General features: G+C 71.1%; 198 protein-coding genes, 4 tRNA genes, 2 pseudogenes and 1 riboswitch (1 of these 205 cut by a window edge). Of the genes and pseudogenes, 129 read left to right on the top strand and 75 right to left on the bottom strand.

What is annotated here, in order from left to right:
• Positions 1-976, bottom strand: the 5' portion of a protein-coding gene (locus M8H82_RS14370) for a S1C family serine protease (RefSeq protein ID WP_250073785.1). It extends 509 nt beyond the left edge of the window; the window shows 976 of its 1,485 coding nt (coding positions 1-976); the start codon lies at positions 974-976; the stop codon falls past the left edge of the window.
• A 256-nt stretch (positions 977-1,232) separates the two neighbouring features.
• On the opposite strand from M8H82_RS14370, the gene M8H82_RS14365 reads away from it, so the two are divergent.
• The 3 genes from M8H82_RS14365 to M8H82_RS14355 all read left to right on the top strand — a co-directional run bounded on the left by M8H82_RS14365 (position 1,233) and on the right by M8H82_RS14355 (position 3,940).
• Positions 1,233-2,063: a glycerophosphodiester phosphodiesterase gene (locus tag M8H82_RS14365; protein WP_250073783.1), complete on the top strand. Its 831-nt coding sequence runs from the start codon at positions 1,233-1,235 to the stop codon at positions 2,061-2,063.
• A gap of 147 nt (positions 2,064-2,210) precedes the next feature.
• Positions 2,211-2,849, top strand: coding sequence for an ATP-binding protein (locus tag M8H82_RS14360; protein WP_250073781.1), 639 nt, complete (start codon positions 2,211-2,213; stop codon positions 2,847-2,849).
• A gap of 125 nt (positions 2,850-2,974) precedes the next feature.
• Entirely contained in the window at positions 2,975-3,940 is a 966-nt protein-coding gene (locus M8H82_RS14355; protein ID WP_250073779.1) for a DUF5926 family protein, read from the top strand.
• 242 nt (positions 3,941-4,182) lie between these two features.
• Here the strand turns inward: M8H82_RS14355 and M8H82_RS14350 are convergent, their stop codons facing one another.
• Positions 4,183-4,701 carry a hypothetical protein gene (locus M8H82_RS14350; protein ID WP_250073777.1) on the bottom strand — a complete coding sequence of 173 codons (519 nt, stop codon included), beginning with the start codon at positions 4,699-4,701 and terminating at the stop codon, positions 4,183-4,185.
• Between the two features lie 55 nt (positions 4,702-4,756).
• Positions 4,757-5,422: a bifunctional DNA primase/polymerase gene (locus M8H82_RS14345; RefSeq protein ID WP_250073776.1), complete on the bottom strand. Its 666-nt coding sequence runs from the start codon at positions 5,420-5,422 to the stop codon at positions 4,757-4,759.
• A gap of 503 nt (positions 5,423-5,925) precedes the next feature.
• Here M8H82_RS14345 and M8H82_RS14340 point away from each other — a divergent pair.
• The 4 genes from M8H82_RS14340 (at position 5,926) to M8H82_RS14325 (ending at position 11,761) form a co-directional block, all read left to right on the top strand.
• Entirely contained in the window at positions 5,926-7,455 is a 1,530-nt protein-coding gene (locus tag M8H82_RS14340) for a PP2C family protein-serine/threonine phosphatase (RefSeq protein WP_250073774.1), read from the top strand.
• An 87-nt stretch (positions 7,456-7,542) separates the two neighbouring features.
• Entirely contained in the window at positions 7,543-9,024 is a 1,482-nt protein-coding gene (locus M8H82_RS14335) for an aminopeptidase P family protein (RefSeq protein ID WP_250073772.1), read from the top strand.
• 110 nt (positions 9,025-9,134) lie between these two features.
• Entirely contained in the window at positions 9,135-10,478 is a 1,344-nt protein-coding gene (locus M8H82_RS14330; protein ID WP_250073769.1) for a PLP-dependent aminotransferase family protein, read from the top strand.
• A gap of 68 nt (positions 10,479-10,546) precedes the next feature.
• Positions 10,547-11,761: an MFS transporter gene (locus tag M8H82_RS14325; RefSeq protein WP_250073767.1), complete on the top strand. Its 1,215-nt coding sequence runs from the start codon at positions 10,547-10,549 to the stop codon at positions 11,759-11,761.
• A 149-nt stretch (positions 11,762-11,910) separates the two neighbouring features.
• On the opposite strand, the gene M8H82_RS14320 is transcribed toward M8H82_RS14325, so the two are convergent.
• Positions 11,911-12,399 carry an ATP-binding protein gene (locus M8H82_RS14320; RefSeq protein WP_250073765.1) on the bottom strand — a complete coding sequence of 163 codons (489 nt, stop codon included), beginning with the start codon at positions 12,397-12,399 and terminating at the stop codon, positions 11,911-11,913.
• Positions 12,400-12,622: 223 nt separating this feature from the next.
• Between M8H82_RS14320 and M8H82_RS14315 the strand changes: the two genes are divergently transcribed.
• The 9 genes from M8H82_RS14315 (at position 12,623) to M8H82_RS14275 (ending at position 22,376) form a co-directional block, all read left to right on the top strand.
• Positions 12,623-13,420 carry a hypothetical protein gene (locus M8H82_RS14315; RefSeq protein ID WP_250073762.1) on the top strand — a complete coding sequence of 266 codons (798 nt, stop codon included), beginning with the start codon at positions 12,623-12,625 and terminating at the stop codon, positions 13,418-13,420.
• A gap of 144 nt (positions 13,421-13,564) precedes the next feature.
• The gene (locus M8H82_RS14310) at positions 13,565-14,317 is read left to right on the top strand and encodes a YcnI family protein (RefSeq protein ID WP_250073760.1); all 753 of its coding nucleotides are present in this window, start codon (positions 13,565-13,567) and stop codon (positions 14,315-14,317) included.
• A gap of 77 nt (positions 14,318-14,394) precedes the next feature.
• Entirely contained in the window at positions 14,395-15,045 is a 651-nt protein-coding gene (locus M8H82_RS14305; RefSeq protein WP_250073758.1) for an SCO family protein, read from the top strand.
• Positions 15,042-15,512, top strand: a complete 471-nt coding sequence (locus M8H82_RS14300; RefSeq protein ID WP_250073755.1) for a copper chaperone PCu(A)C — start codon at positions 15,042-15,044, stop codon at positions 15,510-15,512. Before M8H82_RS14305 ends, M8H82_RS14300 begins: the two co-directional genes overlap by 4 nt.
• A gap of 13 nt (positions 15,513-15,525) precedes the next feature.
• The gene (locus M8H82_RS14295) at positions 15,526-17,427 is read left to right on the top strand and encodes a copper resistance CopC/CopD family protein (protein WP_250073753.1); all 1,902 of its coding nucleotides are present in this window, start codon (positions 15,526-15,528) and stop codon (positions 17,425-17,427) included.
• Positions 17,428-17,432: 5 nt separating this feature from the next.
• Positions 17,433-18,725, top strand: coding sequence for an iron uptake transporter deferrochelatase/peroxidase subunit (efeB, locus tag M8H82_RS14290; protein WP_250073751.1), 1,293 nt, complete (start codon positions 17,433-17,435; stop codon positions 18,723-18,725).
• A 69-nt stretch (positions 18,726-18,794) separates the two neighbouring features.
• Positions 18,795-19,727 (top strand): prephenate dehydratase, encoded by a 933-nt coding sequence (pheA, locus tag M8H82_RS14285; protein ID WP_250073749.1) that lies wholly within the window; start codon positions 18,795-18,797, stop codon positions 19,725-19,727.
• Between the two features lie 577 nt (positions 19,728-20,304).
• A complete protein-coding gene (serS, locus tag M8H82_RS14280) occupies positions 20,305-21,582 on the top strand; it encodes a serine--tRNA ligase (RefSeq protein WP_250073747.1) in 1,278 nt (425 codons plus the stop codon).
• Positions 21,579-22,376 carry an HAD family hydrolase gene (locus tag M8H82_RS14275; protein ID WP_250073745.1) on the top strand — a complete coding sequence of 266 codons (798 nt, stop codon included), beginning with the start codon at positions 21,579-21,581 and terminating at the stop codon, positions 22,374-22,376. Before serS ends, M8H82_RS14275 begins: the two co-directional genes overlap by 4 nt.
• Before the next feature lie 35 nt (positions 22,377-22,411).
• Here M8H82_RS14275 and M8H82_RS14270 read toward each other — a convergent pair.
• The 5 genes from M8H82_RS14270 to M8H82_RS14250 all read right to left on the bottom strand — a co-directional run bounded on the left by M8H82_RS14270 (position 22,412) and on the right by M8H82_RS14250 (position 26,251).
• A tRNA-Ser gene (locus tag M8H82_RS14270) sits at positions 22,412-22,499 on the bottom strand.
• A gap of 262 nt (positions 22,500-22,761) precedes the next feature.
• Complete coding sequence (locus M8H82_RS14265; protein ID WP_250073743.1) at positions 22,762-23,481, bottom strand: ABC transporter permease subunit; 720 nt, start codon at positions 23,479-23,481, stop codon at positions 22,762-22,764.
• A 10-nt stretch (positions 23,482-23,491) separates the two neighbouring features.
• Positions 23,492-24,403, bottom strand: a complete 912-nt coding sequence (locus tag M8H82_RS14260) for an ABC transporter ATP-binding protein (protein WP_250073742.1) — start codon at positions 24,401-24,403, stop codon at positions 23,492-23,494.
• Entirely contained in the window at positions 24,400-25,299 is a 900-nt protein-coding gene (locus M8H82_RS14255) for an ABC transporter permease (RefSeq protein ID WP_250073740.1), read from the bottom strand. Before M8H82_RS14255 ends, M8H82_RS14260 begins: the two co-directional genes overlap by 4 nt.
• Complete coding sequence (locus tag M8H82_RS14250; RefSeq protein ID WP_250073887.1) at positions 25,289-26,251, bottom strand: ABC transporter ATP-binding protein; 963 nt, start codon at positions 26,249-26,251, stop codon at positions 25,289-25,291. Before M8H82_RS14250 ends, M8H82_RS14255 begins: the two co-directional genes overlap by 11 nt.
• A gap of 201 nt (positions 26,252-26,452) precedes the next feature.
• Between M8H82_RS14250 and M8H82_RS14245 the strand changes: the two genes are divergently transcribed.
• The 5 genes from M8H82_RS14245 (at position 26,453) to M8H82_RS14225 (ending at position 31,753) form a co-directional block, all read left to right on the top strand.
• Positions 26,453-27,295: a M24 family metallopeptidase gene (locus M8H82_RS14245; RefSeq protein ID WP_250073738.1), complete on the top strand. Its 843-nt coding sequence runs from the start codon at positions 26,453-26,455 to the stop codon at positions 27,293-27,295.
• Complete coding sequence (locus M8H82_RS14240) at positions 27,292-29,049, top strand: SDR family oxidoreductase (RefSeq protein WP_250073736.1); 1,758 nt, start codon at positions 27,292-27,294, stop codon at positions 29,047-29,049. The genes M8H82_RS14245 and M8H82_RS14240 overlap by 4 nt, the downstream gene beginning before the upstream one ends.
• A gap of 176 nt (positions 29,050-29,225) precedes the next feature.
• Positions 29,226-29,801 carry an RNA 2'-phosphotransferase gene (locus M8H82_RS14235; protein ID WP_250073734.1) on the top strand — a complete coding sequence of 192 codons (576 nt, stop codon included), beginning with the start codon at positions 29,226-29,228 and terminating at the stop codon, positions 29,799-29,801.
• Positions 29,802-29,841: 40 nt separating this feature from the next.
• Positions 29,842-30,744, top strand: coding sequence for an LLM class flavin-dependent oxidoreductase (locus tag M8H82_RS14230; RefSeq protein WP_250073732.1), 903 nt, complete (start codon positions 29,842-29,844; stop codon positions 30,742-30,744).
• 118 nt (positions 30,745-30,862) lie between these two features.
• Complete coding sequence (locus tag M8H82_RS14225) at positions 30,863-31,753, top strand: Cof-type HAD-IIB family hydrolase (RefSeq protein ID WP_250073730.1); 891 nt, start codon at positions 30,863-30,865, stop codon at positions 31,751-31,753.
• 1 nt (position 31,754) lies between these two features.
• On the opposite strand, the gene M8H82_RS14220 is transcribed toward M8H82_RS14225, so the two are convergent.
• The 4 genes from M8H82_RS14220 to M8H82_RS14205 all read right to left on the bottom strand — a co-directional run bounded on the left by M8H82_RS14220 (position 31,755) and on the right by M8H82_RS14205 (position 39,008).
• Positions 31,755-32,807 carry a M23 family metallopeptidase gene (locus M8H82_RS14220; protein ID WP_250073728.1) on the bottom strand — a complete coding sequence of 351 codons (1,053 nt, stop codon included), beginning with the start codon at positions 32,805-32,807 and terminating at the stop codon, positions 31,755-31,757.
• 145 nt (positions 32,808-32,952) lie between these two features.
• On the bottom strand, positions 32,953-36,462 hold the full coding sequence (gene cydD / locus M8H82_RS14215) for a thiol reductant ABC exporter subunit CydD (RefSeq protein WP_250073726.1): 3,510 nt from the start codon (positions 36,460-36,462) through the stop codon (positions 32,953-32,955).
• A gap of 12 nt (positions 36,463-36,474) precedes the next feature.
• Complete coding sequence (cydB, locus tag M8H82_RS14210) at positions 36,475-37,482, bottom strand: cytochrome d ubiquinol oxidase subunit II (protein ID WP_250073724.1); 1,008 nt, start codon at positions 37,480-37,482, stop codon at positions 36,475-36,477.
• 20 nt (positions 37,483-37,502) lie between these two features.
• Positions 37,503-39,008 carry a cytochrome ubiquinol oxidase subunit I gene (locus M8H82_RS14205; RefSeq protein ID WP_250073723.1) on the bottom strand — a complete coding sequence of 502 codons (1,506 nt, stop codon included), beginning with the start codon at positions 39,006-39,008 and terminating at the stop codon, positions 37,503-37,505.
• 211 nt (positions 39,009-39,219) lie between these two features.
• Here M8H82_RS14205 and M8H82_RS14200 point away from each other — a divergent pair, with 211 nt between their 5' ends.
• The gene (locus M8H82_RS14200) at positions 39,220-39,603 is read left to right on the top strand and encodes a cyclophilin-like fold protein (protein ID WP_250073719.1); all 384 of its coding nucleotides are present in this window, start codon (positions 39,220-39,222) and stop codon (positions 39,601-39,603) included.
• Here M8H82_RS14200 and hisC (M8H82_RS14195) read toward each other — a convergent pair.
• Entirely contained in the window at positions 39,600-40,679 is a 1,080-nt protein-coding gene (hisC, locus tag M8H82_RS14195) for a histidinol-phosphate transaminase (RefSeq protein WP_250073717.1), read from the bottom strand. The genes M8H82_RS14200 and hisC (M8H82_RS14195) overlap by 4 nt on opposite strands.
• 417 nt (positions 40,680-41,096) lie before the next feature.
• Between hisC (M8H82_RS14195) and M8H82_RS14190 the strand changes: the two genes are divergently transcribed.
• The 3 genes from M8H82_RS14190 (at position 41,097) to M8H82_RS14180 (ending at position 44,549) form a co-directional block, all read left to right on the top strand.
• The gene (locus M8H82_RS14190; protein WP_250073715.1) at positions 41,097-42,209 is read left to right on the top strand and encodes a LacI family DNA-binding transcriptional regulator; all 1,113 of its coding nucleotides are present in this window, start codon (positions 41,097-41,099) and stop codon (positions 42,207-42,209) included.
• Between the two features lie 201 nt (positions 42,210-42,410).
• Entirely contained in the window at positions 42,411-43,487 is a 1,077-nt protein-coding gene (locus tag M8H82_RS14185) for a metallophosphoesterase (RefSeq protein ID WP_250073713.1), read from the top strand.
• Positions 43,488-43,679: 192 nt separating this feature from the next.
• The gene (locus M8H82_RS14180) at positions 43,680-44,549 is read left to right on the top strand and encodes a hypothetical protein (RefSeq protein WP_250073712.1); all 870 of its coding nucleotides are present in this window, start codon (positions 43,680-43,682) and stop codon (positions 44,547-44,549) included.
• 108 nt (positions 44,550-44,657) lie between these two features.
• On the opposite strand, the gene M8H82_RS14175 is transcribed toward M8H82_RS14180, so the two are convergent.
• On the bottom strand, positions 44,658-46,070 hold the full coding sequence (locus M8H82_RS14175) for a VWA domain-containing protein (protein WP_250073710.1): 1,413 nt from the start codon (positions 46,068-46,070) through the stop codon (positions 44,658-44,660).
• Positions 46,071-46,188: 118 nt separating this feature from the next.
• Positions 46,189-47,994 (bottom strand): phosphomethylpyrimidine synthase ThiC, encoded by a 1,806-nt coding sequence (gene thiC / locus M8H82_RS14170; RefSeq protein ID WP_250073708.1) that lies wholly within the window; start codon positions 47,992-47,994, stop codon positions 46,189-46,191.
• Positions 47,987-48,176, bottom strand: a riboswitch (TPP riboswitch). (Overlaps the previous gene by 8 nt.)
• Positions 48,177-48,247: 71 nt before the next feature.
• Here thiC and M8H82_RS14165 point away from each other — a divergent pair.
• A complete protein-coding gene (locus tag M8H82_RS14165) occupies positions 48,248-49,642 on the top strand; it encodes a YibE/F family protein (RefSeq protein ID WP_250073707.1) in 1,395 nt (464 codons plus the stop codon).
• A gap of 166 nt (positions 49,643-49,808) precedes the next feature.
• On the opposite strand, the gene M8H82_RS14160 is transcribed toward M8H82_RS14165, so the two are convergent.
• From M8H82_RS14160 to M8H82_RS14145, 4 genes are all read right to left on the bottom strand, one after another.
• Complete coding sequence (locus M8H82_RS14160; RefSeq protein WP_250073705.1) at positions 49,809-50,246, bottom strand: SsgA family sporulation/cell division regulator; 438 nt, start codon at positions 50,244-50,246, stop codon at positions 49,809-49,811.
• Between the two features lie 98 nt (positions 50,247-50,344).
• Positions 50,345-51,247 (bottom strand): IclR family transcriptional regulator C-terminal domain-containing protein, encoded by a 903-nt coding sequence (locus tag M8H82_RS14155; protein ID WP_284048862.1) that lies wholly within the window; start codon positions 51,245-51,247, stop codon positions 50,345-50,347.
• Between the two features lie 198 nt (positions 51,248-51,445).
• Positions 51,446-51,658, bottom strand: a complete 213-nt coding sequence (locus tag M8H82_RS14150; RefSeq protein ID WP_250073703.1) for a DUF5326 family protein — start codon at positions 51,656-51,658, stop codon at positions 51,446-51,448.
• Between the two features lie 209 nt (positions 51,659-51,867).
• The gene (locus M8H82_RS14145; protein WP_250073700.1) at positions 51,868-52,185 is read right to left on the bottom strand and encodes a cupin domain-containing protein; all 318 of its coding nucleotides are present in this window, start codon (positions 52,183-52,185) and stop codon (positions 51,868-51,870) included.
• A 60-nt stretch (positions 52,186-52,245) separates the two neighbouring features.
• On the opposite strand from M8H82_RS14145, the gene M8H82_RS14140 reads away from it, so the two are divergent.
• From M8H82_RS14140 to M8H82_RS14120, 5 genes are all read left to right on the top strand, one after another.
• Entirely contained in the window at positions 52,246-52,623 is a 378-nt protein-coding gene (locus tag M8H82_RS14140; protein WP_250073699.1) for a phage holin family protein, read from the top strand.
• A 6-nt stretch (positions 52,624-52,629) separates the two neighbouring features.
• Positions 52,630-53,121: a low molecular weight protein-tyrosine-phosphatase gene (locus tag M8H82_RS14135; RefSeq protein WP_250073697.1), complete on the top strand. Its 492-nt coding sequence runs from the start codon at positions 52,630-52,632 to the stop codon at positions 53,119-53,121.
• Positions 53,043-54,257: a cystathionine gamma-lyase gene (locus M8H82_RS14130; protein WP_250073694.1), complete on the top strand. Its 1,215-nt coding sequence runs from the start codon at positions 53,043-53,045 to the stop codon at positions 54,255-54,257. The genes M8H82_RS14135 and M8H82_RS14130 overlap by 79 nt, the downstream gene beginning before the upstream one ends.
• A 216-nt stretch (positions 54,258-54,473) precedes the next feature.
• Positions 54,474-55,379, top strand: coding sequence for a LysR family transcriptional regulator (locus M8H82_RS14125; protein ID WP_250073692.1), 906 nt, complete (start codon positions 54,474-54,476; stop codon positions 55,377-55,379).
• 48 nt (positions 55,380-55,427) lie between these two features.
• Complete coding sequence (locus M8H82_RS14120; protein WP_250073690.1) at positions 55,428-55,910, top strand: NUDIX domain-containing protein; 483 nt, start codon at positions 55,428-55,430, stop codon at positions 55,908-55,910.
• Positions 55,911-55,912: 2 nt separating this feature from the next.
• On the opposite strand, the gene M8H82_RS14115 is transcribed toward M8H82_RS14120, so the two are convergent.
• Positions 55,913-57,367: a globin domain-containing protein gene (locus M8H82_RS14115; protein ID WP_250073688.1), complete on the bottom strand. Its 1,455-nt coding sequence runs from the start codon at positions 57,365-57,367 to the stop codon at positions 55,913-55,915.
• A gap of 649 nt (positions 57,368-58,016) precedes the next feature.
• On the opposite strand from M8H82_RS14115, the gene M8H82_RS14110 reads away from it, so the two are divergent.
• On the top strand, positions 58,017-58,883 hold the full coding sequence (locus tag M8H82_RS14110) for a GNAT family N-acetyltransferase (protein WP_250073687.1): 867 nt from the start codon (positions 58,017-58,019) through the stop codon (positions 58,881-58,883).
• Positions 58,884-58,978: 95 nt separating this feature from the next.
• Here the strand turns inward: M8H82_RS14110 and M8H82_RS14105 are convergent, their stop codons facing one another.
• Positions 58,979-60,187 (bottom strand): MFS transporter, encoded by a 1,209-nt coding sequence (locus M8H82_RS14105; protein WP_250073685.1) that lies wholly within the window; start codon positions 60,185-60,187, stop codon positions 58,979-58,981.
• Positions 60,188-60,315: 128 nt separating this feature from the next.
• On the opposite strand from M8H82_RS14105, the gene M8H82_RS14100 reads away from it, so the two are divergent.
• The gene (locus tag M8H82_RS14100) at positions 60,316-60,768 is read left to right on the top strand and encodes a GNAT family N-acetyltransferase (protein WP_250073682.1); all 453 of its coding nucleotides are present in this window, start codon (positions 60,316-60,318) and stop codon (positions 60,766-60,768) included.
• A gap of 93 nt (positions 60,769-60,861) precedes the next feature.
• Here M8H82_RS14100 and M8H82_RS14095 read toward each other — a convergent pair whose 3' ends face one another.
• Both M8H82_RS14095 and dnaB read right to left on the bottom strand, forming a co-directional pair.
• Entirely contained in the window at positions 60,862-62,247 is a 1,386-nt protein-coding gene (locus tag M8H82_RS14095; protein ID WP_250073680.1) for a serine hydrolase, read from the bottom strand.
• A gap of 59 nt (positions 62,248-62,306) precedes the next feature.
• Positions 62,307-63,785, bottom strand: a complete 1,479-nt coding sequence (gene dnaB, locus M8H82_RS14090; protein ID WP_250073678.1) for a replicative DNA helicase — start codon at positions 63,783-63,785, stop codon at positions 62,307-62,309.
• Positions 63,786-64,244: 459 nt separating this feature from the next.
• On the opposite strand from dnaB, the gene M8H82_RS14085 reads away from it, so the two are divergent.
• Positions 64,245-65,582 (top strand): MATE family efflux transporter, encoded by a 1,338-nt coding sequence (locus tag M8H82_RS14085; protein ID WP_250073677.1) that lies wholly within the window; start codon positions 64,245-64,247, stop codon positions 65,580-65,582.
• 167 nt (positions 65,583-65,749) lie between these two features.
• Here the strand turns inward: M8H82_RS14085 and rplI are convergent, their stop codons facing one another.
• The 4 genes from rplI to rpsF form a co-directional block, all read right to left on the bottom strand.
• On the bottom strand, positions 65,750-66,196 hold the full coding sequence (gene rplI / locus M8H82_RS14080; protein ID WP_250073675.1) for a 50S ribosomal protein L9: 447 nt from the start codon (positions 66,194-66,196) through the stop codon (positions 65,750-65,752).
• Positions 66,197-66,214: 18 nt separating this feature from the next.
• Entirely contained in the window at positions 66,215-66,451 is a 237-nt protein-coding gene (rpsR, locus tag M8H82_RS14075; RefSeq protein ID WP_003949403.1) for a 30S ribosomal protein S18, read from the bottom strand.
• 57 nt (positions 66,452-66,508) lie between these two features.
• Positions 66,509-67,108: a single-stranded DNA-binding protein gene (locus tag M8H82_RS14070; protein ID WP_250073673.1), complete on the bottom strand. Its 600-nt coding sequence runs from the start codon at positions 67,106-67,108 to the stop codon at positions 66,509-66,511.
• A 74-nt stretch (positions 67,109-67,182) separates the two neighbouring features.
• On the bottom strand, positions 67,183-67,473 hold the full coding sequence (gene rpsF, locus M8H82_RS14065; protein ID WP_003956532.1) for a 30S ribosomal protein S6: 291 nt from the start codon (positions 67,471-67,473) through the stop codon (positions 67,183-67,185).
• Between the two features lie 264 nt (positions 67,474-67,737).
• Here rpsF and M8H82_RS14060 point away from each other — a divergent pair, with 264 nt between their 5' ends.
• The 3 genes from M8H82_RS14060 (at position 67,738) to M8H82_RS14050 (ending at position 70,453) form a co-directional block, all read left to right on the top strand.
• Positions 67,738-68,052, top strand: coding sequence for a hypothetical protein (locus M8H82_RS14060; protein ID WP_250073671.1), 315 nt, complete (start codon positions 67,738-67,740; stop codon positions 68,050-68,052).
• 173 nt (positions 68,053-68,225) lie between these two features.
• Entirely contained in the window at positions 68,226-69,347 is a 1,122-nt protein-coding gene (gene femX / locus M8H82_RS14055) for a peptidoglycan bridge formation glycyltransferase FemX (protein ID WP_250073668.1), read from the top strand.
• Between the two features lie 74 nt (positions 69,348-69,421).
• Positions 69,422-70,453: an alanine racemase gene (locus M8H82_RS14050; protein WP_250073666.1), complete on the top strand. Its 1,032-nt coding sequence runs from the start codon at positions 69,422-69,424 to the stop codon at positions 70,451-70,453.
• Between the two features lie 186 nt (positions 70,454-70,639).
• Here M8H82_RS14050 and M8H82_RS14045 read toward each other — a convergent pair whose 3' ends face one another.
• Positions 70,640-72,139: a glycosyltransferase family 87 protein gene (locus M8H82_RS14045; protein ID WP_250073664.1), complete on the bottom strand. Its 1,500-nt coding sequence runs from the start codon at positions 72,137-72,139 to the stop codon at positions 70,640-70,642.
• Between the two features lie 144 nt (positions 72,140-72,283).
• Positions 72,284-74,965 (bottom strand): transglycosylase domain-containing protein, encoded by a 2,682-nt coding sequence (locus M8H82_RS14040; protein WP_250073662.1) that lies wholly within the window; start codon positions 74,963-74,965, stop codon positions 72,284-72,286.
• A 355-nt stretch (positions 74,966-75,320) separates the two neighbouring features.
• On the opposite strand from M8H82_RS14040, the gene M8H82_RS14035 reads away from it, so the two are divergent.
• From M8H82_RS14035 to M8H82_RS14020, 4 genes are all read left to right on the top strand, one after another.
• The gene (locus M8H82_RS14035) at positions 75,321-76,004 is read left to right on the top strand and encodes a PadR family transcriptional regulator (RefSeq protein ID WP_250073660.1); all 684 of its coding nucleotides are present in this window, start codon (positions 75,321-75,323) and stop codon (positions 76,002-76,004) included.
• Between the two features lie 44 nt (positions 76,005-76,048).
• Complete coding sequence (locus tag M8H82_RS14030) at positions 76,049-77,131, top strand: inositol-3-phosphate synthase (protein WP_250073658.1); 1,083 nt, start codon at positions 76,049-76,051, stop codon at positions 77,129-77,131.
• A gap of 89 nt (positions 77,132-77,220) precedes the next feature.
• On the top strand, positions 77,221-78,483 hold the full coding sequence (locus M8H82_RS14025) for an MFS transporter (protein ID WP_250073657.1): 1,263 nt from the start codon (positions 77,221-77,223) through the stop codon (positions 78,481-78,483).
• 124 nt (positions 78,484-78,607) lie between these two features.
• A complete protein-coding gene (locus M8H82_RS14020; RefSeq protein WP_250073654.1) occupies positions 78,608-79,084 on the top strand; it encodes a DUF2076 domain-containing protein in 477 nt (158 codons plus the stop codon).
• A 115-nt stretch (positions 79,085-79,199) separates the two neighbouring features.
• On the opposite strand, the gene M8H82_RS14015 is transcribed toward M8H82_RS14020, so the two are convergent.
• Positions 79,200-80,648, bottom strand: coding sequence for a CCA tRNA nucleotidyltransferase (locus M8H82_RS14015; RefSeq protein WP_250073652.1), 1,449 nt, complete (start codon positions 80,646-80,648; stop codon positions 79,200-79,202).
• 212 nt (positions 80,649-80,860) lie between these two features.
• On the opposite strand from M8H82_RS14015, the gene M8H82_RS14010 reads away from it, so the two are divergent.
• The 7 genes from M8H82_RS14010 to trxA all read left to right on the top strand — a co-directional run bounded on the left by M8H82_RS14010 (position 80,861) and on the right by trxA (position 90,533).
• Positions 80,861-83,221 carry a DUF6049 family protein gene (locus M8H82_RS14010; protein ID WP_250073649.1) on the top strand — a complete coding sequence of 787 codons (2,361 nt, stop codon included), beginning with the start codon at positions 80,861-80,863 and terminating at the stop codon, positions 83,219-83,221.
• A gap of 44 nt (positions 83,222-83,265) precedes the next feature.
• Positions 83,266-85,524 carry a murein biosynthesis integral membrane protein MurJ gene (gene murJ / locus M8H82_RS14005; RefSeq protein WP_250073647.1) on the top strand — a complete coding sequence of 753 codons (2,259 nt, stop codon included), beginning with the start codon at positions 83,266-83,268 and terminating at the stop codon, positions 85,522-85,524.
• 117 nt (positions 85,525-85,641) lie between these two features.
• On the top strand, positions 85,642-87,342 hold the full coding sequence (locus M8H82_RS14000) for a protein kinase family protein (RefSeq protein ID WP_250073644.1): 1,701 nt from the start codon (positions 85,642-85,644) through the stop codon (positions 87,340-87,342).
• A gap of 21 nt (positions 87,343-87,363) precedes the next feature.
• Positions 87,364-88,089, top strand: coding sequence for an RNA polymerase sigma factor SigM (gene sigM, locus M8H82_RS13995; protein WP_250073643.1), 726 nt, complete (start codon positions 87,364-87,366; stop codon positions 88,087-88,089).
• Positions 88,086-89,003: a hypothetical protein gene (locus tag M8H82_RS13990; RefSeq protein WP_250073641.1), complete on the top strand. Its 918-nt coding sequence runs from the start codon at positions 88,086-88,088 to the stop codon at positions 89,001-89,003. Before sigM ends, M8H82_RS13990 begins: the two co-directional genes overlap by 4 nt.
• Before the next feature lie 183 nt (positions 89,004-89,186).
• Complete coding sequence (trxB, locus tag M8H82_RS13985; protein ID WP_250073639.1) at positions 89,187-90,158, top strand: thioredoxin-disulfide reductase; 972 nt, start codon at positions 89,187-89,189, stop codon at positions 90,156-90,158.
• A 42-nt stretch (positions 90,159-90,200) separates the two neighbouring features.
• Positions 90,201-90,533 (top strand): thioredoxin, encoded by a 333-nt coding sequence (trxA, locus tag M8H82_RS13980; RefSeq protein ID WP_250073637.1) that lies wholly within the window; start codon positions 90,201-90,203, stop codon positions 90,531-90,533.
• Positions 90,534-90,605: 72 nt separating this feature from the next.
• On the opposite strand, the gene M8H82_RS13975 is transcribed toward trxA, so the two are convergent.
• The 9 genes from M8H82_RS13975 to rpmH all read right to left on the bottom strand — a co-directional run bounded on the left by M8H82_RS13975 (position 90,606) and on the right by rpmH (position 97,533).
• Positions 90,606-91,223: a GNAT family N-acetyltransferase gene (locus M8H82_RS13975; RefSeq protein ID WP_250073635.1), complete on the bottom strand. Its 618-nt coding sequence runs from the start codon at positions 91,221-91,223 to the stop codon at positions 90,606-90,608.
• Positions 91,224-91,542: 319 nt separating this feature from the next.
• Positions 91,543-92,643 (bottom strand): ParB/RepB/Spo0J family partition protein, encoded by a 1,101-nt coding sequence (locus tag M8H82_RS13970; RefSeq protein ID WP_250073633.1) that lies wholly within the window; start codon positions 92,641-92,643, stop codon positions 91,543-91,545.
• Complete coding sequence (locus M8H82_RS13965; RefSeq protein WP_284048888.1) at positions 92,640-93,713, bottom strand: ParA family protein; 1,074 nt, start codon at positions 93,711-93,713, stop codon at positions 92,640-92,642. The genes M8H82_RS13970 and M8H82_RS13965 overlap by 4 nt, the downstream gene beginning before the upstream one ends.
• A 292-nt stretch (positions 93,714-94,005) precedes the next feature.
• The gene (gene rsmG / locus M8H82_RS13960) at positions 94,006-94,722 is read right to left on the bottom strand and encodes a 16S rRNA (guanine(527)-N(7))-methyltransferase RsmG (protein WP_250073628.1); all 717 of its coding nucleotides are present in this window, start codon (positions 94,720-94,722) and stop codon (positions 94,006-94,008) included.
• A 127-nt stretch (positions 94,723-94,849) separates the two neighbouring features.
• A complete protein-coding gene (locus M8H82_RS13955) occupies positions 94,850-95,362 on the bottom strand; it encodes a R3H domain-containing nucleic acid-binding protein (RefSeq protein ID WP_250073626.1) in 513 nt (170 codons plus the stop codon).
• A gap of 15 nt (positions 95,363-95,377) precedes the next feature.
• Positions 95,378-96,649 (bottom strand): membrane protein insertase YidC, encoded by a 1,272-nt coding sequence (gene yidC / locus M8H82_RS13950; protein WP_250073625.1) that lies wholly within the window; start codon positions 96,647-96,649, stop codon positions 95,378-95,380.
• Between the two features lie 3 nt (positions 96,650-96,652).
• Positions 96,653-97,006 carry a membrane protein insertion efficiency factor YidD gene (gene yidD, locus M8H82_RS13945; RefSeq protein ID WP_250073623.1) on the bottom strand — a complete coding sequence of 118 codons (354 nt, stop codon included), beginning with the start codon at positions 97,004-97,006 and terminating at the stop codon, positions 96,653-96,655.
• Positions 97,003-97,374: a ribonuclease P protein component gene (rnpA, locus tag M8H82_RS13940; RefSeq protein ID WP_186287966.1), complete on the bottom strand. Its 372-nt coding sequence runs from the start codon at positions 97,372-97,374 to the stop codon at positions 97,003-97,005. The genes yidD and rnpA overlap by 4 nt, the downstream gene beginning before the upstream one ends.
• Positions 97,375-97,395: 21 nt before the next feature.
• The gene (rpmH, locus tag M8H82_RS13935; RefSeq protein ID WP_005482975.1) at positions 97,396-97,533 is read right to left on the bottom strand and encodes a 50S ribosomal protein L34; all 138 of its coding nucleotides are present in this window, start codon (positions 97,531-97,533) and stop codon (positions 97,396-97,398) included.
• A gap of 385 nt (positions 97,534-97,918) precedes the next feature.
• On the opposite strand from rpmH, the gene dnaA reads away from it, so the two are divergent.
• From dnaA to M8H82_RS13890, 9 genes are all read left to right on the top strand, one after another.
• Positions 97,919-99,847: a chromosomal replication initiator protein DnaA gene (dnaA, locus tag M8H82_RS13930; protein WP_308293256.1), complete on the top strand. Its 1,929-nt coding sequence runs from the start codon at positions 97,919-97,921 to the stop codon at positions 99,845-99,847.
• Between the two features lie 860 nt (positions 99,848-100,707).
• Entirely contained in the window at positions 100,708-101,838 is a 1,131-nt protein-coding gene (dnaN, locus tag M8H82_RS13925) for a DNA polymerase III subunit beta (RefSeq protein ID WP_250073883.1), read from the top strand.
• Positions 101,839-101,966: 128 nt separating this feature from the next.
• Complete coding sequence (gnd, locus tag M8H82_RS13920) at positions 101,967-102,842, top strand: phosphogluconate dehydrogenase (NAD(+)-dependent, decarboxylating) (RefSeq protein WP_250073619.1); 876 nt, start codon at positions 101,967-101,969, stop codon at positions 102,840-102,842.
• A gap of 39 nt (positions 102,843-102,881) precedes the next feature.
• A complete protein-coding gene (recF, locus tag M8H82_RS13915) occupies positions 102,882-104,003 on the top strand; it encodes a DNA replication/repair protein RecF (protein ID WP_250073617.1) in 1,122 nt (373 codons plus the stop codon).
• Positions 104,000-104,569 carry a DUF721 domain-containing protein gene (locus tag M8H82_RS13910; protein ID WP_250073615.1) on the top strand — a complete coding sequence of 190 codons (570 nt, stop codon included), beginning with the start codon at positions 104,000-104,002 and terminating at the stop codon, positions 104,567-104,569. Before recF ends, M8H82_RS13910 begins: the two co-directional genes overlap by 4 nt.
• 363 nt (positions 104,570-104,932) lie before the next feature.
• Complete coding sequence (gene gyrB, locus M8H82_RS13905; RefSeq protein WP_308293255.1) at positions 104,933-107,002, top strand: DNA topoisomerase (ATP-hydrolyzing) subunit B; 2,070 nt, start codon at positions 104,933-104,935, stop codon at positions 107,000-107,002.
• A 42-nt stretch (positions 107,003-107,044) separates the two neighbouring features.
• Positions 107,045-109,639 carry a DNA gyrase subunit A gene (gene gyrA, locus M8H82_RS13900; protein ID WP_250073613.1) on the top strand — a complete coding sequence of 865 codons (2,595 nt, stop codon included), beginning with the start codon at positions 107,045-107,047 and terminating at the stop codon, positions 109,637-109,639.
• Positions 109,640-109,656: 17 nt separating this feature from the next.
• Entirely contained in the window at positions 109,657-110,382 is a 726-nt protein-coding gene (locus tag M8H82_RS13895; protein ID WP_250073611.1) for a DUF3566 domain-containing protein, read from the top strand.
• Between the two features lie 112 nt (positions 110,383-110,494).
• A tRNA-Ile gene (locus M8H82_RS13890) sits at positions 110,495-110,568 on the top strand.
• 202 nt (positions 110,569-110,770) lie between these two features.
• Here M8H82_RS13890 and M8H82_RS13885 read toward each other — a convergent pair.
• Positions 110,771-114,694: a hypothetical protein gene (locus tag M8H82_RS13885; RefSeq protein WP_250073610.1), complete on the bottom strand. Its 3,924-nt coding sequence runs from the start codon at positions 114,692-114,694 to the stop codon at positions 110,771-110,773.
• 424 nt (positions 114,695-115,118) lie between these two features.
• On the opposite strand from M8H82_RS13885, the gene M8H82_RS13880 reads away from it, so the two are divergent.
• Positions 115,119-116,333 carry an amidohydrolase family protein gene (locus tag M8H82_RS13880; RefSeq protein WP_250073608.1) on the top strand — a complete coding sequence of 405 codons (1,215 nt, stop codon included), beginning with the start codon at positions 115,119-115,121 and terminating at the stop codon, positions 116,331-116,333.
• Positions 116,334-116,383: 50 nt separating this feature from the next.
• Entirely contained in the window at positions 116,384-116,578 is a 195-nt protein-coding gene (locus M8H82_RS13875; protein WP_250073607.1) for a ferredoxin, read from the top strand.
• Here the strand turns inward: M8H82_RS13875 and M8H82_RS13870 are convergent.
• Together M8H82_RS13870 and M8H82_RS13865 are read right to left on the bottom strand one after the other, a co-directional pair.
• Positions 116,569-117,336, bottom strand: a pseudogene (locus M8H82_RS13870) (glycosyltransferase family 2 protein); the annotation flags it as partial. The gene M8H82_RS13875 and the pseudogene M8H82_RS13870 overlap by 10 nt on opposite strands.
• Positions 117,337-117,461: 125 nt before the next feature.
• Positions 117,462-117,890, bottom strand: coding sequence for a DUF6344 domain-containing protein (locus M8H82_RS13865; protein WP_250073605.1), 429 nt, complete (start codon positions 117,888-117,890; stop codon positions 117,462-117,464).
• A 328-nt stretch (positions 117,891-118,218) separates the two neighbouring features.
• Here M8H82_RS13865 and M8H82_RS13860 point away from each other — a divergent pair, with 328 nt between their 5' ends.
• Positions 118,219-118,347 carry a DLW-39 family protein gene (locus tag M8H82_RS13860; RefSeq protein WP_003999697.1) on the top strand — a complete coding sequence of 43 codons (129 nt, stop codon included), beginning with the start codon at positions 118,219-118,221 and terminating at the stop codon, positions 118,345-118,347.
• A 139-nt stretch (positions 118,348-118,486) separates the two neighbouring features.
• Positions 118,487-119,791, top strand: a complete 1,305-nt coding sequence (locus M8H82_RS13855) for a hypothetical protein (protein WP_250073602.1) — start codon at positions 118,487-118,489, stop codon at positions 119,789-119,791.
• A 98-nt stretch (positions 119,792-119,889) separates the two neighbouring features.
• Here M8H82_RS13855 and M8H82_RS13850 read toward each other — a convergent pair whose 3' ends face one another.
• Both M8H82_RS13850 and M8H82_RS13845 read right to left on the bottom strand, forming a co-directional pair.
• Complete coding sequence (locus tag M8H82_RS13850) at positions 119,890-121,191, bottom strand: serine/threonine-protein kinase (RefSeq protein ID WP_250073600.1); 1,302 nt, start codon at positions 121,189-121,191, stop codon at positions 119,890-119,892.
• Positions 121,192-121,343: 152 nt separating this feature from the next.
• Positions 121,344-121,895, bottom strand: a complete 552-nt coding sequence (locus M8H82_RS13845) for a DNA-binding protein (protein ID WP_250073598.1) — start codon at positions 121,893-121,895, stop codon at positions 121,344-121,346.
• A 183-nt stretch (positions 121,896-122,078) separates the two neighbouring features.
• Between M8H82_RS13845 and M8H82_RS13840 the strand changes: the two genes are divergently transcribed.
• From M8H82_RS13840 to hisC (M8H82_RS13830), 3 genes are all read left to right on the top strand, one after another.
• Positions 122,079-122,151 (top strand) — tRNA-Ala (locus M8H82_RS13840).
• A gap of 471 nt (positions 122,152-122,622) precedes the next feature.
• Positions 122,623-122,955 (top strand): hypothetical protein, encoded by a 333-nt coding sequence (locus M8H82_RS13835; RefSeq protein ID WP_250073596.1) that lies wholly within the window; start codon positions 122,623-122,625, stop codon positions 122,953-122,955.
• Between the two features lie 18 nt (positions 122,956-122,973).
• Positions 122,974-124,068: a histidinol-phosphate transaminase gene (gene hisC / locus M8H82_RS13830; RefSeq protein ID WP_250073594.1), complete on the top strand. Its 1,095-nt coding sequence runs from the start codon at positions 122,974-122,976 to the stop codon at positions 124,066-124,068.
• A gap of 143 nt (positions 124,069-124,211) precedes the next feature.
• Here the strand turns inward: hisC (M8H82_RS13830) and M8H82_RS13825 are convergent, their stop codons facing one another.
• Complete coding sequence (locus M8H82_RS13825) at positions 124,212-125,438, bottom strand: MFS transporter (RefSeq protein ID WP_250073592.1); 1,227 nt, start codon at positions 125,436-125,438, stop codon at positions 124,212-124,214.
• A gap of 148 nt (positions 125,439-125,586) precedes the next feature.
• Between M8H82_RS13825 and M8H82_RS13820 the strand changes: the two genes are divergently transcribed.
• From M8H82_RS13820 to M8H82_RS13805, 4 genes and pseudogenes are all read left to right on the top strand, one after another.
• Positions 125,587-126,879 carry an ATP-grasp domain-containing protein gene (locus M8H82_RS13820; RefSeq protein WP_250073591.1) on the top strand — a complete coding sequence of 431 codons (1,293 nt, stop codon included), beginning with the start codon at positions 125,587-125,589 and terminating at the stop codon, positions 126,877-126,879.
• Positions 126,880-126,918: 39 nt separating this feature from the next.
• A complete protein-coding gene (locus M8H82_RS13815) occupies positions 126,919-127,533 on the top strand; it encodes a hypothetical protein (protein WP_250073589.1) in 615 nt (204 codons plus the stop codon).
• Entirely contained in the window at positions 127,533-127,946 is a 414-nt protein-coding gene (locus M8H82_RS13810) for a DUF2000 family protein (RefSeq protein WP_250073588.1), read from the top strand. The genes M8H82_RS13815 and M8H82_RS13810 overlap by 1 nt, the downstream gene beginning before the upstream one ends.
• A gap of 27 nt (positions 127,947-127,973) precedes the next feature.
• Positions 127,974-128,391: pseudogene (locus tag M8H82_RS13805) on the top strand (MBL fold metallo-hydrolase).
• Positions 128,392-128,862: 471 nt separating this feature from the next.
• On the opposite strand, the gene M8H82_RS13795 reads toward M8H82_RS13805, so the two are convergent.
• The gene (locus tag M8H82_RS13795) at positions 128,863-129,561 is read right to left on the bottom strand and encodes a DUF5324 family protein (RefSeq protein ID WP_250073585.1); all 699 of its coding nucleotides are present in this window, start codon (positions 129,559-129,561) and stop codon (positions 128,863-128,865) included.
• 277 nt (positions 129,562-129,838) lie between these two features.
• Here M8H82_RS13795 and M8H82_RS13790 point away from each other — a divergent pair, with 277 nt between their 5' ends.
• On the top strand, positions 129,839-130,366 hold the full coding sequence (locus tag M8H82_RS13790; RefSeq protein ID WP_250073584.1) for a peptidylprolyl isomerase: 528 nt from the start codon (positions 129,839-129,841) through the stop codon (positions 130,364-130,366).
• An 87-nt stretch (positions 130,367-130,453) separates the two neighbouring features.
• Positions 130,454-131,341 (top strand): rhomboid family intramembrane serine protease, encoded by an 888-nt coding sequence (locus M8H82_RS13785; protein ID WP_250073582.1) that lies wholly within the window; start codon positions 130,454-130,456, stop codon positions 131,339-131,341.
• A gap of 277 nt (positions 131,342-131,618) precedes the next feature.
• Here the strand turns inward: M8H82_RS13785 and crgA are convergent, their stop codons facing one another.
• A complete protein-coding gene (crgA, locus tag M8H82_RS13780) occupies positions 131,619-131,873 on the bottom strand; it encodes a cell division protein CrgA (RefSeq protein WP_250073580.1) in 255 nt (84 codons plus the stop codon).
• A 141-nt stretch (positions 131,874-132,014) separates the two neighbouring features.
• Here crgA and M8H82_RS13775 point away from each other — a divergent pair, with 141 nt between their 5' ends.
• Genes M8H82_RS13775 through M8H82_RS13750 form a run of 6 tightly spaced genes read left to right on the top strand, consistent with a single transcriptional unit; the run spans position 132,015 to position 136,136 of the window.
• On the top strand, positions 132,015-132,794 hold the full coding sequence (locus tag M8H82_RS13775) for a DUF881 domain-containing protein (RefSeq protein WP_250073578.1): 780 nt from the start codon (positions 132,015-132,017) through the stop codon (positions 132,792-132,794).
• Positions 132,795-132,813: 19 nt separating this feature from the next.
• On the top strand, positions 132,814-133,503 hold the full coding sequence (locus M8H82_RS13770) for a class E sortase (RefSeq protein ID WP_250073576.1): 690 nt from the start codon (positions 132,814-132,816) through the stop codon (positions 133,501-133,503).
• A gap of 18 nt (positions 133,504-133,521) precedes the next feature.
• Positions 133,522-133,719 (top strand): hypothetical protein, encoded by a 198-nt coding sequence (locus M8H82_RS13765; RefSeq protein ID WP_250073574.1) that lies wholly within the window; start codon positions 133,522-133,524, stop codon positions 133,717-133,719.
• Positions 133,716-134,354: an aminodeoxychorismate/anthranilate synthase component II gene (locus M8H82_RS13760; protein ID WP_250073572.1), complete on the top strand. Its 639-nt coding sequence runs from the start codon at positions 133,716-133,718 to the stop codon at positions 134,352-134,354. Before M8H82_RS13765 ends, M8H82_RS13760 begins: the two co-directional genes overlap by 4 nt.
• Positions 134,351-135,382 carry a class E sortase gene (locus M8H82_RS13755; protein ID WP_250073570.1) on the top strand — a complete coding sequence of 344 codons (1,032 nt, stop codon included), beginning with the start codon at positions 134,351-134,353 and terminating at the stop codon, positions 135,380-135,382. The genes M8H82_RS13760 and M8H82_RS13755 overlap by 4 nt, the downstream gene beginning before the upstream one ends.
• Positions 135,383-135,395: 13 nt before the next feature.
• A complete protein-coding gene (locus M8H82_RS13750) occupies positions 135,396-136,136 on the top strand; it encodes a class E sortase (protein WP_250073568.1) in 741 nt (246 codons plus the stop codon).
• A 77-nt stretch (positions 136,137-136,213) separates the two neighbouring features.
• Here the strand turns inward: M8H82_RS13750 and pknB are convergent, their stop codons facing one another.
• The 6 genes from pknB to M8H82_RS13720 all read right to left on the bottom strand — a co-directional run bounded on the left by pknB (position 136,214) and on the right by M8H82_RS13720 (position 144,389).
• Complete coding sequence (gene pknB / locus M8H82_RS13745; RefSeq protein ID WP_250073566.1) at positions 136,214-138,220, bottom strand: Stk1 family PASTA domain-containing Ser/Thr kinase; 2,007 nt, start codon at positions 138,218-138,220, stop codon at positions 136,214-136,216.
• 170 nt (positions 138,221-138,390) lie between these two features.
• Positions 138,391-139,866, bottom strand: a complete 1,476-nt coding sequence (locus M8H82_RS13740) for a penicillin-binding protein 2 (protein ID WP_250073564.1) — start codon at positions 139,864-139,866, stop codon at positions 138,391-138,393.
• Complete coding sequence (locus M8H82_RS13735; RefSeq protein WP_250073562.1) at positions 139,863-141,305, bottom strand: FtsW/RodA/SpoVE family cell cycle protein; 1,443 nt, start codon at positions 141,303-141,305, stop codon at positions 139,863-139,865. The genes M8H82_RS13740 and M8H82_RS13735 overlap by 4 nt, the downstream gene beginning before the upstream one ends.
• Before the next feature lie 27 nt (positions 141,306-141,332).
• The gene (locus M8H82_RS13730) at positions 141,333-142,874 is read right to left on the bottom strand and encodes a Stp1/IreP family PP2C-type Ser/Thr phosphatase (RefSeq protein ID WP_250073560.1); all 1,542 of its coding nucleotides are present in this window, start codon (positions 142,872-142,874) and stop codon (positions 141,333-141,335) included.
• Positions 142,875-143,002: 128 nt separating this feature from the next.
• Positions 143,003-143,518: an FHA domain-containing protein gene (locus tag M8H82_RS13725; RefSeq protein WP_250073558.1), complete on the bottom strand. Its 516-nt coding sequence runs from the start codon at positions 143,516-143,518 to the stop codon at positions 143,003-143,005.
• 10 nt (positions 143,519-143,528) lie between these two features.
• Entirely contained in the window at positions 143,529-144,389 is an 861-nt protein-coding gene (locus tag M8H82_RS13720; protein ID WP_250073557.1) for a DUF3662 and FHA domain-containing protein, read from the bottom strand.
• A 446-nt stretch (positions 144,390-144,835) separates the two neighbouring features.
• Between M8H82_RS13720 and M8H82_RS13715 the strand changes: the two genes are divergently transcribed.
• Positions 144,836-144,922 (top strand) — tRNA-Leu (locus tag M8H82_RS13715).
• An 81-nt stretch (positions 144,923-145,003) separates the two neighbouring features.
• Here M8H82_RS13715 and M8H82_RS13710 read toward each other — a convergent pair.
• A complete protein-coding gene (locus M8H82_RS13710) occupies positions 145,004-146,224 on the bottom strand; it encodes a beta-ketoacyl synthase (protein WP_250073555.1) in 1,221 nt (406 codons plus the stop codon).
• Positions 146,225-146,530: 306 nt separating this feature from the next.
• A complete protein-coding gene (locus M8H82_RS13705) occupies positions 146,531-147,517 on the bottom strand; it encodes an NAD(P)-dependent oxidoreductase (protein ID WP_250073553.1) in 987 nt (328 codons plus the stop codon).
• A 176-nt stretch (positions 147,518-147,693) separates the two neighbouring features.
• Here M8H82_RS13705 and M8H82_RS13700 point away from each other — a divergent pair, with 176 nt between their 5' ends.
• Positions 147,694-148,458 (top strand): SDR family NAD(P)-dependent oxidoreductase, encoded by a 765-nt coding sequence (locus M8H82_RS13700; protein ID WP_250073551.1) that lies wholly within the window; start codon positions 147,694-147,696, stop codon positions 148,456-148,458.
• Positions 148,459-149,045: 587 nt separating this feature from the next.
• On the opposite strand, the gene M8H82_RS13695 is transcribed toward M8H82_RS13700, so the two are convergent.
• Positions 149,046-150,047, bottom strand: coding sequence for a ScbA/BarX family gamma-butyrolactone biosynthesis protein (locus tag M8H82_RS13695; RefSeq protein ID WP_284048858.1), 1,002 nt, complete (start codon positions 150,045-150,047; stop codon positions 149,046-149,048).
• Positions 150,048-150,206: 159 nt separating this feature from the next.
• On the opposite strand from M8H82_RS13695, the gene M8H82_RS13690 reads away from it, so the two are divergent.
• The 24 genes from M8H82_RS13690 to M8H82_RS13575 all read left to right on the top strand — a co-directional run bounded on the left by M8H82_RS13690 (position 150,207) and on the right by M8H82_RS13575 (position 179,067).
• The gene (locus M8H82_RS13690; RefSeq protein ID WP_250073548.1) at positions 150,207-150,872 is read left to right on the top strand and encodes a ScbR family autoregulator-binding transcription factor; all 666 of its coding nucleotides are present in this window, start codon (positions 150,207-150,209) and stop codon (positions 150,870-150,872) included.
• Positions 150,873-150,920: 48 nt separating this feature from the next.
• Complete coding sequence (locus M8H82_RS13685) at positions 150,921-151,247, top strand: LysR family transcriptional regulator (protein ID WP_250073546.1); 327 nt, start codon at positions 150,921-150,923, stop codon at positions 151,245-151,247.
• Between the two features lie 538 nt (positions 151,248-151,785).
• A complete protein-coding gene (locus tag M8H82_RS13680; protein ID WP_250073544.1) occupies positions 151,786-153,174 on the top strand; it encodes a class II 3-deoxy-7-phosphoheptulonate synthase in 1,389 nt (462 codons plus the stop codon).
• A gap of 175 nt (positions 153,175-153,349) precedes the next feature.
• Positions 153,350-154,342 carry a helix-turn-helix domain-containing protein gene (locus tag M8H82_RS13675; RefSeq protein WP_250073542.1) on the top strand — a complete coding sequence of 331 codons (993 nt, stop codon included), beginning with the start codon at positions 153,350-153,352 and terminating at the stop codon, positions 154,340-154,342.
• Entirely contained in the window at positions 154,339-154,545 is a 207-nt protein-coding gene (locus tag M8H82_RS13670; RefSeq protein ID WP_250073540.1) for a hypothetical protein, read from the top strand. Before M8H82_RS13675 ends, M8H82_RS13670 begins: the two co-directional genes overlap by 4 nt.
• Positions 154,542-157,130, top strand: coding sequence for a BTAD domain-containing putative transcriptional regulator (locus M8H82_RS13665; protein ID WP_250073538.1), 2,589 nt, complete (start codon positions 154,542-154,544; stop codon positions 157,128-157,130). Before M8H82_RS13670 ends, M8H82_RS13665 begins: the two co-directional genes overlap by 4 nt.
• A gap of 200 nt (positions 157,131-157,330) precedes the next feature.
• On the top strand, positions 157,331-158,224 hold the full coding sequence (locus M8H82_RS13660) for an alpha/beta fold hydrolase (RefSeq protein ID WP_250073535.1): 894 nt from the start codon (positions 157,331-157,333) through the stop codon (positions 158,222-158,224).
• A gap of 178 nt (positions 158,225-158,402) precedes the next feature.
• On the top strand, positions 158,403-159,548 hold the full coding sequence (locus M8H82_RS13655) for an SDR family oxidoreductase (RefSeq protein ID WP_250073533.1): 1,146 nt from the start codon (positions 158,403-158,405) through the stop codon (positions 159,546-159,548).
• Between the two features lie 63 nt (positions 159,549-159,611).
• Positions 159,612-159,893, top strand: a complete 282-nt coding sequence (locus M8H82_RS13650; protein ID WP_250073532.1) for a phosphopantetheine-binding protein — start codon at positions 159,612-159,614, stop codon at positions 159,891-159,893.
• Entirely contained in the window at positions 159,893-161,455 is a 1,563-nt protein-coding gene (locus tag M8H82_RS13645) for a class I adenylate-forming enzyme family protein (RefSeq protein ID WP_250073530.1), read from the top strand. The genes M8H82_RS13650 and M8H82_RS13645 overlap by 1 nt, the downstream gene beginning before the upstream one ends.
• Entirely contained in the window at positions 161,452-162,450 is a 999-nt protein-coding gene (locus M8H82_RS13640) for a transglutaminase domain-containing protein (RefSeq protein ID WP_250073528.1), read from the top strand. Before M8H82_RS13645 ends, M8H82_RS13640 begins: the two co-directional genes overlap by 4 nt.
• 65 nt (positions 162,451-162,515) lie before the next feature.
• A complete protein-coding gene (locus M8H82_RS13635; RefSeq protein ID WP_250073526.1) occupies positions 162,516-164,777 on the top strand; it encodes an MMPL family transporter in 2,262 nt (753 codons plus the stop codon).
• Between the two features lie 103 nt (positions 164,778-164,880).
• On the top strand, positions 164,881-165,138 hold the full coding sequence (locus M8H82_RS13630) for a phosphopantetheine-binding protein (RefSeq protein ID WP_250073525.1): 258 nt from the start codon (positions 164,881-164,883) through the stop codon (positions 165,136-165,138).
• Between the two features lie 5 nt (positions 165,139-165,143).
• Positions 165,144-166,685 carry a class I adenylate-forming enzyme family protein gene (locus tag M8H82_RS13625; RefSeq protein WP_250073522.1) on the top strand — a complete coding sequence of 514 codons (1,542 nt, stop codon included), beginning with the start codon at positions 165,144-165,146 and terminating at the stop codon, positions 166,683-166,685.
• A gap of 5 nt (positions 166,686-166,690) precedes the next feature.
• A complete protein-coding gene (locus M8H82_RS13620) occupies positions 166,691-168,298 on the top strand; it encodes an FAD-dependent monooxygenase (RefSeq protein WP_250073880.1) in 1,608 nt (535 codons plus the stop codon).
• 179 nt (positions 168,299-168,477) lie between these two features.
• Positions 168,478-170,685 (top strand): anthranilate synthase component I, encoded by a 2,208-nt coding sequence (locus M8H82_RS13615; protein WP_250073520.1) that lies wholly within the window; start codon positions 168,478-168,480, stop codon positions 170,683-170,685.
• Positions 170,682-171,479, top strand: coding sequence for a 4'-phosphopantetheinyl transferase superfamily protein (locus M8H82_RS13610; protein WP_250073518.1), 798 nt, complete (start codon positions 170,682-170,684; stop codon positions 171,477-171,479). Before M8H82_RS13615 ends, M8H82_RS13610 begins: the two co-directional genes overlap by 4 nt.
• Positions 171,476-173,428, top strand: coding sequence for an FAD/NAD(P)-binding domain-containing protein (locus tag M8H82_RS13605; protein ID WP_250073516.1), 1,953 nt, complete (start codon positions 171,476-171,478; stop codon positions 173,426-173,428). The genes M8H82_RS13610 and M8H82_RS13605 overlap by 4 nt, the downstream gene beginning before the upstream one ends.
• A 146-nt stretch (positions 173,429-173,574) precedes the next feature.
• Positions 173,575-175,005 (top strand): 3-carboxy-cis,cis-muconate cycloisomerase, encoded by a 1,431-nt coding sequence (gene pcaB / locus M8H82_RS13600; protein ID WP_250073514.1) that lies wholly within the window; start codon positions 173,575-173,577, stop codon positions 175,003-175,005.
• Positions 175,002-175,913, top strand: a complete 912-nt coding sequence (locus M8H82_RS13595) for an alpha/beta fold hydrolase (RefSeq protein WP_250073512.1) — start codon at positions 175,002-175,004, stop codon at positions 175,911-175,913. The genes pcaB and M8H82_RS13595 overlap by 4 nt, the downstream gene beginning before the upstream one ends.
• 34 nt (positions 175,914-175,947) lie before the next feature.
• Positions 175,948-176,223 carry a hypothetical protein gene (locus tag M8H82_RS13590; RefSeq protein ID WP_250073511.1) on the top strand — a complete coding sequence of 92 codons (276 nt, stop codon included), beginning with the start codon at positions 175,948-175,950 and terminating at the stop codon, positions 176,221-176,223.
• 158 nt (positions 176,224-176,381) lie between these two features.
• The gene (locus tag M8H82_RS13585; RefSeq protein WP_250073508.1) at positions 176,382-177,806 is read left to right on the top strand and encodes a DUF2252 domain-containing protein; all 1,425 of its coding nucleotides are present in this window, start codon (positions 176,382-176,384) and stop codon (positions 177,804-177,806) included.
• A gap of 70 nt (positions 177,807-177,876) precedes the next feature.
• On the top strand, positions 177,877-178,716 hold the full coding sequence (locus tag M8H82_RS13580) for a hypothetical protein (RefSeq protein ID WP_250073507.1): 840 nt from the start codon (positions 177,877-177,879) through the stop codon (positions 178,714-178,716).
• 21 nt (positions 178,717-178,737) lie between these two features.
• Entirely contained in the window at positions 178,738-179,067 is a 330-nt protein-coding gene (locus M8H82_RS13575) for a rhodanese-like domain-containing protein (RefSeq protein ID WP_250073878.1), read from the top strand.
• Between the two features lie 133 nt (positions 179,068-179,200).
• Here M8H82_RS13575 and M8H82_RS13570 read toward each other — a convergent pair whose 3' ends face one another.
• On the bottom strand, positions 179,201-180,334 hold the full coding sequence (locus M8H82_RS13570; protein WP_250073505.1) for an acyl-CoA dehydrogenase family protein: 1,134 nt from the start codon (positions 180,332-180,334) through the stop codon (positions 179,201-179,203).
• A 203-nt stretch (positions 180,335-180,537) separates the two neighbouring features.
• On the opposite strand from M8H82_RS13570, the gene M8H82_RS13565 reads away from it, so the two are divergent.
• Genes M8H82_RS13565 through M8H82_RS13555 form a run of 3 tightly spaced genes read left to right on the top strand, consistent with a single transcriptional unit; the run spans position 180,538 to position 183,277 of the window.
• Entirely contained in the window at positions 180,538-181,245 is a 708-nt protein-coding gene (locus M8H82_RS13565; protein ID WP_250073504.1) for a DUF5819 family protein, read from the top strand.
• On the top strand, positions 181,242-182,531 hold the full coding sequence (locus tag M8H82_RS13560; protein WP_250073502.1) for an HTTM domain-containing protein: 1,290 nt from the start codon (positions 181,242-181,244) through the stop codon (positions 182,529-182,531). Before M8H82_RS13565 ends, M8H82_RS13560 begins: the two co-directional genes overlap by 4 nt.
• The gene (locus M8H82_RS13555; protein ID WP_250073500.1) at positions 182,528-183,277 is read left to right on the top strand and encodes an RNA methyltransferase; all 750 of its coding nucleotides are present in this window, start codon (positions 182,528-182,530) and stop codon (positions 183,275-183,277) included. Before M8H82_RS13560 ends, M8H82_RS13555 begins: the two co-directional genes overlap by 4 nt.
• 71 nt (positions 183,278-183,348) lie before the next feature.
• On the opposite strand, the gene paaN is transcribed toward M8H82_RS13555, so the two are convergent.
• Complete coding sequence (gene paaN / locus M8H82_RS13550) at positions 183,349-185,040, bottom strand: phenylacetic acid degradation protein PaaN (RefSeq protein WP_250073498.1); 1,692 nt, start codon at positions 185,038-185,040, stop codon at positions 183,349-183,351.
• A 159-nt stretch (positions 185,041-185,199) separates the two neighbouring features.
• Between paaN and M8H82_RS13545 the strand changes: the two genes are divergently transcribed.
• Together M8H82_RS13545 and M8H82_RS13540 are read left to right on the top strand one after the other, a co-directional pair.
• Entirely contained in the window at positions 185,200-186,717 is a 1,518-nt protein-coding gene (locus tag M8H82_RS13545; protein WP_250073495.1) for a 3-hydroxyacyl-CoA dehydrogenase, read from the top strand.
• Positions 186,714-187,304, top strand: coding sequence for a TetR/AcrR family transcriptional regulator (locus tag M8H82_RS13540; protein WP_250073493.1), 591 nt, complete (start codon positions 186,714-186,716; stop codon positions 187,302-187,304). Before M8H82_RS13545 ends, M8H82_RS13540 begins: the two co-directional genes overlap by 4 nt.
• Position 187,305: 1 nt before the next feature.
• Here the strand turns inward: M8H82_RS13540 and M8H82_RS13535 are convergent, their stop codons facing one another.
• Positions 187,306-187,788 carry an Lrp/AsnC family transcriptional regulator gene (locus M8H82_RS13535; RefSeq protein WP_250073876.1) on the bottom strand — a complete coding sequence of 161 codons (483 nt, stop codon included), beginning with the start codon at positions 187,786-187,788 and terminating at the stop codon, positions 187,306-187,308.
• 190 nt (positions 187,789-187,978) lie between these two features.
• Between M8H82_RS13535 and pdhA (M8H82_RS13530) the strand changes: the two genes are divergently transcribed.
• The 6 genes from pdhA (M8H82_RS13530) to M8H82_RS13505 are packed head-to-tail and all read left to right on the top strand — an operon-like array spanning position 187,979 to position 194,880.
• Positions 187,979-189,109, top strand: coding sequence for a pyruvate dehydrogenase (acetyl-transferring) E1 component subunit alpha (gene pdhA, locus M8H82_RS13530; RefSeq protein WP_250073491.1), 1,131 nt, complete (start codon positions 187,979-187,981; stop codon positions 189,107-189,109).
• Positions 189,106-190,110 (top strand): alpha-ketoacid dehydrogenase subunit beta, encoded by a 1,005-nt coding sequence (locus tag M8H82_RS13525; protein WP_250073489.1) that lies wholly within the window; start codon positions 189,106-189,108, stop codon positions 190,108-190,110. The genes pdhA (M8H82_RS13530) and M8H82_RS13525 overlap by 4 nt, the downstream gene beginning before the upstream one ends.
• Positions 190,110-191,468, top strand: coding sequence for a dihydrolipoamide acetyltransferase family protein (locus tag M8H82_RS13520; RefSeq protein ID WP_250073487.1), 1,359 nt, complete (start codon positions 190,110-190,112; stop codon positions 191,466-191,468). The genes M8H82_RS13525 and M8H82_RS13520 overlap by 1 nt, the downstream gene beginning before the upstream one ends.
• A gap of 54 nt (positions 191,469-191,522) precedes the next feature.
• Positions 191,523-192,434, top strand: coding sequence for an NTP transferase domain-containing protein (locus tag M8H82_RS13515; RefSeq protein WP_250073486.1), 912 nt, complete (start codon positions 191,523-191,525; stop codon positions 192,432-192,434).
• On the top strand, positions 192,431-193,786 hold the full coding sequence (locus M8H82_RS13510; RefSeq protein WP_250073484.1) for a molybdopterin molybdotransferase MoeA: 1,356 nt from the start codon (positions 192,431-192,433) through the stop codon (positions 193,784-193,786). The genes M8H82_RS13515 and M8H82_RS13510 overlap by 4 nt, the downstream gene beginning before the upstream one ends.
• Positions 193,774-194,880: a potassium channel family protein gene (locus M8H82_RS13505; protein WP_250073482.1), complete on the top strand. Its 1,107-nt coding sequence runs from the start codon at positions 193,774-193,776 to the stop codon at positions 194,878-194,880. Before M8H82_RS13510 ends, M8H82_RS13505 begins: the two co-directional genes overlap by 13 nt.
• Before the next feature lie 14 nt (positions 194,881-194,894).
• Here M8H82_RS13505 and M8H82_RS13500 read toward each other — a convergent pair whose 3' ends face one another.
• Together M8H82_RS13500 and M8H82_RS13495 are read right to left on the bottom strand one after the other, a co-directional pair.
• Entirely contained in the window at positions 194,895-195,743 is an 849-nt protein-coding gene (locus tag M8H82_RS13500; protein WP_250073480.1) for an ABC transporter permease, read from the bottom strand.
• Positions 195,740-196,738 (bottom strand): ATP-binding cassette domain-containing protein, encoded by a 999-nt coding sequence (locus M8H82_RS13495; RefSeq protein ID WP_250073478.1) that lies wholly within the window; start codon positions 196,736-196,738, stop codon positions 195,740-195,742. The genes M8H82_RS13500 and M8H82_RS13495 overlap by 4 nt, the downstream gene beginning before the upstream one ends.
• 150 nt (positions 196,739-196,888) lie before the next feature.
• On the opposite strand from M8H82_RS13495, the gene M8H82_RS13490 reads away from it, so the two are divergent.
• Positions 196,889-197,869, top strand: a complete 981-nt coding sequence (locus tag M8H82_RS13490; RefSeq protein WP_250073475.1) for an NAD(P)H-quinone oxidoreductase — start codon at positions 196,889-196,891, stop codon at positions 197,867-197,869.
• An 18-nt stretch (positions 197,870-197,887) separates the two neighbouring features.
• Here M8H82_RS13490 and M8H82_RS13485 read toward each other — a convergent pair whose 3' ends face one another.
• A complete protein-coding gene (locus M8H82_RS13485) occupies positions 197,888-198,277 on the bottom strand; it encodes a hypothetical protein (protein WP_250073473.1) in 390 nt (129 codons plus the stop codon).
• 143 nt (positions 198,278-198,420) lie between these two features.
• Here M8H82_RS13485 and M8H82_RS13480 point away from each other — a divergent pair, with 143 nt between their 5' ends.
• Positions 198,421-198,960 (top strand): bacterial proteasome activator family protein, encoded by a 540-nt coding sequence (locus M8H82_RS13480; protein ID WP_250073471.1) that lies wholly within the window; start codon positions 198,421-198,423, stop codon positions 198,958-198,960.
• 22 nt (positions 198,961-198,982) lie between these two features.
• Here the strand turns inward: M8H82_RS13480 and M8H82_RS13475 are convergent, their stop codons facing one another.
• Positions 198,983-200,596 (bottom strand): protein kinase, encoded by a 1,614-nt coding sequence (locus M8H82_RS13475; RefSeq protein ID WP_250073468.1) that lies wholly within the window; start codon positions 200,594-200,596, stop codon positions 198,983-198,985.
• Positions 200,597-200,939: 343 nt separating this feature from the next.
• Here M8H82_RS13475 and M8H82_RS13470 point away from each other — a divergent pair, with 343 nt between their 5' ends.
• Positions 200,940-202,517: a protein kinase gene (locus M8H82_RS13470; RefSeq protein ID WP_374211657.1), complete on the top strand. Its 1,578-nt coding sequence runs from the start codon at positions 200,940-200,942 to the stop codon at positions 202,515-202,517.
• 20 nt (positions 202,518-202,537) lie between these two features.
• Here the strand turns inward: M8H82_RS13470 and M8H82_RS13465 are convergent, their stop codons facing one another.
• Positions 202,538-203,536, bottom strand: coding sequence for a phosphotransferase (locus M8H82_RS13465; RefSeq protein ID WP_250073466.1), 999 nt, complete (start codon positions 203,534-203,536; stop codon positions 202,538-202,540).
• 553 nt (positions 203,537-204,089) lie between these two features.
• On the opposite strand from M8H82_RS13465, the gene pdhA (M8H82_RS13460) reads away from it, so the two are divergent.
• Genes pdhA (M8H82_RS13460) through M8H82_RS13450 form a run of 3 tightly spaced genes read left to right on the top strand, consistent with a single transcriptional unit; the run spans position 204,090 to position 207,625 of the window.
• Positions 204,090-205,250 carry a pyruvate dehydrogenase (acetyl-transferring) E1 component subunit alpha gene (pdhA, locus tag M8H82_RS13460; protein WP_250073463.1) on the top strand — a complete coding sequence of 387 codons (1,161 nt, stop codon included), beginning with the start codon at positions 204,090-204,092 and terminating at the stop codon, positions 205,248-205,250.
• A gap of 1 nt (position 205,251) precedes the next feature.
• The gene (locus M8H82_RS13455; protein WP_250073461.1) at positions 205,252-206,229 is read left to right on the top strand and encodes an alpha-ketoacid dehydrogenase subunit beta; all 978 of its coding nucleotides are present in this window, start codon (positions 205,252-205,254) and stop codon (positions 206,227-206,229) included.
• Between the two features lie 10 nt (positions 206,230-206,239).
• On the top strand, positions 206,240-207,625 hold the full coding sequence (locus M8H82_RS13450) for a dihydrolipoamide acetyltransferase family protein (protein WP_250073460.1): 1,386 nt from the start codon (positions 206,240-206,242) through the stop codon (positions 207,623-207,625).
• Between the two features lie 60 nt (positions 207,626-207,685).
• On the opposite strand, the gene M8H82_RS13445 is transcribed toward M8H82_RS13450, so the two are convergent.
• Entirely contained in the window at positions 207,686-208,624 is a 939-nt protein-coding gene (locus M8H82_RS13445; protein WP_250073457.1) for a serine hydrolase, read from the bottom strand.
• A gap of 21 nt (positions 208,625-208,645) precedes the next feature.
• On the bottom strand, positions 208,646-209,479 hold the full coding sequence (locus tag M8H82_RS13440) for a D-alanyl-D-alanine carboxypeptidase family protein (protein ID WP_374211658.1): 834 nt from the start codon (positions 209,477-209,479) through the stop codon (positions 208,646-208,648).
• Positions 209,480-209,730: 251 nt separating this feature from the next.
• Here M8H82_RS13440 and M8H82_RS13435 point away from each other — a divergent pair, with 251 nt between their 5' ends.
• Together M8H82_RS13435 and M8H82_RS13430 are read left to right on the top strand one after the other, a co-directional pair.
• Complete coding sequence (locus tag M8H82_RS13435; RefSeq protein WP_250073454.1) at positions 209,731-210,405, top strand: GntR family transcriptional regulator; 675 nt, start codon at positions 209,731-209,733, stop codon at positions 210,403-210,405.
• Positions 210,402-211,697 carry a nitrate/nitrite transporter gene (locus M8H82_RS13430; protein ID WP_250073452.1) on the top strand — a complete coding sequence of 432 codons (1,296 nt, stop codon included), beginning with the start codon at positions 210,402-210,404 and terminating at the stop codon, positions 211,695-211,697. Before M8H82_RS13435 ends, M8H82_RS13430 begins: the two co-directional genes overlap by 4 nt.
• A gap of 36 nt (positions 211,698-211,733) precedes the next feature.
• Here M8H82_RS13430 and M8H82_RS13420 read toward each other — a convergent pair whose 3' ends face one another.
• Together M8H82_RS13420 and M8H82_RS13415 are read right to left on the bottom strand one after the other, a co-directional pair.
• Entirely contained in the window at positions 211,734-212,501 is a 768-nt protein-coding gene (locus M8H82_RS13420) for a cyclopropane-fatty-acyl-phospholipid synthase family protein (RefSeq protein ID WP_250073450.1), read from the bottom strand.
• A gap of 58 nt (positions 212,502-212,559) precedes the next feature.
• A complete protein-coding gene (locus M8H82_RS13415; protein WP_250073448.1) occupies positions 212,560-213,384 on the bottom strand; it encodes a maleylpyruvate isomerase family mycothiol-dependent enzyme in 825 nt (274 codons plus the stop codon).
• Between the two features lie 179 nt (positions 213,385-213,563).
• Here M8H82_RS13415 and M8H82_RS13410 point away from each other — a divergent pair, with 179 nt between their 5' ends.
• Positions 213,564-214,337 (top strand): carbon-nitrogen family hydrolase, encoded by a 774-nt coding sequence (locus M8H82_RS13410; RefSeq protein ID WP_250073446.1) that lies wholly within the window; start codon positions 213,564-213,566, stop codon positions 214,335-214,337.
• 7 nt (positions 214,338-214,344) lie between these two features.
• On the opposite strand, the gene M8H82_RS13405 is transcribed toward M8H82_RS13410, so the two are convergent.
• Together M8H82_RS13405 and M8H82_RS13400 are read right to left on the bottom strand one after the other, a co-directional pair.
• Entirely contained in the window at positions 214,345-214,842 is a 498-nt protein-coding gene (locus M8H82_RS13405) for an LURP-one-related/scramblase family protein (protein ID WP_250073444.1), read from the bottom strand.
• On the bottom strand, positions 214,839-215,849 hold the full coding sequence (locus M8H82_RS13400; protein WP_250073442.1) for a GlxA family transcriptional regulator: 1,011 nt from the start codon (positions 215,847-215,849) through the stop codon (positions 214,839-214,841). Before M8H82_RS13400 ends, M8H82_RS13405 begins: the two co-directional genes overlap by 4 nt.
• 52 nt (positions 215,850-215,901) lie before the next feature.
• Here M8H82_RS13400 and M8H82_RS13395 point away from each other — a divergent pair, with 52 nt between their 5' ends.
• Both M8H82_RS13395 and M8H82_RS13390 read left to right on the top strand, forming a co-directional pair.
• Positions 215,902-216,294: a cupin domain-containing protein gene (locus M8H82_RS13395; protein ID WP_250073440.1), complete on the top strand. Its 393-nt coding sequence runs from the start codon at positions 215,902-215,904 to the stop codon at positions 216,292-216,294.
• A gap of 29 nt (positions 216,295-216,323) precedes the next feature.
• Entirely contained in the window at positions 216,324-218,153 is a 1,830-nt protein-coding gene (locus M8H82_RS13390; RefSeq protein WP_250073438.1) for an NHL domain-containing thioredoxin family protein, read from the top strand.
• Here M8H82_RS13390 and M8H82_RS13385 read toward each other — a convergent pair.
• From M8H82_RS13385 to M8H82_RS13375, 3 genes are all read right to left on the bottom strand, one after another.
• Positions 218,141-218,398: a DUF6458 family protein gene (locus M8H82_RS13385; protein WP_250073436.1), complete on the bottom strand. Its 258-nt coding sequence runs from the start codon at positions 218,396-218,398 to the stop codon at positions 218,141-218,143. The two genes, M8H82_RS13390 and M8H82_RS13385, sit on opposite strands and share 13 nt — an antisense overlap.
• A gap of 61 nt (positions 218,399-218,459) precedes the next feature.
• Complete coding sequence (locus tag M8H82_RS13380; RefSeq protein WP_250073434.1) at positions 218,460-219,752, bottom strand: M18 family aminopeptidase; 1,293 nt, start codon at positions 219,750-219,752, stop codon at positions 218,460-218,462.
• A gap of 80 nt (positions 219,753-219,832) precedes the next feature.
• Positions 219,833-221,659 carry an acyl-CoA dehydrogenase gene (locus M8H82_RS13375; RefSeq protein WP_250073432.1) on the bottom strand — a complete coding sequence of 609 codons (1,827 nt, stop codon included), beginning with the start codon at positions 221,657-221,659 and terminating at the stop codon, positions 219,833-219,835.
• A gap of 170 nt (positions 221,660-221,829) precedes the next feature.
• Between M8H82_RS13375 and M8H82_RS13370 the strand changes: the two genes are divergently transcribed.
• The 4 genes from M8H82_RS13370 to M8H82_RS13355 all read left to right on the top strand — a co-directional run bounded on the left by M8H82_RS13370 (position 221,830) and on the right by M8H82_RS13355 (position 226,653).
• Positions 221,830-222,303, top strand: a complete 474-nt coding sequence (locus M8H82_RS13370) for an SseB family protein (RefSeq protein ID WP_250073431.1) — start codon at positions 221,830-221,832, stop codon at positions 222,301-222,303.
• Between the two features lie 203 nt (positions 222,304-222,506).
• Positions 222,507-224,453, top strand: a complete 1,947-nt coding sequence (locus M8H82_RS13365) for a YncE family protein (RefSeq protein WP_250073430.1) — start codon at positions 222,507-222,509, stop codon at positions 224,451-224,453.
• Between the two features lie 105 nt (positions 224,454-224,558).
• Entirely contained in the window at positions 224,559-225,530 is a 972-nt protein-coding gene (locus tag M8H82_RS13360) for a pirin family protein (protein ID WP_250073429.1), read from the top strand.
• A 73-nt stretch (positions 225,531-225,603) separates the two neighbouring features.
• Positions 225,604-226,653: an AI-2E family transporter gene (locus M8H82_RS13355; RefSeq protein WP_250073428.1), complete on the top strand. Its 1,050-nt coding sequence runs from the start codon at positions 225,604-225,606 to the stop codon at positions 226,651-226,653.
• A gap of 8 nt (positions 226,654-226,661) precedes the next feature.
• Here M8H82_RS13355 and M8H82_RS13350 read toward each other — a convergent pair whose 3' ends face one another.
• Positions 226,662-228,791 (bottom strand): SpoIIE family protein phosphatase, encoded by a 2,130-nt coding sequence (locus M8H82_RS13350; protein WP_250073427.1) that lies wholly within the window; start codon positions 228,789-228,791, stop codon positions 226,662-226,664.
• Between the two features lie 142 nt (positions 228,792-228,933).
• On the opposite strand from M8H82_RS13350, the gene aspS reads away from it, so the two are divergent.
• Positions 228,934-230,686 (top strand): aspartate--tRNA ligase (aspS, locus tag M8H82_RS13345; protein WP_250073426.1); only part of this gene is annotated, 1,753 nt, incomplete at its 3' end.

Here is a 230,686-nt window from a genome sequence, read left to right as displayed (position 1 = left end):
GGGCGCTCATGTAGGAGGCGTTGCTGCCGGTGCCGTCGCTGGAGGCCACCGGGCGGTTCTTGGCGCTGATGATGCCCGTCGTCACCGTGTTGGACAGGCCGAAGGGCGCGCCGATCGCGATGGTCGAGTCACCCACCGCCACCTTGTCGGAGTTGCCGAGGGTGAGCGGCTTCAGTCCCGAGGGGGCGTTCTTGAGCTTGATGACCGCTACGTCGTAGCCCTGGGCGTTGCCCACGACCTCCGCGTCGTACTTCTTGCCGTCCGGGAAGGTCGCCGTCAGCTTGCCGCCGTCGACGGCCTCGGCCACCACGTGGTTGTTGGTGACGATGTGGCCCTCGGTGTCGAAGACGAACCCGGTGCCGGTGCCGCCCTCGCCGCTGCTGCTCGCCGCCTCGATGGTGACGGTGCTGGGCAGCGCCTTCTGGGCCACGCCCGCGATGGTGCCCGCGTCGCGCTTGACGTCGCCGCCGGTGTCGGAGGCCGCGACGGTCGTCGAGGAGTTCGTGTCGTCCTTGGCCAGGGTGTAGCCGAGCCCGCCGCCGAGACCGCCGGCGACCAGCGCGGCGATCAGGACCGCGGCCATCAGGCCACCGCGCCGGCCGGACTTCGGCGCGGGCGCCGGCTGCTGGTACGCCGCGCCCCAGACCGTGCCCGATCCCGCGCCGCCGCCGGAGGCGGGGTCCGGGCCGGGGTGGGCGTGGGCGTAGGCGGGGGCCGCCGGGGCGGGGGGCGGCCAGGACGCGTCCGGTGCCGACGGGCCCTGCGGCGCCGCCGGGATGCCCTGTGCCTGTGTCGGCTCCGGTCCCGCGGCGCCCGCGGGCGGCGCGCTGTGCGGCACCGGCGGGAGCGGGGTGGTCGGGGCGCCGGTGTCGGGAGCCGGGTGGCCCTGCGGCTCCGGAGCAGCGGGAGCGTCCACCGGCACGGGGGGTGCGGACGGGGCCGGGGGTACCGCGGCGCCCTCGTTCTCGGTGCTCACAGCTTTTCTCCTCGATCCACGGCTGTCGTTGTCGGTCGCACTCGGTTACGCCCGTTCACGTGTGTCGACGGCCCGGTGCGCTTCAGCTGTGCAGGTCTTTTTGTATGCCGTCAGCTTTTCCCACGGGCCGTCAGAGCACCATAAGCGGTGCCTGTGGGTCCGCGACCATTCTTTATATAGGTCATGTACGACGAAAAGGACACATCCCAGCTTCTCCGTCGACACGCCTACCCCCTCTCGGTGGCACCATGACGCGGTGACCCACGCACGCCGGCCCACGCCCCAAGTCGTCGCCCACCGCGGAGCGTCCGAGGACGCGCCCGAACACACCCTCGCCGCGTACCGGAAGGCCATCGAGGACGGGGCGGACGCCCTGGAGTGCGATGTCCGCCTCACCGCGGACGGCCACCTCGTCTGCGTCCACGACCGCCGCGTCAACCGCACCTCCAACGGCCGCGGCGCGGTCTCCGCCCTGGAGCTCGCCGACCTCGCCGCGCTGGACTTCGGCTCCTGGAAGAGAGGCGAGACCTGGCGCAACCGGGACGAGGAGCCGGACTGGGAGGTCCGCCCGGAGGACCCGCAGGACACCTCCGTCCTCACCCTGGAGCGCCTGCTGGAACTGGTCGCCGACGCCGGGCGCCCGGTGGAACTGGCCATCGAGACCAAGCACCCCACCCGCTGGGCGGGCCAGGTCGAGGAGCGGCTGCTGCACCTGCTGAAGCGGTTCGGCCTGGACTCCCCGGCCTCCGCCGACGACTCCACGGTCCGGGTGATGAGCTTCTCGGCCCGCTCGCTGCACCGTGTGCGCGCCTCCTCGCCGACGCTGCCGACGGTCTATCTGATGCAGTTCGTCTCGCCCCGGCTGCGCGACGGACGGCTGCCGGCGGGGGTACGGATCGCGGGCCCGTCGATCCGGATCGTGCGCAATCACCCCACGTACGTCGAGCGCCTCAAGCGCGCCGGTCACCAGGTGCACGTCTGGACCGTGAACGAGCCGGCCGATGTCGATCTCTGCGCGGAGCTCGGCGTGGACGCCATCATCACCAACCGCCCGCGCGCCGTGCGGCAGCAGCTCGGCAGCCGCTGAGCTGCGGCAACCCATCTGCCCCGGTACGACCTCTTGACCCGGTGGTCCCACCGGCCCCATCCTCCACTCTCGGCCACACCGTCGATTTCCAGCCAGGCAGTTACAGGGAGTGCTCCGGCGCGTTCGGTCCGTATTCGATCGTTTCGAATGCGTCACCGGACCTGCATTGGCCGGTTTCCGGTACAGGCCAATGGGGCATCCACACCGTGGCGTGGGGCGAAGGAGGTCTCGGGGGTGGCGTTGGTGGTGGCACAGGAGGTGCCCACGTCGTCGAGCATGGCCGTACCCCATGGCCCTGCGGGCGTGGGCAAAGCGCGACACCGGATGCGCGATCAGCTGCGCATGGGCGGTGTCGCGGAATCGGTCATCGACGATGCCGTACTGATTCTTTCCGAACTCTTGAGCAATGCGTGCAAACACGGTCGGCCACTGGGCGACGCCCTGGCCGGGGACGGTGACGTCCGGGCCGCATGGCGGGTGGACGCGTCCGGCCGGCTCACGGTCGAGGTCACGGACGGCGGCGGGCCCACCCGCCCGGCTCCGGCCACGCCCTCGGTCACCGCGCACGGCGGCCGCGGGCTGAACATCATCACCGCGCTGGCCGACGACTGGGGCGTACGCGACGACGCCCGGGGTGAGGTCACGGTGTGGGTGGTCGTCCACGACGACGTCCACGACCGCGCCGCCGGACACCGCCGTGACGACTTCGCCATGCGCGTCGCCGCTCCGTCGGTCGCCGCGATGCCCGAACTCGACTTCGCGGACGCGTTCGAGGACCTGGACTGACCCTCCGGTCACCGAGCGGACCACGAGGCGGACCCGGGACGCGTTGTCCACAGGGTCGCGTCGGCCATGGCGTGAACAGCTAGGCTCCCGCCGTACCAGACGAGCCGTTTCCGGGAGACACCCTCATGGCCAAGAAGCGACCCCAGACGAAGGCCGCGCGCCCGCAGCTCAAGGACGGGGAGATCCCGGTCGTCGGCGCCCGCGAGCCCTGCCCCTGCGGCAGCGGCCGCCGCTACAAGGCCTGTCACGGCAAGGCCGCCGCCGAGGCCGTGACCGAGCTGGTGCAGCGCCCCTTCGAGGGCCTGCCCGGCGAGTGCGACTGGGTGGCCCTGCGCGAACTGGTGCCCGCCGCCACCGTCGCGCTGCCCCTCAAGGACGGCCTGCCCGAGGGCGTTCCGGCCGTCACGCTGGCGACCGTGCTGCCGATGGCCTGGCCCGCGCTGCGCCGTGACGACGGCTCGGTCCTGCTGGGCCTGCAGAACGACACGGCGTCCGGCGACATCAGCCGCGATCTCGCCGACACCCTCCGGCGCGCCCTCGAGGCCAAGCCCGGCACCCCGGTGCAGGCGCGGCGTGCCCCGGCCGACGGTCCGCGGCTGCAGGACCTGCTCGACCCCGAAGGCGCGTTCGAGCCAGTTGTGCACGCGGGCTTCGAGTTCTGGGTCCCGGACGCGGAGAACGCCACGCCGGAGGTGGCCGCCTCCCTGGAGCGGGCCAACGCCGCCGCCATCCCGACCGTGCGGCTGACCGGCGTGGACGCCGCCTACTGGTGCGAGACGCCGGACAAGAACCACCTGCGCTGGGTCATGCCGTACCCCGAGGAGCAACTTCTGGACGCGTTGGCGCGACTGCACGCGGCCGGCGGGTCGAGCCTGGGCGAGGGCACCCGGCTCGTGGGCTCCTTCCGCGCTCACGGCCTCACCGTCCCGGTCTGGGACCTGCCGAGCGGGGTCGGCGCCCAGGACGTGGAGAAGCCGGCCGCCGAGTTCGCCGAGCGCCTCACCACCGCGCTGGCCACGGACGCCCCGCTCACCGCCGACGAGCGCCGCGCGCGGGGCGGCCTGACCAATCGCCAGGTCACGCTCAGCTGACGCACCGCGGGAAGGGCCTTCGCGGCTGACCGACCGGTCAGCCGCAGGGGGTCGCCGCCACAGGTGACTCCGATCACAACTCCCGCTCACCGCAGGGGAATCGGTGACCGGAAAGGCCGGATCGAATTTGCGAACCGCCGATCTCTTGTTACCGTTCCAGTAGCCCGGTTGCTGGTGCATCCCCCGTCGCCAGCAACCGGGTCTTTTCATGTGCGCGGCCGTTCACAGAAAGCCGCCGCCCGTCAACTGCCGGTAGGCGGGGCCGAGTTGCTCCCGGACCGCAGCAGCAGCGGGCCCTCGTCTGCGGCGGCCGCGAACTCCGCGACCGCCGTGTAGTCGGCCGGTTCCCCCCGGGTGTCCTCGCGGGGCGTCTCACAGCTGCCGGGCTCGTCCTCGGCGCCCACCGCGCACCGCATCTGCACGCTGCGCCCGCCCGGCCCCATCAGGCTCAGCACCGCGTCCAGCGGCGTACCGGTGGTGTTGCGGTAGTAGGTGCGCGCCCATGTCCGCTCGCCCTGGGTGAGCACACAGGTCTGCGCCTCGATGCCTTCGGGCGAGGTGAGTTCGGGTCCGCAGCGCGCGGCGGTCGCCAGGCCGAGACCGAGCCCCGGGGGTGACGGGGAGGGCGCTTTCGCGTCGGGGGAAGCGGACGGCCGCAGGGCGGAGTTCCCCTCGCCCACCTGCCCGGCGGATGCCACGGCGAGCGGCAGCGCCACCGCGCACACCGCGACCCCCGCGAGGGCGAGCAGACGAAGGTTCATGGACGGAAGATAACGAGGGAAAGCGGGCGCCCCGTCCGGCGCGCGCCCGACACCCCTACAACTCGGGTGCGCTCACACCCGTACGAGTGAGCGCCTCCACGACGGCGTCCACCACGACCTCCACGTCCGGCAGCCACGGGGCCGCCGGGCCGGGCTTCGGCGCGCGCTCCCAGCGGACGGCACCCTCGCCGGTCTCGGAGGGCGGCAGGGCGAGATAGCCGCCCGTGCCGTGGAACCGCAAGGAACCCGGAACGTAGTCCTTGGCGTACAGCAGTTCGCCCAACCGCTCCAGGGAGTACGGGTTGACGAGCAGCGCCCAGCGGGTGGGCGAGGCGATCACGGGGCCGAGCCGCATCCCCGTGCGGTCCAGCGCGCCGAGGGCCTGGGCGGCCGGCAGGGCCGGCAGGCTGACGGCGCAGGGCGCCTTGCCGCCGGTGGCCAGCACGATCGGTGCCGCCGGGCGGTTGCTCCACCACCAGCGCACCATGCGCTCGTCGGTGGTGGCCGCGAGGAGGCCGGGGTCGAAGGGATGCGCACCGGGCACCGTGCACTCCGGATCGGGGCAGCCGCACCGGGACCGTCCCTGCGGATCCGCCGTCACACCCGGGAGTACGGGCCACTGCCATCGAGTCGCGAAGGTCAGGGCCGCGCTGAGCAACTCAGGCCTCCCGCCGTTGCGCTGGGACAGGAGCCTGCGTCGCCTTCCGAGGAACTCTCGCATGAGCGCTCGTTCCTTTCCGTTGCACCGCTGGCAACACCGTGGTCCACATCACACCATGTGTCGATCACTTCACTGTGCGTACCTGTTGGCGCATCACACCCCTGCTTCGAGCAGAGGGAACCCCTATGGGCCGAACGGCGGCTGCGTCCGCGGCAGCCTCACCCATATTGCGTGGATCAAAAGCACGGGCCTGGCGTGGGGTGGCGAAGTCTGGCGTTTTGCCGTTGCGCGTACTTCTCTTCGCCTCCGCCACGGGAGGATGGGGCACGGTCGTCGGTGGCTAAGACGCCCGGGTCCGCCGCCAGGTTCCGGGTGACTGTCAACCACCCCTGGCCTTCTCCGAGTACGTACCCAACACGACCGCTGTGACGCTCCGTGGAACAAGCCCAGTCGACCGCAATAGGGCGTTCCCTGAGGCAGTTTTAAGCCAACTTTGCCTTTACGCAAGGGGGTGGGGAGAAGTGGGCCGGTTACCCACGGACACCAGGAATCCCGGCAGGACAATGCTGGACATCCCCTCACGAGTGCGTGTACATGTGGAGACACTGCTAGCGGCGCAGAATGACATGGGGGTTTGCGATGCTTCTGAGCAAAACGCACCGGTCGGAAAGCCGGACGCCATGAACGCCCCTCACCCTCCGAAAGTGGCCGGAATCGATTCCACGGTTCCCTCGCCCGCACACACTGTCGCGCCCGCGCCCGCGGCCTCTGGAACCCCGGCAGCCACCCCCGTCCCACCGCCCACCCCGCCGGGCGCCCCCGGACTGCTGCTCCAGGACCGGCTCGCCGGCTGGGTCTCCGACCTCACCACGCTGCACGAACTCACCGAACGCCTGGCCCGCACGGACTCGCTGTCCGACGCCCTCCAGGAACTGCTGCGCGCCGGTTCCGCCCTCGTCGGCGCCCGGCGCGCACTCGTCGTGCTGGAACCGGCCGACGGGCGGGGCCCGGACAGCACCGTCGGGCTCGGACTGGCCCGCGCCGACCTCGGCCACATCGAGACCGTGCCGCGCGGCTCGATGCCGTACGGCAGGATCCTCGACGGACTGCCCGGCGCGGACGGCGAGATCGCGCAGCCCGACCTGCTTGCCGAGTCCGGACTCGACCCGCGCCACCGCGAGGTGGCCGCGCGGCTCGGCTACGCCGCGAGCTACGCCCTCCCCCTGCGCACCGACGCCGCCGGCCGGCTCGGCGCCGCCGTGTGGCTGTACGACGAACCCGCCGAGCCGTCCGAGCGCCAGCGGCACCTGATCGGCCTGTACACCCGGTACGCCGCCGAGCATCTCGCCCGGCTGCTGGAGGTCGAGCGCACGCGCGCGTGCCTGGCGACGATGTCCGAGGAGCTCCTGCCCTCCCGGCTGCACCGGGTGCCCGGCGTCCAGCTCGCCGCCCGGCACCGCACCGGGCCGCTCGGCGGCGGCGACTGGTACGACGCGCTGCCCCTGCCGGACGCGGCCCTCGGCCTCGCGGTCGGCTCGGTCACCGGAGCGGGGCCGAGCGCGGTCGCCGCGATGGGCCGGCTGCGGGCGTCCTTGCGGGCGTACGCCGTGATGGAGGGCGAGGACCCGGTGGCGGTCCTGTCCGACCTGGAGCTGCTGCTGCGGCTGACCGAGCCCGCCCGCTCGGCGACCGCCCTGTTCGCCTACTGCGAGCCCGCCCTGCGCAAGATCACCCTCGCCGGGGCCGGGCACTGCCCGCCGCTGCTGATCGGGGAGCGCCGCACCGAGTTCGTGGAGACCACCGTCTCCGCCCCGCTCGGCATGCTGGCCTGCTGGGAGGCGCCCAGCGTGGAGTTCCGGGCGGAGCCCGGGGAGACGGTTCTCCTCTACACCGACGGGCTGCTGCACCGTACCGGCGACGCCACGGACCGGGCCTTCGCACGGCTGCACTCGGCGGCGGCGAGCGTCCCCCGGGCGGTCCGGCACGACCCGGACGCCATTGTCGACCACGTCCTGCGGACCGTGCTGCCCGACGGTCTCGACGCGGCGGACGGCGCGGAGGACGTCGTCCTGCTCGCCGCCCGCTTCGCATGAGCGCGGTAACAGGTCCTTCGGCCCTGGGCCGCCTTCCGTACGACCGTACGATGGAGGGGGTCCAGTGCCGTATCAAGGAGGATGACCGTGTCGGAGGAGCTCACCCCGACCGAGCCCATTGCTGCTACCGCAGCGGGCCCGGAAGAGTCTGAAGAGCCGATCAAGCAGCGCAAGAACGGCCTGTACCCGGGCGTGTCCGACGAGCTGGCCGAGAACATGAAGTCCGGCTGGGCCGACACGGAGCTGCGCGACCTGGAGCCGATCCCCCAGGCCGCCGAGACCGCCGCCCGCCGGGCCGCGCTGTCGGCGCGCTTCCCGGGCGAGCGCCTGGTGATCCCCGCGGGCAACCTGAAGACCCGCTCGAACGACACCGAGTACCCCTTCCGGGCCTCGGTCGAGTACACCTGGCTCACCGGCAACCAGACCGAGGACGGCGTCCTGGTCATGGAGCCCGTCGCCGACGGTCACCGGGCGACGATCTACCTGCTGCCCCGCTCCGACCGGGAGAACGGCGAGTTCTGGCTCTCCGGCCAGGGCGAGCTGTGGGTCGGCCGCCGGCACTCCCTCACCGAGGCCGGGCAGCTGTACGGCATCCCCGCCTCCGACGTGCGCGAGCTGGCCGGGGCGCTGCGCGAGGCCACCGGTCCGGTGCGGGTCGTGCGCGGTTACGACGCCGGCATCGAGGCCGCGCTGACCGACAAGGTCACCGCCGAGCGGGACGAGGAGCTGCGGGTCTACCTCTCCGAGGCGCGGCTGGTGAAGGACGCGTTCGAGATCGGCGAGCTGCAGAAGGCCGTCGACTCGACGGTGCGCGGCTTCGAGGACGTGGTGAGGGTCCTCGACAAGGCGCAGGCCACATCCGAGCGGTACATCGAGGGCACCTTCTTCCTGCGCGCCCGGGTCGAGGGCAACGACGTCGGTTACGGCTCCATCTGCGCGGCCGGCCCGCACGCCTGCACGCTGCACTGGGTGCGCAACGACGGGCCCGTGCGCCCCGGGGACCTGCTGCTGCTCGACGCGGGCGTGGAGACGCACACGTACTACACCGCGGACGTCACCCGGACGCTGCCCATCGACGGCCGGTACACGGAGATCCAGAAGAAGATCTACGACGCCGTGTACGAGGCGCAGGAGGCCGGGATCGCGGCCGTGCGGCCCGGTGCGAAGTACCGGGACTTCCACGACGCCTCGCAGCGGGTGCTCGCCGCGAAGCTCGTGGAGTGGGGCCTGGTCGAGGGGCCCGTGGAGCGGGTGCTGGAGCTGGGGCTGCAGCGGCGCTGGACGCTGCACGGCACGGGGCACATGCTCGGTCTCGACGTCCACGACTGCGCTGCCGCGCGGCAGGAGACGTACGTGGACGGGGTGCTCGAGCCGGGGATGTGCCTGACGGTCGAGCCGGGGCTGTACTTCCAGGCCGACGACCTGACCGTGCCGGAGGAGTACCGCGGCATCGGCGTGCGGATCGAGGACGACATCCTGGTGACTGAGGACGGGAACCGGAACCTGTCGGCGGCGCTTCCTCGGCGCTCGGACGAGGTCGAGGCGTGGATGGCCGCGCTGAAGAAGTAGGAGACTGACGTCGATTCGATGGCCGGGCACCAGTGGGGTGTCCGGCCATCGCTGCGGGCTGCGGGTGCGGGGGCTGTTCGCGCGGTTCCCGTGCCCCTAGGGGGGTTTGTGTGGACCTGCATGTGGAGCTTCTCGCATCCGACGGGCGGCGGGCCGGGCTCGAGCGGGCCCTTCGGGATGCCGTTCGGGAGGGCCGGCTGACTCCGGGGACGCGGTTGCCCGCCACCCGGAAGCTCGCCGACGAGCTGGGGGTTTCCCGGAACACCGTCAAGGGGGCCTACGACCAGCTCGTCGCCGAGGGGTACTTCACCGCTCGGCAGGGGTCGGGGACGCAGGTGGCCTCCATGGCCGCCGAGGCCGCCGCGCCCGCGGAGGCCGCCGCACGCGCGCGTGAGCCGCTGTTCGACCTGCGGCCCGGGAGCCCCGACGTGGGGGCGTTCCCTGCCGCGGCCTGGCTGCGGGCGCTGCGCCGGGCCATCGCCACCGCGCCCTCGCTGGCCTACGACTACGGCGATCCCCGGGGCCGGATCGAGCTGCGGACCGCGCTCTCCGGGTACCTCGGCCGGGCCCGGGGAGTGAGCGCGCCGCCGGAGCGGATCGTCATCACCTCCGGGTACGTCCAGGGCCTCGCGCTCCTCACGCGCGTGCTGGACGGCGGCGAGATCGCCATGGAGGACCCGGGGCTGCCGTTCCACCGGGACGTCGTACGCCGCAACGGCGGCGCCGTGGTGCCGGTGCCGGTCGACGAGCGGGGCGTCCGGGTGGACGGCCTCGGGGAGCCCGCGGCGGTCGTCGTGACGCCGGCCCACCAGTATCCGACCGGGGTCACGCTCCATCCCGAGCGGCGGCGGGCGCTCACCGACTGGGCACGCGCGCGGGACGGACTGATCGTCGAGGACGACTACGACGGGGAGTTCCGCTACGACCGCCAGCCCGTCGGGGCGCTGCAGGGGATGGCGCCGGGACACGTCGTGTATCTCGGGACCGCCTCCAAGACGCTCGGGCCGGCGCTGCGGCTCGGCTGGATGGTGCTGCCGCCCCATCTCGTCGACGAGGTCGCCGACGCCAAGCTGCACAGCGACCACCACACCGAGTCGCTCGGCCAGTTGGCGCTCGCCGAGCTGATCGGCAGCCATGCCTACGACCGTCATGTGCGCGCGTGCCGGCTGCGGTACCGCAGACGGCGGGACCAGTTGGTGGACCGGCTCGGGTCCCGGCGCGGGGTGCGCGGGATCGCCGCCGGGCTGCACGCGCTGGTCGAGGTCGCCGACGAGGCCGAGGCGCTGGCCCGGGCCGAGGCCCACGGGCTCGCGGTGGGGTCGCTCGGGGAGCACTGGCACGCGCGGGAGGGCGAGGGGCGGCCGCAGGGACTGGTCGTGGGGTACGGGACGCCTCGGGAGCGGGCTTACCCGGACGCCTTGGAGGCGCTGGGGAAGGTGCTCGACGCGGGGTGAATTGGGCCACGATCCGAGGGCCTTGGTGGTGCTGTTGAGGGATCCAGTCGGGGCCTAATGTCACCGGCATGACGAACACGCTCGTCCCGCCCGCGGGTCCGCAACGCGTCCTGGCGCTGGCCCAGTTGGCCAACTCGGTCGGGGACGGCGCCTTCTATGTCACCTCGGCGCTCTACTTCACCCACGTGGTGGGGCTCGAACCCGCGCGCGTGGGGCTCGGGCTGACCGTCGCCTGGGCCGTCGGATCGCTGGCGGGGGTGCCGCTCGGGCGGCTCGCGGACCGGCGGGGGGCGCGCGGGACGGCGGTGCTGCTGGCGGTGGCGACCGGGGTGGCGGTCGCCTCCTTCCTGGTCGTACGGGGGTTCTGGCCCTTCGTGGCCGCCGCCGTGGGCTACGCCACCGCCCAGTCCGGGCTGGCCGCGGCACGGCAGGCGCTGCTGGCGGGGCTGGTGTCCGCCGGGGAGCGGACGGGACTGCTGGCGCACCTCCAGTCGACGCTGAACGCCGGGCTGGCCGTGGGGGCGGGGCTGGGCGGGCTGGCACTGCACCTGGGGACGCGGGGCGCCTATCTCGGGGTGTTCGCGCTGGACGCGGTGGCCTTCGTGGTGTGTGCCGCGGTGTTGCTGCGGCTGCCCTCGGTCGCGCCGGTCGCCCCGCTGCGGGGGCCGGGGCTCGCGGTGCTGCGGGACCGGCCGTACGTGGTGCTCACCGCGCTCAACTCCGTGCTGCTGCTGCGGATGCCGCTGCTCAGCCTCGGGCTGCCGCTGTGGATCGCGGAGCGGACCGAGGCGCCGGCCTGGCTGGTGTCCGCGCTGTTCGTGCTCAACACCGGGGCGGTGATGGCCTTCCAGGTGCGGATGGCGCGCGGGGTGAGCGGGATCGCGTCGGCCGTGCGGGCGGTACGGCGGTCGGGGTGGGTGATGCTGGCGGCGTGCGCGGTGTTCGCGCTGTCGGCGGGGGCGCCGGTGCGGGTCGCGGTGGGGGCGCTGATGGTGGGGGCGGTGCTGCAGGTCGTCGCGGAGATGGGGCAGTCGGCGGGGTCGTGGCAGCTGTCCTTCGACCTCGCGCCGGCGGACCGGATCGGGGAGTACCAGGGACTCTTCGGCACGGGGGTCACGGTGGCGCGTACGGCCGGCCCTCTGGTGCTGACCGCGCTGCTGGTGCAGTGGGGTCCGCCCGGGTGGCTGCTGCTGGGCGGGCTCACCCTGGCGGCGTCCTGGGCGATGGGGCCGACTGCCCGGTGGGCGGCGGCCTCCCGTACGGGGGTGGTGCGGGCGGCTTGAGGCGCGGCCGCCGGGACGGCGCACGGCGCGGTTGCCGCCCACCTCGCCCTGCCGGCCGCGTACCCGCGCAAACGGTGGGCGCCGGTCGTCTCATCCGCGACCGCCGCGGCGCGGTCCACGAGAGCGGCGCGGCGCCGGGTTGCGCCGCACTACACCGCGAGCAGGGGCGCGGCGTCCTTCCGCCACTTGAGGATCTTGTCGAAGCTCACCACGGCGCCGCTCTGCCCGGGCTTGTTGCCGATGTGGACATGGTCCGCGAGCTCCCGGATCAGATACAGACCCCGGCCGTTCTCGGACTCCATGGCCTCCCGGGACTCGAGCGCCTCGACGGCGTCGAGCGCCACCGGACGCGCACCCCGGCCCGTACCGCCGAAGCCGGGCCCGGAGTCGGCGACCTCGATCCGGCAGGTCTCGCCGTCGATGTAGGCGGTGACGCGATAGGCCTCCGAGCCGCTGTCGGGGGCGGTGTCCCCGCCGTGCTCCACGGCGTTCGCGCAGGCCTCGCTGAGCGCGATGGAGAGGTCGTACGACACGTCCGGGTCCACGCCCGCACTCTCCATGGTGCCGAGCAGCAGCCTCCGCGCGAGCGGCACGCTCGCAGCTTCCCGCCGCAAATGGAGTGACCACCAGATGCTCATGCTCCAGCCTCCCGGCCGCGGCTCGACATACCGTTACGTATTGCCGCGCACGGCGACCCGTAAGCGCATCGTTGACGTGATACCGCCCATATGGGCGATGCGTCTGGAGCCGCCGCCGGTGTATGTGGGGGCGGTTCGGGCCAGACGGGGACCTTCCGCTCTTAGGTCATCTTGCGGACCTGCCGCATGAGGTCCGTAGGACCAGTGCGATGATTGGGCCGCCATGAGTGCCCCCCACCAGCGCACGGCGCGCCCCGGACGCGACGTCCGGATCCTGCGGGCCGCGGTGTTCGCCGCGGTCTGTGTCGTGCTGGCCGCGGGCGGACACGCACTCGGCTCCCACGCCTCGATCCCCCTGTGGGCGCTGGGCGCGGGATTCCTCGCGGTCCTCGCGGTCGCCGTGCCGCTCGCCGGACGCGAGCGCTCGCTGCCCGGCATAGCGGCGCTGCTGGCGCTCGGGCAGACCGCGCTGCACTCGCTGTTCGGACTCGCCCAGCACGGGACCACCGCCACCACGACCGCCACCGCCTCCGACGCCTCGCTCGTCGCCGAGGCCGCCCGGCTGGTCTGCGGGAGCACGGCGGCGGCCATCACCCCCGCCCAGGCACACCGGCTCCTCACCGAGGCACGGCTCCGGCCGGCCTCCGCCCACCCGGACCACGGGGCGGGGACCGTCACCGACTCCGCGTCGCTGCTGCCGTCCCTGCCGATGCTGCTGGCCCATCTGCTGGCGGCCCTCGTGGCCGGCTGGCTGCTGCGCCACGGCGACCTGGCCCTGCGGCGCCTGGTCGACCTCTCGGCGCACTCCTTCGCCGAGGGGGCGGCCGTACGAGCCCTGCGCGCGGCCCTCGCCCTGGTCCGCGCCCTGCGTGCCGGGCTGCCGGACCTGCCCGGCACGGACGCGCGCCCGCCGCGCGCCCCGGAGCTCGCACCGCCCCCGCTGCGCACCACCGCGCTCCAGCACACGGTGATCCGGCGCGGCCCGCCCGCCGCCGCCTCCGCACTCGTGCTCGCCGCCTGACGCGACGCGCCCTCCGCTGGGAGATCCACCTCGGATTCCGGTCGGGGCCGCCGTCGTGCGGCCCGCGCATGCCGCCTCATGCCGCATGCGCCCCTCTTCACCACCGGAAACAACCGAATCTCACTCACTGTGGAGTGCTCCCGAATGAAGGCCTCTTCCCGCCTCGCCGCCGCCGGCGTCCTCGCCGGCACCGCCGTGCTCGCCCTGTCCGCCCCCGCCCTCGCGCACGTGAGCGTGCAGCCCGAGGGCGAGGCCGCCAAGGGCGGTTACGCCGTCGTCGACTTCCGGGTCCCGAACGAGAGCGACACCGCGTCCACCGTGAAGCTGGAGGTCAGCTTCCCGATGGACACCCCGCTCGCCTCCGCGATGCCGGAGCCCGTCCCGGGCTGGACCGCGGACGTCACCAAGACCAAGCTGGACAAGCCGCTCGAGCTGCACGGCCAGAAGATCGACGAGGCGATCAGCAAGATCACGTGGACCGCGACCGGCAAGGGCGTCCGGCCCGGCTTCTTCCAGAAGTTCCCGGTCGCCATGGGCGCGCTGCCCGAGGACGCCGACCAGTTGGTCTTCAAGGCCGTCCAGACGTACTCCGACGACGAGGTCGTGCGCTGGATCGAGGTCCAGCAGGAGGGCCAGGAGGAGCCGGAGAAGCCCGCTCCCGTCCTCACCCTGTCCGATGCCGAGGAGGGCCACGGGCACGGCTCCGAGGCGAGCGAGGAGGCGAGCGGAGAGCCGTCCGACGACGCCTCCCAGGCCGCCGCGACCACCAACGCCGACGCCGCCGACTCCGACAGCAGCGACACCACCGCCCGGGTCCTCGGCGTCGTGGGCATCGTCGTCGGCGCCATCGGCGTGGCCTACGGCGTGCTCGCCGGCCGTCGGCGTACCACCACCTGAGTCCGTCCTCTCGGAGCGCGCCGGTGCCCTCGCGGCCCGGCGCGCGCCCGAACCCTTCCTCCCCGGGACATTTCGCCATGCGCACCAAGAAGTTCGCGGCGGCCGCGCTGCTCGCCGCCGCCACCCTGACCCTCTCCGCCTGCGGCAGCGGTGAGGACGACGCCTCGCCCGTCACCGTGGTCTCCGAGGAGCCCGGCTCCGCGAAGGCCGCCACCGTCCTCGACAAGCCGTTCGAGAAGCCGGACCTGGTCCTCACCGACACCCACGGCAGGACGTACGACTTCCGCGAGGAGACCGCGGGCAAGCCGACGCTGATCTACTTCGGCTACACCAACTGCCCCGACGTCTGCCCGCTGACGATGAACAACATCGCCGTCGCCAAGAAGCAGCTCCCCAAGGCCCAGCAGGACGAGCTGCGGATCGTGTTCGTCACCACCGACCCGGAACGCGACACCGCCTCCGCGCTCGGCACGTGGCTCAAGGGCATCGACCCCCAGGTGGTCGGCCTGACCGGCGACTTCGACACCATCCAGGCCGGCGCCCGCACCCTCGGCATCAGCATCGAGCCGCCGCACAAGGAGAAGGGCAAGACGGTCTCCACGCACGGCACCCAGGTCATCGCCTTCTCCCCGAAGACCGACGGCGGCTATGTCCTCTACGGCGAGGACGCCACCGTCGACGACTACACCGCGGACCTCCCCGAGCTGATCAAGGGGGAGAAGCCGTGAGGCGTCCCGGCGCCCGGGCCGCCGTCCTCACCGCGAGTCTGGCGCTGGCGCTGGCGGGCTGCGGTTCCTCCGACTCCTCCGACGGGGAATCCGGACCCGAACTCTCGGTCAGCGGCGCCTACATGCCCCAACCGGTCTCCGACTCCATGGCGGCGGGCTTCCTGACGATCCGCAACGACGGCGGCACCCAGGACGAACTGACCTCCGTCACCAGCGACATCGCGGGCGCCGTCACCGTCCACGAGACCGTCGACTCCGCGATGCGGGAGATCAGGAACCTCGCCGTGCCCGCCGACGGCGAAGTGGTGTTCAAAAGCGGCGCGAACCACCTGATGTTCGAGAAGCTGAAGCGCAAGCCGCAGCAGGGCGACACGGTGTCCGTGGTGCTGCACTTCGCCGAATCCGGCCCCGTCACGGTCGAGATGCCGGTGAAGCCGGCCACGTACACCCCCGCGACCGGACACTGAGGGAGGGACCCCCTTGACCCCGACCATCGCCCCACGCGTCCGGACCCTGGTGCTGCTGCTCCTGGCCACCGCCGGACTGCTCCTCGCCGGTGCCGGACCGGTCTCCGCGCATGCCGTGCTGACCGGCAGCGATCCCCAGCAGGGGGCGGTGGTCGAACAGGCGCCGGACCGGGTGTCGCTGACCTTCTCCGAAGAGGTCGCGCTCTCCGACGACTCGATGCGCGTCCTCGCCCCCGACGGCAAGCGCGTCGACGCCGGGGAGCCGGCGGCCACCGGCGGCTCGACGTACGCCGTGGAGCTCGACGGCGGCCTGGCGGACGGCACCTACACCGTCTCCTACCAGGTCGTCTCGGCCGACAGCCACCCGGTCGCGGGCGCCTTCACCTTCTCCGTCGGGGCCCCCTCGGCGACCTCCGTGTCCGTCTCCGGCGAGACCGCGGGCGGCGGGGCGGTCGGCTTCCTGTACGGCCTCGGGCGCTATCTCTCCTACGCGGGCTTCGTCGTCATGGTCGGCGGCGGCGCCTTCGTGCTCGCCTGCTGGCAGCGCGGGTCGGGGGTGCGGGCCGTGCAGCGGCTCGTCGTCTCCGGCTGGCTCACCCTCACCGCGGCCACCCTGACGCTGCTGCTCATGCGCGGCTCCTACACCGGCTCCGGCAAGGTCGGCGACATCTTCGACCTGAACCTCCTCGGCGACGTCCTGCAGACCAAGACGGGCGCGGCCCTGGTCTCCCGGCTCCTGCTGCTCGCGGCGGCAGCCCTGTTCATCGCGGTGCTCTTCGGGGCCTACGACAAGCGCGAGGACGAGGAGAAGCGGGACCTGACCTTCGGGCTCGCGGTCGGCGGGGCCGTCGTGGCCTCCGGGCTCGCGGCGAGCTGGGCGATGTCCGAGCACGCCTCCACCGGCCTCCAGCCGGGCATCGCGATGCCGGTCGACGTGGTCCACCTGCTCGCCGTCGCCGCCTGGCTCGGCGGCCTCACCGCCCTGCTCACCGCCCTGTACCGGTCGCCCGAGACCCCGGTGGACGGCACGGCCGTACGACGGTTCTCGGCGCTGGCGTTCGGCAGTGTGGTCGCGCTCGTGGTGACCGGCGTCTACCAGTCCTGGCGGCAGCTCGGCTCCTGGTCGGCGTTCACCGAGACCCGCTACGGACAGCTGCTGCTCGTCAAGATCGGGCTGGTGGCGCTGCTCGTCGGCGTCGCCTGGATCTCGCGGCGCTGGACGGCCCGGCTGGCGGGGGCGGTGAGCGCCCAGGCCACCCCGAGCAAGGAGAAGGCGGCCGTCAGGACGTCCCCGAGCAAGGAGAAGGCGGCCGTCAAGGCGTCCGCCGGGGGCGATCCCGAGCGGGCCGCTCAGCTCGCCCGGCAGCGGGCCGCCATGGACACGGCCCGGCAGAAGCGGCTGCGGGACGCCGACCCCGACCGCTTCGGGCTGCGCCGCTCGGTGCTCGCCGAAGCCGGGATCGCCCTCGTGCTGCTGGCGGTCACCACCGCGCTGACGTCGACCGAACCGGGCCGTACGGAACAGGACGCCGCCCGGGCCACCGCCGCCTCCTCGCCCTCCGTCGGCGCCTCCGGGGCGCTGACCCTGGACATGGCCTTCGACACCGGCGGCGAGGACGGCAAGGGCGTCGTCCGGATCGAACTGGACCCCGCGCGCGTGGGCGCCAACGAGATGCACGTCTACGCCACCCGGCCCAACGGGCGGGCCTTCGACCTCCCCGAGGTGAAGGTCGCCTTCACCCTCGAGTCCCAGGACATCGGGCCGCTGCCCGTGGTCCCGGACCACATCACCACCGGACACTGGTCGGCGAGCGGAGTGCAGCTCCCCATGGCCGGCGACTGGAAGGTCGCCGTGACCGTACGGACCTCCGACATCGACCAGACGACCGTCTCCAAGAACGCGCAGATCGGCTGAACACCATGGCTGACCAGTCCATCCCGGAGACCCTCGCGCCCGGCGCCGACGACCCGGCGCCCTCCGCGCCGGCCTCCCCGGGGCTCTCGCGCCGGCAGCTGCTGGGCACCGCCGGCGCCACCGGGCTCGTGCTCGGCGCAGCGGGCGGGGCCGTGGGCTACGCCGCCGCGCCCGCCGAGGCGACTCCGCTCACCTCGCTGGGCGCGGACGAGGCGATGTTTCACGGGAAACATCAACCCGGCATCCTCCAGGGCCTCCAGGCCCGCGGTCATCTGCTCGCCTTCGACCTGGCGGCGGGCGCGGGCCGCAAGGAGGCCGCCGCGCTGCTGCGCCGCTGGTCGGAGACGGCACGGCGGCTGATGGCGGGCGAGGCCGCGGGATCCGGCGACACCGGTGTGGCCCGGGACGCCGGGCCCTGCGCGCTGACGGTCACCTTCGGCTTCGGGCACAGCTTCTTCGCCCGTACCGGCCTGGAGAAGCAGCGCCCGGTCGCGCTGGACCCGCTGCCCGACTTCTCCTCCGACCGGCTGGACAGGGCCCGCAGCAACGGCGACCTGTGGGTGCAGATCGGCGCCCATGACGCGCTGGTCGCCTTCCACGCCCTGCGCGCGATCCAGAAGGACGCCGGGAGCGCGGCCCGGGTGCGCTGGCAGATGAACGGCTTCAACCGCTCGCCGGGCGCCACCGCCCACCCCATGACGGCCCGCAACCTGATGGGCCAGGTCGACGGCACCCGCAACCCGAAGCCGGCGGAGGCCGACTTCGAGCAGCGGATCTTCGTGCCGGCCTCGGGCGAGCCCGCCTGGATGGCGAACGGCTCCTACGCCGTCGTACGCCGGATCCGCATGCTCCTGGACGACTGGGAGCGGCTCTCCGGCCGGGAGCAGGAGGACGTCATCGGGCGCCGGAAGGCGGACGGGTCACCACTGTCCGCGCCGCCGGGCAGTGCCGAGACCACCGAGATGGACCTGGAGAAGACGGACGCGCAGGGCAACCTGGCCGTCCCCGTCAACGCCCACGCCCGGATCAGCCGGCCCGACCAGAACGGCGGGGCGGCGATGCTGCGGCGGCCGTTCTCCTACCACGACGGCATCGACGCGGACGGGACCGTGGACGCGGGACTGCTGTTCGTCTGCTGGCAGGCCGATCCGTTGCGCGGCTTCGTCACCGTGCAGCGCAAGCTCGACCGGGGCGACGCCCTGTCGCCGTTCATCCGCCACGAGGCGAGCGGTCTGTACGCGGTGCCGGGCGGGGCGGCCGAGGGAGAGTACGTCGGTCAGGCGCTGCTGGAGGGGTGATCTCCGGCGGTTTCACCCGGTCGTGAGACGTGTACTCCGGGGTTCCGCCGGGGCCATTAGGGTGAGGTCATGCCAGCGAGCTATGCGTATCTGGGTCCCGAGGGCACCTTCACCGAAGCCGCCCTGCGCACGCTTCCCGAGACGGCCACCCGGGAGCTCGTCCCGTACGTGTCCGTGCAGTCCGCGCTCGACGCGGTGCGTGCCGGTGAGGCCGAGGCCGCCTTCGTGCCGATCGAGAACTCCGTCGAGGGCGGGATCACCACCACGCTCGACGAACTGGTCGCGGGCGCTCCGCTGATGATCTACCGCGAGGTGCTGCTGTCGATCACCTTCGCGCTGCTGGTCCGGCCCGGCACGAAGCTGTCCGACATCAAGACGGTCTCCGCCCACCCGGCCGCCCAGCCGCAGGTGCGCAACTGGCTGCGCAAGAACCTCCCGGACGCGCACTGGGAGTCGGCCGCCTCCAACGCGGACGCCGCCCGGCTGGTCCAGGAGGGTCAGTACGACGCGGCCTTCGCGGGCGAGTTCGCCGCCGCCCTGTACGGCCTGGAGGCCCTGGAGAGCGGGATCCACGACGCGGAGAACGCCCAGACCCGGTTCGTGCTGGTGGGCCGCCCGGCCCGGCCCGCGGCCCCGACCGGCGCGGACAAGACCTCCGTCGTGCTGTGGCAGCGAGACGACCACCCCGGCGGACTGCGCGACCTGCTGGGCGAGTTCGCGACCCGGGGCATCAACCTGATGCTGCTCCAGTCCCGGCCCACCGGCGCCGGCATCGGCAACTACTGCTTCTGCATCGACGCCGAGGGCCACATCTCCGACCGGCGGGTGGCGGAGGCCCTGATGGGGCTGAAGCGGATCTGCCTGGAGGTGCGGTACCTCGGGTCGTACCCGCGCGCGGGTGTGGACGTGGCGGACGTGAGCGCGCCGCGGCAGGGGACCTCGGACGAGGAGTTCGTGTCGGCGTCGGAGTGGGTGGCGCGGTGCCAGGACGGGCGGTTCTGAGCAGCCGCTGCCGTGTCTCGGCGCCGCCGCTCCGACGCCTGGTTCCGGCCGGTCGTACCTGCTGATTGTCGTTATCCACAGAAGTTATCCACAGGTCGGCCTCTCGACCTGGGGACAAGTCGACACGGCGGCGCGACTCGGTCGACAAATCGGCCTGCAGCACCTCGTTCCGTCCACCGGCGCGCGGTTCACCCTTCGTCCACTCGTTTCCCACGAGTCATCCCTGGGAGCGACGCATTCCCACTCGAACGTGGGCGTAAAGGAGGTTTGCCCCGGGAATCACCCGGGGTGACCGAGCTATTCGGAGTGATCAGTTCCGCAATCCACAGATCTTCCACACAGCCTGTGGATAACTTTTCGGAGGGTGTGGACACCTGTGGACGACGTGGACCCAAGTCCCGTTCACCACAAGGAAATCCGGTCAACCGCGCGCCCGTCACGTGCCCCCTCCCGGGGAGCGGGGCGCCGTTTATTGACACGAGGCGCAATTCACCCATAACGCAATGTAAGCCACAGTTCGGGGCGCCACGGAAAAGCGAGTCGTGAGGGGGGACTCGGCCCCGGTAGCCTTGACCACGTGATTGACCTTCGCCTGCTCCGTGAGGACCCCGACCGTGTGCGCGCGTCCCAGCGCGCCCGTGGAGAGGACGTCGCGCTCGTCGACGCTCTCCTGTCTGCCGACGAGCGGCGCAGGTCGTCCGGCGTCGCCTTCGACGAGCTGCGCTCCGAGCAGAAGTCGCTCGGCAAGCTGATCCCCAAGGCCACTCCCGAGGAGCGCGCCGAGCTCCTGCAGAAGGCGGAGCAGCTCAAGGCGGACGTCAAGGCCGCGGAGGCCGCGCAGAACGAGGCCGACGACGAGACCAAGCGCCTCGCGCTCCGGCTCGGCAACCTCGTCCACCCCGACGTCCCGGTCGGCGGCGAGGAGGACTTCGTCGTCCTGGAGACGCACGGCACGATCCGCGACTTCGGCGCCGAGGGCTTCGAGCCCAAGGACCACCTGGAGCTCGGCGAGGCGCTGGGCGCCATCGACGTCGAGCGCGGCGCCAAGGTCTCCGGCTCGCGCTTCTACTACCTCACCGGCGTCGGCGCCCTGCTGGAGCTGGCGCTGGTCAACGCCGCCATCGCCCAGGCCACCGAGGCCGGCTTCATCCCGATGCTCACCCCCGCGCTGGTCCGCCCGCGCGCCATGGAGGGCACCGGCTTCCTCGGCCAGGCCGCGGAGAACGTGTACCACCTGGAGAAGGACGACTACTACCTGGTCGGCACCTCCGAGGTCCCGCTCGCCGCGTACCACATGGACGAGATCATCGACGCCGACCAGCTGCCGCTGCGATACGCGGGCTTCTCGCCGTGCTTCCGCCGCGAGGCCGGCACCTACGGCAAGGACACCCGCGGCATCTTCCGCGTGCACCAGTTCGACAAGGTCGAGATGTTCTCCTACGTCGCCCCCGAGGACGCGGAGAACGAGCACAAGCGGCTCCTGGACTGGGAGAAGCAGTGGCTCACCGCCCTGGAGCTGCCCTTCCAGGTCATCGACGTCGCCTCGGGCGACCTGGGCTCGTCGGCGTCCCGCAAGTACGACTGCGAGGCCTGGATCCCGACCCAGGGCAAGTACCGCGAGCTGACCTCCGCCTCCAACTGTGACGGCTTCCAGGCCCGCCGGCTGTCGGTGCGGATGCGCGACGGCAAGAAGGTGCAGCCGCTGGCGACGCTCAACGGCACGCTGTGCGCGGTGCCGCGGACGATCGTGGCGATCCTGGAGAACCACCAGCTCGCCGACGGTTCGGTGCGGGTGCCCGAGGTGCTGCGCCCGTACCTGGGCGGCCGAGAGCTGCTGGAACCGGTCGCCAAGTGAGCTTCCCGTACAGGCTGGTCGCGACCGACCTCGACGGCACGCTGCTGCGCACCGACGACTCGGTCTCGCGGCGCACCCGTGACGCGCTCGCCGCGGCCACCGCGGCGGGCGCCGCGCACATCGTCGTCACCGGACGGGCGGTGCCCTGGACCCGGCACATCCTCGACGACCTGGGCTACCAGGGCCTCGCGGTGTGCGGGCAGGGCGCGCAGGTCTACCACGCCGGTGAGCACCGGCTGCTGACGTCGGTGACCCTCGACCGGCAGCTGGCCGGGGTGGCGCTGGCGAAGATCGAGGCGGAGGTCGGCCCGCTGTTCCTGGCCGCGAGCCGGGACGGTCTCGACGGGGAGGTGCTGGTCGGGCCGGGGTACGCGGTCACCGGCTCGCTGCCCTCGACGCCGTTCACCGACGCGTCGGATCTGTGGTCCGCCCCGCTGAACAAGATCTACATACAGCATCCGGAGCTGTCGGACGACGAACTGGCGGACGCCGCGCGGCGCTCCGCGGGTGGCTTCGTCACGGTGGCGATGGCGGGCGCGGGCATCGTGGAACTGCTGCCGCTGGGGCTGTCCAAGGCGACGGGACTGTCGCTGGCGGCGCGCCGGCTGGGCCTGAAGGCCGCCGACACCATCGCCTTCGGCGACATGCCGAACGACGTCCCGATGTTCGGCTGGGCGGCCCACGGCGTGGCCATGGCCAACGCCCACGCGGAGCTGAAGGCGGTGGCCGACGAGGTCACGGCGTCGAACGACGAGGACGGGATCGCAGTGGTCTTGGAGCGCCTGCTCGGCTGACGTCGTGCTCGGCCGGCGTCGCGCCAGTCGGTCTGTGGAGGAGGATGCACGGATCGAACGTGCGCGGGGTTTCCCCCGACCACGGCTTAGCAAGCCGGTGCCTTGCCACTCGGCCAATCCTCCGGGAGGGCGGCCTCACGCGAGCGGAGTGCTCGCGTGCTCGAAGCGGCCGCCCGGGCAGCTCCCCGATGCGATGCGGGCTCGACGGAGGGGTAACTACTCCGGAGCCCGCCGCGGGCTGCCCTGCGGGGAACTCGACGGACTGTCGTGCATCGACATCGTCAAGCTCCTCCCCAGCTGGTGGCGCCGACCGATGCGGCGTTCCGGACATCGACCATCCTGCCCGCCGCCCCGATCGGCCGCCACCGAATAAAGCGCGGCCCGTCTACTCCTCGCCCGCCAGCGTCAGCGACCGCAGCTTCTGGCCGGCGTACCAGGTGGCGAGGACGGTCACCGCGACCAGCAGCACCGTCGCCGTCGTGATGCCCACGTCCGAGGTGACGAGGTCCCCGCCGGTCACCTCGTGGGCCACCGCGAGCGACCACTGCTGGACGCTCAGGGTGCGCGCGCCCGACACCAGGGAGCCGAACAGCGCCTCCCAGACCAGGGCGTAGACCAGTCCGAAGACCACCGCGTGCCGGGACACCGTGCCGAGCAGCAGGAAGACCGCGGCGTACGCGATGGAGGCGACCAGGGCGGCCACCGTGTAGGCGACGGCGATCTGCTGGCCGTTGCCGTTGAGGATGAAGCCGGCGATCAGGGTCGGGACCGCGGAGAACACCATGGTCACGGCGACGGCCACGATCAGCTTGGTGAAGATGATCGTCGGGCGCTTGATCGGCTTGGAGAGCAGGTACACCACCGAGCCGTCGTCGATCTCCGGACCGATCGCTCCGGTGCCCGCGATGACGCCGATGATCGGCACCATGGTGGCGAGCGCGAGCCCGCCGAGCAGGTCGGAGGCGGTCTGGTCGTCGGCACCGGTGAGCGCGCGGACGATCACCGAGATGACGATCAGCAGCAGCGGCAGGGCGCCGAGGATGAGGGCCCGGCGCCGGCCGAGCAGGGCCCGGTAGGTGAGCCGGGCGACTGTGGGGTCGTACATGGTGGGCCTCCTACGCCGCGACGAGGTACGAGAAGACGGACTCGAGGGACTCGTCGGACGGCGAGACCGTGTGCAGCCGGATGCCGTGGTCGCGGGCGACCCTCGGCAGCAGGGCCGTGAAGCGGCCGAAGTCGACGGCCTGGATCCGCAACGCGCCCTCCGCGAGGTCCACTTCGATGCCGGACGTCGACGGGTCGGCGATCAGCGCGGCCGCGAGGGCGCGGTCGTCGCTGGAGCGCACCAGGTAGCGGTGCGGCCGGTCGGTCATCAGGCGGCGGATCTTGCGGAAGTCACCGCTGGCCGCGTGCCGGCCCGCGACGACGACCTCGATGTGCCAGGCGAGCTGCTCGACCTCTTCGAGGATGTGGGACGAGAACAGCACCGTGCGGCCCTCGTCGCCCATCTTCCGCAGCAGGTCCATCAACTGCATGCGCTGACGCGGGTCCATGCCGTTGAAGGGCTCGTCCAGCAGCAGCAGCGACGGGTCGTGGACCAGCGCGCTCGCCATCTTCACGCGCTGGCGCATGCCCTTGGAGTACGTCTGGATCTTGCGGTCCTGGGCGTACTCCATCTCGACCGTGGCCAGGGCGCGCTGAGCCGCCTTGGCGCCCAGGCCGTGCAACTCGGCGTTGGCGACGACGAATTCGCGGCCGGTGAGGAAGTCGTACATCGCCTCGCGCTCGGGGACGATGCCGATGTGCTTGTAGATCCCCTCGTTGCGCCAGACCTGCCGGCCGTCGAGGGTGACCGTGCCGGTGGAGGGGGCCAGGAAGCCGCCCATCATGTTGATGAGGGTGGACTTTCCGGCGCCGTTGGGGCCGAGCAGGCCGGTGACGCCGGGGCCGATGGTCATGGTGACGTCGTTGACGGCGACCACGTTGCCGAACCAGCGGGAGACGTGGTCGATGGAGAGCGTGGTCACAGTCCGACCTTTCGGTAGCGGCGCAGCAGGAGGCCGTAGCAGGCGGCGATCAGGCCGAGGGTGACGAGGACGTAGACCACGCCCTCGCCGTTCGTCGGGCCGACGCCTCCGGGGAACGCCGAGGCCGCGCCGAGGAAGGCGGACTGCACACCGTCGATGAGCGTGGTCGGCGAGAAGAGGCCGATCCAGGCGATGGAGTCGCCGCTGTTCTGCTCCTCGGCGATGGCCTGCAGGGTGGAGACGGCGCCGTAGGAGATGGTCAGTACGGCGATCACGGCGGCGATGCCGAAGCCGCGGCGCGGGGTGACCGAGGCGATGACGAGGCCGAGTCCGGCGAAGAGCAGTGAGAGCAGTGCCACCGAGACGAGTCCCTGTGCGAATCCCTTGGTCTGGTCGGTGAAGTCGAGCTTGGCCAGCAGCGCGCCCACGTAGAGGACGAGCAGCGGCGCGGCGGTGAGGACGAACATCGCCGAGGCCAGCGCCGCGTACTTCGCGCGCACGTAGTCCGCGGTCTCGATCGGCCGCGAGAAGTACAGCGGCACGGTCTTGAAGCGCAGGTCGCGGGAGACGGACTGGGGTGCCTGGGAGGCGACGTAGAGGCTGATGACCGCCTGCATGACGATCGCGTAGCGGGTGTAGTCGACCGGCAGGTCGTTGGCCTTCGTCGCGACGGCGACGGCGACCATGATGGCCGCGGGCACGCACATCACCACGAACAGCAGCATCGGCAGCACCTTGGACTTCACCGAGCGGCCGAGGCCGTAGGCGCCGCGCAGGGACTGCGAGTAGAGGGAGCGGGTGGCGTAGGCGCGGCCGAGGCGGGGGCCGTCGTAGTTGCGGTAGCCGATGTCGTGGATGCGGGTCTGGTCACCCGCAACGGGCTGGTCAAGAGCCATGGACGGCCGCCTCCTTCCGCTGCTCGTCGCTGTCGGTGAAGACCTCCGCGATGTGGTGCCGGCGCTGCTCCATGCGCACCAGTCCCAGACCGAGGTCCGCGATCACGTCCCGGATCAGGTCGTACGTCTCGTCGCCCTGCGCGGTCAGCAGCAGGACGTGCCCGGCGCCCGGCAGGCCGCTGCCGTCGTGGGTGGCCACTCCGCGCGCCTGGAGCGCCTCGCGCACCGCGCGGGTGCCGTCGGGGTGCTCGTCGGTGTCGGTGACCTCGATCGCGAGGGTGGTCGTGGTCTGCGTGAAGTCGGTGGTGGAGCTGGAGCGCAGCAGCTTGCCGCCGTCCACGACGACGACGTGGTCGCAGGTCCGCTCCAGTTCGCCCAGCAGATGGGAGGTGACCAGCACCGAGATGCCGAAGTCGGTGTGGATACGGCGGATCAGGCCGAGCATCTCGTCGCGGCCCACCGGGTCGAGGCCGTTGGTCGGCTCGTCGAGGAAGACCAGGTCCGGGTCGTGGACCAGGGCCTGCGCCAGCTTCACGCGCTGCTTCATGCCGGTGGAGTAGCCGCCGATGGGGCGGTAGCGCTCCTCGTACAGGCCGACATGGCGCAGCGTGTCCGCGGTGCGCTCGCGCGCGGCGGTCGGCGGCAGCCCCGACATGCGCGCCATGTGGACGACGAACTCGGTGGCCGAGACGTCGGGCGGCAGGCAGTCGTGCTCGGGCATGTATCCGACCCGCTCACGGATGGCGGCGCCCTTGGTGGCGACGTCGAGGCCCAGCACCTCGGCGCGGCCCTCCGTGGCGGGGGACAGACCCAGAAGGATCTTGATCAGTGTGGACTTGCCGGCTCCATTGGCTCCGACGAGTCCGGTCACACCGGGCCCGACGTCCACGGAGAGCCGGTCAAGCGCGGTCACCCGGGGGAACCGCTTGCTCAGGCTTTCGGTCGCGATCACAGTCACGACAATGACGTTAGTGACCCGGAGCACGCCGGTCGTCAGACCGTAGAGCCGTCTTGGGGTCCCTCTGGAGTCGTACGGGTCCTTAAGGGTCACCCTGAGGGTCGAGAGACCCACCTATTGACGGTGGGTCTAACAAGTGCCAGATTTCCGGTGACAAGTTACGAGCGCGTACCGCAACCGGTGGGACGGAATGCCATGGCGACGGCAGTGACCAGTGAACGCTCGGCGGAGCTGCAAGGTTTCCGCAGAGTGCAGCGCCTCGCCTACGAATGCGCCGAGGCGGTGGCGGCGCAGTTGCAGCCCGGGGTGACCAAGCGTGACGCGGCGCGGATGCAGCGCGAGTGGCTCTGCGCGCGGGGAGTGCGGGACTGGTTCCACCTCCCCTTCGCCTGGTTCGGGGACCGGACGGCATTCGCGGGCTTCCGCGTCCCGCTGCAGTTCTTCCCGACCGGCCGCAGGCTGGAGCCGGGGATGCCGTTCATCCTGGACATGGCGCCGGTGTACGAGGGTTTCACCGCCGACATCGGCTACTCGGGCTCGCTCGGGGTGAACCGCGTCCAGGACAAGCTGATGGACGACCTGCGGGCGCACCGCGAGCTGATCCTGCGCGAGGTGCGCGAGCGCCGGTCGCTGCGGGAGATCTACGAGGACGTGGACCGGCTCATGGTCCACCAGGGCTATGCCAACCGGCACCGCGCCTACCCCTTCGGCGTGATCGCGCACAAGGTGGACCGGGTGCGCGAGCGGCGCTGGTCGCCGCGGCTCTTCGGGTTCGGCACCCAGTCCCTCAAGGGCCTGGCCGCCGACGCGGTGCACGGTCACCGCGAGGGCTGGTCCCCGCTGTGGTCGCCGTACCGCTTCTCGGACCATCCGCCGCGGCCGGGCCTGTGGGCGGTCGAGCCCCACCTCGGCTTCCGGGGCACGGGCGCGAAGTTCGAGGAGATCCTGGTCGTCACGGACTCCCGGGACGCCGAGGAGAGTGCCTTCTGGCTGGACGACGATCTGCCGCATGTGCGGCGCTGGGCGGAGGAGAAGTGAGTCTTCAGGGCGCGCGTGAGCGCTGGGTGCGCACCGGCGGGGTCGAGCTGTGCGTGGCGGAGCTGGGCGACCCCGGCCGGCCGACCGTGCTGCTGCTGCACGGCTATCCGGACAGCAAGGAGGTCTGGTCGGAGGTGGCCGCGCGGCTGGCCGACGACTTCCATGTGGTGCTGTACGACGTCCGGGGCCACGGGCGGTCCACGGCACCGCAGCCGCTGCGGGGCGGGTTCACGCTGGAGAAGCTGACGGACGACTTCCTGGCGGTCGTGGACGCGGTGAGCCCGGACCGTCCGGTGCATCTGGTGGGCCACGACTGGGGCTCGGTGCAGTCCTGGGAGTTCGTGACGGTCCGGCGCACGGAGGGCAGGATCGCCTCCTTCACCTCGATGTCCGGCCCGTCCCTCGACCACTTCGGCCACTGGCTGAAGAAGCGGATGCGGCGCCCGACCCCCCGCCGGGTCGGCCAACTCCTCGGCCAGGGCGCCAAGTCCTGGTACGTCTACCTGCTGCACACCCCGGTCCTGCCGGAACTGGCCTGGCGCGGACCGCTCGGCAAGACCTGGCCACGGATCCTGCAGCGACTGGAGAAGGTACCGGCCGGCAACTACCCGACGTCGTCGCTCCCTTCGGACGCGGCACACGGGGCGTGGCTGTACCGCGACAACGTACGGCCGCGGCTGCGCCGCCCGCGCACGGACGCCTACGCGCATGTGCCGGTGCAGCTGATCACGCCGCTGGAGGACACGTTCCTGTCGGAGCGGCTCTACGACGAACTGGACCTGTGGGCTCCGCAGTTGACGCGCCGGTCGCTTCCGGCGAAGCACTGGGTCCCGCGTACGCGCCCCGACCAACTGGCGGCCTGGATCACCGAGTTCGCGCGTTCCGTGGAGGGCGGCCGACCGGAGCCCAGGGCGGCGACCGGACGCCATGCCGACCGTTTCGGGGGCCAGTTGGTCCTGATCACGGGTGCGGGCAGCGGCATCGGCCGGGCGACGGCGTACGCCTTCGCCGAGGCGGGCGCGCGCGTGGTCGCCGTGGACCGGGACGGCGACGCGGCGGCCCGTACGGCGGAGATGTCCCGCCTGATCGGCGCCCCGGACGCCTGGGCGGAGACGGTGGACGTATCGGACGAACAGGCCATGGAGAAACTGGCGGAGAAGGTCGCCACGGAGTACGGCGTGGTGGACATCCTGGTGAACAACGCCGGAATCGGTCTGTCCGGATCCTTCCTGGACACGACGCCGGACGACTGGCGCAAGGTGCTGGACGTCAATCTGTGGGGCGTGATCCACGGCTGCCGTCTGTTCGGCAAGCAGATGGCGGACCGCGGTCAGGGCGGCCACATCGTCAACACCGCCTCGGCGGCGGCGTTTCAGCCGTCCCGGGCCCTGCCCGCCTACAGCACCACCAAGGCGGCGGTCCTGATGCTGAGCGAATGCCTGCGCGCCGAACTGGCCGACCAGGGAATCGGAGTGACGGCGATCTGCCCCGGCTTCGTGAACACCAACATCACAGCGACCGCACGGTTCGCGGGAGTTGACGCGGAGGAGGAGTCCCACCGCCAGAAGCGGGCGGCCCGCCTGTACGGCATGCGCAACTACCCACCGGAGAAGGTCGCCGAGGCGATTCTGCGCGGTGTCGTCACCAACTCGCCGCTCGTAGCGGTGACTCCGGAGGCACGCGGGGCGCATCTGCTGTCGCGTTTCGCGCCGGGGGTACTGCGGCGGATCGCACGGATCAAGCCTCCTGTGTGAAAAGGGAGTTGGGCAAGCTGCCCTTGTTCGGGCGAACTTGACGAAATCCCTTGATCTGACGGCTTGTTGTCCACAGAACCGTCAATTCCCCTGTGGATAACCACACTTGCCTGTGGATCAAACATCGTCGGCAAAATCATTCGCGTGATCCAGGTCTCTCCCGCCACCCTGAGGAGATGGAAGACAGACCCATCGACGACCGCCGCACGGTGAGGGTGTCCAAGTACCTCTCCAAGCACCTCCGCCATCAGCCCGAGCGCATCGGCCTCGCCCTCGACGAGGGCGGCTGGGTGGAGATCGACACCCTCATCGCCGCGGCGGCGGCACACGGCTTCCGGTTCACCCGGGAAGAGCTGGACCACGTGGTCGCCACGAACGACAAACGCCGGTTCGCCGTCGACGGCACCCGCATCCGGGCCAGCCAGGGCCACAGCATCGAGGTCGAGCTGGGCCTGCCCCCGGCGACCCCGCCGCCGTACCTGTACCACGGCACCGTGGCGGGCTCCCTGGAGGCGATCCGCGCGGAAGGGCTGCGCCCCATGAACCGCCATGACGTCCATCTCTCGGCCGACCGTGAGACGGCGACCCGGGTGGGCGCCCGCCGGGGCCGTCCGGTCGTCCTGTCCGTCGACGCGGGCGCCATGCACCGCGACGGCCATGTCTTCCACGTCAGCGCGAACGGCGTCTGGCTGACCAGGGAGGTCCCGCCCTGGTACCTGCGCTTTCCGGAGTCGCGCCACGGCGCACGGTGACCGTTTCACGTGAAACGGTGCGGGCGCATACGCTCGATTCATGAGTCTGCGTCTGAGCACCGTGATCCTCCCGTACCGCCGGTGGCACGAGGGGAGCCGTCAGGCTTGGCAGCGGGCGGAACAGCTCGGCTTCCACACCGCCTACACCTACGACCACCTGTCCTGGCGCAGCTTCCGGGACGGCCCGTGGTTCGGTGCCGTACCGACGCTGACCGCCGCCGCGGCCGTCACGGACCGGCTCCGCCTCGGCACCCTGGTCACCTCCCCGAACTTCCGGCATCCGGTGACCCTCGCCAAGGAGCTGATCTCGCTCGACGACATCTCCGGCGGCCGCGTCACGCTCGGCATCGGCGCCGGTGGCACGGGCTTCGACGCCACCGCCCTCGGCCAGGAGCCGTGGACCCCGCGCGAGCGGGCCGATCGGCTCGCCGAGTTCGTACCGCTCCTGGACAAGCTGCTGACCGAGGACGCCGTGTCCTACGAGGGCGACTTCTACTCCGCGCACGAGGCCCGGAACATCCCCGGCTGCGTCCAGCGCCCCCGCCTGCCCTTCGCGGTCGCCGCGACCGGCCCGCGCGGACTGCGGCTCGCCGCCCGCCACGGGCAGGCCTGGGTCACCACGGGCGACCCGAAGCTGTACGAGAACGGCACGCCCCAGCAGTCGGTCCAGGCCCTGCGCGGGCAGCTGGACCGGCTCGCGGACGCCTGCGCGGCGATCGGCCGGGACGCGGCCTCCCTGGACAGGACCCTGCTCACCGGGTTCACCCCGGACCGGGCGCGTCCACTCGACTCCCTCGACGCGTTCGTCGACTTCGCGGGCCGCCACCGCGCGCTGGGCTTCACGGAGATCGTGATCCACTGGCCGGTCCCGGACTCGGACTTCGCCGCGGACGAGAAGGTCTTCGAGCAGATCGCGATGGAGGCAACGGCCCAGCTGGGCTGAGGACCACGGCGGGTGCCCCCTTAACGGGGCCGCCAAGGGGGGATGCCCGGCTCGGTGGCGGAGCCCATCGCACCGTTCCCACTCAGATGCGCACACTCCCGCACGGGCGTGCAGGCATATGCGGGACAATGGCCCGGTGACCTCAGCGACTCGACAGCACGAGACCCCGGCCGCCACCCTCCCGCCCCGGCTGATCGCCACCGATCTCGACGGCACGCTGCTGCGGGACGACAAGTCGGTCTCCCCGCGTACGGTCGCGGCCCTCGCCGCCGCCGAGGAGGCGGGCATCGAGGTCTTCTTCGTGACCGGCCGGCCGGCCCGCTGGATGGACGTCGTCAGCGACCACGTCCACGGCCACGGCCTGGCGATCTGCGGCAACGGCGCCGCGGTGGTCGACCTGCACGGCGGCCCCGGCGCCCACCGGTTCGTGAAGGTGCGCGAGCTGGCCCGGGAGAACGCCCTGGACGCCGTACGGCACCTGCGGGACGCGGCGCCCGGCACCGTCTACGCGGTCGAGCAGACGTACGGCTTCCACCAGGAGCCGGAGTATCCCAAGCTGCACATGGAGATCCCGGACAGCCTGGCGCCCGCCGAGCGGCTGCTCGCCGAGGACGCCCCGAGCGCCGACGAGCCGGTGCTCAAGATCCTCGCCTACCACGCCGACATCGACCCGGACGCCTTCCTCACCATGGCCCGCCTGGCCATCGGCGACCGAGCCAATGTCACCCGCTCCAGCCCGAGCGCCCTGCTGGAGATCAGCGGCCCCGACGTCTCCAAGGCCAGCACCCTCGCCCTGTGCTGCGCCGAGCGCGGGATCTCGCACGAGGAGGTCGTCGCCTTCGGCGACATGCCGAACGACGTCGAGATGCTCACCTGGGCCGGCCGCTCGTTCGCGATGGGCAACGCCCACCCGGACGTGGTCGCCGCCGCCTCCGGCCGGACCGTCGCCAACAACGAGGACGGGGTCGCGGTCGTGATCGAACGGCTGCTGGCCGAGCACGGCCTGTGACCTACCCGATGCGCACGTCCCGAGCCGCCAGCCAGGCGGCCGGGTCGACCGCCGATCCCGATTCCGGGGTGACCCGCACCTCGAAGTGCAGATGCGGCCCCGTGGAGTTGCCGCTGGTGCCGGACTGCCCGATCCACTGACCGACGCCCACCCGCTCCCCCTGGTCGACGGCCACGGCCGCGAGATGGGCGTACTGCGTGTAGTAGCCCCCGGCATGCTCCAGCACGACCTCGACGCCGAACGGCCCCCCGCACGAGACCCGCACCACCCGCCCCGCGCCGACCGCCCGCACCGGAGTGCCGATCGGGACCGCGAAGTCCTGACCGGTGTGCCGCCGGGCCCAGCGCTTCCCGCCGCTGCCGTAGGACGCGGACAGCGCGTACGTCTCCAGGGGCGCGACCCAGGGCTGGGTGAAGTGGGTCTCCGGCTGGTCGAGCCGTACCGCGCCCCGGCACGCCCCGGCCGCCACCGAGGTGTCGGCGCGGTCCTGCAACCGGCGACGGGCCTCTTCGAGTTTCCGCTCGATGTCCGTCTTCATCGCGGCGAGTTCGGCGTTGCGCTCCTCCAGCTCCTCCCAGGCCGTCCGGGCCTTCTCCTCGTCCGCGGCGAGCCGCGCCTCGGCCCTGCGGCTCTTGTCGATGGCGTTGTCGACGGCCAGCTTCGACCGCGAGAAGGCATGCTGACCGCGCATCAGCTCGTCGGGGCTGTCGGCGAGGATGATCTGCGCGGTGGCGGGCATGCCGCCGCCGTCGCGGTACTGGGCGCGCGCGATCCGGCCGAGGTCCTCGTGCAGGCCGCCGATCTCCTGCCGCTGCCGGTCGAGCAGCACCTCCAGCTCCCGCGCCCGCGCCCGCTGCTCCTCCGCCTCCCGGCGCCCCGCCTCGTACTGCTGGGTCGCAAGGGCGGCGTCCTCGTACAGCCGCGCCACCTGGGCGCTGAGCCCCGAGTCGGAGTCGCCGCCCGGGTCGGCGGCGTCGCTGGGACGGGCCGCGAGCACGGCCACCGCGCACAGCAGCACCGGAACGAGCAAGGGATGACGGCGAGATGAGCGCATGTCAGCGATCGTGGCCCGGCCGGGGTCGCGCGGTCCTGTTCAACTCGTACGGCTGGGGGAACGGTTGGTCCGGACGGACCAGCGGGGCGGTCTGATGGCACTGCGGCGGTGCCGTCGAGCGGGCCCCGGGAAGCGGCGCCGGCCGCTACCCCACCGACACCAACAGGTCCGCCTCCTCCTCCCGTTCCACCATGGCCCGCAACGGCCCCTCGACCGCCGCGAGCCGCGCGTAGGGGCCGCGCTGGACCACCCGTCCCTGATCGAGCACGACGACCTCGTCCACCGCTTCGAGCCCGGCCAGCCGGTGGGTGATCAGCAGGGTCGTACGGCCCTCGGTGGCTGCCAGCAGATCGGCGGTGAGCGCGTCGGCGGTGGGCAGGTCGAGATGTTCGGCGGGCTCGTCGAGCACCAGCACGGGGAAGTCGGCGAGCAGGGCGCGGGCCAGCGCCAACCGCTGCCGCTGCCCGCCGGAGAGCCGGGCCCCGTGCTCGCCGACCAGCGTGTCGAGCCCGTCGGGCAGTGCGTCGGCCCACTCCAGCAGCCGGGCCCGCCGCAGGGCGTCGCGCAGCGCCTCCTCGTCGGCGTCCTTCCTGGCGAGGAGCAGGTTCTCGCGCACGGAGCTGTCGAAGAGGTGCGCGTCCTGGGCGCACAGCCCCACCAGCCGCCGTACGTCGTCGCCGTCGAGGCGGTGGGCGTCGACGCCGCCGAGCGTGTACCCGCCCGCCCGTGCGTCCAGGAAGCGCAGCAGCACCTGGGCCAGCGTCGTCTTGCCGGAACCGGACGGCCCGACCACGGCGATCCGGCGGCCCTCCTCCAGGGTCAGGTCCAGGCCCGCGAGCGCGTCCCGGTCCTGCCCGGCGTGCCGGGCGGCCAGGTCCGTGAGCACGACCGGGAACGGCGAGGCGGGCGCCTGCCGGGGCCGCTTCGGCTCCCGTACGGGCTCGGGGGCGTCCAGCACCTCGAGGACCCGCTCGGCGCTCCTGCGCACCCGCTGCCGGTACTGCACGGCGAGCGGCAGTCCGAGGACCGCCTCGAAGGCGGCCAGCGGGGTGAGCACCACGACGGCCATCGCGACCCCGCTCAGCCGCCCGTCGGCGACACCCTGGGCGCCCACGAGGGCGGCGGCGGCGACCGTCAGGCCGCAGAGCAGCGCGGTGAGCCCGTCACCGAGCGCGGTGGCGGTGGCGGCGCGCGAGGCGATCCGGGTGAGCGTCCCGTCGGCCCGGCGTGCCTCGGCGGTACGGGCGGGCAGGGCGCCGGCGACGGTCAGCTCGGCGGTTCCGGTGAGCAGATCGGTCACCCGGGTCGCCAGCACACCGCGGGCGGGGGCCAGCCGGTGCTCGGCGCGCCGGGCGACGGCACCGGTGAGCAGCGGGACGCCGGCGCCGGCCGCCAGCAGGCCGACGGCGAGTACCGCGCCGGCCTCCGGGAGCAGCCAGGCCGTGAAGCCGACGGACAGCACGGACACGACGGTCGCCGCACCGGCGGGCAGCAGCCAGCGCAGCCAGTAGTCCTGGAGCGCGTCCACGTCGGCGACCAGCCGTGACAGCAGGTCGCCGCGCCGTGCCGTGCGCAGCCCGGCGGGCGCGAGCCGCTCCAGGCGCCGGTAGACGGCGACCCGGGTGTCGGCGAGCATCCGCAGGACCGCGTCGTGGGACACCAGCCGCTCGGCGTACCGGAAGACGGCGCGTCCGATACCGAAGGCGCGGGTCGCCGTGACGGCCACCATCAGGTGGAGCACGGGCGGCTGCTGCGAGGCCCGGGAGATCAGCCAGCCGGAGGTGGCCATCAGCCCGACGGCACTGCCGAGCGCGAGACTCGCGAGCAGCAGCGCGAGAGCGAGCCGCCCTCGCCGGGCTCCGGACATCGCCCGGACGCGAGCGAGTACGCCGCCGGCGGCTGTCGGGGACTGCGTGCCGTGGGCCTCGGCTGCCGCTTCCTCGGTGACGTGGGTGACCGGGGGCGGGGAGACGGCCGCGGTTCGCTGCGCGGGGGCCCCGGGACCGGCCGCGGACGCGGCTGCCGCCGGCTCCGCCAATCGGATCACCCGGTCCGCGATGCCCAGCAGTGCGGGACGGTGCACGACCAGCAGGACCGTGCGGCCCACGGCCAGCCGGCGCACCGCCGTCACGATCTCCGCCTCCGTCGCGCCGTCCAGCGCGGCCGTCGGCTCGTCGAGCAGCAGCACCGGCCGGTCCGCGAGGAACGCCCGGGCCAGCGCCAGCCGCTGCCGCTGCCCGGCGGACAGCCCGGCGCCGTCCTCGCCGAGCACGGTGTCGGCGCCCTGGGGCAGCGCGGCCACGAACTCCCGCGCCCCCGCCTCCTCCAGCGCCCGCGCCACGGCGGTGTCGTCGGCGTTGGGGCGGGCCAGGCGGACGTTCTCGGCGATGGTCCCCGCGAACAGGTGCGGCCGCTGCGGCACCCACGCGATCATCGACCGCCACCGCTCCAGGTCCAGTCCCGTGAGGTCGGCGCCGCCGATCCGGACCCGACCCTCGGCGGGGCGCACGAATCCGAGCAGCACGTTCAGCAGCGTCGACTTGCCCGCGCCGCTCGGCCCCACGAGGGCCACGGTCTCCCCGGGCTGGACGACGAAGGACACGTCCGACAGGGCGTCCCCGAACCGGCCGGGGTAGCGGACGGTCACGCCCTCGAAGGCCAGCGCGCCCGAGGGCACCGCCCCGCTCCCCGACTCCGGCACCGGCGTCTCCAGCACGGCGAAGATCTCCTCCGCCGCCGCAAGACCCTCCGCCGCCGCGTGGTACTGCGCGCCCACCTGGCGCAGCGGCAGATACGCCTCGGGCGCGAGCACGAGGATGACCAGACCGACGTAGAGGTCCATCTCCCCGTGGACGAGCCGCATGCCGATCGTCACGGCGACCAGCGCCACGGAGATCGTCGCCAGCAGTTCCAGCGCGAAGGAGGACAGGAAGGCGATCCGCAGCGTCCGCATGGTCGCCTGCCGGTACTCGCCGGTGATCCGCCGGATCGACTCGGCCTGCGCCTTGGCCCGGCCGAACACCTTCAGCGTCGGCAGCCCCGCCACGACGTCCAGGAAGTGCCCGGACAGCCGGGACAGCAGCCGCCACTGGCGGTCCATCCGGGACTGGGTGGCCCAGCCGATCAGCATCATGAAGACCGGGATCAGCGGAAGGGTGCCGACGATGATGGCCGCCGAGACCCAGTCCTCGGTGACGATCCGCGCGAGCACCGCCACCGGCACCACCACCGCGAGCCCCAGCTGCGGCAGATAGCGCGAGAAGTAGTCATCGAGCGCGTCGACGCCCCGGGTCGCGAGGGCGACCAGCGATCCGGTCCGCTGTCCGCCGAGCCACCCCGGGCCGAGCGCGGCGGCACGCTCCAGCAGCCGCCCGCGCAGCTCCGACTTCACCGCGGCGCTCGCCCGGTGCGCAGCGAGCTCGGTGAGCCAGGCCACGAGAGCGCGGCCGAGGGCGACGGTCACGAGCAGCAGCAGGGGAGTGGTGAGTCCGCTCACCGGCAGCCCGTGCTGGAAGGCGCCCACCACCACCTCGGCGATGAGCATGGCCTGCGCGATGACCAGCAGCGCCCCGACCACGCCCAGGCCGACCACGGCCACCAGGAACAGCCGGGTGGCCCGGGCGTATCGCAGCAGACGCGGATCGATTGGTTTCACGTGAAACACACCTCAGTGAGTGACGTCGGCGGCGATGTGCTGCGTACCGATCCGCTTGCGGAACACCCAGTAGGTCCAGCTCTGGTAGAGCAGCACGACCGGCGTGGCGATCGCCGCGCACCAGGTCATGATCTTCAGGGTGTACGGGCTGGACGAGGCGTTGGTGACCGTCAGGCTCCACTCCTCGTTCAGCGAGGACGGCATGACGTTCGGGAAGAGCGACAGGAAGAGCATCGCCACGGCGGCCACGATGGTGACCCCGGACAGCGCGAACGCCCACCCCTCACGCCCGGCCTGATTGGCCACCAGCGCCACCACCAGCGCGGCCACCGCCACGGCCGCCGCGACCAGGCTCTTGCTGTCGCCGCTCTCGATCTGCGTCCACAGCAGGAAGAGCGACGCGAGGACGGCCGTGGTGAGACCGACCCGAAGGGCCAGCTTCCGCGCCCGCTCCCGGATGTCCCCGAGCGTCTTCAGCGCCACGAACACCGCGCCGTGGAAGGTGAACAGCGTCAGCGTCACCAGACCGCCGAGGAGGGAGTACGCGTTGAACAGGTCCCCGAGGGTGCCGACGTACTCGAAGTCCCGGTCGATCTTCACGCCCCGCACGATGTTGCCGAAGGCCACGCCCCACAGGAACGCCGGGAGCAGCGAGGTCCAGAAGATCGCGGTCTCCCAGTTGCGCTGCCACTGCTCCTCGGGCCGCTTGACGCGGTACTCGAAGGCGACGCCCCGGACGATCAGGCAGACCAGGATGAGCAGCAGGGGCAGGTAGAAGCCGGAGAACAGGGTGGCGTACCACTCGGGGAAGGCCGCGAAGGTCGCGCCGCCGGCCGTGAGCAGCCACACCTCGTTGCCGTCCCAGACGGGGCCGATGGTGTTGATCAGCACCCGCTTCTCGGGCCGGTCACGGGCCAGCAGCCTGGTGAGGATGCCGACCCCGAAGTCGAACCCTTCCAGGAAGAAGTAGCCGGTCCACAGGACGGCGATCAGGACGAACCAGACGTCGTGCAGTTCCATGACTGTGCAGCTCCCTCGGCCTAGTACGAGAAGGCCATCGGCTTGTCGGCGTCACGGATGTCGCCGCCGATCTTCGTGGGCGGGTTGAGGTCGGCCTCGGTGAGCTCGGGCGGGCCGGCCTTGACGTACTTCGCGAGCAGCCTGACCTCGATCACGGCGAGGACGGCGTAGAGCGTCGTGAAGACGATCATCGAGGTGATGACCTCGGCCTGCGAGACGCCGGGGGAGACCGCGTCCCGGGTCTGCATCACGCCGTAGACGACCCACGGCTGGCGGCCCATCTCGGTGAAGATCCAGCCCCAGGAGTTGGCGATCAGCGGGAAGCCCATGGTCCACAGGGCCAGCAGCCAGTACAGCCTGGTGAGCCTGGCGCCGAGCGGCTTCTTCAGCAGCACCAGATGCGGCACCTCGTCCTCCCCGGTCCGCCAGGCGGCCGGCAGCAGGAACTTCTTCCGGGTCAGCCACAGGCCCAGCAGGCCGAGCGAGAAGGACGCCATGCCGAAGCCGATCATCCAGCGGAAGCCCCAGTAGGCGACGGGCACGATGGGCTTGTAGTCGCCGGGGCCGAACTCCTCCTGGAGGGCCTTGTTGGTGTCGTTGATGCCGGGGACGTACGACTCGAAGTCGCTGTGGGCGAGGAAGGACAGCAGCCCGGGTATCTCCAGGGCCACCTTGTTGTGCCCCTCGTCGACGTCTCCGTAGGCGAACACGGAGAAGGGTGCCGGCTGCTCGCCGTCCCACAGGGCCTCGGCGGCGGCCATCTTCATCGGCTGCTGCTCGTACATGACCTTGCCGAGGGTGTCGCCGCTGATCGCGGTGAACAGGCCGCCGACCGCCAGGGTGACGAGGCCGAGGCGGAGCGAGGTCCGCATCACCGGGATGTGCTTCTTGCGCAGCAGGTGGAAGGCGGCGATGCCCACCATGAAGGCGCCGCCCGTCAGGAACGCCGCCGAGAAGCTGTGGAAGACCTGGTTGAGCGTGGTGTTCTGGGTGAGGACCAGCCAGAAGTCGGTGAGCTCGGCGCGGCCCTTCTCCTCGTTGATCCGGTAGCCGACGGGGTGCTGCATCCACGAGTTGGCCGCGAGGATGAAGTACGCCGACAGCAGCGTGCCGATCGAGACCATCCATATGCAGGCCAGGTGGATCCGCTTCGGCAGCTTGTCCCAGCCGAAGATCCACAGGCCGATGAAGGTGGACTCGAAGAAGAACGCGATCAGCGCCTCGAAGGCGAGCGGGGCGCCGAAGACATCGCCGACGAAGCGCGAGTAGTCCGACCAGTTCATGCCGAACTGGAACTCTTGCACGATGCCGGTGACGACACCCATCGCGATGTTGATCAGGAAGAGCTTCCCCCAGAACTTGGTGGCCCTGAGGTACTTCTCCTTCTCCGTGCGCACCCAGGCGGTCTGCAGCCCGGCCGTCAGGGCCGCCAGCGAGATCGTCAGAGGGACGAACAGGAAGTGGTAGACGGTGGTGATGCCGAACTGCCATCGCGCCAGAGTCTCCGGCGCCAAAGCGAGGTCCACGTCGTCAGTCTCCTTACGTCGCCGAGGTCCAGCGGCGGGTTTGCCCCTTGTGTCCCGCTCATCACCGGATGAACCCGGACACGCTTGTGAACGCGTTCACATTCACAAGCAATTATGACGCACTGATTTTCGCCACGGAAAGGGGGGTCCCCTTAACGCCTTCGCGTCAGGGTCTTGGCAGCGAATTCAACATCTTGTTGAATTGCTCGCCATGCAGATACGGATCTCCTGGCCCGCGGGACACCTCACCGCGACCCTCGACGACACCCCGACCACCCAGGCCCTCGCCAAGGCCCTGCCGCTCGTCTCGACCGCCCACACGTGGGGCGAGGAGGTCTACTTCGACACCGGAGTCTCGGTTTCACGTGAAACCGGTGCCCGGCAGGTCGTCGAGCCGGGCACGGTGGCTTTCTGGACCGACGGGGACGCGCTCGCCCTCCCCTACGGCCCCACGCCGATCTCGCGAGGCGACGAGTGCCGCCTCGCGAGTCCGTGCAATGTCCTCGGCCGCCTCGACGGCGACCCCCGTCTGCTCTCGACGGTGCGCAACGGAGACCCCGTGCGCGTGGAGCAGGCCGAACCGGCCGACGCCTAGAGCTCCTTGCGGAACCCTTCCGCCGTCTTCAGGAAGATGTCGTTCGCTTCCGTCTCCCCGATCGTCACCCGCACACCCTCGCCGGGGAACGGCCGGATCACCACGCCGTGCTGCTCGCACGCCGCCGCGAAGTCGACCGTGCGCTCCCCCAGCCGCAGCCACACGAAGTTGGCCTGGGTCTCGGGCACCGTCCAGCCCTGGGCGCGCAGCGCGTCGACCACGCGGATGCGCTCACAGACCAGCGAGCCGACCCGGCCGAGCAGTTCGTCCTCGGCCCGCAGCGAGGCCACCGCCGCGTCCTGCGCGAGCTGGCTCACCCCGAAGGGCACCGCGGTCTTGCGCAGCGCCGCCGCCACCGGCTCGTGGGCGATGGCGAAGCCGACCCGGAGCCCGGCGAGGCCGTACGCCTTGGAGAAGGTGCGCAGGACGCAGACGTTGGGCCGGTCCCGGTAGATCTCCACGCCGTCCGGCACCTCGGGGTCGCGGATGAACTCCCGGTAGGCCTCGTCCAGCACCACCAGCACGTCACCGGGCACCCGGTCCAGGAACCGCTCCAGCTCGGGCCGCTTCACGACCGTGCCGGTGGGGTTGTTGGGGTTGCAGACGAAGATCAGCCGGGTCCGCTCGGTGATGGCCTCGGCCATCGCGTCCAGGTCGTGCACATCGCCGGGCGTCAGCGGCACCCGTACCGAGGTCGCCCCGCTGACCTGCGTGATGATCGGGTACGCCTCGAAGGACCGCCAGGCGTAGATGACCTCGTCGCCGGGGCCCGAGGTGGCCTGGATCAGCTGCTGGGCGACGCCGACCGAGCCGGTGCCGGTGGACAGGTGGGAGAGCGGGACCCCGAAGCGCTCGGAGAGCTCGTTCATCAGCCCCGTGCACGCCATGTCCGGGTAGCGGTTGAAGGCGCCGGCCGCGGCCGTCACGCTCTCCATCACCCCGGGCAGCGGCGGATAGGGGTTCTCGTTGGAGGACAGCTTGTAGGCCACCGGACCACCGGCCGCCGCGGGCTTGCCCGGCTTGTAGGTGGGGATACCCTCCAGCTCGGCGCGCAGCTTGGGGCTCGTCTCGCTCACCGCAGTCCTCCTCGCGACCACCGGCGGCCCATCGTCACCACCGGCTTCCAATGCTTCTCACCTTATGAGGATTCGGCTCGGCTGCGTACAGGTGAGAACAGACCTCCTCCGTCACACCGGCATCAGGTGCATCACACGCGAAGCCGTACGAATTGGGGGGCGCGTCACACATATATCTATGCGCCGGTGGCTCGCGCCGTGGCGCGCATCCCTCGTGAAGGTGAGTTGAGACCTCTTCGAAACATCGGGAAGTTGGCAGGTGTGCGCACGCCGACAAGTTACGTATTGCCATGGGAGCGCTCAACTCCCTTGCATTGCAAGGGCCTTGACGCCGTATGACCATGCAGAAACGTGCCTGTCAACCGCTGCATATGCGTCCGCACTACCCCACCGCATGAGCCCTACTATCGGCTCGCCATGACAGCAGCAGGGAAGCACCAGGTGAGCCGAGCGGAGACCGCCCGCCGGGGCAACCGGCCGGGCCGGGCAGGCATCAGAGACGTCGCCGCCGCCGCCGGAGTCTCCATCACGACCGTCTCCGACGCCCTCAACGGCAAGGGGCGGCTCCCCGACGCCACCCGACGCCACGTCCGCGAGGTCGCCGACCGGCTGGGCTACCGCCCGTCCGCCGCGGCCAGAACCCTCCGTACCGGTAAGTCGGGGCTCATCGGCCTGACCGTGACGACGTACGGGGATGAACCTTTCACCTTCACCGAGTTCGCCTACTTCGCCGAGATGGCGAGAGCCGCCACCTCGGCCGCGCTCGCCCGCGGCTACGCCCTGGTCATCCTCCCCGCGACCTCCCGCCACGACGTGTGGTCGAACGTCGCCCTGGACGGCACGGTCGTCATCGACCCGTCCGACCAGGACCCGGTCGTCAGTGAGCTGGTCCGGCAGGGCCTGCCGGTCGTCTCCGACGGCCGCCCGGCCGGCTCGCTCCCGGTCACCGCGTGGGTCGACAACGACCACGAGGCCGCCGTTCTCGGCATCCTGGACCATCTGGCCGACGCCGGCGCCCGCCGCATCGGCCTGCTGACCGGGACGACGACGGACACGTACACCCATCTGTCCACCACCGCCTACCTCCGCTGGTGCGAACGCGTCGGCCAGGACCCCGTCTACGAGGCCTACCCCGCCCACGACCCGTGTGCGGGCGCCGTGGCCGCCGACCGGCTGCTGGCCCGCCCCGACCGTCCCGACGCCGTCTACGGCCTGTTCGACCCGAACGGCACCGATCTGCTCGCCGCCGCCCGCCGCTACGGGCTGCGGGTACCGGACGACCTGCTTCTGGTCTGTTGCAGCGAGTCCACGGTGTACGCCAGCACCGAGCCCCCCATCACCACGCTCTCGTTGAAGCCCCGCCGGATCGGCACGGCCGTGGTGCAGCTGCTCATCGACGCGATCGAGGGGGTCGAATCGGACCAACCGGTCGAGCAGGTGATACCGACCGAGCTGATCGTCCGTACCTCTTCCCAGCGACGTCCGCCGCGTACGACCGTCAGCCCGCCCCGGTCGCCCGAGGAGCAGTAGCAACCGGCCGGAGACCAGGCGGTAGAAGCCCTGCCCAATCGGGGCGAAAGCCGCGGTGAACCGGAGCCCTGTTCTGATTCACCACCCCTGGGTCATCACATGGCGCGATCGGCATTCCTATGATGGGCCCACGACACCGCGGGCCGCTGCGACCAGGCAGTCCGATGCGGTGCAGATGCGGCGCGATGGTGGAGGGGTCTGATGACTCAGGGGGCCGGTCAGGGACCCGAGGTGGAGCGGACGGCGACGTTGCGCGACTTCCGGGTGCCTGCGTACATCCACGAGACCGGCCCGTACGTCCACAACACGCATCCGGGCGATGTCACGCCTCCCGCGGCGGAGGCGTACCCGGAGGGGTACACCCCGACCCAGCGCGACCTGCCCGTCATCAACCGCGGTGACACGCTTCAGGTGACCGTCGAACCGGTGGCGGCGGCGGTTCCGCAGCAGTCGGGCGGCCCCGGTCCGCTGTTCGTCGTGGGGGATGTGCACGGTTACCTCGACGAACTGGTGGCCGCGCTGCAGGAGAAGGGCCTGATCGACTCCGCGGGCAACTGGTGCGCGGGCACCGCCCGGCTGTGGTTCCTCGGTGACTTCACCGACCGCGGCCCGGACGGCATCGGTGTCATCGACCTCGTCATGCGGCTGTCCGCCGAGGCCGCGGCGGCCGGCGGCTACTGCAAGGCCCTGATGGGCAACCACGAACTGCTGCTGATCGGCGCCAAGCGGTTCTCCGACACCCCCGTCAACTCCGGCGCGGGCACCGCCACCTTCCAGGCGGCCTGGCTGCTCAACGGCGGCCAGAAGACCGACATGGACCGCCTCCAGGACCACCACCTGCAGTGGATGGCCCGGCTGGACGCCATGGAGGAGGTCGACGGTCATCTGCTCGTCCACTCCGACACCACCGCCTACCTCGACTACGGCCGCTCCATCGAAGAGGTCAACGACACCGTCCGCGAGACGCTGACCCGCAACGACGCGGACGAGTGCTGGGACCTGTTCCGCAAGTTCACCAAGCGCTTCTCCTTCCGCGACGAGGGCGGCTCCGACGCCGTACGCACCCTGCTCGATACGTACGGCGGCACCCGCATCGTTCACGGCCACAGCCCGATCCCCTATCTGCTGGGCGAAGTCGGCTCCGAGGACAGCGAGAACGGCGGCGGTCCGCTGGTCGAGGGGCCGCACCTCTACGCCGACGGTCTGGCCATCGCGATGGACGGCGGAGTGACCATGGCCGGAAAGCTGCTGGTCCAGCAACTTCCCCTGGATATCTGAGCATTCCGGGGGCAGGTGTCCCCCGGACCGGAACCACCGGAGAGCACGCAGGCCAGGGGCCAATTTCTGGAAACCCCCTGTCACCGTGTGCCGTCACCGCTCTACCATCGGCTTATCCGTAGCAGGCTCCCCTCCGTTTCTGCCCGACGGCTCGTCGCCATGCGAGCCCCAAGCCCTACGGAGCATCGGGGGATGCACATGAACAGCGTTCCGCAGCACCTGCACAGTGAGGACCGCCAGGAATACGAGCGGATCCTCGATGAGGCGCTGCGCTCCGCACCAACCCGCCCGGAACTGGCCGCTGTCGGACAGCGGCTCAACTCCGAACAGCTGCGCACCATGGCGCTCAACGCCTCCGCGATCATCACGGCGGCCGCGGCGACCGAGTACCAGCACTACGTGAAGGTGCGCGAGGAACTGCGCCAGCCGGCGCCGTCCACCCCGTCGTCCGTTCGCGAGTCCGGCTCCACCGAGTCGGGTCCGAGCGCGATGGGGCTCGCCACCACCATGGGAGAGGCCGCCGCCGAGACCGCCGGCGCGGGCATCGTCGCCGTCGCGGCCGTCCTCACCCCCGTCCTCGCCGGAATAGCCGCTGCGCTCTTCCTGCTCGTCGGATACATCCTGCGGATGCTCGAACCCGAGCCGGCGTTCGCCCAGACCATGCTCACCACCGGGTGGGTGTTCGGCGCCGTGACGGCGGCCGCGATCCTCGTCGCCGCCGTCGGGCTGCTGCTCACCGCTCTGCGCAACAGGCCGGCACTCGACACCGGCCCGCACGGAGAGCTGGGCAGTGAAGTGGCCCGGGCCAGGGAAGCCTGGCGTGCAGCCCTGCTGGAGCGCGGCATCCTGCCGTTCCTCCGGGACGCGCTGGCCGACCCCGGCACCGCCGCCGTGCACCGCACGGCACCCACGGCACCGATCAGCCGCATGCCGAACCTCGGCTACGACCGTCCGGGCTTCTCCAGCCCCGGCGAGGGCACTGCGACAGGCCCTCGACCGAGCTTCAGCAGCCCGGACTACACCAGCCCGGATTTCGGGGGTCCGGAGCACCAGCCGGAGTGACTCCGGCCCCTCGGCTTGCGCCCCCGTCGCGGGGAGCGCAAGCCGGATGTCCGGGGAGGGTGCGGGCCGGGTCTTCGGGAGTCGGCCACGGCGTCGGCGTCCGGCGGATCAGAGGATGCCCGCGCCGCGTGCGGCCACCGTCCACTGCGGGAACTCGGACAGCAGCCGGTCGTACAGTTCCTGGTCGGGGACCTTGCTGATGTCGTCCACGGCGAAGAAGCCGACGTTGTCCACGCGACGGCCGGGCAGGGTGTCGAAGCGCTGCAGCACCCCGTAGTCGGACTTGCCGAGGCCCACGAACTGCCAGAAGATCGGCTCCTCGACCGCTTCCCGCAGCTCCTTCTCGATCTGGGCGTTGCGGTAGACGCCTCCGTCGGAGAAGAACAGCACCAGGGTGGGGGCCTGCGCCGGGTTCTGCCGGACATAGGCGCGGACCTCCGCGATCACCTTCTGTTCCTCGTTCTGGATGCCGACCGTACGCATGTCGACCTGCCTGTCGTCCAGGCCCTTCTTGCGCTTCTTGGAGCCGAAGAGGCTCATCTCGCCGCACCTGACGTGCAGCCGCGTCCACTCGGGCAGCTCCCCGAGCCGGAAGTCGGGCAGCCGCGCCGGGTTCGAGGCGAACGTCCACGCCTGCATCTCACCGTCGTCGTCCAGCTGCGCGGCCACGGCCGCCATCCGCTCCACGACGTCCGCGACGACTCCCCCGGAGTACAGGAACGACATGGACCCGGAGGCGTCCAGCACCAGGATGACCCGAGCGGTGATGCCGGTCGCCCCGTGCTTTTCGAGGCTGACCGCGACCTGCTGCTTACGCAGGTCCAGCCGCTTGCGCATGTCCACGGGCAGGCGCTCTTCGCCCTTGGTGAGGTTGGGGGAGGCGGGAGGGGCGGCGGGCGTGGCAGGGGGTGCGGCGGGGGCGGGCGTCATGGGCGGCGCCGGTACGGGCGGCGGTGCCGACACGGCGGGCGGTGCCGTCGCTACGGCGGTCTCCTCCTCGTCGACCGTGATACCGAAGTCCGTCGCCAACCCGGCCAGTCCGGACGCGTATCCCTGCCCCACCGCCCGGAACTTCCACTTCCCCTGCCGGAGGTACAACTCCCCGCCGATGAAGGCCGTCTCCGTCCCAGCCTCCATCACGAAGTGCGCGATCTCGGCCCCGCTCCGCTCGTCGACCAGTCTCATCGTCAGCCCCGGCACCTGACCGAACGTGCCGCCGTCGGCCGAGGCGCACAGCACGATCTTCTCGATGACCGGCTCCAGCGAACCGAACTCCACCGCGACGGTGTCGGTGGTGGTGCCCGCCCGCTGCTGCTTGCCCAGGTGGCTCACGGCCTTCGAGGCGTGATGCGGCTGGTTGTAGAAGATGAAGTCGGCGTCGTCGCGCACGCGTCCCGCCGCGGTGAGCAGCAGCGCCGAAGCGTCCACGTCGGGGATGCCCGGCCCGCCGGACCAGGTCAGCTCCACGCGCACGGCCGCTGCGTCTACGGGAAGGTTGGCGCCCTTGCTCAGTGCTGTCATGGGATCAGTGTGCCGACTGATCCGGCAGCCCCGAAAGGGCCTCGGCCGCTCGGCGGAAAGGCCGGCTGTTTCACGTGAAACAGCCGGCCCTCGGCTGACGCCGACTCGTTCCTGATCCTCAGTCCGCGATCGGCAGATACACGCGATTGCCCGCCGCCGCGAACTCCTTGGACTTCTGGGCCATCCCGTCCTCGATCTCCCCCGCCGTGCTGCCGTGCTGCCGGCGGATGTCCTGGGAGATCTTCATCGAGCAGAACTTCGGACCGCACATGGAGCAGAAGTGGGCGGTCTTGGCCGGCTCGGCCGGGAGGGTCTCGTCGTGGAACTCCCGTGCCGTGTCCGGGTCGAGGGCCAGGTTGAACTGGTCCTCCCACCGGAACTCGAAGCGGGCGTCGGACAGCGCGTCGTCCCAGTCCTGGGCACCCGGGTGTCCCTTGGCGAGGTCGGCGGCGTGGGCGGCGATCTTGTAGGTGATGACGCCGGTCTTGACGTCGTCCCGGTTGGGCAGACCCAGGTGCTCCTTGGGCGTGACGTAGCAGAGCATGGCCGTGCCCCACCAGGCGATCATCGCGGCGCCGATGCCGGAGGTGATGTGGTCGTAGGCCGGGGCGACGTCCGTCGTCAGCGGGCCGAGCGTGTAGAACGGCGCCTCCTCGCAAATCTCCTGCTGAAGGTCGATGTTCTCCTTGATCTTGTGCATCGGGACGTGTCCCGGGCCCTCGATCATGGTCTGGACGTTGTGGCTCTTCGCGATCCGGTTGAGTTCCCCGAGCGTCCGCAGCTCGGCGAACTGCGCCTCGTCGTTGGCGTCCGCGATCGAGCCGGGCCGCAGGCCGTCGCCGAGCGAGTAGGTGACGTCGTAGGCGGCGAGGATCTCGCAGAGCTCCTCGAAGTTCTCATAGAGAAAGCTCTCCTTGTGGTGCGCGAGGCACCACGCGGCCATGATCGAGCCACCGCGGGAGACGATGCCGGTCTTGCGGTTGGCGGTCAGCGGCACGTACGGCAGGCGGACGCCCGCGTGGACCGTCATGTAGTCCACGCCCTGCTCGGCCTGCTCGATGACGGTGTCCTTGTAGATCTCCCAGGTCAGTTCCTCGGCCTTGCCGTCGACCTTCTCCAGGGCCTGGTAGAGCGGCACCGTGCCGATGGGGACGGGGGAGTTGCGCAGCACCCACTCGCGGGTGGTGTGGATGTTGCGGCCGGTGGACAGGTCCATGACCGTGTCGGCGCCCCAGCGGGTCGCCCAGGTCATCTTCTCGACCTCCTCCTCGATGGAGGACGTCACCGCGGAGTTGCCGATATTGGCGTTGACCTTCACCAGGAACCGCTTGCCGATGATCATCGGCTCGATCTCCGGGTGGTTGACGTTGGCCGGCAGCACCGCGCGTCCCGCCGCGATCTCCTCCCGGACCACCTCGGGCGCCACGTTCTCCCGGATGGCCACGTACTCCATCTCGGGCGTGATCTCGCCCCGGCGGGCGTACGCGAGCTGCGTGACCGCCTGCCCGTCCCGGCCGCGGCGCGGCTGGCGGGGGCGGCCGGGGAAGACCGCGTCGAGGTTGCGCAGTCCGCCGCGCGGCGAGGTGTGCTTGATCCCGTCGTCCTCGGGGCGGACGGGACGGCCCGCGTACTCCTCGGTGTCGCCGCGGCCGATGATCCAGTTCTCCCTCAGGGGGGAGAGGCCCCGGCGGACGTCGGTGTCGACGTTCGGATCGGTGTACGGGCCGGAGGTGTCGTACAGCGTGACGGACTGGCCGTTGGTGAGGTGCACCTGACGGACCGGCACCTGCAGATCGGGGCGCGAGCCCTCGACGTACGCCTTGTGCCAGCCGATGGACTTCCCGCCCTCATCGCTCGACGAACCGTTCGCGCCGTTCGTCGCGTTCTGCGTGGAGGCAGGCGTGCGTGCGTCCTTGATGGTCATGAGACCTACTCCCTACGCCGGCATTACCCGGTAACAGGTTCGGCGGTCGACGCAGCGGCTTCCGTCTGCCGACGTTCCGTGTGCAACGTCACTTGTGTGAGGTGACGTTCCACGTGAAACATCGCTGGGACGGAGGTCAGCGCCCTCTCAGCCCGGTGCTCCGAGCTCCCGCGTGTACAAAGGTGCCCCCACGCTAGCGTCAATTCGGGCGCGGTGAACAGGGGGCCCCTGTCGTTCTTGCGATGATCGGTCGGTGACCACGACGCATGAACCCCCGTTCCCGCCCGAGCCGCCCCGCGGCCCCGGTTCCGGATCCACCGGCGGCGGTGACGGGCACGGGCACGGAAACGGCCATTCGCACAGCCATGCCCATGGACCGGCGGCACCGGTCTCCAAGCATCTGCGCAAAGTCATCGCGGCGATCCTCATCCCGTTCGCCGCGGCGGTCGTCGTCGGGCTGGTGGTGCTGTGGCCGGGTGGCGCGCCCTCGCACGAGCGCACGGGAGTCGGCTTCGACCGGGAGACCCAGCAGGCCACCGTCACCGAGGTCGAGGAGATCAGCTGCTCCGCGGTGAACGCCTCCGGGGTGCCCCCGACCGGCGACACCTCCACCGCCGAGGGCTCCTCGGCGCAGCAGCAGGAGGACGGCACCTGCAAGAAGGCGACGATCCGCATCGACACCGGTGAGGACAAGGGCCGCACCTTCACCGAGGTCGTCCAGCCCGACCAGTCGCGGCAGCTGCACGAGGACGAGAAGGTCGTGGTCGCCTACGAGCCCTCGGCGCCGAAGGATCTGCAATACTCGGTCACCGACGTCAACCGCCGCATCCCGATGGCGGTGCTCGCCGGGCTCTTCGCGCTGGCCGTCGTGGTGGTGGGCCGGCTGCGCGGGGTCATGGCGCTGATCGCGCTCGCGATCAGTTTCCTGGTGCTGACCCTCTTCATCCTGCCCGCCATCCTCCAGGGATCGAACCCGCTGGTCGTGGCGGTGGTCGGGTCGAGCGCCATCATGCTGATCGCCCTCTACATGTGTCATGGCCTGTCGGCCCGTACGTCCGTGGCGGTGCTCGGGACGCTGATCTCACTGCTGCTGATCGGCGTCCTCGGCTCGGTCTTCATCGACTGGGCCGCCCTCACCGGCAACACGGACGACAACACCGGTCTGATCCACGGGCTGTACCCGGAGATCGACATGAGCGGTCTGCTGCTCGCCGGCATCATCATCGGCTCCCTCGGTGTCCTCGACGACGTGACGGTCACCCAGACCTCGGCCGTCTGGGAACTGCACGAGGCCAACCCCACGATGGGCTGGCGGGGTCTGTACCGGGCCGGCATCCGGATCGGCCGCGACCACATCGCGTCCGTCGTCAACACCCTCGTCCTCGCCTACGCGGGCGCCGCGCTGCCGCTGCTGCTGCTCTTCTCGATCGCGCAGAGCAGCGTGGGCTCGGTCGCCAACAGTGAGCTGGTCGCGGAGGAGATCGTGCGCACCCTGGTCGGCTCGATCGGCCTGGTCGCCTCGGTCCCGGTCACCACGGCCCTGGCCGCCCTGATGGTCGCGTCCGACCGCCCCGAGCGGGAAGCGGTCACGTCCGAGGGCCGCCCGGCTCCGGCGCGAGGCGGGCGGGGGAAGCGGCGGAAGCGGTGACGGCGGGGGCGGCGGCGCCCCCGGCGGCGGGGGAAGGGGAACCCCTGCCGACTCGAGGCGGCTGAGCCAAGCCCAGCCGCCCCCGTCTGTAGCAGAAGCGTTCCTGCACACCTCCAGGCCGCCTGGTGAAGCGTTACGGCTACTTCCCGCCACCCTGCCGCACCGCTCAGCCCGCGCTCTGCTCCTCCGCCAGGATGCGGTCCAGCGCCTCGTCGAGGCTGGCGTCGAAATCGGACAGTGCACCCTCCTGGCCCAACGGCACCAGCTTGTCGGTGCGGTCGAGGAACGCCACGAGCGGCGCCGCGGAGGAACGGAACAGCGCGTGGTCACCGCCCACCTGAAGCCGGATCAGCACATCGCCGAGCGCATCGGGGTCGGCCGGAGCGACCCGCACATCGCCCTCGCCGCACGCCCGGCCCACCCCGTCGATCAGCAGCTCCCGCCCGAATGCCCAGGTCACCGGCGCGTCCCCGGGCAGATGGAAGGTCAGCCGCACAGCGTAGGGATCGCCGGTCTCGTACCGCAGCTCCACCGGAATGCGGAAAGAGAGCTCCTCGGAGACGAGGAAGCTCATCATGACCTCTGCCTGTACGGACTCGTGCATCGCCTACCCCGTCATCTGCCGTGGATGTGGCCAGGAATGGTTCCCTGACACTGACGAATCTTGCTTAACGTACACGGGAGATCACAAGGAGTGAGTTTTCAGATACTGATAGAGATCGCCAGCGACCCGAGATGGCGTCCGATCTCGCTCTGCAAATGCCGGGCCGCGGCCACCAGCCGGTCGGCCTGGTGGGCCGGGAGGGAGATGGCCATCGTCGCCGCCGTGGTGCCGACGGTGATCGGGATCGCGGCGCACACCGTGCCCAGCGCGTACTCCTGACGCTCGGTCACCAGCTCCATCCGGTCCATCCGGTCCAGCCGGCGCAGCAGCGTGTGGTCGTCACGCACGGTGTACGGGGTGATGGGCTGCACGGGATAGCGCTCCAGATGGTCGCGGCGCGTGGCCTCGTCCACCTGCGCCAGCAGACACTGCCCGATGGCGTGCGCGTGCCCGGTCTCGCGGAAGTCGGCCCACTCCTCGACCGCGGGGTTGCCCGGGGTGTCCGAGACGCACATGACCTCGATCTCGCCCTCCCGGTACATCGCGTAGTACACGGGCACCCCGATGGCGTCCCGCCAGTGCGCGAGCGCGTCGGCGACCGAGCTGCGACGTTTCTGCTGGGCTCCGCTGGTGCCCAGCCGCTCGGCCGCCTCCCCGAGGAAGAACAGGCCCTTGTCCCGGCGGAGATAACCCTCGTGGACGAGGGTGCGCAGCAGGTGGTACGCGGTGGGCAGCGCCAGGCCGTTCTCCCGGGCCAGCTGCTTGGCGGGGGCGCCGTGCTCGTGCTCGGCGACGGATTCCAGCAGGCGCATGGCCCGCTGGACGGATCCGATGAGGGTCGCGGAATGGGCGGCGCTCGCCGGGTCGGGCGGGTTCCCGGAGCCCTCCGGTGTCGGCTGCACCGGGGGCCGGGCACAGGTGCCTGCGCCGCCGGGAAGAGGGATCCGGTCGGGTGCGCGGACCGCGGGGTTGTCGGAGGGTGCGGTGTCAACCGTGGCCATGGGTCACTCCCGAAGCGCGAGGGGGCAGCCCGTGCGGGGAACACGGGTGGGGGTGTACGCCGCTCGCGGGGTCGTCCCCGCGTCGATTTCCGGACTCTAATCGTCCGCCACCGCTCGCAGACGGCCTGCCCGGAAAACTTCCCTCGGCCGAGGGAACCGATGCTGCTGGTTACCGCTCGGCAGCTGCCCGCGCGCCCGTCAGAAGTCGCTCCGCGAGGAGGAACTCGACGTGAACTTCCTTACGACGTAAATGAGTCCGCCGACCAGGGCCACGAAGACCAGCAGCTTGAACAGCAGCCCGATGACGAAGCCGACGATGTTCGCTATCAGCCCGCCGAACACCACCAGGGCGATGGCCGGCACCGCGATCCACTTCACCCACCACGGCAGTCCCGCGAAGATCTCACCCATCGCCCTCGTCCTTACCTCTCCGCCCGTCGCTGTGCCCGGGCCGGTAGAACGGCCCGCGCTCCGTACGGGCGGGCCGTCTCGTCTTGCCTGCCTTCGATGCTAGGGGCGCGGAGGGCTCCGGCGGGGGCCGCGCGCCCCCTGTCCTCCCCTGATCGATCCCCTAGGGAATCCGGGCGACGGACCCTCAGCCAGGGCGACTTGGGCGACGCTCAGCTCTCGGGCGGAGAGAACACCACCAGCACCCGCAGATCCTCGCTGATGTGGTGAAACTTGTGCGCCACCCCGGCCGGCACGTAGACCACGCTGCCGCGCGCCACCTGGGTGGTCTCCAGGCCGACCGTGATCGCGGCGCGGCCGCTCACGACGAAGTAGACCTCGTCCTGCTGGTGCGGCTGCTGAGGATCGTGATCACCCGCGTCGAGCGCGTACAGACCGACCGACATGTTCCGCTCACGCAGAAACTGCAGGTAAGCGCCGTCGTTGGCGGCACGCTCCGCCTCCAGTTCATCCAGCCGGAATGCCTTCATCGCTCTAGTCCGCCCTCGTCACACTGCTCGCAGCCGATCCCGTCTGCCACGATCAGACACATGAAGAATTTCCTAGTCAAGACGATCGCCAACGCGGGTGCCCTGGCGGTCGCCGTATGGCTGCTGGACAAGATCACCCTCACCGGCGGCAGCACCGGCAAGAAGGCCGCCACCCTGCTCCTGGTCGCGCTGATCTTCGGCCTGGTCAACGTCCTGGTGAAGCCGGTCGTCAAGCTGCTGAGCCTGCCGCTGCTCATCCTCACGCTCGGCCTGTTCACCCTGGTCGTCAACGCGCTGATGCTGCTGCTGACCTCCTGGCTCGCCGACGTCGTCGACCTGAGCTTCCATGTCGAGGGCTTCTGGACCGCCGTCCTCGGCGGCCTGATCATCTCGATCGTCTCCTGGGCGCTCAACGTCGTCCTGCCCGACGGGGACTGAGCGCCGATGACCTACCGCGTCTGCTTCGTGTGCACCGGCAACATCTGCCGCTCCCCGATGGCCGAGTCCGTCTTCCGCGCGCGGGTGGCGGAGGCCGGGCTCGACGGCCTGATCGAGGTCGACAGCGCCGGCACGGGCGGCTGGCACGAGGGCGACCCGGCCGACCCGCGTACGGCCGCGGTCCTGGAGGAGCACAGCTACGACAGCGCGCATACCGCCCGTCAGTTCCGGGCGTCCTGGTTCGCCCGCCTGGATCTGGTCGTGGCGCTCGACGAGAGCCACCTCGGGGCACTGCGCCGACTGGCCCCCACCGAGCGGGACGCGGCGAAGGTCCGACTGCTGCGCTCCTACGACCCCACCGCCCACGACGACCTCGACGTACCCGACCCGTACTACGGGGGCACGGAGGGCTTCGAGGAATGTCTGGCGATGGTCGAGGCGGCGAGCGCCGGTCTGCTGGACGCGGTGCGCCAGGAGGCCGGGGAGCGGGCGGCGTGAGCGCGGCCGCCGGGGGCCCGGGCGACGGCACGCGCGCGGTGCGCGCCGGACTGCCCGAGCCGGTCAAGCACGAGCCGACCCTGCCCGGTCCCGTGTTCGCCGCGCACTTCCATCTGCCGGGCGACCCCACCGGCCCGTACACCTACGGCCGCGACGAGAACCCCACCTGGACCCATCTGGAACGGGCCATCGGGGAGCTGGAGGCACCGGACGAGGACGGCGTCGAGACGCTGGTGTTCGCCTCGGGCATGGCCGCCGTCTCCTCGGTGCTGTTCTCCCGGCTGCGCGCCGGGGACGCGGTCGTGCTGCCCAGCGACGGCTATCAGGCGCTGCCCCTGGTGCGCGACCAGCTGGCGGCGTACGGCATCGAGGTGCGCACCGCCCCGACCGGCGGCGACGCCCAGCTCGACGTCCTCGACGGCGCCCGGCTGCTGTGGCTGGAGACGCCCTCCAATCCCGGCCTGGACGTCTGCGACATCCGGCGCCTCGTCGGGGCGGCACACGCGCGTGGCGCCCTCGTGGCCGTCGACAACACCCTCGCCACGCCGCTCGGGCAGCGCCCGCTGGAGCTCGGCGCCGACTTCTCGGTGGCGAGCGGCACCAAGCAGCTCACCGGGCACGGCGACATCCTGCTCGGCTACGTCTGCGGACGCGCCGGCGAGGCGATGACCGCCGTCCGCCGCTGGCGCAAGATCGTCGGCGCGGTGCCGGGACCCATGGAAGCGTGGCTGGCGCACCGGTCCCTCGCCACACTCCAGTTGCGCGTGCTCCGGCAGAACACCACCGCCCTGGCGGTCGCCCAGGCCCTGCGCGACTGGCCCGAGGAGCTCGGGGTGCGCTACCCGGGACTGCCGGCCGACCCCGCCCACCCGACCGCCGCACGGCAGATGCGGGGCTATGGGTGCGTGGTCTCCTTCACGCTGCCCACGCGTGCGCGTGCCGACCGGTTTCTCGACGCGCTGCGGCTCGTGGACGAGGCGACCAGCTTCGGCGGGGTGCGGTCCACGGCCGAGCGGCGCGGGCGCTGGGGCGGGGACGCGGTGCCGGAGGGATTCATCCGGCTGTCGGTGGGGGCCGAGGACGCCGAGGACCTGGTGGCGGATGTGCTGCGCGCGCTGGAGGAGTCGGCGCGCTGAGCGCCTCGGCGGGGCCTGCCACCGTACGGCGGACGGTCCGAGCCTCCCCCCTCGTGGCTCGGACCGTCCTCGGTTCTGCGCGCGAAGAACCGCGCGAACAAGGCTAGTTGACTCTGTGTCAGTGTCCAATCACCGTAGCGACAGAGACCTATCGACTTATTTATAGTTGGGCCCGGCCGGGGGGATTGAGGAGGGCTGAGAAGGGGAGGGTGGGGCATGGACCTGGCCTTGTTGCGCACCTTCGTCACCGTGCACCGGGCCGGCTCCTTCACCCGCGCCGCCGCCCTGCTCGGGCTGTCCCAGCCCGCCGTGACCTCCCAGATACGCACCCTGGAGCGGCAGCTGGGCCGTCCCTTGTTCCTCCGCCAGGCGCGCGGCGTGACCCCGACGAGCATCGGCGACGAACTCGCGCACAAGGCCGCGCCGCACCTGGACGCCCTGGTCGAGATCACCGAGACCGGCCTCGACGACGAGTCCTCCCTGCGCACCCTGCACCTCGCCGGACCGCCCGAGTTCACCGCCGAACGGGCCCTGCCCGCGCTGACCGAGCTCACCGGCGACGACGGCCAGGGCTTCGCGCTGCGGGCCTCCTTCGGAAACGCCGAGGAGACGCTGGAGGGGCTGGCCGCCGGACACCATGATCTGGCCATCTGCACCGCCCGCCCGCGCGGCGCTCTGCTCACCGCGACTGCGCTCTGCGACGAGGAGCACGTCCTGCTGGCCGCTCCCCGTTGGGCGGAGAAGATCGGCACCAGCACACCGGGCCGCGGCGGAGCGAGCGCGCTGGAGGACGTGCCGGTGATCGAGGTGCACGAGTCGCTGCCCTTCGTCTCGCGCTACTGGGCCTCCGTCTTCGACTCCCGCCCCGCCGCGCCCGGCACCGTCATCGTCCCCGACCTGCGGGCGGCCCTGGCCTGCGCGGTCGCGGGCGCCGGCCTCGCGGTGCTGCCCCGCTACCTCGGCGCGCCCGCGCTGGAGCGCGGCGATGTCGTCGCCCTGCACGAACCCGCCGTACCGCCCCTGCGGACGTACTTCCTGGTGGTCCGCACCGGCACGCTGGCAATGCCGCACGTCGCGCGCGCCCATGAGTGGCTGCTGCAGGCGGCCTCCGCCTGGTGCTGAGCCGCGTGGCGATGTTTCACGTGGAACCAGCCGGGCCACATTTCTCCCATGACCGTCCGACCCGTGGTCAAGCGCACCGCCCGCGCCGTTCTGCTGGACGGTGACGACCTGATCCTGATCAAACGCACCAAGCCGGGCATGGATCCCTACTGGCTCACACCCGGCGGCGGGGTCGAGCCCACGGACACGACCGTCGTCGACGCCCTGCACCGCGAGGTGTACGAGGAACTCGGCGCCAAGATCATCGATGTGGTGCCCTGCTTCGTCGACACCGTCGAGCACATCGGCGAGGACGCAGGCACGACCGGGGTGAAGGTCCAGCACTTCTTCGTCTGCCGGCTGGTGTCGATGGACACGTCCCTGCGGCACGGTCCGGAGGTCGACGAGCCGATCGGCGAGTACGAGATCGTGCGGGTGCCCTTCACCCGCGTCGGCATCGCCTCCGTACACCTCGTCCCGTTGTCGCTGCGGCACTATCTCGACGGCAACATCGAGGGCGTACGGGCCATGCACGCCCCGGACCTGGGCTGAGCTCAGCTCCCCGCGGTGACCAGTTCCTCCAGCGCGTCGTGGCGGATGCGGTCCGAGGGGACACCGATGTCCCGCAGGGCGTCCACACCGGTGCGGATCATCCCCGGCGGACCCGAGACATAGGCGTCGTACTCATGCCAGGGCCCGAACTCGCGTATGGCGTCCGGCAGCTGGATCAGCCCGTGCCGGTCCACCACGGGGCGCACTTCCAGCCACGGGTGCGACTGCTGGAGCCTGAGCATCGTGTCGATGTCGTACAGGTCGTGGTCGCTGCGGGCGCCGTAGAACACCTCGACCGGCCGCCGCTCGCCGTGCTCGGCGACGTCCTCGACCAGGGCCTTGATGGGGGCTATCCCGGTGCCGCCACCGACACAGAGCAGTCCGCTGTCGGTGGTGTGGTCCACGGTCATCGAGCCGGCCGGGGGGCCCAGCCGCAGGATGTCGCCGGGCCGGGCCCGGTGGACCAGCGCGTTGGAGACCCAGCCCGCGGGGACGGCCTTCACGTGGAACGACAGCAGTCCGTCGGAGCGGGGCGCCGAGGCGAAGGAGTAGTGCCGCCAGATCCGCGGCCACCAGGGTGTCTCCAGGCTGGTGTACTGCCCGGCGAGGAAGGGGTAGGGCTGGTCGGGGCGGACGGTGACGACCGCGACGTCCGGGGTCCTCAGATCGTGCGCGACGACCTCCGCGTACCACCAGGCCGGGGCGCGCAGCTCGTCCGCGGCGGCCGCGTCGATCATCACCTGCGAGATCGTCGTGTACGTCCGCACCCAGGCCGCCTCCGTCTCCGCGTCCCAGACGGCGGAGGCGTACTTGCTCAGCGCGCCGATGAGGCACTCGCCCACGGCCGGGTAGTGCTCGGGCCGGGTGCCGTACTTGCGGTGGCCCCGGCCCAGGTTCTGCAGATACGCGACCAGGACCTCGGTGTTGTCGATGTGCTCGGCCGCCGTCAGCAGCGCCTTGAGCAGGCGGTCCCGCTGGGTGTCCATGGCGGCCGGGAACAGGGAGCGCAGGTCGGGGTGGCGCACGAAGAGCAGCGCGTAGAAGTAGGAGGTCACCTTGTCGGCGACGGGGCCGACTTCGGCCATCGTCCGGCGGACGAGGACGGCGTCCGGGGAGGCCTGCCGCGCGGGGGCGGAACGCTGACCGGGAACGCGGGCCTCGGCGGGCCGAGGCGGGGTGGGGGCGCCGGGCTGGAGGGGTATCTCGGGCGCTATGGCCTCAGGTGCCGCGGGCGCTGCCTCAGGTGCTGCGGACGGTGAAGTGTCCTGTTGCGCTCCCGGGTTCGCCTCGCCGCCTGCCCCGGGCCGGCCCACCGGGCGCATCGCGGCCAGCCGGTTGCCCTCGGTCGGCTCCGGCTCACTGCCCTGACTCGTCGTCGGCTGGGTGTGCGGCGTGAACCAGCCGCTCCCGCCGCCGGAAGTGCCGTTGTCGGCCGACGTGGTGGCCGGAGCGTCCATGGTGTGTGCCTCGCCTCGAACATCTTTCGGTCGGTCTGCGCACCTCCTTCGCCGGAAGGTGCTTGCTTCCCCCGCAGACGGCTTGCTGTCCCCGTTCGGTGCCCCTGGCCCGTACGGCCACATTCAAACCTGTATGCATACTTCGTACGGACAAGTAAGGGAAGAATGTGACATGGGCCGCAGTCCTGTCACCGCAGCGTCCCACCGCGGGCGCACACCCCGGCCGCATAAGCGCAATTGCGGGTCTTCGATCTCTCCGTCCCGTTAGGCTGCGTTGCCCTGTTCCCGGCTCGCACGGGTCGTCCGAGATGATTCCGGAGTGCGTCCCGGATGCGAACCGGAGTCGACCCTACCGGCCGACGCCCCGCACACAAGTCCCCCCATCCCCCGTCGGGAACCCTGTGAATGGGTGTGGCCCGTCCGGCACTTGAAAGAAGTCACGGCTTCGCCGCTGGTCGACACGTTCCCGCACGGCGATCGGTACGGCTGCGAACAGGGCGGTGTCCGACAGGCCGGACGCGGGGTGTTCCTCCATGTTTCACGTGAAACAAGCTGCGCCCGGCGCGCGGCCCACCTCGTGGCCGGAAGCTCGCACGTTTCCCTGGAAACAGGTGGACGGCAAGGCCACGGGTCAGACAGCCTGACCTGCGTGTCGACACCTTCCCCCGCCGCTCTGCCCATCCGCCCGCTGACGCCGCGCGATCTCGCCGCCTGCGCCGACCTGTCCGAGAACCGGGGATGGCCCCGGGAGGAACACAAGTGGGGCTTCCTCCTCACCGCGGGCCAGGGTTACGGCATCGACGACCCCGACGGCGGGCTCATCGGCGCCTGCGTGGTCACCGAGTACGGCCGACCCGGGCACCCCGATCTGGCGGCCATCGGCATGGTGCTGGTCGCCGAACAGCACGCCCGCCGGGGCATCGGGCGCCATTTGATGCGGCACGTCCTCGCGGCCCAGGGCGCCACCCCGCTGACGCTGCACGCGACGCCGAACGGCCGACCGCTCTACGAGGAGCTCGGCTTCAAGGTCACCGGCCGAGCGGAGATGCTGCGCGGCCGTTTCACACCTCGGGGCCCTGAGCCGGAGGTCTCGACGCGCGCGGCCACCGCCGAGGACCTCAGCGCGATTCTCCGGCTCGACGAAGAGGTCTTCGGTTCGGACCGCACGCCTCTGCTCACCCGGCTGCCCGCCTTCGCCGATCAGTTGCGGGTGGCGGAGGAGGACGGCCGGATCACCGGATTCGCGGCCGCCTGGCCCAACATGGACACCCATGTCGTCGGCCCGCTGATCGCCCGTGACACCCGGACCGCACAGTCACTGATCGCCTCCCTCGCCGCGCACACCGACCGCCCCCTGCGCACCGACATCGACGTACGGCACGAGGAGCTGCTGGCCTGGGCCAAGGAGCGGGGTCTTTCGTCGGTCGCCTTCAACGCGGTGATGACCTACGGCATCCCCGAGCTGCCCGGGGACTGGCAGCGGCGGTTCGCCCCGCTCACGGTGGCGGCTGGCTGAGCTGCCCGGACATGACGACGCCGGTTCCCGGGGCTTTCGGGAACCGGCGTTCGTGCTCGGTCAGGGTTGGGCGGAGGCTGCTTCGCGCCGCCTGGTCAGCGGTGGGCCAAGGCCCGCTTCTCGACGGGCGTGGACCCGGCCACCACCGCATCGGTCCTCCGGTCCCGGCGCTCCAGGCCCGCCGAGAGGAAGGCCAGCAGCAGCGCTGCCGCGGCGAGGGCGGCGCCGACCCAGTTGGGGGCGGTGTACCCGAGGCCGGCCGCGATGACGAGTCCGCCGAGCCAGGCGGCGAGCGCGTTGCCGAGGTTGAAGGCACCGATGTTCACAGCCGAGGCCAGCGTGGGAGCGCCGTGGGCCTGGTCGAGAACGCGCTTCTGCAGTGGCGGGACGGTGGCGAAGCCCAGGGCGCCGATGAGAGCGACGGTGACGGCCGCCAGGACCTTGTGGTGGGCGGTGAGGGTGAACAGGGCCAGCACGACGGCCAGGGAGCCCAGGGAGACGTACAGCAGAGGCATCAGCGCGCGGTCGGCGAACCGGCCGCCGACGAGATTGCCGCCGACCATGCCGACCCCGAAGAGCACCAGGAGCCAGGTGACCGATCCGTCGGCGAAACCAGCGACGTGGGTCATCATCGGCGCGATGTAGGTGATGGCCGCGAACACGCCGCCGAATCCGAGCACGGTCATCGCCATCGCGAGCAGCACCTGGGCGTTCTTGAAGGCGGCCAGCTCATGACGGAGCCGCACGCCTTCCGGCCGGGGGAGGTCGGGGACGAGCCGGGCGATGCCGGCCAGGCCGATCACCCCGAGGGCGGCGACGATGCCGAAGGTGACGCGCCAGCCGATGGACTGCCCGACGAAGGTGCCGAGCGGGACACCGACGACGTTGGCGACGGTGAGGCCGGTGAACATCATCGCGATGGCGCCGGCCTTCTTGTCCGGGGCGACCAGCTCGGCCGCGACGACCGATCCGATGCCGAAGAAGGCTCCGTGGGCGAGGGAGGCGACGATCCGGCCGATCAGCATGACGGAGAAGGCCGGGGCGAGCGCGGAGAGCAGGTTCCCGGCGATGAACAGGCCCATCAGCAGCATCAGCATCCGCTTGCGGGAGATCCTGGTGCCGACCACGGTCATCAGCGGCGCTCCGGCCACGACACCGAGCGCGTAGCCGGTCACGAGCAGGCCCGCGGTGGGGATCGAGACCCCGAAGTCGGCCGCGACCTCGGGCAGCAAGCCCATGATCACGAATTCCGTCGTCCCGATTCCGAAGGCCCCGATCGCCAGGGCCAGGAGCGCGAGCGGCATGGGGAGCCACCTTCCCAGAAGATTGCAGTAGAGCTTTACGCGTCACAACAATACTTGCACGCGCGCTATATCCGCAAGCGACGGCAACCACTCCCTGGTGGCGGTGCCCTCCCCATAGGGTGAGCGCCATGGGAGATCTTGAAATACGCCCCGCCACCGCGGGCGACGTGCCGGCGATCGTCGCCCTGCTCGCCGACGACCCCCTTGGCGCCCAGCGTGAATCACCCGACGACCTGACCCCCTACATGGCGGCCCTGGACCGCCTGAGCCACGATCCGAACCAGCGGCTGATGGTGGCCGAGCGGGAAGGGCGGGTCGTCGGAACCCTCCAGCTCACGCTCGTGCCCGGGCTCTCCCGCAGGGGCGCCACCCGCTCCATCATCGAGGCCGTCCGCATCCACGCCGACGAGCGTGGCAGCGGCCTGGGAACACGGTTCGTCGAGTGGGCGGTCGACGAATCCCGGCGCCAGGGCTGCCAACTCGTCCAGCTGACCTCGGACGCCTCCCGCACCGACGCCCACCGCTTCTACGAGCGGCTCGGCTTCGAGGCCTCCCATGTGGGCTTCAAACGCGTCCTGTGACCGGCCGAGGGGTCCTGTTTCACGTGAAACAGGGCCCCTGACAAGGCCTGCGGGAAGCAAGGCCGAGACCGGACGCTCTCGCCCCGGCAGCCGCTACGACATCCCCCGCCACCCCTCCGGGTCCACTCCACCCGGCACCGGAGCCCCCTCGTCGTACGGCTGACGCGTGAAGACGAACGACCCGAGGTCGAGATGGCTCACGCTCCCGTCGGGCCGCCGTACGGCCTGGAGGAGCTCTCCGGCGTAGTAGCCCTCGAGCCCGGTCCAGGTGCCGTCACCGTTCGCCCGGAACCGTGAACGCCGGCCCTTGCCGGACAGCGGCTCCAGTGAGACGAGCCCGTCGGCCGTCAGCCGCAGCGCGAAGGCATGCGTCCCCCAATACCACTGGCCCGCCAATTCCAGTACGGCCGGATCGACTTCGGCCATGGGCCGCCAGGGTGCGGGGATCCGCGGCTCCGCCTCGGCGACGATGCGGATCAGGTCCGCGGCGACCAGGGAGAGCAGCGGACCGGAGGTGCAGTTGGCGAGCACCACCGCCGCGACATCATCGCTCTTGCTGAAGAAGAGGCTCGCCAGGAAGCCCGGCAGCGACCCCGAGTGCCCGGCGAGCAGCCGCCCGTGCCGGTGCTGGATCTGAAGCCCCAGTCCGTACGCGGCCCCCTCGGCGACATCCGCGGACTCGCCCGGCGCGGCCGGTTGCCGCATCTCCCGTACGCTCGCCGCGCTCAGCACCTGGTCGTCCCCGTCGACCAGGAAGGCCGCGAACCGCGCCAAGTCGCCTGTGGTGGACCACAGTTGACCGGCCGGGGCCATCCGCCCGAGGTCCTCCGCGGGCTCCGGCAGCATCACATCGGCCCAGGGGTGCACCGCCCAGCCGCCCGCGTGCGGCGCCTTCGGCCGCCCGCTGGTGCGGTGCAGACCCAGGGGTTCGAGCACCTCACTGCGCAGTACGTCCTCCCAGGGCGCCCCCCGCAGCTTCTCCACCAGCGCGCCGAGCAAGGTGTAGCCGGGGTTGGAGTAGTGGTGGCGCCGGCCCACGGGATGCAGCAGGGGCTGTTCTCCCAGTACATCGGCGAGTTCGGGCCGCATCGAGCCGGGTGTCCGCTCCCACCAGGGCGCCGGGGACTCGGCGGCCAGGCCACCGGTGTGGGCGAGCAGTTCGGAGACCGTGGCTTCCCCCGCGCCGGTCCCCGGCAGGTGCTTCTCCAACGGGTCACCGAGGTCGAGCAGCCCCTCGTCGCGCAGCCGCATGACCAGAACGGCCGTGAAGGTCTTGGTGATCGAGCCGATCCGGTACTGCACGTTCTCGTCGGGACCGTGCCCCTCGACCGAGGTCCGGGATCCGTGCCACACCGCGCGCCCGTCCCGTACGACCGCCGCGACCAGCGAGGGCGCCCGCCCCTCGGACTGGGCCACGGCGATCCGGTGCGAGAGCGCCCGCCGGGTCCCGGGCAGCAACTCTTCCTGAGGTGTCGTCATCCCCCCAGTCCACCCCGCCGGGGCCGGGGAGTCGAGCGCATAACCGCGGAGCGGACGGATCAGGTCTGCGCCATGTCGACGAAGCGGGAGTAGTGGCCCTGGAAGGCCACCGTGATCGTCGCCGTCGGACCGTTACGGTGCTTGCCCACGATGATGTCCGCCTCGCCCGCGCGCGGGGACTCCTTCTCGTAGGCGTCCTCGCGGTGCAGCAGGATCACCATGTCGGCGTCCTGCTCGATGGAACCGGACTCACGCAGGTCGGACACCATCGGCTTCTTGTCGGTGCGCTGCTCGGGTCCACGGTTGAGCTGGGAGAGCGCGATCACCGGGACCTCCAGCTCCTTGGCCAGCAGCTTGAGGTTACGGGACATGTCCGAGACCTCCTGCTGACGGCTTTCGGAGCGCTTGGAGCCACCGGACTGCATCAGCTGGAGATAGTCGATGATCACGAGCTTGATGTCATTGCGCTGCTTCAGCCGGCGGCACTTGGCGCGGATCTCCATCATCGACAGGTTCGGGGAGTCGTCGATGTAGAGCGGCGCGGCCGAGACCTCGGGCATCCGGCGCGCCAGACGGGTCCAGTCCTCGTCCGTCATGGTGCCGGAGCGCATGTGGTGCAGGGCCACCCGCGCCTCGGCCGACAGCAGACGCATCGCGATCTCGTTGCGCCCCATTTCGAGGGAGAAGATGACGCTCGCGAGGTTGTGCTTGATCGACGCCGCCCGTGCGAAGTCCAGGGCGAGCGTGGACTTTCCCATGGCGGGACGGGCCGCGATGACGATCATCTGGCCCGGGTGCAGGCCGTTGGTGAGCGAGTCGAGGTCGGTGAACCCGGTGGGCACACCGGTCATCTCGCCGGTCCGCGAGCCGATCGCCTCGATCTCGTCGAGCGCGCCCTCCATGATGTCGCCGAGCGGCAGATAGTCCTCGCTGGTGCGCTGCTCGGTGACGGCGTAGATCTCCGCCTGGGCGCGGTTGACGATCTCGTCGACGTCGTCGTCGGCCGCGTATCCCATCTGGGTGATGCGGGTTCCGGCCTCCACCAGGCGGCGCAGGACGGCGCGCTCGTGGACGATCTCCGCGTAGTACTCGGCGTTCGCCGCCGTCGGCACCGTCTGGACGAGGGTGTGCAGATACGAGGCGCCGCCGACCTTGTTGATCTCGCCGCGCTTGGTGAGCTCGGCGGCGATGGTGATGGGGTCGGCCGGCTCGCCCTTGGCGTAGATGTCCAGGATCGCCTGGAAGATCGTCTCGTGCGCGGGCTTGTAGAAGTCATGGCCCTTGAGGACCTCGACGACATCCGCGATGGCGTCCTTGGACAGGAGCATGCCGCCGAGGACGGACTGCTCGGCGTCCAGGTCCTGGGGCGGCACCCGCTCGAAGGCCGAACCGCCGCCGTCCCACTCGCCGCTCTCCCGGCCGCGGTCGTGCTGCTCGTCCCGGCCCCGGCCCCCGTCGCTGCGGCGCCGGGAGGCAGGCAGACGATCACTGGGCCCACTGTCGGCCCACGGGTCGTCCAAGGGCTCGGAAATACTCACCGAGCCACCTCCTCCCGTCCGCCGAGCGGACCCTCGCGTGCCTCTCATTTCTACGGCACGCCACTGACAAATAAGACGCCCAACTCCGGTTCTGGCTCGTCGGTTTTGTCTCGTTTTCTCGACCGACGGACGGAGCGGGCGCCGGACCACGGTAGGCCCCGCAGCACCGTCAGCCAATCTGGTTATCCACAGGCCATGTGGACGACGGCCCGGATGCTGTGGAGAACTCCGCAAAACCTGTGCACGACCCGGTGGACAGCCCTGTGAACAAGCCGACCCGCTTTCTGAATCACCCGGCCTGACCTGCACCTTTCCCGTCCACCGGCTGTGCAGAAGAAAAAGATTCCCAGTCGGCGCAAGATCACTTCGAACGGTGCGCGAGAGCACACGGTGTGAGACGAACAGTAAGGGTCACTCATCCATTGCATCTCTTACCTGTGGACGATTAGATTGGTGCTCATGACACAGGCTCCTCCGACCCCCAAGGCCATCCGCCGCCGGCACGATCGAGAGATCATCGCGCTGGCCGTCCCGGCCTTCGGCGCACTGGTCGCCGAGCCCCTCTTCGTCATGGCCGACAGCGCCATCGTCGGCCACCTCGGCACCGCGCAACTCGCCGGCCTCGGCGTCGCCTCCGCGCTCCTGATGACCGCCGTGAGCGTCTTCGTCTTCCTGGCCTACGCCACCACCGCGGCCGTCGCCCGACGCGTCGGCGCCGGTGATCTTCAGTCCGCCATCCGCCAGGGCATGGACGGCATCTGGCTCGCCCTCCTCCTCGGCGCTGCGGTCATCGCGGTCGTCCTGCCCACAGCGCCGTTCCTCGTGGAACTCTTCGGCGCCTCCGACACAGCAGCCCCGTACGCGACCACCTATCTCCGGATCTCCGCCCTCGGCATACCGGCGATGCTCGTCGTCCTCGCCGCCACCGGTGTCCTGCGCGGACTCCAGGACACCCGGACACCCCTCTATGTCGCCCTCGCCGGCTTCATCGCCAACGCCGTCCTCAACGTCGGCCTCGTCTACGGCGCCGACCTCGGGATCGCCGGATCCGCCTGGGGCACCGTCATCGCCCAGTGCGGCATGGCCGCCGCCTATCTCGTGGTCGTCGTCCGCGGAGCCCGCAAGCACCATGCCTCCCTGCGTCCCGACGCGGCCGGAATCAGGGCCTGCGCCCAGGCCGGTGTACCGCTCCTGGTGCGGACGCTCTCGCTGCGCGCCATCCTGTTGATCGCCACCGCGGTCACCGCCCGCCTCGGGGACTCCGACATCGCGGCCCACCAGATCATCCTGTCCCTGTGGAGCCTGCTGGCCTTCGCGCTGGACGCGATAGCCATCGCGGGCCAGGCGATCATCGGCCGCTACCTCGGTGCGGGCGACGCCGACGGCGCCCGCGCCGCCTGTCGCCGCATGGTCGAGTGGGGCATCGCCGCCGGTGTGGTCCTGGCCCTGCTCGTGGTGCTCGCGCGGCCCGTGTTCCTGCCGCTCTTCACGAGCGACTCGGTCGTGCAGGACACCGCGCTGCCGGCGCTGCTCATGGTGGCGCTCTCACAACCGATCTGCGGCGTGGTCTTCGTCCTGGACGGCGTACTGATGGGTGCGGGCGACGGCCCGTATCTGGCGTGGGCCATGGTGGTCACCCTCGCCGTCTTCACTCCGGTCGCCCTGCTCGTTCCCGTTCTCGGCGGTGGACTGACCGCGGTCTGGGGAGCGATGACTCTGATGATGACGGTCCGGATGGTGACCCTCTGGCTCCGCGCCCGCTCCGGCCGATGGATCGTCACGGGCGCGACGCGCTGACTGTTTCACGTGAAACCGACGTTTCACGTGAAACATGGCCGAGCCCTCGCCGACAGCAAGGACCCGACCCCCGCTACGACAGCCACACCAAAGCAACAGGCACGAAGAAGGGGCCGCACCCCATGGGCGCGGCCCCTTCTCTCAGCTCTTCGAGCCGAGCGCGGCGATCAGGCCGCGACGACCTCGATGTTGACCTTGGCGGCAACCTCGGGGTGCAGACGCACGGACGTCTCGTGAGCGCCCAGGGTCTTGATCGGCGAACCGAGCTCGATGCGGCGCTTGTCGACCTCGGGGCCACCGGAAGCCTTGATCGCGGAAGCGATGTCGGCCGGGGTGACGGAACCGAAGAGACGACCGGCGTCGCCGGAGCGGACGGCCAGACGGACCTTGACACCCTCGAGCTGGGCCTTCACAGCGTTGGCCTGCTCGATGGTCTGGATCTCGTGGATCTTGCGAGCACGACGGATCTGCTCGACGTCCTTCTCGCCACCCTTGGTCCAACGGATCGCGAAGTTCCGCGGGATCAGGTAGTTGCGAGCGTAACCGTCCTTGACGTCGACGACGTCGCCCGCGGCACCGAGGCCGGAGACCTCGTGGGTGAGGATGATCTTCATTAGTCGGTCACCCTTCCCTTATCGCGCGGTGGAGGTGTAGGGCAGCAGCGCCATCTCACGGCTGTTCTTCACAGCCGTGGCGACGTCACGCTGGTGCTGCGTGCAGTTGCCGGTCACGCGGCGGGCACGGATCTTGCCGCGGTCGGAAATGAACTTCCGCAGCATGTTCGTGTCCTTGTAGTCCACGTACGTGACCTTGTCCTTGCAGAAAGCGCAGACCTTCTTCTTCGGCTTGCGCACAGGCGGCTTCGCCATGGTGTATCTCCTGTGTGATCAAGAAGTGGGGGTACGGCCCACCCTTGGCCCGAGGGCCTAGAAGGGGGGCTCGTCCGAGTAGCCGCCGCCAGCGCCGCCGCCGGAGTTTCCACCCCAGCCACCGCCACCGCCGCCGCCCTGCTGGCCACCGGCGGGAGCGCCGGTCGCCCACGGGTCGTCGGCGGGAGCGCCGCCACCCTGCTGACCGCCGCCGGGGCCACCGCCCCAGCCGCCGCCACCCTGGGCGCCGCCGCCACCGCCACCGAAGCCACCGCCCTGCTGGCCACTGCGGCCGGCGGTCTTGGTGACCTTGGCCGTGGCGTTGCGCAGGCTGGCGCCGACTTCCTCGACGTCCAGTTCGTAGACCGTGCGCTTGACGCCCTCACGGTCCTCGTAGGACCGCTGCTTCAGCCGGCCCTGCACGATGACGCGCATGCCTCGCTGGAGCGACTCGGCGACGTTCTCCGCCGCCTGACGCCAGACCGAGCAGGTCAGGAACAGGCTTTCGCCGTCCTTCCACTCATTGGTCTGACGGTCGAAGGTGCGGGGAGTGGACGCGACACGGAACTTCGCGACCGCCGCACCGGAAGGGGTGAAGCGCAGCTCGGGGTCGTCGACAAGATTGCCGACGACCGTGATGACGGTCTCGCCTGCCATGGGGGAACCTCTCGGCGGGTTTGCTGCTGGCTGCTAGTGCTGCTACTCGGAACCCGAGATCAACTGAGCGGAGCTCAGTGGGTCTCGGGACGGAGGACCTTGGTCCGGAGGACCGACTCGTTCAGGTTCATCTGGCGGTCGAGCTCCTTGACGACCGCAGGCTCGGCCTGCAGGTCGATGACCGAGTAGATGCCCTCGGGCTTCTTCTTGATCTCGTACGCGAGACGACGACGGCCCCAGGTGTCGACCTTCTCGACCTTTCCGTTGCCCTCACGGACGACGGAGAGGAAGTTCTCGATCAGGGGGGCGACAGCGCGCTCCTCCAGATCGGGGTCGAGGATGACCATCACCTCGTAGTGACGCATGTGGAACCCACCTCCTTTGGACTCAGCGGCCACGGTCGTTCCGTGGCAGGAGGGTTGTTGATGCGTACGCAACGGTATCCGCCGCCACTGACAATCGGGGTCCCTCTCAGGAGTCCCGGCGGTGACATGGGCAGACATCGGTGCAGACGCTACAGACTACCCGCACACCCGCTTCCGGTTGAAATCCGGCCGTGAGCGCCCACAATCTGAATACATCGGGTGTGTATGGCGCTACGATGCGCCGCCTTCCGCAGGAGGTGCCTTATGGCACAAGCAATGCGACCCAACACCGTCGGAGGCCTCTTCGCCACGGACGGAAAGCCCCACCCTCTCCAGGACGCCCTGCTCGCGGTGACCCTGGTGCTGGGCCTCACGTCTTTCGTCTCGGCGATGTTCCACGACCTGCACCTGCTCAGCTCCTGGACCGGCCTGCTGGGGATCGCCACCGGCGCCTACGGCCAGTGGGTGTCGGAGACGACACGTGAGCGCTTCGGCCTGATCCTGGGACTGGGCGCCGCGAGCATCGGCTTCTTCTTGGGCATGGCGCACGGTGGTCTCTTCGGCGGGGTCGTGGGCTGACGCCAGGGACCCTCACAGCCCTCCGACAGCGCCGGCGATCGCCCCGGTGGCCCAAAAGCCGGGGCGAAGCTGCCGTACGCCCAGTCAGGCCGCTCACGAGGCGCAGTAGGCTTCGGCGCGAGAGCCGGAGCCCCTGAACCCATGGGGACACACCAGCCCGAGGAGCGCCCCGAATGAGCCTGACCCTGAGGACGATCAGTCGCGAGCAGCATCTGGCATACATCCAGAGCCTGCCGTCGGCGAGCCACATGCAGGTTCCGGCCTGGGCCGATGTCAAGGCGGAGTGGCGCTCCGAGAACCTCGGGTGGTTCGACGACCGGACCGGTGAGATGGTCGGCGCGGGCCTGGTGCTCTACCGCCAGCTGCCCAAGATCAAGCGCTACCTCGCCTATCTGCCCGAGGGCCCGGTCATCAACTGGTTCGCGCCGAACCTGACCGACTGGCTGGAGCCGATGCTCGCGCACCTGAAGCAGCAGGGCGCCTTCTCCGTGAAGATGGGCCCGCCGGTGATCATCCGGCGCTGGGAGGCGCCCTCCATCAAGCAGGGCATCCAGAACCCCGACGTGAAGCGGCTGCGTGACATCGAGGCCGACTTCATCGAGCCGCGCGCCTTCGAGGTCGCCGACAAGCTGCGCCGTATGGGCTGGCAGCAGGGTGAGGACGGCGGAGCCGGCTTCGGCGACGTCCAGCCGCGCTACGTCTACCAGGTGCCGCTGGCGAACCGCTCCCTGGAAGAGGTCCACAAGAACTTCAACCAGTTGTGGCGCCGCAACATCAAGAAGGCCGAGAAGGCGGGCGTCGAGGTCGTCCAGGGCGGCTACCACGACCTCGAGGAATGGCAGCGGCTGTACGAGATCACGGCCGTGCGCGACCACTTCCGGCCCCGCCCGCTGGGGTACTTCCAGCGCATGTGGACGGCCCTCAACACCGAGGACCCCAACCGCATGCGGCTGTACTTCGCCCGGCACAACGGGGTGAACCTGGCCGCCGCGACGATGCTGGTGGTCGGCGGGCACGTCTGGTACTCCTACGGCGCCTCCGACAACATCGGCCGCGAGGTCCGGCCCTCGAACGCGATGCAGTGGCGGATGCTGCGCGACGCCTACGCGCTCGGCGCGACCGTCTACGACCTGCGGGGCATCTCCGACTCGCTGGACGAGTCCGATCACCTCTTCGGCCTGATCCAGTTCAAGGTGGGCACCGGCGGCCAGGCCGCCGAATACCTCGGCGAGTGGGACTTCCCGCTGAACAAGCTGCTCCACAAGGCGCTCGACATCTACATGTCGCGCCGCTGAGCCCCAGGCATTTGCTTCGATAGCTTCCATACCTCTGATACACCGCAGCCACCAGAAAGGTTCCAGGTCCGGCCATGGCGCTCACGCTCTACGTCGACACCGCGCGCTGGCGGGCGCACCACAAGCACGTGCAGGAGCAGTTCCCGGGCCTCGTCCCGGTCTGCAAGGGCAACGGCTACGGCTTCGGGCACGAACGCCTGGCGGAGGAGGCCACCCGGCTGGGCTCGGACGTCCTCGCGGTCGGCACCACCTACGAGGCCGCGCGCATCAAGGACTGGTTCGGCGGTGACCTGCTGGTGCTGACGCCCTACCGGCGCGGCGAGGAACCGGTGCCGCTGCCCGACCGGGTCATCCGCTCGGTGTCCTCGATCGACGGCGTGTACGGCCTCGTGGGGGCCCGGGTGGTCATCGAGGTGATGTCCTCGATGAAGCGGCACGGCGTGAGCGAGCAGGACCTCCCGCAGCTGCACTCCGCCATAGAGAACGTCCGCCTGGAGGGCTTCGCCATCCACCTGCCGCTGGACCGCACCGACGGCTCGGACGCCGTCGAGGAGGTCATCGGCTGGATGGACCGCCTGCGCGCGGCCCGGCTGCCGCTGCACACGATGTTCGTCAGCCACCTCAAGGCAGATGAACTCGCCCGGCTCCAGCAGCAGTTCCCGCAGACCCGCTTCCGTGCCCGCATCGGCACCCGGCTCTGGCTGGGCGACCACGACGCCACGGAGTACAGCGGTGCCGTCCTGGACGTCACCCGCGTCTCCAAGGGTGACCGTTTCGGCTACCGGCAGCAGAAGGCGGCCTCCGACGGCTTCCTGGTGGTCGTGGCGGGCGGCACGTCGCACGGGGTGGGCCTGGAGGCCCCCAAGGCCCTGCACGGCGTCATGCCGCGCGCCAAGGGCGTCGCCCGGGCCGGCCTCGCCACCGTCAACCGGAACCTTTCTCCGTTCGTCTGGGGCGGCAAGCAGCGCTGGTTCGCCGAGCCGCCGCACATGCAGGTCTCCATCCTGTTCGTGCCCTCGGACGCGCCGGAGCCGAAGGTGGGCGACGAACTGGTGGCCCATCTGCGCCACACGACCACGCAGTTCGACCGCATCGTCGACCGCTGAGCATCGCCCGCCGGGGCAACAGAAAGGCCGTGCACGGTTCTCCCGCGCACGGCCTTTCGCATCGCTCACGGCCCTCGGCGGCCACGCACGTCACCCACACCCCGCAGGTCGTTCGGGCCACGCCCCTCGCAGGTCGTTCGCGTCATCCGCGTCCCTCAGAGGGCTGTCCGCTCTGAGGTTGTTCGCTCAGAGCGAACGCTCGCCCGTCCCCGGCCCGCCCCACTCCACCTGCGGCCCGTCGAAGTGCGCCGCGTGCTTGGGCGGATGGGCCGCGGCACCGAGCACGAAGACGTCCTCGGCCCCGTCGAGCACACCGCCAGAGGGGTCGTCGTCACCCGCCCGGCGCACCACGTCCCGCTCCGGCATGAGGATGTCCCGGACGATCACCGCGCACAGGTAGAGCGTGCCCAGCAGATGCACGACGATGGCCCAGTGGTAGCCGTCGGTCGGCAGACCCTTGTGGGCGTCTCCGCTGGTCGTGTACGCGAGGTACATCCAGATGCCCAGGAAGTACGCCACCTCGCAGGCCTGCCAGATCAGGAAGTCCCGCCACTTGGGCCGGGCCAGCGCGGCCAGCGGGATCAGCCACAGCACGTACTGCGGTGAGTAGACCTTGTTGGTGAGGATGAACGCCGCCACGATCAGGAAGGCGAGCTGCGCGAACCGCGGCCGCCGCGGTGCCGTCAGCGTGAGCGCGGCGACACCGGCGCAGCACAGCAGCATCAGCAGCGTGGCGAGGTTGTTGACGGTGTCCGTGGAGAGCGGGTCACTGGAGTTCTGGGCCATGATCAGCCAGAAGGACCCGAAGTCGACGCCGCGCTCCTGGCTGAAGGTGTAGAACTTCGACCAGCCGTCGAAGGCGAGCAGCATCACCGGGCCGTTGACGACCGCCCAGGCCACGGCCGTAGCGCCCAGTGCCTTGCCGAAGTCCCGCCATTTCCCCGCCCGCCAGCACAGCACGAGCAGCGCGCCGAGCAGCAGGACCGGATAGAGCTTGGCGGCCGTGGCGAGCCCCAGGAGGACGCCGAAGGCGAGCGGGCGGCCTCGCGACCACATCAGCATCGCGGCGGCCGTCAGGGCGACGGCCAGCAGGTCCCAGTTGATGGTGGCGGTCAGCGCGAAGGCGGGCGCCAGCGCGACGAGCAGTCCGTCCCAGGGACGCCGGGCATGCGTACGGGCCACACAGACGGCGATGACGGCCGCGCAGGCCATCAGCATCCCCGCGTTGACCATCCAGTACCACTTCTCCTGGTCCTGAATGCTGCCGCTGCCAGGCGTGAGCCAGGACGCGACCTCCATGAACACCCCGGTCAGCACCGGGTATTCGAGGTACTCCATGTCCCCGGAGAGCCTGTCGAAGTACGGCACCAGGCCGTCGGCGAAGCCACGCCCCTGGTAGAGGTGCGGGATGTCGGAGTAGCAGGCGTGCGTGTACTGCGAGCTGGCGCCGAAGAACCAGGCGCCGTTGTAGCAGGGCGCCTTCTGGACCAGGCCGAGGGTGAACACGCCGATCGCCACGAGCGCGATGATCCGCACCGGGGTCCACCACGACGTCCCCAGCAGGGCACGCCGGCCGATGGGGCCGCCGATCAGCTCACTCCCGCTGCGGGCCACCTCGTCGTCCTTGGTCGGCCGCACCGGGTCCGGCTCGTGCACGCTCGATTGCGTCGTCTCTGCACTGGGCATGGGGCACATCCTGCCGTACCTGCCTGGGAACACGGCGAGGGCCGCCGCACCTGGTCGGTGCGGCGGCCCATGTTTCACGTGAAACACCCTCGGCGGGCGATATGGCGCCCAAGCGGACGCCCACCGGATTCCCGGCCGGCCGGACTAACCGGTCGAGTCGCCCCCGCCGAATAGTCCGCCGTTGCCGTTGCCATTGCCGTTTCCGCCGCCTGGATCACTGCTCTCCGTCGGCGAGGGAGACGTGGTCACGCCCCCGTCCGTGCCACCGGTGTCCGTGCCTCCGTCGTCCTCGCACCAGCCCCACTGACAGGTTTCGCTCGCGGACGGCGTCGGAGAGGGCTCCGTCTGGCTGGGTGTCGGAGTCGGCGTCGGGCTGGGCTCCTCCGTCTCGCTGACCGTGGGAGTCGGCGTCGGATCCGGGACGTCGTTGATGACCTCACCGATGGGCTCCGGGGTGGGGAAGGCCTTGGCAGGCTCCCCCTTCAGCGCCTGCTCCATGTAGTCCTGCCAGATCTCGGCCGGGAACGAAGAGCCGTGGATCGACTGCTGGCCACCCGTGCCGTACATCTTCAGGAACCTGCGGTTCTTGATCTTCTCGTCGTCGGGGTAACGGAACATGCTGATCGCGGTCGACAACTGCGGGGTGTACCCGACGAACCACGCCGACCTGTTGCCGTCGGTGGTACCGGTCTTGCCGGCCACCTCCCGGCCGGTCAGCTGGGCGCTGGTACCCGTACCCTTCTCGACCACGGTCTTCAGCACGTCGGTGACGTTGTCGGCCACCTGCGCGGTGAAGGCCTGCTCCGTCAGGACCTTGTGCCGGAAGACCGTGCCTGCCTCACTCTTGACCTCCGTCACGGAGAACGGCTCACGCTGCTTGCCGCTGGCCGCGAACGTGGCGTACGAGCCCGCCATGCGGATCGCGCTGGGTTCGGAGATGCCGATGGAGAAGGAAGGGAAGGTCGTACCCGTCAGGGTGTCCTCCTTGATCCCCGCGTCGACGGCGGCCTCCTTCACCTTGTCCAGACCGACGTCCATGCCGAGTTGCACGAAGGCGGAGTTCGCCGAGAACTGCATCGCGGTGCGCAGGTCGATCTGGTAGTTCGGCGGGTCGCCGAGCGACTCGTCGCCGTCGTTGGCCTGGAGCCACTCCTTGCCCTTGTCGTCGTGCCAGACGGTCCCGTCGTAGTTCTTGATCTTGAGGTGGTGCTGGCCGCTGTACAGGCTCTTCGGGGACACCTTGGTCCGCTCGTCCTGGGCCTGCTCCGGAAGTCCCTCGGGATCACGGACACCCCACTTCATGGCGGCCGCGAGGACGAAGGGCTTGAACGTCGAGCCGACCTGGGCGCCGGTGACGTCGGCGTTGTTGGTGAAGTGCTTGGTCGCGTCCTCACCGCCGTAGATCGCCCGGATGGCACCCGTCTCCGGGTCCACCGAAGCCCCGCCGAACTGGACGTGGGTGTCCTTCGAGCGCTTCTTGGGGTCGATGTTCTCCTTCAGGACCTTCTTGACCGCGGCCTCGAGCTCCTTGACCTTCTTCTTTTCGAAGGTCGTGTAGATCGAGTAGCCGCCCTGCTGGAGGTCCTCGGCGGTGATGTTCGTGTTGTTGATGACGTACGCCTTGGCGAGGTCGACCAGGTAGCCGACCTGGCCGCTCAGCGCGGTGTTCGACCGAGGGTTCTGGTACTCCGGGAGCTCCGTGTACTTGGCCCGGGTCGCAGCGTCGAGGTGGCCGTACTCGACCATCTTGTCCAGCGTGTCCTGCATCTGGATCTGGGCCCGCTTGCTGTTCGCCTCGCGCGTGGCCGCCGGGTCGATGGACTCCGCACCGGCCGGGTCGTAGTAGGTCGCTCCCTTGAGCATTGCGGCAAGGAAGGCGCACTGCCCGGGGTTGAGGTCGACGGAGTCCTTGTTGAAGTACGCCCGCGAGGCGGCCTGGATGCCGTAGGCGCCGCGTCCGTAGTAGGCGGAGTTCAGGTAGCCGGCCATGATCTGGTCCTTGGAGAACTTGGCGCCCACCTTGACCGAGACGAAGATCTCCTGGAACTTGCGGGAGATCGTCTGCGACTGGTCGTCCAGCATCGCGTTCTTGACGAACTGCTGGGTGATGGTCGAGCCACCCTGCGTCTCGCCACCCCTGGCCATGTTGAGCACGGCGCGGGCAATGCCCTTGGGGTCGATGCCGCTGTCCGTCATGAAGGTCTTGTTCTCCTGGGAGATGACCGCGTTGCGCATCTCCTCGGGGATCTGCTCCAGACTGACGATCTGTCGGTTGGTCTCACCACCCGTGGCGACCATCTGGGAGCCGTCGGACCAGTAGAAGACGTTGTTCTGCGCCTCGGCGGTCTTGGCCACGTCGGGGACGCCCACCATGGCGTAGCCGATGCCCGCGATGGCCACGAGGCTGCCGAAGAAGCCCACGCACAGGCCGGACACGAGCTTCCAGGACGGCACCCAGCGCTGCCAGCCGTACCTGCCCGCGCGCGGATAGTCGACGATCCGCTTCTTGACGGGTCCGGTGGCCCGGGCCCGCCCCCTCCCGGGGCCGCCGGGAACACCCCGGCCGGGCTCGGCCGCTCTGCGGCGGCCACCCCCACTTCTCTGGGCCGCGCGGCGGGCCTCGGCGCGACCGCTGTACGGACGCTCCTCACCACCCGCACCGTACGACTCCGACCCATGGGTACTCGTCCCATAGGAGTCGGCGGGTGACCCGGTGGCGCCTCGCGGTGCCGCGCGGCGGCCGGAGGACGAGCCGGACTGGCCGCGTCGGGCCGCGGCACGTCCGCCTCCCTGCGGCTGCGGCGGTTTGCGACGGTGCTCGCTCATCGAACGACTACTCCTCGGGCAGGCGCACCCGTGTGACGCGCCTGGAAACGGCGGCAGGTTTCCGGTCCCCCCGAAGTACGGATGCGGTCGCTCCCGCATTCACCCGTACTGCACCGAGGACGACGACGCCCCCAGACGTCACTTGGTTCCCGGTGGTGTGCATGGCGCACAGACTACGCACCGTCAAAACCTGCCTAGCACCGAAGTTCACCCCAAATCAGGCAACTCGTATCCCATGAATCAGTGATGTGATCCCGTTCACCTTCCTCCCTCTTGTCGCAGCCGGGAGGCCGTTCTATCGTCATGATGTATCGAGTCGATACATCAGCGCGAGATAAGACGAGGAGGCGAGAGGATGAGCCGGCGTTCCGGGATCCTTGAGTTCGCCGTCCTCGGTCTGCTCCGCGAGTCCCCGATGCACGGCTATGAGCTGCGCAAACGACTCAATACGTCACTGGGCGTGTTCCGTGCGTTCAGCTACGGGACCCTCTACCCCTGCCTCAAGACGCTGGTCGCCAACGGCTGGTTGATCGAGGAGCCGGGGAGCGCCCCCGAGGACGCCCTCGCAGCGTCCCTCGCCGGCCGCCGAGCCAAGATCGTCTACCGGTTGACGGCGGAAGGTAAGGAGCACTTCGAGGACCTGCTCTCCCAGACCGGCCCCGACGCGTACGAGGACGAGCACTTCGCCGCTCGGTTCGCCTTCTTCGGGCAGACCTCGCGCGATGTCCGCATGCGCGTGCTGGAGGGCCGCCGCAGCCGCCTGGAGGAGCGCCTGGAGAAGATGCGCGCCTCCCTGGCGCGCACCAGGGAGCGCCTCGACGACTACACGCTTGAGCTCCAGCGCCACGGAATGGAGTCCGTGGAGCGCGAAGTGCGCTGGCTGAACGAGCTCATCGAGAGCGAGCGGGCCGGGAGGGACCTCAAGGGGTCCGCCACCGGGGGACCCGCTCAGCAGGACACCACATCTGGAGCGACGGGCGGCCTGCCCCGTCCCGGGGACGACCCCGGGACGGATACGCCCGACGACACCGCCACGTGAGAGCTCGCTTTGGGCCTCACTCGTACACACAGGGAGCAACCGGAATGGGTTCGGTTCGCGTAGCCATCGTCGGCGTGGGCAACTGCGCCGCATCGCTGGTGCAGGGCGTCGAGTACTACAAGGACGCCGACCCGGCGTCCAAGGTCCCGGGCCTGATGCATGTGCAGTTCGGCGACTACCACGTCGGTGACGTCGAGTTCGTCGCCGCCTTCGACGTCGACGCGAAGAAGGTCGGCCTCGACCTCTCGGACGCCATCGGTGCCAGCGAGAACAACACCATCAAGATCTGCGACGTCCCGAGCAAGGGCGTCACGGTCCAGCGCGGTCACACCCTGGACGGTCTCGGCAAGTACTACCGCGAGACCATCGAGGAGTCCGCCGAGGAGCCGGTCGACGTCGTCCAGATCCTCAAGGACCGCCAGGTCGACGTCCTCGTCTGCTACCTGCCCGTCGGTTCCGAGGACGCGGCGAAGTTCTACGCCCAGTGCGCCATCGACGCCAAGGTCGCCTTCGTCAACGCCCTCCCGGTCTTCATCGCCGGCACCAAGGAGTGGGCGGACAAGTTCACCGAGGCGGGCGTCCCGATCGTCGGCGACGACATCAAGTCGCAGGTCGGCGCCACCATCACGCACCGCGTGATGGCGAAGCTGTTCGAGGACCGCGGTGTCCGTCTCGAGCGCACCATGCAGCTCAACGTCGGCGGCAACATGGACTTCAAGAACATGCTGGAGCGCGACCGCCTCGAGTCCAAGAAGATCTCGAAGACGCAGGCCGTCACCTCGCAGATCCCCGACCGCGACATGGGCGAGAAGAACGTCCACATCGGCCCGTCGGACTACGTGGCCTGGCTGGACGACCGCAAGTGGGCGTACGTCCGCCTCGAGGGCCGCGCCTTCGGTGACGTTCCGCTGAACCTGGAGTACAAGCTCGAGGTCTGGGACTCCCCGAACTCCGCGGGTGTCATCATCGACGCCCTGCGCGCCGCGAAGATCGCCAAGGACCGCGGCATCGGCGGCCCGATCCTCTCGGCGTCGAGCTACTTCATGAAGTCCCCGCCGGTCCAGTACTTCGACGACGAGGCGTACGCCAACGTCGAGAAGTTCATCAAGGGCGAGGTCGAGCGCTAAGCACGCTCGCCGGTCTGCTCCTGCCAGAGCCGAGAAGGGTCCCCGGGTCGTACGACCCGGGGACCTTCCCGTATGTGAGGCTGAGCCCCATGTCCGTCGCCCGCGACCTGCGCGTCCTGCTGCGTTTCGGCAACTTCAGGCGCCTGCTCGTCCTCCGGCTGCTCTCCCAGGGCGCCGACGGCGTCTATCAGGTCGCGCTCGCCACCTACGTCGTCTTCTCCCCCGAGAAACAGACCTCGGCCGCCGCGATCGCCTCCGCGATGGCGGTCCTGCTGCTGCCGTACTCCCTCGTCGGCCCCTTCGCCGGTGTCCTCCTGGACCGCTGGAAGCGCCGCCAGGTCTTCCTCTACGGCAGCCTGCTGCGCGCCCTGCTCGCCACGGCTACGGCGGTGCTGATGCTCAGCCCCGTCCCGGACTGGCTCTTCTACGTCTCCGCCCTGTGCGTCACCGCCGTCAACCGCTTCGTCCTCTCCGGACTGTCCGCCGCCCTTCCGCGCGTTGTCGACGAAGAGCGCCTGGTGATGGCCAACTCCCTGTCGCCGACGGCCGGGACGCTCGCCGCGACCGTCGGTGGCGGCCTCGCCTTCGCCGTACGGCTGCTGGTGTCGGACTCCGACGCGGCGGTCGTGCTGCTCGGCGCGGCCCTGTACCTGTGCGCGGCGCTGGCGTCGCTGCGGATGCCGCGCGATGTGCTGGGCCCCGACCGGGAGTCGGCGCGGCCCGGCGTGCGGACGTCGCTCGCCGGAACCGCACGCGACCTGGTGGCGGGCGTACGGCATCTGGCCACCCCCGCACGCCGGGAGGCCGCGTGGGCGCTCGGCGCGATGACCCTGATGCGCTTCTGCTACGGCGCCCTGCTGGTCATGCTGCTGATGCTGTGCCGGTACGCCTACTCCACCACCACCAACGACGGACTCGCGCTGCTGGGGCTGGCGTTGGGCATCTCCGGCGCGGGCTTCTTCACGGCGGCCGTACTGACGCCCTGGGCGGCTCGACGGCTCGGCCCCGGCCGCTGGATCGTCGTGTGCGCCGGCATCGCGGCCGTCCTGGAACTCGCGCTGGGGTTGCCGTTCGCCGCGGCTCCCATGCTGGCGGCGGCGTTCGTCCTGGGGCTGACCACCCAGGGCGCCAAGATCGCAACTGACACCGTCGTCCAGGCCTCGGTCGACGACGGCTTCCGCGGCCGGGTCTTCTCCCTCTACGACGTCCTGTTCAACGTCGCCTTCGTCGGCGCCGCCGGAGTCGCCGCCCTGATACTGCCGCCGGACGGCCGCTCGGTGCCCCTGGTGGTAACGGTCGCCGTTATCTACGGAGCGGTTGCAGTGGCTATGGCCCGCTTTGAACGCCGGTAAGTGTCACATCAATGCCACAGAGCCCCTCCTGGCTACTGGTGTGTCAGTGGGGCCCGATAACTTACGTGGGTCTTACGCGCGCTCCGGCCGCGCCACCACCCATGTTCTTAGGGGGACCCCCAAAGTGACCACTCCGCCGCCCCAGGGCCAGAACCCGTTCGCGCAGCAGGGCCAGAACCCGTACGCCCAGCCCCAGGGGCAGGCTCCGTACCCGCAGCAGCCGGGCTTCCCGCAGCAGGGTGCGGCCCCCTACGCGCCGGTCCCGCCGGAGCAGCCCCGCCGCAAGCTCAGCTTCAAGACGATCAAGAACATCGTCATCGGTGTGGCCGTCGTCTCGGTGGTCGTCGGCGGCTTCATAGCGAGCCGGGACGACGCGAACACGGCGAAGGTCGGGGACTGCATGAGCATCTCGGACCCGGACAGCACGACCGACCCGGGCCTGGAGGTCGTGGACTGCAGCGACTCCAAGGCCGCCTACAAGGTCGAGGACAAGAAGGACGGCACCACGGCCGGCTGCGACCGCACGAAGTACTCGGAGTACACCGAGACCGGCGGCAGCGACGACTTCACCCTCTGCCTGTCGGACTACACGGCCAAGTAGTCCTTCGCCAAGTAGTCCTTCGCTCGAGCCGAAGGGGCGGTGTTTCACGTGAAACACCGCCCCTCTCGCGCGCCCGGGGTCATGTTTCACGTGAAACATGACCCCGTTTCACACCTCAGCCCTGCTCCTCCTCGGCCCACCACTCCTTGAGAGCGGTCACCGCCGCGTCACGCTCCATCGGGCCGTGCTCCAGCCGCAGCTCCAGCATGTGCTGGTAGGCGCGACCGATGACCGGGCCCGGGCCGACGCCCAGGATCTGCATGATGTCGTTGCCGTCGAGGTCCGGGCGGATCGCGTCCAGTTCCTCCTGCTCCTGGAGCTGGGCGATCCGCTCCTCGAGGCCGTCGTACGCCCGGGAGAGCGTGGCGGCCTTGCGCTTGTTGCGGGTCGTGCAGTCCGAGCGGGTCAGCTTGTGCAACCGGTCCAGCAGCGGGCCCGCGTCCCGGACATAGCGGCGGACCGCGGAGTCCGTCCACTCCCCGGTGCCGTAGCCGTGGAAGCGCAGGTGGAGCTCGACCAGCCGCGAGACGTCCTTCACCAGGTCGTTGGAGTACTTCAGGGCCGTCATACGCTTCTTGGTCATCTTCGCGCCCACCACCTCGTGGTGGTGGAACGAGACCCGGCCGTCCTTCTCGAAGCGCCGGGTGCGAGGCTTGCCGATGTCATGCAGCAGCGCGGCCAGCCGGAGGGTCAGGTCGGGACCGCTCTCCTCCAGGGCCATCGCCTGCTCCAGGACGATCAGCGTGTGCTCGTAGACGTCCTTGTGCCGGTGGTGCTCGTCGCTCTCCAGCCGCAGGGCCGGCAGCTCCGGCAGCACCCGCTCGGCGAGGCCGGTGTCGACGAGCAGCGTCAGCCCCTTGCGGGGATACGTGGAGAGGATCAGCTTGTTCAGCTCGTCCCGCACCCGCTCGGCCGAGACGATCTCGATGCGCTCGGACATCTCCTCCATGGCCGTGACGACCTCGGGAGCCACCTCGAAGTCGAGCTGCGCCGCGAACCGCGCGGCCCGCATCATCCGCAGCGGATCGTCGGAGAAGGACTCCTCGGGGGTGCCCGGGGTGCGCAGCACACGCTCCGCGAGGTCGGCGAGACCGCCGTGCGGGTCGATGAACTCCTTCTCCGGCAGCGCGACGGCCATGGCGTTCACCGTGAAGTCACGGCGGACCAGATCCTGCTCGATGGAGTCGCCGTACGACACCTCGGGCTTGCGCGAGGTCCGGTCGTACGCCTCGGACCGGTAGGTCGTGACCTCGATCTGGTAGCCGTCCTTCTGCGCCCCCACCGTGCCGAAGGCGATCCCGACCTCCCACACGGCGTCGGCCCAGGGACGCACGATGGTGAGGACGTCCTCGGGGCGGGCGTCCGTCGTGAAGTCGAGGTCGTTGCCGAGCCGGCCGAGCAACGCGTCCCGGACCGACCCGCCGACCAGGGCGAGTGAGAACCCGGCCTCCTGGAAGCGGCGGGCGAGGTCGTCGGCGACAGGCGCGACCCGCAGCAGTTCACTCACCGCGCGGTGCTGCACCTGGCTCAGGACACTGAGGTTGTCTTCGTTGGCGTTCGGCACAACAAAAGAGGGTACGTGGCCGCACCCGCCGCCAGCGCCTCCATTAAACGTGCACAAACCCGGTCCCCTTTATACGGGCACATACGGGACAGCCGGGGAGCGCGAGCCGATCTTGTGGCGCAGTCCGCGGCACTTCCCCTCAGCGCGCATCGTTACCATGCGTGGACGCACATTCCGACGACCACTGACGACGACGAGGGACGGGCGAGCGCGTGGCCGAGGCGGCAGACTTCCAGGGCACCAGTGCCTCACCTGCCCGCCGGCGACTGCGGCGCACCGGGGCACTGCTCGCCGGTGCCCCCCTGCTGGCGGGGCTTCTCCAGCTGCCCGCCGCGTCCCCCGCCCAGGCCGCCGACATCGACGAGACCGTCGCTGTCTCGGTGGACTCCCTCACCCCGAGCATCCCCACGGACGGCGACACGCTGACCGTGTCCGGCACGGTGACGAACACCGGCAAGCAGGCGGTCACCGGCGCCCAGGTGGACCTGCGCGTGGGGCAGGAGCTGAACACCCGCTCCGGCATCGACACCGCCGCCAGGGCCAGCGGCCACCAGCCGGGCACCGACGGGACCCCGGTCGGCGGAAAGTACGTCGAGAAGTTCTCCAAGCTCACTCCGGGCGTCTCCCAGCCCTTCAACATCTCCGTGCCGGTCGACGAGCTGGACCTGGGCGACAACGGCGTCTACCAGTTCGCGGTCTCCCTGTCCGGTCAGACCCCCGCACAACCGTGGCCCCAGGTGCTCGGCGTCCAGCGGACCTTCCTGCCGTGGCAGCCCGACGGGCCCGACGCCGAGACCAGGACGACCGTGCTGTGGCCGCTGATCTCCACCGCCCACATGACGGCGCAGACGGGGTCGAACGAGTCGCAGACGCCGGTCTTCCGCGACGACGACCTCGCCAAGGAACTGGCGCCGGGCGGCCGCCTGGAGCAGATGGTCTCCCTCGGCAAGGATCTCGACGTGACCTGGGTGGTCGACCCGGACCTGCTGGCCTCCGTCGACGCCATGACCCGCAACTACCGCGTCCAGGGCGAGGGCGACACCACCACCGCCGGTTCCCGCGCCGACCAGGAGCTCGCCAAGCGCTGGCTCGACAGGCTCCAGGGTGCGGTGGCGGACAACGAGGTCGTCGCCCTGCCCTTCGCCGACCCCGACCTGGCGTCCCTCGCCCACAACGGCACGGCCGTCACCGGCTCGCTCGGCCACCTCAAGGAGGCGACCGACGTCGCCGCCGACACCGTCCGCTCGATCCTCCTCGTGGAGCCGACCACCGACTTCGCCTGGCCGGTGGACGGCGCCGTGGACCCGTCCATCGTGAAGGTCGCCACCTCCGCCGGGGCGGACAAGGTGATCGCGCGCAGCGACAGCCTGGACGAGACGGCGGGCCTGACCTACACGCCCTCCGCGGCCCGCCCCATCGGCGGCGGCACGACGGCGGTGGTCGCGGACGCCCGGCTGTCGACCCTGTTCCAGGGCGACATGACGAGGGCGTCCGCCTCGACACTCGCCGTCCAGCGGTTCCTGGCCCAGAGCCTGGCCCTGAACCTCCAGACGGACGAGGAGCGCAGCATCGTCGTCGCCCCGCAGCGCATGCCGACGGCCAGCCAGGCCCGGACGCTGGCGGAGGCGCTGACCGCGCTCCAGGGCGGCGGCTGGACCGAGGCCCAGGACCTCACCGAGGCCGCCGCGGCCAAGCCGGACCCGGGCGCCACCACCAAGGTCCCGGCGGCGTCCGCCTACCCCTCCGCGCTGCGCAAGCAGGAACTCCAGCGGTCCGCCTTCGAACAGATCGCGGCCACCCAGAGCAAGCTCGGCAAGTTCAAGGTCATCCTCAGCGACGAGTCCCGGGTCGTGACCCCCTTCGGCCGCGCCATGAACCGCGAGATGTCCACGTCGTGGCGTGGCCGCGCCACCGAGGCGGCGGCGTACCGCGACGACGTGGAGGTGTACCTGGGGTCCCTGGCCCGACGGGTCACACTGATCGAGAAGTCCGAGATGAAGCTTTCCGGCCGCAGCGCCACGATCCCCGTGACCGTGCAGAACAACTTGGTCCAGGGCGTCGAGAACCTGGTGCTGAGGCTCACCTCGACCAGCCCCAGGCGCCTGAAGATCGGCGGCGACGCCTACGAGGAGCAGCCGGTCACGGTCTCCGGCGGGCACAGCCAGACGGTGAAGTTCACCACCTCCGCCGAGGCCAACGGCCAGGCCGAGGTGATCGCCCAGCTCTACACCGAGGACGGGCAGAAGTACGGCGATCCCGTGAAGTTCGATGTACGGGTGACCGAGTTCACCGCGACAGTGATGCTGGTCATCGGCGGCGGCTTCCTCCTCCTGGTCCTCGCCGGCTTCCGGATGTACACCCAGCGCAAGCGGGCCGCCCGGGAGGCACGGGAGACCCGTTCCGACGAGACCGCGGCCGCCCCGGAAAGCCCGGAGGACCCCGAGGACCGTCCTGAGGAGGAGTCCGGATCCGGTCCTGGGGCAGGCGACCTTGAGCAGCCGAGTGACCCGGCAGCGGACACCCCAGCGGAAAGCGCCGACCCGTCCGGAACGGGTGAGAGAGTGGACCGTTGAGGATGTCGTGGCCGGTGGGCCGGGGACGATGAGGTGGGGTAACCATGAACGCGCCGTACGACGGTGACCGCGGCCAGGCCGCGGGCAGCTCGGGCTACCCCGAGGGCCCGCCGCCCGAGCACGGCCAGGTACCGCCGCAGCCCCCGGCGGACATGTACCTCCAGGACGCCTACGAGCAGGACCCCTACCGGGCTCAGGACCTGTCGGCCCAGGACCCGGTCGCCGAGGCGCTCTACGACCGCGCCGCGCACCCGCCGCCGCCCCCGGGCAGCCACGGGCCGCAGCAGCCGCTGTACGCCCCGCCCCAGCAGTCCCCGTACGCCCCCGACCCGAACGTATGGGCGCAGACCCCGGCGCCCGAGCCGGACGGCGCCACCCAGTACCTGCCGTACGGCGACGACCCGCGCACCACGCAGTACGTGGGCGTGGACGACCTGGTCACGCACTCCTCCGACGAGCGCCACGAGCCCGACGCCTTCGCGCACCTGTTCAGGGACCAGCAGCAGGGCGGCACCGCGCCGTACGAGCAGCCGTCGGTGCCGGGCCAGGCGCCGGAGCCCGCGCAGTACCAGCAGCCGCCCGCCCCGCCCGCGGCCGACGCGACCATGAACCTGGGCACCGCGCCCGTACCGCCGCCGGCCGAGCCGGTTCCGGTGCCCGCTGCGAGGACGGGCGGAAAGGCGGGGGGCTTGCTGAAGTCGAGCGCGGTGATGGCGGCGGGCACGATGGTGTCCCGGCTCACCGGGTTCATCCGCTCGGCGATGATCGTGTCGGCCCTCGGTGTGGGCCTGCTCGGTGACACCTTCCAGGTCGCCTACCAGCTGCCCACGATGATCTACATCCTGACCGTCGGCGGCGGCCTCAACTCCGTCTTCGTGCCGCAGCTGGTGCGCGCCATGAAGAACGACGAGGACGGCGGCGAGGCCTACGCGAACCGTCTGCTGACGCTGGTGATGGTGGCGCTCGCGGCTCTCACCGCCCTCGCGATGGTCGCCGCGCCGTACCTGGTGGCCGCCCTGTCGACGAAGGTCGCCAACGACCCCGCTGCCAACGACGTGGCGGTCACCTTCACCCGCTTCTTCCTGCCCTCGATCTTCTTCATGGGCGTCCACGTGGTGATGGGCCAGATCCTCAACGCCCGCGGCAGGTTCGGCGCGATGATGTGGACGCCGGTCCTGAACAACGTCGTCATCATCGTGACCCTCGGAATGTTCCTCTGGGTGTACGGCACCGCGGAGCGCTCCGGCATGGCGGTCACCAGCATCCCGCCGGAGGGCCAGCGGCTCCTCGGCATCGGTGTGCTGCTCGGCCTGGTCGTCCAGGCCCTGGCGATGATCCCCTACCTGCGCGAGACGGGGTTCCGGCCGCGGCTGCGCTTCGACTGGAAGGGCCACGGTCTCGGCAAGGCGGCGATGCTCGCCAAGTGGACGATCCTGTTCGTCCTGGCCAACCAGGCGGGCGCGCTCGTCGTCACCCAGCTGTCCACCGCCGCCGGTGTCAACGCCGCCGTCGACGGAACCGGCTTCGCCGCCTACGCCAACGCCCAGCTGATCTGGGGCCTGCCGCAGGCCATCATCACCGTCTCGCTGATGGCCGCGCTGCTGCCGCGCCTGTCGCGCTCGGCGGCCGAGGGTGACCGCGGTGCCGTCCGCGACGACATCTCCCAGGGCCTGCGGACGACGGCGGTCGCCATCGTCCCCATCGCCTTCGGATTCGTGGCCCTCGGCATCCCGATGTGCACGCTGATGTTCGGCACCTCGGGCACCAGCGAGGCCACCAACATGGGCTTCATGCTGATGGCCTTCGGCCTCGGCCTGATCCCGTACTCCGTGCAGTACGTGGTGCTGCGGGCCTTCTACGCCTACGAGGACACCCGGACCCCCTTCTACAACACGGTCATCGTGGCGGCCGTCAACGCGCTCGCCTCGGCCGTCTGCTTCTTCGTCCTCCCGGCCCGCTGGGCCGTCGTCGGCATGGCCGCCTCGTACGGCCTGGCCTACGCGATCGGCGTCGGCGTCGCCTGGTCCCGGCTGCGCAAGAAGCTGGGCGGCGACCTGGACGGCGCACGGGTGATGCGGACGTACGCGAGGCTCGGCATCGCCTCGATCCCGGCCGCGCTGCTCAGCGGTGCGGCCTGCTACGGCATCGCCCAGAGCCTCGGCCAGGGCGCTCTCGGCTCCTTCGCCGCCCTGGTGGTCGGCGGAGCCGTCCTGCTCGGGATGTTCTTCGTCCTCGCCCGCAAGATGCGTATCGAGGAGCTGAACTCGCTGGTCGGCATGGTCCGCGGGCGTCTGGGGCGCTGAGGCGGGGGTACGCGCACAACCATCGTCCGCCACCGCGTGTCGTGCATTGCGGCGGACTGTGGGCACAATTGGTTTCGGCGTCTGGAGCGCCCAACGAATGGGGAGGCAGGAGCGACGGTGGCGGAACGGAGCACGGCTGCCGTCGACGTGGCAGACAACAGTGGCGACGAGCCGCTGACCGCTCAGGCGGACCAGTCCACGGCCGACGGGGTGGCCCAGAATCGGGAGCGGGACACGGACACCGACGAGGCACAGGGGAGTGGCGGGACCGAGGGTTCCGAGAAGGCCTCACCACCCGAACTGCACAGCGGTCACAAGCTCGCCAGACGCTACCGGCTGGAGGAGTGCGTCACCCGTCTGGACGGGTTCAGCAGCTGGCGTGCGGTGGACGAGAAGCTGCGGCGTGCCGTCGGCGTCCACATCCTGCCCGCGGACCACTCACGGGCCCGCTCCGTGCTGGCCGCCGCCCGCTCCTCCGCGCTGCTCGGCGACCCGCGATTCGTCCAGGTGCTGGACGCCGTGGAGGAGAACGACGTCGTCTACGTCGTCCACGAGTGGCTGCCCGACGCCACCGAGCTGACCGCCCTGCTCTCCGCCGGCCCGCTGGAGCCGTACGACGGCTACCAGATGGTCTCCCAGGTCGCCGCCGCCATGGCCGCCGCACACCGGGAGGGCCTCGCGCATCTGCGGCTGAACCCCAACGCGGTGCTGCGTACCTCGACCGGCCAGTGGCGCATCCGCGGACTGGCCGTCAACGCCGCGCTGCGCGGCATCACTTCGGAGACCCCGCAGCGCGCCGACACCGAGGCGATCGGGGCGCTCCTGTACGCGGCGCTCACTCAGCGCTGGCCGTACGAGAGCGACGCCTACGGTCTGTCCGGGCTGCCCAAGGACGTCGGTCTGATCGCGCCGGACCAGGTGCGGGCGGGCGTGCACCGGGGGTTGTCGGAGCTGGCCATGCGCGCGCTCGTCAATGACGGTGCGACGGCCTCCCGCCACGAGTCGGCGTGCACCACGCCGGAGGAACTGGTCAAGGCGGTCAGCGAGATGCCCCGCATCCGCCCGCCGGAGCCGGCGTTCACAGCACCGCCGGACTACCAGCGCACGACGTACCAGCAGGGCACCTACGGCCGCCCGTCGCCCCACCCGGGCGTCACCCAGCCGGTCCCCACCCCGCCGCCCCCGCTCCAGAGCCGCACCGGCAGGGCCCTCAAATGGGCCGTCTCGGCGCTGCTCATCGCCGCGCTGGGCCTGGGCAGTTGGCAGCTGGCGGACGCCCTCATGGACCAGGGCAACAAGGCGGAGGACAGCAACCAGACGCAGACGACCGACGGGGACGACAAGAGCCCGAAGAAGCCGGTGGCAGGCAAACCGATCGCCATCCAGGACGCGCACGACTTCGACCCGCTCGGCAGCGACGGTTCGGAGTACCCGGGGGACGTGCACAAGGTCTACGACGCCGACCCCACGTCGTTCTGGCAGACCAGCTACTACGGCAGCGCCAAGTTGGGGAACCTGAAGCCGGGCGTCGGCGTCATCCTCGACCTCGGCAAGGCCCAGCGGGTCGGCAAGGTGACCGTCTCCTTCATGGGCAGTACATCCGTCGAGCTCCGTGCCGCTTCCGGCGGCACCAGTGTGATGCCGACGTCCTTGGAGAGCTACGCCAAGGTCGCCGAGGGCTCGGGCACGACGGTGACGCTCAAGCCGGGCAAGAGCCTCAACTCCCAGTACCTGCTGGTGTGGCTGACCGAGCTGCCGATACAGGCCGACGACGGCAAGTGGCGCGGCAGGGTCATGGACATCAAGGTGACCGGCTGAGGCTGGAGGGGAGGGGGTCCGATGGCCGACAGCACCGCTTTCTCCGACACAAGCGATCAGGACCTCCTGGCCCGTCATGTCGAGGGTGACCCCGACGCCTTCGCCGAGCTCGTACGGCGGCACCGAGACCGGCTGTGGGCCGTTGCCCTGCGTACCCTGGGCGACCGCGAGGAGGCCGCTGACGCCGTTCAGGACGCTCTTGTCTCCGCCTACCGGGCTGCCCACACCTTCCGGGGCCAGTCGGCCGTCACGACCTGGCTGCACCGGATCACGGTGAACGCCTGTCTCGACCGGGCCCGTAAAGCGGCCTCCCGGAAGACCTCCCCCGTCGACGACACCGAGCGGTTCGAACAGCTCCTGGAGCCGCATGAGTCGGCCGCCGCGCCGGCCGAGCGGAACGATCTGCATCGGCAGTTGCTGGAAGCCCTCGGCACGCTCCCGCCCGACCAGCGGGCGGCGCTCGTCCTCGTCGACATGCAGGGCTACCCCGTCGCCGAGGCCGCCCGCATCCTCGACGTCCCCACCGGCACCGTGAAGAGCCGCTGTGCGCGGGGCAGAGCCAGACTGGTGCCGCTGCTCACCCATCTGCGGCCGGAGAGCACCGGCGCCCCGAAAGAAGCGAGCCGGCGGGGGAACCACGTGGAGGGGACATCCGTCCCACCGGCAGCGGCACCGCATGCCGCAGGTCCGGGCGAAGCCGGTCCAAGTGATCCAGCTGCTGTGAAGGGCGGAGGTGGGCGAGCGTGACGTCGACGACTGACACGGCCGGGCACCCGGACGTCACCGAACTCTCCGACCTCACCGAGGGCCTGCTTCCCGCGTCCCGCAGCGCGGACGTACGACAGCATCTCCATGAGTGCGAACTGTGCGCGGACGTCTACGCGTCCCTGGAGGAGATCCGCGGACTGCTGGGCACCCTGCCCGGGCCCCCGCGGATGCCTGCCGACGTCGCCGGACGGATCGACGCCGCCCTTGCCGCGGAGGCGCTGCTCAACGCCACGGCTCCGGAGGACACCACACCGCCGGCCCTGCTCGGCACGCCCCAGCCCTCCGAGGACGACGCGCGCGTTTCACGTGAAACATCGGTCACGGCGGACCGCCCCGCGGGCCGCGCCCGCCCCTCCAGCACCGGCCCCGGCCGCAAGGAGCGACGGCGGGGCGGACGGCGTCGTATCGCCGTCCTGGGCACGGTCTTCACCGTGGCGGTCCTCGGGCTGGGCTCCGTGCTTCTCTCTTCGCTCAATGACGGACCGAGCGGCGGAGCCGAGGGTGAGGGCAGGCAGTCCACCGCCTCGGACACCTTCGCCGCGAGCACGCTGGAACAGCAGGTCGACGAGCTCCTCGCGCAGAAGCCCGTCCCCGCCGGCCGCACACCGCTCAGCAGCTTGGGCGTGGAGTCCGCTCCCAGCTCCCAGGACCCCCATGTCTTCAAGCAGCCGACCGTCCCCGGCTGCGTCCAGGACGGCATCGGACGCAACGACGCCGCCCTCGTGACCGAGGAAGGCGTCTACCAGGGCACCGAGGCGCTACTCGTGGTCCTGTCGCACCCCTCCGACTCCACCAAGGTGACGGCCTACATCGTGGACACGGCGTGCGTGCGTGACCCCTCCGTGGGCAAGGGCGATGTTCTGCTGACCCACACGTATACCCGCACCTCCTGAGCACCTGTTCCCGGGCGTGGACGCTTCGTCTCCGTCCTGCGTGGTAGGCGCTACGGTGTCGCGCCTTCGTGTGCCCTGACACAGCGGGAATGCGCGCCCCTTAGGATCCGTTGGGTGGGGTGAGAGTTCCGAAAGGGGCTCCCACCGGACCTATGACGCAGTCCAGAGACGAGGAACCAAGCCGTGAGCGACGTCCGTAACGTGATCATCATCGGCTCCGGGCCCGCCGGCTACACGGCGGCGCTCTACACCGCGCGCGCGTCGCTGAAGCCGCTGGTGTTCGAGGGCGCCGTCACCGCCGGTGGCGCCCTGATGAACACCACCGAGGTGGAGAACTTCCCCGGTTTCCAGGACGGCATCATGGGCCCCGAGCTCATGGACAACATGCGCGGTCAGGCCGAGCGCTTCGGCGCCGAGCTCATCCCGGACGACATCGTCTCCGCGGACCTCTCCGGTGAGATCAAGACCGTCACCGACACCTCGGGCACGCTCCACCGCGCCAAGGCCGTCATCGTCGCCACCGGCTCCCAGCACCGCAAGCTCGGGCTGCCGAACGAGGACGCCCTCTCCGGCCGCGGTGTCTCCTGGTGCGCCACCTGTGACGGCTTCTTCTTCAAGGACCAGGACATCGCCGTGATCGGTGGCGGCGACACCGCGATGGAGGAGGCCACCTTCCTCTCGCGCTTCGCCAAGTCCGTGACGATCGTCCACCGTCGTGACACCCTGCGCGCCTCCAAGGCCATGCAGGACCGTGCCTTCGCCGACCCGAAGATCAAGTTCGTGTGGGACAGCGAGGTCGCCGAGGTCCAGGGCGACCAGAAGCTCGCGGCTCTGAAGCTGCGCAACGTCAAGACCGGCGAGCTCTCCGACCTTCCGGTCACCGGCCTCTTCATCGCGATCGGCCACGACCCGCGCACCGAGCTCTTCAAGGGCCAGCTGGAACTGGACGAGGAGGGCTACCTCAAGGTCGACGCCCCCTCGACCCGCACCAACCTCGCCGGTGTCTTCGGCGCCGGCGACGTGGTGGACCACACCTACCGCCAGGCGATCACCGCGGCCGGCACCGGTTGTTCCGCCGCCCTCGACGCCGAGCGCTTCCTCGCCGCCCTCGCGGACGAGGAGAAGGCCGAGCCCGAGAAGACCGCCGCCGTCTGACCTCCCACCCGCCCCACGCATCAACCAGTTAAGGAGCCCGCCGTGGCCGGCACCCTGAAGAATGTGACCGACGACTCCTTCGAGCAGGACGTCATCAAGAGCGACAAGCCCGTCCTGGTGGACTTCTGGGCCGCCTGGTGCGGTCCGTGCCGCCAGATCGCGCCGTCCCTCGAGGCCATTGCCGCCGAGTACGGCGACAAGATCGAGATCGTCAAGCTGAACATCGACGAGAACCCGGGTACGGCCGCCAAGTACGGCGTCATGTCCATCCCGACGCTGAACGTCTACCAGAACGGCGAGGTCGCCAAGACCATCGTCGGCGCGAAGCCGAAGGCCGCGATCGTCCGCGACCTCGAGGACTTCATCGGCGAGTAGTCGTTGTTTCACGTGAAACACGAAGGGGCCGGCCCAGATGGGCCGGCCCCTTTTGCTTTGCCCGGGCAGCTCTCACAGCGGCCGCAGCGCCGGTTCCTTCTGCACGGCCCCCAGCAGACGATCGAGCGCCATCTCCACGTCTTCCTTCCAGGAGAGCGTCGTCCGCAGCTCCAGCCTCAGCCGCGGATACGCGGGATGGGGCCGTACCGTCTTGAAGCCCACGGCCAGCAAGTGATCCGCGGGGAGCACACACCCGGGCTCCTTCCAGCGGGCGTCACCAAAGGCCTCGACCGCCTTGAAGCCCCGCCGCAACAGATCCTTGGCGACCGTCTGCACCATCACCCGCCCCAGCCCCTGCCCCTGGTACCCCGGCAGGATGAACGCCGTCATCAGCTGAACGGCGTCCGGAGACACCGGGCTCGTGGGGAACGCGGTCTGGCGAGGGACATACGCCGGAGGGGCGTACAGCACGAAGCCCACCGGGACGTCGTCGACGTAGACGACCCGGCCGCAGGACCCCCAGTCCAGCAGGACGGCGGAGATCCAGGCTTCCTTCTCGAGCTCCGCCGTGCCGCCGGTTACCGCGGCCTTGCCGCTGACGGGATCCAGCTCCCAGAAGACACACGAGCGGCAACGCTGGGGAAGGTCCTGAAGGTTGTCCAGCGTGAGCGGTACGAGCCGACGCCCCATGAAGGCTGATCCTCGCTTCCCTGGCCCGCTGCGTCACGGGCGGCTGTCAGGGCGCTCCGTTCCCTGAGCAGGCTGCCGACGAACCCGCCGACCGCGCCCAGGCCCAGGCCCGCGCTCACCAGTCCGGTCCGGCTCACCGTTCGCATGGCCCCCGCCTCCCCTAAGAGGTGCCGCCAGGTGGATGCGCCATACCCGACTCGCATCGTATCCACGATGCGATCCCGTCGATACCGCGAGAAGGCAAAGGGCGGGCCGTGTTCCGGTACTACCGGACACGGCCCGCCCTTCATCGGGTCCACCTCGGCACAAGGCCCGCAGGTCAGCCCTCGGTGTCCTCCGCGTCGTCCTCCAGAAGGCTCTTCTGGAGAGCGAGCCGCTCGCCCGGAGCGAGGGTGTTCAGGATGCGCTCAAGGTCGTCCGGCGAGGCGAACTCGACGGTGATCTTGCCCTTCTTCTGCCCCAGCTCGACCTTCACCCGAGTCTCGAAGCGGTCCGAGAGCCGGGTCGCCAGGTCGTTCAGCGCCGGCGAGACCCGGCCACCGGCGCGCGGACCCTTGGCCCTCGGCGCCTTCTGGGCCCGGGAGCCCATCAAGGTGACGATCTCCTCGACGGACCGGACCGAGAGGCCCTCGGCCACCACACGCTTGGCCAGCCGCTCCTGCTCCTCCGGGTCCTCCACCGAGAGCAGCGCCCGTGCGTGCCCGGCAGAGAGGACGCCGGCCGCCACCCGGTTCTGCACCTTCGGCGAGAGCTTCAGCAGCCGCAGGGTGTTGGAGACCTGCGGGCGGGACCGGCCGATGCGGTCCGCCAGCTGGTCGTGCGTGCAGTTGAAGTCCTTCAGCAGCTGGTCGTAGGCGGCGGCCTCCTCCAGCGGGTTCAGCTGGGCGCGGTGCAGGTTCTCCAGCAGCGCATCCAGGAGGAGCTTCTCGTCGTCCGTGGCTCGCACGATCGCCGGGATGGCCTCCAGGCCCGCCTCACGGCAAGCCCGCCAACGCCGCTCGCCCATGATGAGCTCGTAGCGCCCCGGACCCAGCTGGCGCACCACGACCGGCTGGAGGAGTCCCACTTCCTTGATGGATGTGACGAGCTCCTGAAGGGCGTCCTCGTCGAAGACCTCACGCGGCTGACGCGGGTTCGGCGAGATGGAGTCGAGGGGAAGCTCGGCGAAGTGGGCGCCCATGGGAGGCGGTGGCATCTCCGCCACGCCGTTGACCGAGGGCTCCTCGGTTTCACGTGAAACAGGCGGCAGCGCGGTCACCTTCGCCGCGGCCACGCCGCGGTCGGTGGTCAGCACAGGCACGGCCGTCGGCGACACGGACGCGACGCTTCCCGCCGCGGCCGGGGCCGCCGTGCTGTCTGCCGGGCCAGGGATCAGTGCGCCCAGGCCACGGCCCAGACCAATCCTCCGTCGCTCGCTCACTGCATCCCCTTCATCATGCTCGGGTCGCTCTGTGCGCCGATGTGGGCGTGCGTCGGGTCGTAGCCGACGCCGGCGCCCCTCAGCGCGATTTCTCGTGCCGCCTCAAGATAGGACAGCGCACCGCTGGATCCCGGATCGTAGGTCAGCACCGTCTGGCCGTAGCTCGGCGCCTCGGAGATCCGGACCGAGCGGGGAATGCTCGTCCTCAGCACCTCGTCGCCGAAGTGGCTGCGCACCTCGTCCGCGACCTGGGACGCGAGGCGCGTCCGGCCGTCGTACATGGTGAGCAGGATCGTCGACACGTGCAGCGTGGGGTTGAGGTGTCCCCGTACCAGGTCGACATTGCGGAGCAGCTGGCCCAGGCCCTCCAGCGCGTAGTACTCGCACTGGATCGGGATCAGGACCTCCTGACCGGCCACCAGGGCGTTGACCGTCAGCAGGCCGAGGGAGGGCGGGCAGTCGATGAGGATGTAGTCCAGCGGCTGCTCGTACGCCTGGATCGCCCGCTCGAGCCGGCTCTCACGTGCCACCAGGGACACCAGCTCGATCTCCGCACCGGCGAGATCGATCGTGGCGGGCGCACAGAAGAGGCCCTCGACATCGGGGACGGGCTGGACGACTTCCGCGAGCGGCCTGCTCTCGACCAGCACGTCGTAGATCGACGGAACTTCGGCGTGATGGTCAATGCCCAGGGCCGTGGACGCGTTGCCCTGGGGGTCGAGGTCGATCACCAGGACACGGCCACCGTGCAGAGCCAGCGACGCGGCAAGGTTGACGGTTGTCGTCGTCTTGCCGACGCCGCCCTTCTGGTTGGCGACCACAATGACCCGGGTCTGGTCGGGCCGTGGCAGCCCCTCACCGGCACGGCCGAGAGCCTCCACTGCCAGTTGGGCAGCACGACCGATGGGAGTGTCGTCCATCGGGGGCGGTGTTTCACGTGAAACATCGTCCCCCATCGACTCGGTACGGGGACCGGGGACCGGATCGGTCATCGGTCCCGCGATGTTGGCGTCGGACCGCAAGGATTCACTCTCCTCGACTTCAGGCTCGCAATGAACAGAGCCTCCCATGTCTTCGGGGTCGTGAACCAGTGAGCCCTGGTGTTCTGTGGAGAAATCCACCTCTGTGGACAACTCCTTTGCCTCTCCGAGTGACCCGAGAGGCTTCCGGTCGCGGGGTTCGGCCGCGGCGCGGCCCCGGCTGATGATGCCGTGCAGCAGTGAGCGACGTTTCACGTGAAACACGATGCACAGCAGCCGAGGCCGATTCGCCGCAGACACTCCGGCATGCGTAGGTTTGGCAGCTTGTGTGGAGTACGTCTCGTCCTCAGGACGGATCAGAGACGCTCTCCGCCGCGACTGCTCAACGGCGCCGTCGGGTCCGTCCCGTCCGGGCGGCCTTGGCCCGCTTCGCAGCGAAGCGCACTCCGCCGGGGCTCTCTCCGACCTCGACCCGCACCACCGTCGAGAGGGGGTCCACCAGGCCCTCGCCGACCTGCAGTACGGAGGTGCCCACCGCGCCGAGCTTGCTCAGCGCCGTGGCGGCGCTCTTCAGTTCCTCCTCGGCGGTGTCGCCCTTGAGCGCGAGCATCTCCCCGTACGGACGCAGCAGCGGAATGCCCCAGGTCGCCAGCCGGTCCAGCGGGGCCACGGCGCGGGCCGTCACCACATGGACCGGCTGGATCTTGCCCATGACCTCCTCGGCACGGCCACGGACCACCGTCACATGATCGAGGCCCAGCAGCTCGACGACCTCGGTCAGAAAGGTCGTCCGGCGCAGCAGCGGCTCCAGCAGCGTGATCTTCAGGTCCTCCCGGACCAGGGCCAGCGGAATGCCGGGCAGTCCGGCACCGGAGCCGACATCGCAGACCGTCACCCCCTCGGGCACGACCTCCGAGAGCACCGCACAGTTCAGCAGATGCCGCTCCCACAGCCGGGGCACTTCACGCGGCCCGATCAGACCGCGCTGCACGCCCGCCTCCGCGAGCAGCTCCGCGTATCGGACCGCGTCCGCGAAGCGATCACCGAACACCTCACGCGCCTGTTCGGGCGCGGGGGGGAGCTCCGCTGCCTCCGTCACGAGGGACCGTCCTTCCGTACCGTGTCGGCGCCACCAGGGCGCCACACCAGAACCACCAGAACTATCAGGCTGACAAACTTCGGCCCCGCCTGCCGGGCAGACGGGGCCGGAGGAACCTACGGACCGATCAGGCGGGCAGCACGACGACGAAGCGCTGCGGCTCCTCGCCCTCGGACTCGCTGCGCAGACCCGCGGCCTTGACCGCGTCGTGCACGACCTTGCGCTCGAACGGCGACATCGGCTTCAGCTTCACCGGCTCGCCGGTGTTCCTGACGTCGGCCGCCGCCTTCGCGCCCAGCTCGGACAGCTCGGCGCGCTTCTGGGCGCGGTAGCCGCCGATGTCCAGCATCAGCCGGCTGCGGTCGCCGGTCTCCCGGTGCACGGCCAGGCGCGTGAGCTCCTGGAGTGCCTCCAGCACCTCACCGTCACGGCCGACCAGCTTCTGCAGGTCGCGGCTGCCCGCGTCGCTGATGATCGAGACAGCGGCGCGGTCGGCCTCGACGTCCATGTCGATGTCGCCGTCGAGATCGGCGATGTCCAGCAGACCCTCGAGGTAGTCCGCCGCGATCTCGCCCTCCTGCTCCAGGCGGGTCAGGGTGTCTGCACCCTCGGCAGCGGCGGAGGTGGTGCCTTCCGTCACGGGATGGACTCCTTCTTACTTCTTGGACGGGGACTTGGGCCGCTGCGGACCCTTGCGCTGTCCGGACTGGGCCTTGCTGCGGGTTCCGGAGCCGGGCTTCTGGCCGCCCTTCTTGGCAGCGGACGGCTTGGCGTCCTCCGGCGCTTCGGACTTGGTCAGCGACGTCTTGGCCTCGGGCTCACCGCCCGGTGCCTTCGCGACGGCGGACTGACGCCGGGACTTGCTCTGCCGCTTGGGCTGCTGGCGCTTGGGCGCCGTCGTGGGCGTCCCGTCCTCGGTCTCGACGGCGACGGGCGACTCGCTCTTCACCACACTGCCGTCGGTCTGCGCGGCAAGACCCGCCTTGTTCAGGCCGTTGATGAACTTGCGCTCGTACTCGTTGCGGTCACGGCCCTTGGCGACGATCGCCTTGATGATGACGCGCTGGCTGCGCCGACGGGCCTTGCCGTGCTGCGTGACGTGCTTGGTCAGGCGCTCCAGGTAGGCGGCCTGCGCCTTGGAACCCGGGGTCGGGTTGTTGTGGATCACGTACATCTGCTGGCCCATGGTCCACACGTTGGTGGTCAGCCAGTAGACGAGGACACCGACCGGGAAGTTGATGCCGAAGACGGCGAACATGACCGGGAAGATGTACAGCAGCATCTTCTGCTGCTGCATGAACGGCGTCTTCACCGTGGTGTCGACGTTCTTCGTCATCAGCTGTCGCTGCGTGTAGAACTGCGACGCCGACATCAGGACGATCATGACCGCGGTGACGATGCGGACGGTGGTCAGCGAGGCGTCCAGCGCCGCGACGTCCGACGAGCTGTCGGTGAACTTCGCGGCCAGCGGGGCACCGAAGATGTGGGCCTTCTGCGCGCTGTCCAGCAGGCCCTGGTTGATGGCACCGATGGTGTCGTTGTTCGCGATGCTGTTGAGCACGTGGTACAGCGCGAAGAAGAACGGCGACTGCGCCAGGATGGGAAGGCACGAGGAGAGGGGGTTGGTACCCGTCTCCTTGTACAGCTTCATCATCTCTTCGGACTGGCGCTGCTTGTCGTTCTTGTAGCGCTCCTGGATCTTCTTCATCTCGGGCTGCAGCGTCTGCATGGCCCGGGTCGCCTTGATCTGCTTCACGAAGAGCGGGATCAGGCAGATACGGATCAGAATCACCAGGGACACGATGGACAGGCCCCAGGCCCACCCGGTGTCTTCGCCGAAGAGGGCGCCGTACACCTTGTGGAACTGGACGATGACCCAGGAAACGGGTGTCGTGATGAAGCTGAAGAGGCTGGCAATCGTGTCCACTAATCATGCTCCTTGGGCATGGGACGGGGTCTCTGCGGCCGGGCTCGAGGAACCGTGGTCCTCGGTGGCCGTTTCGGCGGCGGAGGGCCCGCCCGTGCGTGCGCGCCATGCGCCCCGCAGCATCTCGTGCCATCGCGGGCGCTTGCGCGGCGGGACATGGTCCACACCGCCCAGCGACCACGGGTTGCAGCGCAGGATGCGCCAGGCCGTGAGCGCCGTGCCCTTGACCGCACCGTGCCGGTCGATGGCTGTGTAGCCGTAGTGGGAACACGACGGGTAGTACTTGCAGACCGGCCCCAGCAGCGGACTGATCGTCCACTGGTAGATCTTGATCAGGGCCAGTAGCGGGTACTTCATCGCGCGCCCCCTCCCAGCAGCCGCTGCAGAGCGGCGTCCAGGTCTTGGGCCAGCTGTGCATGGTCGGCGTCACCCGCTCCGGGCAGCGCTCGTACGACTACCAGGCTACCGGGGGGAAAGACGTCGACCCGATCGCGCACCAGATGGCGAAGCCTGCGCTTCACCTTGTTGCGCACGACCGCACCGCCGACGGCTTTGCTCACGACGAAACCCGCACGCGTCGGGGGAGCGCTCTCCCCAGGCGCGTGCGGGTCCGTGGCACCGCTACGAAGGTGGACGACGAGAGTCGGGCGTCCGGCCCGGCGACCTCGTCGTACCGCGGTCGCGAAGTCCTCGCGCCGCCTCAGCCGGTTCTCGGTGGGCAGCACGACGGCATGACCTGACCGGGATCAGGCGGACAGGCTGGCGCGGCCCTTGCTGCGACGGTTCGCGAGAATCGCGCGGCCGGCACGGGTGCGCATCCGCAGGCGGAAGCCGTGGGTCTTGGCACGACGACGGTTGTTCGGCTGGAAAGTGCGCTTGCTCACTCGGGGGCTCCAGAAATCAAATCGGTGGTTGCGGGTGCCGTCCTGGCTGTCACCGTGCGCCCACGAGTAGCTCGCGTTACGCCCGAGTGCACCGCTTCCCGATCACCGGTTCACCCCCGCACTGGCGGGGACGTGATCTTGTGCCCATCGGAGGCAGGCGGCAGCAGCCATCGACAACTCGACCTGGTTACGGTACGCGGGGCTACGCCATCCGGTCAAACCAGGGGCAGCCGGGAGACACTGTCCACAGGCTGGGGACAACAACTTGAACCGCACCCGTCGCCCTGACTACCGTGGCTGGACTCCGATTCGCCCGTCCCACCCGATTTGAATCCCGATTCGTCCCACATCACACGTTCGTGGGACCCGTGAGAGAGCGTGCCCTGTGGCTGACGTACCTGCCGATCTTGCCGCAGTGTGGCCACGAGTACTCGAGCAGCTCCTCGGTGAGGGCCGGGGCCAGGGGGTCGAGGCGAAGGACGAGCACTGGATCCGCCGCTGTCAGCCGCTGGCTCTGGTCGCGGACACCGCCCTGCTCGCCGTACCGAACGAGTTCGCGAAGGGCGTGCTGGAGGGCCGTCTCGCGCCGGTCGTCAGCGAGACCCTCAGCCGCGAGTGCGGCCGCCCGATCCGCATCGCGATCACCGTCGACGACTCCGCGGGCGAGCCGCCCGCCCCGTCGGCACCGCCCGCCCGCTCCCAGCGCTACGAGGAGCCCGAGCTGCCCTCGGGCCAGTACGAGGGCTACGGCCGCCACCGCGGCGCCGACGGTGACGCCTATCCGTCCCGGTCCGACCAGGGCGACCAGCTCCCGACGGCCCGCCCCGCCTACCCGTCCGAGTACCAGCGCCCCGAGCCCGGCGCCTGGCCGCGTCCGCAGCAGGACGAGTACAGCTGGCAGCAGCAGCGCCTCGGCTTCCCCGAGCGCGACCCCTACGCGTCGCCGTCCCAGGACGGCTACGGCCAGGACGGCTACGGCCAGCAGCAGGACTACCGCCCGCAGTCGATGGACCGCCCGCCCTACGACGGCCAGCGCTCCGACTACGACGGCCAGCGTCCGGACTACGACAAGCCACGCCCCGATTACGACAAGCCGCGCGGCGACTACGGCCAGGGCCGCTCCGACTACGACCAGCGCGACGCCCGCCGGGATCGCCACGAGTCACAGGGCGGCACGGGCCCCGGCTCGGGTCACGGGCACCGCGGCGGACCGCCCGCCTCCGGCGGTGCCCCCGGTCCGCTGGGGGCGAAGCCGGCGCCGGCCACCGGTCCCGGCGAGCCGACCGCGCGCCTGAATCCGAAGTACCTCTTCGACACCTTCGTCATCGGGGCGTCGAACCGTTTCGCCCACGCGGCCGCGGTCGCCGTCGCCGAGGCACCCGCGAAGGCGTACAACCCCCTCTTCATCTACGGGGAGTCCGGACTCGGCAAGACACATCTCCTGCACGCGATCGGGCACTACGCGCGGAGCCTCTACCCGGGCACGCGCGTGCGCTACGTGAGCTCGGAGGAGTTCACCAACGAGTTCATCAACTCCATCCGCGACGGCAAGGGCGACAGCTTCCGCAAGCGCTACCGCGAGATGGACATCCTGCTCGTCGACGACATCCAGTTCCTCGCGGACAAGGAGTCGACGCAGGAGGAGTTCTTCCACACCTTCAACACGCTCCACAACGCCAACAAGCAGATCGTGCTCTCCAGCGACCGGCCGCCCAAGCAGCTGGTGACGCTGGAGGACCGGCTGCGGAACCGTTTCGAGTGGGGCCTGATCACGGATGTCCAGCCGCCCGAGCTGGAGACCCGGATCGCGATCCTGCGCAAGAAGGCGGTCCAGGAGCAGCTCAACGCCCCGCCAGAGGTGCTGGAATTCATCGCCTCGCGGATCTCGCGCAACATCCGCGAGCTGGAGGGCGCGCTGATCCGGGTGACGGCGTTCGCCTCGCTCAACCGGCAGCCGGTGGACCTGGGCCTGACGGAGATCGTCCTCAAGGACCTGATCCCGGGCGGCGAGGACTCGGCCCCCGAGATCACCTCGACGGCCATCATGGGCGCCACCGCGGACTACTTCGGCCTCACGGTCGAGGACCTGTGCGGCACCTCGCGCGGCCGCGCGCTGGTGACGGCCCGCCAGATCGCCATGTACCTCTGCCGGGAGCTGACGGACCTCTCGCTGCCCAAGATCGGCGCCCTCTTCGGCGGCCGCGACCACACGACGGTGATGCACGCGGACCGCAAGATCCGCAATCTGATGGCCGAGCGGCGCTCCATCTACAACCAGGTCACCGAGCTCACCAACCGCATCAAGAACGGCTGAGCCCGCGCCGATACGGCATCCAGAGCGCCCTCCGGACGAGATCCGGGGGGCGTTCCTCGTGGTGCCGACGTCACCCGGTGTTCGATTACCTGCGAGGTTACGGCCACTCTCCACAGATTCGATGACTTTCTTCCGTCCACATCCTGGGGACTGCGGAGTTGTCCAGATCGTGTCCACAGGCTGTGCTGTTGAAAGACCATCAGCCCAGCTCAGCCGGTTGTGGATTCGTGGACGAAGGATCTCCACAGGCTGTGGACAACGCGCCGGTCCACAGGGTGTGCACGGAGTTGTCCACCGGCAACCCACAGGCTGGAGCGGGTTGTCCCCAGTGATCGCCGGTTTCTCCACATGTCTGTCCACTGTTCGGCAACGCGACGCGCCTTCTCACCGGCCCGAGTGAAAGGCGTCACACGAAGGTGCCGGGTTGGGCTGTGGGAAAGCCGGGTAAACCTGGGGACGGCGCTGGGGAGAACTCGACCCAACCTGTGCACGGGGTGTGCAGAACTTTCTGTTCTCCACAGATACGCCCGGTTGTCCACCGCCTCCGCCCACAGGACCGGTGGACAAAATTCCTGCCCTGAGCTGGGAAAACGGAGTTATCCACGGTTTCCACAGGCCCTACTACTACTGACAACTAGAGAGAGCTGGGAATCCGTTTCGAAGTGGGTCCTGTGCACAACTCGCTCTCCGGCTCCCGGCTGCCCCTCGTCACGACTTGACCCCGAGGGGCACCTACTGTCAGTGCCGTGCGTCAGACTGTTCCCCGGTGTCCCTCCCTCGACACAGGGACCGAGGACACCGCGACAGACGACGAAGCCAGGCAGGCCGAGAAGCGCCGGCAACAGCAGGAGGCGGCAACAGTGAAGATCCGGGTGGAACGCGACGTACTCGCGGAGGCCGTGGCCTGGGCGGCGCGCAGCCTCCCGGCCCGCCCGCCGGCCCCTGTCCTCGCCGGCCTGCTGCTGAAGGCCGAGGACGGCCAGCTGAGCCTGTCCGGCTTCGACTACGAGGTCTCCGCACGCGTGTCGGTGGACGCCGAGGTCGAGGAGGAGGGCACGGTCCTCGTCTCCGGCCGGCTGCTCGCCGACATCTGCCGTGCGCTGCCGAACCGGCCGGTGGAGATTTCCACAGACGGTGTACGGGCGAGCGTGGTCTGCGGCTCCTCGCGCTTCACACTCCACACCCTGCCTGTGGAGGAGTACCCGGCGCTGCCGCAGATGCCGACCGCGACCGGCACCGTCCCCGGTGAGGTCTTCGCCTCCGCGGCCGCCCAGGTCGCCATCGCCGCAGGCCGTGACGACACGCTTCCGGTGCTGACCGGTGTGCGCATCGAGATCGAGGGCGACCGGGTCACGCTGGCGTCCACCGACCGCTACCGGTTCGCGGTCCGTGAGTTCCTGTGGAAGCCGGAGAACCCGGACGCGTCCGCGGTCGCGCTGGTGCCCGCGAAGACGCTGCTGGACACCGCCAAGGCGCTGACCAGCGGTGACAGCGTGACGCTGGCGCTGTCCGGCTCCGGTGCCGGTGAGGGCCTGATCGGTTTCGAGGGCGCCGGGCGGCGTACGACGACCCGGCTGCTGGAGGGCGACCTCCCGAAGTACCGGACGCTGTTCCCGACCGAGTTCAACTCCATCGCGGTGATCGAGACGGCTCCGTTCGTGGAGGCCGTGAAGCGTGTGGCGCTGGTGGCCGAGCGGAACACCCCGGTGCGGCTCAGCTTCGAGCAGGGCGTGCTGATCCTGGAGGCCGGTTCCAGCGACGACGCACAGGCTGTGGAAAGGGTCGACGCGCAGCTGGAGGGCGACGACATCTCGATCGCCTTCAACCCGACCTTCCTGCTGGACGGCCTGAGCGCGATCGACTCGCCCGTGGCCCAGCTGTCGTTCACGACCTCCACCAAGCCGGCGCTGCTGAGCGGCAAGCCCGCGGTGGACGCCGAGGCGGACGAGGCGTACAAGTACCTGATCATGCCGGTCCGCCTCAGCGGCTGACGGCAACACCGCAGGTCGGGGCATACGTTTGAGCGCGTATGCCCACAGGTGTGCGTGAGGGTCCGGGTTTAGGCTCGGACGTAGGTACGAAGGTGCCACTCACGCCACAGCAACCTAAGGAACAACTGATGGAGCTCGGTCTCGTCGGCCTCGGCAAGATGGGCGGCAACATGCGCGAGCGGATCCGCCGCGCGGGCCACACCGTCGTCGGATACGACCGCAACCCGGATCTCGCGGATGTCCACAGCCTGGAAGAGCTTGTGGGCAAGCTCAAGGGCCCGCGCGTCGTGTGGGTGATGGTCCCGGCCGGTGCCGCCACCCAGTCGACCATCGACGAGCTCGCCGAGCTCCTGGAGCCCGGGGACGTCGTCGTGGACGGCGGGAACTCCCGCTGGACGGACGACGAGAAGCACGCCGGGGAGCTGGCCGCCAAGGGCATCGGCTTCGTCGACTGCGGCGTCTCCGGCGGCGTCTGGGGCCTGGAGAACGGCTACGCGCTGATGTACGGCGGCGACGCGGAGAACGTCGCCAAGGTGCAGCCGGTCTTCGACGCGCTCAAGCCCGAGGGCGACTTCGGCGCGGTGCACGCCGGCAAGGTCGGCGCCGGGCACTTCGCGAAGATGGTCCACAACGGCATCGAGTACGCGATGATGCAGGCGTACGCCGAGGGCTGGGAGCTGCTGGAGAAGGTCGACTCCGTGACGGACGTCCGGGAGGTCTTCCGCTCCTGGCAGGAGGGCACCGTCATCCGCTCCTGGCTGCTGGACCTCGCGGTCAACGCCCTCGACGAGGACGAGCACCTGGACAAGCTGCGCGGCTACGCACAGGACTCCGGCGAGGGCCGCTGGACCGTGGAAGCCGCCATCGACAACGCCGTGCCGCTGCCCGCGATCACGGCGTCCCTGTTCGCGCGGTTCGCCTCCCGCCAGGAGGACTCCCCGCAGATGAAGATGATCGCGGCGCTGCGCAACCAGTTCGGCGGCCACGCGGTCGAGAAGAAGTAACCAGCCAGAACCAGCACCGGGGGAGGTCGGCGCACCACCATGCACGTCACGCATCTGTCGCTCGCCGACTTCCGCTCGTACGCCCGGGTCGAGGTCCCGCTCGACCCGGGCGTCACTGCCTTCGTGGGCCCCAACGGCCAGGGCAAGACGAACCTCGTCGAGGCCGTCGGCTATCTCGCCACCCTCGGCAGTCACCGCGTCGCCTCCGACGCGCCCCTGGTGCGCATGGGCGCCGACCGCGCGATCATCCGGGCGCAGATCCGGCAGGGCGAGCGCCAGCAGCTGGTGGAGCTGGAGCTGAACCCCGGCCGGTCCAACCGCGCCCGGATCAACAGATCGTCGCAGGTCAGGCCGCGGGACATCCTGGGGATCGTGCGTACGGTGCTGTTCGCGCCGGAGGATCTGGCGCTGGTCAAGGGCGACCCCGGCGAGCGCCGCCGCTTCCTCGACGAGCTGATCACCGCCCGCTCCCCGCGCATGGCGGGCGTGCGCTCCGACTACGAGCGGGTGCTCAAGCAGCGCAACACCCTGCTGAAGTCGGCCGCCCTCGCGCGACGGCACGGCGGCCGCTCGATGGACCTGTCCACCCTCGACGTCTGGGACCAGCACCTCGCGCGCGCGGGCGCCGAACTGCTCGCCCAGCGCATGGACCTGATCGCCGCGATCCAGCCGCTGGCGGACAAGGCGTACGAGCAACTGGCGCCCGGCGGCGGCCCGCTGGCGCTGGAGTACAAGCCGTCCGCGCCCGGCGAGGCGCACACGCGTGAGGATCTGTACGGGCAGGTGATGTCCGCGCTCGCGGAGGCCCGTAAGCAGGAGATCGAGCGGGGCGTGACCCTGGTGGGACCGCACCGCGACGATCTGCTGCTCAAGCTGGGGCAGTTGCCCGCCAAGGGGTACGCCTCGCACGGCGAGTCCTGGTCGTACGCGCTGGCGCTGCGGCTGGCCTCCTACGATCTGCTGCGCGCCGAGGGCAATGAGCCGGTGCTCGTGCTCGACGACGTCTTCGCCGAGCTGGACACCCGGCGCCGGGAACGGCTCGCCGAACTGGTGGCCCCCGGGGAGCAGGTGCTGGTGACGGCGGCGGTCGACGACGACGTGCCGCACGTGCTCGCGGGGGCGCGGTACGCCGTGGCCGAGGGGGCGGTGGAGCGCGTATGACCGCCGAGGATCCGCAGCGGGCCCAGGGCTCCGGGACGGCCGGGGAACCGGCGAAGAAGGCTCCCGAGCCGTCCGGGGTCGACCTCGCGCGCGTGGCGTTGCGCGCGGCGAAGGAACAGGCACGCGCGCGGGGGGACGCGGCGCAGCAGAAGAGGCAGGCGCGGCGCGGGGGCGGCCTGCGCTCCGGCGCGCGCGCCGACGGGCGCGACCCGATGGCCCTGGGCGCCGCCATCAACCGGCTGATCACCGAGCGCGGCTGGGAGGCACCGGCCGCGGTGGGCGGGGTGATGGGCCGCTGGCCGCAGATCGTGGGGCCGGACCTGGCCAACCACTGCGAGCCGCAGACGTACGACGAGGACGAGCGGGTACTGGTCGTACGGTGCGACTCGACGGCCTGGGCGACGAATCTGCGGCTGCTCGCCCCGCAGTTGGTGGCCCGGCTGAACGAGGACCTCGGGCACGGCACGGTGAAGGTGATCAAGGTCCTGGGCCCCGGCGGCCCCGACCGCCGCTACGGCCCCCTCAGGGCCCCGGGCAGCACCGGACCCGGCGACACCTACGGGTGACGTACATCACGTACCGGCTGTGCGGGACGGCTCCGTCGGAGCACCGCACGCGCTTGCGCGCGCCCTCGCGCGGGCGACCTGACTCCCAAGTAGCAAAGGGTTCACACCTCGAAGCGCTGAGTGCCGCTGTGAGCCTCTTGGAGCCCCGCTCCGTATATGGGGAGTCGGGAGAGACCGGTTCAGGGCGGCACATGCGGACTCAGGTACCGGCAAACCCCCATCACTGTCGGCGCTACCGGTAGACTGGAAGCCAATCCCGCCCCACTCGTGGGGACCGCCCGGGAGACGCTGAGCAACGCTGATCAAGGCTTACCAACGCAACATGCCGCAGCCGCTCCGGCAACCTGCCGACGAGCCCGGCTCGTGCTGTGCCAGAAAGGGCGCTTCGTGGCCGATTCCGGCAACCCCAACGAGAACATCCCGTCCACCGACGCCGTGGCAGGCGTACCCGAGGCCAACGCCACGGCGTACGACGCGAGTGCCATCACCGTCCTCGAGGGTCTGGACGCGGTCCGCAAGCGACCCGGTATGTACATCGGCTCGACCGGCGAGCGCGGCCTGCACCACCTCGTGTACGAGGTGGTCGACAACTCCGTCGACGAGGCGCTGGCCGGTCACGCGGACACCATCGAGGTGACGATCCTCCCCGACGGCGGCGTGCGGGTCGTGGACAACGGCCGCGGCATCCCGGTGGGCATCGTCGCCTCCGAGGGCAAGCCGGCCCTCGAGGTCGTGCTGACCGTGCTGCACGCGGGCGGCAAGTTCGGCGGCGGCGGCTACGCGGTCTCCGGTGGTCTGCACGGCGTGGGCGTCTCCGTGGTGAACGCGCTGTCGTCGAAGGTCGCCGTCGAGGTCCGCACCGACGGCCACCGCTGGACCCAGGACTACAAGATGGGCGTCCCCACGGCGCCGCTCGTCCAGCACGAGGCCACCGAGGAGACCGGCACCTCGGTCACCTTCTGGGCCGACAGCGACATCTTCGAGACCACGGACTACTCCTTCGAGACGCTCTCGCGGCGCTTCCAGGAGATGGCGTTCCTCAACAAGGGTTTGACGATCAAACTCACTGACGAGCGCGACTCGGCGAAGGCCACCTCCGGGGCGGACGAGGCGGGCGCGGACGAGACCGCCGACGTCAAGACGGTCACGTACCACTACGAGGGCGGCATCGTCGACTTCGTGAAGTACCTCAACTCCCGCAAGGGGGACGTGGTGCACCCCACGGTGATCGACCTCGAGGCGGAGGACAAGGACAGGGCCCTGTCCCTCGAGATCGCCATGCAGTGGAACAGCGGTTACAGCGAGGGCGTGTACTCCTTCGCCAACATCATCCACACGCACGAGGGCGGTACCCACGAAGAGGGCTTCCGCGCGGCGCTGACGAACCTCATCAACAAGTACGCGCGCGACAAGAAGCTGCTCCGCGAGAAGGACGACAACCTCACCGGCGACGACATCCGCGAGGGTCTCACCGCGATCATCTCGGTGAAGCTGAGCGAGCCGCAGTTCGAGGGTCAGACCAAGACCAAGCTGGGCAACACCGAGGCCAAGACCTTCGTCCAGAAGGCGGTCTACGAGCACCTCAACGACTGGCTGGACCGCAACCCGGTGGAGGCTGCGGACATCATCCGCAAGGGCATCCAGGCGGCCACCGCGCGCGTGGCGGCCCGCAAGGCGCGCGACCTGACGCGCCGTAAGGGCCTGCTGGAGTCGGCGTCGCTGCCGGGCAAGCTCTCGGACTGCCAGTCGAACGACCCCACCAAGTGCGAGATCTTCATCGTCGAGGGTGACTCCGCCGGCGGTTCGGCCAAGTCCGGCCGCAACCCGCAGTACCAGGCGATCCTCCCGATCCGGGGCAAGATCCTCAACGTCGAGAAGGCGCGGATCGACAAGATCCTGCAGAACCAGGAGATCCAGGCGCTGATCTCCGCCTTCGGCACGGGTGTGCACGAGGACTTCGACATCGAGAAGCTCCGCTATCACAAGATCATCCTGATGGCGGACGCCGACGTCGACGGCCAGCACATCAGCACGCTGCTGCTGACCTTCCTGTTCCGCTTCATGCGGCCGCTGGTCGAGGCCGGGCACGTGTACCTCTCCCGTCCCCCGCTGTACAAGATCAAGTGGGGCCGGGACGACGTGGAGTACGCCTACTCGGACCGCGAGCGTGACGCGTTGATCGAGATGGGCCGCCAGCGCGGCAAGCGCGTGCGCGAGGACTCCATCCAGCGCTTCAAGGGTCTCGGCGAGATGAACGCCGAGGAGTTGCGCATCACCACGATGGACCAGGAGCACCGCGTCCTCGGCCAGGTCACCCTCGACGACGCCGCCCAGGCCGACGACCTGTTCTCGGTCCTCATGGGCGAGGACGTCGAGGCGCGCCGCGCCTTCATCCAGCGCAACGCCAAGGACGTCCGGTTCCTCGACATCTGAGTCGGTCTCAGCTGACCGCACCAGGAAGGATCTTCACCAGCAATGGCCGACGAGAACACCCCCGTCACCTCTGAAGAGGGCGGCATCATCGCCCAGCGTGTCGAGCCCGTCGGGCTCGAGACGGAGATGCAGCGCTCGTACCTCGACTACGCGATGTCCGTCATCGTCTCGCGTGCGCTGCCGGACGTCCGGGACGGCCTCAAGCCCGTCCACCGGCGCGTCCTGTACGCCATGTACGACGGCGGCTACCGCCCCGAGCGCGGCTTCTACAAGTGCGCCCGCGTCGTCGGCGACGTCATGGGCAACTACCACCCGCACGGCGACTCCTCGATCTACGACGCCCTGGTGCGCCTCGCCCAGCCGTGGTCGATGCGGATGCCGCTGGTGGACTCCAACGGCAACTTCGGCTCGCCGGGCAACGACCCGGCGGCGGCCATGCGCTACACCGAGTGCAAGATGGCGCCGCTGTCGATGGAGATGGTCCGCGACATCGACGAGGAGACCGTCGACTTCACGGACAACTACGACGGCCGCTCCCAGGAGCCGACCGTCCTGCCCGCCCGCTTCCCGAACCTGCTGATCAACGGCTCGGCCGGTATCGCGGTCGGCATGGCGACCAACATCCCGCCGCACAACCTGCGCGAGGTCGCGGCCGGCGCCCAGTGGTACCTGGAGAACCCGGAGGCCTCTCACGAGGAGCTCCTGGACGCCCTCATGGAGCGCATCAAGGGCCCCGACTTCCCGACCGGCGCCCTGGTGGTCGGCCGCAAGGGCATCGAGGAGGCGTACCGCACGGGCCGTGGCTCGATCACCATGCGGGCGGTCGTCGAGGTCGAGGAGATCCAGAACCGCCAGTGCCTGGTGGTCACCGAGCTCCCCTACCAGACCAACCCCGACAACCTCGCGCAGAAGATCGCCGACCTGGTGAAGGACGGCAAGATCGGCGGCATCGCGGACGTCCGCGACGAGACGTCCTCGCGCACCGGCCAGCGCCTGGTCATCGTGCTGAAGCGGGACGCGGTCGCCAAGGTGGTGCTGAACAACCTCTACAAGCACACCGACCTTCAGTCGAACTTCAGCGCCAACATGCTGGCGCTCGTCGACGGCGTCCCGCGCACCCTCTCCCTGGACGCGTTCATCCGCCACTGGGTGACGCACCAGATCGAGGTCATCGTCCGCCGTACGCGCTTCCGGCTGCGCAAGGCCGAGGAGCGGGCGCACATCCTGCGCGGCCTGCTCAAGGCCCTGGACGCCATCGACGAGGTCATCGCGCTGATCCGGCGCAGCGACACCGTCGACGTGGCGCGCACGGGCCTGATGGAGCTCCTGGAGATCGACGAGATCCAGGCCAACGCCATCCTCGAGATGCAGCTGCGCCGGCTGGCCGCCCTGGAGCGCCAGAAGATCGTCCAGGAGCACGACGAGCTCCAGGCGAAGATCACCGAGTACAACGCGATCCTGGCCTCGCCGGTCCGCCAGCGCGGCATCGTCAGCGAGGAGCTGGCCGCGATCGTCGAGAAGTACGGCGACGACCGCAAGACCACGCTGGTGCCCTACGACGGCGACATGTCGATGGAAGACCTCATCGCCGAAGAGGACATCGTCGTCACCATCACGCGCGGCGGGTACGTCAAGCGCACCAAGGCGGACGACTACCGCTCGCAGAAGCGCGGCGGCAAGGGCGTACGCGGCACGAAGCTGAAGGAAGACGACATCGTCGACCACTTCTTCGTCTCGACCACGCACCACTGGCTGCTGTTCTTCACCAACAAGGGCCGCGTCTACCGCGCGAAGGCCTACGAGCTGCCGGACGCCGGCCGGGACGCGCGCGGCCAGCACGTGGCGAACCTGCTCGCCTTCCAGCCGGACGAGGCGATCGCCGAGATCCTCGCCATCCGTGACTACGAGGCGGCGCCGTACCTGGTGCTCGCCACGAAGGCCGGTCTGGTGAAGAAGACCTCTCTGAAGGATTACGATTCGCCGCGCTCCGGGGGCGTCATCGCGATCAATCTTCGCGAGCAGGAGGACGGTTCCGACGACGAACTGATCGGTGCCGAACTCGTTTCGTCCGAGGACGATCTGCTGCTGATCAGCAGGAAGGCCCAGTCGATCAGGTTCACCGCGACGGACGACGCGCTGCGGCCGATGGGCCGTGCCACCTCGGGTGTCAAGGGCATGAGTTTCCGCGAGGGCGACGAGCTGCTCTCGATGAATGTTGTTCGACCCGGTACGTTCGTGTTCACTGCAACCGACGGCGGGTACGCGAAGCGCACCCCCGTCGACGAGTACCGCGTCCAGGGACGTGGTGGCCTCGGTATCAAGGCCGCCAAGATCGTTGAGGACCGCGGATCGCTCGTCGGCGCGCTGGTGGTCGAGGAGACCGACGAGATCCTCGCCATCACGCTGGGCGGCGGTGTGATTCGTACGCGAGTCAACGAGGTCAGGGAGACGGGCCGTGACACCATGGGCGTTCAACTGATCAACCTGGGCAAGCGCGATGCCGTGGTCGGTATCGCACGTAACGCCGAGGCGGGGCGCGAGGCGGAGGAAGTCGAGGGCGTGGACGCCGTCGACGAGACCGCCGAGACGGCCACGGCCGCCGGCACGGACGAGGGTGAGGCGCCCTCGGCCGAGTAGCACGAGGAGTGAGTCACGTGAGCGGAGCCACGGGCGCCGGATCGGCCGGTACCTCTACGGGTACGGAGACGGACGGCGGCGGCCGTGGCTCCGCCGCGCAGACGGCGGACTCGCCCTCGCCCGACACGCATGGATCCCAGGGGGGAACTGTGACGGACACCCGAGGCCCGCAGGCCCAGCAGTACGCGGCCGGCCAGGCCCCGGCGGCTCAGCAGCAGCCGGCGCAGCCCGCGCCGTCGCCGTCGCCGCTGCCCGGCGAGCGGCAGGCAGGGCCCTCCTCCGGGCCCTATCACCCGCCGCAGGCCTACCCGGCGGCGGCCGCTCCGGCGAACGCGGTCCGCAGGCCCCGTACGGGTGCCAGGACCGTGCCGCGCACCCGCAAGGCCCGGCTGCGCGTGGCCAAGGCGGACCCGTGGTCGGTGATGAAGGTCAGCTTCCTGCTCTCCATCGCGCTCGGCATCTGCACCATCGTCGCGGCGGCGGTGCTGTGGATGGTCATGGACGCGATGGGCGTCTTCTCGACGGTCGGCGGCACCATCTCGGAGGCGACGGGCTCGAACGAGTCCAACGGCTTTGACCTGCAGTCGTTCCTGTCGCTGCCGAACGTCCTGATGTTCACGTCGATCATCGCGGTCATCGACGTCGTCCTCGCCACGGCCCTCGCCACCCTCGGCGCCTTCATCTACAACCTCTCCGCCGGCTTCGTCGGCGGCGTGGAGCTGACGCTGGCCGAGGACGAGTGAACGCCCCCTCAAACCTCTCCTGACTCCTCCCCGACAACCGATTTTGGGACTGCGCACGTCGTGCGCTAATCTTCAGGAGTCAGCGCGCGGGACACACTCCGCAGAGCGCGGCGGGGCTATAGCTCAGTTGGTTAGAGCGCATCCCTGATAAGGATGAGGCCACAGGTTCAAATCCTGTTAGCCCCACAGTTCGAGAAACCCCCGGTCCAGCAGGACCGGGGGTTTTCTGCTGTGCGGGGGCCGTCGGTGCGGCAATGAAAGGACCCGATCGCTGGCGACGGGGGATGCACCAGCGATCGGGCTGTGAACCACAGTAACAAGGCTGGTGGAGCGGCGGGAGGCGGCCGTTCGGGACCGGGTGGGGGTTGTGAGCGGGATCACGTTGCCGTCACGGGTCGCACGGGGGGTCATAGGAGAGGCGGGGCAGGTATTCGTCCCACTTCTCCTCCGTCAGGACGCCGCGCGTGGTGGCGCAGATGCGGCGCACGGCGCGGTCGACATCGAGGTTCCACAGGCGGACCGTGTCCGTGCCGCTGGAGACGCCGAGCATGTTGCCGTGAGGGCTGAAGGACAGGAAGTTGCCGGTCGTGGCGTTGGGGCTCATGGACTCGCCGATGGGGGCGGCCTCGGAGGGGGTGGCGGCCTTCCACAGGCGGACCGTGTTGTCGTTGCCGCCGCTGGCCAGGGTGCGGCCGTCCTGGCTGAACGTCAGGGAGACGACCGCCTCCGTGTGACCGGTCAGCGTGGCGGCGGGCCTCCGCGTCCCGGCCGGGTCCGTGACGTCCCACAGGCGGACCGAGCCGTCGTCGCTGCCGCTGGCCAGGGTGCGGCCGTCGGGGCTGTGGACGAGGACGTTGACGGGGCCCTCGTGGGCGGTGAGCGGGGAGCCGATCGGGGTGGTGTGCCGGGGGTCGGCGGTCTTCCACAGCCGGATCGTGCCGTCCGCGCTGCCGCTGGCCAGGGTGCGGCCGTCGGCGGAGAAGGCGAGGGTGTTGATGTAGCCGCGGTGGCCGGTGAGCGGGGGGCCGTAGGGGGCCGGGCGGCGCGGGTCGGAGACGTTCCACAGCTGCAGGGTGCGGTCGTCGTAGGCCGTGGCGAGGGTGCGGCCGTCGGGGCTGAAGGCCAGTGCGTCGGGGCCCATGAAGCGGGTGCGCAGGGTCAGGGGCGGGCCGTGGGAGACCGGGCGGGTGGGGTCGGAGACGTCCCACAGGAAGACCGCGCGGTTGCCCGTCAGCACCGCGAGGGTGCGGCCGTCGGGTGCGAACAGCAGGGAGCGCTGGCCGCCGTCGTCGGGCATGAACGGCTTGTTCAGGGTCGCGGGGCGGTCCGGGTTGCGGACGTTCCACAGCCGGACGCTGCCGTCGCGGGCGGCGGTGGCGAGGACCCGTCCGTCGGGGCGGAAGGCGCCGCTGCGGCCGAACATGTCGGAGGTCGGGATCGACCACAGCCGCACCTTGCTGTCGCCGCTTCCGGTGGCCAGGGTCCTGCCGTCCGGGCTGAAGCCCAGCGCGTACATCTCCCCGCTGCTGCCCGCGAGCGGCTCGCCGACCTGGGCGGGATAGGCCGGGTCGCTGACGTTCCACAGGGTGGCGGTGCTGTCCGCGCTGGCCGCGGCGAGCGTGGAGCCGTCGGGGCTGAAGGCCACCGACCAGATGGGCCCGGTGTGGCCGGTCAGGGGCGAGCCCAGCGCGGTGGCGCGGCCGGGGTCCGCCACGTCCCACAGGCGTACGGCGTCATCGGCGGCGCCGCTGGCCAGGGTCCTGCCGTCGGGGCTGAACGCGACGGAGTGCACCAGGTCCGTGTGCCCGGTCAGCCGGGTGCGGTACGGCTTCGGGCGGCGCGGGTCGGCGGTGTTCCACAGCCGGACCGTGTCGTCGTCGCCGCCCGCGGCGAGGGTGTCGCCGTCCGGGCTGAACGCCACCGAGCGCACGGCGGCGCCGGCGCCGGTGAGCGTGCTGACGGTCCTCGGGCGGTCCGGGCCCGCCACGTCCCACAGGCGGACCGTGCGGTCCTCGCCGACGGAGGCCAGGGTGCGGCCGTCGGGGCGGAACGCGAGCAGGTAGATCGTGCCCTTGTGGCCGGTCAGGGGCGTGCGCAGCGGCTTGGGGCGGCTGGGATCCCGTACGTCCCACAGCCGGATCGTGCCGTCGTCCGCCGCGCTGGCCAGGGTGCGGCCGTCCGGGCTGAAGACCGCGCTGCTCACCCAGCTGGTGTGGCCGACGAGGGGCTTGCCCAGGGGCTTGGGGCGGCGCGGGTCGCCGACGTCCCAGAGCCGGACCGTGCGGTCGTAGCTGGCGGTGGCCAGGAGCTTGCCGTCGGGGCTGAAGGAGGTGAGGTAGACGGCGCCGGTGTGGCCGAGGAGCGGGGTGGCCAGCGGGGCGTTCACGATGGACACCAGCCGGTTGTTGGTGCCCTCGTCGTCCGGGCGCAGCCGGTGCGCCACCAGGTCGAGCTGGGCCGACAGCGACGGGTCGGTGTACTGCACGCGGTCCGCCTCGGCCACCACCTGCTCGAACACGGCGTCGTTGCGCTGCTGCCATGCCACCACCGCGGAGCCGACGGCCACCAGCGCCAGCACCACCAGCGCCGCCACCGCGCCGCGCCGGACCCACAGGGTGCGCCGGCGCAGCCGTACCGAGGCCGCCAGGAACTCCACCGCGCTGCGGGTGAGGAAGGTGTCCCCCGCCGACCTGGCCCAGCTGTGGGCCTGTTCCAGCCGGGAGCCCCGGTAGAGCAGGGAGGAGTCGCGGTGTGAGTCCTCCCAGGAGCGGCCGTCCTCCTCCAGGCGCTGGCGCAGCAGGTTGCCGCCGCGGTCCTCGTCGATCCATTCGCGCAGCCTCGGCCAGGCGTGCAGCAGCGCCTCGTGGGTGATCTCCACGGTCTCCGCGTCGAGGGTCACCAGCCGGGCCTGGACCAGCGCCTCGAGCGACTCCTCCGTCTTGCCGGGGTCGGCCGACTCCGCCGCCAGTTGCCGCCGGGTGCCGCGCCGGCGGGTGGCCTGGGTGTCCTCGCCGAGGCGGACCAGCCGCAGCAGCAGCAGCCGGGCCGCCGTACGGGCCGCCGGGTCGAGACCGGACCAGGCCCGCTCGGCGGTCGCCGCGACGGCACCCTGGATCCCGCCGGCGGCGCGGTAGCCGGCCAGGGTCAGCCGCCCGGACTTGCGGCGCTGCCAGGTGGCCAGCAGGGCGTGCGAGAGCAGCGGCAGCACCCCGGCGTCATGGGCGCCGCGCGGGCCGTCGGCGCTGACCTCGCGCACGATCAGTTCGGCGAGGCCGGGTTCGAGTTCCAGGCCGACGGCCTTGGCCGGTCCGGTCACCGCGTCGCGCAGTTCGGCGCTGGTCAGCGGGCCGAGCACCATGTGCCGGTGCTGGAGGGCGTCGGCGAGTTCGGGGTAGCCGAGGCACTGCTCGTAGAAGTCGGCGCGTATGCCGAGGACGACGAGGGCGGGGGCCGGGCCGCCGTCGGCGGCGGGTGAGGCGGCGGCGTGCAATAACCGGATGAAGGTGCGCCGGTCCGCCTCGTCGGCGCAGAGCGTGAACGCCTCCTCGAACTGGTCGACGATGACGACCGGCCGGGCCCCGGGGGCCCGCTCGGCCCACGCCGCGACGGCGTCCCGCACCGCGTCCGCGAACCGTGGGCTCGCCCGGCCGCCCACCGCGGCCAGTTCGGGGATCCGCCGGGTCAGCTCGGCGAGCGGATCGGCGCCGGGGACGAGTTGCAGCACTTCGCGTTCATCCTGTACGGCGGGCACCAGACCGGCGTTGAGCAGCGAGGACTTCCCCGCGCCCGAGGCGCCGACCAGCATCAGCAGCCCGCCGCCGCGCTCCGCCGCCCGGAGTTGATCGACCAGGGCCGCGGTGCTGCGCTCCCGGCCGAAGAACCAGCGGGCGTCCTCCTGGCGGTAGGAGGCCAGGCCCCGGTAGGGGCAGACGCTCACCGCGGGGGGCGGCTCCTCGGCCGCTTCCTCGGAGACGGGGTCGGCCACCGCCCGCTCCCACAGCAACTGCCACGCCGGCAGGTCGTACAGCCCGGGGGAGACCGGCGCCGGACGGGCGCGCCGCGCCTGCGGGATCAGCACATGGAGTACGGCGGCCAGGGCGGCGAACTGCGCCGGTACGTTCTTCGCGCGCCGCCAGTCGCTGATGCGCTGCGCGGAGACCCGTACCGGACGCCCTCGTTCATCCACGCGCTGGAGCTGGACGACCGCCTCGGACACCCGTTTGAGCGGCGGGTTGCCGGCCTCCCGGTACAGCAGCGCAAGGCGTTCCGCGAAGGCTGTGCGTGCCCCTGAGTCGGAACTCAAGGCCTCCACCCCTTACTTTCCCCGCGCACGGACGTCCGGACCGGAAAACTCACTTTATACGGCTGACCTGGGCGGAAGCCCTGGACGGAAAACCCGAACCTCCTCGGAAACGAGACCAACTGGCAGGATCACACCGCGTAGCCAGTCAACCGCGCGTCGTCCGGAGAGGCTGCCGGCCTCCGCCGCCCTTGCCGCAGTGACGGAAGAACGATCACCCGTCCGCGCACCCCGTTACCTCCCGAGTCCTCGGTCCCGCTCCGGCGGGGACCGACACCAGCGCGTCGTTTGGCACCGGTCCCCGCGAGGGGAGGGACCGGTGCCGAACGACGCGGCATCCGCTCCCCTCGCCTGCCCCTGATGCTTGCCGCTTTCACCCCGGGGGCTTACCTTCATTTCTGACGAACCGTCAGATGCGAGGCGGGAGGCACCCGGCGTGGTCGAGGTCGCGAACGGCACCAGGGAACTGCCCAAGGTCATCAGCGTGGACGATCACGTGATCGAGCCCGCGCACCTCTTCGAGACCTGGCTTCCGGCCAAGTACCGGGACAAGGGCCCCAAACCCTTCACCGCCGGGATCGGTGAGCTGGAGTACGTGGGCGGAAAGTACCGGTTCACCACCGACCCCGACGGCCAGATCACCGACTGGTGGGAGTACGAGGGCGCGTTCTTCCCGTACAAGCGGATCATCGCGGCCGTCGGCTTCTCCCGGGACGAGATGACGCTCGACGGGATCACCCGGGAGCAGATGCGACGGGGCTGCTGGGACCCCAAGGCGCGCCTGGCGGACATGGAGATGAACCATGTCGAGGCCTCGCTCTGCTTCCCCACCTTCCCCCGCTTCTGCGGCCAGACCTTCGCGGAGGCCAAGGACAAGGAGGTCGGGCTCGCCTGTGTGCGCGCCTACAACGACTGGATGGTCGAGGAGTGGTGCGGCGACAGCGGCGGCCGGCTCATCCCGCTCTGCCTGATCCCGCTGTGGGACATCGACCTGGCGGTCGCGGAGATCCACCGCAACGCCGCCCGCGGGGTCCGTGCGGTGACCTTCAGCGAGATCCCGACCTACCTCGGACTGCCCTCCATCCACTGCGGCTACTGGGACCCCTTCTTCGCGGCCTGCGAGGAGACCGGCACGGTCGTGAACATGCACATCGGGTCCTCCTCCCAGATGCCGGCCGCGTCCCCGGACGCCCCGCCCGCCGTGCAGGCCTCGCTGAGCTTCAACAACGCCATGGCCTCGATGATGGACTTCCTCTTCTCCGGGGTCCTGGTGAAGTTCCCGCGGCTCAAACTCGCCTACAGCGAGGGGCAGATGGGCTGGATCCCGTACGCCCTGGAGCGTGCGGACGACGTCTGGGAGGAGCACCGGGCCTGGGGCGGGGTGAAGGACCTGATCCCGGAGCCCCCGTCGACGTACTACTACCGGCAGATCTTCTGCTGCTTCTTCCGGGACCGGCACGGCATCGAGGCCATCGAGACGGTCGGCGTGGACAACGCCACCTTCGAGACGGACTACCCGCACGTCGACTCGACCTGGCCGCACACCAAGCAGGTCGCGGCCGAGCACATGGCGGGCCTGTCGGACGAGGTGACGTACAAGCTGCTGCGCGGCAACGCCATCCGGATGCTCGATCTGCCCTTCGACCGCTGATTGACGGCCCCTCGGCACGGGCAGTCACCCGGGGAGAGACGGGAGTGCAGATGACGAAGGTCTCCGTGGACCCGGAGCGGTGTTACGGATCCGGCGATTGCGTCTACCGCGTGCCGTCCGTCTTCACCGCGCGCGACGGCTTCGGGGCCGTCCGGGCCGGGCGTGAGGACAGCGGCGGTGAGCCGGAGGTGCGCGAGGCGGCGGAACTGTGCCCGTCCCAGGCGATCGTGCTCGGCGGGTCGTAGGTCCACCGGCTGGCGGCGAGCGCATGCGCGCGTGCCTCCGCCACCGCCATCCGGGCCGCCCGCTCCGCCGGCTCGATGTGCGCGGCCTGGCTCGTGACCTGACCCGCCCACTTCCGGTAGAGCAGCCCGGCCTGGGCCGAGAACCAGCCGCGGCTCACGGCGTTCAGGGCGAGCAGCAGTCCGGTGTCCTCGGACGCGGGCAGCGCCATCCAGCCGCCGAGGGCGAGCAGCAGTTCCCGGCGTACGCAGAGCGAGGCCGGGTGGACCTGGGAGCGGAAGTCGTTGGCCCGCCAGAAGTCGAGCACCGCGCCCCGTTCGACCGGGCCGTCGTCGGGGTCTCCGGGGAATGCGGCGGTGGAGCCGTCGGGCAGCAGGTCCAGCACCCGTGAGGCCGCCCACCCGATCCCCGCGTCGCGCTCCAGCACCGTGAGATCACGGGCGAGCGCTCCCGGGGTGAGCCGGTCGTCGGCGTCCAGCACTTTCACATAGGGCCCGTCGGCGTGCGCGAGCGCGATGGTGCGGGCCACTCCGGGGCCGCCGGACCGGCCCTGCCGGAAGGTGACCCGGGCGTCGTCGGGGACATGGGGGGCGACGCAGTCGCTCGTCCCGTCCTCCTGCACGAGCCAGTGCCATTCCCAGCCGTCGGGCAGCCGCTGCGCGCATAACGAGGCGTACGCCTCCGGCAGGAAGCGGGCTGCGGGGCCGTGCACAGCGGTGACGACAATGACCCGCCGGCGCCCTCCGGATATGCGAGACATGGGGTCAGGCTACGACGAGGCCCGGCCACGTCTTCGCGTGGCCGGGCGTCGGATGAGGGCGGAGCTGTACGCAAGTTCGCCAGGACGGACGGGGGAGGAGGATCAGGTGCGCGAGCGGTGCGCGCTCAGCGCTGGAGCGGGATGTCCCTGGTCCCGACGATCACACCGACGGGCGTTTCGGCCTCGGCTGCGGCTCGGGTTGCGGCATCTGCGTCGGTGGTGTCGCAGTCGAGCGCGGCCGGTCCGGCTTCCGCTTCCGCTTCCGGGTCCGCTTCGGTGTCCGCGTGGTGGCGGCAGCTCGGTGTCTTGCCGTGCGCCTCGGCGCGGATGCGCTGCTTCATCGTGGGGGGCAGTGACCTGGCGTAGGACCAGGCCCAGAGGGACATCGCCGGCACCGGGGACTGCGCGGTGCTGTCGCTGCCGCTGGTGCGGGCCGACTCGGTGGGAGGTACGGCCGCGGCGGCGGTCGTGGTGACGAGTCCGAGCGCCGTGCACAGCGCGAGGAAGGCGGTGACGATGGCGGTCCACAGCGTCATGACCTTGTTCCGGGCCATGGCCCCTCACTTTCGGGTTGGGCGATTTGCGTACTTTCCTCATGATGTGTATGGAGGCCGCGAAGTGGTGGACCTGGGCCCGTGGCGCGTCGATGTTCAGATGAACACCACCCGGATGGGTGCAAGTGGCCGGAAATGCGGAGAAGAGATCCCAAAATCACCGTGTGTGAGGGTCTGATCACCCTCGGATCGGAAGGCCGCCATCCGTTCCTACTGCGGTCCAGCCATGGCGAGTTGGGGGGCTCGTACAGGTCACCGATCGATATCGGTCGGTGTGTATAGTCGGGCGCCAGAGGTCCCCTACGTCAACGAAAGACGAGGTCGCGCGGTGAAGAAGCTTCTCCTGGTCGCACTGGCCGCCATCGGCGGGCTCCTCGTGTACCGCCAGATCCAGGCGGATCGCGCCGAGCAGGATCTGTGGACGGAGGCGACTGACTCCGTGCCCACGGGTTCGTGAGAATTCCGACAAGCTGAGCTGAGAACAGACCCCGGCCGTGGTTGCGGTCGGGGTTTTGTGTTTTCCGCGGGTGGCTCGCGGCCCGGGTGGGCAGGATGGGGCACGTTCCCGGTCCGGCGACGACAAGGGGTGGCGCGTGATGGGGCGGCGTACGGCGTGGTGGCGCGCGGTGTGCCGCGTGGCCGTGGTGACGGCGGTGCTGTGCGGTAGCGGGGCGGGTGCCGGGGTGCCCTCCGCGGTTGCGGCCCCGGCGCCGACGCCTTATGGCTTCTCCCCCGACGCCACGACCGTCCCGGGCGTCGCGAGCACCGCGGACGCCGCCCGGCTGGAACCCGGACGGGCGTACCGCAGCTCGCTGCCGGTGAGCACCGATGTCTACTACCGCCTGGACTTGGACGGCACCTCCACCGCGTACGTCTCCGCCACCGCGGTTCCCCCGGCGGACGCGACCGTCTCCGCCTCCGACGGGCTCCGGGTGTCGGTGCAGGACGCCGACGGAGGCTCCTGCTCCTTCGAGACGGAGACCTTCGGCGGCGGCAGCAGCGCGCGTCCGCTCACGGCGGTGGCGATGCGGGAGCGGTCCGCGGACCGCACGCGGTGCGCGGAGGCGGGCACCTACTACGTGGTCGTCGAGCGGGTGGGTACGCCGGCCGTCGGCGATGTCGCCTGGGACCTGGAACTCGCCGCCTTCGCGGAGCCCCCGCTGGAGGAGGCCGTACCGACCGGCGCCCCCGAGTCCGGGGACCCCGGCTCTCCCGCGCCCCTGACGGGCGAGGCGGTACGACGGGACGGCGGCGCGGGGTTCGCCTCGGCCGTCTCCCTCGGGCAGGGCGTGTGGCGCTCGGACCTGCAGCCCGGGGGGACCGTGTTCTACCGGGTGCCGGTCGACTGGGGGGAGCGGCTGCACGCCACCGCCGAGCTGGCCGGCTCGGGGGAGGGCTCCCGGGTGGTGGTGGGGGCGCTGGAACTGTCCGTCCACAACCCGGTGCGGGCGCCGCTGGACGACGCGAGCCTCAACTACAACGGCAGTCAGCGTTCCGCCTCGCTGGATCCGCTGCCGCCGGTGGCGTACGAGAACCGGTTCGGCAACGGCGACCGGATCACGGGGATGCGGTTCGGGGGCTCCTACTACCTCGTCGTGCATCTGAGCGCACAGGTGGCCGAGCGGTTCGGGGACGGGCCGTTCGCCCTGACGCTGCGGGTGCGGGTGGAGGGCCCGGCGCGGAGCGGACCGGCTTATGACGGCCGGTTCCGGCCCCAGGACGTGTTCGCGTCGCCCGGGGGCGTGGGGGAGCTGGGCGGAGTGCCGTCCGGCGGCGGAGGCGGCGCGGGGGACGACGACGCCTTGATGTCGGTCCTCGCGGTGAGCGGCATCGGGGGCGGGACGGTGATCGTGGCCACGCTGGCGGTGTGGACGGTGGCGGGGCGGCGGCGGGTTCTGTGAGGGCGGGGAGCGGGCTCAGGGATTTTGAGGTGGGAGCGGGCTCAGGTGCTCAGGTGCTCAGGTGCGGATGGGATGGGGTACCGGGGTTGCGCCCCTCGTCAGATGCGGGTCAGGGCCCAGAAACCCGTGGCGTAGAGGGCCAGGGCGAGCAGCAGCAGGGGGATCGCGATCCTCGCGGGCGGGCCGGGGCGGCGGGCGGCCCGGCGGGCGGCCAGGCGGCGGGCCGTGCGGTGGCCTGTGGTCGGAGGGGGAACCTCCGGGACCTGAGCGGTGTACGAAGCAGTAGAGGCAGTGTCGGGACTCCGGTGCGGCACCGGGGTGGGCGGCTGCGCGGGGTACTGCGGGACGTACGGGCGAGGGGTGGACAGGACATGGGTAGGGCTGTGCGGGGGCTGCTGCTGTTCCTGGGGCTGTTCCTGGGGCTGGGGCTGTACGTGAGGTGGTGGCAGATGGAAGCCGCCCGTGTCCGACCTGCCGGCCCTGGCTTCCCGCCGGGTGGGATCCACGCCGGGCGCCCTCGTCAGTGGCCCCTCGGGCCCGAACCCCTGCGGCAGCGGCCCGAGTTGGTCGAAAATCTCGATGATCTCGTCGTCGGGCCTCGGCTCCGGCAGCAGCTCGGCCGCCGAGGCGAGCGCCTTGCGGGCCCCGGTCGCCGTGCGGAACCGCCCCTGCGGATCCGGCTGCAACAGCGTCGCCACGACCTGCCACAGCGGCTCGGGTATCCCCTTGGGCGCCCCCGGGGTGCCATGCGCCGCGAAATACTCGATCAGCGCCTTGGCATCCGGCTTGGCCCCCTCCAGCAGATACAGCGCCACCAGCCCTACGGCGAACAGATCGGCCGGGAAGTCCGGTTCCGCGCCCAGCAGTTGCTCGGGCGCGAGGTAACCGGGCGTTCCGACCACGAGGTTGGTCTCGGTCAGCCGTGGCTCGCCCAGCCGCATCGCGATGCCGAAGTCGGACAGCCGCAGCCGCGGCCGGCCCGTGCCGGTGGCTTCCAGCAGCACATTGGCGGGCTTGATGTCCCGGTGCACCACATCCTCGGCGTGCACCGCGGCAAGCCCCGAGAGGAGTTGGTCGAGCAGGACGCAGACGAGGGGCGGGGGCAGCGGGCCGTAGTCGCCGACCAGATGGACCAGCGAACCACCGGCGACGAGGTCCATGGTGAACAGGACCTTGTCGTCGTCGGCGGCCCAGCTCGCGGGGGCGAGCACATGCGGATGATCGATCCTCAGGGCCTGCTCGCGCACGAAGCGCAGCAGGGAATGCGCGTCGCTCTGCTGAAGCACCTTGGCGGCCACGTACCGGCGGCGGCGGTGATCCCAGGCGCGCCATACCGCGCCCACCCCTCCGCGTCCGATCGGGTCGACGAGTTCGTACCGCCCGGCGAAGACCTCACCCATGGCTGTGCGCCGCTCCTCCCCCTCCGCTTACCCCCCTTGCTTCCCCCTCGACGAGCGATACGACTCCCCCTTGCGCCGTGAGATGCGACCCCCTCGCATCCCTCCTCCGTCCCCCGGCCCGCCGAACCCCCTTCGGTGACCGGGGCGCGGGGTCAGCTCTGGTGGGACTGGTAGTGCGCGACCGCGTCGGAGGTGCGGCCCGCCCCGTACACCCGCAGGAACTCCGCCAGCTCCGGGTGGGTCGGGGCGAGGGTGTCGGCGGCCTCGATGATGTCGCCGGCGGCGGCGACCGAGCGCAGCAGGGACTGGATCTCGCGGACCACCCGCTTGACCGTGGGCGCCCCCGAGTTGTTCGTCGACTGCGTGGTGTTGTTGCTCAGCACCGAGCCCCCCTGCGACTTCTTGATCTCGTCCATGCGCTCGGTGGCCTCGGCCGCGCTCACGCTGCCGTCCGCGACCTGCCCCGCCAGGTCCTGAAGCAGCTGCACTCGCTGCACCACGGCCGGATTGCCGATCTTCGCCCGCTGACCGCTCATCAGCTGCGACAGCATCGGTGCGGACAGTCCCAGTACCCCCGCCAGACGAGCCTGGTTCAGACCAAGATCGTCTATCAGCTTACGGAAGAGCGCCCCCAGTGGCTCCCCGTACCAGTTCCGCTGCAGTTCCCGCGCTCTCGCGGTCGCTTCCTGCTGTGCGGCGTCCATTGCGTCTCCCCATCGCTTCCCCAGAACCGCGGTTCGCTCCAGCGAACCACGCGGAGCATCTTACGGAGAGTGGTCGGCCACCGGGACCCCCAATCTTTTTGCGAGATACCCCGGGCGACCCGGTACTCTGGTTCGCGGCGCCCACCGGATCTGCGACGCTTCCGGCTGGACGTCCCCTGTCGAGGGGCCTTAGCTCAGTTGGTAGAGCGCTGTCTTTGCATGGCAGATGTCAGGGGTTCGACTCCCCTAGGCTCCACACATAAATGCCCTCTGGTCTGCGGAAACGCGGTTCAGGGGGCATTTTGGTGCGCTGCCGTGTCCGGCTCCTCGCGGATCATGGGTCTGTCCGGCCAAGAGCCGCGTCGGTCTCAGGGGCGTGCGTGAGTGGCCCGTGGCCTCCTCGCCGAGTACGGGCCGTGGGGTCGGGTGTACGACTGTTCCGCCGCCGGCAGCGGGGCGGTACCTGACATCGGATCTTCATCACGCTCCAGGCCCAGGCCGACGCGAAAGAGCTGATCACCGGGGACATCAACGTCCGCGCTCAGTGCACCGGAGCGGGAGACCACAACCTGCAATCGCAAGAAACGCGGCTCGCGTGACTGGCAGCCGGCCGTCGTTCGACCCGCCGGACTACGTGTCCGCGTCGGCCGAGGTCGGGTGCGAGCCACCAACTCTTGCGGTGCGCGATGCCGTGCTCGATGCGGATGCGCCGTGAGGAGTGCGCCGTGTGCTGCTCGCCGAGCGGCTGGACGTGCCGGCGGCCTTGCTCAGGTCCGGGCGGCATCGGTGCCCATGCTGCGGTGACCCGCACGGGCGTCCAGTATCGACAGACTCGTCGAGTCGGGCGCTGGAGTTCGGCCTGTTTCGGGGTGGTGATTTCGGCCTGGGTAGCGGCCTCGTACATCCCCTTGATGCCGATGACCTCACCCGTCACCTCAGTGTGCTTGATGAGCCTGTCGGTGCCGGGCACCACGTGGCCCAGCGGTCAACGCTCAGCAAATGGACCGCCCTTGAACGTGCGGAAGGCCTGAAGGAACATTGCCGCTCGTTGTCGTCGTGAGCTGAGGAGGCAGGGCGAGTGGGCGAGCACGCACCCAGACTGAGGCCGGTCCTTGAGTCGATACCCGGCTACCAGCCGGGGCGCTCCGTGGCGGCTTCCGGCGCGCAGGACGGCTCCGTGTACAAGCTGTCCTCCAACGAGAACCCCTTTCCGCCGCTCCCCGGCGTGCTGGAACGGACGCTCGCCGGTACGGCCAGTGTCAACCGCTATCCCGATCTGGCCTGCGGGGAACTCGTCCGTGAGCTCTCCACCTACCTCGACGTGCCGGAGTCCCACATCGCGACGGGTACGGGATCCGTGGGCGTCACGCAGCAACTGCTTCAGGCAACCGTCGGGCCGGGGGACGAAGTCCTCTATGCCTGGCGGTCGTTCGAGGCGTACCCGGTGCTCACGCAGATCGTCGGGGCGGACTCCGTGCGGGTCCCGCTCACCACTGGCGCGGCGCACGATCTCACCGCGATGGCCGCCGCGATCACCGAGCACACCAGGCTCATCTTTGTCTGCAACCCCAACAATCCCACCGGAACCATCGTGCGCCGAGCAGAGCTGGAACGCTTTCTCGACCACGTTCCCTCAGACGTGCTGGTGGTTCTCGACGAGGCGTACATCGAGTTCGTCCGAGACGACGACTTTCCCGACGGGATCGAGGTGTACCGGAACCGCCCCAATGTCTGTGTCCTGCGCACTTTCTCCAAGGCGTTCGGGCTCGCCGGTCTGCGCGTGGGCTTCGCCGTGGCGCACGAACCCGTCGCGGCGGCGCTGCGCAGGACGGCCGTACCGTTCGGGGTGACCCGGTTCGCCCAGGACGCGGCCATCGCCTCGCTGCGGGCCGACGCCCTGATGCGGGAACGGGTGGCCCTGCTCGTGGCCGAGCGGAACCGGGTGACGTCGGCGCTGTCCGAGCAGGGATGGACCGTGCCTCCGTCGCACGCCAACTTCGTGTGGCTCGCCACCCACGAGCACACGACTGCCTTCACCCAGGCCTGTGAGGACGAGGGAGTGCTGGTGCGCTCGTTCGACGGCGAGGGCGTGCGGATCAGCGTCGGAGAGCGCACCGCGAACGACCGTTTCCTCTTCGCGTCACAGCGTTTCCGCAAGGAGACGCTTGACTGACGCTGTCGTACCGCCGGGCGGAACCAGCCGGTCGCCGGAGGCGAGGGGGTTCTGTCGGCCTGCGTGGTTCCTTCCCGCCCGGGAGGTGCCGGCCGGAGGCGGGACGGCGCGGTGTCCCGGGCTGGTCGCGACCCGCCGTTCGGTCAGTCCTCGGCCACCGCGATCCGGCGTCGGACCGCGCCGCGCAGGGCCAACTGCCCGGCAGCCGCCGCACCGCACAGCGCGGCGCACGAGTACCAGAGCACGGGGGCTCCGATCTCCAGCAGGCGGGTGCCGCCGAGCGGCGCGGTGAACGACCCGAGCCCCCAGGCCAGTCCGTACAGGCCGTTGTACCGGCCGCGCAGGTGCACCGGTGCCAGGTCGGCGACCAGGGCGGAGCCGATCGAGGTCAGCAGGACCTCGCCGACCGTCCACACGGCGACCGCGCCGGCGTACCCGGGAGTGGTGGACACCCAGGCCGTGGCGGCGTTGCCGACGCCCATCAGCACCATGCCGAGGACCAGCCCGTGGGTGCGGTCGAACTGCCCGAGCCGGTGCCCGATCAGCGGTTGGAGCACCACGATGGTCAGCCCGTTGAGAGCCATGACCAGGCCGTACGAGGACGTGGGCAGCCCTTGCCGTTCCATCGCCAGGGGCAGGGTGGTGAGGGCCTGCATGAAGACGAAGGCGCACAGCAGGGTCAGGAAGACGAAGGTGACCATCACCTGATCCCGCAGGACGTCGGTGGCGCGCCCCTGGGCGATTCTTGTCGGCCGGGCGCTCCCTTCCGGCACCCCTCGCCAGACGAGCACACCGAAGACGGCGCAGCTCAGCGCATCGATCCAGAACAGGGTGAGGAACCCGTTCCTGGCCAGCACCCCGCCGAGCGCCATGGAAAGGGCGAAGCCCAGGTTCACCGCCCAGAGCAGCATCCCGAAGGCCCTGGGGCGGCCCTCGGGCGGGAACAGGTCAGCGACGATCGCCTGGGACGCGGGCCGGAACAGGTCCAGGGCGAGGCCCAGGAGGAACACCACCACGACGATGACGGGGGTGCTCCTGGCATAGCCGAGGACCAGCATGAGCACACCCGTGGCCAGCATGCCGCCGGTCAGCGCGACGCGGCGGCCCCAGCGGTCCGCGATCACTCCGCCGATCGGCTGGGAGAGCACCCCGCCGAACCCCAGCACGGCGAGAACGGCACCGACCTCCGTGGCCGTCAATCCCCGCTCACGACTCAGATAAAAGGAGAGAAAGGGGATGACCATCGTGCCGAGTCGGTTGATCAGGGTTCCTGACCAGAGAATCCAGAAAGGTCCGGGAAGACCGCCGAATCTGGCCTGGGTTATGGCTGAAAAGCGCCCAGGTGTGGCGGGATATCGCTTGGTCCACATAGGCGGGAATCCTCGCACGATAGCGGCTCGACTGTCGACGTCGACTGCGGGCGAGCAGCATTCCGAATGGTGAGATCGAGGTTGACGGATCTTATGGGAACAGTGAAGGATGCATATTGTTCCGACAGGTACGGGGGAAATGGTGCGGATGGATACGCGTACGGCGGAGAAGTCCCACGTCGTTCTCGTGGACACCTATGAGACGGCATCGCACGGTGTTCCACAGACCGCTCGCCATATAGCGCCCGCATTTAATCGGGCCGGATTTCCGTGTGTACGGGTCCAGAGTTCCCCCGAGCCGCCCGCCGTGTACCGGTCGTCGAGCCCGGCACTGGAGAATTACGCGGCGAACATCGTGCACGACGGTGACCTCGACCGGACGCTGAAAGCGATCGCCCCTTACCGGCCGGTCGCCGTCATGGCCGGCGGCGAATACGGAGTGGCTTTCGCCGACATCCTGAGCGAGGCTCTCGGACTGCCGTCCAATGGCACCCGGCTCAGTGAGGCCCGCAGGGACAAGGCCGCGATGGCCGAGGCCGCACGCGACGCAGGCCTGCTCACCGCACGGCAGCTGCGCACCGAGACCGAGGACGAACTGGTGGACTGGCACCGGGAGACCGGCGGCCGGATCGTGGTCAAGCCGCTGCGCAGCGCGGGCGGGGACGGCGTCGCGTTCTGCGACACACCGCAGGAGTCGGCCGAGGCCTTCCGCCGGCTCATCGGGTCCGACGACATCTTCTCCGCGACCAATAAGGCGGTCCTCGCCCAGGAATACCTGGTGGGTACGGAGTACATCGTCAACACGGCGAGTCTCGGCGGCCGTCACCACGCCGCCGAGATCTGGCGCAGCTCCCGGTACTCCGTCAACGGGATCACCGACCTGTCCGGCGCCTGCTACATCGTGCCGCGCCGGGGCGAAGTCCAGGACGCGCTGGTTGAGTACGCGTTCGCCGTACTGGACGCGCTCGGCATCCGGCACGGCCCGGCGCATGTGGAGCTGAAGATGACCCCGCAGGGCCCCTGTCTCATCGAGGCGGGTGCCCGGCTGTCCGGCGGCGACCTGCCGCACTACGCCCAGTTGGCCACCGGCGAGTCCCAGCTCGACTGGGCCGTGGACGCGTATGTCAGGCCCCGAAGATTCCTTGCCCGCCGGGGCGAGCCCTACGAAATTGACCGGTACTTCGCCTGGGTGGCGCTCATTTCTCCGGTCGCCGGAAAGCTCGCGGAATACCCCGAGCTCGACCGGATCAAGTCGCTGGAGAGTTTCCACGAGGTGTGGGAGCTCGTGCGGCCGGGTGACCGGATCGTGCCGACCGTGGATGACACGACGTATCCCGTGATCGTCAATCTGATGCATGAAGTGGAAGAAATCGTCCACCGTGACATGGGGACGATTCGATATCTTGACGGGGTGGGCTTCTATGAAATCGAGCAGCAGTGATTATTCCCCCTTCATCTCTTATGTGGGCGGGAGCTGACCATGACTGCCCAGATCGATGGCTACCAGGAGACGGCGGCATTTTCCACGGAAATCACGCCGGCCATGCGTTATCGCTCCGCCGCCACACTCGCGGACGATCCCGCGGGTCTGACCTGTAGCGTCACCGTGGGAATGCGGTGGGCGGCGGCACAGGGGAGAGCGGGCCGGCTGGTCGGCTACCCGTCGTTCGAACTCGCAGCCACGTCGGTGAAGGACGGACGGCACGACGCGCTGCTCGTGGCCGGCGCGTACCCGGAGATCCGCTCCTTCTTCTTCGACCCGCGACTGCGCGCGGTCGAGGCATTCGTCAGCACGCTGCCCGACATGGTCCTCGCCGCCCCTGAGGAACATGCGGCCCTCCACCGCTTCGACACCGTCCACTACCACCCGGCGACCAGAGTCCTGTTCGAGGCCGGCGTCGAGAGCCGCACGGACGACGCGGTCCAGGCCATGTCCAACAGCGCGGCCTGCCGCGGCGCCCTGGAGAACCCCCGTATCGCGGCCGCCATCACCAACCGGACCTGCGCCGACCACTACGGTCTCGAGATCATCGAGGTGCTCTCGGCCGGTACACCGATGAGCTTCGTCGTGTTCGAGCGGAGGAACCAGCAGTAGTGTCCGACCTTCTCCGTACGGCCATCGCCGTCGACAAATCGCTGGACGCGGGGGCGGTCGCCAACGCCTCCGCGATCGTCATGGGCCAACTGGCTCGCCTCGACGACCGGATCTACGCGGACGACGTGCGTGACGCCGAGGGCGCGCTGCATGCCGGCATCCGTTTCAACACCCTGGTGCTCTCCGGGCGGAGCAGTCACCTGACCGCTCTCGCCGAGGCCGCCCGGGCGGATGGACTGCCCACCGTGCTGTTCACCTCCCAGGGCCAGTCGCTCAGCAACTCCTTCGACGCCTACCGGGACTTGGTCGCCCAGGCGGCGCCGGGCGAACTGAGCGTCTGCGCGGTCGGCGTGGTGGGGGAGCACGCGCTGGTCCGCACTCTGACCAAGCGCTTCAGTGTCTACCGTGGCTGACGCTCCGTCGAACAGTTCCGCACGGGGATGGGTCCCAAGAAGCTCACCAAGAATTCCCATGCCTGCGTCCGCCTGGCGAAGGACGGCCGAACCCTTGTCATCGACCCGGGCGGGTTCTCAGAGCAGGACGCCGCGCTCGGCGCCGACCCTGAAATCGGTCGTGGAGCAGGTGACCTCCGCGTTCCCGGGCCGCGTCCACACTGTCGGCCACGGCGACACGTTCACTGCGGCGGGATTCGAGGTCCAGGTCCATGGCGAACTGCACGCCGTCATCCATCCGGACATCCCGCGCATCACGAACGTCGGCTATCTCGTGCAGGGCGACGCCTCCGGCACGGTCTTCCACCCCGGCGATGCCCTCACCGTCCCCGACCCCCGTCAGATCGGCGGGCTGGGCGGCACGGAGCACCTGCGCCTGGCCCCGGGGGCCTCGACGCAGCTCTGAACACCTGGGAGTTCGCTCAGACTCACGTCGTACAGCCGGGACTGTTCACGGCACCCGACTGTCCTGGCCGGAGTCTGCGCAGGCCCCCGGCCACGATCTCCTCATCCTGTCGGGCGCACCCGACGAGGCGCTGACGGGCCGCTTCCGCACGGATGGTTTCCGGGACACCCGGTCGGTGACGCTGGTGTAGCGGGTTCACGTGCCGCAGCCGTGTCTATTCAGACACCGCAACGGGGCGGAGCACCGTCAGGGACTCTTCCTGCCGAGCCATCATCGCAAAGGAGAACCTGTCGATTTCCAAGCAGAGATCGACATCCCAGCAGGAATCGCACGCTGGTACAGAAGACGACGGCGGGCGGCCCGGCTGCCGGCATTCGGGGCGTTCTGTTTCACGTGAAACAGCACCGCGGGGCGGGAAACCCCCGACAGGTCTCCCGCCCCACGGGGCGCTGTGCTCGGAACGCCGTCACGTCACGGGCGTTCCTCGCGGTTCGCGGCCTCCTCGGCCTCCTTCTCCTCGACCTCGGGGTCGAGGACCGAGGGGGCGCTGCCGTCCACCGAGGCGAGGGGGCCCGTCTCCGGGACCTCGGTGGCGGCGGGGGGCTCGACCAGCCAGTCCGGGTTGGCCTGCTTGTCCCACCACTTCCAGGCGGCGAACGCGGCGCCCGACAGAGCGCCCGCGACGAGCAGGGCCTTCGCGAGCCGGCCGGCCCGCGCCCGGCGCTCGTGCTTGCGGACCAGCTTGTGGATCTCCTCGGGCGAGACCTGCCCGCGGAGCGCGGCCAGCGCGGCCACGCTGCGGGATGCGGCCTCGGCCTTCATGGGCACGGCCACCGCGACCGCCTGCTCCAGCCGCGGGCGGGAGTAGTCGGCCGCCTGGCGGGCAGCGAGTCGGGTACGGAGTGCGGCCTCCTGGGCGGCGTGGTCGACCTTCGGCGGCACATGGGTGAGGGCCTGCTCCAGTCGCGGGGCGACAAGGGCGTCGTACTGCACGCGGGCCTGCTCGGCGGCCTGGGACACTTTCGGCGCGAGCCGAACGCGCGCCTCCTGTGCGTAGTGCACGGCCGAGTCCTTGGCTGTGCCGGCGTAGGGCGCCACCACTTCCGCGGCGTGCCGCACGCTGTCCTTCGCCGAGCCGGCTGCGGCGCGCACGCTGTCTTTGCGGGTCACGGTTCCTCCTCCTCGGTGGCGTTACGTATTTCGACTTTCCACCCTTTTACGGATCATGCCTGCGAATGAGCTCGGGGGCATGTGAAGGGCGGGCATCCGGGTCACGCAGAGGCATCAAGGTCACACAGGGCAACCAGGTCACACAGATGAATACAGGGCAACAGGAGCTTGTCGTCGACAATGCCACGGATCGCCGCCGCGCGCCCCCGGCCCGGGGTCACTCGACCGGATTTCTGCAAGGATCGGAGGGTCACCAGTAGACAAAGGAAGGCACATCGTGGCCGAGCAGCTCCACGCCACCCTGAAGACCAGCCACGGCGACATCGACGTACGGCTGCTGCCGAACCACGCGCCCAAGACGGTGCGCAACTTCGTCGAACTCGCCAAGGGCGAGCGTGAGTGGACCAATCCCGCCACCGGTGAGCGGTCGAGCACCCCCCTCTATGACGGCACGATCTTCCACCGGGTGCTCAGCGGCTTCATGATCCAGGGCGGCGACCCCCTGGGCACCGGCATCGGCGGCCCCGGCTACGAGTTCGAGGACGAGTTCCACCCCGACCTGCGCTTCGACCGGCCGTATCTGATGGCCATGGCCAACGCCGGGCCGGGCACCAACGGCTCGCAGTTCTTCATCACCGTCGCCCCGGCGGTGCACCTCAACCGCAAGCACACCATCTTCGGCGAGGTCGTCGACCCGGCCAGCCAGAAGGTCGTGGACGCCATCGCCACCACGCAGATCAACCCGCGCACCACGCGCCCGGTCACCGACATCGTCATCGAATCCGTCGTCGTCGAGACCCGCTAGGGCCTGCCCGAAGGGAACCAATCGCCCCGCTCATCCGTAAAGATGGGCGGGGCGGGTGCATGCCGGGACGACGACTTAGGGGATCTCATGGACCAGGCGCCAGACAGCGCGCACCAGGCCCAGGGCCTGCCCGGCTGCTACCGGCACCCGGACCGGGAGACCGGCGTCCGCTGCACCCGGTGCGAGCGCCCCATCTGCCCCGACTGCATGGTCAGCGCCTCCGTCGGCTTCCAGTGCCCCGACTGCGTCCGCACCGGCTCCGGCACCGGACACGCGCCCACCGCGGCCCGTCCGCGCACGATCGCGGGCGGCACGCTCACTGCGGACCCCCGACTGATCACCAAGATCCTCCTCGGCATCAACCTCGCGGTGTTCATCGCCGTACAGGCCCGGCCGTCGCTGCTGAACGATCTCGTGCTGCTCGGCGCCTGGCCGCCCGAGCCCTTCACGCCCACCCAGGGCGTCGCGGGCGGGGAGTGGTACCGCCTGTTCACCTCGGTGTTCACCCACGAGGAGATCTGGCACATCGGTTTCAACATGCTCAGCCTGTGGTGGCTCGGCGGCCCTCTGGAAGCCGCCCTGGGCCGCACCCGTTATCTGACCCTGTACCTGGTGTCGGGCCTGGCGGGCAGCACCCTCGCCTATCTCGCGGCCTCCCCCACCACGGCCACTCTCGGCGCCTCCGGTGCCGTCTTCGGGCTCTTCGGCGCCACCGCCGTCCTGATGCGGCGCATGAACTACGACATGCGGCCCATCCTCGCCCTGCTGGCGATCAACCTGCTCTTCACCTTCAGCCCCGGCTTCAATATCTCCTGGCAGGCACACATCGGCGGCCTGGTGGCCGGCGTGGTGGTCGGCTACGGCATGGTCCACGCCCCGCGCGAGCGGCGGTCCCTGGTCCAGTACGGCACCTGTGCGGTGGTGCTGGCGGTGCTCGTCGGGCTCATCCTGGTGAGAACCGCACAGCTCACCTGAGCCGTGCGTTTCCACAGCTGAGCGGGGCTGTTGTCCACAGCAGGTGCCGGATCTTGTGCATAGGGTGCGGGAACAGCAGTGCCCCCTGTCACCGACCCGTGTTTCCGCAGGTCAGGCAGGGGGCGAATGCCTTTTCGATTGCCGGTACTTCCGTCACACCGGCGTCAACGCCCTAGGGGTTATCCACAGATCGTCTTTCTTTTCCCCATGTGGAAAACCGCTGTGGATAACTCAGGGGATAGCCCTGGGCAGAGGTGAGTTCACCGGGGCGTGGCCGTCACTTCCACTGCGTGGAGACGCCGAATCCGGCCGCGATGAAGCCGAAGCCCACCACGATGTTCCAGTTGCCGAACGCGTCGATGGGCAGCGAACCGTCGGTCACGTAGAACACGACGATCCAGGCCAGCCCGATGACGAACATGGCCAGCATGACGGGTGCCACCCAGCTGCGATTGGTCAGCTTGATGGCGGTCGCCTGCTTCGCCGGCGGCGGCGTGTAGTCGGCCTTCTTGCGGATACGTGACTTCGGCACGAGGGTCTCTCCTGTCGATGCGCTGCGTGGCCGCGCAGGGAACTGTGGCTGGCTCGGGGCAGCGTACAAGGGGACACTGAGTGCTCCCCCGGGCGTCCGTTAGCGTAGTGCTTCCGTGGCGCCGAAGGAGATAAGGGTACGTTGAGCAATTCTGCCGACTTTCCCCCACCGGGATCCAGTCCTGCCCGCGGGCGCCGTTTCCGGCCCGTGCGGGTGCTCACCGCTGCCGTCTTCGCTCTCGCCGGCCTCATCTTCTTCACCAGCTTCAACACGGCCAAGGGCACCAACATCCGCACGGACGCCTCGTTGCTGAAGCTTTCGGACCTGATCCATGAGCGCAGCCTGAAGAACGGCGAGCTGGACGAGTCGAACGCCGCCCTGCGCGAGGACGTGGAGGGCCTCGCGGAGCGCGACGACGGCAGCACCAGGGCCGAGGACGAGAAGCTCGCGAGTCTGGAGAAGCGCGCGGGCACCCAGAAGGTGACCGGTGAGGCGATCACGGTCACGCTGAACGACGCCCCGCCGGACGCCACCGCGAAGCTGCCCGGCTATCCCGAGCCGCAGCCCGACTACCTGGTCATCCACCAGCAGGACCTCCAGGCCGTGGTCAACGCGCTCTGGCAGGGCGGCGCCAAGGGCATCAAGGTCATGGACCAGCGGCTGATCTCCACCAGCGCCGTCCGCTGCGTCGGCAACACCCTGATCCTCCAGGGCCGCGTCTACTCACCGCCGTACAAGATCACGGCCGTCGGGGAGCCCGAGAAGCTCCAGAAGGCGCTCGCGGAGAGTCCGGCGATCCAGAACTACATGGTCTACGTCAACGTGTACGGCCTGGGCTGGAAAGTGACCGAGGACGAGACGGTGACTCTTCCCGGCTACTCGGGCACAGTGGATCTGCAGTACGCCCAGCCCGTGGAGTGAGACCGACCCGGAGCCGCCGGTGCGCCTTGTCGTCAGGACCATCAGCGAGCTCTGCATCACGGTCGGCACGGTGATAGTCCTGTTCGTCACCTATGTACTGTTCTGGACCGGCGTCAAGGCCGACCACGTGATGGACGACCAGATCCGGCAGCTGGAAGACCAGTGGGCCCGGGGGAGCGCCCGGCCGAGTCCTGCCGCCGGTGCCTCCGCCACCACCGCGCCGGAGCCGGCGGCGTACCGCAGCGGCAAGCCCTTCGCGATCATGTACATCCCGCGGCTCGGTTTCACGTGGAACAAACCGGTGCTGGAGGGCACCTCGACCGGCACCCTGAAGAAGGGCCTCGGCCACTACGCGCACACCGCGCGGCTCGGGCAGCGGGGCAACTTCTCGGTCGCGGGCCACCGGCGGACGTACGGCGACCCGTTCAAGGACTTCCCCAGGCTGCGCCGGGGCGACGCGGTGGTGCTGACGGACGGCACGACCTGGTTCACGTACCGCATCGACAAGGGCCCCTACAAAACCGTGCCCACGGACATTGAGGTGATCGACCCCGTGCCGCGTAAATCGGGGTACACCCGTCAGGGCCGCTATCTCACGCTGACCACGTGCGAACCGGAGTGGGGCCACAGCCACCGCCTGATCGTCTGGGCGCATCTGGACGCCACACAGCCCGTGGAGGCCGGGAAACCGGCGGCCCTGCGCCGTTAGTCTGGTGGACGGTACGGCGTGAGTCCGGTGCCGTGGCGCTACGGAAGGGACGGCATGTACGGCTGGATCTGGCGGCATCTGCCGGGAAACGCGGGAGTGAAGGCCCTGCTCTCACTCGTGCTGGTCGTGGCCGTGGTGTACGTCCTCTTCCAGTACGTCTTTCCGTGGGCCGAGCCTCTTCTCCCCTTCGGTGATGTGACGGTGGACAACCAGTGAGCGCGCGCATTCTCGTCGTCGACAACTACGACAGCTTCGTCTTCAACCTCGTCCAGTACCTGTACCAGCTGGGCGCCGAGTGCGAGGTCCTGCGCAACGACGAGGTGTCCACGGCGCACGCCCAGGACGGCTTCGACGGGGTGCTGCTGTCGCCCGGCCCCGGCACCCCCGAGGAGGCGGGCGTCTGCGTCGAGATGGTCCGCCACTGCGCGGCCACCGGCGTCCCCGTCTTCGGCGTCTGCCTGGGCATGCAGTCGATGCAGGTGGCGTACGGCGGTGTGGTGGACCGGGCGCCGGAGCTGCTGCACGGCAAGACCTCACCCGTCGAGCACGAGGGCAAGGGCGTCTTCGCCGGCCTGCCCTCCCCCTTCACGGCCACCCGGTACCACTCCCTGGCCGCCGAGCCGGCGACCGTGCCGGCCGCGCTGGAGGTCACGGCGCGCACCCACGACGGGATCATCATGGGCCTGCGCCACCGGGAACTCCCGGTCGAGGGCGTGCAGTTCCACCCCGAGTCGGTGCTGACCGAGCACGGTCACCGGATGCTGGCGAACTGGCTGGCGGAGTGCGGCGACCAGGGTGCCGTGGCGAGGTCGGCGGGGCTCGCCCCGGTGGTGGGCAGGGCCACGGCGTGACCCAACTGCGCCCCGAGCGCGAGTCCGGTGCCTCGTACGGAGAGCAGCCGTACGGGGACTCCGGTGCGCTCGGGGGGTGGTACGACAGCGCGGGTCCGGCGGAGCCCTGGGAGCCGGCCGACGACGAGACGGTGGCGCTGCGGGTTCCGGAACCGTCCGCGCCGATATCCGCGTCTGCGGCCGGGTCCGGTGCCTCCGCTTCCGGAACCCCGGTCGGGGGCCGTGCGGCCCGCAGAAAGGCCGCCAAGCGGCGTGGTGGGCGTCATGGGGGCGCGGCTCAGGCGTCCGCCGCCGAGTCTGCGCCGAACCGGCCGCTGTCGCGGGTGGAGGCGCGCCGGCAGGCGCGGGCCCGCAAGCCGAGTCCGGGAGTACTGGTCAGCCGGCTGATCGGCGAGGTGTTCATCACCACCGGGGTGCTGATGCTGCTCTTCGTCAGCTACCAGCTGTGGTGGACGAACGTGCGGGCGCAGGCACAGGCCGACAAGGCGAAGGACAGCCTCCAGGAGGACTGGGAGAGCGGCAAGCGCAGTCCCGGGACCTTCGAGCCGGGGCAGGGCTTCGCCATCCTGCACATCCCGAAGCTGGACGTGGTGGTCCCCATCGCGGAGGGCATCAACAGCAAGAAGGTGCTGGACCGGGGGATGGTCGGGCACTACGCGGAGGGCGCGCTGAAGACGGCGATGCCGGACGCGAAGACGGGGAACTTCGGTCTCGCGGGGCACCGCAACACCCACGGCGAACCGTTCCGCTACATCAACCGGCTGGAGCCCGGCGATCCGATCGTCGTGGAGACGCAGGACCACTACTTCGTCTACAAGATGGCGTCGATCCTGCCGGTGACGGCGCCGAGCAACGTGAGCGTGCTGGACCCCGTGCCGAAGGGCTCGGGGTTCACCGGGCCGGGCCGCTACATCACGCTCACCACGTGCACGCCGGAGTTCACCAGCAAGTACCGGATGATCGTCTGGGGCAAGATGGCCGAGGAACGGCCGCGCAGCAAGGGCAAGCCGGATGCGCTCGTCCAGTAAGGGCAGATGAACAGTGGCAGCGACCACCGAGCAGCAAGAGCTGACGGGCACCCCCACCTCCCCCCGGCGCCGGGGTACCGGCCGTGTCGCGGCGGCGATCAGCGTCTTCGGTGAACTCCTCATCACGGCGGGCCTGGTGCTGGGCCTGTTCGTCGTCTACTCCCTGTGGTGGACGAACGTCATCGCGGACCGCAAGGCGGACCAGCAGGGCGACAAGGTCCGCGACGGCTGGGCCCAGGAGGCCGCCGAGGGCCCGGTGACCTACGACTCCGGGAACGGCATCGGCTTCCTGCACGTCCCGGACATGACCAAGGGCGAGATCCTGGTCGAGAAGGGCACCACGGCGAAGATCCTCAACGACGGTGTCGCCGGCTACTACACCGACCCGGTCAAGGCGACCCTGCCGACCTCGGGGAAGAAGGGCAACTTCTCCCTCGCCGCCCACCGCGACGGCCACGGCGCGAAGTTCCACAACATCGACAAGCTGGAGAAGGGCGACCCGATCGTCTTCGAGACGAAGGACAAGTGGTACGTCTACAAGGTCTACGCCGCCCTCCCGGAGACATCGAAGTACAACGTCAAGGTCCTCGGCGCGGTCCCGCAGGAATCGGGCCGGACCAAGGCGGGCCACTACATCACCCTGACGACCTGCACCCCGGTCTACACGAGCCGCTACCGCTTCGTCGTGTGGGGCGAACTTGACCGCGTCGAAAAGGTCGACGACCAGCGCACCCCGCCGAAGGAACTGCGCTAGGCAGCGGACCTACGACGACGGCCCCGGCTCCCCTCCAAGGGGAACCGGGGCCGTCGTCGTACGGGCTGAGCCGGGGGTCAGTCCTCCGTGCGGAACGTCACGCCGTTCACTCCGCCGAAGATTCCGCCGTTGCCGTTACCGCCGTCCTCGCCGCCACCGCCGTCGACGGCGATCATGTCGACCGTCTGGCCCTTGTTGACCGCGGTGCCCGGGGGCGGGTTGGAGTTGAGGACGGTGGCGTTGTCGTCCTGGGAGCCGCCGATGTTGCCGACCACCAGGCCCGCGTCCGTCAGCATCTTCTTGGCGTCCTTGAGCTTCTGGCCCTGGATCTGCGGGACCTGGACCTGGGTGTTCGCGGGCTGCTTGCCGACCTCGATGTTCACCTTGGAACCCAGGTCGGCCGTCTGGCCCGCCGCGGGGGTGGTCTTGATGACCTTGCCCACCTGGTTCGGGTCCTGGGTCTCGACCTCGGTGCACTCGCCGACCAGCTCATTGGCCGTCATCTGGGTCTTCGCCTCGTCGCAGCTCTTGCCGACGACATCGGGAACGGTCGCCTTCTCCTCGGCCTTGGCCACGGTGAGGGTGACCGTGGTTCCCTTCTCGACCTCGTCGCCGAGTTCGGGATCCTGTGCCGTGACGGTGCCTTCCGGCTCCGACGACACCTCCTCCTTCTTCTTGACGACGAACTCGTACTTGTCGTCCTCCAGCCTCGCCTTGGCGTCCTCGAAGTCGTCCCCGAGCACACTCGGCACGACCACCTTCGGCGCCCCGGTCGACACGACGACGTCGATGGTGGACTCCTTGTCGACGGTCGTGCCCCCGATCGGCGTCTGCGAGCAGATCTTGCCCTTGGTCTGGTTCTCGCAGGGCTTCTCGGTGGGGTTCAGCGTCAGCTCGGCGTTCTTGGCCCGCTGCTCGGCCTTCTCGAGGGTGAGGCCCACGAAGTCCGGCGCCTTCGTGGTGTTGTTGGCCACTCCCTCACCGTCGAAGATCCACTTGCCGATCAGGATGGCGCCCACGAGGACCAGCACCGCGGCCACGACCAGCAGGATCGTGGAGGTGTTGGACTTCTTCTGGCGGCGCCGGTCGGGGCGGTCGTCGTAGCCGAAGCCGCCGTCGTCCGGGTTCATCGGCGGCAGCATCGACGTGGCGCCGGCGTCCGAGGAGCGCAGGGCCGTCGTCGGCTGGTCGTCGGGGTAGCCGCCGTAGCCGACCGAGCCCATCGCCGCCGTGGCCGCGACCGGCTGGCCGTCGAGGGCGGCCTCGATGTCGAGCCGCATCTCGTCGGCGGACTGGTAGCGGTAGTTCGGGTCCTTGACCAGTGCCTTCAGGACGATGGCGTCCATCTCGGGCGTGATCTCGGGGTCGAAGACCGACGGCGGCTGGGCCTCCTCGCGGACGTGCTGGTAGGCCACGGCCACCGGGGAGTCGCCCACGAAGGGCGGCCGTACCGTCAGCAGCTCGTACAGCAGGCAGCCGGTCGAGTAGAGGTCGGACCGGTTGTCGACCTGCTCGCCCTTCGCCTGCTCCGGCGAGAGGTACTGGGCGGTGCCGATGACGGCCGACGTCTGCGTCATCGTCATCCCGGAGTCGCCCATCGCACGGGCGATACCGAAGTCCATGACCTTGACCTGGCCGTTGCGCGTCAGCATGACGTTGGCCGGCTTGATGTCACGGTGGACGATGCCGTTGCGGTGGGAGTACTCCAGGGCCTGGAGGATGCCGATGGTCATCTCCATCGAGCGCTCCGGCAGCAGCTTGCGGCCACTGTGCAGAAGCTCACGAAGGGTGGACCCGTCGACGTACTCCATGACGATGTACGGGATCGACACGTTGTCGATGTAGTCCTCGCCCGTGTCGTAGACAGCCACGATCGCGGGGTGGTTGAGCGAGGCGGCCGACTGGGCCTCCCGGCGGAAGCGGGCCTGGAAGGACGGGTCGCGCGCGAGATCCGCGCGCAGCGTCTTCACTGCCACGGTGCGGCCGAGGCGCTGGTCATGCGCGAGGTAGACCTCGGCCATGCCACCACGGCCGAGCACTTGGCCCAGCTCGTACCGGCCGCCGAGGCGACGCGGCTCTTCCATAAGCTACCTACCAGCCCTCTCCGTCGGTCCCGACCGGCATGCTTGTACGGTCGGAGGCTGCCGTCCGGGCCTACCGTACCCGGCTCGCTCTGTGTGACCTGGCCAAGCCCGTCACCCGATACAGGACCGGTATCGCAACGTGCACCGATGCGTAGGCAACGTGAGCGGGGTCACTTCTTGCTGTCGAGGACTGCCTTCATCACGTCCCTTGCGATCGGACCGGCGAGACCGCCGCCGCTGATGTCGTCACGGTTGGCGGCGCCGTCCTCGACGACCACGGCGACCGCCACCGGGGAGCTGCCGTCGGACAGCTTGGCGTAGGAGATGAACCAGGCGTACGGCTTCTCGCTGTTGTTCAGGCCGTGCTGGGCGGTACCGGTCTTGCCGCCGACCGTGGCGCCGTCGATCCGCGCGCTGGAGCCGGTGCCCTGCGGGTCGTTGACCACGGCCTCCATCATTTCCTGGAGCTTCTGCGCGGTGTCGGCGGAGACGGCCTGGGACAGCTCCTCCGGCTCGTTGGTCGCGATGGTGTCGAGGTTCGCGGCCTTGAGCTGGTCGACCATGTACGGCTTCATCAGCTTGCCGTCGTTGGCGACGGCCGAGGCGACCATGGCCATCTGCAGCGGGGTGGCCCGGTTGGAGGCCTGGCCGATGCCGTCCATGGCGTTCTGCGGCGCGTTGTCCTCGGGGTAGATGCTCTCCGCGGCACGGACCGGGGTGTCCAGCTCCGGGTCGTTGAAGCCGAACTTCTCCGCCTGCTCGATCATCTTCTCGTTGCCGACGTTGTCGGCCATCTTCGCGAAGACGGTGTTGCAGGACACCATGAGCGCGTACTTCAGGGTGGCGTTCTTGCACTCACCGTGCTGGTTGGTGAGGGGGTCCCCGGTGGTCTCCGGCAGCTGGTACGGGTCCGGCGTCTTGGTCGCCTCGTCGATCCCGGAGACCTCGCCGTTCTCCAGCGCCGCGGCCGCGGTGACCACCTTGAAGGTGGATCCCGGCGGGTAGACCTCGCGCAGCGCCCGGTTCAGCATCGGGTCGTCGGGGTTGTTCTTCTTCTGTACGGCGTTCCAGGCCTCGGCGTCCTTGTCGGAGTTCCCGGCGAACTTCGACGGGTCGTACGACGGGGTGGAGACCAGCGCCAGGATCTTGCCGGTGGCCGGGTCGATCGCGGCGACGGCGCCCTTCTTGGAGCCGAGCCCCTCGTAGGCGGCCTTCTGCGCGGCGGCGTTGAGGGTGAGCTCGACGCTGCCGCCCTTCTTGGGCTTGCCCGTGAGCATGTCGAGGGTGTTGCGGAAGAAGAGCCGGTCGTCGGTCCCGGTGAGGATGCCGTCCTCCAGCCGCTCCAGCTGATTGGCGCCGAACGCCTGCGAGGAGTAGCCGGTGACCGGCGCCCACATGGGCCCGTCGGTCCAGGTGCGCTTGTACTTGTAGTCGCCGCTCTTGGACTCCACGGAGCCGGTGATGGCCTTGCCGTCGACGATGATGTTGCCGCGCTTGGTCGAGTACCGCTCGATGTTGACGCGGCGGTTCTCGCTGTCGTCCGCCAGGTCGTCGGCCTTGACGTACTGGAGGTAGTTGTTGCGGACGAGCAGGGCGAGGATCAGAAGTCCGCAGAAGATCGCGATCCGGCGCAGGGGCTTGTTCATGACGGGCGCACCACCTGGGTCATCTCGGCGTCGGGGTTGGGGGCGGGGGTGGGCGCCGGGCGGCGCGCGGTGTCGCTGATCCGCAACAGGATGCCGATCAAGGCCCAGTTGGCGATGACGGACGAACCGCCGTAGGCCACGAACGGCAGCGTCATACCGGTCAGCGGGATGAGGCCCATGACACCGCCGGCCACCACGAACACCTGAAGGGCGAAGGCGCCCGACAGGCCGATGGCCAGCAGCTTGCCGAACGGGTCGCGGGCCGCCAGCGAGGTACGGATGCCGCGCTCGATGATCAGGCCGTAGATCAGCAGGATCGCCATGACGCCCGCCAGACCCAGCTCCTCGCCGAAGGTGGCGAGGATGAAGTCTGAGTTGGCGGCGAAGCCGATGAGGTCGGAATTGCCCTGTCCGAGGCCGGTGCCGAGGGTGCCGCCGGAGCCGAACGCCCACAGGGCCTGCATGGCCTGCTCGGAGTGGACGATGCCGTCCTGGACTCCGGCGCGGGAGAGCTCGAACTCGTGCATGGGGTCGAGCCAGGCCTGCACACGGGTCTGGATGTGCGGCTCGAAGCTCGCCACGCCGACGGCGCCCACCGCGGACATCAGCAGACCGAAGACGATCCAGCTGGTCCGCTCGGTGGCGACGTACAGCATGATGACGAACATCCCGAAGAACAGCAGGGATGTACCGAGGTCGGTCTCGAAGATCAGGATGAGGATCGAGAGCACCCAGATCACGAGGATGGGTCCGAGGTCGCGGCCGCGCGGCAGGTACAGGCCCATGAAGCGGCGGCTGGCCAGTGCCAGGGCGTCTCGCTTGACCATGAGGTAGCCGGCGAAGAACACCGCGAGGGCGATCTTCGCGAACTCACCGGGCTGGAGCGTGCCGAGACCGGGGATCTTGATCCAGATCTTGGCGCCGTAGGTGGGGGCGCTGAGGCCGGGCACGAGCGGCAGGAGCAGCAGGAACAGCGCGGCGGCCATGGAGATGTAGGTGTAGCGCTGCAGGACGCGGTGGTCCTTGAGGAAGATCAGCACGACCACGAGCAGGGCGAGGCCCATCGCCGAGTACAGCAGCTGGCGCGGTGCGGCATCCGCGTAGTTGCTGAGGCGCTTGGACTGGTCCAGCCGCCAGATGGCGACCAGCCCGAGGCCGTTGAGCAGCGTCGCGAGGGGCAGCAGGAGCGGGTCGGCGTACGGCGCGAACTTGCGGACCGCGAGATGGCCGACACCGGCCAGCATGCCGAAGCCCAGGCCGTAGCCCAGGAGGCCGGTGGGCACCTCGTCATTGAGCGCGAGCCCCACGTTGGCATAGGCGAAAACCGGAATGACGACGGCGAACACCAGCAGCGCGAGCTCGGTGTTGCGTCGGCTCGGGGCGCCGATGGAGCCGATCGTGGACGTGTGATGCGTCGAGGTGTTGGGCGTACTGCTCATCGTGTGACGGGGCCTCTCACGGCTTGCCTACTGCGTACCGCACTTCGAGACGACCTTCTGCTCTTCCTCCGAGAGGGTGGGGCCGGGAGTGGGAGTAGGGGCGGTCGCGGACGGGGACGGGGAGTTCGAGGGCTTGTCCGACGGCGTGGGTGTCGGTGACGCCTTGGACGTGAGGGAGGTACGCGTGGTTCCCGTGGTGCCTCCGGCCTCGCCCTCGCCGGTGCGGGAGTTCCGCTCGCTCTCGGCCGCCTGCCGCTCGGACTGCTTCTTGCACGCGGAGGCCTGCAGGGCCAGCTCGTCGATCTTCTTCTGGGCGTCGTCGAGCCCGCCCTCGGGGATCGTCGCCTCGACGAGCTCCTGCTGGTACGGCGGGAGGTACTTGAGTTCGATCTCGGGGTGGTCCTTCTCCACGTCCGACAGCGAGACCCAGGCGAGGTCCTGGCTGATGCCCCGGTACAGGGCGACGTGCTCGCCGTTGGCGCCGACGTAGTACTGGGTCTGCGTCCAGCGCCAGCCGCCGTACAGACCGCCGCCGACGACGGCCAGCGCGAGCACCGAGTAGAAGGATCTCTTCAGCCACTTGCGGCCCTTGCGGGGCTTGACGAAGTCGTCGTCGCCGTAGTCGCCGAAGCCGGCCGTGGAGATGTAGCCGGTGGTGTCGCCGGAGCCGGGCGGGCCGAACTCGCCGCCCCCGCCGCCCTGTCCGGGCACCTGGCGGCCGAGCCCGGAGGCACGGCCCGCGGGGGTCTGCATGATGCCGTTGTCGTGCAGCTGGTGCTGGTTCTCGGCGACGGCGCCGACCACCACGGGCTGGTCGGAGATCTGCCCGGCGAGGGTGTCCCCGGTGTCCAGGTCGAGGACGTCCGCGACGATCACGGTGATGTTGTCGGGGCCGCCGCCGCGCAGCGCGAGCTGGATGAGCTCCTGCACGGTCTCCTGCGGGCCCTGGTAGCTGGCGAGGGTGTCCTCGAGGGTCTGGTGGGACACCACGCCGGACAGGCCGTCGGAGCAGATCAGGTAGCGGTCGCCGGCCCGCACCTCACGGATCGACAGATCCGGCTCGACATGGTCGCCGCTGCCCAACGCCCGCATCAGCAGGGAGCGTTGGGGGTGGGTGGTGGCTTCCTCCTCGGTGATGCGGCCCTCGTCGACGAGCCGCTGCACCCAGGTGTGGTCCTGCGTGATCTGGGTGAGCACACCGTCGCGCAGCAGGTACGCGCGCGAGTCGCCGACGTGCACCAGGCCGAGGCGCTGCCCGGTCCACAGCAGGGCGGTGAGCGTGGTGCCCATGCCCTCCAGCTGCGGGTCGTCCTCGACCATCGAGCGCAGCTGGTCGTTGGCGCGCTGCACGGCGGTGCCGAGTGAGGTGAGGATGTCGGAGCCGGGCACGTCGTCGTCGAGGGCGACGATGGTGGAGATGGCCTCGGAGGAGGCGACCTCGCCGGCCGCCGCGCCGCCCATGCCGTCGGCGATGGCGAGCAGCCGGGGACCGGCGTATCCGGAGTCCTCGTTGCCCTCCCGGATCATGCCTTTGTGCGATCCGGCGGCGAAGCGCAGTGACAGACTCATGCGCACCTCGCCCGTCGGCTCCGGGTACATCCGCACGGTGCCCACCCTCCGGTCGGGAGCGCGCCGGGGCCCGTCGTGGGGGCCTCCGCTGCGTGCTCGCTCCGCTCGCGCCTATTCATGATGCAGCACTACTTCCGCAGCTCGATGACGGTCTTGCCGATGCGGATCGGCGCGCCCAGCGGAATCGGGGTCGGGGTCGTCAGCCGCGATCGGTCGAGGTACGTGCCATTGGTGGAGCCCAGGTCCTCGACGATCCAGTTGCCGTCGCGGTCCGGGTAGATCCTGGCATGCCGGCTCGAGGCGTAGTCGTCGTCCAGCACGATCGTGCTGTCGTGCGCCCGGCCCAGCGTGATGGTCTGGCCCTGGAGCGCGACCGTGGTGCCGGTGAGGGTGCCCTCGGACACCACGAGTTTGGTCGGGGCGTTACGGCGCTGACGGCCACCGCCGCCCGTCTGCTGGCGCTGCTGCGGTGGCGCCGCCTGGCGCGCCTGCTGCTGCTGGCGTCCGGCCTCCCGGCGCGACCCGCGCTGGGTGACACGCGTACCGAACAGGTCGCTGCGGATGACCTGCACGGCCACGATCACGAACAGCCACAGGACGGCCAGGAAACCCAGCCGCATGACCGTGAGGGTCAGCTCTGACATTGCCCCCGCTTCACCCTTCGGCTTGCCTATAGAGAATGGTGGTGTTGCCCACGACGATCCGCGAGCCGTCGCGGAGCGTAGCGCGGGTGGTGTGCTGTCCGTCCACCACGATGCCGTTGGTGGACCCGAGATCCTGGATCGTCGAGGGCGTTCCGGTCCGGATCTCACAGTGCCGGCGGGAGACGCCGGGGTCGTCGATCCGCACGTCGGCCTCGGTGCTGCGACCCAGCACGAGCGTCGCGCGGGAGATCTGATGGCGGGTGCCGTTGATCTCGATCCAGTAGCGGGTGCGGCCGGCGGCCGCGGGCGTCGCGGGGCGCGGGCCGCCCGCGGGCTGCGGGTAGCCGTAGCCGCCGGGGCGGGCGCCGCCGGGGGGCGGCGCGCTCGGCATCGGCGGGGCTCCCGCGGGTGCGGCCGGAGCGGCGGCGGGCGGGTAACCGTAGCCGCCGGGGCGTCCGGCCGGGGCGGGGGCGGGCGGGCCGCCCTGCTGGTCGGTGGAGCCGGCCAGGGTTCTGCTGCGCACGCGGTACAGGCCGGTGTCGAGGTCGTCGGCCTTCTCCAGGTGGACCTTGATGGGGCCCATGAAGCTGTAGCGCTGCTGCTTGGCGTAGTCGCGGACCATGCCGGCGAGCTCGTCGCCGAGCTGCCCGGAGTAGGGGCTCAGGCGCTCGAAGTCCGGTGCGCTGAGCTCCACGATGAAGTCATTGGGGACGACCGTGCGGTCGCGGTTCCAGATGGTCGCGTTGTTGTCGCACTCGCGCTGCAGGGCTCCCGCGATCTCCACGGGCTGGACCTCGGACTTGAACACCTTGGCGAACGTGCCGTTGACCAGACCTTCGAGACGCTGCTCGAACTTCTTCAGGACTCCCATGGGGCACCTCCTCCGTAGCTGCTTGTGTCCTGCGTCCCGCCCTGCGGGTACTGCCTTACCTGGTACTGCTTACTGATCGTATCCACGCGCCGGTGAATCGGCTGGTTCCCCCTGTCGGCCCGGTCGACGGGTGTCGACGCCTGACGAAGTTCCCTGTGGAGCTCGCCTTCGAACTCTTCTCGGGCGTACTCCTGGCAAGGATCGTAGAGGCGGCCGAAGACCAGTGTCCCGCACCTGACTGTGGACCCGGCCCGGGTGCGGGGCAGACCGGCCGGACCGGTACGAGGTTGATACGTGAACGGAGACGGCCCGAGACGCGTGAGGGCCGGTCTGGGGGGCTGCTGCCCCGCCGATAGGGATGTGAACCCACCCGGTCCAGCGTGCTAATGTTCTCGATGTCGGAAGGCGCGGAACCGCAAGGGACAGGGCCTGAGGACACACCCAATGCGCGGGTGGCGGAATAGGCAGACGCGCTGGATTCAGGTTCCAGTGCCCGCAAGGGCGTGGGGGTTCAACTCCCCCCTCGCGCACCACGGGAAGAGCGGCATCGATCAGATGCCGCTCTTTCTTGTTGTCCGGTGACGGTCAGGCGCGTGCCGCCTGTGAGGAAGCTCTCAGGCGCGCTTCATGACCAGGCTGACGTTGTGGCCGCCGAAGCCGAAGGAGTTGGCCAGGGCCGCGTCCCAGGAGCCGGTGCGGTTCCCGCCGCGGACCACGTCGAGCCGGATCTCCGGGTCCTGCTCGTCGAGGTTGCGGACCGCCGGGACCACCCCGTGGTGCAGGGACAGCAGCGTGGACAGGGCGCCGAACGCACCCGAGGCGCCCAGCATGTGCCCGGTCATGGACTTGGTGGCGGTGACCGCCGCCCCGTCGCCGATCACCTTGTGCAGCGCCTCGGCCTCCGCGAGGTCACCGCTCGGGGTGGAGGTGGCGTGCGCGTGGACGTGCCCGATGTCCCGCGCCTCGACGCCCGCGTCGGCCAGCGCCGTGCGCATCGCCTGGATCTGCCCCTCCGCGTCGGAGGCGGTGATGTGCTGGGCGCTGGACTGCACGGCCGCGCCCGCGAGCGCGCCGTAGACGCGGGCCCCGCGCGCCCGGGCGAACTCCGCGCGCTCCAGGACGACCAGGGCGGCGCCCTCGGCGATCACGAACCCGGAGCGGGCCGCGTCGAAGGGGCGGGACACCGCCGCCGGGTCGCCGCCGTGCACGGACAGCGCCTTCATCTGGGCGAAGGCCGCGATCATGAACGGGTGCAGGGTGGCCTCGGTGCCGCCCGCGACGACGACATCGGCGCGGCCCGCCCGGATCAGGTCGAGACCCAGCGCGAGGGACTCCGCGCCGGAGGCGCAGGCGCTGACGGGGGCGCGGGCGCCGGCCCGGGCGCCGAGTTCCATGGAGACCCAGGCGGCCGGGCCGTTGGGCATCAGCATCGGCACCGCGAACGGTGACAGCCGCCGGATGCCCGAGCTCTCGTAGAGGTCGTCCTGGCCCAGCGAGCTGAGGATGCCGCCGATGCCGGTGCCGACGACGACCGCGAGACGCTCCGGCTCGACCGGCGGCGCCCCCGCGTCCTGCCAGGCCTCGCGGGCGGCGACCACGGCCAGTTGCTCGCCGCGGTCCAGCTTGCGGGCCTGCGCCCGGCCGATCGCCTCGGTGAGATCGCTCTCCACGGTGCCGGCGATGCGCACCGGCAGGTCCTCGGGCCAGTCCGGGCCGAGGTCGCGGATGCCGGAACGCCCGGCCAGCAGGCCCTCCCAGGACGCGGCGGCGTTCGCGCCGAGCGGTGTCAGCGCACCGACACCCGTCACCAGTACGTCGTCACCGTGCGGGGCCATCTGAACTCTCCTCGGATCCGGCGGGCCATGTCGTCGATACGTCCTGACACCATCGCCCGGCGGACGGCCGGACGGGCCCGCCGGACGCGAACGGGCCAGAGATCCTGCGTGAACGTGGCACCCGGTACGGACCCGCCGGCCCGGCGTTCCGGCACCCCGGTCCTCGTGCGCGGATGTGCCACAGCGCGTGCGCGGCCCGGCGAGAGGACCGCGGGCCGGCGGCCTAGCGTGACCTCGGTGCAGCGGCGCCCCCACCGGACCGGGGACAGTCCGGTGGGGTTCGCGGCCGTGTGCCGGTTCCGGTCGTCACCTCGTGGTGAACAACTCGCCCTCCGTACGGCGGGCCAGGAGCGACCGGTACCAGGTGGCACCGACGGCGAAGTCACGGGCGAAGTCGCTCGTGGGCGCCATGTCGAGCAACTGCCACAGACGGGAGCTGTCGTACCAGTGGTCGACCGCGAGCAACGACAGACGCCGCCGGACCAGGCTGTCCCGGTCGGCGCCGGTCAGCGCGGCCGCCCGGGCACGGGACACCTCGCCCTCGGGCGGCGGCAGCCGCAGCTCGCGGCAGACCGCCTCGACCAGGTCCCGCACCCGGACCGGCTCCGGCCGGGCCGCGTGCAGGACCGCACCGCGCGGCAGCTCGGGCCGCAGGGCCAGCGCGGCCACGACCCGGGCCAGATCGTGCACTCCGATCACGGACGTGCGGGCACGTCCGCCGTCGATCCAGTGGGGGAAGGCGGTGAGGAAGTCCACCAGCGCCGGGACCACCCAGACGTCTCCGGGGCCGTACACCAGATGCGGGCGCAGGACCAGGCCGCCGGCCGCGAGGACCCGCTGTTCCCCGGCCAGTCTGCTGACGCTGGTCGGCGAGGACGGGCCGAGCTCCGGCTCGCCCTCCCTGGCGCCGGTGTGCGGCTCGTCCCGGTAGACGGCCGTGGTGCCCAGCTGGACGATCCGCTCGACCCCGGCACGGGCCGCCTCCGCGAGCAGGGCCTCGGTGCCCGCGTCGTTGACCGCGGCGCAGTCCGCGGGGCTGCCGCCGATCAGCGAGGCCAGATGGAGCACGGTGTCCACGCCGTCGCAGACACCACGCAGCGAGCGCGGGTCGCGGAGCGAGCCGTGGCGCACCTCCACCCGGCCGGTGTCGTCGAGGGCCGGGGGGCGGTGGTGGACGAGTAGGCGCAGCTGCGGGGAGTCCAGCGCGGCAGGGCCGGCGGAGAGCAGGCCGGTGACGTGGGAGCCCACGAAGCCGGTGCCACCGGTGATCAGTATCCGTCGCGTGGGTGCCATGTGAAATTTCTTTCCGATCTCGTCTCGGTAAAGGGAATCAGGGCAGGCAGTGCGGCACGGAGGGGGGAGAAAGCGGCACGTGGGGTCGCCGCAGGGGTAAAAGGTGCGTGCAGGAATTCGAGCCGGAATCGCGTACGGCACGAATCGGGGACTCAGCAGACGGGTGATGTGAGGGCATGCCGAACGGCGGACTTCTTGAGGGAAAGCACGCGTTCATCACGGGCGCCAGCAGTGGGATCGGGGCGGCGGCGGCCCGGGTCTTCTGCCGGGAGGGCGCGTCGGTCACGCTGGCCGCCCGTCGGCCGGAACGGCTCGCCGCGCTCGTCGGCGAGCTGTGCGCCGAGGGGTACGAGGCTCAGTACGTCGTCGTCGACGTATCGAGGAACGAGCAGGTGGCGGCGGGTGTGGCGCAGGCCGTGGGGAGATTCGGGAAGCTCGACGTGGCGTTCAACAACGCCGGGGTCGCGGCCGAGGGCACGCCCATGCACCTGATGAGCGACGAGGTCTACGACACCCTCATGGACACCAATGTCCGTGGCATCTGGAACTGCCTTCGCCATGAAATCACAGCGATGCTCGGCCGGGGTGGCGCCATTGTGAACACGAGCAGTACGGCAGGTCTGGTGGCGACTCCGGTGGCCGCTCCCTATATCGCCGCGAAGCATGCGGTCATCGGATTGACGAAGGCGGTCGCGGCCGAATATGCGGCGAGCGGAATTCGGGTCAATGCCCTTGTGCCCGGGGCGACCCACAGCGAAATGACGGACGCGTGGATGGCGAAGGTTCCCGGTGTGGCGGACGAACTGGCGCGGGCGGCGCTGCTGCCGCGGATCGCGGCGCCGGAGGAGATCGCCGAGGCGGCGGCCTGGCTGAGCAGCGACCGGGCCTCGTTCGTGGTCGGCGCGACGGTGCCGGTGGACGGCGGCTGGACGGTGCGGTGAGGAGCAGGGGGGCGCCGAGCGGCGGTGGCCGGTGGGCCGGCGGTGCGGTCCGGAGGGTGCTGCCGAGCGGCGGTGGCCCGTGGGTGGGCGGTGCGGGGGGAGGGATGGAGGGGCCGCGGGGGCAGGTCGTGCCGTGCGGGCTCCGATGGTGCGGGTCATGGGAGACGGGCTCCTGAACTGAGGCGGAACGAGGTGCGGTGCCCGGCGGTGCCGGGGCCCCGCCTTTCCCGGGACGCCGTGCACAACGGCGGTTCACGGGTTCGGGCGGGTGAGTCACGGCCCGTGGGTGGTGGGCCGGGTCGGTTGACCGAGGGTCGAGGGTGAAGGGCGGTGGGGTGAATGGGCGGATGCCGGCGAGGCCACGCCGGGGAGGACCCGGCACGCGAGGGCCGCGGAGGCCACACATGCCGGGGTGCGGATGTGCGGCTGGGGCGGCGCGAGCGCCTGGGCGTCGTCGGCGGAGCGTCGCACGGGCGGTGCCCGGAGGTGAGCCGTGCGGCCGGTGGGCATCCGGCGGTGTCCGGGAGGAGGTGCCGGTTCTGCGCGTACTAGATCCCGCGGAAGGGGCGGGACCGGGCCGCGGGGGCTCAGCGTGCGGAGGGCAGTTCGCGGAACAGGATCTCGAAGACCTGCTCGCCGTTCTGCTGTCCGGTCACGGACAGGACGTACCCGCCGGTGCCGTCGTCCCGGAGGTCGGTACGGACGGAACAGGGCGAGTCGAACTCGACGTAGCGGGTGCAGAGGACCTCGCAGGACGACGGCCGGAAGGGGCGCTCGCCGAGGACGGCGTGCGCGGCCTGCTGGGCGGCGTCGAGGAGGACCATCGCGGGCATGTGGTCGTTCGGGTGGTCGAACATCAACTCGTTCGTCACATCGGCCCGCAGCAGCCAGTGGCCGGGGGTGTCCCCGGGGGCCAGGGCCACGTCGCAGTCGTGGGTGCGGCCCACGGACCGGGCGGGCACGGGTGCGGGCAGCGGGGCGGCGATCGCCGCGGTCCAGGCGGTGTCGGTACGGCCGCGGCGGAGCCGGCGGTAGACCTCGGAGGTCATGACGGAGCAGTCGCCGCCGCCGGTGCCGATGATCTCGCCGTCCGCCCGGATGACCACCCGGGCCTGCAGTGACGACGGGACGCCCCGGCGGTGCTTGAGGTCGTGGATGGAGACGTCGAGTTCGAGCCGGGCCGGCGCGCCCGGTGCGAGCAGCCGGCTCGGGTCCACGCGGTGGTGGGCGGACGACACCAGGAACTGGTGCCCGAGCGGTACGCCGAGGCCGTCGTGCGCGACCAGGATGACGGCCTGACGGACGCTCTCGATGACCAGTGACGGCAGGAAGTTGCCCTCCTGGTCGGTGAAGCGGCGGTGGTCAGCGGGCCATTGTGTGAAGACGGTGTAGTGACGGTCGTCGTGCTTGGTGATGCCGGTCGGCAGCACGTCCTTGCGGTGCGTGCGATGCACGAGCCTGGTGTCGACCGATGCCGCGGACGGCGGGATGCACGGCCTGAGCGGTGTGGCCGGCCTGGCCGGAAACACCGTCTTCCTTATCCCCCCGTGGCGGTGTCGGCCCCTGTGAATACCAATGTTGGTGGTCATTGCTCTTCCTTCTGGAACGAGAAGGTGCATGACGGGTGACTGGTTCCAACCCCGCCGGTAAGATACGCGCATGCGGGTATGTTTTTCAATGAGAGCCGATGGTTCCGCATACGAAACCGCGTGTGTTCATCATCAACAACGACGAAGGAAGGGGGCCCAGTGGCGCAGCAGGATCGAGCCATCAGGACACGCCAGGCGATTCTGGAAGCGGCGGGCGAGGTCTTCGCGGAGTGCGGCTACTCCGCCACGAGGATCTCGGACGTCTACCAGCGGTGCGGGGTGACGAAGGGGGCCTTCTACTTCCACTTCACCTCCAAGGCGGAGCTGGCGCAGGCGGTCCTGGACGAGCAGGTGGCGGCCCAGATCCGGTACTTCGCGCCGCCGCAGGAGCCGGGGGCGCCGAAGGTCCAGGAGTGGGTGGACGTGACGCTCCTCGTGGCGCACCGGCTCACCTTCGACCGGATGCTCCAGGGCAGCATCCGCCTCGCGGTCGACCAGGGCCATGACGTCATCGACCGGAGGGTGCCGTACCAGGCCTGGATCGAGGTCAGCACCCGGCTGCTCGGGGAGGCCCAGAAGCTGGGGGAGCTGGTGCCGGGCATCGACGTGGCAACGGTGTCCGACGCGGCGGTGGGCGCCTTCACCGGCGTGCAGCTGCTGTCGGAGATCATGACGAACCGGGCGGACGTGGAGGAGCGGATCGCCGTCCTCTACGACCTGATGGCCCGCTCGCTGGCCCGGCCCGAGGTGTACGCCCGGCTCGACATCACGGCCGAGCGCGGCAAGCGGCTGACCCGCGGGGACGCGGTTCACAGCTCCGTCTGACAGGGGATCGGGGCGGCCCTTCGCGGGGCCGCCGGAGGGGAGGGGCACGTGCAGATCCAGCAGCTACGGGCATTTCGTGAGGTGGCGGCCGAGTTGAGCGTCACCCGGGCGGCGCGCAACCTCAACTACGCGCAGTCCACGGTGACGGCGCAGATCCAGAACCTGGAGGAGTCCCTCGGGGCGGCGCTGTTCGACCGGAGCCACCGGCAACTGGCGCTCACCGAGGCGGGGCTGCGGCTGCTGCCGTACGCCCGGACCATCCTGGAGGCGGCGGAGGAGGGGCGGCGGGCGGTGACCACCGAGGCGGTGTGCGCGGCCCCGGTCCGCCGGGCGGCTGTGCGCCAACGCGCCAGGAGCGGTGCGCGCATTCGGTAGCAAGGGCTTGCGCCGGCGGCGCAACCGGCGGCAGGCAGTGATCAGGTGCGGCGGCTCTGGTGGATCAGGGCCGCCCTTTGGCGTTCCCGGCGCCCGGAAGAAGTAATTCCGAATTCCCCATTCCGCATTCATGGATGGCCGAAAGAAGTCCCCCGTCATCCCCTTTCTCGTTTCACTCGCTCGGAATGATCAATTCCGGCTCGCGCGGAACATTGAATTCCGGACATCGCGTCCGCTCACGCGTGTTTCGGCAAGCAGCGGTGCGCGCGGTGGCAACCACGGGGACGGGGGCGTTCGTAGAGTCGGGGGCATCGCGGTGAGTCCGGGCCGCAGGCGGGCCGGATGCCGCTCGCCCCCCCGAGTCGCGGCCCTCCCCTCGACCGGTGCCCTCCTCGTACATCCCCCGGCGAGGAGCGTCCCGGCGGTGGGAGGGCCGCTCCGCACCCAGGGCCCCGCACTCCCAGGGCACCGCACCGGCCCTTCCCCCGGACTCCCGAACCGACACCCGTCCCCGGACAAGAGTGAGGCTCAGCCCGACATGAATGCTGATCAGCGCATCACGGATGTGGATTCCTGGCGCCGGCTTCCTGCCGCCCAGCAGCCCGACTGGCCCGACCCGGACGCTCTCAAGGGCGTGCTCGAGGAGCTGTCGTCCTACCCGCCGCTGGTGTTCGCCGGGGAGTGCGACCAACTGCGCGAGCGCATCGCCCGGGTGGCCCGCGGCGAGGCCTTCCTGCTCCAGGGCGGCGACTGCGCCGAGACCTTCGACGGGGTCACCGCCGACCAGGTCCGGGACAAGGTCAAGACGCTGCTCCAGATGGCCGCCGTCCTGACCTACGCCACCTCCGTACCCGTCGTGAAGATCGGCAGGATCGCCGGCCAGTACTCCAAGCCGCGCTCCCAGCCGGTCGAGGTCCGCGGCGACCTCACGCTGCCGGTCTACCGCGGCGACGCCGTCAACGGCCAGGAGTTCACCGAGGAGGCCCGCCGGCCCGACCCGGAACGCCTCAAACGCATGTACCACGCCTCCGCCTCCACCCTGAACCTGATCCGCGCCTTCGTCACCGGCGGCTACGGCGACCTGCGCCAGGTCCACGAGTGGAACCGCGACTTCGTCAACAGCTCCCCCATCGGCGCCCGTTACGAGGCCCTCGCCCGGGACATCGACCGCGCCCTGACCTTCCTCGCCGCCTGCGGCGCCGACCCCACCGAATTCCACCTCGCGGAGTTCTACTCCAGCCACGAGGCGCTGCTGCTCGACTACGAGGCCGCCCTGACCCGTACCGACTCGCGCACCGGGCACGCCTACGACGTCTCCGGGCACATGGTCTGGATCGGCGAGCGGACCCGTCAGCTCGACCACGCGCACGTGGAGTTCGCCGCCTCCGTCCGCAACCCCGTCGCCGTGAAGCTCGGTCCGTCGGCCTCGCGGGACGAGGTGCTCGCGCTCATCGACCGGCTCGACCCCGAACGGGAGCCGGGCCGGCTGTCGTTCATCGCGCGCATGGGCCGTGACAAGGTCCGGGACGTGCTGCCCTCACTCGTCGAGGCGGCCGCCGAGGCCGAGGCGCCCATCGCCTGGATCTGCGACCCGATGCACGGCAACACCTTCTCGGCGGCCAGCGGGCACAAGACGCGCCGCTTCGACGACGTCCTGGACGAGGTGACCGGCTTCTTCGAGGCGCACCGCGAGCTCGGCACCCATCCCGGCGGCATCCACATCGAGCTCACCGGCGACGACGTCACCGAGTGCGTGGGCGGCGGGCACCCGATCGGCCTGACCGATCTGCACCGGCGCTACCAGACCGCCTGCGACCCCCGGCTCAACCGCTACCAGGCGCTCGATCTCGCCTTCCAGGTGGCGGAGCTGTACGCCGACCGCGCCGTCCCGGCCGCCGCCCGCCCGCCGATCGCGCAGGCGGCCTGACCAGCACTTCCTCCACCGACGACCGGGCCGTGAGGCCGGGCCGAGAGCGGCCCGGCCTCACCGGCGTGCCCCGTCCGAGTCATCGAAACTCCCGATCGAAGTAGAAAACCCGCATGCGGGTATGTTTCTCTGGTGGTGCTTCATCGGAGCCCGACATCGGAACAGGGGGTACGCGATGCAACGCGTCAGTGAGGTGAAGCCCCGCCAACTGCGCAGGTGCACGGCCGACCCGCCGCCCGCGGAACGCGGTGGCCTGCAGATCGTCAAGAGCCACGAGGAGATCCTCGAAGGGACCACGGCCCGCCATCGCTTCGGCGAGGTGACCGTCTCCCTCGTCCAGGGCGGCCCCCGCGAACTCGTCCGGCCCGCCCGGCTGATCGGCGCCGGTGAGCGGTCGCGGCTGCGGATGTGCCGGCCGCTGCACGGCGAGGTCTGGGTGTTCCAGGACGGCCGCCACGGTGTCGTACGGCCGCCGCAGCTGATCTCTTTCGACACCGGGCGCCCGTTCAAGGTGATCATGCCGGACCGGTTCCGGATGGTCGACGTCATGGTGACCCACTCCCTGGTCGGGCTCACCGCCGCCGACACCCAGCGGCTCACCGCCCGCACCTGGAACGGCGACCAGGGCGCCGCCGCCCTGCTGAGCAGCCTGCTGGAGGGCCTGGACCGGCACGGCGAGGAGGTCGAGACGGCCGTCGACCTGCTCGGCGGCAGCGTCGCCGGGCTCACCGCGGTCCTGTTCGCCGAGCGGATGCGCGAGCTCGCCCCCGACAACGAGATCGCCCGCCAGGCGCTGATGCTCCGGATCCAGGCCCATGTGCGCGAACACCTCGCGGAGCCGAGCCTGAGCCCCGTCGAGATCGCCCGCCGGCACAACATCTCGCTGCGCTACCTGCAGAAGATCTTCCAGGAGTTCGGCGTCAGCCCGGCCCGCTGGATCCGCGACGAGCGGCTCGCCCGCTGCCGGTCGGAACTGGCCGACCCCGCCCTCGACCACCTGCCCGTCGCGCTGATCGGCGAACGGGCCGGTCTGTACGGGGCGTCCCACTTCAGCCGGCTGTTCCGCGGCCGCTACGGCGTCACGCCCAGCGAGTTCCGCAAGGAGCGCCGCGCCCTGCTCCACCGCACGGACACCGGCCCCGCCGCGAACACCGGAGCCCGGCGATGAGCGCGAACACCGGCGCCGCCCCGACGGCGCGCTACGGAACCGTCGAGCACTTCCTCGGCCTGCTGCTGCCCGGCGGCCTGGAACCGGAGTCGTCCTGCCCCGGCCGCCTGGTCTCGGCCCGCACCGTGGCCCCGCAGGCCCCGGCACCGCACCCGCCCGCACGGGACCGGGGCCCGGCCAAGGGACGGAGGAGGACGACATGACCGCCACCCTCACCGGCCTGCCCGAGCTGCGCATCAAGGTGCTCGGCCCGCTGGAGATCCACGTGGACGGCGAGCGCCGCACCCTCACCGCGCCGATGGCCCGGCGGGCCATGGCCGTCCTGCTGCTGGACGCCAACCATCTGGTCTCCACACAGGCCCTCGTCGAGGAGCTGTGGGACGAGGACCCGCCGCGGCTGGCCCGCAAGACCGTGCAGACCTACATCTACCAACTGCGCCAGGCCCTCAAGGGCAGCACCGACGCCGCCGGGGAGCGCCTGGAGACCGGGCCGGGCGGCTACCGGCTCACGGCGCGGCCGGGGGAGCTGGACCTGTGGGAGTTCGAGCAGCGGGCCACCCGGGCCCGTGCCGCGCTCGCCTCCGGGGCGGCCGAGGACGCCGCCCGGCTGCTGCGGGAGGGGCTCGCGCTGTGGCGCGGCGAGCCGTTCGCGGGGCTGGAGGCCGGTCCGCTGCTCACCGCGCGGATCGCGCAGATCGGCGAGGCCCGGCTGAGCGCCCTGGAGCTGCGGATCGAGGCCGACCTCCAGCTCGGCCGCCACCAGGCGCTGGTGGCGGAGTTGCGCCGGCTCACCGTGGACCACCCGCTGGACGAGCGGTTCACCGCCCAGCTGATGATCGCCGCCCACCGCTCCGGGCAGCGCAGCACGGCCCTCGACGCCTATCTGCGGCTGCGCAACCGGCTCGTCGACGACCTGGGCATCGAGCCCTCCGAGCGGGTGCGCCAGCTCCAGCAGGACATACTGCGCGAGGTCCTGCCGCCCGCCGGCAAGCCCGAGCGGGCGGTCGTACGGCGTCCCGCGGCCCCGGCGCCCGTCACTCCGGCGGTGGACCAACTGCCGCCGGAGGCGCCGGACTTCGTGGGCCGTGAGCCGGAACTGGCGCGCATCCGTGAGCGGTTCACCGCTCCCGGGCCCCAGGTGATCACCCTGCTCGGCCCGGCCGGCGTGGGCAAGACCGCGCTCGCCGTACGGGCCGCCCGCGCCATGGCCGAACGGTTCCCCGACGGGCTCCTGTACGCGTCCCTGCACGACAGCGCCGACCGGCCGCGCTCCCCGGAGGCCGTCCTGCGGTCGCTGCTGGACGGGCTCGGCATCGGCCGGCCGCGGCAGCCCGAGGACACCGAAGGACTCGCCGCGCTGTTCCGGGCCGCCACCCGGGAACGCTCGCTGCTCGTGCTGCTGGACGACGCCGCCGCCACCGACCAGGTGCTCGCGCTGCTGCCCGGCGGCGACTCCTGCCTGACCCTGGTGACCTCCCGGGTCCGGCTGTCCGGACTGCCCGGCGCCCGGCGCCTGACGCTCGGGCCGCTCGGCGCGGAGGACGCGGCCGCGTTCTTCGAGCGGCTGGTCGGCGCCGAGCGCATCACCGGGCACCATGCGGCGCTGCGGCACATGGTCACCCGGATGGGCAGGCATCCGCTGATGCTGCGGGCCGTGGGCGAGCTGTACGCGGCCCGGCCCATGTGGACGCTCAGCGACCTGGCCGCGGGGCTCCTCGACGACGACCGCCTCGTCGCCGAGCTGCAGGACGAGGCCTGCGCCGCGCTCGCCCGCGCGGACAGCGCCCTGGCCCGGCTCGCACCCTGGCTGCGCAGGTCGGTGTTCCTGCTCGCCGCGGCGGGACCGGGGCCCTTCGACACCGAGCAGGTCAAGTCGGTGCTGGAACTCGACACGTGGAGCGCCCAGTCGGTGGTGGGGCGGCTGCTGGACCGGCACGTCCTGGTCCTGGCCGACGCCTCGCCGGGCGCCTCGGCCACCTTCCGGGTCCCGGAGATCGTCCGGTTCGGAGTCCTCGCCCACGCGGCCGGCGGCTCGGCCGACCGCGGTGACTCCGCCTGGTCGGGTGCGGGGCGCAGCGACCCTGCCCGGTGTGACGCGGGCCGTAAGGACTCCGTCCGGTCCGACGTGGGCCGTAAGGACTCCGTTCGGTCCGGCGAGGGCCGTAGTGAGCCCGCCTGGTCCGACGCGGGCCGTACTGAGCCCGTCCGGTCCGACGCGGGCCGTACTGAGCCCGTCCCGTCCGACGCCGGTCGCAGTGAGCCCGTCCGGTCCGGGGGCGGTCGTGCGGGTTCTGCCCGGGACGATGCCGGTTGCACCGGTCCTGCCTTGTCGGACGCCGGTCGCAGTGAGCCCGTCCGGTCCGAAACCGGCCGTACCGACCCCGCCCGGTCCGAAGCCGGCCGTGGTGACCCCGTCGGGCCCGATGCCGACCGGCCCTGCGGCGCGGGAGCCGTCCGCCGGGGGCTGCTCACGGCCCGCAACTCCGCCTGGTCCGACGCGGGCCGCACGGACGCCGTACGGTCCGACGCCGGTCGCGCCGACGGTCCCCGGAACGATGCCGGGCGCACGGATCCCGTTCGGTCCGAAGTCGGCCGTACCGATCCCGCCCGGTCCGACGCCGGCCGTACCGATCCCGCCCGGTCCGACGCCGGTCGTGGTGACCCCGTCGGGCCCGATGCCGACCGGGCCTACGGCGCCGGAGCCGTCCGCCGGGGGCCGCTCGCGGCCCGGCCGCACGGGCCGGTTCCCGGACCGCCGCGGCGGCGCCCGGTGACCCCCGCCACATAGTCCTTTTCCAGCCTGCCCCGCACGTCCGCACCAGCGCCCCGCGCAACCCCCGAAAAACGGCCCTGACCAGCACGTTGTCCCGCTCTTGGACACGCCTTGGGCGGGTGTTGAACGGGCCATCGGAGTCTGGACACCGGCGACGGTCGCCCGTCCGGATCGCTCCCCGTCGCACGACCGAACGAACCAGCCAAGGAGACCCCATGACGGACCAGCAGTTCGGCCAGCTCGACGTCCGCTACCTCAACCACTCCGCGCTCGCCCTGCCCGGCGGCGGGGAGCTGTACTACGAGGACAGCGGCCAGGGCCCGGCGGTGACCCTGCTCAACAACTTCTACATCGTCAGCCCGATCTGGCGGAACTTCACCACCGAGCTGGCGAACGACTTCCGGCTCGTCCACTACGACCTGCGCAACCAGGGTGCCTCCAACCCGGGCCCCGAGCCGGTCACGTTCATGGACCACGTCGAGGACGTGCGCCGCCTGCTGGACCACCTCGGCATCGAGAAGACCTACCTGGTCGGCACGTCCATATCGACCCTCATCGCCCGGGAGTTCGCCCTCAAGTACCCCGAGCGCGTGGCCGGCCTGGTCCTGGTGGGCCCGGCGTTCTCGCCCAACGGCACCCTGCGCCGCAAGCTGGTCAGCCGCTCCTGGCTGGCGAGCCTGGAGTCCGGCGGCACCCAGCAGCTCTTCGGCCACCTCTACCCGCTGGTCTTCCCCGACCAGATGATCCACGAGGGCGGCACCGCGGCCTACCTGGCGCTCAAGGACAACTTCCTCTCCCTGCTCTCCGTCGGCTCCATCCGCGAGAACCTGCTCGCCTCCCTGGAGATCGAGGACGACCCCGAGGAGCTGGCCCGCCTCGCCGCCCCGACGCTGATCATCAACGGCGACGGCGACTTCGCCTGGAGCGAGTCCGTCATCGAGGACGCGCTGAACCGCATCCCGGACAGCCGCGCCGTCACCCTCAAGCACGCGGGCCACGTCCCGTTCTTCGACGACCCGCAGGGCTTCCAGACGGCCGTCTCCGAGTTCGTACACGAGCTGGAGGCGCGACACGCGTCCGCGACCGCCACCGCGGTCACCGGCGCGTAGCAGGACGGGCGACCGGGGGACGGCCGGGGCCCGGTGATCCCGGACCCTCCGGCCCCCCTCCGCGCCGCCCGCCCGCACCCACCGAACCCGATCCACCGAACCCGATCCCCCCGATCCGCTGCACCACCGCAGCACCCCATCGACGCACACCACGTCCCGACGCTGGAGACAAGCACTCATGACAACACGTCTGTTGACCGGGGCCACCGGCTTCGTCGGCGGAGCCGTGGTCCTCGAGCTCCTCGACAAGACCGACGACCCCGTCATCGCACTGGTCCGCGGCAAGGACGACGCCGAGGCGACGCAGCGCCTGCACGACACCCTCTCCGCCATGGCGGACGGCTACGGCCGCTCCGACCTGCACCCGGAGATCCTGCGCCGCACCGTCGCGGTGCACGGCGACATGACCGTGGACGGCTGCGGGGCCGACCTGAGCGCGGTGCCGCCGGTCGACGAGGTCTGGCACTGCGCCGCCTCGCTGCGCTACGAGGAGGAGTACCGCACCGAGATCGAGGCGCAGAACGTCCAGGGCACCGCCAACGTCCTGGAGCTCGCCCGCAAGGTCGGCGCGCGCACCTTCAACTACGTCTCCACCGCCTACGTCGCGGGCTCGCGCACCGACCTGATCACCGAGGGCCCGGTGACCGACCCGTCGGTGGCCAACAACTGCTACGAGCAGACCAAGATGCGGGCCGAGGCCCTCGTCGAGGAGGCCGCCGGCGACCTGCGGATCCGCATCCTGCGGCCCACCGTCGTCATCGGCCACAGCGTCACCCGGCACGGGCTGAACTGGTCGGGCCTGTACGGCTTCGCCCGTCAGGTGCTGGTCTTCAAGAAGACCGCCTCCCGCAAGCTCGGCACCTTCCTCTCGCACGCCCGGGTCCGGCTGCTCGCCGACCCCGACACCGTGGTCAACCTCGTCCCGGTCGACATCGTCGCCCGCAACGCCGTGGCCATCTCGCTGTCGGACTCGCCGGAGACGTACTTCCACCTCGGCAACTCCGACGGCCCCAAGGTCCGCGACATGGTCACCCAGATCTTCGAGCTGCTCGGCCTGCGCGAGCCGCTGTGGGTGGACGACCGCGACGGCTTCACCGCGATCGACGAGGCCCTCGACGGCGGCATGAACTTCTACCGCTCCTACCTGCGCTACAACAAGCGCTTCGATCTCACCAACACCGCCGCCATCTGCGGCCCCGACGCCTCCTACGCGCCCACCGGCGAGCAGGAACTGGCCGAGTACCTCCTCTACTACCTGCGCACCCTGCGCGGCTTCGAGGAGAACAGCGGCACCGAGCGCGTCGTCCACCCCGTCGCCGCCTGACCCGTCCGTCGACGACGAGAACCCCGAGCCTGCGCACGCCCGCGGGCCGTCACTGGAGGAGACATGTACGACAGCACGACGGTCGCGGAGCACCTGCGCGGCCTGCTGGAGAACGCGGTCGGCGCTCCGCTGCCGCTGGACGACCCGGCGGCCCGTACGGCGTCGCTGTGGAACCTGGGGCTCACCTCGGCGGGCTTCATGCGCCTGCTCGCCGACGTCGAGGACGCCTTCGGCATCGAGTGGGACCTGGACCAGCCGACCGAGGCGTTCTCGTCCTACGACGCGCTGCTCGCCCACGTCACCGGGCACCTGGAGCGCCGCACGGCCCCGGCGGGGGGTGCGTGATGGCCCGCGTGAACCGACGGCTCGCGCTGGCCACCGCCCCCGCCGAGGCCGCCCGCCGCCACGGCGCCGTACCGATCCGCCTCGACCGGCAGCTCGACCTGTTCCCGCAAGCGGGCCGCAGCTTCGACTACGCCGCCTTCGCCGGCCTGGTCGAGGAGGCCGCCGCCCTGCTCGCCGGGGCCGGCGTCACCGACGGACAGCGCATCCTCATCGTCAAGCAGCCCAGCTTCGACATCCCCCTGCTGGCCTTCGCCTGCGCCCGGATCGGCGCCGTGCCGGTCCTGGTGCACTCGGCCGTCGGCTTCCAGGCGCTCGGCGTCATGACGGAACGCGCCGCCCCGGCGGCCGTCATCACCGATGCCACCACCGAGGCGGCCGGCGTGCTGGACTCCGTCGACCCCGCGCTGCCCCGCTGGTACGCCGGGGAGCGCGGCGAGCACGGGCTGTCCCTGCTGGACGCGGAGCGCGGCGAGGTCCCGCCCGCCGCCGTGCCCCGCGAGGACACCCCGCAGCTGGTCACCCACAGCTCGGGCACCACGGGGGTGCCCAAGCTGGTGCTGCACTCCGTCCACAGCTTCGCCGGGCACGCCCGGCCGCAGATCACCATCGGCAAGGTGCTGCGGGTGCGCGACCCGTACCTGATGTGCCTGTCGCCGGTGCACGCCCGCTGCATGTCCGGGATGCTCGCCATCCTCGCGCTCGGCCTGCCGCTGGGCTTCCTCACCGACACCGCCCCCGAGAACGCGGCCGAACTGCTCGCCGCGGTGCGGCCGGGCGTGGTGGAGACCGTCCCGAACGCCTTCATCCGCTGGGAGGAGGTCGCCGAGCGGCAGCCCGAACTGTTCGCGCAAACCCGGCTGTTCGTCAGCTCCTTCGACGCCGCCCACCCGCGCACCATCCGCACCCTGCTCGGCGCGGCCCGGCCCGGCGCCCGCTACATGCAGGCGTACGGCCAGACCGAGACCGGACCGGTCACCGTCAAGTCCCACAAGCTGAAGAGCCGCTGCGACGACGGCCGGTGCGTCGGCCGGGCCGTCCTCGGGCACACCAAGATCCGCGTCCTCGACGACGAGGGCGGCAAGGCCCCCAAGGGCACCCCCGGCCAGATCTTCGCCCGCTCCTCCGGCGTCACCCCCAGCTACCTCGGCTCCCCCGACCAGCGGGTCGACGGCTGGTGGGCGATGGGCGACTACGGCCTGGTCAGCGACCGCGGCTGTCTGCACCTGTTCGACCGGATCGTGGACCGGGGCAGCGGCGTGGAGAGCCTGCTGGCGGCCGAGGACGACATCCTCGAAGCGCTGCCGCAGCTCACCGAGGCCGTGATCATCCCGATGTCCGACGGCCCCGCGGTCCCGCTCGTGGTCACCCGCGGCGACGCCCCGCTGGACCTCGCCGCCTGGCGCCGCGCGGTCGCCGCGCTGCCCGAACTCGCCGCCCCGGTGCAGTGCCGCTGGGACGACATCCCGCACACCGCGACCTGGAAGGTCAAGCGACTGGAGGTGGCGCGCCGGCTGGCCGCGGGCGACCTGCCGGTCCTGGCCACGGCAGGGGAGGAACGATGACGACCGCACCGCCGCGCCGGACCACCACGGCGGCGGAACTCTGGCACCACTGGCTCCCGGCGGTGGAACGGCTCGTCGCGGTGCCGCAGGAGTACCGCGACGCCCGGCTGAGCCACGAGGAGGCGGCCCGCGAACTCGCCGTCGACGAGGACGTCCTGGAGAACCTGGTCGGCGCCGGCTTCCCCGCCGAGGACACCCCGGACGGGCTGCGCTACGACCACCACGACGTGCGCAACCTCGGGCTCCGGTCCGGCCTCGGCCGCTCCCTGGCGGAACTGGGCGAACGCCAGTGCATGCGGATGGCGGCCGGCCGGCCCGAGCAGTGGCTGACCGAGCGCGTCACCCGGATCCGGCTCACCGCCACCTGCTCCGCCGCCGGCTGCACCAGCTGCGTCACGCCCCCGGTCCCCGCCGAACCCGCCCCCAAGCTGTACGAGGGCCGGCTGACGGAGTGGGTGCGCGAGGAGGGCGGCTCCATGCTGGCCACGGTCACCACCCGCGGCCACCGGGACGCCCCGCGCACCGACACCGTCCGCCGTATCCACGACGACCTGCTCGACCGGCTGGTCTCCGGCGAGTACCAGTACGGCTGGGTTCCCGAGGCGCTGCGGGCCCGCCCCGCCGCCGCGATCGAGCACCGCACCGTGGACTGCGTCGTCGCCGCCTGGCAGATGCAGCGCTGGGCCGAGGAGGCGGGTGTCCGCGCCCGCACCCGGCGCGGCTTCCTGCTCGGCCTGGTCGGCGTCGAGCACGCCTGGACCGAGGTGTTCGAGGAGGGCCGCTGGCTGCTCCTGGACCCGGTGCTGGCGTATCTCGGCTCCCGGCACCGGACCACCCACCCCGAGTTCGCCGACTTCACCCGGGGTTCGGTGCACAACCGGCTCCTCGCCTGGGACCGGTCCGTCGACGAGTCGCTGGCCGTCCACACCTGCGTGGCCGGCGGACACGTCCGCGTCGACTGCCGCCAACTCCCCGCCGCCCGTACCCCCGCCTGAGCGTACGGGCGACACATCCCCCCATCGGGGCGTTGCCCCGCCCCGTCATTCCTGGAGGAATACCCATGTTCAACAAGCTGGCCGCCTTGGCGACCGGCCGCCGAAAGCTGGTTCTCTGGCTGGGACTGCTGTTCTGTGTCGTGGCCGGAGGACTCGGCGGCGCCGTCAACAGCAAGCTGTCCTCCGGTGGTTACGAGGTGCCCGACGCCCCCTCGACGCAGGCGAACGAGATCCTCAGCGAGAAGTTCGGCACCGGTGAGCCCAACCTCGTGCTGCTCGTGAAGACCCCGAAGGGAGCCGACGACCCGGACACCGCCGCCAAGGGCGCCGAGCTCACCGAGAAGCTCGCCGCCGAGGACGGCGTCCAGGAGGCGGCCTCCTACTGGACCCTGGACAAGGCGCCCTCGCTGCGGGCCGAGAAGTCCGACTCCGCGCTGGTCCTCGCCCACCTGGAGGGCAACGAGGACGAGGTCGACGACTACCTGGCCGCACTGCGCCCGCACTACGAGGACGGCTTCGAGGGTCTGCAGATCCAGTTCGGCGGCCGGGCCGAGGCGTACGCGGAGATGAACGAGCAGACCCAGGAGGACCTCGCGCTCGCCGAGACCCTGGTGCTGCCGCTCACCCTGATCCTGCTGGTCTTCATCTTCCGCGGGGTCATCGCGGCCCTGCTGCCGCTGGCCGTCGGCATCGTCGCCATCATCGGCGCGCTCGGAGTGCTGCGCGTCCTGGTGGAGCTGACCGACGTGTCGGTCTTCGCGATGAACCTCACCACCGGACTCGGGCTCGGACTCGGCATCGACTACAGCCTGTTCGTGGTCAGCAGGTACCGGGAGGAGCTGAAGAAGGGCGCCGCCGTCAACGACGCCATCGCCACCAGCCTGCGCACCGCGGGCCGTACCGTCCTGTACTCGGCGATCACCGTGGCGCTCTCGCTCTCCGCGCTGCTGCTGTTCCCGATGTACTTCCTGCGCTCCTTCGCCTACGCCGGCATCGCGGTCGTCGCCTTCGCGGTGGTCGCCGCCCTGGTGCTGCTGCCGGCGCTGCTCGCGGTCATCGGCACCCGCATCAACAAGTGGTCGTGGAACCGCAAGAAGCCCGAGGCGGCCGTGGAGAACGGCTTCTGGCACCGCCTCGCCACCCTGGTGATGCGCCGCCCGCTGCCGCTGGCCACCGGTGTCATCGTGATCCTGCTGTTCCTCGGCTCGCCGTTCCTCGGCATCAAGCTCAACCTCGCCGACGAACGCACCCTGCCCGCGGACGCCGAGGCCCACCAGGTGGGCACGGTGCTCCTGGAGGACTACTCGGCCCGCGAGATGGAACCGCTCATGGTCGTCGCCGAGAACGCCGGCAGCGCCGCCGAGCGGGAGAGCAAGGTCGCGGCCTACGCCGAGACCCTGTCCGGCCTCGACAACGTCGCCCGCGTCGACGCCCTGACCGGCTCCTACGCCGACGGCAAGCAGGTCGCCCCGGCCGGCGCGATCAGCGAGCGCTACGCAAAGGGCGAGGGCACCTGGCTGTCGGTGATCCCGGAGGTCGGCTCCTACACCGACGAGGGCCAGGACCTGGTCGGCGACATCCGGGACGCGAAGGCGCCGTTCGAGGACGTGAAGGTTGCCGGTACCGCCGCCTCTTTCAAGGACACGATGACCTCGCTGACCGACCGCATGCCGTGGGCGCTGCTGCTGATCGCCGTCTCCACGTTCGTGCTGCTGTTCCTGATGACGGGCAGCGTGCTGATGCCGGTGAAGGCCTTCGTGCTCAACCTGCTCAGCCTCACCGCCACCTTCGGCGCCATGGTCTGGGTCTTCCAGGACGGCAACCTGATGTGGCTGACCGGCGATTTCACCGTCACCGGCGGCATCGTGGCCACCACCCCGATCATGATGTTCTGCGTGGCCTTCGGCCTCTCCATGGACTACGAGGTCTTCCTGCTCTCCCGCATCAAGGAGGAGTACGACCGGGGCGGCGACAACACCCGCGCCGTGGCCCTGGGCCTGCAGCGCACCGGTGGCCTGGTCACCGCGGCCGCCGCGCTGATCGCCCTGGTCTTCGCCTCCTTCCTGGTCTCCGGCATCACCTACATGAAGCTGCTCGGCCTCGGTCTCGCGCTGGCCGTGCTGATGGACGCCACCCTCGTCCGGGGTGTCCTGGTCCCGGCCTTCATGCGGCTGGCCGGCCGCTACAACTGGTGGGCCCCGCGCCCGCTGACCCGGGTCTACGAGCGGTTCGGCCTGGACGAGGGCGAGGACGACCCGGCCCCCGTGCCCGCCGGTCCCAGCAAGCCCGTGGACGCCGGGCGCGAACCCGCCGACGTCGGCCGGTGACCTGACCGGCGCGCAGAACCACCGGCGGGGCCCACGGCCACCCGGGCCCCGCCGGTCCTCCCTCCCCCACACCCACCCAGACACGCATCCGAGGGGAACTCCCATGTCCGACCAGCTCACCCCGGGCCACGCGCTCCTGCTGGAGTTCGTCGACCTGCCCGAACTCCTCGACGGCATCGGCCGTGACGACGACCTGACGACGGCCGGCCTCAACTCCGGCGACCTGATCCGGCTCGCCCTCGCCATCGAGGAGCGCACCGGCAGCCCGCTCGACGACGACGAACTGACCGCGCTGCACACCGTCGAGGGCATCGACCAGGTGCTGACCGCGCGCTCCGCCTCCGTGAGCGAGGCCCGCTGATGTGGATGGCCCACTTCGTCCGGCGGCACGCCGGACAGCGCCCCGACGCCCTGGCCCTCGCCGACGAGCGGCTCTCGCTCACCTGGCGCGAACTCGACGAACGCACCGACGCGCTGGCCGCTGCCCTGATCGACCGCGGGATCGGCCCCGGTGAGCGCCTCGTGGTCAGCTCGCCCAACCGGGTCGAGGTCCTGGAGCTGTACATCGCGGCCGGCAAGGCCGGGGCGATCGTCTGCCCCGTCAACCACTCCTTCCCGGCCCCCGAGGTCGAGCACGTCGTCTCCAACTCCGCGCCGCGCGGCGTGATCGCCGAGCAGGGCGTGCTGGACCGGCTCGGCGACGCGTTCGGCGACAGCTGGCGGATCGCCCTGGACAGCCCCGCCTACGAGGAACTGCTCGCCACCGAGCGCAGGACGCTGCCGCTGCCGCACATGGACGACCTGTTCGCGATCCTGCACACCTCGGCCACCACCGGCCGGGCCAAGGGCGTCGCCGTCACCCACCGCTCGGTGTCGGCCTGCTACACGGCGCTCGCCGCCGAGGCCCGGTTCACCGCCGACGACGTGATGCTCAACCCGTGCCCGCTCTTCCACGGCTCGATGGTGATCGGCCTGGCCCTGCTCGCGGCCGGCGGAACCCTGGTCCTGCAGCGGGAGTTCGCCCCGCAGCGCTTCCTCGCCGAGACGGAGCAGCGCGGCGCGACCCGCGCCTTCCTGGTGCCGTCCATGGTCCGCTTCGCGCTGCGCACCAAGGCGTTCGACTCCACCGACCTGTCCACCCTCGTCGACGTCATGTTCGGCGGCGCCCCGATGCCGGAGGAGCTGCTGCGCGAGTCCCTGGAGCGCTTCCCCTGCCCGTTCCGCGGGATCTACGGCATCACCGAGGGCGGCGGCCCGATCGCCACCGTCGTCTTCGGCGGGGCCGAGGACCACGGCGCCGACCCCGCCGCCCGGGAACTGCGGCTGCGCTCGGCCGGCCGGATGCTGCCCGGCTGCCACATCGAGGTGCAGGACAAGGAGGGCAAGGCGCTGCCGCCCGGCGAGATCGGCGAGGTCTGCGTCCGCGGCGACGGCATGATGCGCGGCTACTGGCGCAACCCCAAGGCCACCGAGTCCACCCTGCGCGACGGCTGGCTGCGCACCGGTGACCTCGGCTACTCCGACGCCGACGGCTACCTCTACCTGGTCGACCGCATCAACGACGTCCTCATCCGCGGCGGGCAGAACGTCTACCCGGCCGAGATCGAGCGGGTCCTCGGCGCCCAGCGCGGCGTCGCCGACACGGCCGTCGTGGGCGCGCCCTCGGAGGAGTGGGGCGAGGTCCCGGTGGCGTTCGTGGTGGCCGAGGGCGAGGAGCTCTCGGCGGCCGGCCTGCTGAAGGCGTGCGCAAGTGAACTCGCCAGCTACAAGCGGCCGGTGCGGATCGAGTTCGTGGAGGAGATCCCGCGCAGCGCGGCCGGCAAGATCCTGCGCCGCAAGCTGCGGGAGCGGTTCGCCGACGCCATGCCGGGCGCCGCCCCGGTGCCGCCCGTGGACCGGGGAGCGTGAGCGGCATGCGAGTCGCCTGCATAGGCGCGGGCCCCGGCGGGCTCATGCTGGCCCTGCTGCTGCGCCGCCTCGGCGGCCACGAGGTGGACGTCTACGAGCGCAGCCCGGCCGGTGCCACGTACGGCTTCGGCGTGGTCTTCTCCCGCTTCAGCCTGGCCCGGCTGCGCCGCGCCGCCCCGGACGTGGTCGCCGCCCTGCTGGACCGCGGCGCCCGCTGGGACGACGTGGAGGTCCGCCGGGACGGCGAGCGGATCCGCTCCTCCGGCCACGGCTTCGCCGCGGTGGAGCGGCGCGGACTGCTCACCGCGCTGACCGAACTCGCCGAGGAGGCGGGCGCCCGCCTGCACTTCGGCACCGAGGCCGACGCCACGGACCTGCTCGGGCGCTACGACGTCGTAGTCGCCGCCGACGGCTCCGGCAGCCGCACCAGGACCGCGTTCGCCCAGCAGTTCGGGGCGCAGGTCGTGCCCGGGCGGGGCCGGTACGCCTGGTTCGGGGTGGACCGGGCCTTCGACGCGATGACGTTCCTGTTCGCGGACAGCGCGTACGGGCCGGTCGGCGCCCATGTGTACCCCTACGGCCCGGACCGGTCGACGTTCCTGGTCGAGCTGGGCGAGCGGGCCTGGGAGCGGGCCGGTTTCACCGAGGGCGCCACGAAGCCCCCGGGCTGGAACGACGAGCAGGCCATGGAGTTCTGCGCCGAGGTGTTCGCCGAGCATCTGCGCGGGGCGAAGCTGCTCGGCAACGGCTCGCGCTGGCTGACCTTCCCGCACATCTCCGGGACCCGCTGGTCCAGCGGGCGCCTGGTGGGGCTCGGGGACGCCGTGCACACCGCGCACTTCTCCGTCGGCTCGGGCACCACGCTGGCACTGGAGGACGCGGTGGAGCTGGCGCGCCGGCTCACCGAGCACAGCGATGACGTGGACGCGGCGCTGGCCGCGTACGAGGCCTCCCGGCGCCCGATCGTGGAGTCCGTGCAGGAGGCCGCCTGGGCGAGCCTCAGGATGTGGTCGCACCCCGAGGAGCACCGCGCCCTGGACCCGGCCACCCTCATGCTGCGGCTGCTCACCCGCACCGGTCAGTCCGCGGCTGATGTGCTGCTGCGGCTCGATCCCCAGCTCGCGAAGATCGGCGCCGGGGTGACGGCGCTGCCGGAGGGGCCGATGCCGTCGCTGGTGCCGTCCGGCGGGTCCGCGGCTCCGGGCGACGCGCTGCTCCTCGCACCCGGGGCGCGGCCGCCCGCGGGCCACGAAGGTCCCCTGCTGGTCGCCGCCGACGAGCAGGCCCGGGAACGGCTGAGCGCGCTGCGGGCCGAACTTCCGGACGCGGTACTGGGGTTGCTGGTCGAGGCACCGGAGCCGGCGGAGGAGCCGGTGTCCGCGCTGGTCGACTCGGTCACCGCGCTCGCCGCCGCCGTACCCCTCGACATCGTGGCCGTGGCCCCCGGGGCGGGGCTGCCCGCCGCCGACCGCACGGCCCGCTCGGCCCTCGCCGAACGCCTGACGGCGACCGGCACCCCCACGGCGTACGTCTGCCGCCCGAACGAACTGAGCCAGGGCTGGACCCACGTCCAAGCCGCCCGAGCCATGGAGGTATGGACAACCTCCACCTGATCACTCCGGCCGATCAGCTTCCCCAGGGGCGCGGGGAACCGAGCGACCGGCCACAACGCACCCGCACCCGCACCCGCCGGCCAACACCCGCCGAAGACCACCCGCCCCCGCGCCCCCGTCGCGGGCCGACCTCTTGCCAGCCCCCGGACATCACCGGGTTCACGAAAGGAATTTGGGGGATGCCCCTGCTGGAAACCTCCCGGCCGCGCACCGGCCGGGCAGCCCCGTCCGGGCGGTGGACGACACCCGTCGGAGTCGAGGTCGTCCGCACCACCGAGCCCCTCGGCTCCGCCGCCGCCCTCCGCACCGACCTCGAGGACACCCTCGACGAACGCCGCGGAATGATCCTGTTCCGCGGGCCCGACCGGGTCATCGGCTACTGCGACCCGCCGGTGGAGATCACCGCGACCGGCCCGGAGATACGGGCCACCGCGCTCAACGAGCGCGGCCGGGTCCTGCTTCCCGCCCTGCTCGCGCTGTTCTCCGACGCCGTCGGACCCGGCGGCCGTGTGGAGGCCGACGGCGACACCCTGCGCGTGCGCGGCGGCGTCCCCGACGGCACCTTCGCCGAGGAGGACCGCACCCGGCAGGTCGGCGTGTTCGCCGTGGTCCGGGCCGTCGTCGAAGGGCTGGCGATCGCCGGCGATCCGCTGCTCGGCCTCTACGGCGCCTTCGGCTACGACCTGATCTTCCAGGTCGACCCCGTCACCCTCACCCAGCACCGCGCCGCCGGGGACCGCGACATGGTGCTGCACCTGCCCGACACCCTCTACGAACTCGACCTCAAGGCCGACGAGGCGATCCGCCACGACTACGAGTTCCGCGTCGGCGCCTCCCGCACCGACGGCCTCGACCGCTCCACCCCCGCCCGCCGCTTCGTCGCGGCCACCGAGGCCCCGCCCCGCGACCACGCCCCCGGCGAGTACGCCCGCGTGGTGGAGAAGGCGGGCCCGCTGTTCCGCTCCGGCGACCTGTTCGAGGTCGTACCGAGCCAGTCCTTCCACCGGGTCGTGCAGCGCCCGCCGTCCCAGCTGTTCCGCGCCCTGCGCGAGCGCAACCCCGCCCCGCACAGCCTGCTGATGAACCTCGCCCGGGACGAGTACCTGGTCGGCGCCTCACCGGAGATGTTCGTCCGGGTCACCCCGCGCGGCACGGCCGGCGCCCTCGTCGAGACCTCCCCGATCAGCGGCACCATCGCCCGCGGCCGGGACGCCCTGGACGACGCCGAACGCATCCGTACCCTGCTCAACTCGTCCAAGGACGAGCACGAGCTGACGATGTGCACGGACGTCGACCGCAACGACAAGTCCCGGGTCTGCCTGCCCGGCACCGTCCAGGTCACCGCCCGCCGCCGCATCGAGATGTACTCCACCCTCATCCACACCGTGGACCGGGTCGAGGGCGTGCTGCGGCCCGACCGGGACGCCCTCGACGCCTTCCTGGCCCACCTGTGGGCGGTCACCGTCACCGGGGCGCCCAAGCTGTCCGCGGTCGAGTTCATCGAACGGCACGAGCGCTCCCCGCGCCGCTGGTACGGGGGAGCGGTGGGCCGGATCGGGTTCGACGGCGGCCTGGACACCGTCCTGACCCTGCGCACCATCCACCTGCACGACGGGGTCGCCACGGTCCGGGCCGGCGCCACCCTGCTGCACGACTCCACCCCCGAGGACGAGGAGCTGGAGACCGAGCTGAAGGCGAAGGCGCTGCTCGGCGTGCTGGACGAGCCCACGGCGGCCGTACCGCGGCTGACCGTGACGGAGGGGCCCGGCACCGGCCGGCGGATCCTGCTCGTCGACCACCGCGACTCCTTCGTGCACTGCCTCGCGGGCTATCTGCGCGAGACCGGCGCCGAGGTCGGCACCTACCGCAGCGGCGGTCACCTCCCGCTGCTCGCCGAGCAGCGGCCCGACCTGGTGGTCCTCTCGCCGGGACCGGGCACCCCGGCCGACTTCGGCGTCGGCGCCACGCTCGCCGAGGCCGAACGGCTCGGCATCCCGGTGTTCGGCGTCTGCCTCGGCCTCCAGGGCATCGTCGAGTACCTCGGCGGCACCCTGAACGTGCTGCCCGAACCGGTGCACGGCAAGCCGTCCAGGGTCCGGCGCACCGAGGCCGACTCGATGCTCCTGGACGGACTGCCCAAGAGCTTCACCGTCGGCCGCTACCACTCCCTGTACGCCGACCCGGCCCTGCTGCCCGACTCCCTGCGGGTCACGGCGGCCACCGAGGACGGACGGGTCGCGATGGCCGTGGAGGCACCCGGGCGAGGGCTCGCCGCCGTCCAGTTCCACCCCGAGTCGATCATGACCTACGCCGGGCGCACCGGCCGGCTCGTGGTGCACAACGCGGTCGCCGCTCTGGCCCGTACCCCGATCGGAGCCCTGCGGTGAGCGCCCTGCTCCCGGCCCCGGCGCCGGTGAGCGGTGACCCCGAGCCCGTCGACCTGGCCGCCGTGGCGGCCCTGTTCGAGCCGCCCGTGATCGCCGCGCAGGCGCACACCGGCGAACTGGACTTCGCCCGGCTGCCCGCGCCGGTCCGGGAACTGCTGTGCGGCTACACCGCGCCGCTGCGCCGCGAGACCTTCACCGCGGGCAGGCTGGCCGCGGCCCGTGCCACCGCCGCGCTGACCGGCATGCCCCGCTGGCTGAGCGCCGACGGCCGGGGGGCGCCGAGCTGGCCGTACGGCGTGGCCGGCTCGCTCAGCCACACCAACCGGGTCGCCCTGTGCGTGACCGGGCCCGACCGCGGTGTCGGGCTCGGCATCGACATCGAACCCCTGGAGACCGGCGAGGAGTTGCTCTCCGCCGTGCACTACGTGTGCACCCCCCGCGAGCGCGACCGGCTGCGCGGGAGCCCGGACCCGGCCCGTGCCGTGCTGCGGCTGTTCTGCGTCAAGGAGGCCCTCTACAAGGCGCTGCCGCCCGACACCCAGGACGGCGTCTCCTTCCAGTCCGTGGACCTGGAGTGGGAGGAGCCGCCGGCCGGCCAGGACCCGGGCGTGCCGGTCCGGCTGACCGTCGTACGCGGTCCCGTGCCCGGCACCACGGGCCGCTGCGCCGTCGTCGGCAGCCGCATGATCGCGGCGGTCGCCCTGCCGTGGCCGAAGGGGTCCCTCAACTCCGCCACGGAGTCCGCCACTTCCCGTACCGAGTGCCGTATTCAGCAGGACGGACAGCAGACATGACCACCAGACAGCACACCGTGTGCGTGATCGGCGCGGGACCGCGGGGTCTCTCCGTGATCGAGCGGCTCTGCGCCGCCGCCCGTACCGCCGCCCCCGGCACCGCCCTCGGCATCCATGTCGTCGACCCGCACGCGCCGGGCGCCGGCCAGGTCTGGCGCACCAGCCAGTCCGCGCACCTGCTGATGAACACGGTGGCCGGACAGATCTCGGTGTTCACCGACGCCAGCGTCGAGCTGACCGGACCGCTGGAACCGGGCCCCAGCCTGCACGCCTGGGCCCAGTCGCTGGCCGCCGGCGACATCCCCGGCCACCACCCCGCCCCGGTGCTCGCCGAGGCCCGGGCGCTGGGCCCCGACACCTACCCGACCCGGGCGTTCTACGGCCACTACCTGCGCTGGGCCTTCGAGCGCACGGTCGAGGCCGCCCCGCCCTGGGTGACCGTCACCTGGCACCGGTCCCGCGCGGTGGCCCTGGACGACGAGGCCGCGGCCCCGGCGGCCGGGCACCCGCCGCGCCAGCGGGTCACCCTGGAGAACGGCGCGGCTCTGGAGCACCTGGACGCCGTCGTCCTGGCCCAGGGCCATCTGCCGGCCCGGCCGACGGCCGTGGAGGAGCAGTTCGCCGGCCTCGCCCGTGAGCACGGCCTCACCCACCTCGCCCCGGCCAACCCGGCCGACACCGACCTGGACCGCATCCGCCCCGGGCAGCCGGTGCTGCTGCGCGGCCTCGGGCTGAACTTCTTCGACTACATGGCCCTGCTCACCACCGGCCGCGGCGGCAGCTTCACCCGCGCCTCCGGCCGCCTCGTCTACTTGCCCTCCGGCCGCGAACCCCGGCTGTACGCCGGTTCCCGGCGCGGGGTGCCCTACCAGGCGCGCGGTGAGAACGAGAAGGGCCCGCACGGCCGGCACGAGCCGCTGCTGCTCACTCCGGCCCGGATCGCCCGGATGCGGGCGGCGACCGGCTCCGGCGGCGCCGACTTCCTGCGGGACGTGTGGCCGCTGGTCGCCAAGGAGGTCGAGACGGTCTACTACCGGACGCTGCTGGCCGCGCGCGGTCGTGGGGACCGCGCCGAGGCCTTCCAGCGGGCCTACCTCAGCGCGCTGCCGGGCACGTCCGCGGAGGAGACGGTGCTCGACGCGTACGAGATCGGCGAGAAGGACCGGTGGGACTGGGACCGGCTCTCCCAGCCGTACCGGGACCAGCAGTTCGGCGGCCCGGAGGACTTCACCGCCTGGCTGCTGGACCATCTGCGCGAGGATGTGGCCCAGGCGCGCAGCGGCAATGTCAGCGGTCCGCTGAAGGCCGCCCTGGACGTGCTGCGCGACCTGCGCAACGAGATCCGGCTCGTCGTCGACCACGGCGGCCTGCACGGCGACTCGCACCGTGAGCACCTGGACCGCTGGTACACCCCGCTGAACGCCTTCCTCTCCATCGGGCCGCCCGCGTCCCGGATCGAGGAGGCGGCGGCGCTGATCGAGGCGGGGGTGCTGCACATCGTCGGCCCCGGTCTGCGCGTCGATGTCGACCGGCACGGGTTCCACGCCCACTCGCCGCTGGTGCCGGGCTCCCGGATCAGCGCCGAGGTGCTGATCGAGGCGCGGCTGCCCGACATCACGCTCAGCCGCACCGAGGATCCGCTGCTGCGGCATCTGCTGGACACCGGCCAGTGCGCCAGGCACCGGATCGCCACCCGCAGCGGCACCTGGATCCACACGGAGGGGCTCGCGGTCACCCCCCGCCCCTTCCAGCTCCTGGACGCCGCCCGGCGCCCGCACCCCCGCCGGTTCGCCTTCGGCGTGCCCACGGAGTCGGTGCACTGGGTGACGGCCGCGGGCATCCGCCCCGGCGTCAACTCGGTGACCCTCACCGACTCCGACGCCATCGCGCAGGCGGCGCTCACGGCGGTGCTGGAGCGGCGGGACCGTCTGGAGCGGACGGCGGCGTGACCCCCGGCCCGCGGTCCGCGCCCGGCGGCGCGGACCGCGGTCGCGGCGGGAACACCCGACCATCACCGGAACCCCTGACCATCACCGGAACACCCGACCATCACCGGACCCGACCATCACCGGAAGAACCGGAAGAGGACCATCCCATGACCTTCCCTCTCTCCCAGGAGCCGCTCTCCTGCGTGGACTCCGGACTGCTGTCCCCGGTGCGGGCGGGTACGCCCGTGGAGGCGGCGGTGTCCGACGCGGCCTGGCTGTCGGCCATGGTCGAGGCGGAGACGGCGCTGGTGCGGGCGCAGGCCCGCCTCGGCACGGTGCCGCAGGCGGCGGCCCGGGCGATCGTGGACGCGGCCGACCCCGAGCGCCTGGACCTCGTGGCGCTGGCCCGCGCGGCCCGGGAGACGGCCAACCCCGTCGTCGGGTTCGTGAAGGCGCTGACCGCCGTGGTCGCCGCGCAGGACCCGGCCGCCGCCGAGTACGTGCACCGGGGCTCCACCAGCCAGGACATCCTCGACACGGCCACGATGCTGGTCGTGCGGCGGGCCGCCGCCCTGGTCCGCGCCGACCTGGACCGCTGTGCCGCGGCCCTGGAGCGCCTGGCCCGCACCCACCGGGCGACCCCGATGGCGGGCCGCACCCTCACCCTGCACGCCGTGCCGACGACCTTCGGTCTGAAGGCGGCGGGCTGGCTCCAGCTGGTGACCGACGCCCGCCGCCGCCTGGACGAGCTGGCCGCCTCCCTCCCCGTCGAGCTGGGCGGCGCCGCCGGAACCCTGGCCGGCTACCTGGAGCACGCCGGTCCGGTCGGCGAGGACTACGCCGGCCGCCTGGTCGAGGAGTACGCGCGGGAAACCGGTCTGGCCCCGGCCGCGCTGCCCTGGCATGTGTTGCGGACACCCATAGCCGACACGGGCGCGGTGTGTGCCTACCTCACGTCCGCGCTGGGCAAGATCGCCGTCGACGTCCAGTCGATGGCCCGTACCGAGGTCGGCGAGGTCACCGAACCGGCGGTGGCCGGGCGGGGCGCCTCCTCGGCGATGCCGCACAAGCGGAACCCGGTGCTGGCCACGCTGATCCGCTCGGCAGCGCTCCAGGTGCCGCAGCTGGCCGCGGTGCTGTACGGCACGATGCTCGCGGAGGACGAACGCTCGGGCGGCGCCTGGCACGCGGAGTGGGCGCCCCTGCGGGAGTGCCTGCGGCTGGCGGGCGGCGCGGCGCACACGGCGGCGGAGCTGCTGGAGGGCCTCACGGTCGACGCGGAGCGCATGCGCCGGAACCTCGACCTGACGGGGGGACAGATCGTCTCCGAACGGATCGCCGCGGTCCTCACCCCGCTGCTCGGGAAGACAGCGGCACGGGCCCTGCTGACCCGGGCCTCGCACGAGGCGGCGGACCGCGGAACGGACCTGGCGGACGCCCTCGCGGCGGCCCCCGAGGTGGTCCGCCACCTGACTCCGGCCGAACTGACCGCACTCCTGGACCCGACGCAGTACCTCGGAGCGGCCCCGTACCTGGTGGACCACGCGACGAACACCGCCGAACCCCCGGCCAGGGTTCCTGCCCGGACGGCGGCATGACCGGCGCCGGGGGGTCGGCCGGACGGAGCCGGGCCCGATGGGGCGCGGCGGCCGCGGCCCGGGGGGCGGGGCGGGGGGTCGCCGCCGTCTCGTTTCCCACCCTCGCTCACAGCCGTCACGGCACCGGTTCCCCCCTTCTGCTGCTGCACGGCATCGGCAGTGGCCGGCGGTGCTGGGAGCCGGTGGTGGGGCTGCTCACCGCGCGGCACGAGGTGTTGGCCGTGGACCTGCCCGGCTTCGGTGACAGCCCCGCGCTGGCGGCGGACGTGCGGCCCACCGCGCGGGAGCTCGCCGGGGCCGTGGGCCGGTTCATGGACGCGCGGGGGATCGAGACGGCCCATGTGGCGGGGAACTCCCTCGGCGGCTGGGTGGGCCTGGAACTGGCCCTGTCCGGCCGGGTCCGCACCCTGAGCCTGATCTCCCCGGCGGGCCTGTGGCGCGGCACCACCCCGTTCACCACCCGTCTCCTCCTGCGCTCCTGCCGGCGTGCCGCCCCCTGGCTGGCCGGCCCCGCGGCCCCCCTCCTGCGGACGGCGGCGTCGCGCACCGCCCTGCTCGCGGGCATCTACGGCCGTCCCGCGCGCGTGCCCTACGCCCACGCCCGCGCCGCCGCCCGGGACATGGCGCGAGCCCCGGGGTTCGAGGCCACCTGGCGGGCCGTCAGCACGACCCGGTTCACCGGCGGCCGGGGGATCGGCGTCCCCGTACGCGTGGCGTTCGGCTCCCGGGACGCCGTCCTGCGGGCCGGGCAGGCCCGGTTCCTCGACGAACTCCCGGCGGGGACCGTGGCGCACGTGCTGCCGCGCTGCGGTCACCTCCCGATGCACGACGCGCCCGAGGCGGTCGCCCGGTTCATCCTCGCCACCACCGCCGACCAGCCGCGCTCCGGGCCGTTGGCGGCGCCTTGAACGGTCCTTGACCACTCCTCACCAGCCTGAGGGTATGAATCGCGAACCCGTCGCGGACCGGCGGCAGTTGCTCGACACCCTGCAAGGTCTGCTCGACGCCCTGCCCCGCCCCGCCGACGGGCCGCCCCTGCGAGCCGACGACGTCCTGGCCTACCTGGAGACCGGCCGGGGCAGGGAGCCGGGTGCCGTGACCGTCCGCCCGGCCACCACGCCGGACGGGGACGCGGCCGTGGAGGCGTCGCTGCGGCTGGTGATCGAGGCGTTCACGGCGTTGCTGAGCGTGCGGGAAGACCCGGCCGGGCCCCGGTAGGGGTACGGCGTTGTCCACAGACCCCGCCCCTGTCCACAGGGACGGACCCCGGTTGTCCACAGGGGCTGACGCGTTCGCCCCTCCCCGCTGTACCGTCGGCACGAGTTGATGTTCGTGCGGGCCGGGGGACGGCCCGGGGTTCGGGGGAGGCGGTCGGTGTGGTCGACGTCGATGGGCAGGAGACGGCGGAGCCGGGCGAGCGGCGGCTGCCCCGGGTCCGCGGATTCGCCGAGTGGCCGGGGAACAGCACGGCCAAGAAGGAGGGCAAGGCGCTCCGCGACCGCGTCCCGCGCGCGGATCACGCCCTCCTCGAACTGGACCTGTCCCGCCCCGACGCGACGGCGGCGGTGGAGGAGTCCAACCGCGGCCGGATCCCGGAGCTCTTGCCGATCCGGGTGGGCCGGATGGCGGCGACCCCGTTCGCCTTCCTGCGCGGCTCCGCGGGCCTGATGGCCCACGACCTGGCCCGCACCCCCATGACCCGGATCGTCGCCCAGATCTGCGGCGACGCCCACGCGGCGAACTTCGGTCTGTACGGCGACGCGCGCGGCGGCCTGGTCATCGACCTCAACGACTTCGACGAGACGGTGCTCGGCCCCTGGGAGTGGGACGTGAAGCGGCTCGCGGCCTCGCTGGTGCTGGCCGGCAGGGAGGCGGGCGCGTCCGAGGACATCTGCCGCCAGGCCGCCCATGGCGCGGTGGGCGCGTACCGGCGCACGATGCGGCTGCTCGCCAAGCTCCCGGTGCTGGACGCGTGGAACGCCATCGCCGACGAGGAGCTGGTCTCCCACACCGACGCCCACGACCTGCTCGGCACGCTGGAGCAGGTGGCCGAGAAGGCCCGCTCCAACACCAGCGGCAAGTTCGCGGCGAAGTCGACGGAGCCGACGCCGGACGGCGGCCGCCGCTTCGTGGCCGCCCCGCCGGTGCTGAGCCGGGTCCCGGACGAGGAGGCGGCGGCGGTGGCCGCGTCCCTGGAGCAGTACGCCGGGACGGTCTCGGAGGACCGCCTCCCGCTGCTGGCCCGGTACGCGGTGCACGACGTGGCGTTCCGGGTGGTGGGCACCGGCAGCGTGGGCACCCGCTCCTACGTGGTCCTCCTCCTCGACCACCGGGGCGAGGCCCTGGTCCTCCAGGTGAAGGAGGCCCGCCCCTCCGCCCTCGTCCCGCACCTGGCCACGGCCGGCTTCGACACCCCGAAGGCGGACCACGAGGGCCGCCGGGTGGTCCTGGGCCAGAAGCGCATGCAGGTGGTCAGCGACATCCTCCTGGGCTGGACGACGGTGGACGGCCACCCCTTCCAGGTGCGCCAGTTCCGCAACCGCAAGGGCAGCGTGGACCCGGCGGCCCTCTCCCCCGACCAGCTGGACGACTACGGCCGGATGACCGGCGCGCTGCTCGCCCGAGCCCACAGCCACTGCGCCGACCCCCGCCTGATCGCCGGCTACTGCGGCAAGAACGAGGAACTGGACGAGGCGATCGCCACCTTCGCGGTCACCTACGCCGACCGCACCGAGGCGGACCACGCGGAGCTGGTGGCGGCGGTGCGAGCGGGGCGGATCGCGGCGGAGACCGGGATATGAGCCTCGCCGGCCCCGGCGGCCGGGTCGGTGAGCCGCCCGCCGGGGCCGGCCGGTGGCCTAGTCTGGTCGGGTGACGACCCCGGAAGCCGAGCAGCCCCAGCCCGACGAGGAGGCCGCGCCCCGGCCCGAGGAGCGGCTGGAGCGGGCCGTTCGGGCTGCCGAGCAGGCCTTGATCGAGTACGAGATCGCCGTGGAGACCTTCCGCGTCGAGATCGAGAACTTCTCGCGGCTGCACCACCAGAAGCTGGGCCCGATGTACGCCCGCCTCGACGAGCTGGAAGCCCGGATCGCCGAGGCCAGGGCCGCGCGCTCCGGGGACCCCGAGGACGTGCGCAAGGCGGAGGAGGCCCGGGCCCGGGTCATGCCGATGCCGGGCGTCGAGGAGCTGTTCCACGGCTGGATGGACGGCGAGGGCCTGTTCCCGGAGGCCTCCGCGATGCTCACGGACCAGCCGGTGCGGCCCCCGCAGCGGGTGCGCCCCAGCGACGAGGCCCGCAAGCTCTACCGCGAGCTCGCCCGCAAGGCCCACCCCGACCTGGCCCAGGAGGACGCGGAGCGGGCACGCCGGGAGGAGTTCATCACCCGGGTGAACGCCGCGTATGCCCGAGGCGACGAGGCCCTGCTGCGGGAGCTGGCCGAGGAGTGGGCGGCGGGCCCGGTCCCCGAGGAGCGCCTGCCGAGCCCGGCCGAGGAGCTCTACGCCCGCCTGGAGTGGCTCTCCCAGCGCAAGGAACTGCTCACGGTCGTCGTCCGCGAGCTGGAGGAGAGCGCGATCGGCTCCATGCTGCGGCTCGCCCCGGACGACCCGGACACGCTGCTGGAGGAGATCGCCGAGCAGCTGCTGTCGGACGTCTCCGCACGCGAGGCCGAGCTGGCGGACCTGCTCGCCCCGCCCTCCGGTAGCGTCTGAGTCATGCATTTCGGATCAGGCGTGCCCACGGTGGAGGTCTCGGACCTCAAGGACGGCGACTTCCTCCTGGACGTCCGCGAGGACGACGAGTGGCAGGCGGGCCATGCCGAAGGGGCGCTGCACATCCCCATCAGCGAGTTCGTCGCCCGTTACGGCGAGCTGACCGAGGCCGCGCCGCAGGACGGCCGGGTCAACGTGATCTGCCGTTCCGGCGGCCGTTCCGCCCAGGTCGCGATGTACCTCGTCCAGCAGGGCATCGACGCGGTGAACGTCGACGGCGGCATGCAGGTCTGGGCGGCGGCGGGCCGCCCGGTCGTGACGGACGACGGCAAGCCGGGCTTCGTCCTGTAGCCCCAGCGCCCCGCGGCCCGGTGTCCTGCGCTCTGGTGTCCCGCGGCCGACTCCCCGCTCTGGCGTCCCGCGGCCCGGGCCTTCGCAGCCCGCCCCCGGCGCCGCTGCCTCCCCGCAACCCGGCCCGCCCGGCTCAGCCCAGCTGATGGGCGGCCAGGAGGTCCCCCAGTGCCTCCTCGTGCGCCGCCGCCGGTCCGAGCGTCAGTTCCAGCTGCTTGGCCCACGCGTGGTACCGGTGCAGCGGGTAGTCGACGTCGGCCCCGAACCCCCCGTGCAGGTGCTGCGCGGTCTGCACGATCCGCCGTACCCCCTCCGAGGCCCAGATCTTGGCCACGGCGACATCCCCGGCGACGGGCAGCGCCCCCGGCGCCTGCGTGGCGATCCGCCAGGCGGCCTGCCACAGGGTGACCTCCATCGCGCGCAGGTCGATGTACCGGTCGGCGGCCTGCACGGCGACCGCCTGGAAGGTGGCGAGCGGGTGGCCGAACTGCTCCCGCTTGCCCGTGTACTCGCTGGTCATCCGCAGGACCCGGGTGCCGAGGCCGAGCGCCAGCGCGCACGTCCCGACCGTCAGCAGCTCCCGCAGCCGCTCCCAGGCCCCCGCCGCCTCCACCACGTCCCGCCCGCCGAGCCGGGCGCCGTCCAGCCGGACCTCCCCGAGCCGCTCCCCGCTGGTGGAGTACTGCTCGGCGAGCCCCACCCCAGCCTGCCCGGGCGGCACCACCGCGAGCACGGTCCGGTCCCCGTCCGCACCCGCCGGTACGACGAGGAGATCCACGTCGAAGGCCCACGGCACGGCCGTCTGCACACCGTCCAGCACCCACTCCGCGCCGTCCCGCCGCGCGGTCACCGCGAGCTCCGCCGGGTCGTGCCCGGTGCGCCCGTGCGCGGCGACGGTCAGCACGGCCTCCCCCCGCCCGGCCCGCGCGAGCAGCCCGGACCGCAGCTCCGGACCGCCGTACGCCTGGAGGACCGCGACCGCCGCGCTGTGCTCCAGCAGCGGCACCCGGGCCAGCACCCCCGCCGCCTCCCGCAGCACCAGACACAGCGCGACGGCGTCGAGCCCCGCCCCGCCGTGTTCCTCGGCGAGCAGCAGGCTCAGCAGGTCGGCGTCGGCGAGCCGGGCCCACAGCGCGCGGTCGAAGTCCTCGGCCACGGCGCCCGGGGCGAGCGCGGGACTCGGCACGGCGTCCGGCGCGACCCCGGCGAACACCCCCCGCGCCGCCTCGGCCGCCGCCTGCTGCTCCTCGGTGAAGGAAAAGTCCACGGTCCTGCCCTCCCGCGCCCACGGAGATCTGACGGAGCGTCAAGATAGAACAGGTTCTAGCAGAAGGGAACGGTACGGACAGGGCACCTACCGACCGCTCGGCAGACGTGACCCCGTCGTGAGCCGGGCGCCGTAAGGTGTCACCCCGAGCAGGGCCGTCCGGGGCAGGCCCTGCCGGGGACCGGATCCGGAGACGGGGCGAAATGGACGCGTACGAGGCAGCGGGCGACGCCCGCCACGGGCCGCCGCCCGCGCCCGAGCCCCGGACCGGGGTGGCCGCCCTCCGGTTCCGCTACCAGATCACCGCCGCCCTCGCCCTCGCGGTCGTGGCGGTGGCCGTCTGTGTCCACATCGGCATGGTCTTCCTGCACGTCGCGCCCTCGAACACGGTCAGCAAGCAGCACGGCTCGGCCATCGAGGACTGGATATATCCGGAGTTCGAGCAGAACTGGAAGCTCTTCGCGCCGAACCCGCTGCAGCAGAACATCGCCGTCCAGGCCCGCGCCGAGATACGCGAGCCGGACGGCGGGATGCGCACCACCGGCTGGTACGACCTGTCCGCCCGCGACGGCCGGGACATCGACGGCAACCTGCTGCCCAGCCACACCCAGCAGAACGAGCTGCGCCGGGCCTGGGACCTCCTCCTCGCCACCCACGGCAGTGACAACCGCCCGGTCGGCGAGCGCGGCGAGCTCGCCGAGTCGTACCTGCGCCGGATCGTGGTCCTGCGCCTGGACCGCCAGGACGCGGCCGGACCGGGCGGACTCGTCGAGCGCGTCCAGCTCCGCTCGCGCACCACCAACGTCCGCCCGCCCGAGTGGAGCCAGGAGCAGGTGTCGGACAAGCCGGTCTACCGGGAGATGCCCTGGTGGGAGGTCCCCGAGGATGAGGCCGGAGGGGACCCGGCATGAACCGTTACGCCCTCGCGCTCTCGGCCGGCATCGCCCGGGTCACCGAGTCCGCCCTCGGCCCGTACCAGACGGCCGTGGTCCGGATCGGCTTCGCCGCGACCTGGCTGCTCTTCCTGCTGCGCGAGCTGCCCCACCGCCACGAGCTGTACGGCCCCGACGGCCCCTGGAGCTTCGGGCTCGCCGAGCGGCTGATCGACCTGAACGGCGCCTTCACGGTGCTGATGTGGTCCGACAGCCGGCTGTGGTTCGAGGCCGTCTACGCGCTCGCCGTCCTCTCCTGCGTCCTGCTGCTGCTGGGCTGGCGCACCCGCACGGCGTCCGTGCTGTTCATGGTCGGCGTGCTCTCGCTCCAGAACCGTTCCGTCTTCATGGGCGACGGCGGCGACAACGTCCTGCACCTGATGTGCATCTACCTGGTCTTCACGCGCTGCGGCCAGGTGTGGTCGCTGGACGCGCGCAGGGCCGGCCGGGAACGGGCGGCACGCGCGCGTGAGGAGCGGGTGACGGACCGGGTGGGCCCGCTGCTGTGGGCTGTGCTCGGGCTGGTGCTGGCCGGGGCGACGCTGGCCGGGAAGCTCGGCGACGACTGGCCCGCCGACGAGGCCGGGTCCGGAGCGGCACGGGCGGTCGCGGTCGCGGTGGCCTTCCTGGAGACGTGGGTCGGCGGGCAGGGGCTGGTACCGGCGGTCCTGTGGGGCATGTGGGCGGCCCAGGCCGTGTGGTGGCTGGTCGGACGCCGGGCGAGGACCGACCAGCCGCGCATCCTGCTCGACGTCGTCGGCAACATCGTGCACAACGGCGCCCTGCTGGTGATCATGGCCGAGGCCTGTCTGATCTACGCCACCGCCGGCTGGTACAAGATCCAGGGCTCCCGCTGGCAGGACGGCACCGCCGTCTACTACCCGCTGCACCTGGACTACTTCTCCCCCTGGCCCGCCCTCGCCGACGCCCTCTCGGCCAGCGGCACCCTGGTCATGCTGGTGACGTACGGAACGGTCCTGGTCCAGGTCGCCTTCCCGTTCACGCTGTTCCACCGGCGGGTGAAGAACGTCCTGCTGGCCGCGATGATCACCGAGCACGCGGTGATCGCGGTCGTCCTGGGCTTGCCGTTCTTCTCCCTGGCGATGATCGCGGCGGACGCGGTCTTCCTGCCGACGGCGTTCCTGCGCCGCCTGGGGGCGCGGGCGGCCCGCCTGCCGCGGCGGCGCAAGGGCGGCGGTGCGGCGCTGCCGGAACCGCGCAGCCCGGAGAACCCCGAGCCCCGCCACGTAGGCTCCCCGTCATGACCGCCCCCGTCACCACCTGGCACCGCCTCGCCGACACCGCCGTACTGCTCGACGGCTTCCACGCCCTCAAGCACGCGGTGCGCTTCGCGGCCCAGGTCCCGGTGGCGGTGGCGGTGGACCGGCAGGCGGCCCTCGCCCTGGCCGACGAGCTGGCCCCGGACGTGACGGACACCCTGGCCGCCCTCCTGACGCAGGTCCCCGAGGAGACGTACCGCTCGCTGGTCCCCCGCCCGCATCCGACGGCGGTGGCGGCCCTGGCGCTGCGACCGCCCCGCGCGGCCAACCTGGAGCTGCTGGCCCGGGTCCCGCGCACCGCCCCGGTGGTGCTCCTCGACCACCCGCGCAACCTCGGCAACGCGGGCGCGGTGATCCGCCTGGCGGCGGGCTTCGGAGCCACGGGAGTGATCACCACCGGGACGCTGGACCCCTGGCACCCCACGGTCGTACGCGGCGGCGCGGGCCTGCACTTCGCGACCGCGGTGGAACGCCTGACGGCGGACGAACTGCCCGCCGGCCCCCTGTTCGCGCTGGACCCCGAGGGCGACGACATCCGGGGCGTCGAGCTCCCGGACGACGCCGTCCTGGCCTTCGGCTCGGAGCGCAGCGGCCTGTCACCGGAGGTACGCGCGCGGGCGGACCACCTGCTGTCCCTGCCGATGCGCCCCCAGGTGTCCAGCTACAACCTGGCGACGAGCGTCGGAATGACCCTTTTTCATTGGAGCGCGGGCACGAGAGCGCCCCGTTAGGGGCGCGGGGAACTGCGCGACAAGCCACGACGAACAGCCGGCCGCGCAATCCACCGCCACCCCCCGAGCTTCTAGGCTTCCCGCCGCACCTCGACGACCCGGAACCGGTTGGCGACGAACGCCCCATCGGTGAGCGCGGAGTTGGCGGCAGGGTTGCCACCCGACCCGTGGAAGTCGGAGAACGCGGCCGTCTGGTTCACGTACACCCCGCCCGTCAGGTTCAGCGACAGCTGCGCCGCCTCCTCCAGACAGGCCTCCCGCACGGCCTCCTCGACCTCGGGGTCGACGGTGTACGCGCCGACGGTCATCGCGCCCTTCTCCCGGACCGTGCGCCGCAGCAACTCCACCGCGTCGCCGGCCGAGTCCACGGCCACCGCGAAGGAGACCGGGCCGAAGCACTCGCTCATGTACGCGGCCTCGTCGTCGGGCTTGGCCCCGTCCAGCTTGACCATGACCGGCGTGCGCACGACCGCGTCCGGGAAGTCCGGGTTGGTCACCTCACGCGAGGCGAGGGCGACTTCGCCGAGGCCCGCCGCGGCTTCGAGGCGCGCCTTGACGTCCGGGTTCACGATCGCCCCGAGCAGCGCGTTGGCGCGGGCGTCGTCACCGAGGAGCCCGTCCACCGAGCGGGCGAGATCGGCGACGACCTCGTCGAAGGTCCGCGGACCGTCCTCCGTGCGGATGCCGTCCCGGGGGATCAGCAGGTTCTGCGGCGTGGTGCACATCTGGCCGCTGTACAGCGACAGCGAGAACGCCAGGTTGGACAGCATGCCCTTGTAGTCGTCGGTGGAGTGGACGAGGACCGTGTTGACGCCGGCCTTCTCCGTGTAGACCTGCGCCTGCCGGGCGTTGGTCTCCAGCCAGTCGCCGAAGGAGGTCGAGCCGGTGTAGTCGATGATCCGGATCTCGGGACGCAGGGCGAGCGTCTTGGCGATGCCCTCGCCGGGCCGCTCCGCGGCGAGCGCGACCAGGTTCGGGTCGAACCCGGCCTCGGCCAGCACCTCGCGCGCGACCTGGACCGTCAGCGCGAGCGGCAGCACCGCGCGCGGGTGCGGCTTGACGAGCACGGCGTTGCCGGTGGCCAGCGAGGCGAAGAGGCCCGGGTAGCCGTTCCAGGTCGGGAAGGTGTTGCAGCCGATCATCAGCGCGATCCCGCGCGGCACCGGCGTGAACGCCTTGGCCAGCGCGAGGGGGTCCTTCTTGCCCTGCGGCTTGGTCCACTCGGCGTTCTCGGGGGTGCGGACCTGCTCCACGTACGCGTACGCCACCGCCTCCAGGCCGCGGTCCTGCGCGTGCGGGCCGCCCGCCTGGAACGCCATCATGAACGCCTGCCCGGAGGTGTGCATGACCGCGTGCGCGAACTCGTGGGTGCGGTCGCTGATCCGCTTGAGGATCTCCATGCAGACCACCGCGCGGATCTCCGCGCCCGCGTCCCGCCAGGCCCGCTGTCCGGCCTTCATGGCGGGCAGCAGCACGTCCACGTCCGCGTGCGGGTACTCCACGCCCAGCGCGAGGCCGTACGGGGAGACCTCGCCGCCCACCCAGTCGTCGGTGCCGGGCTGGCCGAGGTCGAGACGGGTGCCGAGGAGGGCGTCGAAGGCGGACTTGCCCGCCGCCATGTCCAGGCTGCCGTTCTCGCCGTAGGCCTTGGGGTGCTCGGGGTGCGGGGACCAGTACGCGCGCGTGCGGATGACTTCGAGCGCCTGGTCGAGGGTGGGCCGGTGCTTGGCGATCAGCTCGTGGGGGGTCAGGGCGGTGGCCATGCGGGACCAACTCCTCGTTTCAAGAACTCTCCGTCGAGTTCATGACCGGGCAGAAACATGGGCAGGAAGAGCCATCGAGAGTTAGAGTAACCGAACGATCGGTCGGGACAAGGGGGTCCGCCGCATCTGTGGAAAACCCCGTGCGGGAGGATCGCGCACATGACAGCACTCGACCTCAGCAGCCCCGTGGCCGTCGTCGGCACCGGCACCATGGGCCAGGGCATCGCCCAGGTCGCGCTGGTCGCCGGCCACCCCGTACGGCTGTACGACGCCGTCCCCGGCAAGGCCCGGGAGGCCGCCGACGCGATCGGCGCCCGCCTCGACCGGCTCGTCGAGAAGGACCGCCTGACCGGCGCCGACCGGGACGCGGCACGCGCCCGGCTGGTGGCCGCCGAGCAGCTCACCGACCTCGCCGACTGCGCCCTGGTCGTCGAGGCCGTCCTGGAGCGCCTCGACGTCAAGCAGGACCTCTTCCGCGCGCTGGAGGAGGTCGTCCCCGACGACTGCCTGCTCGCGACCAACACCTCCTCGCTCTCCGTCACCGCCATCGGCGGCGCCCTCGCCAACCCCGGCCGCTTCGTGGGCCTGCACTTCTTCAACCCCGCCCCGCTGCTGCCGCTGGTCGAGGTGGTCTCCGGGTTCGCCACCGACGTCACCTCGGCCACGCGCGCGTACGAGACGGCACGCGCGTGGGGCAAGACGCCGGTCGCCTGCGCGGACAGCCCCGGCTTCATCGTCAACCGCATCGCGCGGCCCTTCTACGCCGAGGCCTTCGCCGTCCACGAGGCCCAGGGCGCCGACCCGGCCACCATCGACGCCGTCCTGCGCGAGTGCGGCGGCTTCAAGATGGGCGCCTTCGAACTGACCGACCTGATCGGCCAGGACGTCAACGAGTCCGTCACGCACTCCGTGTGGCAGTCCTTCTTCCAGGACGTCCGCTTCACGCCCTCCCTCGCCCAGCGCCGCCTCGTCGAGTCCGGCCGCCTCGGCCGCAAGAGCGGACACGGCTGGTACGACTACGCCGGGAGCGCCGAGCGCCCCGAACCGCACACCGCCGAGCGGGAACGCCCGCCCGCGTACGTCGTCGCCGAGGGCGATCTGGGCCCGGCCGGGGAACTGCTCACCCTGCTGCGCGAGGCGGGCATCCCGGTGCGGGAGGAAGAGGAGGACCACGGCACCCGGCTGGTGCTGCCCTCCGGCGGCCAGCTGGCGCTCGCCGACGGGCAGACGTCGGTGGAGTTCCGGGACGTCGTCTACTTCGACCTCGCGCTCGACTACCGCCGGGCCACCCGGATCGCCCTGTCCGCCTCCCAGGACACCTCCCCGGCGACCCTCGCGGAGGCCACCGGCCTGTTCCAGGCGCTCGGCAAGGACGTCAGCGTCATCGGCGACGTACCCGGCATGATCGTCGCCCGTACGGTCGCCCGGATCATCGACCTCGCCCATGACGCCGTCGCCAAGGGCGTGGCCACCGAGGAGGACGTCGACACCGCGATGCGCCTCGGCGTGAACTACCCGCTCGGCCCCTTCGAGTGGAGCCGCCGCCTCGGCCGCAACTGGGCCTACGCCCTCCTCGACGACCTCCATCTGCGCGACCCCTCCGGGCGGTACGCGCCCTCCCTCGCGCTGTACCGGCACGCGTACGCCACGGACAAGCGGGAGGGCCCCGGCTCATGACCACCGCCAAGCGCGACACGTACACCCCCGAGACGCTGCTGACGGTCGCCGTGCGGGTCTTCAACGAGCGCGGCTACGACGGCACCTCCATGGAGCACCTCTCGCGCGCGGCCGGCATCTCCAAGTCGTCGATCTACCACCACGTCACCGGCAAGGAGGAGCTGCTGCGCCGCGCCGTGAGCCGGGCGCTCGACGGCCTCTTCGCGATCCTCGACGAGCCCCCCGCGCGCGGGGGGCCCGCCTCCGACCGCCTGGAGCACGTCGTGCGGCGCATGGTCGAGGTACTTATAGCCGAGCTGCCCTACGTGACGCTGCTGCTGCGGGTGCGCGGCAACACCGACACCGAGCGGTGGGCCCTGGAGCGGCGCCGCGACTTCGACCACAAGGTCGCCGACCTGCTGAGGGCGGCGGCCGCCGACGGGGACGTGCGCGGGGACGTGGAGGTGCGGCTCGCCACCCGGCTCGTCTTCGGGATGATCAACTCGATCGTCGAGTGGTACCGCCCGGACGGCCGGGGCATGAACGAGCGCGAGGTCGCCGACGCCGTCGTGCAGCTGGTCTTCGGCGGCCTGCGCCGGGCCGCCTGAGTCAGCCCTGCGGCTCCAGGTCCTCCTCCTCGAACACCAGCAGGGTGCGGGTGCTGAGCACCTCGGGGATGGCCTGGAGCCGGGTGAGCACCAGTTCGCGCAGCGCCCGGTTGTCGGGCGTGTGCACCAGCAGCAGGACGTCGAAGTCGCCCCCCACCAGCGCGATGTGGGAGGCCCCGGGCAGCTCCCTGAGCTGCTCGCGCACCGTGCGCCAGCTGTTCTGCACGATCTTCAGGGTGATGTACGCCGACGTCCCGTGCCCCGCGCGCTCATGGTCGACGCGGGCGCCGAAGCCCCGGATGACGCCGTCCTCGATGAGGCGGTTGATGCGCGCGTAGGCGTTGGCCCGCGAGACGTGCACCCGTTCGGCGACGGACCGTATCGAGGCGCGGCCGTCCGCCTGGAGCATCTGCAGGATGTCCTGATCGATGGCGTCGAGGGGCCGCGGCGGCGGCAGGGCGGGACCCTCGGGGCCCTCGGCCATTTGTTCAGGTGCCATGTCCCCCCGCCTTCCTGCCGTGGACGTCCTGCGTTCATTGCAGGCTGTGGAGAACCGTTTGTCCACAGCCTGGCGGCGCCTGTAGCCAAAATGTGCCGACGACCGAACAATCGGTAGGTGAGGCGGGTCACAGCCGACGCGCCTCCCGTAGCCACTCCCACGAGGAGGTGCCGTCATGACGGTCATGGAGCAGCGGGGCGCGTACCGGCCATCGCCGCCGCCCGCCTGGCAGCCCCGCACCGACCCCGCGCCGCTGCTGCCCGACGCGGAGCCCTACCGCGTCCTCGGCACGGAAGCGGCGGACCGGGTTGACCCCGGTCTGCTACGCCGCCTGTACGCCGAACTGGTGCGCGGCCGTCGGTACAACACCCAGGCCACCGCCCTGACCAAGCAGGGCCGGCTCGCCGTCTACCCGTCCAGCACCGGCCAGGAGGCCTGCGAGGTCGCCGCCGCGCTCGCCCTCGAGGAGCGCGACTGGCTCTTCCCGAGCTACCGCGACACCCTCGCCGCCGTCGCCCGCGGAGTGGACCCCGTCCAGGCGCTCACGCTGCTGCGCGGCGACTGGCACACCGGCTACGACCCCCGCGAGCACCGCGTCGCCCCCCTGAGCACGCCGCTCGCCACCCAGCTCCCGCACGCCGTCGGCCTCGCCCACGCCGCCCGCCTCAAGGGCGACGACGTGGTCGCGCTCGCCCTGGTCGGCGACGGCGGCACCAGCGAGGGCGACTTCCACGAGGCGCTCAACTTCGCCGCCGTGTGGCAGGCGCCGGTCGTCTTCCTGGTCCAGAACAACGGCTTCGCCATCTCCGTCCCGCTCGCCAAGCAGACCGCGGCCCCGTCGCTGGCCCACAAGGCCGTCGGCTACGGCATCCCCGGCCGGCTGGTGGACGGCAACGACGCCGCCGCCGTGCACGAGGTGCTCTCCGACGCGGTGCGCCACGCGCGGGCCGGCGGCGGCCCCACCCTCATCGAGGCGGTCACCTACCGGATCGACGCCCACACCAACGCCGACGACGCCACCCGCTACCGCGGTGACTCCGAGGTCGAGACCTGGCGCGGACACGACCCGATCACCCTGCTGGAGCACGAGCTGACCGAGCGCGGCCTGCTCGACGAGGCCGGCAAGCAGGCCGCGCGGGACGCCGCCGAGGCGATGGCCGCCGACCTGCGCGACCGCATGAACCAGGACCCGCAGCTCGACCCCCGGGACCTGTTCGCCCATGTGTACGCCGAGCCCACACCGCAACTGCGCGAACAGCAGGCACAGCTGCAGGCCGAGCTGGACGCCGAGGGGGACCTGGGATGACCACCGTCGCGGTGAAGCCCGCCACCATGGCACAGGCCCTCACGCGCGCGATGCGCGACGCCATGGCGGACGACCCGTCCGTGCACGTCATGGGCGAGGACGTCGGCACCCTCGGCGGTGTCTTCCGGGTCACCGACGGACTCGCCAAGGAGTTCGGCGAGGACCGCTGCACCGACACCCCGCTCGCCGAGGCCGGCATCCTCGGCACCGCGGTCGGCATGGCCATGTACGGCCTGCGCCCGGTCGTGGAGATGCAGTTCGACGCCTTCGCCTACCCGGCGTTCGAGCAGCTGATCAGCCATGTCGCGAAGATGCGCAACCGCACCCGCGGCGCCATGCCCCTGCCCCTGACCATCCGCGTGCCCTACGGCGGCGGCATCGGCGGCGTCGAGCACCACAGCGACTCCTCCGAGGCGTACTACATGGCGACCCCGGGGCTCCATGTCGTCACCCCCGCCACCGTCGCCGACGCCTACGGCCTGCTGCGCGCCTCCATTGCCTCCGACGACCCGGTCGTCTTCCTGGAGCCCAAGCGCCTGTACTGGTCGAAGGACTCCTGGAACCCCGAGGAGCCGCAGAGCGTTGAACCGATCGGCCGCGCGGTGGTGCGGCGCTCGGGCCGGAGCGCCACGCTCATCACGTACGGTCCGTCCGTTCCCGTCTGCCTCGAAGCCGCCGAGGCGGCCCGGGAGGAGGGGTGGGACCTCGAAGTCGTCGACCTGCGCTCGCTGGTGCCGTTCGACGACGACACGGTCTGCGCCTCGGTCCGGCGGACCGGGCGAGCGGTCGTCGTGCACGAGTCGGGCGGGTTCGGCGGCCCGGGAGGGGAGATCGCGGCCCGCGTCACGGAGCGCTGCTTCCACCACCTGGAGGCGCCGGTGCTCCGGGTGGCCGGGTTCGACATCCCCTACCCGCCGCCGATGCTGGAGCGTCACCACCTGCCCGGCGTGGACCGGATCCTGGACGCCGTGGGGCGTCTGCAATGGGAGGCCGAGAGCTGATGGCACAGGTGTTGGAGTTCAAGCTTCCCGACCTCGGGGAGGGGCTCACCGAGGCGGAGATCGTGCGCTGGCTGGTCCAGGTCGGCGATGTCGTCGCCGTCGACCAGCCGGTCGTCGAGGTCGAGACGGCCAAGGCGATGGTCGACGTCCCCTGCCCCTACGCCGGCGTGGTCACCGCCCGCTTCGGCGAGGAGGGCACGGAGCTTCCGGTGGGGGCACCGCTGATCACGGTCGCCGTCGGTGCGGACGCCTCCGGCGACGCGGCCGAGGGGTCGGGCAATGTGCTGGTGGGCTACGGCACCTCCGAGGCCCCCGCGCGGCGCAGGCGGGTCCGCCCGGCCCAGCCGGCGCCCACCGGCCCCGCGCCGGCCGCCGCGGCGGCGGCGAACGGCCAGGGCCCCGCGCGTGCCGCGGCCCCCGCCCCGGCACAGGCCCAAGAAGCCGCTCCCGAGGCCGCCCCCGAGGTCACCGACGGTCCCGTCCCCGTGATCTCCCCCCTGGTCCGCCGCCTCGCCCGCGAGAACGGCCTCGACCTGCGGGAGCTCACAGGCTCCGGTCCCGACGGACTGATCCTGCGCGCCGACGTGGAGTACGCCCTGCGTGCTGCCGCCGCCGCCCAGGGACGCACCGCCCCGGCACCCGCCCCCGCGGTCACCGCCGCCACCCCCGGCACGACCCGCACCCCCCTCAAGGGCGTCCGCGGTGCCGTGGCCGACAAGCTCTCCCGCAGCCGGCGCGAGATCCCCGACGCCACCTGCTGGGTGGACGCCGACGCGACCGAACTGATGCGCGCCCGCGCCGCCATGAACGCCGCGGGGGGACCGAAGATCTCCCTGCTGGCCCTGCTCGCCCGGATCTGCACCGCCGCCCTCGCCCGGTTCCCCGAGCTCAACTCCAGCGTGGACACCGAGGCCAGGGAGGTCGTCCGGTTCGACCACGTCCACCTCGGCTTCGCCGCGCAGACCGAGCGGGGCCTGGTCGTCCCGGTCGTCCGGGACGCCCACGCGCGCGACGCCGAATCGCTGACCGCCGAGTTCGCCCGGCTCACCGAGTCGGCCCGCACCGGCGCCCTGACCCCCGGGGAACTCACCGGCGGCACCTTCACGCTGAACAACTACGGCGTGTTCGGCGTCGACGGCTCCACCCCGATCATCAACCACCCCGAGGCCGCGATGCTCGGCGTCGGCCGGATCATCCCCAAGCCGTGGGTGCACCAGGGCGAGCTGGCGGTGCGTCAGGTCGTGCAGCTCTCGCTCACCTTCGACCACCGGGTCTGCGACGGCGGCACCGCGGGCGGCTTCCTGCGCCATGTGGCGGACTGCGTGGAACAGCCGGCGGTCCTGCTGCGCACCCTGTGATCGCGGGGCCGCCCCCGCATTCCCTGTGATCGGCGCGGCACGCATACTCAGGGGGTGACCGCGTACGAGCCCCCGGTCGACCCGGGTTCCGAGGTGTACGACGCCGTCGTGCTCGCCGGGGGTGCGGCCCGGCGGCTCGGCGGCGCCGACAAGCCCGGCCTGAGCGTCGGCGGGCGCCCGCTGCTCGACCGGGTGCTCGCCGCCTGCGCCGGCGCGCGCACCACCGTCGTCGTCGCCGACCCCAGACCCACCGCACGCCCGGTGACCTGGGCCCGCGAGGACCCGCCCGGCGGCGGCCCGCTCGCCGCCCTCGCCGCCGGCCTGCGCCCCACCACGGCGGACCTCGTCGTCGTGCTCTCCGCCGATCTGCCCTTCCTCGACGAGGGCACGGTCCGGCGGCTGCCGGCCGCCCTGCGGGACAGCACCGACGACGGGGTCCTGCTCACCGACGCCGACGGCCGCGACCAGTTCCTCGTCGCCGCGTACCGGGCGCCGGTGCTGCGCGAGGGGCTCGCCGCGCTTTCCACGGAGCACGGCGGCCTCACCGGCCTGCCCCTGCGGCGGCTCACCGCCGGGCTCCGCCTCAGCCGCGTCCCCGACCCCGTCGCGTCCTTCGACTGCGACACCTGGGACGACATCGCCACCGCCAGGGCACGGATCAGGGAGCATGGGCACGTGTTGGATGAATGGATTTCCGCAGTCAAGGACGAGCTGGGCATCGACCTCGACGTCGACACCAAGGTCCTGCTGGACCTCGCCCGCGACGCCGCCCACGGCGTGGCGCGTCCCGCGGCGCCGCTGACCACCTTCCTCGTCGGCTACGCGGCGGCACGGGCCGAGGGCGGCCCCGAGGCGGTCGCCGAGGCCGCCCGCAAGGCCGTGGACCTCGCCGCGCGCTGGGCGGCGGAGCAGACCCCGGGCGCCACCGCCGACGCGGAACCCCACTCCACCCCGGACGCCGGATGACCGCCCGCAGCGTCCGGGACGAGGACGCCGAGGACCTCGACGTCGAGGAGGTACTGGCGCTCGTGAAGGAGAACCGCCCCACCGGCGATCACACCCCCGCCCCGCGCCCCCGGCCCGACAGCGCCCCGCGGCCCCCGGCCGAGCACCACCGGGCCACCCCCTGGCCCGAGGCCCGCGCCCTCGCGGCCCACGCGGGCCGCCGCCCCGGCGCCCGCCGCGCCCCCGTCTCCGTCCCGCTCGACGAGGCCCTCGGCCTCACCCTGGCCGCCCCCCTCACCGCCCTCACCGACCTGCCCTCCTTCGACACCTCCGCCATGGACGGCTGGGCGGTCGCCGGACCGGGCCCGTGGGCCGTACGGGAGAGCGGCGTCCTCGCCGGACACGCGGCGCCCGCCCCGCTCACCGACGGCGAGGCCGCCCGGATCGCCACCGGCGCCCGGATCCCCCCGGACACCACCGCCGTACTGCGCAGCGAACACGGCCGCACCGACGACAAGGGCCACCTGCACGCCGGCCGCGACCTCCCGCACGGCCACGACATCCGGCCCCGCGGCCAGGAGTGCCGCTCCGGCGACCACCTCCTCGCCGTCGGCACCCTGGTGACCCCGGCCGTCCTGGGCCTCGCCGCCGCGGCGGGCTACGACACCGTCACCGCCCTGCCCCGCCCGAGCGTGGAAGTGCTCGTCCTGGGCGACGAGCTGCTCACCGAGGGGCTGCCGCACGACGGGCTGATCCGGGACGCGCTCGGCCCGATGCTGCCGCCCTGGCTGCGCGCGCTCGGCGCCGAGGTCACCACCGTGCGCCGGCTCGGCGACGACGCCGAGGCGCTGCACAAGGCCATCGCCTACTCCGAGGCCGAGCTGATCGTCACCACCGGCGGCACCGCCTCCGGCCCCGTGGACCACGTCCACCCCACCCTGCGCCGCCTGGGCGCCGAACTCCTGGTCGACAGCGTCAAGGTGCGCCCCGGCCACCCCATGCTGCTGGCCCGCACCAAGGAGAGCCAGCACCTGGTCGGCCTGCCCGGCAATCCCCTCGCGGCCGTCTCCGGCCTGCTGACGCTCGCCGAGCCCCTGCTGCGCGCCCTCACGGCCCGCCCCGCCCCCGAGCCGTACACACTGCCCCTGCGGGACGCGGCACACGGGCATCCGTACGACACCCGGCTCGTGCCGGTCGTGCTGCGCGGCGACCACGCCGTGCCGCTGCACTACAACGGCCCGGCGATGCTGCGGGGCATCGCGGGCGCCGACGCGCTGGCCGTCGTACCGCCGGGCGGGACCGCGGCCGGTGCGGAGGCGGAACTGCTGGACCTGCCGTGGGCGTCCGCCGGGATCGGGGTGTGTTTCACGTGAAACTTCCGGGCCAGGACGCCATCGCGCGCCAGCCGGACGAGCACCTGGTGACCCACCGGGTGAAGCTGCCGAAGAAGGTGGTGGAGCACCCGTTCCGCCAGGTCGCCAAGCGGGTGATCATGGCGCTGACACTGCTGGTGGTCTGCGCGCTCATCGTCTACATCGAACGCGACGGCTACACCGACAACTCCGACGGCAGCGTCGACTTCCTCGACGCCTTCTACTACGCGACCGTCACCCTCTCCACCACGGGCTACGGCGACATCACGCCGGTCAGCGACACCGCCCGGCTCACCAACATCCTTGTCATCACGCCCATGCGTGTGCTGTTCCTGATCATCCTGGTCGGCACCACGCTGGAGGTCCTCACCGAACGCACCCGGGAGGAATGGCGTCTGAACCGCTGGAGGTCCGCCTTGCGCGACCACACCGTCGTCGTCGGCTTCGGGACCAAGGGGCGCTCGGCGATCCAGACCGTCTGCGCGACGGGGCTGAAGAAGGAGCAAGTGGTGGTGGTCGACCCCTCAAGCAAGGTGATCGACGCCGCGACCGCCGAGGGCTACGCGGGGATCGTCGGGGACGCCACCCGCAGCGATGTGCTGAGGCGGGCCGAGGTGCACAAGGCCCGGAAAATCATCATTGCCACCCAGCGCGACGACACCGCCGTACTGGTCACGCTCACGGCCCGCCAGCTCAACCGCGGGGCGAAGATCGTGGCCGCGGTCCGCGAGGAGGAGAACGCCCCGCTGCTCAAGCAGTCCGGCGCCGACGCGGTCATCACCAGCGCCAGCGCGGCCGGACGGCTGCTCGGCCTGTCGGTGCTCAGCCCGGCGGCCGGCATGGTGATGGAGGACCTGATCCAGCAGGGCAGCGGGCTCGACCTCATCGAGCGGCCGGTCATAAAGGCCGAGGTCGGCAAGGGCCCCCGAGAGACGTCCGACCTGGTGGTGAGCGTCGTACGCGGGCACCGGGTGCTCGGATACGACGACCCGGCCGTCGGCACCCTGGAGGCGACGGACCGGGTCATCACCATCGTCCGGGCCACGCCGAGCGTCCAGATCGCACCCGACGTCCGCCCGATCCCCCAGGACTGATTCCCCAGGACTGACTACTTGCGGTTGTACAGCCGCATCGTGATCGGCCCGAAGACCAGCACGAACAGCCCGGCCCACCCCAGCGACCAGGCGATCTCGTCGGCCGGCCAGTCACCCGCCATCAACTCCCGCACCGCGGAGGACAGGTGGGTGATGGGGCTGTTGTTGACGAACGCCTGCAACCAGCCCGGCATGGTCTTCGGGTCGACGAAGATGTTGGACAGGAAGGTCAGCGGGAACATCACCATCATGCTGACGCCCATCACCGACTTCTCGGTGCGCAGCAGCAGCCCGAACATCGTCCAGATCCACGAGAACGCGAACGAGAACACGATCAGCAGGGCGATCCCGGCCAGCACGCCCGGGACGCCGCCGTCCGGCCGGTAGCCGAGGATCATGCCGACGGTGAGCATCACCAACGACGCGATGGTGTAGCGCAGGGCGTCCCCGAGCAGATAGCCGACCATCGTCGACGGCCGCCAGATGGGCAGCGACCGGAACCGGTCGAAGACGCCCTTCTCGATGTCGGTGTTGACCGAGACACCGGTGTACATGGTGATCATCACGACCGACATCACCATGATCCCCGGCAGCAGGAACTGGATGTACTCCTTCGGGGACCCGGCCAGGGCGCCCCCGAACAGGTACGTGTACATCAGCACCATCATGATCGGGAACGCGGTGACGTCGAAGAGCTGCTCCGGCACGTGCTTGATCTTCAGCATCGCCCGCCAGCCGAAGGTCAGCGAGGCCGACAGCGCGCTCGGCCGGGGCGGACGTTCACCGGTCACCAGCAGCGCGGCGAGCGACTCGGTGCTGACCGGGGCGAGTTCCTTGGCGTCAGGGGTCGTCGCGGTGCTCATGCCGCCACCTCGTCCTTGGTGTCGTGGCTGGTGTCGTGTCCGGTGAGGGCGAGGAAGACCTCGTCCAGGCTGGGCTGGCCCAGCGAGAAGTTGTCGACGGTGACGCCGCTGCGGGACAGTTCGGCGAGGGCCCGCGAGGCCTGCTCCGCCGCGTTGTCCCCCCGCGCGCCGCCGAGCCGGGCCGTCAGCGCCACCGGATCGGGCTCCAGCTGGACGTCCGCGTCCAGCGTGAGCCGCAGCACCCGCTCCGCCTCCGGCCGCTGCCCGGGATCCCGCAGCCGCAGATGGACGGATCCGGCGCCGACGGACGCCTTCAGCTCGCCCTTGGTGCCCTCGGCGATCACCTTGCCGTGGTCGATGACCGCGATCCGCGAGGCCAGCTGGTCGGCCTCGTCCAGGTACTGCGTGGTCAGCAGCACGGTGGTGCCCTGGGCGACCACCGCCCGCACGATGTCCCACACCTGGTTGCGGCTGCGCGGGTCGAGCCCGGTCGTCGGCTCGTCGAGGAAGAGCAGATCGGGCGTGTTCAGAATGGACGCGGCGATGTCGATACGGCGCCGCATGCCGCCCGAGTAGTGCTTGACCTGCTTGCCGGCCGCCTCCGTCAGCCCGAAGGCCTCCAGCAGCTGTTCGCTGCGTCGGCGGGCGGCCTGCTTGGCGTGGCCGAGGAGCCGGCCCAGCAGCACCAGGTTCTCGGTGCCGGTGAGGTCCTCGTCGACGGAGGCGTACTGGCCGGTCAGGCTGACCCGGCCGCGCACCTCGTCGGCCTCGCGCACGACGTCGTGGCCGAAGACATGGGCCTGGCCGCCGTCGGGGCGCAGGAGGGTGGCGAGCATCTTCACGGTGGTGGTCTTTCCGGCGCCGTTCGGGCCGAGGACGCCGTAGACGGTGCCGGCCGGTACCGACAGGTCGACGCCGTCGACGGCCCTGGTCTCGCCGAACGTCTTCACCAGGCCCGCCGTCTCGATGGCCAGGGCTGACGTGTGCTGGCTCATGGTGGGATGTCCTTCCGCGTACACGGGTTTACGCAGGGAAAGACCTTCACCGTCGCGCAAACTCATCGGTTGCGCACAGGGTTTTTCGGGGGAACCGGTCCAAGTACCGAGGCGGGATGGGACCAGGGACCGAGGAGTAGCGTCGCCCTCATGCATGCGATCACGATTGACGAACCCGGCGGGCCCGAGGCGCTGGTCTGGGCCGAGGTACCGGATCCGGCGCCCGGAGAGGGCGAGGTCCTGGTCGAGGTGGCGGCGAGCGCCGTGAACCGGGCCGACATCCTCCAGCGGCAGGGCTTCTACGACCCGCCGCCCGGCACGTCCCCCTACCCGGGCCTGGAGTGCTCGGGGCGGATCGCCGAGATCGGCCCCGGTGTCTCCGGCTGGACCGTGGGCGACGAGGTGTGCGGACTGCTCGGGGGCGGTGGCTACGCCGAGAAGGTCGTCGTCCCGGCCGGGCAGCTGCTGCCCGTGCCCCGGGGCGTCGGCCTGGTGCGGGCGGCGGCACTGCCCGAGGTGGTCTGCACGGTCTGGTCGAACGTGTTCATGATCGCCCATCTGCGACCGGGCGAGACGCTGCTGGTGCACGGTGGCTCCAGCGGCATCGGCACGATGGCGATCCAGCTCGCCAAGGCCGTCGGCGCGAAGGTCGCGGTCACCGCCGGCACCCGGGAGAAGCTGGACCGGTGCGCCGAGCTGGGCGCGGACATCCTGGTCAACTACCGGGAGCAGGACTTCGTGGAGGAGGTCAGGAAGGCCACCGACGGGGCCGGCGCCGACGTCATCCTCGACAACATGGGCGCCAAGTACCTGGACCGCAACGTCCGCGCCCTCGCGGTCAACGGCCGCCTGGCGATCATCGGCATGCAGGGCGGCATCAAGGGCGAGCTGAACATCGCCACCCTGCTGGGCAAGCGGGCCGCGGTCACCGCGACCTCGCTGCGGGCCCGCCCGCTGACCGAGAAGACGTCGATCGTGGCGGCCGTACGCGAGCACGTGTGGCCGTTGGTGGACGGCGGTCATGTGCGCCCGGTGGTCGACCGGGAGGTCCCGATGCGGGACGCGGCGGACGCGCACCGGATCGTGGAGGAGAGCGGGCACGTCGGCAAGGTGCTGCTCGTCACGGAGTAGGCGCACCGGCCGGCCGGGTCAGTCCGGCCGTCTGAGCCGCAGCCCCAGGAAGGCCAGCCCGAGGCCGAGCCCGATCAGCACCAGGCCGCTGCCCAGCGGCAGCACCTGGAAGACGGGCTCGGCCCGTACGACGTCCTGCCCGGCCGGCACGGGGGAGCCGACCGCCTCCGCCGGAGCCGCCCGGGAGGGCTCGGCCGGGGGCGTCTCCTCCTCCGGCACGGCCACCCACTGGCGCCCGGGCCGCTCGCGCCCCTGCCCGGCCGCGCTCCCGGCCCAGGAGGGCGAGGGGGAGGCCGACACGGACGCCGACGGCGTGGCCTCCTCGCCGTACGCCACCGGGCACCCCCAGCCCGCCACCAGGGCGACGGCCAGTGCCGTCGCCCGTACTGTCCGCAGCCATCGAGTCACGGCATAAGCCTCACACCGACTGCCGTGTCGGGCATGCCGGACTCCGCCACCGGGTGACGGAAAGTCCCCGTACGTAAACGGTGGATCACCTGTCGTGGGGGGCACCACGCTGAGGAGATGTCGGGGTGCGAGAGAATGGCGGCATGGAGATGCCGAGGAACGAACGGTCGCCGGAGAATCCGCAGATCCTGGTCGTGGGCCAGGACGGGATGGCCATCGGTGGCGGAGGCGACGAGGACTCCCGCGAGGTTCCCGTGACGGAGATGGTCGAACAGCCGGCGAAGGTCATGCGGATCGGCAGCATGATCAAGCAGCTGCTGGAGGAGGTCCGCGTGGCCCCGCTCGACGAGGCCAGCCGGGTCCGGCTCAAGGAGATCCATGCCAGCTCGGTGAAGGAGCTGGAGGACGGCCTGGCCCCGGAGCTGGTCGAGGAACTGGAGCGGCTGTCCCTGCCGTTCACCGACGAGGCGACCCCGTCCGACGCGGAACTGCGCATCGCGCAGGCCCAGTTGGTCGGCTGGCTGGAGGGCCTCTTCCACGGCATCCAGACCACGCTGTTCGCCCAGCAGATGGCGGCCCGCGCCCAACTGGAGCAGATGCGCCGGGCCCTGCCCCCGGGCGTCGGCCACGAGGGCGAGGACCAGAACCACCCGGGCGGCCGCTCGGGCGGGCCCTACCTGTAACGACGAGGAGCGGGCAGCCCGGTCACGCCGGGTTGCCCGTGGAGACGTCGAACTGGAAGATCCCCGGGTCCTCGGGGTCGATGTCCGTGCCCGCGGCCGGGAACTGCTTCATCACCGTGCCGTCGCCCCAGGTGGACTCGTCGACGTCCCGGGTGTCGGCCGACCACCCGGCGGCCTTCAGGCACTTCTTCACCGAGTCGATGTTCTTGAAGACGAAGTTGGGCATCTCCACCTTCTCGGGGTCGTTGTACGACTCCACCGGCTCGCTGCATGCCTCCGGGTCGACCGTCCGGCTCGGGTCCGGGCCGCGGTAGCCCTCCGCCGTCGTCGCCGACGGGCTGGGGCTCGTTCCGCCCTTGTCGTCCTTCGTGCCCCCGCCGCTCAGCGTCAGCGCGGCGACCAGACCGCCCACCGCGAGCACGGACACCACGATCGAGCCGATGATCACCGGCTTGTTGTTCCGGCCCCCGCCCCCGGAACCGGACGCGGCCGGCTGCGGGGTGATGTTGTACGGCGGCGGCGTAGCGCCGTAGCCGGCGGGCGCCGGGGTCTGGTAGCCGGGCTGCTGCGGATAGCCGTAGGACGGAGCCGGCGTGGGCGCCCCGTACGGGTTCGGCGTCGGGGCCGGCTGGTACGGGGTGTGGACCGGGCCCGTGGGCGCCGGCGTCGACTGGTCGACCGGCGGGAACACGGCGGACCCGACGCCCGAGCCGCTGGCGGCCGGTGTGCCCGGCACGATGCTCGGCGCGGCGGCGTGGAAGGAGGACGCCACCCGCAGGCACTCGTCGCGCATGGCCTCGGCGCTGGGGAAACGCTCGTTGGGGTTCTTCTTCAGCGCGCGGGCCACCAGCGCGTCCACGGCCGGCGGCAGCGAGCGGTTGACGGACGAGGGAGCCACCGGCTCCTCCTGCACATGCGCGTACGCGATCGCCAGCGGCGAGTCCGCGTCGAACGGCAGCCGCCCGGTGACCAGCTGGAAGAGCATGATGCCGACCGAGTACAGGTCGGAGCGCGCGTCCACACCCCGGCCGAGCGCCTGCTCGGGGGAGAGGTACTGCGGGGTGCCGACGACCATGCCGGTCTGGGTCATCGAGGTGACGCCGGACTGCATGGCGCGGGCGATGCCGAAGTCCATGACCTTGACGATGCCGCGCTTGGTCATCATCACGTTGCCGGGCTTGATGTCCCGGTGGACCAGCCCCATCTCGTGGCTGATCTCCAGCGCCGCCAGCACATCCGCGGTGATCTTGAGCGCCTTGTCGGCGGGCATCGCGCCGTACTGGCGTACGTCCTCGTCGAGCACCGAGCCGAGCGGGCGGCCCTCGATGTACTCCATGACGATGTATGGGGTCGTCAGCCCGTCGACATCGTCCTCGCCGGTGTCGAAGACCGAGACGATGTTGGTGTGCGTGAGCTTGGCCACGGCCTGGGCCTCGCGGCGGAAGCGCTCGCGGAAGGCCTGCTCGCGGCCGAGCTCGGTGTGCAGCGTCTTGACCGCGACCTGGCGGTCCAGCACCGCGTCGTAGGCCAGGTGCACCGAGGCCATGCCGCCTTCGCCGAGCAAGTCGCGCAGCTGATAGCGGCCGGCCGCCAGCGCCCGTCCCGCATACCGCCCCTGTGCGCCGTCCTGGCTCATGTCTCCGCGTCCCCCATAGCCCGTTGGCCCGGCGTTTGTCGACGATCCGTCGATGATCGAAAGTGCTATTCCCGGCCAAGTCTGCCCCAGGGCACTGACACGTCAAGCTCGGTGCCCGATCCGTGACCGTACGCGAAAGAAGCGTCGCGCAAGCGTTACAGCGGCCGTACGGCCGGTACACAGAATTTGCACGACGGACCGGCCAACGGGTTTCATGGCCGGTCCGTCACGGACCGGCCGCTGGTCCGTCCCGGACCGGCGGCTTGCGCGGAGGCTGTAGCGTGGCCGACGGAGACCGTAACAACACCGCGCGCACCGCGGGCAGAAACGACGGCGAGGACTGATGGCACAGCAGCGCGCTCAGGGCCCGTCCGACCCCGAGGCGGCTGGCGGCGGTATGTCAGATGCGCCGGAGCTGTGGGGTAACGGCGGGCTGGTCGGCGACGGCCGGTACCGGCTCACCCGCAGACTCGGCCGGGGCGGCATGGCCGAGGTCTTCGCGGCCGAGGACGTCCGGCTGGGACGCACCGTCGCGGTCAAGCTGCTGCGCGCCGACCTCGCCGAGGACCCGGTCTCCAAGGCCCGCTTCACTCGCGAGGCACAGTCGGTGGCCGGCCTCAACCACCACGCCATCGTCGCCGTGTACGACTCCGGCGAGGACTTCGTGGGCGGCCAGAGCGTGCCGTACATCGTCATGGAGCTGGTCGAGGGCCGCACCATCCGCGACCTCCTCCTCAACGCCGAGGCGCCCGGGCCCGAGCAGGCGCTGATCATCGTCTCCGGTGTGCTGGAGGCGCTCGCCTACTCCCACCAGCACGGCATCGTGCACCGCGACATCAAGCCGGCGAACGTCATCATCACCAACAACGGCGCCGTCAAGGTCATGGACTTCGGCATCGCCCGCGCCCTGCACGGGGCGTCCACGACGATGACCCAGACCGGCATGGTCATGGGCACGCCCCAGTACCTCTCGCCCGAGCAGGCGCTCGGCAAGGCGGTCGACCACCGCTCCGACCTGTACGCGACGGGCTGCCTCCTCTACGAACTCCTCGCGCTGCGGCCCCCGTTCACCGGCGAGACCCCGCTCTCGGTGGTCTACCAGCACGTCCAGGACATCCCGACGCCCCCCTCCGAGGCTTCCGACGCCTGTCCGCCGGAGCTGGACGGCCTGGTCATGCGCTCCCTCGCCAAGGAGCCGGACGACCGCTTCCAGACCGCCGAGGAGATGCGCGGCCTGGTCCAGTACGGCCTGCAGATGCTCTACGACCAGGGCGGCCACACCGGTACCTGGAACACCGGGCCGGTCGATCTGCACGACGGCCGGCACACCCCTGCGGCGGGCTTCGCGCAGACCGCGGTGATGGGCCACTCCGGCGCGGACGCCTCCGGTACCACGGCGATCGCGGCGCCGGTCCTGGCCGGCGGCCGGTACGGCGGCGGTGACGACGGCGGCTTCGAAGGACAGGGCAACAGGGGCAGCGGCCGGGGCAAGCTGTGGATCCTCGCCGTTCTCGCGGTGATCGCCATCGCGGCGGGCGTGGCCCTGGCGCTCAACGGCGACGACGGCAAGGGCGGCGGCACGGACACCACCAAGTCGCCGACCGCCACGCAGTCCAAGGACGACGAGACGGCCAGCGAGGAGCCGACCGACGAGGCGACCGAGGAGCCCACTGACACGGCCACCGACGACAGCTCGGGCACCGACGGCGGCTCCAACTGGACCCCGTCCCCGGAGCCTTCGGTCACCCCGTCGCCGACGGAGCCGGAGCCCACGGACGAGCCGACCACCACGGAGCCGACCGACGAGCCGACGACCGCGGAGCCGACCGACGAGCCCACGGAGGAGCCGACGGACGAGCCCACCGACGAGGTCATCGGGGGCACCACCGACGGCGGCACCGACGGCGGCGCCGAAGGCTGACGGCCCGTGGCCCCGGGGCGTCACGCCACGAACGCGTCGCACACCGTGTCGTACTCCCGGGTCCACCACACCGCCAGTGCCGAGGCGGCCGGGAACTGCGCGTCCGCGCGGGTGTCGCCGCGCTCGTAGTGCCAGCGCAGCATCCAGAAGTCGTTCAGGCGCTCCCACCACACCCGGTGCACGGCCGCCGCGAGCTCGGAGGGCGTGGCGCCCGCCGCGCGCCGGTACGCGCGCGTGTAGGCCCGTACCTTCGGCAGGTCCAGCGTGCCGACGGGCCGCACGAAGAAGATCGCGGCGGCCCGTACCGCCTCCTCCGCGCGCGGCTGCATCCCCAGCCGGTCCCAGTCGACGATCGCGGCGGGGGCGTCGCCCCGGTAGAGCACGTTGAACGGGTGGAAGTCCCCGTGCACCCAGCCCACCGAGCCGCCGCGCGGCGGACGCCGGCCGGCGTGCCGTTCCAGCAGCGCCCGCCGTTCCAGCAGCCGGTGGCGGGCCAGCCCGTCGAAGGAGTCGGCGGGCCGGTGCCGGCGCACCCGGGCGAGCAGGTCCTCGATGAGGGCGACGGTGTCCTCGGGGTCGGCGCTCACCGCGGGCGCCGCCCGGCCCTCCGGCGGCATCACGCGCTCCAGACCCGCGTGCACCGCCCCGAGCAGCGCCCCGAGCCGGGCGCACTGCCCCGGGGCGAGCTGGCCGCCGTGCCGGTGCCGGCCGTCGATCCAGGGGTGCAGGGCGTAGGCGTGGCCGCCGATCACCGCGACGGTACGGCCGTCCCGGCCCGGCAGCGGCGGCGCGACCGGGACGCCGAGGCCGGCCAGGCGCTGGGTGGCCCGGTGCTGGCGGGCGATGGCGGCGGGGTCGGCGGTCTCGGGGTCGAAGTGGTGCTTGAGGAAGTACCGGCCGCGGGTCGTGCGCAGCCGGTAGCCGCGGTTGAGCAGCCCTTGGTCGACGGGGACACAGGTGACGGCACCGCCGGCGGCGTACTGGCGGAGCAGTGCGCCCAGCGGGGGCGCGGGATGCACAAGGGGTGGTACACAAGGGCGCGGCACGCGCCAGATGCTAGGGCACCGAACGGGCGCGTGAGCTGGGCGTTGTCACAGAACGTCAGTGACAGTCGCTTTCGGTCACGCGGCGCTTCAGAAGTGGCGTTCCAGGATCTCCGCGCCCGCCGAATTGCCGAAATGCGCACGATCGCAGGGGCGGCCGTAGCGGACCCCCGGCGGGAATACCCGGATTTCTCCGGCTTCGCCCGGCGGGAAGTCAACGGCACAAACTCTTCCTCTGAGCTGGGTGCGCGGGATAACGTGCCGTTGCTCCGGCCTCCTGCAAGGCTGTGACCAGTACTCTTCGAGCCCCTCGCGATTTACTTGGAAATCCAAGCAAAATCGCAGGTCAAACGGGGTTTCACAGAAATGTGGAGCACTGGGTAACGTGATGGTTGCAGGGCGCTCGCCGGGGCACCTGTCACGCCTGTTCCGGCCGAGTGACACCCACCCCGTGCACGGGTGTCGGACCAGGTGAGCCGCACTGGTTTCACCGGCAACCCCGGGGGACCGGACCGACGGAGGAGCACACGTGACCGTGGAGAGCACTGCCGCGCGCAAGCCGCGACGCAGCGCCGGGACCAAGAAGTCCCCGAGCCCCAAGCCCGAGCTGGTTCAGCTGCTGACCCCCGAGGGCAAGCGCGTCAAGAACGCGGAGAACGCGATGTACGACAAGTACGTCGCCGACCTCACCCCCGAAGACCTGCGCGGTCTCTACCGCGACATGGTGCTCACCCGCCGTTTCGACGCCGAGGCCACCTCCCTGCAGCGCCAGGGTGAGCTGGGCCTGTGGGCCTCGCTGCTCGGCCAGGAGGCCGCCCAGATCGGTTCGGGCCGCGCCACCCGCGAGGACGACTACGTCTTCCCGACCTACCGCGAGCACGGCGTCGCCTGGTGCCGCGGGGTCGACCCGGCCAATCTGCTCGGCATGTTCCGCGGCGTGAACAACGGCGGCTGGGACCCCAACAGCAACAACTTCCAGCTGTACACGATCGTCATCGGCTCGCAGACCCTGCACGCCACCGGCTACGCCATGGGCATCGCCAAGGACGGGGCGGACAGCGCGGTGATCGCCTACTTCGGCGACGGCGCCTCCAGCCAGGGCGATGTCGCGGAATCGTTCACCTTCTCGGCCGTCTACAACGCGCCGGTGGTGTTCTTCTGCCAGAACAACCAGTGGGCGATCTCCGAGCCGACCGAGAAGCAGACCCGCGTCCCGCTCTACCAGCGCGCGCAGGGCTACGGCTTCCCGGGCGTGCGGGTGGACGGCAACGACGTCCTGGCCTGCCTCGCGGTCACCAAGTGGGCCCTGGAGCGGGCCCGCAGCGGCGAGGGGCCGACGCTGGTGGAGGCGTACACCTACCGCATGGGCGCGCACACCACCTCCGACGACCCGACCCGCTACCGGGGCGACGAGGAGCGCCAGGCCTGGGAGGCCAAGGACCCGATCCTGCGCCTTCGCCAGTACCTGGAGTCGGAAAACCACGCGGACGAGGGATTCTTCGCGGAACTGGAGACCGAGTCCGAGGCGTTGGGCAGGCGAGTGCGCGAGGCGGTTCGTGCCATGCCGGACCCGGACCACCTCGCCATCTTCGAGAACGTGTACGCGGACGGGCATGCGCTCGTCGACGAGGAGCGAGCCCAGTTCGCCGCCTACCAGGCGTCGTTCGCGGACGCTGAAGGGGGCAAGTGACATGGCCGAGAAGATGGCTCTCGCCAAGGCGATCAACGAATCGCTGCGCAAGGCCCTGGAGGCCGACCCCAAGGTCCTCGTCATGGGCGAGGACGTCGGCAAGCTCGGCGGTGTCTTCCGGGTGACCGACGGACTGCAGAAGGACTTCGGCGAGGGCCGGGTCATCGACACCCCGCTCGCCGAGTCCGGCATCGTCGGCACCGCGATCGGCCTCGCGCTGCGCGGCTACCGCCCGGTGGTGGAGATCCAGTTCGACGGCTTCGTCTTCCCGGCCTACGACCAGATCGTCACCCAGCTCGCCAAGATGCACGCCCGCTCCCTGGGCAAGGTCAAGCTCCCGGTCGTCGTGCGCATCCCCTACGGCGGCGGCATCGGCGCGGTCGAGCACCACTCGGAGTCGCCCGAGGCGCTGTTCGCGCACGTGGCGGGCCTGAAGATCGTCTCCCCGTCGAACTCCTCCGACGCGTACTGGATGATGCAGCAGGCCATCCAGAGCGACGACCCGGTGATCTTCTTCGAGCCCAAGCGGCGCTACTGGGACAAGGCCGAGGTCAACACCGAGGCGATCCCCGGACCGCTGCACAAGGCGCAGGTCGTCCGCGCCGGCACCGACCTCACGCTGGCCGCCTACGGCCCGATGGTGAAGCTCTGCCAGGAGGTCGCCGACGCGGCCGCCGAGGAGGGCCGCTCCCTGGAGGTCCTGGACCTGCGCTCGGTGTCCCCGCTGGACTTCGACACCATCCAGGCCTCGGTGGAGAAGACCCGCCGCCTGGTCGTGGTCCACGAGGCGCCGGTGTTCTTCGGCTCCGGCGCGGAGATCGCCGCCCGCATCACCGAGCGCTGCTTCTACCACCTGGAGGCTCCGGTGCTCAGGGTCGGCGGCTATCACGCCCCGTACCCGCCGGCGCGCCTGGAGGAGGAGTACCTGCCGGGTCTGGACCGGGTGCTCGACGCCGTCGACCGTGCCCTGGCGTACTGAGGAGAGGGTCGTGACGACGATGACGGAAGCGTCCGTACGCGAGTTCAAGATGCCGGACGTCGGTGAGGGCCTCACCGAGGCGGAGATCCTCAAGTGGTACGTCCAGCCCGGTGACACGGTCACCGACGGCCAGGTGGTGTGCGAGGTCGAGACGGCCAAGGCCGCCGTCGAGCTGCCCATCCCCTACGACGGGGTGGTCCACGCGCTGCACTTCCCCGAGGGCACCACGGTGGACGTGGGCCAGTCGATCATCGCGGTCGACGTGTCGGGCGGTGCGGCGGCCGCCGAAGCCGCTGCGGAGCCCGCGCCGGAGTCCGCGCCGGAGAAGAAGCCCGAGGGCCGCAAGCCGGTCCTGGTCGGCTACGGCGTGGCCGAGTCCTCCACCAAGCGCCGCCCGCGCAAGGGCCCGACGGTCCCCGTCCAGGAGGCCGCGGTCCAGGTCGTGCAGGCGGTGCAGAGCGAGCTGAACGGCCACGGTCCCGCGGTGGTGAAGGAGCGCCCGCTGGCCAAGCCGCCGGTGCGCAAGCTCGCCAAGGACCTCGGGGTCGACCTCTCCACGGTGGTCCCGTCCGGCCCGGACGGCATCATCACCCGCGAGGACGTCCACGCGGCCGTGGCCCCGCCGAAGGCCCCGGAGCCCGCGACGGCCGCCCCCGCCCCCGCCCCCGCGGCGCCCGTGGCGGCGTACGACGGCGCGCGGGAGACCCGCATCCCGGTCAAGGGGGTCCGCAAGGCCACCGCGGCGGCGATGGTGGGCTCGGCGTTCACGGCCCCGCACGTCACGGAGTTCGTGACGGTGGACGTGACCCGCACGATGAAGCTGGTCGAGGAGCTGAGGCAGGACAAGGACATGCAGGGCCTGCGGGTCAACCCGCTCCTGCTGATCGCCAAGGCCCTGCTGGTCGCCATCAAGCGCAACCCGGACATCAACGCCTCCTGGGACGAGGCGAACCAGGAGATCGTGGTCAAGCACTACGTCAACCTGGGCATCGCCGCGGCCACCCCGCGCGGTCTGATCGTGCCGAACATCAAGGACGCGCACGACAAGACCCTGCCCCAGCTGGCCGCGTCCCTGGGCGAGCTGGTGGCCACGGCGCGGGACGGCAGGACGTCCCCCGCCGCGATGCAGGGCGGCACGGTGACCATCACCAACGTCGGCGTCTTCGGCGTCGACACCGGCACCCCGATCATCAACCCCGGCGAGGCCGCGATCCTCGCGGTCGGCGCGATCAAGCTCCAGCCGTGGGTCCACAAGGGCAAGGTCAAGCCCCGCCAGGTCACCACCCTGGCCCTCTCCTTCGACCACCGCCTGGTCGACGGCGAGCTGGGCTCGAAGGTGCTGGCCGACGTGGCGGCGGTCCTGGAGCAGCCCAAGCGGCTGATCACCTGGGCGTAGCACACGGGAAGGGGCCCGCCACGCGATCGTGGCGGGCCCCTTCCGGCTGTCGCGGGGGGATCAGTCCTGCTGGGCGCCGGACGGAAGCGTCCGCAGCTGCATCGTGGACGCCGTCGTCGAACCGAAGGCGTAGTCCATCAGCTTGGCCGCGTCCGTGAAGCGGTTGGTGTCGTTGAGGAGCACGCCCACCACCGTCTTGCCGTTGCGGGTGCCGGCGAAGACCAGGCACGGGCCGGACGGGGTGTTGGTGCCGGTCTTCACACCGAGCGCGCCGCTGTAGGAGCCGAGCAGCTTGTTGGTGTTGTACCAGGTGTAGGTGCGGGTGGCGCCGGTGCTCGACGTGGCGTACTGCACCGTCTTGGTCTTCTTGACGATGCCCGCGAACGTCGAGTACTTCATCGCGCTGCGGGTGAGCTTCGCGAGGTCGCGCGGCGTCGTGTAGTTGGTGTTCTGCGTGGAGTTGCCGTCGAACGAGTCGAAGTGCGTGTTCGTCAGGCCCAGCGCTTCGGCCTTCTTGTTCATCTTGGCGATGAAGTTCTTGGTGCGGGCGGCGACCGTGGTGCCGGTGCCGAACTTGTCGGCGAGGGCCATCGCGGCGTCGCAGCCGGACGGCAGCATCAGCGCGTGCAGCAGCTGGCGCACGGTGACCTTGTCGCCGGTCTTCAGGTCCGCGGTGCTCGCCTGCTTGGCGGCGACGTAGTCCCGGTACGCCTGCTTGACGGTGACCTTGGTGTCCAGATTCACGTCCGGGATGGCCAGCACCACACGGGCCGCCATGATCTTGGTGGTGCTCGCCATGGGCCGCTTGGTGTCGGCGGCCTTGCTGTACAGCGTGGAGCCGGTCGCGCTGTCGAGCATGAACGCGCCCTTGGCGGTGACCGTGGGTGCGGTCGCGGCCTGGGCGGGCGCAGCCAGGGCGCCGCCCGCGACCAGCGCGCCGGTGGTGGCCACGACGGCGGCGGTGCGGCGCAGACGTACGCCCTTGATGCCGGTTATCACTATGAACGCTCCGATGAGGTGTCAGCTGATCTTGGCGTAGCCGTAGTTGATGAGCTTCTGCACGTCCGTCGTGCGGTTGGCCGCCGAGGACGAGGTGAGCACGGCGCCCATCACGGACTCGCCGTTCTTGGTGGCGGCGAAGACCAGGCAGTACTTGGACGAGGTGCCGGAGCCCGTCTTGATGCCGAGCGTGCCGTTCCATCCGAGCAGCGTGTTGGTGTTCTTCCAGGCCGCCATGGTGCGGATGGAGCCGCTGCTGGTGACCGTCTTCGCCGTGTACGACTTGGTCTTGACGACGGACTTGAAGGTGGAGTGCTTCATCGCGCTGCGGGCGAGCAGCGTCAGGTCCTTGGGCGTCGAGTAGTTCGAGCCATTGCTTATGCCGTCGAACGAGTCGAAGTGCGTGTTCGTCATGCCGAGCTGCTCGGCCTTGTTGTTCATCTTGGCGATGAAGTTCTTGGTGCGGGCCGAGACCGTCGAGCCCGTGCCGAACTTGTCGGCGAGGGCCATGGCCGCGTCGCAGCCGGACGGCAGCATCATCCCGTAGAGCAGCTGGCGGACGGTGACCTTGTCGCCGACGATCAGACGGGCCGACGAGGCGCCCCGGGACACGATGTAGTCGCTGTACGCCTTCTTGATGGTGACCTTGGCGTCCAGGTTCAGGTTCGACTGCGCGAGCACGACCTTGGCGGTCATGATCTTCGTGGTGGAGGCCGTGAGCCGCTTCGTGTTGGGGGACTTGTAGTAGAGCGTCTTGCCGGTGGCGCTGTTCATCAGGTACCCGCCCTTGGCGGTGATGCTGGGCGTCGTCACGGCCTGCGCCGGTGCCGCGGTGAGGGCTCCGGTGACGAACATCGCGCCGGTGGTGACCACGACGGCTGCGGCTCTGCGAACACGGAAGCCCTGATATGCGGTTTTCAACACAAATACCCCGTATGCAGTCGAATGCCCCTGGTGTGCGGCCGAGTTGAAGGGGATGGAGATGGGGCCGCAAGTGTGTGACACCTGACTAGCACAGAAGGTTGTGCGGTTGCAGGGACGAAATCGAAGGTCCGCATGATGAAACGCGCTCCCTCATGCGTACGTGTTGTATCTAAGATGTGCGCATGCCGTCAGCTCCGCCCGCCCCGACCCCCGCCCCCGTCAGGCAGCCGCCCGCCGCCGACCGTGTCTACGCCCACGTCAAGCAAGCTGTCCTGGACCGCCGTTACGAGGGCGGCACCCTGCTCACCGAGGGCGAACTCGCCGAGGCCGTGGGGGTTTCCCGCACCCCGGTGCGCGAGGCGCTGCTGCGCCTGGAGGTGGAGGGGCTGATCAAGCTCTACCCGAAGAAGGGTGCCCTGGTGCTGCCGGTGTCGGCGCAGGAGATCGCCGATGTCGTGGAGACCCGGCTGCTGGTCGAGGAGCACGCGGCGCGCAAGGCGGTGCCCGCCCCCGCCGCGCTCATCGAGCGCCTCGAACACCTGCTCGCGCGCCAGAAGGCCGAGGCCGCTGCCGGCGACCTCGCCGCCGCCGCCGTCACCGACCGCTGCTTCCACGCCGAGATCGTCCGCAGCGGCGGCAACGCGATCCTCTCCCGCCTCTACGACCAACTCCGCGACCGCCAGCTGCGCATGGGCGTCGCCGTCATGCACTCCCATCCCGACCGGATCGCCAAGACCCTCGCCGAGCACGAGGAGATCCTCGACGCGCTGCGCTCCGGCGACGCCGAGCGGGCCGTGGGCGTCGTCCACCGGCACGTCGGCTGGTTCTCGCACCTGGCCCGGGGTGAGGTCCGATGACCGCTGCGGCACTCCCGGGCGACCCCCCGGGCGGTCGGCGCGCCCTCGCCGTGTGGGGCATCGGTGTCTCGGTCTACTTCGTCGCCGTCATCTTCCGTACCTCCCTGGGGGTCGCCGGCCTCGACGCGGCCGACCGCTTCGACGTCAACGCCTCGGCCCTGTCCACGTTCTCGATCCTCCAGCTGCTCGTCTACGCGGGCATGCAGATACCCGTCGGCCTGCTGGTCGACCGGCTCGGCACCAAGAAGGTGCTGACCATCGGCGTCGTGCTGTTCACGGCGGGACAGCTGGGCTTCGCGTTCTCCCCGACGTACGGCATGGCCCTCGCCTCGCGGGCGCTGCTCGGCTGCGGCGACGCGATGACCTTCATCAGCGTGCTGCGGCTCGGCACCCGCTGGTTCCCGGCCCGGCGCGGACCGATGATCGCCCAGCTGGCCGGGCTCGCCGGCATGGCGGGCAACCTGGTCTCCACCCTTGTCCTGGCCCGGCTGCTGCACGGCGTCGGCTGGACCGCCGCCTTCGCCGGCAGCGCGCTCGCCGGAGTCGTCGTCCTCGTCCTGCTGCTGGTCTTCCTCAAGGACCACCCCGAGGGCCACGCACCGGAGCCCGTCCCGCACCAGGGCCTGGCCTACGTCCGGCGCCAGATCGCCGCCTCCTGGAGGGAACCGGGCACCCGGCTCGGCCTGTGGGTGCACTTCACCACCCAGTTCCCGGCGATGGTGTTCCTGCTGCTGTGGGGGCTGCCCTTCCTGGTCGAGGCCCAGGGCCTGTCCCGCGCCACCGCGGGCGAACTCCTCACCCTGGTCGTCCTGTCCAACATGGCGATCGGCCTGGTCTACGGCCAGCTCGTCGCCCGGCACCACGGGGCGCGGCTGCCGCTGGCGCTCGGCACGGTCGGCGCGACCGCGCTGCTGTGGGCGGCGACCCTCGCCTACCCCGCCGACCGCGCCCCGATGTGGCTGCTGATCGTGCTGTGCGTGGTGCTCGGCGCCTGCGGCCCCGCCTCCATGCTCGGTTTCGACTTCGCCCGCCCGGCCAACCCGCCGGAGCGGCAGGGCACCGCCTCCGGCATCACCAACATGGGTGGTTTCGTCGCCTCCATGACGACCCTGTTCGCGGTCGGCGTCCTGCTCGACGCGACCGGCGACGACTACCGGATCGCCTTCTCGGCCGTGTTCGTGCTCCAGGCGCTCGGGGTCAGCCAGATCCTGCGGCTGCGCGGCCGGGCGGCCCGCCGGGAGCGGGAACGGCTGGTGGCGAGCCGGGTGGAGACGGTGCACGTCCCGGCCTGAGCGGGTCCCTCCCGGGCCGCGACCCGGGGCGGGTTCCTACTGGGCCGGGATCAGGGTGAGGTAGGCGATGCCCAGCACCCCGCGGTACGTCATCCACTGGGCCCGGTGCCGGTCGAGGCGCTCCCGGGTCCCGGCCGCCGAGCGGTGCCCGGGGTTCTGCGCGAGCCACACCTCCAGGTCCGCCTGGTAGCCGGACTCGAACTCCTCCCACTCGTCGAGGTTCGCCGTCTCCGTCCACTCGGGCCGGAAACCGGCGGTCACGGCGAGGTCGAGCAGGGTCGCGAGGTCGTGATGGTCCGAGACGGCGGCCCCCGGCCACATCCCGGCCAGCTCCTGCTCGGTCGGTGTGCGCTCCCAGAAACCCTCACCGAGCAGCACCCGGCCGCCGTCGTTGACCAGCCCGCGCAACGCGCGCAGCGCCTCAAGGGTGAACTCGGGCGGCGCCACCGGGCTCAGGGCCTGGCTGGACCCGAGACAGAGCACCAGGTCGGCCGGGCCCAGACCGGCGTCCTGCGCGGACTTCTCCAGGAACTCGACCCGCCCTTCGAGCCCGCGCTCCGCGGCCTCACGGCGGCCACGGGCGAGATCCTCGGCGTTGATGTCGACGCCGATGCCCGTCGCCCCGGGCGCGGCGGCCAGCACCCGCATCATGAACTCGCCCCACCCGCACCCGATGTCGAGCACGGTGGAGGGCGCGTTCCCCGCGACCCGGCGCACCAGCCGTTCGGCCCGCGCCTCGGAGAGGGGGTTGTGGAACGTCAGGCGGCTGAGGCGGGGCGGTCCGTCGATCTCGGTGTCAGTCATGAGGCGCAGACAAGCACCGAACCGACGTACGGCACAAGATCTTTAAGTCGCGGTCCCGCTACTGCGTCACCGTGAAGTTCCGCAGGATCGCCCCCGCCAGCGCCAGGTCGCCCTCCGCCTTGATCCGGTCCGCGACCCCCTCCGGCGTCACCCGGCCGCAGGCCAGCCGTACAAAGGTCTCCCAGTCCAGCGACAGCGCCACCGCGGGCCCCAGCGCGGGCGCCGTCTCCAGCGTGCCCCGCCCCTGGATGTCCACCCGGATCGTGCGCAGGAACTCGACCGGACCGTGCACGTCGAACACGATCGCCGAACTGCGCGGCGCCTCGGCCCTGACCGCCACGATGTCCGGCAGCGCCGCCAGCAGGACGTCCCGCGCCACCTGCGCACCCGGCGAGTCCAGGTTCCCCGGCCGGCCGAGCGCCGCGCGCAGGTCCTGCTCATGGACCCACACATTGAAGGCATGCCCCCGCATGGCCTCTTCGAGGGTCTGCTCGGTGCCCAGCGGGCCGCGCACCTTCGTGCCCGGGTCCCGGGACTCGTTGCGCAACTGGCGGTTGCGGCGGATGACCGTGTACTCCAGCTCGGAGGTCATCTCCGGCGCTGTGTGATGGCGGCGGACGTCGACCTGCATCTCCATGTAGCGCTGCTGGTCGTTGGTGACGTGGAAGAGGTCGCGGGGCAGCGTGTGGATGGGCCGCGGGTCGCCGAGCATCTCGCAGTCCAGGCCGATGACATGGGACACCACGTCCCGGACCGACCAGCCCGGGCACGGCGTGCGCCGGTTCCACTCGCCCTCCACAAGGGGCAGCACCAGCTCGGATATCGCCTCGATGGAGTGGGTCCAGGCGTCGGCGTAGGGCTGGAGGGTGGGATGCAGACTCACGGAACGGGACCCCTCGGCGGTCGGTACACGGGCAGGTGGTGGCGGCGATGCCAGTGGGAGGTGGCTGTCGGCGGGCGTCTTGAGACGTTAAGTTACGCTGCTGAGAGGCACCCCGGCAGTGCTTTCGTGTGACGATCGTAGGCCCGTGTGATCGGGTCGAATGCCAGGACGGTGGTAGTGTGCGCGCCTCTCTGATCCAGATCGCCGTAGACGAGGGCGAATCGGTCGCCTCGCGCCGGGTGCGGACGGCCTCCCTGGTACGGCGGCAGACCGGCTCCGACCTCGTCGTCCTGCCGGAGCTGTGGACCACCGGCGCCTTCGCCTACGAGGAGTTCGCCCAGGAGGCCGAGCCGCTCGAAGGGCCGACCTACGAGGCGATGGCGAAGGCCGCGAGCGACGCGGGCGTCTGGCTGCACGCCGGCTCGATCCCGGAACGCGACCCGGACGGACCGCTGTACAACACCTCCCTGGTCTTCTCCCCCTCCGGCGACCTGGCCGCCGCCTACCGCAAGATCCACCGCTTCGGCTTCGACAAGGGCGAGGCCGTGCTGATGGGCGCCGGACGCGAGCTGGTGACGGTCCGTCTGCCCACCACCACACTCGGCCTGGCCACCTGCTACGACCTCCGTTTCCCCGAACTCTTCCGCGGGCTCGTCGACGCCGGCGCCGAGACCCTGGTCGTCCCCGCGGGCTGGCCGGAGCGCCGCCGGGCGCACTGGACGCTGCTGGCCCAGGCGCGGGCGGTGGAGAACCAGGCGTTCGTGCTCGCCTGTGGAACGGCCGGGACGCACGCGGGAGTTCCGCAGGCCGGTCACTCGATCGTGGTGGATCCCTGGGGCGAGGTCCTCGCCGAGGCCGGCCCCGACGAGGAGGTCCTCACGGTGGAGTTCGACCCGGAGAAGGTCGCGGCCACCCGCGAGCAGTTCCCGGCGCTCAAGGACCGCGTCCTGTGACGACGGCTCAGTCCCCCTCCCGCTCCTTCTCCGCCAGGTGGATCACACACACCGCCACCGCGATCAGCAGCGCCGGATCCGCGTCCTCCCGGACCACGTCCACGCCATAGGTCTCCCGGACGTGCAGCCAGCGGCGGGAGACGACCGCGAGCAGCTCACCGTCGTACTCCACGGCGAACTCCCGGTCAAGGATCCTGCCGCTGACGTCCAGCTCGGTGCTGCCGTCGGCCAGCGCCACCCGGAAGTGGTTGCGCAGCAGGGACAGCCGCTTGCGGCGGATGGTGGCGAGCGGCTCGCCGTCCCGCTCGATCAGCAGGGTGTCCCGCAGGGCGAGCATCTTCTGCCGGATGTCGATCAGGACCCGCCCCTGGGCGTCCTTCAGCTCGAAGGTGTCCCGCAGCCGCATCGCCTTGCCGTCGACGAGGAAGGCCTTGTTGCCCCGGTCGTCCTCGATCCAGTAGTCGTCACCGAAGCCGAGGAGCCGGTCGCGTACGAGGAATCTCATGACACGAGGGCTTCCCCGCCGCGCGGTCCGAAACGCCGCCGGTAGGCCGACGGGCTGAGCCCGGTCTCGCGCCGCACCCGCGCGCGCAGGTTGGCCGCCGTGCCGAGCCCGCTGCGCGCGGCGACGACATCGAGACGCTCCTCCCCGCGCTCGATGAGCCGGCAGGCCAGCGCCACCCGCTCCCCGGTCAGCCAGGCCAGCGGCGTCGTCCCCAGCTGGGTGCGGAACCGCCGGTGGAGCGTGGCCGGCGACACCGCGGCCCGCGCCGCCAGCTCCGCCACCGTCAGCGGCTCGCCCAGCCGCTCCTGCGCCCACGCCAGCAGCGGCCCCAGCGACTCGTCCGGCACCTCGGGCACCGGCCGCTCCACGAACTGCCGCTGGCCGCCGTCCCGGTGCGCGGCGAAGACGAGCCGCCGGGAGACGGCGTTGGCGATCTCGGCGCCGTGGTCCTGCCGCACGAGGTACAGGCCGAGATCGAGCGCGGCGGCGCTGCCCGCGGCGGTGAGGATCCGCCCCTCGCCGATCCGCCCCTCGTCCACGAAGAGCACATCGGGTTCGAGCCGCACCCGCGGATGCAGCTCCCGGAACGCCTCGGCCCACATCCAGTGCGTGGTGGCCCGGCGCCCGTCCAGCAGCCCGGCCTCGGCGAGCGCGAAGCTGCCCGTGCAGAAGCTGACCACCCGCGCCCCGCGCGCGTGGGTGCGGCGGACGGCGTCCAGGACGTCGTCGCCGCGCGGGACGACGTTGTCGGGGCGCCCCGGCACGACCAGGGTGTCGGCCTCGTCCACGGCGTCGAGCCCGGCCGTGCCGGTCAGGGTGAAGAACCCGTGGTTCATCCGCACCGCGCGCGTGGGCGTGCACAGCGTGACCCGGTACAGCGGGACGGGCCGGGCGAGTTCGGGCCGCGGCAGGCCGAACAGCTCGGTGGCGACACCCACCTCGAAGGGGTTGGTGCCCTCGTCGACGATCACGGCCACTCGGTGCGGCTGAGAGGATTCTTGCGCCATGTGCGATTCCTAGCACTCGTGTGCCGTCCCCGGCCAGCCGCACGATGACGGCATGACTCCCGAACCCGTCTCGCTGCCTGCCGCCCTCGCCTCCTTCACCGAGCAGTGGAGCCCCCGTATCGCCACCACGGTCAACGACTACGACGTCCGCGTGACCCATGTGGAGGGCGAGCACCTCTGGCACGTCCACGACGACACCGACGAGTTCTTCCTGGTGCTCAGCGGCGAGCTGCACATCTCCCTGCGGGAGCCGTCCGGGGAGCGCACGGTCGTCCTGCCGCCGCTGTCCGTCTTCACGGTCCCCCGCGGCACCGAGCACAAGCCGTACGCCCCGGTCCCCACCGACATCCTCCTGCTGGAGCCCTCCGGCACCTCCACCGTCGGCGACCGCCACGAAGAGGTGCCCGACCACGTGGACGTCACCACCGGGCACGCGCTCGGCTGACTGTCGGTGCCGGGTGGCACCCTTGATCCATGAGCGACTCCGTCCCCCGCCGCGTCCGCGTCCGCGCCCCGGAGCTGACCGGGCGCGGCGGCTGGATCAACACCGGCGGGAAGGACCTGAGGCTCGCCGACTTCCGGGGCCGCGTACTGATCCTGGACTTCTGGACCTTCTGCTGCATCAACTGCCTGCACGTCATCGACGAACTCCGCGCCCTGGAGCGCCGGCACCCCGACACCGTCGTGGTCGTCGGGGTGCACTCGCCGAAGTTCGTCCACGAGGCCGAGCACCGGGCGGTCGTGGACGCCGTGGAGCGGTACGGCGTGGAGCATCCGGTGCTGGACGACCCGGATCTCGCGACCTGGAAGCAGTACGCGGTGCGGGCCTGGCCCACGCTCGTGGTCATCGACCCCGAGGGGTACGTCGTCGCCCAGCATGCCGGTGAGGGGCATGTGCACGCGATCGAGCGGCTGGTGACGGAGCTGGCGGCCGAGCACGGGGCGAAGGGCACGCTCCGGCGCGGGGACGGGCCGTACGTGGCGCCGGAGCCGGAGCCGACGGCGCTGCGGTTCCCGGGCAAGGCCGTGCTGCTGCCGTCCGGGAATTTCCTGGTCGGCGACACCACCCGGCATCAGCTGGTGGAGCTGGCGCCGGACGGGGAGACGGTCGTGCGGCGGATCGGGCAGGGGGACCACCGGGGGGCGACGGACAGCACCTGGGTGCGCTCACGGTTCAACGAGCCGCAGGGTCTCGCGCTGCTGCCGGACGGGTCCGTGGCCGTCGCCGACTCGGTCAACCACAAGCTGCGGCGCTTCGACCCGGAATCGGGCCGCACCACGACCCTGGCCGGCACGGGCGAGCAGTGGACGCGGGGCGACGCCACCCGCGGTCCCGGCCGGGAGGTCAACCTCTCCTCGCCCTGGGACGTGGCGTTCTGGCGGGGCAAGGTGTGGATCGCCATGGCGGGCGTGCACCAGCTGTGGACGTACGACCTTCAGGACGGCACCGTGGCCGTCGCGGCCGGGACCACCGACGAAGGGCTTGTCGACGGACCCGCCGCCGAGGCGTGGTTCGCGCAGCCCTCCGGGCTCGCCGCCACGGCCGACCGCCTCTGGGTCGCCGACTCCGAGACCAGCGCCCTGCGCTGGCTGGATGCCGACGGCATCGTGCGCACCGCCGTCGGCACCGGCCTGTTCGACTTCGGGCACCGCGACGGCCCTGCCGGACAGGCCCTGTTCCAGCACCCGTTGGGCGTGACGGCGCTGCCCGACGGCTCGGTGGCCGTCAGCGACACCTACAACCACGCCCTGCGCCGCTACGACCCGGCGACCGGCGAGGTCACCACCCTGGCCACGGATCTGCGTGAACCCAGTGACGCGGTGCTGGCCGGCGAGGACATCGTGGTCGTGGAGTCGGCCCGGCACCGGCTGACCCGGCTGCGGCTGCCGCAGGAGGCGGTGCGGGTGAAGTCCGTCGCCCACCGCACGCGGCGCGCCCCCACCGAAGTGGCCCCGGGCGCGCTCCGGCTGGACGTGGCCTTCCGGGCGCCGGCCGGCCAGAAGCCGGACACGCGGTACGGCCCCTCGACCCGGCTGCTGGTTACCGCCACTCCGCCCGGGCTGCTGCTGCGCGGCGAGGGCGCGGACACGGAGCTCTCCCGCACCCTGCACCTCGATCCCGGGATCGAGGAGGGCGTCCTGCACATCTCGGCGACGGCCACGTCCTGCGACGACGACCCCGCCAACCCCTATCCCGCCTGCCATGTGCACCGGCAGGAGTGGGGCGTGCCCGTCCGCCTCGTCGAAGGCGGAGCGGACCGCCTGCCCCTGGTGCTCACCGGCCCGGACGCTCAGGCGCCGTAGCCGTTGTTGTAGCCGTCGTTCCGCCGGTGGTGGCCCCCCTCGTCGATGACGGTCGGCGGCGTGGTGGGCGGTACCACCACCCGCCTGCGCCGGGCGATGCTGCTGAATGTGGTGACGCCGATCAATCCGACGATCATCAGGATGACCCCGACGAGGTCGAGATTGACCCCCTCCATGTCCCAGTCTGTCGCGAACGTGAGGATGGCTCCCACGGCGATGAGGATGATGCACCCGCCGAGGCCCATGAGTTGTCGCCTCCCTGTCCGGTGGTTCCGGTCGCCTGCGGGTACCCCGTCCTGCCGCGAACTACCCCTCCAAGAAGGCCACCAGCGTGTTCGCCAGGAGGAACGGGTCGTCGGCGCCGCACAGTTCGCGTGCGCTGTGCATGGAGAGGATCGCCACGCCGATGTCGACGGTGCGGATGCCGTGCCGGGCCGCGGTGATCGGGCCGATGGTGGTGCCGCAGGGCATGGAGTTGTTGGAGACGAAGGACTGGAAGGGCACCCCGGCGCGCTCGCAGGCGGCGGCGAAGACCGCGCGGCCCGAACCGTCCGTGGCGTAGCGGTTGTTGACGTTGACCTTGAGGATCGGGCCGCCGTTGATCCGCGGGTGGTGCGTGGGGTCGTGCCGCTCCGCGTAGTTGGGGTGCACGGCGTGCCCGGTGTCGGAGGAGAGGCAGACGGTCCCGGCGAAGGCACGGGCCTTGTCCTCGTACGACCCTCCGCGCGCGAACACCGAGCGCTCCAGCACTCCGCCGAGCAGCGGTCCGTCCGCGCCGGTGTCGGACTGCGAGCCGTTCTCCTCGTGGTCGAAGGCGGCGAGGACGGGGATGTACGGCAGGTCCGGGCCGGCCACGGCCGTCAGCGCCGCCACCGCGGCGTGCACGGAGAGCAGGTTGTCCATGCGGGGCCCGGCCAGCAGGTCCCGGTCGCGGCCGAGGTAGGCGGGCGGTTCGACGGAGTGCACCATCAGGTCCCAGCCGGTGACCTCGCCCGCCGTGAGTCCGCTCTCCTGCTCCAGGAAGGCGATCAGGTCGCCGTCGCGGACGTCGTCGCCGAGTCCCCAGACCGGCTGGAGGTGGCGCTGCTTGTCCAGCTTGAGGCCCTCGGAGGAGACCGCGCGGTCCAGGTGGATGGCGAGCTGGGGGACGCGCAGCAGGGGCCGGTCGATGTTCACCAGCCGGGTCGAGCCGTCGCGCAGGGTCAGCCGGCCGGCCAGGCCCAGGTCGCGGTCGAGCCAGGAGTTGAGCAGGGGTCCGCCGTAGATCTCCACGGCCACCTGCCGCCAGCCGTGCGACCCGGAGTCGGGCAGCGGCTTCACGCGCAGGTTGGGGGAGTCGGTGTGCGCGCCGACGATCCGGAACGGGGTGTGCGCGGCGGCGCCCTCGGGCACGTACCAGGCCACGATCGCGCCGCCCCGTACCACGTACTTGCCGCCGCTCGTCCCGTCCCAGGCGTCCGTCTCGGCGACCTGGCGGAATCCTGCCTTCTCCAGCCGCTCGGCGGTGGCCGCCACAGCGTGGTACGGCGACGGTCCGGCCGTCAGGAAGGACATGAGGTCGTCGGTGTGGCCGCGGTCGAAGCGGGAGGGTTCGCTCATGGGGTTCACCTTAACGACGTACCAGGGCCCGCCTCCCGTTGATGCGGAGGGCGGGCCCTGGTGGGAAAGGGGAGTTGGGGCTAGAAGGCGGCTTCGTCCAGCTCCATCAGGTCGAGCTCGACGCCCTGGGCGAGCTTGCGCGCGCCGGTGACGCCGGGCAGGACGTTGGCCGCGAAGAACTTCGCCGCCGCGATCTTGCCGGTGTAGAAGGGCTTGTCCTTGGCGGAGGCCGTCTCCAGCTTCTCGGCCGCCACGGCGGCGCCCTTGAGCAGCAGGTAGCCGACGACGACGTCACCGGAGGCCATCAGCAGGCGGGTGGTGTTGAGGCCCACCTTGTAGATGTTCTTGACGTCCTGCTCGGTGGCGGCCAGGTCGGTCAGCATCAGGCCGACGATCGCCTCCAGCTCGACGGCGGCCTTGGCCAGGTGCTCGCGGGCGCCGGCCAGGTCCTCGCCGCCGGTGCCGAGCGCCAGGAACTTCTTGATGTCCTCGGCGAGGCCGTTCAGCGCGGCGCCCTGGTTGCGGACGATCTTCCGGAAGAAGAAGTCCTGGCCCTGGATCGCGGTGGTGCCCTCGTAGAGGGTGTCGATCTTGGCGTCCCGGATGTACTGCTCGATCGGGTACTCCTGGAGGAACCCGGAGCCGCCGAAGGTCTGCAGCGACTGCGCGAGCTGCTCGTAGCCCTTCTCGGAGCCGTAGCCCTTCACGATCGGCAGGAGCAGGTCGTTGAGCGCGTGCTCGGCCTTGGCGTCCTCGCCGGCGGCCTCCTTGACGGCGATGGCGTCCTGGATGGAGGCGGTGTAGAGGACAAGGGCGCGCATGCCCTCGGCGTACGCCTTCTGCGTCATGAGCGCGCGGCGCACGTCGGGGTGGTGGGTGATGGTGACCTTGGGCGCGGTCTTGTCCATGAAGTTCGCGAGGTCCGGCCCCTGGACGCGCTCCTTGGCGTACTCCAGGGCGTTGAGGTAGCCGGTGGAGAGCGTGGAGATGGCCTTCGTGCCGACCATCATGCGGGCGAACTCGATGATGCGGAACATCTGGCGGATGCCGTCGTGCTTGTCGCCGATCAGCCAGCCCTTGGCGGGGTGCCGGTCACCGAAGGTCATCTCGCAGGTGTTGGAGGCCTTCAGGCCCATCTTGTGCTCGACGTTGGTGGCGTAGACGCCGTTGCGCTCGCCCAGCTCGCCGGTCTCGAAGTCGAAGAGGTACTTCGGGACCAGGAAGAGGGACAGGCCCTTGGTGCCGGGGCCGTGGCCCTCGGGGCGGGCGAGGACGTAGTGGAGGATGTTCTCCTCCATGTCGTGCTCACCGGAGGTGATGAAGCGCTTCACGCCCTCGATGTGCCAGGAGCCGTCCTCCTGCTGGACCGCCTTGGTGCGCCCGGCGCCGACGTCGGAGCCCGCGTCGGGCTCGGTCAGCACCATGGTGGAGCCCCAGGTCCGCTCCACGGCGATCTGGGCGATCTTCTTCTGGACGTCGTTGCCCTCGTCGAAGAGGATCCCGGCGAAGGCCGGGCCGGAGGAGTACATCCACACGGCCGGGTTGGCGCCGAGGATCAGCTCCGCGTACGACCAGATCAGCGACGGGGGAGCGGTGGTGCCGCCGATCTCCTCCGGGAGGCCGAGACGCCAGTACTCGGACTCCATGAACGCCTTGTAGCTCTTCTTGAAGGACGCGGGGACCGGCGCGGTGTTCGTCTCCGGGTCGAAGACCGGCGGGTTGCGGTCGGCGTCGGCGAAGGACTCCGCGAGGTCGTTCTCCGCGAGGCGGGTCATCTCCTCGAGGATGCTCTTCGCGGTGTCCGTGTCCATCTCGGCGAAGGGCCCGGTGCCGTACAGCTTGTCGCGCCCGAGCACCTCGAAGAGGTTGAACTCGATGTCGCGGAGATTCGACTTGTAGTGCCCCATGGCGACGGCTCCGTTAAGAGATCGGCGAGGCACTGGATCCTCGCGCTAGTTCACGTACCAACAAGTAGCTCCGATGATGCTACCCGTCGGTAATAAGACGCAACCTCGTTCCGGCCATCTGTGACGGGTCCCACCGGAACCGGGGCCGCCCGCTCGGTACGCTTGCGCCCATGTATGGATACGGCCAGCCCATGGATGGCGGCGCCGCACAGCAGGGGTACGCCCCGCCGCAGCAGCCCATGTCCGGCGGATACGGCCAGCAGGCGCCGCTCTATCCCGAGCCGTCCCCGCCCTCGCTCGCGGACGCGGTGCGGGCCTTCACCACCGGGCAGCTGTCGGCGGAGGACTTCCAGCAGGTCTTCGCGACCTCCAAGGTCTACTGTCCGCGCGGCGACAACCCCGGGTTCCTCGCCCTGCACAACACCCAGCAGCCGGTGATCCCGATGTTCACCTCGCTCAAGGAGCTGCGCCGGTATGCCGGCAAGGAGTCCAAGTACTTCGTGATCACCGGCGCCGAGGTGATCGACCTGCTGCCGACCGGTTACGGCTTCGTCCTCGACATGGAGGGCGAGCACCGCATGGTCTTCGACGCGAAGGCGGTCGAGCAGATGGTGGACTTCGCGATGCGCCGGATGTACGGCTAGCCGGACCCCACCGGACCCACGGCCCGCCGGGCGGGGAGCCGGAATATCCCCCTCCCCGTTGTCACAGGCATGCCATAGAGTGCCCCCTGGCAGCCGCGCCCCGCACGTCACCGCCTTCCCGCGGTCCACGTCCGGGTGCCGCGCGGCGCTCTCATCACCTCCCGGCATCGCCGGGACTTCTGTGGGGGTTCATCACTGTGCGCATGCGCAGCACTTCGGCCGCGACGGCACTCGCGGTCCTGTTCAGCTCGGCGGCGCTGAGCGTCGTGGCCGCCGGTCCCGCGTCGGCGGCCACCGCCGTGGTCGGCACGCCCGGCGGCATCGTCGCGGACGGCGTCCACCAGCGGGTCTTCCTCGGTGACCGCACCGCCGGCACCATCGTGGCCGCCGACTACTCCGGCGCCGTGCTCGAATCGGTGAGCGGCGTCCCCGGCGTCACCGACCTCGCGCTGTCGGACGACGGCAGCACGCTGTACGCGGCCTCGCCCGAGCTGCACGAGATCGTGGCGCTGGACGCGGCCACCCTCGATGTGAAGGCCCGCTACACCGTCGCCACCACCGACGGCCCGCGCTACGTGGCCTTCGCCGGCGGAAAGGTCTGGTTCAGCTACGGCGACCAGTGGGACGGCAACCTCGGTTCCGTCGACCCGGCGGTGGACCCGGCGAGCGGCGCCGACCCGGTGGCGCTGGCCCAGGTGCCGACCGCGGACACGGGCTCGGGTCTGTGGGGGCAGGCCCTGCTGGACACCGACCCGCTGCGGCCGGGCCTGCTGGCCGTCGGCGAGACCGGGGACTCCACGGGCACCGAGGCCGTCCTCGACGTGTCGAGCGGCACGCCGGTGGTGACCGCCTGGCACCACGACTCGTACGCCCTGAACGACGGCGTCGGGGACATCGACCTCGCCGCGGGCAGCGACCAGGTGCTGATCAACGGCACCGACCGGCACGCCTGGGCGAACGGGACCCTCACCAAGGCCGGTGCCTACCCGGCCGGGCAGCGGGCCGACATCGACCGCGTCGGAAACGTCGCCCAGATCTCGGGCACGAAGGTCGCGATCTACCGGCCGAACGCCACGCAGCCGGTGCGGACGTTCAGCATGGGCACGCAGGGCGCGGTCGAGGTGGCCTGGGCCCCGGACTCCTCCCGGCTCTTCGCCCTGGTCCCGAGCGGCGGCGGCTACGCCCTGAAGGCGCTCACCCAGCCGACCCTCAACGCCCCCACCCTCACGGTCAACGCCCCCTCGACCGCCACCCGGGCCAAGTCGCTCACCGTCACCGGCAAGATCTCGGCAACGGTGCCGCTGCCGGCCGGCGTCCAGCTGAGCGTCACCCGGACCGACCTGGAGAGCCCCGGCGGCAAGGCGCTGGCCCCGGTGACGGTCAAGGCCGACGGCACGTACTCCTTCACGAACACCCCGCCGGCCGGCGGCAAGGTGAAGTACACGGTGAAGTACGCGGGCGACGCCACGCACACCGCGGTGAGCGCCTCCGACACCGTCGAGGTCTCCCGGAACTCGACCTCGCTCAGCCTGAACAACAACGGCAAGCTGTACAGCTACGGCGCCGACGTCCGGTTCACCGCGCATCTCGGTACGACGTACAAGAACCGCTCGGTGGAGATCTGGGCCAATCCGTACGGCACGGACAAGCCCAACAAGCTGATCAAGAGCGGCACGGTCAACTCCGACGGCAACATCGCCGCCTGGGTCGACATGACCCGGGACACCACCGTCACGGCGGTCTTCAAGGGCGACGCCCGCTACAAGCCGAAGACGGTGAACGTCACGGCGTACGCCAAGGTCAAGATCTCCACCGCCGTCTCCAAGCACTACAAGACGGCGAAGATCGGGACGACGACGTACTACTGGTTCCGCAAGAGCACCGACCCGCTGCTCACCACGACGATGACCTACTACCCGGGCCGTCAGCAGCGCTTCGACCTCCAGGTCTACCACCAGGGCACGTGGTACTCGGCGGACTCGCAGTACTTCCCGCTCGGCACCGCCGGGAAGTCGGCCGTGACCCTGGGGGCGCCTGGTGAGGCGGGCATCCGGGCGCGGATGCGGTCGGTGTACGTCAACGGCTCGTCCGGCGACAGCGTGAACTCGACGACGTACGGGTCCTGGAAGTACCTGTACTTCAGCAACTGATCGCGAACTGATGGAGCCCGGAGGGAATGCCCTCCGGGCTTTGTCCGTTACGGGTGGCAGAAAGTTCAACGCTCAACTAAACTGGACGCACAAGGAGGTACCGACATGCCTGCAGTGACCGTCGAGAACCCGCTGACGCTGCCCCGTGTCGCCGCACCCGCGGCGGCCGTGGCCCGTCCCGTGCTCACCGTCACGACCGCGCCGAGCGGTTTCGAGGGCGAGGGCTTCCCGGTGCGCCGTGCGTTCGCCGGGATCAATTACCGCCACCTGGACCCGTTCATCATGATGGACCAGATGGGTGAGGTGGAGTACCAGCCGGGCGAGCCGAAGGGCACTCCCTGGCATCCCCACCGCGGCTTCGAGACCGTCACCTACATCATCGACGGCATCTTCGACCACCAGGACAGCCAGGGCGGCGGCGGCACCATCACCAACGGCGACACCCAGTGGATGACGGCCGGCTCCGGTCTGCTGCACATCGAGGCGCCGCCGGAGCACCTGGTGATGTCCGGCGGTCTCTTCCACGGCCTGCAGCTGTGGGTGAACCTCCCGGCCAAGGACAAGATGATGCCCCCCCGCTACCAGGACATCCGCGGCGGCAACGTGCAGCTGCTGAGCACGCCCGACGGCGGCGCCCTGCTGCGCGTGATCGCCGGTGAGCTGGACGGGCACGCCGGTCCCGGCATCACCCACACCCCGATCACGATGGTGCACGCCACGCTGGCGCCGGGCGCGGAGCTGACCCTGCCCTGGCGCGAGGACTTCAACGGCCTGGCGTACGTCCTGGCGGGCAAGGGCGCGGTCGGTGCCGAGCGCCGTCCGATCCACCTGGGCCAGACCGCGGTCTTCGGCGCCGGCGGTTCGCTGACCGTCCGCGCGGACGGGAAGCAGGACTCCCACACCCCGGACCTGGAGGTCGTCCTCCTCGGCGGGCAGCCCATCCGGGAGCCCATGGCCCACTACGGCCCGTTCGTCATGAACACCCGCGAGGAGCTCCAGCAGGCGTTCGAGGACTTCCAGAAGGGCCGCCTCGGCACCGTCCCGGCCGTCCACGGGATGACCGAGGGCGGGCTGTAGGCACCGGCACTCTCCTCACCCGGGTGGGTCCGCCGGAAGGTGGGCCCACCCTTCGCGTGATCGGGTGGGGAGGGTGCAGGACTCCCGAGCGCTGCTTCCCGAACCCGTGCGGCGGGTCGGGGCCTGGTGTGCCGTGATCCTGCTGGTCGCCGGGGTGGTGTACGTCGGCATCCGGCTGTGCGCGGAGTTCCGTACGGCCATCGTGCCGGTGCTGCTCGCGCTGCTCGGCAGCGCCCTGCTCGGGCCGTTCCACCGGCGCCTGGTCAAGGCGGGCGTCAACCGGTCGATCGCGGCCGCTGTCACCTGCGTCGCCGTGGTGGCCGTGGTCGGCGGGGCCGTGTACCTCGTGGTGGCCGCGCTCGTCGACTCCGGTGACGAGATCGTCGCCTCGCTCCGGACCGCCGCCGAGGATCTCGCCGATCACTTCGGGGCCGCCGGCACCTCGCTGGACGACATCGCCTCCAACGCCCGGGGACTGCTCTCCCGGTTCGGCGGCACCGCCGCGTCGGGCGTGATCAGCGGGGTCAGCGTCGTCGGCGAGACCATCGCCATGGCCGTCCTGGCGCTGCTGCTCGTCTTCTTCTTCCTGCGCGACTCCGACCGGGCCGCCGGCACCCTGCGGACGATGGCGCCGCGCGGGACCGCCGACACCGTGGAGGCGATGGCGCGGCGGGCGTTCGAGGCGGTCGAGGGGTTCATGCGGGGGACCACCTTCATCGCGTTCATCGACGCCATCTGCATCATGGTGGGCCTGCTGATCCTGGACGTGCCCGGCGCCGTCGGCCTCGGCGCCCTCGTCTTCGTCGGCGCCTACATCCCCTACCTCGGCGCCTTCCTCTCCGGCGCGGTCGCCGTCCTCGTCGCGCTCGCCGACCGGGGATTCGTGATCGCCCTGTGGGCCCTCGCGGTCGTGCTCGCCGTGCAGATGCTGGAGGGGCACGTGCTCCAGCCGATGATCCAGAGCCGCACCGTGCAGATGCACCCGGCGGTGGTGATGCTGACGATCACCGCGGGCGCCTCGGTGGCCGGCATCCTCGGGATGCTGCTGGCGCTGCCGCTCACGGCGGCCGCCTTCGGGATCGTCCACGAGCTGCGTGCACGCCACACCGCACCCGAGCCGTAGCCCTCGGCCTACGTCCCCGTCCCGCCCGCTTCGGTCAGTTCGAACCAGATGCTCTTGCCCTCGCCCCGCGGATCCACCCCCCAGGTGTCCGCGAGCAGCTCGATCAGCATCAGGCCCCGCCCGGAGGAAGCCAGCTCGCCGGGGCGGCGCTTGTGCGGCAGGTCGTCGCTGATGTCGGTGACCTCCACGCGCATCCGGCGCCCGCCCGCCTCGCCGCGCACCTCGGCCAGCAGCAGGGCGTCGGCGTCGGTGTGCACCAGCACGTTCGTCAGCGTCTCGGACAGCAGCAGCACGGCCGAGTCGACCTGGTCGTCCGAGGGCCAGTCGTGCAGCAGCTCCCGCAGGTGCTGCCGGGCCACCGCGACCCGCTCGGGCTCGTCCTGGGCCACCGTCAGCATCGTCCGGCGCACGGCGGGCCGCACGGCGACGGACTCCCCGCAGCCGCAGCCCTCCCCCTCGCGGCACAGCAGCACCACCGCTATGTCGTCCTCGCGCCGGTCGGCCAGCGGGCCGGTGGTGTGGTGCGAGGAGGGCCCGTGCACCGCCTGCAGCAGGGCGTCGGCCAGTTCCTCGGGGCCGCCCCGGTGGTCCTCCAGGATCGAGCGGATCCGCTTCCAGCCGCTCTCCATGTCGTGGCCGCCGGTCTCGATCAGACCGTCGGTGCACAGCAGCATCGTCTCGCCCAGCTCCATGACGACCCGGGTCGTCGGATAGTCCGCGTCCGGATCGATGCCGAGCGGCAGCCCGCCCGCCGTGGGCCGGGTCAGCACCGTGCCGTCCGAGAGCCGGATCGCCGGGTCCGGGTGCCCGGCGCGGGCGATCTCCAGCGTCGCCGTCGCGGGGTCCACCTCGACGTACAGGCAGGTCGCGAAGCGCAGGTCGAGGGAGTCGGGGTCGCCGTCCGCCATGCCGTGCAGGAAGCGGGAGGCGCGCGAGAGCACGGCGTCCGGGCGGTGCCCCTCGGAGGCGTAGGCGCGCAGGGCGATCCGCAGCTGGCCCATCAGCCCGGCGGCCCTCACGTCATGGCCCTGCACATCCCCGATGACCAGGGCGAACCTGTCCCCTCCCGGCAACGGGATCATGTCGTACCAGTCACCGCCGACCTGGAGACCGCCGCCGGTGGGCACATAGCGGGCGGCCACGCTCATCCCCGGTATCTCCTGCGGGGCGAGCGTGGGCAGCATCGAGCGCTGGAGCCCGTCGGTGAGCTCCCGCTGGGTCTCCGCGGCCCCGGCCCGGGACAGCGCCTGGGCCAGCATCCGGGCCACCGTCGTCAGCACCGAGCGTTCGTCGGGGGTGAAGGCGACCGGATAGGTGAACGCGGCCATCCAGGCGCCCATCGTGCGCCCGGCCACCGTCAGCGGCAGGAACGCCCAGGAGCGGCGGCCGAAGTGGGCGGCGAGCGGCCAGGTCAGCGGGTAGCGGGAGCGGTACTGCTCGGCGGAGGAGAGATAGACCGCCCGGCCGGTGCGCACCACCTCGGCGGCCGGATAGTCGGTCTGGAGGGACATGTGGGAGAAGGGGCCCTCGTCGCCGGGCTGCTGCCCGAAATGGCCGATGATCGTCAGCCGGTCGCCCTCCACGCCGAACACCGCGAGCCCGTCCGGGGAGAACCCCGGCATGGAAAGACCTGCCGCGACCCGCAGCACCTCCTCCGTGGAGCGCGCCTCCGCCAGCGCCCGGCCCGCGTCCAGCAGGAACGCCTCCCGGGAGCGCCGCCAGTCCCCGGTGACCGCGCGCCGCCCGGCGGGGGTGCCCGGCGTCGGCTCGGTGACCTCCTGGAGGGTGCCGATCACCTCGTAGGACCGCTTCTCGGCGTCGAAGCCGGGTTTGAAGCGGCTGCGGGTGATGCGGACGACCTCGCCCCGCTCGTCCATGATCCGCACCCGTACCTCGCCGAGCGTGCTCTCGGCGACGGCGAGCTGGATCACCCCGGTGATCTCGTTCCAGTCGACCGGGTGGAGACGGGCGCGCACCTCGGACTCCCGGAGCGTGGCCGGCTCCGCGGGCAGGCCGAGCAGCCTGGCCGCCTCGGCGTCCACCGTGACCAGGCCGGTGGCGGTGGACCAGTGCCATTGGCCGGTCGCCAGAGCGGCGAGTACCTCCGCCACGGCGGGCAGGGGCTCCCCAGTGCGCATTGACCCACTCTAAGAACAGGAGATCGAAGGCTGCCACCGAAGACCGCCGACAATGGTGGGGAGCCGATCATCGCGTGCCCGGTACGCTGGGGGTGTTTCACGTGAAACACGACCCCGATCCGCGAAGACTGGATGAACGACGATGCATCGGTACAGGTCCCACACCTGCGGCGAGCTCCGCGCCTCTGACGTCGAAAGCGACGTCCGGCTGAGCGGCTGGCTGCACAATCGGCGCGACCTGGGCGGCATCCTCTTCATCGATCTGCGCGACCACTACGGCATCACGCAGCTCGTCGCGCGTCCCGGCACCCCCGCCTACGAGGCCCTGGACAAGCTGTCCAAGGAGTCCACGGTCCGGGTGGACGGCAAGGTCGTCTCCCGCGGCACCGAGAACGTCAACCCCGACCTGCCCACCGGCGAGATCGAGGTCGAGGTCGGCGAGGTCGAGCTGCTCGGCGCGGCCGCCCCGCTGCCGTTCACGATCAACACCGAGGACGGCGTCAACGAGGAGCGGCGCCTGGAGTACCGCTTCCTCGACCTGCGCCGCGAGCGCATGCACCGCAACATCATGCTGCGTACGGCGGTCATCTCGGCGATCCGGCACAAGATGACGGCGCTGGGCTTCAACGAGATGGCGACCCCGATCCTGTCCGCGACCTCCCCCGAGGGCGCCCGTGACTTCGTGGTCCCCTCCCGGCTGAACCCGGGCAAGTTCTACGCCCTGCCCCAGGCGCCGCAGCAGTTCAAGCAGCTCCTGATGATCTCGGGCTTCGACCGCTACTTCCAGATCGCACCCTGCTTCCGCGACGAGGACGCCCGCGCCGACCGGTCGCCGGGCGAGTTCTACCAGCTCGACGTCGAGATGAGCTTCGTCGAGCAGGAGGACGTCTTCCAGCCGATCGAGAAGCTCATGACGGAGCTGTTCGAGGAGTTCGGCGGCGGCCGGCCCGTCACCTCCCCCTTCCCGCGGATCCCGTTCCGCGAGGCGATGCTGAAGTACGGCTCCGACAAGCCGGACCTGCGGGCCCAGCTGGAGCTCGTCGACATCACGGACGTCTTCGAGGGCTCGGAGTTCAAGGCGTTCGCCGGCAAGCACGTGCGCGCGCTGGCGGTGCCGGACGTCTCCGCGCAGCCCCGGAAGTTCTTCGACCAGCTCGGTGACTTCGCGGTCTCGCAGGGCGCCAAGGGCCTGGCCTGGGTGCGCGTGGCCGAGGACGGCTCGCTGTCCGGCCCGATCGCGAAGTTCCTGACCGAGGAGAACGTCGCGGAGCTGACGAAGCGGCTGTCCCTGGCCGCCGGTCACGCCGTCTTCTTCGGCGCGGGCGAGTTCGACGAGGTCTCGAAGATCATGGGCGCGGTGCGGGTGGAAGCCGCCAAGCGCGCGGGTCACTTCGAGTCGGACGTCTTCCGCTTCTGCTGGATCGTCGACTTCCCGATGTACGAGAAGGATGAGGAGACCGGGAAGATCGACTTCTCGCACAACCCCTTCTCGATGCCGCAGGGCGGCCTCGACGCCCTGGAGAACCAGGACCCGCTGGACATCCTGGGCTGGCAGTACGACATCGTCTGCAACGGCGTCGAGCTGTCCTCCGGCGCGATCCGGAACCACGAGCCGGAGATCATGCTCAAGGCCTTCGAGATCGCGGGCTACGACCGCGAGACCGTCGAGGAGCAGTTCGCGGGCATGCTGCGCGCCTTCCGCTTCGGCGCCCCGCCGCACGGCGGCATCGCCCCGGGCGTCGACCGCATCGTGATGCTGCTCGCGGACGAGCCCAACATCCGCGAGACGATCGCCTTCCCGCTCAACGGCAACGCCCAGGACCTGATGATGGGCGCGCCGACGGAGCTGGACGAGACCCGGCTGAAGGAACTCCACCTGTCGGTGCGCAAGCCGC

Source organism: Streptomyces sp. YS415 (assembly GCF_023544665.1).
Taxonomy (GTDB): Bacteria; Actinomycetota; Actinomycetes; order Streptomycetales; family Streptomycetaceae; genus Streptomyces.
The sequence above is the reverse complement of the archived record's forward strand: the minus strand, read 5'-3'. Positions and strand labels throughout refer to the sequence as shown.

What these genes read in the sequence shown, in the direction of transcription:
- M8H82_RS14360 (WP_250073781.1), top strand. Translation starts at nt 2,211, where the DNA reads ATGCGTCACCGGACCTGCATTGGCCGGTTTCCGGTACAGGCCAATGGG.
- M8H82_RS14355 (WP_250073779.1), top strand. Translation starts at nt 2,975, where the DNA reads ATGGCCAAGAAGCGACCCCAGACGAAGGCCGCGCGCCCGCAGCTCAAG.
- M8H82_RS14350 (WP_250073777.1), bottom strand. Translation starts at nt 4,701, where the DNA reads ATGAACCTTCGTCTGCTCGCCCTCGCGGGGGTCGCGGTGTGCGCGGTG.
- M8H82_RS14345 (WP_250073776.1), bottom strand. Translation starts at nt 5,422, where the DNA reads ATGCGAGAGTTCCTCGGAAGGCGACGCAGGCTCCTGTCCCAGCGCAAC.
- M8H82_RS14340 (WP_250073774.1), top strand. Translation starts at nt 5,926, where the DNA reads ATGCTGGACATCCCCTCACGAGTGCGTGTACATGTGGAGACACTGCTA.
- M8H82_RS14325 (WP_250073767.1), top strand. Translation starts at nt 10,547, where the DNA reads ATGACGAACACGCTCGTCCCGCCCGCGGGTCCGCAACGCGTCCTGGCG.
- M8H82_RS14320 (WP_250073765.1), bottom strand. Translation starts at nt 12,399, where the DNA reads ATGAGCATCTGGTGGTCACTCCATTTGCGGCGGGAAGCTGCGAGCGTG.
- M8H82_RS14315 (WP_250073762.1), top strand. Translation starts at nt 12,623, where the DNA reads ATGAGTGCCCCCCACCAGCGCACGGCGCGCCCCGGACGCGACGTCCGG.
- M8H82_RS14310 (WP_250073760.1), top strand. Translation starts at nt 13,565, where the DNA reads ATGAAGGCCTCTTCCCGCCTCGCCGCCGCCGGCGTCCTCGCCGGCACC.
- M8H82_RS14305 (WP_250073758.1), top strand. Translation starts at nt 14,395, where the DNA reads ATGCGCACCAAGAAGTTCGCGGCGGCCGCGCTGCTCGCCGCCGCCACC.
- efeB (WP_250073751.1), top strand. Translation starts at nt 17,433, where the DNA reads ATGGCTGACCAGTCCATCCCGGAGACCCTCGCGCCCGGCGCCGACGAC.
- pheA (WP_250073749.1), top strand. Translation starts at nt 18,795, where the DNA reads ATGCCAGCGAGCTATGCGTATCTGGGTCCCGAGGGCACCTTCACCGAA.
- M8H82_RS14265 (WP_250073743.1), bottom strand. Translation starts at nt 23,481, where the DNA reads ATGTACGACCCCACAGTCGCCCGGCTCACCTACCGGGCCCTGCTCGGC.
- M8H82_RS14255 (WP_250073740.1), bottom strand. Translation starts at nt 25,299, where the DNA reads ATGGCTCTTGACCAGCCCGTTGCGGGTGACCAGACCCGCATCCACGAC.
- M8H82_RS14245 (WP_250073738.1), top strand. Translation starts at nt 26,453, where the DNA reads ATGGCGACGGCAGTGACCAGTGAACGCTCGGCGGAGCTGCAAGGTTTC.
- M8H82_RS14235 (WP_250073734.1), top strand. Translation starts at nt 29,226, where the DNA reads ATGGAAGACAGACCCATCGACGACCGCCGCACGGTGAGGGTGTCCAAG.
- M8H82_RS14230 (WP_250073732.1), top strand. Translation starts at nt 29,842, where the DNA reads ATGAGTCTGCGTCTGAGCACCGTGATCCTCCCGTACCGCCGGTGGCAC.
- M8H82_RS14225 (WP_250073730.1), top strand. Translation starts at nt 30,863, where the DNA reads ATGCGGGACAATGGCCCGGTGACCTCAGCGACTCGACAGCACGAGACC.
- M8H82_RS14220 (WP_250073728.1), bottom strand. Translation starts at nt 32,807, where the DNA reads ATGCGCTCATCTCGCCGTCATCCCTTGCTCGTTCCGGTGCTGCTGTGC.
- cydB (WP_250073724.1), bottom strand. Translation starts at nt 37,482, where the DNA reads ATGGAACTGCACGACGTCTGGTTCGTCCTGATCGCCGTCCTGTGGACC.
- M8H82_RS14200 (WP_250073719.1), top strand. Translation starts at nt 39,220, where the DNA reads ATGCAGATACGGATCTCCTGGCCCGCGGGACACCTCACCGCGACCCTC.
- M8H82_RS14190 (WP_250073715.1), top strand. Translation starts at nt 41,097, where the DNA reads ATGACAGCAGCAGGGAAGCACCAGGTGAGCCGAGCGGAGACCGCCCGC.
- M8H82_RS14185 (WP_250073713.1), top strand. Translation starts at nt 42,411, where the DNA reads ATGACTCAGGGGGCCGGTCAGGGACCCGAGGTGGAGCGGACGGCGACG.
- M8H82_RS14180 (WP_250073712.1), top strand. Translation starts at nt 43,680, where the DNA reads ATGCACATGAACAGCGTTCCGCAGCACCTGCACAGTGAGGACCGCCAG.
- M8H82_RS14175 (WP_250073710.1), bottom strand. Translation starts at nt 46,070, where the DNA reads ATGACAGCACTGAGCAAGGGCGCCAACCTTCCCGTAGACGCAGCGGCC.
- thiC (WP_250073708.1), bottom strand. Translation starts at nt 47,994, where the DNA reads ATGACCATCAAGGACGCACGCACGCCTGCCTCCACGCAGAACGCGACG.
- M8H82_RS14160 (WP_250073705.1), bottom strand. Translation starts at nt 50,246, where the DNA reads ATGCACGAGTCCGTACAGGCAGAGGTCATGATGAGCTTCCTCGTCTCC.
- M8H82_RS14155 (WP_284048862.1), bottom strand. Translation starts at nt 51,247, where the DNA reads ATGGCCACGGTTGACACCGCACCCTCCGACAACCCCGCGGTCCGCGCA.
- M8H82_RS14150 (WP_250073703.1), bottom strand. Translation starts at nt 51,658, where the DNA reads ATGGGTGAGATCTTCGCGGGACTGCCGTGGTGGGTGAAGTGGATCGCG.
- M8H82_RS14145 (WP_250073700.1), bottom strand. Translation starts at nt 52,185, where the DNA reads ATGAAGGCATTCCGGCTGGATGAACTGGAGGCGGAGCGTGCCGCCAAC.
- M8H82_RS14140 (WP_250073699.1), top strand. Translation starts at nt 52,246, where the DNA reads ATGAAGAATTTCCTAGTCAAGACGATCGCCAACGCGGGTGCCCTGGCG.
- M8H82_RS14135 (WP_250073697.1), top strand. Translation starts at nt 52,630, where the DNA reads ATGACCTACCGCGTCTGCTTCGTGTGCACCGGCAACATCTGCCGCTCC.
- M8H82_RS14130 (WP_250073694.1), top strand. Translation starts at nt 53,043, where the DNA reads ATGTCTGGCGATGGTCGAGGCGGCGAGCGCCGGTCTGCTGGACGCGGT.
- M8H82_RS14125 (WP_250073692.1), top strand. Translation starts at nt 54,474, where the DNA reads ATGGACCTGGCCTTGTTGCGCACCTTCGTCACCGTGCACCGGGCCGGC.
- M8H82_RS14120 (WP_250073690.1), top strand. Translation starts at nt 55,428, where the DNA reads ATGACCGTCCGACCCGTGGTCAAGCGCACCGCCCGCGCCGTTCTGCTG.
- M8H82_RS14115 (WP_250073688.1), bottom strand. Translation starts at nt 57,367, where the DNA reads ATGGACGCTCCGGCCACCACGTCGGCCGACAACGGCACTTCCGGCGGC.
- M8H82_RS14105 (WP_250073685.1), bottom strand. Translation starts at nt 60,187, where the DNA reads ATGCCGCTCGCGCTCCTGGCCCTGGCGATCGGGGCCTTCGGAATCGGG.
- M8H82_RS14100 (WP_250073682.1), top strand. Translation starts at nt 60,316, where the DNA reads ATGGGAGATCTTGAAATACGCCCCGCCACCGCGGGCGACGTGCCGGCG.
- M8H82_RS14095 (WP_250073680.1), bottom strand. Translation starts at nt 62,247, where the DNA reads ATGACGACACCTCAGGAAGAGTTGCTGCCCGGGACCCGGCGGGCGCTC.
- M8H82_RS14085 (WP_250073677.1), top strand. Translation starts at nt 64,245, where the DNA reads ATGACACAGGCTCCTCCGACCCCCAAGGCCATCCGCCGCCGGCACGAT.
- rplI (WP_250073675.1), bottom strand. Translation starts at nt 66,196, where the DNA reads ATGAAGATCATCCTCACCCACGAGGTCTCCGGCCTCGGTGCCGCGGGC.
- rpsR (WP_003949403.1), bottom strand. Translation starts at nt 66,451, where the DNA reads ATGGCGAAGCCGCCTGTGCGCAAGCCGAAGAAGAAGGTCTGCGCTTTC.
- M8H82_RS14070 (WP_250073673.1), bottom strand. Translation starts at nt 67,108, where the DNA reads ATGGCAGGCGAGACCGTCATCACGGTCGTCGGCAATCTTGTCGACGAC.
- rpsF (WP_003956532.1), bottom strand. Translation starts at nt 67,473, where the DNA reads ATGCGTCACTACGAGGTGATGGTCATCCTCGACCCCGATCTGGAGGAG.
- M8H82_RS14060 (WP_250073671.1), top strand. Translation starts at nt 67,738, where the DNA reads ATGGCACAAGCAATGCGACCCAACACCGTCGGAGGCCTCTTCGCCACG.
- femX (WP_250073668.1), top strand. Translation starts at nt 68,226, where the DNA reads ATGAGCCTGACCCTGAGGACGATCAGTCGCGAGCAGCATCTGGCATAC.
- M8H82_RS14050 (WP_250073666.1), top strand. Translation starts at nt 69,422, where the DNA reads ATGGCGCTCACGCTCTACGTCGACACCGCGCGCTGGCGGGCGCACCAC.
- M8H82_RS14045 (WP_250073664.1), bottom strand. Translation starts at nt 72,139, where the DNA reads ATGCCCAGTGCAGAGACGACGCAATCGAGCGTGCACGAGCCGGACCCG.
- M8H82_RS14040 (WP_250073662.1), bottom strand. Translation starts at nt 74,965, where the DNA reads ATGAGCGAGCACCGTCGCAAACCGCCGCAGCCGCAGGGAGGCGGACGT.
- M8H82_RS14035 (WP_250073660.1), top strand. Translation starts at nt 75,321, where the DNA reads ATGAGCCGGCGTTCCGGGATCCTTGAGTTCGCCGTCCTCGGTCTGCTC.
- M8H82_RS14030 (WP_250073658.1), top strand. Translation starts at nt 76,049, where the DNA reads ATGGGTTCGGTTCGCGTAGCCATCGTCGGCGTGGGCAACTGCGCCGCA.
- M8H82_RS14025 (WP_250073657.1), top strand. Translation starts at nt 77,221, where the DNA reads ATGTCCGTCGCCCGCGACCTGCGCGTCCTGCTGCGTTTCGGCAACTTC.
- murJ (WP_250073647.1), top strand. Translation starts at nt 83,266, where the DNA reads ATGAACGCGCCGTACGACGGTGACCGCGGCCAGGCCGCGGGCAGCTCG.
- sigM (WP_250073643.1), top strand. Translation starts at nt 87,364, where the DNA reads ATGGCCGACAGCACCGCTTTCTCCGACACAAGCGATCAGGACCTCCTG.
- M8H82_RS13975 (WP_250073635.1), bottom strand. Translation starts at nt 91,223, where the DNA reads ATGGGGCGTCGGCTCGTACCGCTCACGCTGGACAACCTTCAGGACCTT.
- M8H82_RS13965 (WP_284048888.1), bottom strand. Translation starts at nt 93,713, where the DNA reads ATGGGAGGCTCTGTTCATTGCGAGCCTGAAGTCGAGGAGAGTGAATCC.
- yidD (WP_250073623.1), bottom strand. Translation starts at nt 97,006, where the DNA reads ATGAAGTACCCGCTACTGGCCCTGATCAAGATCTACCAGTGGACGATC.
- gnd (WP_250073619.1), top strand. Translation starts at nt 101,967, where the DNA reads ATGGAGCTCGGTCTCGTCGGCCTCGGCAAGATGGGCGGCAACATGCGC.
- recF (WP_250073617.1), top strand. Translation starts at nt 102,882, where the DNA reads ATGCACGTCACGCATCTGTCGCTCGCCGACTTCCGCTCGTACGCCCGG.
- M8H82_RS13910 (WP_250073615.1), top strand. Translation starts at nt 104,000, where the DNA reads ATGACCGCCGAGGATCCGCAGCGGGCCCAGGGCTCCGGGACGGCCGGG.
- gyrA (WP_250073613.1), top strand. Translation starts at nt 107,045, where the DNA reads ATGGCCGACGAGAACACCCCCGTCACCTCTGAAGAGGGCGGCATCATC.
- M8H82_RS13875 (WP_250073607.1), top strand. Translation starts at nt 116,384, where the DNA reads ATGACGAAGGTCTCCGTGGACCCGGAGCGGTGTTACGGATCCGGCGAT.
- M8H82_RS13865 (WP_250073605.1), bottom strand. Translation starts at nt 117,890, where the DNA reads ATGGCCCGGAACAAGGTCATGACGCTGTGGACCGCCATCGTCACCGCC.
- M8H82_RS13855 (WP_250073602.1), top strand. Translation starts at nt 118,487, where the DNA reads ATGGGGCGGCGTACGGCGTGGTGGCGCGCGGTGTGCCGCGTGGCCGTG.
- M8H82_RS13850 (WP_250073600.1), bottom strand. Translation starts at nt 121,191, where the DNA reads ATGGGTGAGGTCTTCGCCGGGCGGTACGAACTCGTCGACCCGATCGGA.
- M8H82_RS13845 (WP_250073598.1), bottom strand. Translation starts at nt 121,895, where the DNA reads ATGGACGCCGCACAGCAGGAAGCGACCGCGAGAGCGCGGGAACTGCAG.
- M8H82_RS13825 (WP_250073592.1), bottom strand. Translation starts at nt 125,438, where the DNA reads ATGTGGACCAAGCGATATCCCGCCACACCTGGGCGCTTTTCAGCCATA.
- M8H82_RS13820 (WP_250073591.1), top strand. Translation starts at nt 125,587, where the DNA reads ATGGATACGCGTACGGCGGAGAAGTCCCACGTCGTTCTCGTGGACACC.
- M8H82_RS13815 (WP_250073589.1), top strand. Translation starts at nt 126,919, where the DNA reads ATGACTGCCCAGATCGATGGCTACCAGGAGACGGCGGCATTTTCCACG.
- M8H82_RS13785 (WP_250073582.1), top strand. Translation starts at nt 130,454, where the DNA reads ATGGACCAGGCGCCAGACAGCGCGCACCAGGCCCAGGGCCTGCCCGGC.
- pknB (WP_250073566.1), bottom strand. Translation starts at nt 138,220, where the DNA reads ATGGAAGAGCCGCGTCGCCTCGGCGGCCGGTACGAGCTGGGCCAAGTG.
- M8H82_RS13740 (WP_250073564.1), bottom strand. Translation starts at nt 139,866, where the DNA reads ATGAACAAGCCCCTGCGCCGGATCGCGATCTTCTGCGGACTTCTGATC.
- M8H82_RS13735 (WP_250073562.1), bottom strand. Translation starts at nt 141,305, where the DNA reads ATGAGCAGTACGCCCAACACCTCGACGCATCACACGTCCACGATCGGC.
- M8H82_RS13730 (WP_250073560.1), bottom strand. Translation starts at nt 142,874, where the DNA reads ATGAGTCTGTCACTGCGCTTCGCCGCCGGATCGCACAAAGGCATGATC.
- M8H82_RS13725 (WP_250073558.1), bottom strand. Translation starts at nt 143,518, where the DNA reads ATGTCAGAGCTGACCCTCACGGTCATGCGGCTGGGTTTCCTGGCCGTC.
- M8H82_RS13720 (WP_250073557.1), bottom strand. Translation starts at nt 144,389, where the DNA reads ATGGGAGTCCTGAAGAAGTTCGAGCAGCGTCTCGAAGGTCTGGTCAAC.
- M8H82_RS13710 (WP_250073555.1), bottom strand. Translation starts at nt 146,224, where the DNA reads ATGGCCCCGCACGGTGACGACGTACTGGTGACGGGTGTCGGTGCGCTG.
- M8H82_RS13705 (WP_250073553.1), bottom strand. Translation starts at nt 147,517, where the DNA reads ATGGCACCCACGCGACGGATACTGATCACCGGTGGCACCGGCTTCGTG.
- M8H82_RS13700 (WP_250073551.1), top strand. Translation starts at nt 147,694, where the DNA reads ATGCCGAACGGCGGACTTCTTGAGGGAAAGCACGCGTTCATCACGGGC.
- M8H82_RS13695 (WP_284048858.1), bottom strand. Translation starts at nt 150,047, where the DNA reads ATGACCACCAACATTGGTATTCACAGGGGCCGACACCGCCACGGGGGG.
- M8H82_RS13680 (WP_250073544.1), top strand. Translation starts at nt 151,786, where the DNA reads ATGAATGCTGATCAGCGCATCACGGATGTGGATTCCTGGCGCCGGCTT.
- M8H82_RS13675 (WP_250073542.1), top strand. Translation starts at nt 153,350, where the DNA reads ATGCAACGCGTCAGTGAGGTGAAGCCCCGCCAACTGCGCAGGTGCACG.
- M8H82_RS13670 (WP_250073540.1), top strand. Translation starts at nt 154,339, where the DNA reads ATGAGCGCGAACACCGGCGCCGCCCCGACGGCGCGCTACGGAACCGTC.
- M8H82_RS13665 (WP_250073538.1), top strand. Translation starts at nt 154,542, where the DNA reads ATGACCGCCACCCTCACCGGCCTGCCCGAGCTGCGCATCAAGGTGCTC.
- M8H82_RS13660 (WP_250073535.1), top strand. Translation starts at nt 157,331, where the DNA reads ATGACGGACCAGCAGTTCGGCCAGCTCGACGTCCGCTACCTCAACCAC.
- M8H82_RS13655 (WP_250073533.1), top strand. Translation starts at nt 158,403, where the DNA reads ATGACAACACGTCTGTTGACCGGGGCCACCGGCTTCGTCGGCGGAGCC.
- M8H82_RS13650 (WP_250073532.1), top strand. Translation starts at nt 159,612, where the DNA reads ATGTACGACAGCACGACGGTCGCGGAGCACCTGCGCGGCCTGCTGGAG.
- M8H82_RS13645 (WP_250073530.1), top strand. Translation starts at nt 159,893, where the DNA reads ATGGCCCGCGTGAACCGACGGCTCGCGCTGGCCACCGCCCCCGCCGAG.
- M8H82_RS13640 (WP_250073528.1), top strand. Translation starts at nt 161,452, where the DNA reads ATGACGACCGCACCGCCGCGCCGGACCACCACGGCGGCGGAACTCTGG.
- M8H82_RS13635 (WP_250073526.1), top strand. Translation starts at nt 162,516, where the DNA reads ATGTTCAACAAGCTGGCCGCCTTGGCGACCGGCCGCCGAAAGCTGGTT.
- M8H82_RS13630 (WP_250073525.1), top strand. Translation starts at nt 164,881, where the DNA reads ATGTCCGACCAGCTCACCCCGGGCCACGCGCTCCTGCTGGAGTTCGTC.
- M8H82_RS13625 (WP_250073522.1), top strand. Translation starts at nt 165,144, where the DNA reads ATGGCCCACTTCGTCCGGCGGCACGCCGGACAGCGCCCCGACGCCCTG.
- M8H82_RS13620 (WP_250073880.1), top strand. Translation starts at nt 166,691, where the DNA reads ATGCGAGTCGCCTGCATAGGCGCGGGCCCCGGCGGGCTCATGCTGGCC.
- M8H82_RS13615 (WP_250073520.1), top strand. Translation starts at nt 168,478, where the DNA reads ATGCCCCTGCTGGAAACCTCCCGGCCGCGCACCGGCCGGGCAGCCCCG.
- M8H82_RS13605 (WP_250073516.1), top strand. Translation starts at nt 171,476, where the DNA reads ATGACCACCAGACAGCACACCGTGTGCGTGATCGGCGCGGGACCGCGG.
- pcaB (WP_250073514.1), top strand. Translation starts at nt 173,575, where the DNA reads ATGACCTTCCCTCTCTCCCAGGAGCCGCTCTCCTGCGTGGACTCCGGA.
- M8H82_RS13595 (WP_250073512.1), top strand. Translation starts at nt 175,002, where the DNA reads ATGACCGGCGCCGGGGGGTCGGCCGGACGGAGCCGGGCCCGATGGGGC.
- M8H82_RS13590 (WP_250073511.1), top strand. Translation starts at nt 175,948, where the DNA reads ATGAATCGCGAACCCGTCGCGGACCGGCGGCAGTTGCTCGACACCCTG.
- M8H82_RS13565 (WP_250073504.1), top strand. Translation starts at nt 180,538, where the DNA reads ATGGACGCGTACGAGGCAGCGGGCGACGCCCGCCACGGGCCGCCGCCC.
- M8H82_RS13560 (WP_250073502.1), top strand. Translation starts at nt 181,242, where the DNA reads ATGAACCGTTACGCCCTCGCGCTCTCGGCCGGCATCGCCCGGGTCACC.
- M8H82_RS13555 (WP_250073500.1), top strand. Translation starts at nt 182,528, where the DNA reads ATGACCGCCCCCGTCACCACCTGGCACCGCCTCGCCGACACCGCCGTA.
- paaN (WP_250073498.1), bottom strand. Translation starts at nt 185,040, where the DNA reads ATGGCCACCGCCCTGACCCCCCACGAGCTGATCGCCAAGCACCGGCCC.
- M8H82_RS13545 (WP_250073495.1), top strand. Translation starts at nt 185,200, where the DNA reads ATGACAGCACTCGACCTCAGCAGCCCCGTGGCCGTCGTCGGCACCGGC.
- M8H82_RS13540 (WP_250073493.1), top strand. Translation starts at nt 186,714, where the DNA reads ATGACCACCGCCAAGCGCGACACGTACACCCCCGAGACGCTGCTGACG.
- M8H82_RS13535 (WP_250073876.1), bottom strand. Translation starts at nt 187,788, where the DNA reads ATGGCCGAGGGCCCCGAGGGTCCCGCCCTGCCGCCGCCGCGGCCCCTC.
- pdhA (WP_250073491.1), top strand. Translation starts at nt 187,979, where the DNA reads ATGACGGTCATGGAGCAGCGGGGCGCGTACCGGCCATCGCCGCCGCCC.
- M8H82_RS13525 (WP_250073489.1), top strand. Translation starts at nt 189,106, where the DNA reads ATGACCACCGTCGCGGTGAAGCCCGCCACCATGGCACAGGCCCTCACG.
- M8H82_RS13520 (WP_250073487.1), top strand. Translation starts at nt 190,110, where the DNA reads ATGGCACAGGTGTTGGAGTTCAAGCTTCCCGACCTCGGGGAGGGGCTC.
- M8H82_RS13510 (WP_250073484.1), top strand. Translation starts at nt 192,431, where the DNA reads ATGACCGCCCGCAGCGTCCGGGACGAGGACGCCGAGGACCTCGACGTC.
- M8H82_RS13500 (WP_250073480.1), bottom strand. Translation starts at nt 195,743, where the DNA reads ATGAGCACCGCGACGACCCCTGACGCCAAGGAACTCGCCCCGGTCAGC.
- M8H82_RS13495 (WP_250073478.1), bottom strand. Translation starts at nt 196,738, where the DNA reads ATGAGCCAGCACACGTCAGCCCTGGCCATCGAGACGGCGGGCCTGGTG.
- M8H82_RS13490 (WP_250073475.1), top strand. Translation starts at nt 196,889, where the DNA reads ATGCATGCGATCACGATTGACGAACCCGGCGGGCCCGAGGCGCTGGTC.
- M8H82_RS13480 (WP_250073471.1), top strand. Translation starts at nt 198,421, where the DNA reads ATGGAGATGCCGAGGAACGAACGGTCGCCGGAGAATCCGCAGATCCTG.
- M8H82_RS13475 (WP_250073468.1), bottom strand. Translation starts at nt 200,596, where the DNA reads ATGAGCCAGGACGGCGCACAGGGGCGGTATGCGGGACGGGCGCTGGCG.
- M8H82_RS13470 (WP_374211657.1), top strand. Translation starts at nt 200,940, where the DNA reads ATGGCACAGCAGCGCGCTCAGGGCCCGTCCGACCCCGAGGCGGCTGGC.
- M8H82_RS13455 (WP_250073461.1), top strand. Translation starts at nt 205,252, where the DNA reads ATGGCCGAGAAGATGGCTCTCGCCAAGGCGATCAACGAATCGCTGCGC.
- M8H82_RS13440 (WP_374211658.1), bottom strand. Translation starts at nt 209,479, where the DNA reads ATGTTCGTCACCGGAGCCCTCACCGCGGCACCGGCGCAGGCCGTGACG.
- M8H82_RS13435 (WP_250073454.1), top strand. Translation starts at nt 209,731, where the DNA reads ATGCCGTCAGCTCCGCCCGCCCCGACCCCCGCCCCCGTCAGGCAGCCG.
- M8H82_RS13430 (WP_250073452.1), top strand. Translation starts at nt 210,402, where the DNA reads ATGACCGCTGCGGCACTCCCGGGCGACCCCCCGGGCGGTCGGCGCGCC.
- M8H82_RS13420 (WP_250073450.1), bottom strand. Translation starts at nt 212,501, where the DNA reads ATGACTGACACCGAGATCGACGGACCGCCCCGCCTCAGCCGCCTGACG.
- M8H82_RS13405 (WP_250073444.1), bottom strand. Translation starts at nt 214,842, where the DNA reads ATGAGATTCCTCGTACGCGACCGGCTCCTCGGCTTCGGTGACGACTAC.
- M8H82_RS13400 (WP_250073442.1), bottom strand. Translation starts at nt 215,849, where the DNA reads ATGGCGCAAGAATCCTCTCAGCCGCACCGAGTGGCCGTGATCGTCGAC.
- M8H82_RS13395 (WP_250073440.1), top strand. Translation starts at nt 215,902, where the DNA reads ATGACTCCCGAACCCGTCTCGCTGCCTGCCGCCCTCGCCTCCTTCACC.
- M8H82_RS13390 (WP_250073438.1), top strand. Translation starts at nt 216,324, where the DNA reads ATGAGCGACTCCGTCCCCCGCCGCGTCCGCGTCCGCGCCCCGGAGCTG.
- M8H82_RS13385 (WP_250073436.1), bottom strand. Translation starts at nt 218,398, where the DNA reads ATGGGCCTCGGCGGGTGCATCATCCTCATCGCCGTGGGAGCCATCCTC.
- M8H82_RS13380 (WP_250073434.1), bottom strand. Translation starts at nt 219,752, where the DNA reads ATGAGCGAACCCTCCCGCTTCGACCGCGGCCACACCGACGACCTCATG.
- M8H82_RS13375 (WP_250073432.1), bottom strand. Translation starts at nt 221,659, where the DNA reads ATGGGGCACTACAAGTCGAATCTCCGCGACATCGAGTTCAACCTCTTC.
- M8H82_RS13370 (WP_250073431.1), top strand. Translation starts at nt 221,830, where the DNA reads ATGTATGGATACGGCCAGCCCATGGATGGCGGCGCCGCACAGCAGGGG.
- M8H82_RS13365 (WP_250073430.1), top strand. Translation starts at nt 222,507, where the DNA reads ATGCGCAGCACTTCGGCCGCGACGGCACTCGCGGTCCTGTTCAGCTCG.
- M8H82_RS13360 (WP_250073429.1), top strand. Translation starts at nt 224,559, where the DNA reads ATGCCTGCAGTGACCGTCGAGAACCCGCTGACGCTGCCCCGTGTCGCC.
- M8H82_RS13350 (WP_250073427.1), bottom strand. Translation starts at nt 228,791, where the DNA reads ATGCGCACTGGGGAGCCCCTGCCCGCCGTGGCGGAGGTACTCGCCGCT.